This window comes from Chryseobacterium sp. HNCC26DJ239, assembly GCF_057180445.1.
Genome location: NZ_JBXUGJ010000003.1, coordinates 345,358 through 551,101 on the forward strand (window position 1 = coordinate 345,358; position 205,744 = coordinate 551,101).

At 34.2% G+C, this 205,744-nt stretch carries 176 protein-coding genes and 2 tRNA genes (1 of these 178 cut by a window edge); 96 read left to right on the top strand and 82 right to left on the bottom strand.

Going from position 1 to position 205,744, the window contains the following annotated elements:
- The 14 genes from AC2A1D_RS08255 to AC2A1D_RS08320 form a co-directional block, all read right to left on the bottom strand.
- Positions 1-617, bottom strand: the 5' portion of a protein-coding gene (locus tag AC2A1D_RS08255) for a hypothetical protein (protein WP_484043154.1). It extends 283 nt beyond the left edge of the window; only the first 617 of its 900 coding nucleotides appear in the window; its start codon is at positions 615-617; the stop codon falls past the left edge of the window.
- A 97-nt stretch (positions 618-714) separates the two neighbouring features.
- On the bottom strand, positions 715-1,626 hold the full coding sequence (locus tag AC2A1D_RS08260; protein WP_484043155.1) for an alpha/beta hydrolase: 912 nt from the start codon (positions 1,624-1,626) through the stop codon (positions 715-717).
- Between the two features lie 35 nt (positions 1,627-1,661).
- Entirely contained in the window at positions 1,662-2,561 is a 900-nt protein-coding gene (locus tag AC2A1D_RS08265) for an alpha/beta hydrolase (RefSeq protein ID WP_484043156.1), read from the bottom strand.
- Between the two features lie 78 nt (positions 2,562-2,639).
- Positions 2,640-2,981: a cupin domain-containing protein gene (locus tag AC2A1D_RS08270; protein WP_484043157.1), complete on the bottom strand. Its 342-nt coding sequence runs from the start codon at positions 2,979-2,981 to the stop codon at positions 2,640-2,642.
- Between the two features lie 136 nt (positions 2,982-3,117).
- On the bottom strand, positions 3,118-3,855 hold the full coding sequence (locus AC2A1D_RS08275; RefSeq protein WP_484043158.1) for a rhamnogalacturonan acetylesterase: 738 nt from the start codon (positions 3,853-3,855) through the stop codon (positions 3,118-3,120).
- Positions 3,856-4,118: 263 nt separating this feature from the next.
- Positions 4,119-5,081 (bottom strand): pectinesterase family protein, encoded by a 963-nt coding sequence (locus AC2A1D_RS08280; protein WP_484043159.1) that lies wholly within the window; start codon positions 5,079-5,081, stop codon positions 4,119-4,121.
- A 257-nt stretch (positions 5,082-5,338) separates the two neighbouring features.
- A complete protein-coding gene (locus AC2A1D_RS08285; RefSeq protein ID WP_484043160.1) occupies positions 5,339-6,244 on the bottom strand; it encodes an alpha/beta hydrolase in 906 nt (301 codons plus the stop codon).
- A gap of 157 nt (positions 6,245-6,401) precedes the next feature.
- Positions 6,402-8,063 (bottom strand): glycoside hydrolase family 28 protein, encoded by a 1,662-nt coding sequence (locus AC2A1D_RS08290; RefSeq protein WP_484043161.1) that lies wholly within the window; start codon positions 8,061-8,063, stop codon positions 6,402-6,404.
- Positions 8,064-8,624: 561 nt separating this feature from the next.
- Positions 8,625-10,265: a glycoside hydrolase family 43 protein gene (locus AC2A1D_RS08295; protein ID WP_484043162.1), complete on the bottom strand. Its 1,641-nt coding sequence runs from the start codon at positions 10,263-10,265 to the stop codon at positions 8,625-8,627.
- A gap of 206 nt (positions 10,266-10,471) precedes the next feature.
- A complete protein-coding gene (locus tag AC2A1D_RS08300; protein WP_484043163.1) occupies positions 10,472-11,731 on the bottom strand; it encodes a glycoside hydrolase family 88/105 protein in 1,260 nt (419 codons plus the stop codon).
- A gap of 61 nt (positions 11,732-11,792) precedes the next feature.
- Complete coding sequence (locus AC2A1D_RS08305; RefSeq protein WP_484043164.1) at positions 11,793-13,208, bottom strand: pectate lyase family protein; 1,416 nt, start codon at positions 13,206-13,208, stop codon at positions 11,793-11,795.
- Positions 13,209-13,231: 23 nt separating this feature from the next.
- Positions 13,232-14,251 (bottom strand): pectinesterase family protein, encoded by a 1,020-nt coding sequence (locus AC2A1D_RS08310; RefSeq protein ID WP_484043165.1) that lies wholly within the window; start codon positions 14,249-14,251, stop codon positions 13,232-13,234.
- 82 nt (positions 14,252-14,333) lie between these two features.
- Positions 14,334-16,175 carry a RagB/SusD family nutrient uptake outer membrane protein gene (locus AC2A1D_RS08315; protein ID WP_484043166.1) on the bottom strand — a complete coding sequence of 614 codons (1,842 nt, stop codon included), beginning with the start codon at positions 16,173-16,175 and terminating at the stop codon, positions 14,334-14,336.
- Between the two features lie 13 nt (positions 16,176-16,188).
- Positions 16,189-19,197 (bottom strand): SusC/RagA family TonB-linked outer membrane protein, encoded by a 3,009-nt coding sequence (locus tag AC2A1D_RS08320; RefSeq protein WP_484043167.1) that lies wholly within the window; start codon positions 19,195-19,197, stop codon positions 16,189-16,191.
- A gap of 850 nt (positions 19,198-20,047) precedes the next feature.
- Between AC2A1D_RS08320 and kduI the strand changes: the two genes are divergently transcribed.
- The 8 genes from kduI (at position 20,048) to AC2A1D_RS08360 (ending at position 29,857) form a co-directional block, all read left to right on the top strand.
- The gene (kduI, locus tag AC2A1D_RS08325) at positions 20,048-20,884 is read left to right on the top strand and encodes a 5-dehydro-4-deoxy-D-glucuronate isomerase (protein ID WP_484043168.1); all 837 of its coding nucleotides are present in this window, start codon (positions 20,048-20,050) and stop codon (positions 20,882-20,884) included.
- Positions 20,885-20,893: 9 nt separating this feature from the next.
- A complete protein-coding gene (locus tag AC2A1D_RS08330; RefSeq protein ID WP_484043169.1) occupies positions 20,894-21,676 on the top strand; it encodes a gluconate 5-dehydrogenase in 783 nt (260 codons plus the stop codon).
- Between the two features lie 18 nt (positions 21,677-21,694).
- Positions 21,695-23,092: a glucuronate isomerase gene (gene uxaC / locus AC2A1D_RS08335; protein WP_484043170.1), complete on the top strand. Its 1,398-nt coding sequence runs from the start codon at positions 21,695-21,697 to the stop codon at positions 23,090-23,092.
- A 271-nt stretch (positions 23,093-23,363) separates the two neighbouring features.
- Entirely contained in the window at positions 23,364-24,368 is a 1,005-nt protein-coding gene (locus tag AC2A1D_RS08340) for a sugar kinase (protein WP_484043171.1), read from the top strand.
- A gap of 206 nt (positions 24,369-24,574) precedes the next feature.
- Positions 24,575-25,234, top strand: a complete 660-nt coding sequence (locus tag AC2A1D_RS08345; RefSeq protein WP_484043172.1) for a beta/alpha barrel domain-containing protein — start codon at positions 24,575-24,577, stop codon at positions 25,232-25,234.
- Positions 25,235-25,254: 20 nt separating this feature from the next.
- Positions 25,255-26,691, top strand: coding sequence for an MFS transporter (locus tag AC2A1D_RS08350; RefSeq protein ID WP_484043173.1), 1,437 nt, complete (start codon positions 25,255-25,257; stop codon positions 26,689-26,691).
- Positions 26,692-26,770: 79 nt separating this feature from the next.
- A complete protein-coding gene (locus tag AC2A1D_RS08355; protein WP_484043174.1) occupies positions 26,771-28,234 on the top strand; it encodes a tagaturonate reductase in 1,464 nt (487 codons plus the stop codon).
- A 6-nt stretch (positions 28,235-28,240) separates the two neighbouring features.
- Positions 28,241-29,857, top strand: a complete 1,617-nt coding sequence (locus tag AC2A1D_RS08360; protein WP_484043175.1) for a UxaA family hydrolase — start codon at positions 28,241-28,243, stop codon at positions 29,855-29,857.
- Between the two features lie 384 nt (positions 29,858-30,241).
- On the opposite strand, the gene AC2A1D_RS08365 is transcribed toward AC2A1D_RS08360, so the two are convergent.
- Positions 30,242-30,421: a hypothetical protein gene (locus AC2A1D_RS08365; RefSeq protein WP_484043176.1), complete on the bottom strand. Its 180-nt coding sequence runs from the start codon at positions 30,419-30,421 to the stop codon at positions 30,242-30,244.
- 260 nt (positions 30,422-30,681) lie between these two features.
- Between AC2A1D_RS08365 and AC2A1D_RS08370 the strand changes: the two genes are divergently transcribed.
- The 15 genes from AC2A1D_RS08370 to AC2A1D_RS08440 all read left to right on the top strand — a co-directional run bounded on the left by AC2A1D_RS08370 (position 30,682) and on the right by AC2A1D_RS08440 (position 49,080).
- A complete protein-coding gene (locus AC2A1D_RS08370) occupies positions 30,682-31,113 on the top strand; it encodes a hypothetical protein (RefSeq protein ID WP_484043177.1) in 432 nt (143 codons plus the stop codon).
- A gap of 211 nt (positions 31,114-31,324) precedes the next feature.
- Positions 31,325-32,683, top strand: a complete 1,359-nt coding sequence (locus AC2A1D_RS08375) for a sigma-54-dependent transcriptional regulator (protein ID WP_484043178.1) — start codon at positions 31,325-31,327, stop codon at positions 32,681-32,683.
- Entirely contained in the window at positions 32,684-33,823 is a 1,140-nt protein-coding gene (locus AC2A1D_RS08380; protein WP_484043179.1) for an FIST signal transduction protein, read from the top strand.
- Positions 33,824-33,825: 2 nt separating this feature from the next.
- Entirely contained in the window at positions 33,826-36,084 is a 2,259-nt protein-coding gene (locus tag AC2A1D_RS08385; RefSeq protein WP_484043180.1) for a PAS domain-containing hybrid sensor histidine kinase/response regulator, read from the top strand.
- A 126-nt stretch (positions 36,085-36,210) separates the two neighbouring features.
- Positions 36,211-36,651, top strand: a complete 441-nt coding sequence (locus AC2A1D_RS08390) for a response regulator (protein ID WP_484043181.1) — start codon at positions 36,211-36,213, stop codon at positions 36,649-36,651.
- Between the two features lie 6 nt (positions 36,652-36,657).
- Positions 36,658-37,389: a polysaccharide biosynthesis/export family protein gene (locus tag AC2A1D_RS08395; protein WP_484043182.1), complete on the top strand. Its 732-nt coding sequence runs from the start codon at positions 36,658-36,660 to the stop codon at positions 37,387-37,389.
- 11 nt (positions 37,390-37,400) lie between these two features.
- Positions 37,401-39,551, top strand: coding sequence for a GumC family protein (locus AC2A1D_RS08400; RefSeq protein ID WP_484043183.1), 2,151 nt, complete (start codon positions 37,401-37,403; stop codon positions 39,549-39,551).
- Positions 39,548-40,774, top strand: coding sequence for a lipopolysaccharide biosynthesis protein (locus AC2A1D_RS08405; RefSeq protein WP_484043184.1), 1,227 nt, complete (start codon positions 39,548-39,550; stop codon positions 40,772-40,774). Before AC2A1D_RS08400 ends, AC2A1D_RS08405 begins: the two co-directional genes overlap by 4 nt.
- Positions 40,765-41,880 (top strand): glycosyltransferase family 4 protein, encoded by a 1,116-nt coding sequence (locus tag AC2A1D_RS08410; RefSeq protein ID WP_484043185.1) that lies wholly within the window; start codon positions 40,765-40,767, stop codon positions 41,878-41,880. The genes AC2A1D_RS08405 and AC2A1D_RS08410 overlap by 10 nt, the downstream gene beginning before the upstream one ends.
- 2 nt (positions 41,881-41,882) lie before the next feature.
- On the top strand, positions 41,883-43,172 hold the full coding sequence (locus AC2A1D_RS08415; RefSeq protein WP_484043186.1) for an O-antigen ligase family protein: 1,290 nt from the start codon (positions 41,883-41,885) through the stop codon (positions 43,170-43,172).
- Between the two features lie 134 nt (positions 43,173-43,306).
- Entirely contained in the window at positions 43,307-45,619 is a 2,313-nt protein-coding gene (locus tag AC2A1D_RS08420; protein ID WP_484043187.1) for a nucleoside/nucleotide kinase family protein, read from the top strand.
- Complete coding sequence (locus AC2A1D_RS08425; protein WP_484043188.1) at positions 45,616-46,350, top strand: acyltransferase; 735 nt, start codon at positions 45,616-45,618, stop codon at positions 46,348-46,350. The genes AC2A1D_RS08420 and AC2A1D_RS08425 overlap by 4 nt, the downstream gene beginning before the upstream one ends.
- Positions 46,304-47,530: a glycosyltransferase family 4 protein gene (locus tag AC2A1D_RS08430; protein WP_484043189.1), complete on the top strand. Its 1,227-nt coding sequence runs from the start codon at positions 46,304-46,306 to the stop codon at positions 47,528-47,530. The genes AC2A1D_RS08425 and AC2A1D_RS08430 overlap by 47 nt, the downstream gene beginning before the upstream one ends.
- A gap of 1 nt (position 47,531) precedes the next feature.
- Positions 47,532-48,608 (top strand): glycosyltransferase family 4 protein, encoded by a 1,077-nt coding sequence (locus AC2A1D_RS08435; RefSeq protein WP_484043190.1) that lies wholly within the window; start codon positions 47,532-47,534, stop codon positions 48,606-48,608.
- A gap of 127 nt (positions 48,609-48,735) precedes the next feature.
- Positions 48,736-49,080, top strand: a complete 345-nt coding sequence (locus AC2A1D_RS08440; RefSeq protein WP_484043191.1) for a DUF1972 domain-containing protein — start codon at positions 48,736-48,738, stop codon at positions 49,078-49,080.
- A gap of 52 nt (positions 49,081-49,132) precedes the next feature.
- Here the strand turns inward: AC2A1D_RS08440 and AC2A1D_RS08445 are convergent, their stop codons facing one another.
- The 5 genes from AC2A1D_RS08445 to AC2A1D_RS08465 form a co-directional block, all read right to left on the bottom strand.
- Positions 49,133-49,615 carry a DUF6169 family protein gene (locus AC2A1D_RS08445; protein WP_484043192.1) on the bottom strand — a complete coding sequence of 161 codons (483 nt, stop codon included), beginning with the start codon at positions 49,613-49,615 and terminating at the stop codon, positions 49,133-49,135.
- On the bottom strand, positions 49,581-49,754 hold the full coding sequence (locus tag AC2A1D_RS08450; RefSeq protein WP_484043193.1) for a hypothetical protein: 174 nt from the start codon (positions 49,752-49,754) through the stop codon (positions 49,581-49,583). Before AC2A1D_RS08450 ends, AC2A1D_RS08445 begins: the two co-directional genes overlap by 35 nt.
- Positions 49,755-49,817: 63 nt before the next feature.
- Positions 49,818-50,063, bottom strand: coding sequence for a hypothetical protein (locus tag AC2A1D_RS08455; protein ID WP_484043194.1), 246 nt, complete (start codon positions 50,061-50,063; stop codon positions 49,818-49,820).
- Complete coding sequence (locus AC2A1D_RS08460) at positions 50,054-50,980, bottom strand: IS1595 family transposase (RefSeq protein WP_484043195.1); 927 nt, start codon at positions 50,978-50,980, stop codon at positions 50,054-50,056. The genes AC2A1D_RS08455 and AC2A1D_RS08460 overlap by 10 nt, the downstream gene beginning before the upstream one ends.
- Before the next feature lie 2 nt (positions 50,981-50,982).
- The gene (locus AC2A1D_RS08465) at positions 50,983-51,465 is read right to left on the bottom strand and encodes a hypothetical protein (RefSeq protein WP_484043196.1); all 483 of its coding nucleotides are present in this window, start codon (positions 51,463-51,465) and stop codon (positions 50,983-50,985) included.
- A 298-nt stretch (positions 51,466-51,763) separates the two neighbouring features.
- Here AC2A1D_RS08465 and AC2A1D_RS08470 point away from each other — a divergent pair, with 298 nt between their 5' ends.
- Together AC2A1D_RS08470 and AC2A1D_RS08475 are read left to right on the top strand one after the other, a co-directional pair.
- A complete protein-coding gene (locus AC2A1D_RS08470) occupies positions 51,764-52,324 on the top strand; it encodes a DUF6680 family protein (RefSeq protein WP_484043197.1) in 561 nt (186 codons plus the stop codon).
- A 113-nt stretch (positions 52,325-52,437) separates the two neighbouring features.
- Positions 52,438-52,578 (top strand): hypothetical protein, encoded by a 141-nt coding sequence (locus tag AC2A1D_RS08475; protein WP_430807379.1) that lies wholly within the window; start codon positions 52,438-52,440, stop codon positions 52,576-52,578.
- Positions 52,579-52,651: 73 nt separating this feature from the next.
- Here AC2A1D_RS08475 and AC2A1D_RS08480 read toward each other — a convergent pair whose 3' ends face one another.
- Positions 52,652-52,837, bottom strand: a complete 186-nt coding sequence (locus tag AC2A1D_RS08480) for a hypothetical protein (protein ID WP_484043198.1) — start codon at positions 52,835-52,837, stop codon at positions 52,652-52,654.
- A gap of 95 nt (positions 52,838-52,932) precedes the next feature.
- Here AC2A1D_RS08480 and AC2A1D_RS08485 point away from each other — a divergent pair, with 95 nt between their 5' ends.
- Positions 52,933-53,808: a glycosyltransferase gene (locus AC2A1D_RS08485; protein ID WP_484043330.1), complete on the top strand. Its 876-nt coding sequence runs from the start codon at positions 52,933-52,935 to the stop codon at positions 53,806-53,808.
- Positions 53,809-53,820: 12 nt separating this feature from the next.
- Entirely contained in the window at positions 53,821-54,891 is a 1,071-nt protein-coding gene (locus AC2A1D_RS08490; protein ID WP_484043199.1) for a glycosyltransferase family 4 protein, read from the top strand.
- 1,020 nt (positions 54,892-55,911) lie between these two features.
- On the opposite strand, the gene AC2A1D_RS08495 is transcribed toward AC2A1D_RS08490, so the two are convergent.
- A tRNA-Gln gene (locus tag AC2A1D_RS08495) sits at positions 55,912-55,982 on the bottom strand.
- A 274-nt stretch (positions 55,983-56,256) separates the two neighbouring features.
- Here AC2A1D_RS08495 and der point away from each other — a divergent pair.
- Both der and upp read left to right on the top strand, forming a co-directional pair.
- On the top strand, positions 56,257-57,567 hold the full coding sequence (der, locus tag AC2A1D_RS08500; RefSeq protein WP_484043200.1) for a ribosome biogenesis GTPase Der: 1,311 nt from the start codon (positions 56,257-56,259) through the stop codon (positions 57,565-57,567).
- 184 nt (positions 57,568-57,751) lie between these two features.
- Positions 57,752-58,402, top strand: coding sequence for a uracil phosphoribosyltransferase (gene upp, locus AC2A1D_RS08505; protein WP_484043201.1), 651 nt, complete (start codon positions 57,752-57,754; stop codon positions 58,400-58,402).
- 43 nt (positions 58,403-58,445) lie between these two features.
- Here upp and AC2A1D_RS08510 read toward each other — a convergent pair whose 3' ends face one another.
- Positions 58,446-59,099: a ComF family protein gene (locus AC2A1D_RS08510; protein WP_484043202.1), complete on the bottom strand. Its 654-nt coding sequence runs from the start codon at positions 59,097-59,099 to the stop codon at positions 58,446-58,448.
- 72 nt (positions 59,100-59,171) lie between these two features.
- Here AC2A1D_RS08510 and AC2A1D_RS08515 point away from each other — a divergent pair, with 72 nt between their 5' ends.
- The 6 genes from AC2A1D_RS08515 to AC2A1D_RS08540 all read left to right on the top strand — a co-directional run bounded on the left by AC2A1D_RS08515 (position 59,172) and on the right by AC2A1D_RS08540 (position 63,169).
- Positions 59,172-59,561 (top strand): acyl-CoA thioesterase, encoded by a 390-nt coding sequence (locus AC2A1D_RS08515; protein ID WP_484043203.1) that lies wholly within the window; start codon positions 59,172-59,174, stop codon positions 59,559-59,561.
- A 35-nt stretch (positions 59,562-59,596) separates the two neighbouring features.
- Positions 59,597-60,265, top strand: a complete 669-nt coding sequence (locus tag AC2A1D_RS08520; protein ID WP_484043204.1) for a Yip1 family protein — start codon at positions 59,597-59,599, stop codon at positions 60,263-60,265.
- Positions 60,266-60,322: 57 nt separating this feature from the next.
- Positions 60,323-60,769 (top strand): 6-pyruvoyl trahydropterin synthase family protein, encoded by a 447-nt coding sequence (locus AC2A1D_RS08525; protein ID WP_484043205.1) that lies wholly within the window; start codon positions 60,323-60,325, stop codon positions 60,767-60,769.
- A gap of 27 nt (positions 60,770-60,796) precedes the next feature.
- The gene (locus tag AC2A1D_RS08530) at positions 60,797-61,573 is read left to right on the top strand and encodes a UDP-2,3-diacylglucosamine diphosphatase (RefSeq protein WP_484043206.1); all 777 of its coding nucleotides are present in this window, start codon (positions 60,797-60,799) and stop codon (positions 61,571-61,573) included.
- Between the two features lie 183 nt (positions 61,574-61,756).
- Entirely contained in the window at positions 61,757-62,740 is a 984-nt protein-coding gene (locus AC2A1D_RS08535; RefSeq protein ID WP_484043207.1) for a LuxE/PaaK family acyltransferase, read from the top strand.
- A 24-nt stretch (positions 62,741-62,764) separates the two neighbouring features.
- Entirely contained in the window at positions 62,765-63,169 is a 405-nt protein-coding gene (locus tag AC2A1D_RS08540) for a hypothetical protein (RefSeq protein WP_484043208.1), read from the top strand.
- Positions 63,170-63,360: 191 nt separating this feature from the next.
- Here the strand turns inward: AC2A1D_RS08540 and aqpZ are convergent, their stop codons facing one another.
- Entirely contained in the window at positions 63,361-64,074 is a 714-nt protein-coding gene (aqpZ, locus tag AC2A1D_RS08545) for an aquaporin Z (protein ID WP_484043209.1), read from the bottom strand.
- A 324-nt stretch (positions 64,075-64,398) separates the two neighbouring features.
- Here aqpZ and AC2A1D_RS08550 point away from each other — a divergent pair, with 324 nt between their 5' ends.
- The 13 genes from AC2A1D_RS08550 (at position 64,399) to AC2A1D_RS08610 (ending at position 79,684) form a co-directional block, all read left to right on the top strand.
- Entirely contained in the window at positions 64,399-65,016 is a 618-nt protein-coding gene (locus AC2A1D_RS08550; protein WP_484043210.1) for a DUF5715 family protein, read from the top strand.
- A gap of 85 nt (positions 65,017-65,101) precedes the next feature.
- Complete coding sequence (locus AC2A1D_RS08555) at positions 65,102-65,839, top strand: hypothetical protein (RefSeq protein WP_484043211.1); 738 nt, start codon at positions 65,102-65,104, stop codon at positions 65,837-65,839.
- A 75-nt stretch (positions 65,840-65,914) separates the two neighbouring features.
- Positions 65,915-66,481: a hypothetical protein gene (locus AC2A1D_RS08560; protein WP_484043212.1), complete on the top strand. Its 567-nt coding sequence runs from the start codon at positions 65,915-65,917 to the stop codon at positions 66,479-66,481.
- A 35-nt stretch (positions 66,482-66,516) separates the two neighbouring features.
- On the top strand, positions 66,517-67,233 hold the full coding sequence (locus AC2A1D_RS08565; protein WP_484043213.1) for a sensor histidine kinase: 717 nt from the start codon (positions 66,517-66,519) through the stop codon (positions 67,231-67,233).
- A complete protein-coding gene (locus AC2A1D_RS08570; protein ID WP_484043214.1) occupies positions 67,226-67,906 on the top strand; it encodes a response regulator transcription factor in 681 nt (226 codons plus the stop codon). Before AC2A1D_RS08565 ends, AC2A1D_RS08570 begins: the two co-directional genes overlap by 8 nt.
- Before the next feature lie 166 nt (positions 67,907-68,072).
- Positions 68,073-68,420 carry a hypothetical protein gene (locus tag AC2A1D_RS08575; protein WP_484043215.1) on the top strand — a complete coding sequence of 116 codons (348 nt, stop codon included), beginning with the start codon at positions 68,073-68,075 and terminating at the stop codon, positions 68,418-68,420.
- A 134-nt stretch (positions 68,421-68,554) separates the two neighbouring features.
- Positions 68,555-70,486 carry an ABC-F family ATP-binding cassette domain-containing protein gene (locus AC2A1D_RS08580; RefSeq protein WP_484043216.1) on the top strand — a complete coding sequence of 644 codons (1,932 nt, stop codon included), beginning with the start codon at positions 68,555-68,557 and terminating at the stop codon, positions 70,484-70,486.
- Between the two features lie 273 nt (positions 70,487-70,759).
- Positions 70,760-71,092 carry a hypothetical protein gene (locus tag AC2A1D_RS08585; protein ID WP_484043217.1) on the top strand — a complete coding sequence of 111 codons (333 nt, stop codon included), beginning with the start codon at positions 70,760-70,762 and terminating at the stop codon, positions 71,090-71,092.
- A gap of 261 nt (positions 71,093-71,353) precedes the next feature.
- Positions 71,354-73,738 carry a TonB-dependent receptor gene (locus AC2A1D_RS08590; RefSeq protein ID WP_484043218.1) on the top strand — a complete coding sequence of 795 codons (2,385 nt, stop codon included), beginning with the start codon at positions 71,354-71,356 and terminating at the stop codon, positions 73,736-73,738.
- Between the two features lie 125 nt (positions 73,739-73,863).
- Entirely contained in the window at positions 73,864-74,424 is a 561-nt protein-coding gene (locus AC2A1D_RS08595; protein ID WP_484043219.1) for a hypothetical protein, read from the top strand.
- Positions 74,425-74,555: 131 nt separating this feature from the next.
- Positions 74,556-75,890, top strand: a complete 1,335-nt coding sequence (locus AC2A1D_RS08600) for a trigger factor (RefSeq protein ID WP_484043220.1) — start codon at positions 74,556-74,558, stop codon at positions 75,888-75,890.
- 97 nt (positions 75,891-75,987) lie between these two features.
- On the top strand, positions 75,988-76,674 hold the full coding sequence (locus AC2A1D_RS08605) for a hypothetical protein (protein ID WP_484043221.1): 687 nt from the start codon (positions 75,988-75,990) through the stop codon (positions 76,672-76,674).
- Positions 76,675-76,831: 157 nt separating this feature from the next.
- Positions 76,832-79,684 (top strand): M16 family metallopeptidase, encoded by a 2,853-nt coding sequence (locus tag AC2A1D_RS08610; RefSeq protein WP_484043222.1) that lies wholly within the window; start codon positions 76,832-76,834, stop codon positions 79,682-79,684.
- A gap of 101 nt (positions 79,685-79,785) precedes the next feature.
- On the opposite strand, the gene AC2A1D_RS08615 is transcribed toward AC2A1D_RS08610, so the two are convergent.
- Positions 79,786-80,370, bottom strand: a complete 585-nt coding sequence (locus AC2A1D_RS08615; protein WP_484043223.1) for a DUF3109 family protein — start codon at positions 80,368-80,370, stop codon at positions 79,786-79,788.
- A gap of 15 nt (positions 80,371-80,385) precedes the next feature.
- Positions 80,386-81,291: a DUF6427 family protein gene (locus tag AC2A1D_RS08620; protein ID WP_484043224.1), complete on the bottom strand. Its 906-nt coding sequence runs from the start codon at positions 81,289-81,291 to the stop codon at positions 80,386-80,388.
- 42 nt (positions 81,292-81,333) lie between these two features.
- On the opposite strand from AC2A1D_RS08620, the gene AC2A1D_RS08625 reads away from it, so the two are divergent.
- A complete protein-coding gene (locus tag AC2A1D_RS08625) occupies positions 81,334-81,567 on the top strand; it encodes a DUF6341 family protein (RefSeq protein WP_484043225.1) in 234 nt (77 codons plus the stop codon).
- A 69-nt stretch (positions 81,568-81,636) separates the two neighbouring features.
- On the opposite strand, the gene AC2A1D_RS08630 is transcribed toward AC2A1D_RS08625, so the two are convergent.
- From AC2A1D_RS08630 to AC2A1D_RS08650, 5 genes are all read right to left on the bottom strand, one after another.
- Positions 81,637-82,074 carry a universal stress protein gene (locus tag AC2A1D_RS08630; protein ID WP_484043226.1) on the bottom strand — a complete coding sequence of 146 codons (438 nt, stop codon included), beginning with the start codon at positions 82,072-82,074 and terminating at the stop codon, positions 81,637-81,639.
- 62 nt (positions 82,075-82,136) lie between these two features.
- A complete protein-coding gene (locus AC2A1D_RS08635) occupies positions 82,137-82,742 on the bottom strand; it encodes a fumarylacetoacetate hydrolase family protein (protein WP_484043227.1) in 606 nt (201 codons plus the stop codon).
- Positions 82,743-82,973: 231 nt separating this feature from the next.
- The gene (locus AC2A1D_RS08640; RefSeq protein ID WP_484043228.1) at positions 82,974-83,372 is read right to left on the bottom strand and encodes a putative signal transducing protein; all 399 of its coding nucleotides are present in this window, start codon (positions 83,370-83,372) and stop codon (positions 82,974-82,976) included.
- Positions 83,373-83,658: 286 nt separating this feature from the next.
- Positions 83,659-84,423, bottom strand: coding sequence for an exonuclease domain-containing protein (locus AC2A1D_RS08645; RefSeq protein WP_484043229.1), 765 nt, complete (start codon positions 84,421-84,423; stop codon positions 83,659-83,661).
- Positions 84,424-84,480: 57 nt separating this feature from the next.
- Positions 84,481-85,206 (bottom strand): CDP-alcohol phosphatidyltransferase family protein, encoded by a 726-nt coding sequence (locus tag AC2A1D_RS08650; protein WP_484043230.1) that lies wholly within the window; start codon positions 85,204-85,206, stop codon positions 84,481-84,483.
- Between the two features lie 168 nt (positions 85,207-85,374).
- Between AC2A1D_RS08650 and AC2A1D_RS08655 the strand changes: the two genes are divergently transcribed.
- Together AC2A1D_RS08655 and AC2A1D_RS08660 are read left to right on the top strand one after the other, a co-directional pair.
- A complete protein-coding gene (locus tag AC2A1D_RS08655) occupies positions 85,375-87,303 on the top strand; it encodes an LTA synthase family protein (RefSeq protein ID WP_484043231.1) in 1,929 nt (642 codons plus the stop codon).
- Between the two features lie 147 nt (positions 87,304-87,450).
- Positions 87,451-87,867 (top strand): DUF2147 domain-containing protein, encoded by a 417-nt coding sequence (locus AC2A1D_RS08660; protein ID WP_484043232.1) that lies wholly within the window; start codon positions 87,451-87,453, stop codon positions 87,865-87,867.
- A 68-nt stretch (positions 87,868-87,935) separates the two neighbouring features.
- Here the strand turns inward: AC2A1D_RS08660 and AC2A1D_RS08665 are convergent, their stop codons facing one another.
- From AC2A1D_RS08665 to AC2A1D_RS08755, 19 genes are all read right to left on the bottom strand, one after another.
- Complete coding sequence (locus AC2A1D_RS08665) at positions 87,936-88,880, bottom strand: transketolase family protein (RefSeq protein ID WP_484043233.1); 945 nt, start codon at positions 88,878-88,880, stop codon at positions 87,936-87,938.
- Between the two features lie 97 nt (positions 88,881-88,977).
- On the bottom strand, positions 88,978-89,829 hold the full coding sequence (locus AC2A1D_RS08670) for a transketolase (protein ID WP_484043234.1): 852 nt from the start codon (positions 89,827-89,829) through the stop codon (positions 88,978-88,980).
- Positions 89,830-90,086: 257 nt separating this feature from the next.
- On the bottom strand, positions 90,087-91,649 hold the full coding sequence (locus AC2A1D_RS08675; protein WP_484043235.1) for a sodium:solute symporter: 1,563 nt from the start codon (positions 91,647-91,649) through the stop codon (positions 90,087-90,089).
- A gap of 73 nt (positions 91,650-91,722) precedes the next feature.
- Entirely contained in the window at positions 91,723-94,176 is a 2,454-nt protein-coding gene (locus AC2A1D_RS08680; protein WP_484043236.1) for a mechanosensitive ion channel family protein, read from the bottom strand.
- A gap of 28 nt (positions 94,177-94,204) precedes the next feature.
- Entirely contained in the window at positions 94,205-94,492 is a 288-nt protein-coding gene (locus AC2A1D_RS08685; protein WP_484043237.1) for a GNAT family N-acetyltransferase, read from the bottom strand.
- A gap of 3 nt (positions 94,493-94,495) precedes the next feature.
- On the bottom strand, positions 94,496-94,894 hold the full coding sequence (locus AC2A1D_RS08690; protein ID WP_484043238.1) for an OsmC family protein: 399 nt from the start codon (positions 94,892-94,894) through the stop codon (positions 94,496-94,498).
- 201 nt (positions 94,895-95,095) lie between these two features.
- Positions 95,096-95,626: an NADPH-dependent FMN reductase gene (locus AC2A1D_RS08695; RefSeq protein WP_484043239.1), complete on the bottom strand. Its 531-nt coding sequence runs from the start codon at positions 95,624-95,626 to the stop codon at positions 95,096-95,098.
- Between the two features lie 30 nt (positions 95,627-95,656).
- Complete coding sequence (locus AC2A1D_RS08700) at positions 95,657-96,556, bottom strand: pirin family protein (protein WP_484043331.1); 900 nt, start codon at positions 96,554-96,556, stop codon at positions 95,657-95,659.
- A 233-nt stretch (positions 96,557-96,789) separates the two neighbouring features.
- Entirely contained in the window at positions 96,790-97,101 is a 312-nt protein-coding gene (locus AC2A1D_RS08705; RefSeq protein ID WP_484043240.1) for a GNAT family N-acetyltransferase, read from the bottom strand.
- A 117-nt stretch (positions 97,102-97,218) separates the two neighbouring features.
- Positions 97,219-98,094, bottom strand: coding sequence for a pirin family protein (locus AC2A1D_RS08710; RefSeq protein WP_484043241.1), 876 nt, complete (start codon positions 98,092-98,094; stop codon positions 97,219-97,221).
- 131 nt (positions 98,095-98,225) lie between these two features.
- Complete coding sequence (locus AC2A1D_RS08715; protein WP_484043242.1) at positions 98,226-99,629, bottom strand: DHA2 family efflux MFS transporter permease subunit; 1,404 nt, start codon at positions 99,627-99,629, stop codon at positions 98,226-98,228.
- Positions 99,630-99,710: 81 nt separating this feature from the next.
- The gene (locus tag AC2A1D_RS08720) at positions 99,711-100,526 is read right to left on the bottom strand and encodes a hypothetical protein (RefSeq protein ID WP_484043243.1); all 816 of its coding nucleotides are present in this window, start codon (positions 100,524-100,526) and stop codon (positions 99,711-99,713) included.
- Between the two features lie 166 nt (positions 100,527-100,692).
- The gene (locus AC2A1D_RS08725; RefSeq protein ID WP_484043244.1) at positions 100,693-101,757 is read right to left on the bottom strand and encodes an agmatine deiminase family protein; all 1,065 of its coding nucleotides are present in this window, start codon (positions 101,755-101,757) and stop codon (positions 100,693-100,695) included.
- Positions 101,758-101,780: 23 nt separating this feature from the next.
- A complete protein-coding gene (locus AC2A1D_RS08730; protein ID WP_484043245.1) occupies positions 101,781-102,797 on the bottom strand; it encodes a PDDEXK nuclease domain-containing protein in 1,017 nt (338 codons plus the stop codon).
- 15 nt (positions 102,798-102,812) lie between these two features.
- Positions 102,813-103,688 carry a carbon-nitrogen hydrolase gene (locus AC2A1D_RS08735; RefSeq protein ID WP_484043246.1) on the bottom strand — a complete coding sequence of 292 codons (876 nt, stop codon included), beginning with the start codon at positions 103,686-103,688 and terminating at the stop codon, positions 102,813-102,815.
- 116 nt (positions 103,689-103,804) lie between these two features.
- The gene (locus tag AC2A1D_RS08740; protein WP_484043332.1) at positions 103,805-104,329 is read right to left on the bottom strand and encodes a GLPGLI family protein; all 525 of its coding nucleotides are present in this window, start codon (positions 104,327-104,329) and stop codon (positions 103,805-103,807) included.
- 39 nt (positions 104,330-104,368) lie between these two features.
- Positions 104,369-104,611, bottom strand: coding sequence for a hypothetical protein (locus tag AC2A1D_RS08745; protein WP_484043247.1), 243 nt, complete (start codon positions 104,609-104,611; stop codon positions 104,369-104,371).
- A gap of 92 nt (positions 104,612-104,703) precedes the next feature.
- A complete protein-coding gene (asnB, locus tag AC2A1D_RS08750; protein ID WP_484043248.1) occupies positions 104,704-106,374 on the bottom strand; it encodes an asparagine synthase B in 1,671 nt (556 codons plus the stop codon).
- A 323-nt stretch (positions 106,375-106,697) separates the two neighbouring features.
- Positions 106,698-108,359, bottom strand: a complete 1,662-nt coding sequence (locus AC2A1D_RS08755) for a PNGase F N-terminal domain-containing protein (protein ID WP_484043249.1) — start codon at positions 108,357-108,359, stop codon at positions 106,698-106,700.
- Between the two features lie 115 nt (positions 108,360-108,474).
- On the opposite strand from AC2A1D_RS08755, the gene AC2A1D_RS08760 reads away from it, so the two are divergent.
- Positions 108,475-110,838, top strand: coding sequence for a TonB-dependent receptor domain-containing protein (locus AC2A1D_RS08760; RefSeq protein ID WP_484043250.1), 2,364 nt, complete (start codon positions 108,475-108,477; stop codon positions 110,836-110,838).
- A gap of 89 nt (positions 110,839-110,927) precedes the next feature.
- On the opposite strand, the gene AC2A1D_RS08765 is transcribed toward AC2A1D_RS08760, so the two are convergent.
- The gene (locus AC2A1D_RS08765; protein ID WP_484043251.1) at positions 110,928-112,133 is read right to left on the bottom strand and encodes an RsmB/NOP family class I SAM-dependent RNA methyltransferase; all 1,206 of its coding nucleotides are present in this window, start codon (positions 112,131-112,133) and stop codon (positions 110,928-110,930) included.
- A gap of 307 nt (positions 112,134-112,440) precedes the next feature.
- Between AC2A1D_RS08765 and AC2A1D_RS08770 the strand changes: the two genes are divergently transcribed.
- Positions 112,441-113,310 carry a hypothetical protein gene (locus AC2A1D_RS08770; RefSeq protein WP_484043252.1) on the top strand — a complete coding sequence of 290 codons (870 nt, stop codon included), beginning with the start codon at positions 112,441-112,443 and terminating at the stop codon, positions 113,308-113,310.
- A 78-nt stretch (positions 113,311-113,388) separates the two neighbouring features.
- Positions 113,389-113,721 (top strand): zinc ribbon domain-containing protein YjdM, encoded by a 333-nt coding sequence (locus AC2A1D_RS08775; RefSeq protein ID WP_484043253.1) that lies wholly within the window; start codon positions 113,389-113,391, stop codon positions 113,719-113,721.
- Between the two features lie 264 nt (positions 113,722-113,985).
- Here the strand turns inward: AC2A1D_RS08775 and AC2A1D_RS08780 are convergent, their stop codons facing one another.
- Positions 113,986-114,921, bottom strand: coding sequence for a sulfate/molybdate ABC transporter ATP-binding protein (locus tag AC2A1D_RS08780; protein WP_484043254.1), 936 nt, complete (start codon positions 114,919-114,921; stop codon positions 113,986-113,988).
- A gap of 72 nt (positions 114,922-114,993) precedes the next feature.
- On the opposite strand from AC2A1D_RS08780, the gene AC2A1D_RS08785 reads away from it, so the two are divergent.
- The 4 genes from AC2A1D_RS08785 (at position 114,994) to AC2A1D_RS08800 (ending at position 119,412) form a co-directional block, all read left to right on the top strand.
- Positions 114,994-115,653 (top strand): YceI family protein, encoded by a 660-nt coding sequence (locus AC2A1D_RS08785; protein WP_484043255.1) that lies wholly within the window; start codon positions 114,994-114,996, stop codon positions 115,651-115,653.
- Between the two features lie 127 nt (positions 115,654-115,780).
- Complete coding sequence (gene pheS, locus AC2A1D_RS08790) at positions 115,781-116,791, top strand: phenylalanine--tRNA ligase subunit alpha (RefSeq protein WP_484043256.1); 1,011 nt, start codon at positions 115,781-115,783, stop codon at positions 116,789-116,791.
- A gap of 230 nt (positions 116,792-117,021) precedes the next feature.
- Positions 117,022-118,767: a sensor histidine kinase gene (locus tag AC2A1D_RS08795; protein WP_484043257.1), complete on the top strand. Its 1,746-nt coding sequence runs from the start codon at positions 117,022-117,024 to the stop codon at positions 118,765-118,767.
- Positions 118,768-118,770: 3 nt separating this feature from the next.
- Entirely contained in the window at positions 118,771-119,412 is a 642-nt protein-coding gene (locus AC2A1D_RS08800) for a response regulator (RefSeq protein WP_484043258.1), read from the top strand.
- A gap of 608 nt (positions 119,413-120,020) precedes the next feature.
- Here AC2A1D_RS08800 and AC2A1D_RS08805 read toward each other — a convergent pair.
- The gene (locus AC2A1D_RS08805) at positions 120,021-120,791 is read right to left on the bottom strand and encodes a DUF3108 domain-containing protein (RefSeq protein ID WP_484043259.1); all 771 of its coding nucleotides are present in this window, start codon (positions 120,789-120,791) and stop codon (positions 120,021-120,023) included.
- Between the two features lie 151 nt (positions 120,792-120,942).
- Between AC2A1D_RS08805 and AC2A1D_RS08810 the strand changes: the two genes are divergently transcribed.
- Together AC2A1D_RS08810 and AC2A1D_RS08815 are read left to right on the top strand one after the other, a co-directional pair.
- The gene (locus tag AC2A1D_RS08810) at positions 120,943-121,998 is read left to right on the top strand and encodes an NAD(P)/FAD-dependent oxidoreductase (protein ID WP_484043260.1); all 1,056 of its coding nucleotides are present in this window, start codon (positions 120,943-120,945) and stop codon (positions 121,996-121,998) included.
- 12 nt (positions 121,999-122,010) lie between these two features.
- Positions 122,011-122,340 (top strand): 2Fe-2S iron-sulfur cluster-binding family protein, encoded by a 330-nt coding sequence (locus AC2A1D_RS08815; RefSeq protein WP_484043261.1) that lies wholly within the window; start codon positions 122,011-122,013, stop codon positions 122,338-122,340.
- Positions 122,341-122,409: 69 nt separating this feature from the next.
- Here AC2A1D_RS08815 and AC2A1D_RS08820 read toward each other — a convergent pair whose 3' ends face one another.
- Positions 122,410-123,255 carry an alpha/beta hydrolase family protein gene (locus AC2A1D_RS08820; RefSeq protein ID WP_484043262.1) on the bottom strand — a complete coding sequence of 282 codons (846 nt, stop codon included), beginning with the start codon at positions 123,253-123,255 and terminating at the stop codon, positions 122,410-122,412.
- A 132-nt stretch (positions 123,256-123,387) separates the two neighbouring features.
- Between AC2A1D_RS08820 and AC2A1D_RS08825 the strand changes: the two genes are divergently transcribed.
- The 6 genes from AC2A1D_RS08825 to AC2A1D_RS08850 all read left to right on the top strand — a co-directional run bounded on the left by AC2A1D_RS08825 (position 123,388) and on the right by AC2A1D_RS08850 (position 129,620).
- Positions 123,388-124,161 (top strand): HipA family kinase, encoded by a 774-nt coding sequence (locus AC2A1D_RS08825; protein ID WP_484043263.1) that lies wholly within the window; start codon positions 123,388-123,390, stop codon positions 124,159-124,161.
- A complete protein-coding gene (locus AC2A1D_RS08830) occupies positions 124,148-124,531 on the top strand; it encodes a DUF3037 domain-containing protein (RefSeq protein WP_484043264.1) in 384 nt (127 codons plus the stop codon). Before AC2A1D_RS08825 ends, AC2A1D_RS08830 begins: the two co-directional genes overlap by 14 nt.
- A 35-nt stretch (positions 124,532-124,566) precedes the next feature.
- A tRNA-Gly gene (locus AC2A1D_RS08835) sits at positions 124,567-124,653 on the top strand.
- A gap of 169 nt (positions 124,654-124,822) precedes the next feature.
- The gene (locus AC2A1D_RS08840) at positions 124,823-125,779 is read left to right on the top strand and encodes an alpha/beta hydrolase fold domain-containing protein (protein WP_484043265.1); all 957 of its coding nucleotides are present in this window, start codon (positions 124,823-124,825) and stop codon (positions 125,777-125,779) included.
- A 199-nt stretch (positions 125,780-125,978) separates the two neighbouring features.
- A complete protein-coding gene (locus AC2A1D_RS08845; protein ID WP_484043266.1) occupies positions 125,979-127,721 on the top strand; it encodes a tetratricopeptide repeat-containing sensor histidine kinase in 1,743 nt (580 codons plus the stop codon).
- Positions 127,722-127,769: 48 nt separating this feature from the next.
- Positions 127,770-129,620 carry a sensor histidine kinase gene (locus AC2A1D_RS08850; protein WP_484043267.1) on the top strand — a complete coding sequence of 617 codons (1,851 nt, stop codon included), beginning with the start codon at positions 127,770-127,772 and terminating at the stop codon, positions 129,618-129,620.
- Positions 129,621-129,623: 3 nt separating this feature from the next.
- On the opposite strand, the gene AC2A1D_RS08855 is transcribed toward AC2A1D_RS08850, so the two are convergent.
- A complete protein-coding gene (locus AC2A1D_RS08855) occupies positions 129,624-130,247 on the bottom strand; it encodes a response regulator (protein ID WP_484043268.1) in 624 nt (207 codons plus the stop codon).
- Between the two features lie 906 nt (positions 130,248-131,153).
- On the opposite strand from AC2A1D_RS08855, the gene AC2A1D_RS08860 reads away from it, so the two are divergent.
- The 4 genes from AC2A1D_RS08860 to AC2A1D_RS08875 all read left to right on the top strand — a co-directional run bounded on the left by AC2A1D_RS08860 (position 131,154) and on the right by AC2A1D_RS08875 (position 140,564).
- A complete protein-coding gene (locus AC2A1D_RS08860) occupies positions 131,154-136,205 on the top strand; it encodes a hypothetical protein (RefSeq protein ID WP_484043269.1) in 5,052 nt (1,683 codons plus the stop codon).
- Between the two features lie 22 nt (positions 136,206-136,227).
- On the top strand, positions 136,228-136,758 hold the full coding sequence (locus AC2A1D_RS08865) for a hypothetical protein (protein ID WP_484043270.1): 531 nt from the start codon (positions 136,228-136,230) through the stop codon (positions 136,756-136,758).
- Positions 136,759-137,440: 682 nt separating this feature from the next.
- Entirely contained in the window at positions 137,441-138,529 is a 1,089-nt protein-coding gene (locus AC2A1D_RS08870) for a serine hydrolase domain-containing protein (protein ID WP_484043271.1), read from the top strand.
- Positions 138,530-138,722: 193 nt separating this feature from the next.
- Positions 138,723-140,564, top strand: a complete 1,842-nt coding sequence (locus AC2A1D_RS08875) for a carbon starvation CstA family protein (protein WP_484043272.1) — start codon at positions 138,723-138,725, stop codon at positions 140,562-140,564.
- A 106-nt stretch (positions 140,565-140,670) separates the two neighbouring features.
- On the opposite strand, the gene AC2A1D_RS08880 is transcribed toward AC2A1D_RS08875, so the two are convergent.
- Together AC2A1D_RS08880 and AC2A1D_RS08885 are read right to left on the bottom strand one after the other, a co-directional pair.
- Entirely contained in the window at positions 140,671-141,492 is an 822-nt protein-coding gene (locus tag AC2A1D_RS08880) for an alpha/beta hydrolase (RefSeq protein WP_484043273.1), read from the bottom strand.
- A 190-nt stretch (positions 141,493-141,682) separates the two neighbouring features.
- Complete coding sequence (locus AC2A1D_RS08885; protein ID WP_484043274.1) at positions 141,683-144,016, bottom strand: ATP-dependent helicase; 2,334 nt, start codon at positions 144,014-144,016, stop codon at positions 141,683-141,685.
- Between the two features lie 439 nt (positions 144,017-144,455).
- Here AC2A1D_RS08885 and AC2A1D_RS08890 point away from each other — a divergent pair, with 439 nt between their 5' ends.
- The 3 genes from AC2A1D_RS08890 to secG all read left to right on the top strand — a co-directional run bounded on the left by AC2A1D_RS08890 (position 144,456) and on the right by secG (position 148,333).
- Complete coding sequence (locus AC2A1D_RS08890; RefSeq protein ID WP_484043275.1) at positions 144,456-145,769, top strand: M16 family metallopeptidase; 1,314 nt, start codon at positions 144,456-144,458, stop codon at positions 145,767-145,769.
- A gap of 47 nt (positions 145,770-145,816) precedes the next feature.
- Positions 145,817-147,862, top strand: coding sequence for a M16 family metallopeptidase (locus tag AC2A1D_RS08895; protein ID WP_484043276.1), 2,046 nt, complete (start codon positions 145,817-145,819; stop codon positions 147,860-147,862).
- A 123-nt stretch (positions 147,863-147,985) separates the two neighbouring features.
- Positions 147,986-148,333: a preprotein translocase subunit SecG gene (gene secG / locus AC2A1D_RS08900; protein ID WP_484043277.1), complete on the top strand. Its 348-nt coding sequence runs from the start codon at positions 147,986-147,988 to the stop codon at positions 148,331-148,333.
- Positions 148,334-148,613: 280 nt separating this feature from the next.
- Here secG and AC2A1D_RS08905 read toward each other — a convergent pair whose 3' ends face one another.
- Together AC2A1D_RS08905 and recR are read right to left on the bottom strand one after the other, a co-directional pair.
- A complete protein-coding gene (locus AC2A1D_RS08905) occupies positions 148,614-149,447 on the bottom strand; it encodes a glycosyltransferase family 2 protein (protein WP_484043278.1) in 834 nt (277 codons plus the stop codon).
- A 6-nt stretch (positions 149,448-149,453) separates the two neighbouring features.
- Positions 149,454-150,065 carry a recombination mediator RecR gene (gene recR / locus AC2A1D_RS08910; protein WP_484043279.1) on the bottom strand — a complete coding sequence of 204 codons (612 nt, stop codon included), beginning with the start codon at positions 150,063-150,065 and terminating at the stop codon, positions 149,454-149,456.
- Positions 150,066-150,262: 197 nt separating this feature from the next.
- Here recR and AC2A1D_RS08915 point away from each other — a divergent pair, with 197 nt between their 5' ends.
- From AC2A1D_RS08915 to AC2A1D_RS08930, 4 genes are all read left to right on the top strand, one after another.
- Entirely contained in the window at positions 150,263-150,868 is a 606-nt protein-coding gene (locus AC2A1D_RS08915) for an LURP-one-related/scramblase family protein (RefSeq protein ID WP_484043280.1), read from the top strand.
- Positions 150,869-150,936: 68 nt separating this feature from the next.
- Positions 150,937-151,425: a hypothetical protein gene (locus tag AC2A1D_RS08920; protein WP_484043281.1), complete on the top strand. Its 489-nt coding sequence runs from the start codon at positions 150,937-150,939 to the stop codon at positions 151,423-151,425.
- An 84-nt stretch (positions 151,426-151,509) separates the two neighbouring features.
- A complete protein-coding gene (locus AC2A1D_RS08925) occupies positions 151,510-152,955 on the top strand; it encodes an aminoacyl-histidine dipeptidase (protein WP_484043282.1) in 1,446 nt (481 codons plus the stop codon).
- 202 nt (positions 152,956-153,157) lie between these two features.
- The gene (locus AC2A1D_RS08930) at positions 153,158-154,051 is read left to right on the top strand and encodes an ADP-ribosylglycohydrolase family protein (RefSeq protein ID WP_484043283.1); all 894 of its coding nucleotides are present in this window, start codon (positions 153,158-153,160) and stop codon (positions 154,049-154,051) included.
- 212 nt (positions 154,052-154,263) lie between these two features.
- Here AC2A1D_RS08930 and AC2A1D_RS08935 read toward each other — a convergent pair whose 3' ends face one another.
- From AC2A1D_RS08935 to AC2A1D_RS08965, 7 genes are all read right to left on the bottom strand, one after another.
- A complete protein-coding gene (locus AC2A1D_RS08935) occupies positions 154,264-155,085 on the bottom strand; it encodes a flavin reductase family protein (RefSeq protein ID WP_484043284.1) in 822 nt (273 codons plus the stop codon).
- A 61-nt stretch (positions 155,086-155,146) separates the two neighbouring features.
- Positions 155,147-155,554 carry a GxxExxY protein gene (locus AC2A1D_RS08940; protein WP_484043285.1) on the bottom strand — a complete coding sequence of 136 codons (408 nt, stop codon included), beginning with the start codon at positions 155,552-155,554 and terminating at the stop codon, positions 155,147-155,149.
- A 93-nt stretch (positions 155,555-155,647) separates the two neighbouring features.
- A complete protein-coding gene (gene fahA, locus AC2A1D_RS08945) occupies positions 155,648-156,895 on the bottom strand; it encodes a fumarylacetoacetase (RefSeq protein ID WP_484043286.1) in 1,248 nt (415 codons plus the stop codon).
- A gap of 163 nt (positions 156,896-157,058) precedes the next feature.
- On the bottom strand, positions 157,059-157,526 hold the full coding sequence (locus AC2A1D_RS08950) for a hypothetical protein (protein WP_484043287.1): 468 nt from the start codon (positions 157,524-157,526) through the stop codon (positions 157,059-157,061).
- 146 nt (positions 157,527-157,672) lie between these two features.
- Positions 157,673-158,803, bottom strand: a complete 1,131-nt coding sequence (gene hppD, locus AC2A1D_RS08955; RefSeq protein WP_484043288.1) for a 4-hydroxyphenylpyruvate dioxygenase — start codon at positions 158,801-158,803, stop codon at positions 157,673-157,675.
- A gap of 196 nt (positions 158,804-158,999) precedes the next feature.
- Positions 159,000-160,274 (bottom strand): acetyl-CoA hydrolase/transferase family protein, encoded by a 1,275-nt coding sequence (locus AC2A1D_RS08960; protein ID WP_484043289.1) that lies wholly within the window; start codon positions 160,272-160,274, stop codon positions 159,000-159,002.
- 319 nt (positions 160,275-160,593) lie between these two features.
- Positions 160,594-161,781: a homogentisate 1,2-dioxygenase gene (locus tag AC2A1D_RS08965; RefSeq protein ID WP_484043290.1), complete on the bottom strand. Its 1,188-nt coding sequence runs from the start codon at positions 161,779-161,781 to the stop codon at positions 160,594-160,596.
- A 291-nt stretch (positions 161,782-162,072) separates the two neighbouring features.
- Here AC2A1D_RS08965 and AC2A1D_RS08970 point away from each other — a divergent pair, with 291 nt between their 5' ends.
- Positions 162,073-164,145, top strand: a complete 2,073-nt coding sequence (locus AC2A1D_RS08970; RefSeq protein WP_484043291.1) for a TonB-dependent receptor plug domain-containing protein — start codon at positions 162,073-162,075, stop codon at positions 164,143-164,145.
- A gap of 15 nt (positions 164,146-164,160) precedes the next feature.
- Here AC2A1D_RS08970 and AC2A1D_RS08975 read toward each other — a convergent pair whose 3' ends face one another.
- Positions 164,161-165,072, bottom strand: coding sequence for a DMT family transporter (locus tag AC2A1D_RS08975; RefSeq protein ID WP_484043333.1), 912 nt, complete (start codon positions 165,070-165,072; stop codon positions 164,161-164,163).
- Positions 165,073-165,295: 223 nt separating this feature from the next.
- Here AC2A1D_RS08975 and purE point away from each other — a divergent pair, with 223 nt between their 5' ends.
- Positions 165,296-165,796, top strand: coding sequence for a 5-(carboxyamino)imidazole ribonucleotide mutase (purE, locus tag AC2A1D_RS08980; RefSeq protein WP_484043292.1), 501 nt, complete (start codon positions 165,296-165,298; stop codon positions 165,794-165,796).
- Between the two features lie 52 nt (positions 165,797-165,848).
- Here the strand turns inward: purE and AC2A1D_RS08985 are convergent, their stop codons facing one another.
- The 4 genes from AC2A1D_RS08985 to ahcY all read right to left on the bottom strand — a co-directional run bounded on the left by AC2A1D_RS08985 (position 165,849) and on the right by ahcY (position 170,624).
- Entirely contained in the window at positions 165,849-167,519 is a 1,671-nt protein-coding gene (locus AC2A1D_RS08985) for a BspA family leucine-rich repeat surface protein (RefSeq protein ID WP_484043293.1), read from the bottom strand.
- Between the two features lie 68 nt (positions 167,520-167,587).
- Positions 167,588-167,980: an inner membrane protein YiaA gene (yiaA, locus tag AC2A1D_RS08990; protein ID WP_484043294.1), complete on the bottom strand. Its 393-nt coding sequence runs from the start codon at positions 167,978-167,980 to the stop codon at positions 167,588-167,590.
- A 339-nt stretch (positions 167,981-168,319) separates the two neighbouring features.
- Complete coding sequence (locus tag AC2A1D_RS08995; protein ID WP_484043295.1) at positions 168,320-169,090, bottom strand: hypothetical protein; 771 nt, start codon at positions 169,088-169,090, stop codon at positions 168,320-168,322.
- 220 nt (positions 169,091-169,310) lie between these two features.
- Positions 169,311-170,624 carry an adenosylhomocysteinase gene (ahcY, locus tag AC2A1D_RS09000; protein ID WP_484043296.1) on the bottom strand — a complete coding sequence of 438 codons (1,314 nt, stop codon included), beginning with the start codon at positions 170,622-170,624 and terminating at the stop codon, positions 169,311-169,313.
- A gap of 284 nt (positions 170,625-170,908) precedes the next feature.
- On the opposite strand from ahcY, the gene AC2A1D_RS09005 reads away from it, so the two are divergent.
- Positions 170,909-171,523: a 4'-phosphopantetheinyl transferase family protein gene (locus AC2A1D_RS09005; RefSeq protein ID WP_484043297.1), complete on the top strand. Its 615-nt coding sequence runs from the start codon at positions 170,909-170,911 to the stop codon at positions 171,521-171,523.
- Here the strand turns inward: AC2A1D_RS09005 and AC2A1D_RS09010 are convergent.
- The 3 genes from AC2A1D_RS09010 to porU all read right to left on the bottom strand — a co-directional run bounded on the left by AC2A1D_RS09010 (position 171,504) and on the right by porU (position 179,042).
- Positions 171,504-173,762 carry an FUSC family protein gene (locus AC2A1D_RS09010; protein ID WP_484043298.1) on the bottom strand — a complete coding sequence of 753 codons (2,259 nt, stop codon included), beginning with the start codon at positions 173,760-173,762 and terminating at the stop codon, positions 171,504-171,506. The genes AC2A1D_RS09005 and AC2A1D_RS09010 overlap by 20 nt on opposite strands.
- Positions 173,763-173,923: 161 nt before the next feature.
- Positions 173,924-175,087 carry a type IX secretion system outer membrane channel protein PorV gene (gene porV / locus AC2A1D_RS09015; protein WP_484043299.1) on the bottom strand — a complete coding sequence of 388 codons (1,164 nt, stop codon included), beginning with the start codon at positions 175,085-175,087 and terminating at the stop codon, positions 173,924-173,926.
- 58 nt (positions 175,088-175,145) lie between these two features.
- On the bottom strand, positions 175,146-179,042 hold the full coding sequence (gene porU, locus AC2A1D_RS09020) for a type IX secretion system sortase PorU (protein WP_484043300.1): 3,897 nt from the start codon (positions 179,040-179,042) through the stop codon (positions 175,146-175,148).
- A gap of 162 nt (positions 179,043-179,204) precedes the next feature.
- On the opposite strand from porU, the gene gldJ reads away from it, so the two are divergent.
- Together gldJ and AC2A1D_RS09030 are read left to right on the top strand one after the other, a co-directional pair.
- Positions 179,205-180,806: a gliding motility lipoprotein GldJ gene (gldJ, locus tag AC2A1D_RS09025; RefSeq protein WP_484043301.1), complete on the top strand. Its 1,602-nt coding sequence runs from the start codon at positions 179,205-179,207 to the stop codon at positions 180,804-180,806.
- 65 nt (positions 180,807-180,871) lie between these two features.
- A complete protein-coding gene (locus tag AC2A1D_RS09030; RefSeq protein WP_484043302.1) occupies positions 180,872-182,143 on the top strand; it encodes a UDP-N-acetylmuramoyl-tripeptide--D-alanyl-D-alanine ligase in 1,272 nt (423 codons plus the stop codon).
- On the opposite strand, the gene AC2A1D_RS09035 is transcribed toward AC2A1D_RS09030, so the two are convergent.
- Positions 182,136-182,747, bottom strand: a complete 612-nt coding sequence (locus AC2A1D_RS09035) for an NUDIX hydrolase (RefSeq protein ID WP_484043303.1) — start codon at positions 182,745-182,747, stop codon at positions 182,136-182,138. The genes AC2A1D_RS09030 and AC2A1D_RS09035 overlap by 8 nt on opposite strands.
- A 29-nt stretch (positions 182,748-182,776) precedes the next feature.
- Here AC2A1D_RS09035 and AC2A1D_RS09040 point away from each other — a divergent pair, with 29 nt between their 5' ends.
- On the top strand, positions 182,777-183,166 hold the full coding sequence (locus AC2A1D_RS09040; RefSeq protein ID WP_484043304.1) for an SRPBCC family protein: 390 nt from the start codon (positions 182,777-182,779) through the stop codon (positions 183,164-183,166).
- A 28-nt stretch (positions 183,167-183,194) separates the two neighbouring features.
- Here the strand turns inward: AC2A1D_RS09040 and AC2A1D_RS09045 are convergent, their stop codons facing one another.
- From AC2A1D_RS09045 to bamG, 3 genes are read right to left on the bottom strand one after another with little or no spacing between them, the layout of a single operon-like run.
- Positions 183,195-184,241 (bottom strand): anhydro-N-acetylmuramic acid kinase, encoded by a 1,047-nt coding sequence (locus AC2A1D_RS09045; RefSeq protein WP_484043305.1) that lies wholly within the window; start codon positions 184,239-184,241, stop codon positions 183,195-183,197.
- Positions 184,238-184,831, bottom strand: coding sequence for an LPS export ABC transporter periplasmic protein LptC (gene lptC, locus AC2A1D_RS09050; protein ID WP_484043306.1), 594 nt, complete (start codon positions 184,829-184,831; stop codon positions 184,238-184,240). The genes AC2A1D_RS09045 and lptC overlap by 4 nt, the downstream gene beginning before the upstream one ends.
- 2 nt (positions 184,832-184,833) lie before the next feature.
- Complete coding sequence (gene bamG / locus AC2A1D_RS09055) at positions 184,834-186,126, bottom strand: BamG family beta-barrel-assembly machinery protein (RefSeq protein ID WP_484043307.1); 1,293 nt, start codon at positions 186,124-186,126, stop codon at positions 184,834-184,836.
- Between the two features lie 269 nt (positions 186,127-186,395).
- Between bamG and AC2A1D_RS09060 the strand changes: the two genes are divergently transcribed.
- From AC2A1D_RS09060 to AC2A1D_RS09085, 6 genes are all read left to right on the top strand, one after another.
- Positions 186,396-187,511 (top strand): DNA polymerase III subunit, encoded by a 1,116-nt coding sequence (locus tag AC2A1D_RS09060; RefSeq protein WP_484043308.1) that lies wholly within the window; start codon positions 186,396-186,398, stop codon positions 187,509-187,511.
- A gap of 174 nt (positions 187,512-187,685) precedes the next feature.
- Positions 187,686-188,312, top strand: a complete 627-nt coding sequence (locus AC2A1D_RS09065; protein ID WP_484043309.1) for a TetR/AcrR family transcriptional regulator — start codon at positions 187,686-187,688, stop codon at positions 188,310-188,312.
- Positions 188,296-189,609 (top strand): TolC family protein, encoded by a 1,314-nt coding sequence (locus AC2A1D_RS09070; protein ID WP_484043310.1) that lies wholly within the window; start codon positions 188,296-188,298, stop codon positions 189,607-189,609. Before AC2A1D_RS09065 ends, AC2A1D_RS09070 begins: the two co-directional genes overlap by 17 nt.
- 20 nt (positions 189,610-189,629) lie before the next feature.
- Positions 189,630-190,733 (top strand): HlyD family secretion protein, encoded by a 1,104-nt coding sequence (locus AC2A1D_RS09075; RefSeq protein ID WP_484043311.1) that lies wholly within the window; start codon positions 189,630-189,632, stop codon positions 190,731-190,733.
- Between the two features lie 72 nt (positions 190,734-190,805).
- Positions 190,806-190,940, top strand: a complete 135-nt coding sequence (locus AC2A1D_RS09080; protein ID WP_484043312.1) for a hypothetical protein — start codon at positions 190,806-190,808, stop codon at positions 190,938-190,940.
- A 96-nt stretch (positions 190,941-191,036) separates the two neighbouring features.
- The gene (locus tag AC2A1D_RS09085) at positions 191,037-192,614 is read left to right on the top strand and encodes a DHA2 family efflux MFS transporter permease subunit (protein WP_484043313.1); all 1,578 of its coding nucleotides are present in this window, start codon (positions 191,037-191,039) and stop codon (positions 192,612-192,614) included.
- Positions 192,615-193,013: 399 nt separating this feature from the next.
- On the opposite strand, the gene AC2A1D_RS09090 is transcribed toward AC2A1D_RS09085, so the two are convergent.
- Positions 193,014-193,493, bottom strand: a complete 480-nt coding sequence (locus tag AC2A1D_RS09090) for a hypothetical protein (RefSeq protein ID WP_484043314.1) — start codon at positions 193,491-193,493, stop codon at positions 193,014-193,016.
- A gap of 132 nt (positions 193,494-193,625) precedes the next feature.
- On the opposite strand from AC2A1D_RS09090, the gene AC2A1D_RS09095 reads away from it, so the two are divergent.
- Together AC2A1D_RS09095 and AC2A1D_RS09100 are read left to right on the top strand one after the other, a co-directional pair.
- On the top strand, positions 193,626-194,531 hold the full coding sequence (locus AC2A1D_RS09095) for an EamA family transporter (RefSeq protein WP_484043315.1): 906 nt from the start codon (positions 193,626-193,628) through the stop codon (positions 194,529-194,531).
- A gap of 155 nt (positions 194,532-194,686) precedes the next feature.
- Positions 194,687-195,238 (top strand): DNA-3-methyladenine glycosylase I, encoded by a 552-nt coding sequence (locus AC2A1D_RS09100; RefSeq protein WP_484043316.1) that lies wholly within the window; start codon positions 194,687-194,689, stop codon positions 195,236-195,238.
- A gap of 47 nt (positions 195,239-195,285) precedes the next feature.
- Here the strand turns inward: AC2A1D_RS09100 and AC2A1D_RS09105 are convergent, their stop codons facing one another.
- From AC2A1D_RS09105 to AC2A1D_RS09115, 3 genes are all read right to left on the bottom strand, one after another.
- Positions 195,286-196,065 (bottom strand): hypothetical protein, encoded by a 780-nt coding sequence (locus AC2A1D_RS09105; protein ID WP_484043317.1) that lies wholly within the window; start codon positions 196,063-196,065, stop codon positions 195,286-195,288.
- 25 nt (positions 196,066-196,090) lie between these two features.
- Positions 196,091-197,677 carry a patatin-like phospholipase family protein gene (locus AC2A1D_RS09110; protein ID WP_484043318.1) on the bottom strand — a complete coding sequence of 529 codons (1,587 nt, stop codon included), beginning with the start codon at positions 197,675-197,677 and terminating at the stop codon, positions 196,091-196,093.
- Between the two features lie 99 nt (positions 197,678-197,776).
- Positions 197,777-198,676: a magnesium transporter CorA family protein gene (locus AC2A1D_RS09115; RefSeq protein WP_484043319.1), complete on the bottom strand. Its 900-nt coding sequence runs from the start codon at positions 198,674-198,676 to the stop codon at positions 197,777-197,779.
- A gap of 72 nt (positions 198,677-198,748) precedes the next feature.
- Between AC2A1D_RS09115 and AC2A1D_RS09120 the strand changes: the two genes are divergently transcribed.
- From AC2A1D_RS09120 to AC2A1D_RS09140, 5 genes are all read left to right on the top strand, one after another.
- A complete protein-coding gene (locus tag AC2A1D_RS09120; RefSeq protein ID WP_484043320.1) occupies positions 198,749-199,771 on the top strand; it encodes a 3-oxoacyl-ACP synthase III family protein in 1,023 nt (340 codons plus the stop codon).
- A 28-nt stretch (positions 199,772-199,799) separates the two neighbouring features.
- The gene (locus tag AC2A1D_RS09125) at positions 199,800-200,174 is read left to right on the top strand and encodes a VOC family protein (RefSeq protein ID WP_484043321.1); all 375 of its coding nucleotides are present in this window, start codon (positions 199,800-199,802) and stop codon (positions 200,172-200,174) included.
- A gap of 382 nt (positions 200,175-200,556) precedes the next feature.
- The gene (locus tag AC2A1D_RS09130; RefSeq protein WP_484043322.1) at positions 200,557-202,818 is read left to right on the top strand and encodes a glycoside hydrolase family 3 C-terminal domain-containing protein; all 2,262 of its coding nucleotides are present in this window, start codon (positions 200,557-200,559) and stop codon (positions 202,816-202,818) included.
- 521 nt (positions 202,819-203,339) lie between these two features.
- Positions 203,340-204,605, top strand: a complete 1,266-nt coding sequence (gene glyA, locus AC2A1D_RS09135) for a serine hydroxymethyltransferase (protein ID WP_484043323.1) — start codon at positions 203,340-203,342, stop codon at positions 204,603-204,605.
- 132 nt (positions 204,606-204,737) lie between these two features.
- Positions 204,738-205,214: a regulatory protein RecX gene (locus AC2A1D_RS09140; RefSeq protein WP_484043324.1), complete on the top strand. Its 477-nt coding sequence runs from the start codon at positions 204,738-204,740 to the stop codon at positions 205,212-205,214.
- Positions 205,215-205,744 lie beyond the last annotated feature (530 nt).

A 205,744-nucleotide genomic window follows, 5' to 3' on the forward strand; every position in this document is an offset into this window, starting at 1 on the left:
TCTGGAAGTGGAGCCGTTACTTTAAACTGGTCGCTTATCCCAACACTTCCAATATTGGTATCGAGCCACATTCCCATATCAATAAACATGAGATGGGTACCGATAAGTACACCAATTTCGTATTTTGGTTTGCAGATAATTGCATATTGATAATCGAATCTTAAAATACTTGTGTTGAAATAAGCTCCTACTTGTGCATAAATGGGATAAGTATGGTCTTTAAAGTTGATGCTTTCGTCTAAAGTATAAACTGTTTTTCTATTTAAATAAAAATATTCTAGTTCAAATTTTGAACGTTTCGAAGCTCTCCACATTGCATTGGCATAAAAGGAGTTGGTGGTCGTGTCAAACCCCAAATTGTCTTCCAAATCGATTCTTGTTCCTATTCTTCCGTTGTTTCCGTTTACACTTACAGCGGTATTATTGAGAGGGAAAAATCCACCTGCCATTAATCTAAATCTTCTTGCATGCCATGGTAAATCTTCTACAGTTTCTTGCGTGTTGGGTAAAATACTGTCTGAAACTATGATGGAATCTTGTATTGGATCAGAACTTCCTTGTGCATGTACAGCGAAGTGCATTGCAAAAACAATAATAATGGTACTAATTTTTTTCATGATTTTCTGGTTATTAGTTGTTGAAAAATCAGGTAAAATGATTTCGTTAAAATCTAATTTAAAGTTAGCACAAATTAAAATATTATGGTTAAATTTTTTACTTTTCTTTAGTATTGTTCAAAGTTTGAAGCCAAGATGCACATATTTTTTTCCAGTTGTCTGTGAGTTCTGTTTTGTTGGAAATACCAATTTGATGTTCACCTTCTGGGAAAACAAAAAGAGCACCCTTTACTTTATTTTTTATCATCGATTCGTAGTACAAAATACTGTTGATGACTGGAACAGCAGGGTCGTTTTGTGCATGAAACAAAATTGTTGGTGGCGTTTTTTCTGTCACTCTGTTTTGCATAGAATATTCAGTAATTTTCTCGGAAGAGGCATTTTCACCTAAAAGATTTATACGACTTCCTTTGTGAGCAAATTCTCCCAAATCAATAACTGGTGAAACCAAAATTGAAAAATTAGGGATCGTTGAAATTGTTGCCCAATCTCCTTTTAATTCAGTATAATCTGTAGAAATATTACTTACCATTGCAGCAAGATGACCACCCGCTGAAGTTCCCAAAACACCAATTTGCTCAGGTGAAATTCCGTATTGAGCGGCATTTTTTCGGACTAATTTTATCGCAGCCTGAATATCTTGAAGTGGCCCAATTTCTCGTTGTTTTAAATCTGGTGACGTAGGTAAACGATAATTCAGAACGAAAGCGGTAATTCCTAATGTATTGAGCCATTTTGCATAAGAATATCCTCCCAAATCATACGTTAAATGTCTGTAACCACCACCTGGAATAATAATGACCGCCATCGGTTTTCTTTCTTCTTTCGCCGGTAAAAAAGCAAACAGTTCTGCTTCCTGAATTTGCGTAATTCTGCCTTCTTTTTCTTCTACGATATCTAATTTCAATCCTTTAGAATTGGGCATTTCTCCCTTTTGCCAAACAGAAATTTTCTGTTGAGCCGAAATTGTAATTCCAAGAAAAATAAATATTAAAATGAATTTTTTCATTATTTAAATTTTAAAAGTAAAAACCAAATTACTCATCACTTATTACTCATCTCAAAAAGCCAGTCTGCACACAATTTTTTCCAGTTTTCGCTCAATTCATCTTTGTCGGTCACAAAAAAACGATGTCCGCCTCTTGGAAAAATAAAAAGTGAGCCTTTTACTTTATTTTTAGTCATGGCTTTGAAGTACAAAATACTGTTCATCGGAGGAACAGCCGTATCGTCTTCATTATGAAAAAGTAGGGTTGGAGGTGTTTTTTCTGTCACTCTGTTTTGCATAGAATACTCTGTAATCATTTCTGGTGAAGCGTTTTCGCCCAGTAAACTTATTCTGCTTCCTTTGTGAGCAAATTCTCCAAAATCAATTACCGGACAAAACAAAACAGCCAAATTCGGAATGGTTGAAATATTTTCCCAATCGCCTTTTAAACCTGTATAATCAGTAGAAATATTACAAACAGAAGTTGCTAAATGACCGCCTGCAGAAGTTCCGACAACGCACACTAAATTGGGTGAAATTCCCCATTGTTGCGCATTTTTACGAATATATTTTATAGAAGCCTGAATATCTTGAAGTGGCGCAATTTCTCTTTGAATTAAATCTTCCGAAGTCGGCAATCTATAGTTGAGAACAAAAGCGGAAATTCCTTGTGTATTGAGCCATTTTGCAATTTGAAAAGCACCTTCATCGTACGTAAGTTTCGAATAACCACCACCCGGAATAATGATGAGCGACATTTTGCTTCTTTCCTTTACTGGCGGAAGAAATGCGAACAATTCTGGTTCTTTTACCGTAGCTAAAATCTTTTTCTTTTTGGTTTTTGAAGCTAAAATTTTTGAATTTGGCATTTCACCTTTTGGCCAAAACATCAGTTTTTCCTGAGCTGAAATTTGTGAGAAAATTATAAATACGAATACGAAAATGAATTTTTTCATGACTTTAATTTTTACTTTAAAGTGTATTAAAAAAACCTAACAGGTTTTTAAAACCTGTTAGGTTTGATTATTTTTAGATTAATTTTTCAAAAAATCTTCTCTGAAAGGCGTAAAAGCATCAATCAATTTTCCTTCTTCCAAACATTTTACACCGTGAAAAATATTGGGTTGGGCAAAAAATCCGTCGCCTTTTTCTAAGATTTTGGTTTCGCCGTCCACTGTTACTTCAAATTTTCCTTCCGCAACATAGGTAATTTGCGAGTGAAAATGTTGATGAACGGCTCCGATGGCGTCTTTTTCAAACTTTACAATCACCATCATTACTTGTGAGTTGTAGCCAACAAATTGCCTGGAAACACCATTTCCTAAGTCTTCCCACTCAGAATTGCCGTCGAAAAAAGGTTGTTTTTTGAAATCCATTTTTTTGTTTTTGAATTTTAAACTTTACCTGCATTCACTTTGCCATGCTGCAACCGCTATGTTAATTTCTCGCGCAGATTATACAGGTTACGAAGAAGATTTTTTGCAATTCAATCAGTGAAAATCTGTGGGAACACTATTTAATATACTTTTCTAAACCGAGGTTCAGTGTTTTTAAACTTTTTAAAGCCAATTTTGCAACAGTTGTTGCACCAAAAGCCGATAAATGCGTGTCGTCTTCTTTTCCTTTTGGGTAGTAAGGGTCTTCGCCTTCTTTATAGTGTAAATGCAGTTTTTTAGACTTTTCAGGACCTGCAGCGATTTCCATTTGTTCGGTAAGCAATTGCATATCTACAAAAGGAACTTTTAAATCATCCGCAACCAATCTTACCACTAATGGATACGCATTGTGAGTATCTATTAAAACTCCGTTTTCGTTAAAATTTCTTCTTACAATAGAAGTCATCAAAATAGGGGTTGCTCCTTTTGCACGCGTTTCTTTCACATATCTTTCAAGATTTGCACGATATTGTGTGTAAGGATTGGTAAATTTTGTAGAGTCTTTCAGCTTCTGGTCGTTGTGCCCAAACTGAATGATTACATAATCTCCCTTTTTAAGCTGTTTTTCAACTTTGTCCCATCTTCCTTCCGTTCTGAAACTTTTTGAGCTTCTCCCGTTCATGGCGTGGTTTTGAATTTCAATTCCGTTCGTCATTAAGGTAGGAAGCATTTGTCCCCATCCGTGTTCAGGGTTTTTGTCGGGGTTTTCCTTATCTGCCATTGTAGAATCTCCAATAAGGAATAACGTAGGTTTTTTCTGAGCCATTAATAGAGTTGAAATTCCAATGCTCAGAATTAGAAGTAGCTTTTTCATTTTTTAAATTTATTTTAATTAAATTCTTTTGTTTTGAAACAAAAGAAACAAAAATTCAAGACTTGGAAATTTCCGCTAAAAATTTAAATTAAATCCTAAAATTTCCAAAACTCGGGCGGAAAGCACGACTAGAAAACACAAATAATATTTTTGCCGCCACTCAAACAGTGGAAATTTTTTAACGGATAGAATTAAAATTTTCTTAACGCTACATTTTCCTATGTCGATTATCTATATGATTACCCATTACTGATTACCCATATTTAAGGTTTCCAATCACCGAAAATATTATTAAGCGTGTATTTTTTTGCTTCTTTTTTGGTAAGTTGGTGCGACCAAGTAACACGTTGCTCAGTTTTTCCACCTTCACCTTTGCTGCCGTATTCTGCGTAATAGGCAGTTTTTTCTTTTTCAGGAAACATTTTATCGCCTTTCCAAGGGTTCCAACCTTCTGCTACAATATGATTTCCCATTTCTGTATTAATGAAAACCGTTTGTGCATAAGGTCTCCAAGGTCTTCCTAAATATACTTTGTTGATGCCTTCTTTTGCGATTAATTTACAATCGAAAAATACATAACCGAATTTCTGCGATTGGTCTGTAGAAGCTGCAGTAATGAAAGAATTGGCTAAACTTTTTATGGTACAGTTTTTAAAAACAACGGTTGCAGAGCCAAAAAGGAAATCTGTAGTTCCTTCGATGTAGCAGTTTTCAAAATACTGTCTGCTGTGGCTGTCTGCCGTGTAAACTGTGTCTTGGCAACCTAAAATTTTTGAATTTTTAATGATGAAACGGTCACCTTCCACATGAAGAGAAACCGCTTGTCCTTGGTTGCAAGATGTATTTTGAATCGTAATATCTGAAATCTTAATATCATCTGCCGTAATCAAAAGTGTGTACGAGTTGAAAGTCGTCATTTTTTGATTTTGAGCATCCATTTTCCCCGAATAATCATCGTTTGTAATGATAGTATTTTCTTTATTTTCGCCTTGAAGTGTAATTTTTTGCTTAGATGTCGGAATAGTAATTTTTTCGTGATACGTTCCTGCTTTTATTTTTACTAAAGCTTCTCCAGGACCAAAATCTCTGAGCGAATTGATGGCTTTCTGAATGGAAGTAAATTGCCCGCTTCCGTCTTGAGCAACCGTAACAGTAATGTATGGATCAGTTCCAGCCAATAAAAAATTGGTGATGGAAATGAAGAGTATTAAAAGTAATTTTTTCATAAAAAATAATTTGATTTTGATGTTCTTTTGTCTTAAAACAAAAGAACCAAAAATTCAAGGCTGGATTTTTCCACTAAAAATTTAAAATAAATCCTAAAATTCCCAAACTCGTGCGGATTCAAAATTTCATTTGTTAAGATAATTTTTGCCGCACTCAAACAGTGGGAATTTCTTAACGGTTTTATTTGAAATTTTCTTAACGTTCCAAACTCCTAAGCCAATTTAAATAAATGTTTAACCTAAACCTCTGCCTCAATTTACTTGAACGTTTTATCTAAAAAATCCACCGTTAAATTCAATGTTTCTGTGAACCAAGGTTCTGCAGACCAAAAAGAATGGGGTGTGTCTTTTATTTCGTGATATTCTGTAAAGATATGATGGCTTTTCAAGATTTTCATCATGTCGTCTCTTCCTGCATGAAAACGAGGCTGAGAAGAATTGATGAATAGAGTAGGAGGTGTTTTTTTTCCTACATATTCAAGAGGTGAAGCTTCTGTCCAATTTTTTAAATTTACATCACGGTCGCCATCAAGCCAATAGGCGGCGTATGTACTTTCTTCCGCTTCTGGATGAATGAAAGAAACAATTCCGTCTACATTTACTATCGCTTTTATTTTATTTTTTGGCTGAACACCAACTAAAGTTGCGATTTGTGCTCCTGCAGATTCACCAAGAACAGCTATTTTTTTAGGATTTAAAGAATATTTTTTCTTGTTTTTCTTCAAAAAAGCAATGGCATTTTCTACATCATGATTTGCTGCCGGATATTTTGCTACATCACTCAATCTGTACCCAACTGCAATGGCAACATAGCCTTTGGAAGCCAATTCCTGAGCCATGAATTTTTCGTTTTCCTTACTTCCGGAAATCCAACCGCCACCATGAACCAAAGCTACACCAGGATATTTTTTAGTCTGATCTTTTGGATAGTAAATGTCGGCTTTTAGGGAAATTCCGTTTACGTTGGCGTATTCTACATCTTTTTCAACGATAATGTTCATGGGAACAGGTCTGTTGAGCGGAGTGATGAATGGGTATTTCTTTTTAAATTTTTCGTAGGTTCCTTCGTTGGTATAAGGAGTAGCATTCGGTCGCTTGGCTTGACCGAATGCGCTTGCTCCTATAAAAAAAACAAAAAGAAAATATAGTTTATAAAAACTCATTTTTTAATTAAATTTTAACCGCAAAAATCACAAAAGCAATTGTGCAGTTTTAAGTTTAATGCTTTGAAAAATAGTAAGATTACATCAGTTGAGAAATTAAAACTCTCTTGTGCGCTCGAATTACGGATCTCGTATCTCGAATCACTTACCTCAAATATTACTTCACTGCATTCTTTGCAACGTCTTTCGCAATGGTAATTTGGTCTGTTTTTACATCTTTCGGAAGTTTTACCGCTGTAGTTTTGCTTCCTAAAACCTTGATGGTTGGCTTTTGCTCAGCTTGTAATTTCAAACCAGAAAGGTCAATATTTTTACTGTTGTAAATTGCCGTTCCAGTTCCTGTTTGATATTTTACATCTACATTTTTAAACTGAATTCCGTCTGCATCTACAATGCTAATTCCTTTTTTAGTTTCGAATTTTGAATCTTCAATTACAATATTTTTAAGGTTCATTTCTGCTAAACCGAATAAGGTAATCGCTTCATCCGAATTAGAAGCCATGATATTTTTAAAGTAAATATTTCTGAAAACAGGCGTTTCTTCCGTTACAGGATACACTTTTTCTGGTGCTTTGTTGCCTTCTTCTTTTTGACCTTCTTCCAAAACCGGCGAAGCGCCTTCGTAGAACATGTTGAACCCAATTACCTGCGTAGGAATGTTGATCATATCAATATTTTTGATGTAAATATTTTCTACAACACCCCCTCTTCCACGAGTTGTTTTGAAACGTAAACCAATATCTGTCCCAATGAAAGTACAGTCTGAAACATGCAGATTTCTTGCTCCACCAGACATTTCGCTACCAATTACAAAACCGCCATGACCGTGGTAAACCATGTTGTTTTTGATGATTACATTTTCTGTAGGCATTCCTCTTTTTCTTCCATCGGCATCTTTTCCAGATTTAATGCAAATTGCATCATCACCTACATCAAAAGTATTGTCGTAGATTAAAACATTTTTGCAAGATTCTAAATCTACCCCATCTCCGTTTTGAGAATACCAAGGATTTCTTACCGTAAGGTTTCTTAAAATTAAGTTGGAAGTCATTAACGGATGAAGATTCCACGCTGGAGAATTCTGGAAAGTTGGCCCATCCAAAAGAACTTGGTCACAACCTACAATACTTACCATTACTGGGCGAAGGAAATCTCTTACCGTTTCCAGCTCAGATTTTGAAATTTTATCTGGAACATTGAAGTTGGTACTTGCTTCAAATCCTTTTTTATAGCTTTCAGAAGGGAACCACGTTTTTCCGTCTTTAGATAAAAGTCCGCCAGATGCGATAAATTTTTTCCATTCAACTTCAGAAAGTTTCGATTTTTTTACTGCTCTCCATGCGTCGCCGCTTCCATCAATGACCCCTTTACCTGTAATGGCGATGTTTTTTGCATTTCTTGCTGAAATTGGAGACTGGCAACGAATGGTTTCTAAACCTTCAAAACTTACATCTACCAAAGGATAATCGGTTTTGTCTGTACTGAAAATAATCATCGCGCCATCTTCCACATGAAGGTTGATGTTGCTTTGCAAAACTATTGGCCCAGTGTACCACATACCTCTTGGAACAACCAATTTACCGCCTCCTTTTTTAACTAAAGCATCGATAGCTTTTTTGAAAGCTTCTGTATTTTTTGTTCTTCCGTCTGCAACACCTCCAAAATCTTTAATTGAAACTGTATTGGCTGGAAAAGAAGTTTCTGCCACTTTAGACATACTAAATTCTATCCCTTTATAAATATCTGTATTTTGAGCGTAAATCTGGCTCGAAAGCAGCATTGCAGCTGCAAGACTTACGATTTTAAATGACTTCTTCATGTAATTATATTCTTTATATTCTTATTTACTGTTTTGCTCATTTTATCAGGTTTTGCCATCGTCGTTAAATATTGCATTGTGAATTGGTATTGCGACAACAGCAAAACACTGAATAAAAATGAAACTATATAAAAATTTCTTTGGTTCTTCGTTAAATTATAGATTTTAAATTTTAACATTCATTGTTTATTTTTATTCTTTGTTCTTTTGTCTTGAAACAAAAGAACCAAAAATTCAAGACTTGGAAACTCGGCTAAATTTTTGAAAAACTTCCTAAAATCTCCAAAACTCGGGCGGAAAGAAAAATTTTTCTTTTTAAGAGTATTTTTGCCGCCACTCAAACAGTGGAGATTTTTTAACGGAATTTTTACAAAAATTTTTAACGCCTCCGTTTCCGGAGTCAATTTAAATGAATGTATCCATCAAAATCGTCGAAGAGCCTTTTTTTGTTGTTTTTTTATCTCCCGTTTACTTCACCGATTTTCACAGATTTTATTTAAAATTATCTTTAAATATATGCGCAATCATCTGCGAAAATCTGTACAATCTGTGGAAGGATTTTTAATCTTTTGTTATTCTGAAATACTCAAAATCTGCATAACCACCGCGGTTTGCTTTTTGCGTGCTTACAGAATATAAACCTACTTTAGCACCAATCCATTTTCCTGGTTTTGCCTGGAAAGTATCACCAATTTTTATAAAGTTTTTTCCGTTTTCGCTGTAACTGAATTGGCAAATTCCGTTCGGTTCGTTTACGTTTACTTTAAAATAAGCTTCGTTGGATTTTAATTTAGATTCAAATAAAATCTTTTCTTCACCACCTTTTTCAGCCTTTTCTGCTTTTCTTAGCTGAACATAATATCCATCAACTTTATTAGTAATTACAATCGATGCATGGTCCATTCCCATCACCAATAAACCTGCTGTTTTACCCTCTTTTGCGTCTTCTGGAGTTAATTTGACTTTCGTTGAAGCCACAAAATTAGGTGCAGGGAATTTTTGAGTTAAAAGATTCGGAACATTCCAAAGATTTTTATCATTTTCTGCCATTTTCATGGAGAATAATCTTAAGAATTTTTGTCCGGGAAGCTTTGAAGACCAAACGATATTTTCATTCGCACTCCATTGCCATTGAAGACCTAGTTTTTCGCCATCAAATTCATCTGTTTCTGCAGGAGTTTCTGTAGGATAAGTTTTACCAACGTTTGGCTTTTTGTAGGTTAAAACAGGTTCGCCAATTCCATTTTTATCGTTGTCGATTCCCATTACCGGCCAATCTTTTTCCCACTTCATGGGTTGTAAATGCACAATTCTTCCACCCGCATCTACATCCTGAAAATGATAGAACCAATCTTCTCCAGAAGGTGTATCTACCCAAGCTCCTTGATGTGGCCCGTTGATTTTAGTTTTTCCCTGTTCCAAAACTACTTTTTGCTCGTAAGGGCCATAAATATTTTTAGACCTTAATACCAATTGCCAACCTGTGGCAACGCCACCTGCAGGTGCAAAAATGTAGTAATAGCCGTTTCTTTTGTACATTTTAGGACCTTCAACAGTAGGATGTGCATCGTGACCGTCGAAAACATGAACGCCTTTATCTAAAACTTTGGTTCCTTCAGGATTCATTTTGTTGATGGAAAGCAAACTTTTTACTCCGGCGCGACTTCCTGCCCAACCGTGAACGAGATAAGTGTTTCCATCTTCGTCCCAAAACGGACAAGAATCAATTAACCCTTTTCCTTCCATTACCAAAACAGGTTCGTCCCATTTCCCAAGTGGGTCTTTGGTTTTTACCATGTAAATTCCGTAATCTGGGTCGCCCCAATAAATGTAAAACTCACCTTTATGGAAGCGGATACTTGGAGCCCAAACTGCGTCTCCTCTTCTTGGAACTGAAAAATGTTCTTTCGGTAAAACGTCTTGGATGGCATAGTTTACCAATTTCCAATTAATCATATCTTTAGAATGAAGAATCGGTAAACCGGGAGCTTCGTTGAAGCTGGAAGCGGTCATGTAATAATCTTCCCCAACACGAATTGCATCTGGATCTGAATAATCTGCGTACAGAACAGGGTTTTTGTAGGTTTTCCCTTGGTCTGAAACCCAAACTTCAGAAACGTATGGTTTTTCTTGTGCACTCAAAAAATGTGAGGCTACAGAAAAAGCGGTGAGAGAAAGTATATTTAAAAATTTGTTTGTCATAAATACGGTTTTTAACGCAGAGGAAGCTAAGTTTTCTTTGGCTTACTGCATATTTTTCTTTCGTAAAGGCACAACTACATTCGTAAACCTTCAGTTTATACTCAGCAAAGGTTTGATGTTTTAAATTTTACCATTAAGATTTAATTAAGAAGTTTAGAATAGTTAAGTTGTGCTTAACTTTTTAATTCTCTTAATGGTTCAAATTTCTATTTTTCAAACTCTAAACTTGCCAAAATGAAAGGTCCTGTTCCTTTTCCGTCGTTAGAACGAATTTCTTCATTTACGTAGTAATCGTAAGAACCATCTCTGTAAGGATTTCCTCCTAAACCAGCTACTGCACAACATTTGTTTAAGTTTACAACGCCATTTTCGTCTACGGTAATTAGGTTTTTAAGAATTCCGTCGTAGCCTTTTTGAGCTGCTGCTTTGTAAGATTTTGGAAGGTAACCGTTATTTACAGATTTAATGATGGTGTACACAAACATCGCTGAAGCAGTCGCTTCTTCGTAGTTTCCATTGGTAAGTGGTTTGTCTAAAATTTGATACCAAAGGCCAGATTTTTTGTCCTGAACTTTAATCACCGCATCGGCGTAAGATTTTATGTAAGAAATTAATCTTTCTCTTCCCGGATGATTTTTAGGAAGGTAATCTAAAACGTCTACCATTGCCATTCCGTACCAACCCATCGCTCTTCCCCAGAAGTTTGGAGATAAACCAGTTTCTTTGTCTGCCCATTTTTGCTGCTTGCTTTCGTCCCAACCGTGGTACAATAAACCAGTTTTTTTATCGAGCATGTTTTTCTGAACAGAATCAAACTGAAAAACAATATCGTCGTATGCTTTTGTAGCATTAGTTCCTTTTGTGAAATCTTTCGTATAATGTGTGTAGAAAGGCATTCCCATGTACAAACCATCCAGCCAAACTTGGTATGGATAGATTTTTTTATGCCAGAAAGAACCTTCATTTGTTCTTGGCTGACCGTCGATTTGCAAACGAAGTGTTTGAAGCGCCTTCAGATATTTTTCTTTTTTCTGAGTTTCATAAAGATATAAAAGAACGTTTCCGCTGTTCAACATATCGATGTTGTATTTCTCTAATTCGTAGGTTGCAATCGTTCCGTCTTCTTTAATAAGGTCGTCGCCAAAACCAATAATGTAGTTTAAATACTCTTTTTTACCTGTTTTTTGATAGATTTTTTCAGCACCATCCAAAACAATTGCTGAAGGATAGGTCCATTTTGGGCTTTTGCTGAAATCTAGCATCCAAGCTTTCGGGAATCTGTGCATTTCTGAAAGCATCATTCTTTCTGACCATTTTAGATTGGTAGGAACCATTTTCCCAGTCTGAGAAGCCGTTGCCGAAGTTTTTGAAGGAGATATCTGTTTGGTTTGTGCACAAGACAAAAATATACCTGTACCCAAAGCTGCAAAAGCTAAGACCTTTATTTTATGGTTTATGAAATTCATATTCTTTTATTTTTATAGTTGACCTTTTTCTGTTTGTAATTTAATTTTTTTTAAAATACGATTATTGTTTTCGGATAATGTCCTGCACAATACTGTGGCTGTAAACCTCTATATTATCGTAGTTTTTGTCTAAATCTCTTCCATTGGCGTTTGCTTTTTTAGGGTCGAGATTGTTTTTTATTTCCCAATCATCGGGCATTCCGTCGTTGTCTGAATCTATTGGATTGTTTCCTTGTCTTAAAGTTGGAAAACCTCCAACATCATTTTGAGAATCGATGATTCCGTTTTTACTTCCTTTTGAACCGGTATAGGTGAAACTTCCGCTTTTTACATCTTTTAAAACATGAAAATCTACCGCATCTCTCATCAAACTTGCACCTCCAATTTGTAAAATTTTTTCGTAAGCTTCTTTAGGAGAATCTGTTTTTACATTGTTTTGAATGTCGTGTGGCTGAGTAATTTTAATCGCTTTTTTATCTGTTTCAGTAAGCGAGTAGTGCATCATTTGGTTGAAAACACCTTTTTCCCAGTTGTCGGCATTTACTTCGGGATTGCCTTCAGAAATATTTCCGTTGATGTAATATTTTCCCCAAATGTTGTAAACTTCAGTTTCAGGTTTTAGATTTTTGTCGATGGAAACAATTCTTTTAGGTGTTAAAGTTGCCGGTCCTGGTTTGTAGTAATTATTTACGATGTTTACGTTCATACCTTCACCACCGTAAATATCATTGTGTCCCCAATTGTAGATAACGTTGTTTCTAAAATCAGTTAAATCCGTTAAAGCAAATTTACTTCCTGCATATTCTCCCAATCTCGGATTTCTGCTGTCGTGATGTGCGTAAAGATTATGATGAAACGAAGCTTTTTTTCCGCCGGCAATTCCTCCATATCCGTGAGAACCTTTTTGATGGAAAGAATTTCTTAAACTTTCGGCGATAACGCACCACTGAAGCGTGGTATTTTCGTTTACATATATAGAAACCGTTTCGTCTGTAGACCAACTCATCGAGCAATGATCCACGATTAAATCTTTCATGAATCTTGCGCCAAAAGCATCTCCTTCATATTTTTTCTGGTCTCCCATTCTGAATCTCAAAAAACGAATGATAACATTGTCTGCCGCCACAAAAGTTTCGTAGTTAGCAATGGTAATTCCGTCTCCTGGAGCGGTTTGCCCAAGAATCGTAACGTTTCCTTCGGTAATTTTTAAGGGAGATTCAAGGTAAATAGTTCCCGCCGTTTTAAAAACAATATATTTTGAACCTTTTTGCTGAAGAGCGTGTCTTAAAGTTCCTTCAGAACCATCGTCTGAAGTTTTGGTTACGAAAACAACTTTGCCGCCTCTTCCTCCTGTTGTATATCTTCCGAAACCTTCTGCTCCCGGAAAGCTAATGGTTTTTTCTTGTGCCGAAGCCGAGAATGAAAGCATTGCTAAAACGCCGGTGGTAAAGATGATATGTTTCGGAGAGAAATTCATTTTACATAGATTAATGATGAATCTTATTTAAAGCTTTTTGAGAAGTTCCAGTTGTCTTTTCCTTTTAAAATATTTTTTGCGGTATATTTTTTTGCTTCTTCTTTTGTAAGTTGGTGCGACCACGATACTCTTTTTGACGAATCTGCGCCATCTCCTTTAGAATTGTACTCGCCGTAGAAAGTAGTTTTTTCTGCATCGGGTTTAGACCAATTGTGCCATCCTTCTTTTTTTATTGTGGAATCGATTGCACAATTTATGTAAACTGTACGAGCAAATGGTCTCCAAGGTCTTCCTAAATACACTGAGTTTGCCTCTGCGTTTCCTGTGATTGTACAGTTAATGAATACGTATCCGAATTCGGTTCCTTCAATGGTTGAAGCAGCAGTTACGTAAGAAGCACTTTTCTTTGAATAAATGGTACAGTTTTCGAAAACGGCAGTTCCTGCCCCGAAAATATAATCGGTAGTTCCTTCTATGTAGCAGTTTTTGAAATAGTTTCTGGAAACCTTAGTTTTATCGGGAGCATCTTGTGCTCCTTTTGTGTATAAAGTATCTTGAAACCCTAAAAATCTACAGTTTTCGAAAGCAATTCTGTCTCCTGATGTTAATACTGCAACTGCTTGTCCTACCGGTCCTGCATCGTTTTGGAAAGTGATATTTTTTGCGGTAAAATCGTCTGAAAAAATAAATAGGGTAGAAGAGCCTGTAGTTCCTATATTTTTGCCTTCAGAATTAGGCTTTGATGCATAATCTCCGTAAACCAGAATGGTGTTTTGAGGATTTTCGCCTAATAAATAAATTGCCCCTTTTTCTTGCGGAACGGTTACTTTTTCGCGGTAAGTTCCGGGTTTAATGATAATTTTTGTCTGCGTAGAACTGTTGTTTTCTACAGAATTAATCGCATCCTGAATAGTTTTAAAATCACCTTTTCCGTCTTTCGAAACCACAATAGTTTTATCGGAAGTTTTGAAAGAAAGAAAACTTAAAAGAATTAATAATGCAGAGAAAGTCTTTAGAAAATATTTGGTTAGGTAAGCTGACATATTTTTTTCATTAGTAAATACAGACTCGCTCCGGTGAAGGAGAAAGTCTGTATTAAATCAATTAATATGAATGTGTATTTTACTAGTATCCGTAATCTTGTGTAAGATTGTAGTTAGAATTAATTACATCTAAAGCGATAGGAAGTAATTCTTTTTTGTTAGGCTCGAAATAGTAAGCATAGCTTTTTACAGGATCGCCACTGATGTAAGCTTGTGTCATTGCCAATCTCCAGTTTACTTTTGTGTATCCAGAAGGTGTTGCTACACTTTGGTTTGGAGTGTAGAAAACATCTGCTTTTGCTACTCCTGTTGCTGTATAAAGATCGATATCTAAAACGTTTGCTTGTGCAGTTTTAGAAGGGATGTAGTTTACAACGGTAGAAGCAGGTTTTTTATAGAAAATGTATTGTGGTACATTGGCATAAGCTCCTGTTCCGTTCATAAAATCTGTAAGTTTTTGTCTTGTTTCGTTGATTTTTGTTTCCAAAAGATTCCATCTAATCAAGTCATATTTACGAAGACCTTCACCGCCAAATTCTAGCATTCTTTCTTTTACGATATAGTTGAAGAAAGCTGTTTTTGTAGTTGGGATAGTTCCAACCTGAGTAAGATTTCCTACGTAAGCTCTTTGTCTTACCGCTAAAACCGCGTTGATTGCTTCCTGAGAAGGAGCTCCGTTAAGTTCATTATCTGCTTCCGCAAACATCAGAAGAATATCTGCGTATCTCAATAAAGGCCAGTCAATTCCTAAGTTTTGAGAAGTACCTGTAATACTTGTCCAAGATTTTCTGAATTTACCATCATTCCAGTTAATAGCAGTTTGTAAATCTGCTTGTTTTGTGGTACTTACTCTGAAGATAGCTACATTTACGTCTCTTCTTACATCGTATTTTGTGAATTCGTAGAAGTAAACTGGGATTGCATTGATACCTCCTGATGATTTCCAGTCTGTATCGTCGTGACGTAATCCGTTGTAATATCCAATTTTAGAGTCTGTTCTTGAGTTTCCTCCAAAAGCCCCAATTGCGTATATCACTTCATTTGTAGCATCTTGAGAATTGGTGTGAAGCGATCTAAACATACCTTCGTAGTTTGGATTTAATGCATGTTGGCCAGAGTTCATAATATCTTTACACTCATTGTAAGCGATTTGATAATATTTCTGAGGATTTGAGCCCTGCATCATTTGTTGAGGGTTTCTTCTTAACGACCAACCTGCTCTTGCTAAAGCAATTCTAGCTCTAAGACCTTTTACAGCTGCTTTAGAAATTCTTTGTGCAGTAGTACCGCCTTCAGATCTCCAAGGAACTAGAGTAGAGGCAGTTGCCAAATCTTCTAAAAGTTTTTCGTAAATAACATCTCTGTCTGTTTTAGGTAAATAAACCGAAGGTAAATCTGATGAAGGTACTGTTTGGAATGGCACATCTCCCCAGTTTTTAATAAGATCATAATAGAAAAGAGCTCTCAATGTAAGCGCTTCACCTAGATATCTGTTCATCAAAGCTTTATCTGCGGCAGAACCAGAAGTCATCACTGGGGAAATTGGGATATTTTTAATCACCAAATTCGCTCTTTCAATTCCGGCATAAGTATCTAAGAAAGGTCTTAAAAGTTCCGTGTTGGTGGGGATTGCACCAAAGCAACTAACACCTCTTCTGTCGTTTGCATTATAATCTCCTGAAGTTCTATACTCATCTCCAGACTGAGATAAGATAAGATTCATTCTTTGCCCATACGTGTTATCTCCCATTGTACTGTTGTACACACCTACTAATGCTGAGAAAGTATCGGAAGCCGAATCAAACTGCTGAGCTTCTGCTGTGTTTGAAAGACTTTCTACCTCTAAATAATCACTACACGAATTAAGGACTGTAGCAGCTCCTATTACGGAGAAAAATATGCTTAAAAATTTATTTTTGTTCATGATTTAATTTTTTTTAAAAAGTAATATCAACACCAGATAGAATAAATCTACTTCTTGGGTAAGCAGAGTAGTCTACACCCGGAGTAAGAGGATTTCTTCTTGTATTGGCTTCAGGATCAAACCCAGAATATCCAGTAATCGTAAATAAGTTATTTACGGTAGCATACAATCTAAAGTTTTTAATACCAAGCATCTCTAAAGAACCTTTTGGTAAACTGTATCCTAATGTTAAGTTATTTAATCTTAAGAAAGAACCATCTTCAATAGCGTAAGAATGCAAGAAGTAAGCTCCCGCTGGAGGAGTCCAACCTGTTGTATTTGCGTTCAGCGCAGCTAAAGCTGTAGGGTCTGTTACTTTGTTACCAGCATCATCAAACCATCTCCATCTATTAGCAACTTCTGCAAGCATATTGTTGTCTTTGTAAAGATATTGAGTACTGTATTCAATTTTATTGGCGTTATACACTTTATTACCAACCGAGAAATTGAAGAATAAACTCATATCCCAGTTTTTATATCTGAAAGTCTGGTTAAACCCACCATAGAATTTTGGCTGTGCATTACCAAGGTCTGTTTGGTCTTTTGTATCAATAATACCGTCATTGTTAAGATCTCTCAACTTCAAATCTCCCGGCTGTACTGGTCTTGCTCCATTGGCAACTGCTGCAGAACTCGCAATACCTGTTTTAAGAGTATATACTTGAGTAGTTGAGTTATAGTCGAAATCTGAAATTTCATAACGTCCTTCGGTTACGTATCCCCAATAAGTTCCTACAGGTTTTCCTACTTGTACCAAGAAATCGAATAAGCTGTTTTGCCATCCTGAAGGTTGTAAATAGTAGTTCGCACTTGCAGAAGCATTGGATCCTAAGCTCTTAATGGTATTTCTGTTTGATGAAATATTTGCATCAACCTTCCAAGTAAAGTTTTCTTTATCGATAATAGCACTTCCTATAGAGAATTCAATCCCTTTATTTTGGCTGCTTCCAGAGTTTTGATACTGATATTCGTAACCAGATGTTTGTGGGATTTTAGCTAAAAGCAAAAGGTCTTTTGTATCTGTTTGATAGACATCTACCGTACCATAAATTTTTCCTTTTAAGAAACCAAAATCTAAACCTGCATTTTTAGATGTAGCTTTTTCCCAAGTTACATCTTTGTTTGCCATAATGTTTCCTGTAGTTGCACCTGGTGTTACATTGGTACCAAATGCGTATCCGTAATCTGCAGAAGTTGTGAAGAAAGTGTTGTAAAGGAAAGACTGAATTCTATTGTTTCCAGATTGTCCGTATCCCAAACGAAGCTTTAATTCACTTACAGCTTTGCTGTCTTTTAAGAAGTTTTCTTCAGAAACTTTCCAAGCCAAAGATCCTGCAGGGAAATATCCCCAACGATTACCATCTTTAAAAACACTTGATCCATCCGCTCTCATAGAGGCAGTTAGGATATATTTATTTTTGTAAATATAATTGGCTCTACCAAAATAAGAAGCCAAACGATCAGGTGCTCTACCTGCTCTTGGAGCATCTTGTACTAAACCATTTGGTGGTGCGGCCGCCTGAATATTTGCAAAAGCTTCTGCTGCTGTTATACTTTTAGGGAACCATTTAATGGTCATTGCCAAAGATTCTCCATCCGTTTTTACAATTTCTGTACCCGCAAGTAAATCTATTTTATGACTACCAAAAGTTTTTTTATAATTTAAAGTATTGGTATTGGTAATTCTTCGAGATTGTGCTGTATTATAATAAACAACCGGTTGATCGTTGTTTTGTCTGGCTACACTCGTAACTGTACCTGCAAATTGGTTGGTTAGTTCATCTCTTTGCACATACCCAAATACAGTTCGGAATGTAAAGTCTTTACTGATTTTATAATCTAAAGTACCGTTTAGGAGTAAGTCGTTTCTGCCTGCTTCCCTTGTTTCACTGTTTGCAAGTAAAACTGGGTTTATCAGGTTGGTTTGGTCTGCAAATAATGGGTCAAATTCATCAACATTTACCGTAGAACCTCCCTCAAAAGGTTGGTATCTGATTGAGTTTCTAAGTCTGTTGGTTCCTTGCGAACCAGATGCAGAAGTACCTACCCCAAAGATTGTCTGTCTACTGTAACGAGCGTTGAATCCTAAAGTAAGTTTTTTAGAAATATCATAACTGTATTTAAAATTCGCCATGTTTCTTTTGAAACCCGAGTTAATCATAATACCGTCTTCCTGCACGTTATTTAAAGTAAGAGAGAAAGAAGAGTTTTCAGAACCTCCATTTACAGAAAGATTATGAGTAAAGTTAAAGGCTTCTCTGCCAAAAACTTCGTCTTGCCAATCTCTTTCTTTTATTGTTTTGTATTTTCCAAGTTGGTCAAACGTACCATATCTAGAGTTAAAAGCATCAATATCAGTTTGTACCCCTCCTTTGTTATAAAGTTCATATTGATACAAAACATATTGGTAAGGATCCAAAACATCAATCGTGTTCTGAATTTTTCTCACCCCAAGAAAACCATTGTAATTAATGCTTGTTTTTGCTCTTTTTTTACCGCTTTTTGTAGTAATCAAAACAACACCATTTGCACCTCTAGATCCAAAAATATTGGTAGATGATGCATCTTTAAGAACTTCGATCGATTCAATTTCTTTTGGCGAAATAATGGTAAGTGCATTATCCATCTGTACACCATCTACAATGTATAGAGGTGCATTACTCCCTGTAATAGAGTTACCACCACGGATAACAATATCAACATCTGCTCCCGGAGAACCTTCGCTTAGTGCAACTTGTACACCCGCCATTCTCCCTTGTATTGCTTCTGCAGCACTGTTAGAAGGCATGTCTTTAATTGTTTCGGCTTTTACAGATGCTACAGCATTGGTAACATCCTTTTTAGAAACCTTTGTATATCCTACCAAAACAACTTCGTCGATATTTGTTTCTTTCCCTTTGTCTTTCTCCTGCGCCATAGCAAGTACAGGCAAAAGAAAAGCGGAAAGATATAACCACTTAATTTGTTGAACTTTTTTATTCATGTACTGTATTCTTAATTTTATTACTGTGTGCTCTTTTTTTAATCTTTTGAGTGTGTAAGTATTTACTATCGTTAAGTGGCAAAGAATTCAAAAAAAATACGTTTTCTAAATGTGCAATCGATTGCGTAATTTTTTATTATAGAAATTCTTGGCTTCTAAACTAATATTATTTTTCATTACACAAAGAAAGTTTGATTATTTTTTTATTAATTTAAATGTTTAATGAAGAAAAAAATGAAGAACAATTGTTCGTTAGATTAAATTAAAATGTTGATTTATAGTATTTTATTCGTTTTGTGAAAAATTTAAGCATATTTAAAAAAAAATTAAAAAAGCACCGTGTTTAATATTTTTAAAGGTAGTTTTAAGGCCATTTTTTACGGTTTTAAGAATCGTAAAAATTCCCAAAATTGGCATCAAGCTTTAAATTTTTGTTAAATTAAATGATTTTTGTCACATTTTTATCTGTGCGATCGGTTGAATTTTTTAAATATAATAACCGTAAATGGTATCTACTGAACGAATCATTATAAAATAGTCGTTTTCTTTGCTATTACTTTATGTTTTTATTGGCACGATTTTATATTTATCTGATAGTTTGACTGTCTTTTAGGGGATTTTTTTTATCTTTTTTTCTATAAAAATTTAAGCCAACTTATCTTTTTTTTAATTTTATTTCGTTGATTTTGGGATGTTTATGAATAAATATTAAATTTTTGTTAACCCTTTGAAATTTAATTCTATATTTAAACCCAAGTATTTTTATCGTAAAAAATGTGTAATTTTATGCAATCGATTACACAGAAATCAAAAAGGTTTATAAAACCTACAGAAAAATAAAATATAAGATATGACAAAATCAGAATTTCGTTACGCCCATCATCCGGAAGATGCTAAAAAATACACCACGGAAGATTTAAGAAGGGAGTTTCTAATTAATGATTTATTTACTGAGGATCAAATTAAAATTGTTTATACCATGTACGACAGAATGATCGTAGGTGGTGTAATGCCTGTAAATAAAGCGTTGAAACTAGAACCTACAAACGATCTGAAAGCTGAAAATTTTTTAGATAGAAGAGAACTAGGAATCATCAACGTAGGTGCTGCTGGTAAAGTAACAGTTGATGGTGAAGTTTTTGACCTGGGAAATAAAGAAGCTTTATACATCGGTAAAGGAGCAAAAGATGTAGTTTTTGAAAACGGAAATGAAGGTCAAACTTTGTTCTACTTCAACTCTGCGCCGGCTCATCATTCTTATCCAACAAAGAAAATTACTAAAAACGAAGCCGAAATTGTAGAATTGGGCGAAGTAAAATATGCAAACAAACGTACCATCAATAAACTGATTGTAAACAGCGTTTTAGAAACTTGCCAGTTACAAATGGGGATGACCGAGCTGCACGAAGGAAGTGTTTGGAACACCATGCCTTCTCACACACATACCCGTAGAATGGAAGCGTATTTCTATTTCGATTTAGAAGAAGGTCAAGCAGTAAGCCATTTCTTAGGGCAACCACACGAGACTCGTCATATCTTTATGAAAAATAACGAAGCTGTATTGTCTCCAGAATGGTCTATTCACTCAGGAGTTGGAACTTCCAACTATACATTTATCTGGGGAATGGCTGGAGAAAATATGGATTATGGAGATATGGACGCTGTTAAAACAAACGAATTAAAGTAATTTTTTCACATGAATTTATTCGATTTATCCGGTAAAGTTGCTGTTGTTACAGGCGGAACTCACGGGTTAGGAATGGCAATGGCAGAAGGTCTTGCCGCTGCAGGTGCAGAACTGGCAATTACAAGTACGACACCGTCAAAATTAGAAGAGGCGCTAGAATATTATCATTCTAAAGGGTACAAAGCGACAGGATATATTTTTGACGTTACAGACGAGCTTGAAGCTGCACAGAAAGTTGCTTTAATGGAAGCTACGCATGGGAAAATAGACATCCTTGTAAACAACGCGGGTATTATTAAAAGAATTCCGGCGCTTGAAATGGAGGTTGAAGACTTTAGAAAAGTAATCGATGTAGATCTTACAGGGCCTTTCATCATGTCCAAATTAGTTGGGAAATATATGATCAAGAGAAGATCTGGTAAGATTATTAATATCTGCTCTATGATGAGTGAGCTAGGTCGTGATAATGTAGTAGCGTATGCTTCTGCAAAAGGCGGTCTTAAAATGCTTACTAAAAACTTAGCAACAGAATGGGCAAAACACAATATTCAAGTGAACGGAATCGGTCCTGGATATTTTGCGACTTCACAAACAGAACCAATTCGAGTAGACGGAAATCCGTTTAACGAATTTATCATCAACAGAACTCCGGAAGGAAGATGGGGAAATCCTGAAGATCTTGCAGGAACAGCTATTTTCTTGGCTTCAGACGCTAGCAAATTCATCAACGGACAAATTATTTACGTAGATGGAGGGATTTTAGCAACCATCGGAAAACCTTCTAACGAGTAACACCAGAATTGAACCACAATGAAATCTTTTATTACAGATAATTTTTTACTTCAAAGTAAATACGCAGAAGAATTATACTTCAACTACGCAGAAAAACAGCCGATTATCGATTATCATAATCATTTGATTCCTAAAGATATTGCTGAAAATACAGTGTTTGAAAATATCTCTAAAGTTTGGATTGCAGGAGATCACTACAAATGGAGAGCAATGCGTACCATGGGAGTGAACGAAAAATTCATTACCGGAGACGCTTCAGACAAAGAAAAATTCGAAGCTTGGGCTAAAACCGTTCCTTATACATTAAGAAATCCTTTATATCATTGGACGCATTTAGAGCTAAAAAGATATTTCGGAATCGATGAATTGTTGAACGAAAACAACGCTTCAGAAATCTACGAAAACATTAGCGCTCAACTTCAAACTCAAGAAAAATCTACAAGAGGTTTATTGGAGATGATGAATGTTGAATCTCTTTGCACAACAGAAGATCCTATCGATATTTTGAACTATCACCAAGATTTAGCAAAAAGCGATTGGAAGGTAAAAGTAAGTACAGCTTTCCGTCCAGACAAAGCTATTTTGATCGAAAATCACAACTTCGGAGATTATATGGCGAAATTGGGTGAATCTGCAGGAATCGAGATCAATTCTTACCAAACTTTGTGCGATGCTTTGCTAAAAAGAATCGAATATTTCCACGAAAACGGATGCAGATTATGCGACCACGGCTTGAACAATATTTCTTTCGAAGAAGCTTCAGAAGCAGAAGTTGCAAACATTTTTGCTGATAAATTGGCTGGAAAAGTAATCGCTGAAAAGCAAGTAAACCAGTTCAAAACTGCAATTTTATTATTTTTAGGAGAAACTTACCATAAGTTTGGCTGGGTTCAGCAGTTCCACTTAGGAGCGTTGAGAAACAATAATGAAAGAATGCACAGAATTTTAGGTCCAGATACGGGTTGGGATTCTATCGGCGATTTCGTTCAAGCAGAAACTTTGTCTAAATTATTAAACGCTTTAGACGGAAAAGATAAATTAACCAAAACGATTTTATACAACTTAAATCCTGCTGACAACGAAATTTTCGCAACCATGATTGGGAATTTCAACGACGGAAGTGTGAAAGGTAAAGTACAATTTGGTTCTGGATGGTGGTTTTTGGATCAAAAAGACGGGATGATTAAGCAGATGAATGCCCTTTCAAACATGGGATTAATCAGCTGTTTCGTAGGAATGTTAACAGATTCAAGAAGTTTCTTATCTTATCCGAGACATGAATACTTCAGAAGAGTGCTTTGTAACTTATTCGGAGAAGAAATGAAAAATGGTGAATTGCCAAATGATATGGAGCTTATCGGAAAAACAATTTCCGACATCTGCTATCACAACGCAAAAAACTATTTTGATTTTTAAACATAACAAATTTCAAACCTTCAAGGTGTCAAAAACCTTGAAGGTTTATAAATAGAATTTGAACCAATAAGAAAATTAAGTTTTTTAAACTTAAAAATTTTTGAAACTTATTTATCTTAATGGTGTAAAATAGTTTTCAAATAAAAAGATTATTTAACTGTAAACTTATTTGATCTTTTTATAATCAATATATTAAACTTTAAATCTTTTATGACTTTTGACTTCGTCGAATCTAAAGATTTGTGGTTAAAAAAGATGTCAATTAAAAGTTATGGGCAAAATACTTACTTTCGGTGAAATCATCATGAGACTTTCGCCTCCAGGAAACAGAACAATGAAGCAAAGCCACGAAATGGAATTTTTCTTTGGCGGAACCGAGCTGAATGTAGCTTCTTCTTTGGCAACAATGGGTTGCGAGGTAAAGCATGTAAGTTGTGTTTCTGATGATTTTGTGGGAGAATCTGCAATTTCTTTTGTTAAAAGTTTCGGAATCGATACCAATTTTATTTCTAAAAATGAGCATCCTCTTGGTTTGTACTTTTTAGAAGTAGGATCGTCGGTTCGTGCGAGCAGAATTGCTTACAACAGACTGAACGGTTCTTTCGCCAACATCGAATCAGAGAAAATCGACTGGAAAAAAGCTTTAGAAGGTTGTGATTATTTTCACTGGACAGGAATTAGCCCCGGAATTTCTGAATCTGCTTATGAAAGTTTGAAAGAAGGTTTACAAACCGCTTTAGCAATGGGAATCGAAATTACAACCGACCCTGCTTATCGTTCAAACCTTTGGAAATACGGCAAAAACGGAAACGAAGTTTTGAAAGAACTGGTTTCTTTATCAACAATTTTTATTGGAGGTGTTAACGAAATCAACGAAATTTTGGGAACTCAGTTTTTATCAGATAAAAACGGTTTCTTGGAAGCTTGCGAAGAGTTGAAAAAGCAATGTCCTTCTATTCATAAGATTTTTGATAAAATCAGAATTGGAGTTACTGCAAGTTCTCAACAAACGCAAGGAAGAGCTTTGGTAAACGGAAATTATTTCGAAACTAAATTTTTAGAAATTGACAATGTTGTCGACAGAATCGGAACAGGAGATGCTTTTGCAGCAGGTCTAATTTATGGTTTAAAAAACTTCGACGACGAAAAAGTAGTACATTTTGCCAATGCAGCTTGTGCTATTAAACATACCATTTTAGGAGACATTAACTATTGCAGCGCAGAAGATATTCTGGAAGTAATGGCTGGAAATTCTGGCGGAAGAATTAAAAGATAGTTGGCTTCTGATAATTAGCTTTTGATTAAGTTAATAGCCTAAACTAAATAAGGTTGTGTTCTTTGCTGAGTGAAACGCCTTTGCGAACTTAAAAACAGTTAGTAGTCAAAAAAATCTTTGCGCCCTTTGCGTTAAAAATATACAGCACACTAAAGGATAGACTTCATCTCATTAAAAATTATTTTTAGACAAGATAATTCAACAAAATGACAAAAATTCAAACAGTTACCAATGCAATCGTAAATCAGGGAATTTTACCTCTGTATTACAATGCAGACGAAAATGTAACCATAGAAATATTAAAATCACTTTACAATGCAGGAATTCGCGCGGTAGAATATACAAGCCGTGGAGAAGCTGCACTTAGTAATTTTACAAAAATGGTAGAAATCCGTAATGCGGAAATGCCAGAAATGCTTTTAGGAATCGGAACAATTAAAAACCTTCAACAAGCAGAAGAATATTACAAAGTAGGAGCAGATTTCTTTATCAGCCCTGGTTTTGTAGCAGAAGTTGCCGAATTTTTAATTCCGAAAGACGTTTTATACAGCCCTGGTTGTATGACGCCAACTGAGATTATTACTGCTGAAGCTGCAGGAGTTACTTTCATCAAATTATTCCCTGGAAATGCTTTAGGTGCAGGTTTTATGAGTGCCATTAAAGACGTTTTCCCAAATCTTAAATTTATGCCGACTGGTGGAGTAGATACTACGAAAGAAAGTATCGAAAGCTGGTTTAAAGCTGGAGTTTCTGCAGTGGGAATGGGAAGTAAATTGGTAAGTAAAGATTTGATGGCGGCAAAAGATTTTGCAACCATAGAAAATGAAACTAAAAAAGTATTGGAAATTATCCAAACTTTAAAATAATAAATAAATTCTAAAAAAGTATGAGTTCGGTTAAGTTAAATAACCCCAGTAATTTTAGATGGACAATCTGTTCACTTTTATTTATAGCAACTACAATTAATTATCTCGATAGGCAGGTACTTTCTCTTACTTGGAAAGATTATTTTGTGCCAGAATTTCATTGGACAGATAGTGATTACGGAACGATTACCGCATTGTTTTCTTTATTTTATGCAGGTTCAATGCTTATCGCTGGCCGATTTGTAGATTGGATGGACACTAAAAAAGGATTTCTTTGGGCTATCGGAATTTGGTCTTTAGGAGCTTGTCTTCACGCTTTCTGCGGTATTGCAACTTCAGGAATTCTTACAGGAACGTGGATTTTTAGTTTTGCTGAAGCTAAACATTCTTTAGAAACTTTTGGTAATGCAAGTTTGGTGTTATCTACAAGTGTTTCTTTATTCATTTTTGCAAGATTTGTATTGGCATTAGGTGAAGCAGGAAATTTCCCGGCAGCCATCAAAACTACAGCTGAGTTTTTCCCTAAAAAAGACAGAGCTTTCTCTACCAGTATTTGGAATGCAGGTGCAACAGTTGGAGCTTTGGCTGCCCCAGTTACAATTCCTTATATTGCAGCAGCTTACGGATGGGAAATGTCTTTCATCATCATTGGTGCTTTAGGATTTGTTTGGATGGGACTTTGGATTATTCTATACGGAAAACCTGAATCTCACCCTAAAGTTAACAAAGAAGAATTAGCATACATTCAGCAAGATAATGAAGTTTCTGAAACAGAAGCTACAGCAACTCCAGAACGTAAATTATCTTTCTCAGAATGTCTTAAATATAAACAAACTTGGGCTTTTGCTTTTGGTAAATTCATGACAGACGGTGTTTGGTGGTTTTATCTTTTCTGGTCTCCGGCTTATTTGAAAGATATTTACAAAATGAGCGGTACAGAAAGTGCTTTCCCATTATTTATACTTTATGTGATTACGCTTTTATCAATTATCGGAGGTTGGCTTCCATCTTTCTTTGTTTCTAAAAAAGGCATGAACCCTTATGATGGAAGAATGAAAGCTATGCTGATTTTTGCATTTTTCCCATTATTAGCTCTTTTAGCTCAACCTTTGGGGAATACAAGTTATTGGTTACCTGTTATTATTATCGGTATTGCAGGTGCGGCGCATCAAGCTTGGTCTGCAAACATTTTTTCTACGGTGAGCGATATGTTCCCAAGAAAAGCGATTGCAACTGTAACCGGAATTGGCGGAATGGCAGGAGGTATTGGCTCTTTCTTTATCAATAAAGGTTCGGGGGTTTTGTTTACTTATGCAGGAGATACCAATATGAAATTTATGGGATTTGAAGGAAAAGAAGCAGGTTACTTTATTGTATTTTCAATTTGTGCTGTTGCGTATCTTATTGCTTGGGCAGTAATGAAGTCTTTAGTTCCTAAATATAAAGTGATTAAATAAAAAATATATGGCTTAAACCTTCAAGGTCTCAAAAACCTTGAAGGTTTGAATTAAAACGAGCGCAGCAATATTAGAAAAGATGGAAAATCAGATAAAGCAAAAATTAAATCGTGAACTCATTGGTTCTCAAGAAAAACTTCCTATCAAAATTGTACAATTTGGTGGTGGAAACTTTATGAGAGGATTCACAGATTACATGATTGATAAATTAAATAAAGAAACAGATTGGAAGGGTGGAATTGTAAATTTACAGGCAACACCAAACGGCTCTATTCAGAAAATGGAAGAGCAAGACAATTTGTACACTCTTTTCACAAGAGGGATTAAAAAAGGAGAGATTCATGATGATAAGCAGGTGATTTCTGCGATTCAAAAATCGGTAAATCCTTATGCAAATTATGATGAATTCTTAGCGTTAGCAAAAGAAGAAGAGTTAGAATTTGTATTTTCAAATACGACAGAAACTGGGATTGCTTACGACGAAAACGAAACGTCTTACCAAGGTCCACATAAAAATTTCCCTGCAAAAGTGGCTGTTTTACTATATGAAAGATTCAAACATTTCAATGGTGCTGCAGATAAAGGTTTAAGAATTATTCCTTGCGAATTAATTGAAGATAACGCTTTTGTTTTAAGAGACATCATCATTAAATATGCAAAACTTTGGAATTTAGAAGATGCTTTTGTGCAATGGATTAACCAATCGAATTATTTCCACAATACATTGGTAGACAGAATCGTTCCGGGTTATCCGAAAGATGATGCAGAATCTTACGAAGACCAATTGGACTACGAAGATAAAATGATGGTGGTTTCTGAGTGTTTCCTACTTTTTGTGATTCAGGAAGCCGGAAATTTAAATGAAAGAATCCCTTTCAATAAAATCAACGAGCAGATTTTGGTGGTTGATGATATTCAGCCGTATCGTTTAAGAAAAGTAAGAATCTTGAATGGTGGTCATACCTTAATGTTGGCTCCGGCAATTTTATCAGGAAAAGAATTGGTAAAAGAAGCCATTGAAGATCAATTTATCGGAACGTTCCTAAGCGAAGCAATTTTCAACGAAGTAAATCCTACGCTTGGTTTAGATATGGGCGAATTGAAGAATTTCGCGGAAGAAGTTTTCGACCGTTTCAGAAATCCTTTCATCAAACATTATTTAGCAAGTATCGCTTTATATTTTGTGTCTAAATTTAAAGTAAGAGTTTTACCAAGTTTATTAACCTATGTTGAAACTAATGGTAAATTGCCAACTCATCTTACCTTCTCTTTGGCGAGTGTGATAAGATTCTACCAAGGAACTTATGGCGAAAAAGCTCTTCCTTTGAACGATGAAGAAGGTATTATTGCTAAATTTAAAGAAATCTGGGCAAACGAAGATTACGAGAAAGTAGCAGAATTGGCCCTTTCTGAAACTTCTTTCTGGGATACAGACCTTACCCAAGTTCCAGGTTTAAAAGCTGCAGTGGTAAAAGCATTGTACGAAATCGACAACAATGATATGAAAACTGCGTTTAACAATTTTGTAGAATTTAATTCTTAAGAAATCATGCAAAAGAAAGTATTAAAAGTAAATCCTAAAGACAACGTTATTGTAGCGTTGCTGGATTTAGCTGCCGGAGATTCAGTACATCTTGATGGTGCAGATTATACGATTCTTAAAGACATCAAAGCAAAACATAAATTTGCAGCGGTAGATTTTTCTGAAGGCGACGCAATCATTATGTATGGTGTTATCGTTGGGAAAGCCAATCAACCAATTCTAAAAGGAGAGGTCATTACCACAGAAAATGTAAAACACCAAAGCGCAAAAGTGGAAGGTAAAACCGAAACTCTTGGCTGGACTGCCCCAAATGTTGATAAATGGAAAAACCGTACTTTCATGGGATATCACCGTGAAGACGGACAAGTGGGAACAGAAAATGTTTGGTTGTTCTTCCCATTGGTGTTCTGTGAAAACAAAAACATCGAAACTCTTAAAGATATTTTCGAAAAAGAATTGTTGCACGATAAAGCCAGCAAACATCAACTATTATTAAGGTCTTTACTAAATGGTGGTGAAACCGCGGAAGTTGCAGTAGAAGAGGAAGAAGATACGAGAGTATTTAAAAATATCGACGTAAGATTCATCACGCATCAAGGAGGTTGTGGTGGTATTCGTCAAGATGCCGAAGCTTTGGGAAGATTGTTTGCAGGATATGTAAATAACCCGAATGTTGCCGGTGCAACAGTTTTAAGTTTAGGTTGCCAAAACCTTCAGGTGAAAATCTTTATGGATGCGCTTCATGCGTTAGCTCCGAATAACAAAAAGCCAATCGTTGTGTACGAACAGCAAAAGTCTGGAACGATTGACGAGATGTTAACCGGTGTTATTAAAGATTCTTACGAAGGAATAAAACAAGCCAATAATATTGAAAGAAAACCTGCCCCAATTACCAAACTGAATATCGGTTTAGAATGTGGTGGTTCTGATGGTTTCTCAGGAATTTCGGCAAACCCTGTTTTGGGAGAAGTTTCAGATATTATGGCGGCAGTAGGCGGTACAACCATGCTTGCAGAATTCCCTGAATTGTGCGGAGTAGAGCAGGAGTTGGTAAACCGTTGTGTAAAAGATGAAGATGGAGTAAAATTCTTACAGTTGATGAAAGATTTTGAAAAATCTGTTGTAGCAGCAGGTTCCGGTTTTGATATGAACCCGTCACCGGGAAATATTAAAGATGGTTTAATTACCGATGCCATGAAATCTGCGGGAGCTGCAAAAAAAGGCGGTGCTGCACCTATTGCGGATGTCTTAGACTTTACAGAATATGCTACAAAACCAGGCTTAAACCTTCTTTGTACACCAGGAAACGACGCAGAATGTACAACAGCTTTGGTGGGTTCTGGTGCAACCGTAGTACTTTTCACCACAGGATTGGGAACACCAATGGGAAATCCTATTTCGCCAGTCGTGAAAATTTCTTCAAACACGGTTTTAGCAGAAAAAATGCCGGATATTATCGATTTCAATGCAGGAACGGTAATTAGCGGAGACCAAACAATTCCGGAAGCGGCAGACGAACTTTTAGAGTTCATCATGAAAGTAGCAAGTGGCGAAGTGAAAACCAAAGCCGACCTACTCAATCAGAATGATTTCATTCCATGGAGACGAGGTGTCTCTTTGTAATGGTAAATTATATTAAATATTAGGGTTGAAAATGCTTCTTACTACGGTGAGGAGCATTTTCTTTTTGGGCTAATTTTAAAGCTTTTTAAACACAAACTTCGACAAGCTCAGTATCCGCAAATGTTTTTCACCAATAAACACAAAGAAGTATTCAATAGAAACGGGCTTTAGCCCGTTTAAATTATGATGTGTGAAGATTGTCTTTAGCCCAATATTAAAAGTATATAATGCTTGTAAATTTTTTTCTTTAATTGAGAGTGTACGGACGAGATTTTTACTCTGGCTTTCCGAATAATATTTACTTTTTTTGAGGTTTTTATTTTTTCAACAACATCATTCAAAAAGCTTTGCGTAAACAAATGTTTGTTGCGAATGAACATGAATTTAGTTCTTAATATTATTCTGTTTTTGATACTTAAAACAAAGTTTTATGTTTTGCTGTTTTAACTCTGCTAATTTTAAGCAAAAAGGAGATTTTTGTTGATTTTTATATGCTTTACATAGCTGTTTTTTATTGAGATTTAATTTTAAAGCAATTTTTTTGGTCTCTTTTTTTTCTATCATTTATCTTTTTTGTATAAAATAATTTTGTAAAAAATTCAAATTAAGTATTTTTCAAGTTAAATTATTTATTATTGTTTTATATTTTTCATAAACTATTTATTGTTAATTTATTTTGTTAAATATGGTATATTTTTTGCAAAATATTTTGTTTTAAATGGTGAATTATTATTAATTTTACCATCTAAATAATTGATGATTTTTTTGTCAGTTAAATAATCAAACAAGCAGGCTTTGTCTGTGCTTTATCACTCAATACCGATATGAAAATTTCTAATGCAGGGCGAATTAAGCTCTTGGCTTATGTTATGGTGGTTTTTATCACGATGGCTTTATTTGTCTCTCTTTTTACCCGTAGTATTTACGTAAACCTTGCCTTGTACGCGAGTGTTGTTTTATTTCTTTTAGCTTTTCTTAGATTGAAAAGTACAGAGTTGGATAGCTCTGGAAGTTGCTTTACGGTTCGTAGAAGACATCCTTTTAAGGAGAAAGGTTATATAAGACCGGAGGTGGAGTTTCCTATTTCTTCGGTGCAGGAAGTTTTTGTAAGAAAGGCGGCTCTTTCTTGTAGATTTAATGTTAAAATTCACTCTCAAAATTCTGGAAAGAATTTTAGAATTAATTTGCTGTTGTTTGATCAGAAAAAACTTGAGAAATTACAGGCGGTAATTCAAAACGATAAGCAGTTTCTTTAAACTTTAGGGTAAGTTTTTTTTTTAAACGAGACTTTCGGCAAAAATTTTTTATGCTGAAGGTCTTGTTTTGTTTTTTTTAGTAGGATTTTTAAGAGTGATTTAGTGTAGTAATAATCAATTATTTAAACAAATAATTTTCGGATAGTTTTAATTCGTGTTAAAATGATCAAAAAAAATCTTATTTTAGTGAAAGATTTAAAACTAAATCAGAATGAGTAAAATTTTTTTAGTAGATGACGATCCTTTTTTTGGCGAAATGCTAAAATACCATCTTGAGCTCAATCCTGATTACGAAATTTTTTTATACAAAACGGCCAAAGAATGCCTTTCTGAGCTTTACCGAAATCCTGATATTATTTGTATAGATTTTGGTTTGCCAGATATTCAGGGAGATGAGCTTTTTAAACAGATAAAAAATATTTACCCCAATTTACCAATTATTGTGATAAGCGGGCAAGAGAATATTTCGGTTGCGATAGATTTTCTTAAGCAAGGCGCAAAAGATTATATCGTAAAAAATGAGCACACAAAAGAGCTGCTTTGGAATGCTATTATTCGAATTAGAGAGACTATTTCCTTAAAACAGGAGGTTGAAGATCTGAAAGGAGAGTTAGAGAAAAAATATAGCTTCGAAAATACAATTATTGGGCAGAGCGATTCTTTAAAAGCTATTTTTTCTAAAATAAGCAAAGCTTTAAATTCGAATATTAATGTTTCGATTACTGGCGAAACGGGAACGGGTAAAGAAGTAGTAGCAAGAGCAATTCACTACAATTCTTCGCGTAAGAATAAGCCTTTTGTGGCTATAAATATGGCGGCAGTTCCTAAAGAATTAATGGAGAGTGAGTTTTTTGGCCATGAAAAAGGTGCGTTTACAGGAGCAAGTGAAAAATCTATAGGGAAATTTGAACAAGCCAATGGCGGAACTATTTTTCTGGATGAAATTGCAGAGCTTGATTTGAATCTTCAGAGCAAATTACTTCGCGCTTTGCAAGAGAGGGAAATTATTAGAGTAGGAGGAACTCAAAGAATAAAATTAGATGTGAGGCTTATTATTGCAACTCACAAAAATTTGGCAAATGAGGTAAAAAAGAACAACTTTAGAGAAGATCTTTACTATCGTGTTATGGGGCTTCCAATAGATTTACCACCACTTAGAGATAGAGATCAGGATACCCTTATTTTGGCGAAACATTTTATCGATATGTTTGCGAAAGAAAACAAATGTAAGCCGCTAAATTTATCTGAAAGTGCAAGAAAAAAACTGCTTAAATATAGCTTTCCGGGCAATGTTAGAGAATTGAAGTCGGTTATAGATTTGGCTTGTGTAATGGCAGAAGGTAACGAAATTTTGGCGGAAGATATAAGCTTCTACAGCCTTGAAAAAGAATCTGATGTGTTTCTAAACGAACAAAAAACCTTGAAACAATATACAACAGATATTATTCTTCATTATTTAAAGAAAAACAATAATGATGTCATTAAAACTGCAAAAATTCTAGACATAGGAAAATCTACAGTGTATAACTTAATAAATAGTGTGCATCAAAAAAAATTAAACAATAACTAAATGAAAGTTGCCAAATTACTTTTTGCAAATAAAAAGTGGAAATTTGAGAGGAACGACGACGGGTTAGACTACCAAGAAGCACAACTGGTATTGGGATACGGCTGTAGGAAAATTTTGGAAGAGCCTGATTTTTTTTCTTTATTAAAAAGCAAGTTTCCTAATGCGGAAATTGCTTTATCGTCTTCTTCTGGAGAGATTTTTTGCAGCGAAGTATATGATGAAACAGTAGCCATTACGGTTATTGGGTTTTCGTCTACCCAAATAAAAACGGCAGAAATTGATATTAAAGATTATAAAAACAGTTCTAAAGCTGGAAAAGCACTCATTTCAAAACTTCCCCATGAAAACCTGAAATGGGTTTTTATTTTATCGGATGGAAGCGAAGTGAATGGAAGCAAACTTGTAAAAGGCCTTAATGAAGGCAGGCCCGATGGAGTTTTAATTTCTGGGGGTTTGGCGGGAGATGGTGATAAGTTTGAGCAAACTGTTGTGGGGTTAAATAGAGCTCCCGTACCCAATAAAATCTTAGCGATTGGTTTTTATGGCGAGAAATTAGAGCTTTCTCATGCTTCATGTGGTGGTTGGGAGAGTTTTGGTTTGGAGCGTACCGTAACAAGATCTCAAAATAATATTCTGTCAGAAATAGATCATAAAAATGCATTAGATCTATATAAAAAATATCTAGGCAAATATGCGGAAGATCTTCCGAGCTCAGCTTTGCTTTTTCCCCTTTCCCTAAAGGTGGATGAAGATTCTACGCCGGTTGTGAGAACAATTCTCTCCATAAATGAAAAAAATAATATGATGATTTTTGCAGGTGATCTGCCAAAAGGAAGTAAAGTGAGATTTATGAAAGCCAATACAGATAGGCTTATAGATGCAGCAAGCGATGCGGCAACAGAATGTTTGAAACTAAGCCCAAATCCCAAACTGGCAATGGTTGTAAGTTGTGTGGGGCGTAAGTTGGTTTTAGGAGAGAGAGTTGGCGAAGAGGTCGAGATTGTGAGGAATGTTCTGGGTGAAGACTCTATTGTTACTGGGTTCTATTCTTATGGTGAAATTTCCCCGTTAAGACCTTTCGGGAAATGTGCTTTGAACAATCAAACCATAACTATTACAACCTTAAATGAAATCGAATAACAATGGAAAATAATCTTCACAATCTACTGCAAAGACAGATAGGAAAGTATCTCTCGGAAGATTGCATGAGTGATCCTCGGTTAAAAGATTTTATCAATGCGGTAAACGAATCTTACAAATCTTTTACTCGTGATAAAGAGCTCATGGAACACGCTTTCGAAGAGAGCGAACAAGAATATAAAGTACTTTACAATGATCTAAAAAAACAAAACGAACTAAAACAGGAGTCTATTTCTAGTCTGTACGGTTCTCTTCAGTTGTTAGATCCTAGTTTCGAAATAAAAAAGACAGAAGATCTCAAAGAACTATCTTTTTACCTTGCCGAGCAATTAAAGGAAAGGAAAAGAGTAGAAGATAATATTAAAAGACAGGAAGAAAAATACCGAAACATTATCGCTAATATGAATTTAGGACTCATTGAGGTAGATAATGATGAGATTATTAGATATGCCAATCAAAGTTTTTGTGACGTTTCGGGGTTTGAGCTGGATGAAATTATTGGTAAAAATCCTTCCAAATTATTCGTATACGGAGAGAATAATTTTCAACTTGTGGAAGAGCAGATTCAGCTTAGAGAGAAAGGAATTTCTAGTGTTTATCAACTTCCGATTAAAAATAAGAGAGGTGAGCTGAGATGGTGGGCAATTAGTGGTGCACCAAATTACGACGATCACGGCAATCTTTTAGGTTCAATTGGGATTCATCTCGATATTACAGAGCATAAAAAATTAGAAAAAGATCTTATTCAGGAAAAAGCAAAAGCGATCGAAGCTTCTAAAGCGAAAGAAGTGTTTTTAGCCAACATGAGCCACGAAATCAGAACACCGCTCAATGCAATTATTGGTTTCCTGAGAGAATTAAAAAGACTTGATCTAAGCGTTACTCAAACTCAGTTTGTTGATAATAGCTATAATACTTCGCAACATCTTTTATCTATCATTAACAATATTTTAGATATTTCTAAAATTGAATCAGGCGAAATGTCTTTAGATAATCACGCTTTTTCTCTCAAAGAGAGTATTCAGAATGTTATTAAAATTTTAAAACCAAAAGCAAGGCAGAAAAAAATCAGTTTAGATGCGGTATTCTCAGAAAATTTATATGATGAATTAAAAGGTGATTCGCTTAAAATTGAGCAGATCTTATTCAATATTATTGGAAATTCTTTGAAATTTACAGATAAAGGAGAGATTAAAGCTGAATGTAGTGTTCTGAAAGATTTTAAAAATCATCAACATATTTCAATTTGTATTACCGATACTGGAATTGGAATGAGCGAGGATTATGTAAGGCATATCTTCAAAAAATTTAATCAGGAAGACGGTTCAACCTCAAGAAAATACGGTGGTACCGGGCTTGGAATGGCCATTACTAAAGAACTTATTGGTCTTATGAATGGTGAAATCATGATTCAAAGCGAGAAAAATATAGGGACTAAGATTACCATCGTTCTTGATATGGATAAGAGTAAAGAAAAATCTTCTGCTAAAAATGTAGAAAAAAAAGAAGATATTTCTATTCAGGGAGTTAATATTTTGTTGGTTGAAGATAATGAGCTGAACCAACTTGTAGCAGAAAATTCTCTAAAACATTTCGGTTGTTTGGTAACAAAAGCAGATAACGGTAGAAAAGCGGTAGATATTCTTGCAGAAAAACAGTTCGATTTAATTTTGATGGATATACAGATGCCAGAATTGGATGGTATCGAAGCCACAAAGATCCTTCGTAATGAATTTAATCTTACCACTCCAATTATAGCTCTTACAGCCAATGCATTTAAAACAGAAATAGACAATTGTATTGCAGTTGGGATGAATGGCTATCTTACTAAGCCTTTTAATGAAGAAGATTTACTTCAAATAATTTATAAACACGCAAAAGTACAAGCAAAACCGCGAAATAATGATACTGTTGTAAAGCAAACACTGTATGATTTAAGAAATATAAAAGCATTGAGCCGTGGTGATGATGCTTTTGTTCAGAAAATGCTGTCCATTTTTATTACTCAGATAGAAGAAACCATGCCATTGGTAGAAAATGCTTTTGAAAATGGTGATTATGCTGAAATTGCAAGGCTTATACACAAAATAAAACCAAGTATTGATGGTTTTGGTATTCATTCTATTCAGGATAATGTAAGAAGTTTGGAAGTTCAGGCAAAAGAACATAAAACTGAGCTCCCGGAATTATACACTTTGTTTGAAGAAGTAAGGAATATTCTTGCGACCGCTATTGAGCAAATGCAATGCGAAGTAAAATAGAAATGATAATTTTCCAAAATATGGAACAAATCTGTATTTTGGAAAATTAATTAAAATTAAGATGTTGAAAATCAGTGTTTTAATTTAAGGAATAATTGTGGATGTATTGTTTTCAAATAGAAAAAGATGGAAACAAATAATCACAACTTAAAATTTTTTGTAGTTGATGACGATAGATTCTGCACTACTGTTTACGAGCAACATCTTAAAAATCATCAGTATGAAGATGTTACCTCATTTAGCAGTGGGGAAGAATGTTTAGATGAGCTTTACCAAAATCCAGATATTATTTTTCTGGATCACAACATGGAAGATCTAAATGGTTTTGAAGTTTTAAATAAAATAAAACGTTACGATCCCAACATCTATGTAATTATGGTTTCAGCGCAAGAAAATATTGATACCGCAGTAAATGCACTTCGATATGGAGCTTTCGACTACATAGTGAAAGACGCCAATGTTTGTGATAAAATGACTGCTACAATAGAAAAAATTATAAAAATAAGAGAAGAAATTTCAGATGGTAAGTTGAATAATTTACGAAAATTCTTTTCGGTTTTATTTTAAAATTTTATGTTTAGACACCTCATCATATCGTCCTTTTTTATCTTTCTTTTGGTTTCCTGCAAAACCTACAATGTTTTGGAAGAAGAGCAGGCTACTCGAAGTATGCAGGATTTCAGCTATGATCCCAATTACGAGTACAAAATTCGAAAAGACGATAAAATTACGCTTTCTGTTTGGGGGCAGGATGATCTGAGTGTAGGTTCTGTATATGGTATTTATAACTCTAATGAAGTCTACGGAAAGTGGCTTTTGGTAGATAAATTCGGAAATATCGAAATCCCAAGATTGGGAACCACTTCTGTCGTTGGAAAATCTGTACCTGAGCTTAAAGAAGAGATTAAAACCAAACTAAAAAAATGGCTGGTAAACCCCATTGTAGACGTTAAAGTTCTCAATAAAGAAATTGCTGTAATGGGCGAGGTAAGAAATCCTGCGGTAATACAGGTAGATAAAGACCAAAATACGTTGCTCGAGTTGGTTTCCAAAGCAGGCGGATTTGAAATGTACGCCAATCTAAAGCTCATAAAAATTCTCAGACAAGAAGGAGAAAACGTACGAGTAACCAATATCGATCTTACCCAAATGAAAGATGTTCCCAACCAGAATATAATATTGCATCCAGGAGATTATATAATTGTTCCGTCTAAGAAAAGTAAAGATTTCGACAAAAGAATTTCTACCATCATTCCTTTTGCCACCGTTACTTCTGCTGCAGCTATATTATTGGGATTATTATAAAAACTATTACCATGAACAGCGAAAATGTGCGTTTTCTGAAACCATTATTACGAGGGTTACCTTTGGTAATTTTGGCTATGATTATTTCGGTTTTGGCGGCAAAAAAGTATCTAAACTACGTTACGCCTATGTACGAAAGTACAGCAAAGCTGAAGCTTGCAGATACGCAGGAAGGTGTTCCCAGTGCAAATTTGTTCAAAGATTTTGATGTTTTCGCTACTGCAAACAAAATAAGTACAGAGATTGAAGTACTGAAATCTACTTCTTTAATCGAAAAAACATTAGAGAAACTTCCTTTTTCAACAGAAATTTATCGAATTGGAAAAATGCGTTCTGTGGAACTTTTCAATGATTCTCCTGTAAAAGTGGAAGGAACATTCGATAACAAGAAAAATTTTGATAAAAAATTTGTTTTACACGTTAATTCTAGTCAGAATTTTACGCTCGCAACTTCGGCAGATTCTACTAAAGAAATTAAAGGAACCTTCGGAATTCCTGTTACAATTCCTGGTGGGAAGATTTTAATTACCAAAAATGAAAACTATTTAAATACTAAACCAGATGCAAAGATTATCGACCATTATCAGTTTGAATTTCTAAGCAGAGAAAAACTTTTAGAGAAAATAAATAAAAACCTTGATATTGTTTCGGTAGATAAAGACGTTCCCGTTATCAGAATTAACTATAAAAGCAATATTCCCGAGAAAGCCAGTCTTTTGGTAAATACCCTCGCCGAAACGTATATTGAAGAGTATATCGAGAGTAAATACCGCGCTGCAAATACAACCGTAGATTTTTTGAAGGATGAAATTGGACAAGCCAATCACAAGCTTTCTGATGCTGAAAATCGCATAGAAAATTACAGAAATAAAGAAAATATCATCAATATTCCGCGGGAAACAGAGACCGATTTAAGGAAGATCTCTCAGCTGAAAATTCAGAAAAGTAACCTTAAAATGAATCTTGATGCAATTAAAAATTTAAACAGCTATATCGCAGAAGGAAAAGATAATTATCTCGACTTGGCAACCAATTTTGAAGCTTTCAATGATCTTCTTTCAACCGAAATGGTTAAAAATATGAAGCAGCTTCAAGCTGAGAAAAAAGAACTTCTCTTAACCTACACCCCAGAACATGAAAAGGTGAAAATAATAGATTCTAAGATAAAAGATCTTACCGATTATCAAACCGAAAGTATAAGGAATACACAGAAAAATCTAGAGATAAAATATAATGATATAGACCGCGATATTCAGATTGCAGAGCAGGCTTTCATTGGTTTGCCAGAAAAAGAGAAACTCCTCAATATCATGAATCGTGAATTTAATCTCTACGAAAAAAACTACAATTTTTTGAATGAAAAAAGAATAGATGCAGAGATTGCAAAATCTGCAAAAATATCTTTTCATAAAATTATAACGAGAGGAGAGCTTCCGACGCAGCCAGTTTCGCCAATGAGATCAATAATTATTATTGTTGCGGCGATTATGAGTATGATTGGTGCGATTATTTTGATCTATGCAGTACATTTTGCAAAAGCAAAAGTAAACGATGTGTACACGATTGAAAAAAACAGCGCAATTCCGGTAGCTTTTACCACGCCTTTCATTAAGAATAAAGAAAAAGTAATGCATCATTTTCTTGAAAATGTTTTGGAAATGGAACTTAAGGAAATTGTAAAAGAAAAGAATATTATCTGTATTACTTCTTTCGATAAAGCAAAACAGCATGCTTTTCATTCAAAAAATATTATTAAAGCTCTGCAGGCGCAGTCTAGAAAAGTTTTGGTAGTAGATATTGTAGGAAATTTAGAAGATGTAAAAGCAAATGGGTATCTTAATTTTTCTGCCGAAGAAAATTTACAGCTTACAGCTTTGGAAGTAAAAAACCTTCTTCAAAATAAAATGGCTGAAAATGATATTTGCATCATCAATAATCAGTCGATAAAGCAAGGAAAGCTCCCTCTGCTTTTTCTGAAATTGGCAGATCAAAATCTTTTTGTACTCGATAGTCGTAAGACTGCTGCAAAAAGCATTATGAATGTAGAACTTTTAAAAGACGAATACCAACTTGAAAATCTTTGGTTCGTCTTGAATAAAGAAGGGTACAACCCAAGTTTGATTACTACGATTACAAGTTTTACAAACAAATATAGATCGTGAAAACAATTACAGCGATTCTAAAGAAACCATCTTCTCTGGTTTTTACAGATCAGCTCATTTTTAGCGGGAGCAATTTTGTACTAACTTTTGTACTCGCCAGAAAACTGGGGATTGCAGATTTTGGTTTATTTTCTTCTGTACTTTTGGCTACGTATCTTCTGGTAGGAATCTGCAATTCGGTACTTGTACAGCCCTTTCAAATTTCTGTAGCAAAAAAATTCACTAATAAGTCTTTAGGATTTGTTTTGCAGAGTTTACTTGTATTACTTGGTGTTTTTGCTTCGCTCATGTTTTTGGTGAAATTATTACCTTTTTCTTCAATTGGTTTTTATAAAACACATTTCTTATCAATCGTTACCTTTAGTTCTGCGTATATTTTACAGGATTTTTTACGAAAAATTCTACTCGCTTTAGACCGAGTGAAATTGGTTCTTATGATTGATTGTATTTTTCTTATTGTTTTTCCGGTTATTTGGTTTCAGGAAGATCTTGATTTGAAACAGTCGCTTTTTGTAATTGGTATCGTAAACGGAATCGCATCACTTCCTGGAGCGTGGTTTTGCATTAAAAATTCAAAATTTAGTTTTAAAAATAAAGAACTTTTTAATTATCATTTCAAAGAAGGAAAATGGCTTTTCAGTGCGTCTGTTTTACAATGGTTTTCGGGGAATTTTTTCACTTTGGTTGCGGGCGTTTATTTGGGTATAAATGCATTGGGGGCGTTACGTTTGGTGCAGTCGTTCTTTGGCATCATCAATGTAATTTTGCAAACCGTAGAAAATTATTACCTTCCTAAAACGGCAAAGCTCTATTTTCAAAATAAAACAGAAGAAAAGAAAGAATTGTACCTGAATATGCTAAAAGGAATGATGGTTTTAGCAACTGTTATTACAGGTTTTTTTATGTTTTCAGATTCTATTATGGTGCTTATTGGCGGCGAAAAATATGAGCAATATGGTTTTGTTGTTAAGTTGGTGTCTGTTCTGTATTTTGTTATTTTATACAGCTACCCTGTTCGTATTTCGATTAGAGTAATGGAGCAGAATAAAGCATTTTTTGTGGGATATTGTATTTCCTTTGTATTTTCTGTTGCCAGTTTTCATTTTTTACTAAAATATGGAGCTTTGTATGGTGCAGTTGCAGGTCTTTTAATCAATCAAATTGTAATGATTGTTTACTGGAAGATTCTTCTCTATAAAAAACAGATCTCATTATGGGCGTAGTACATTTAATTTTAGGAAAAGCAAATCCTGAAAAAATGAACGGCGTAAATAAAGTCGTCCATAATATTGCTACAAAACAGGCAGAAAATAACGAATCTGTTGAAGTTTGGGGGATTTCTGAAAATACAGATATAAACTATCCTGAAAGATTATTCACGACTAAAATTTTTGAAAGAAACATCAACCCCTTTTCTATTCCAAAAAATTTAAAAAAAGAAATTATAAAAAGTGATCCAGCCACTGTTTTCCATTTTCACGGAGGCTGGATTCCTGTGTTTTCTTCTCTCGGTAAATTTTTGCACAAAAATCAACGAAAATACGTTGTTACACCGCATGGAGCTTACAATATAGTCGCTATGGAAAAAAGTGAGCTTAGAAAGAAAATGTATTTTCATTTTTTTGAAAAGAATTTCATAGAAAATGCATCAAAAATACATTGCATTGGCGAAAGTGAAATAGATGGACTTCAAACCATTTTTCCCAATAACAAAAGTATATTAATTCCTTATGGTTTTGATAGTATAAATACCTATTCTTCTATTAATATAGATAAAAAAGAAATCATCTTTGGCTTTGTTGGAAGGCTTGATATTCATACAAAAGGGCTTGATATTTTAGTCGAAAGTTTTGCTGAATTTTGTAAAGAATATCCTAATTCCAAATTTTGGATTATTGGGGATGGTAAAGAGAAAAATGATCTTCTTGCGTTGATTAATCTTCATCAAGTATCCGATAAAATTATACTTTTTGGAAGTAAATTTGGTGCTGAAAAGAATAATTTGATCCAAAAAATGGATGTTTTTGTACATCCTTCCCGAAACGAAGGTTTGCCGGTTTCGGTAATAGAAGCTGCGAATTTTGCAAAACCCTGCATCGTAACAAAAAACACCAACATTGGGTATCTTATCGATAAATATAATGCGGGTATAAACATTCCTTTTCCCGATAAAAAGCTCCTTACACAAGCTTTTCTTGATTTTTTTGAAATCTGGAATCACCAATCCAAATATGAAACGCTTTGCCAAAATTCAGTGAAAATGGTAGAACAGGCTTTTGATTGGAAGAAAATTCTTCTCGAAATGAAAACAAAAATTTATAACTCCTGAAAATGGAATCTCTGTCGCTTCAACATCAACAATTTTTAAAAAAGCTAAACAATCAATTGTTTATCGTTTTGCTTTTAATGGTGGCGTGTTTTTTTACGTGGAGCGAAAATGTAGCGATTACAAGAGCTATAAAAGTGGTGGGAAGAATGGGGGTAATGTTTTCTTCGATACTCATTTATCAAAAAATTATCAATTACGGCAGCGTTAATTCTTTAGTGTATAAAAACATTTTTTCGCCCATTTTATATATGGGGTATCTCACTTTAGGTTTTATATCTTTTTCGTGGAGTACCAATCCAGGATTCAGTGCTTTGCAATGGTTTATGACCTTTCAGAGTTTTGTTTTTGCTTATTTCTTCGTAAAAAGTTTAAAGATTTTAGATGTTTATTTTGAAGGACACAATATTAGGCTTTATCATCTTTTAGGGAACACTGTTTTTGTTCTTCAACTGGTTTTTGTTATCGGAATGTGGGTAAATCCGGATGTTTTTTTTAGACTTACAGACGGCGGCGAGGAAGCTAGATTGGGCGGTACAATGATGAATCCCAACGAACTTGGTATGTTGGCTGGAGTAGGTTGTGCGTGTCTTATTTTCGATTTGTATAGGTTTAAGAACAAAATCTGGACAATTGTGAAAATCTTGGTTATCATGTATGCTCTTTATATGACTGGTTCCAGATCTTCATTAATTGGCGTTTTACTTATTATTTTTTTTCACATTAATCAAACCAAGCAAAAGACTTTAAAATTCGCAATCATCGCACTTGTTGCCGCAGTAGCTCCTTTTGCGGTATATACCGTAATTTTGAAAGGTGGCGATCAGGAAAGGCTAGAAGAGGTAATGAGTCTCACCGGAAGACTTCCTTTTTGGCAGGCGTTAATTACCGAGGGTTTGCCTAGAGAACCGCTTTTAGGATTCGGTTTTATGAGAATAGACTACAAAGAATTTTTCCAAAGCGCACACACTTATCCCGGAAAAATGACACACAATACATTTATGCAGGTTTTAATGAATTTGGGTTTTGTAGGATTTACGATTGTTCTTTTTCAGGTTTTCTTTACCGTAAAATCTATTTTAACCGAACAAAAAGAATTAAAACTAATGTTGATTGGAATTCTTATCCCTATTGTTATCAACTCTTTTACAGAATTCGGAATTTTTGGGGAAAGTAATTATGGTATTTTGTTTTATCAGATCATTATATTTTCTGTTGCATTCCGTAATAATGAACATCTTACGAGATTACAAAAGATTGTTCTTCGAAAGAAAAGACCAGAGCTTTTGACTTGAAAATATTTCCAAAGTACAAGGAATATTCCATATTTTGGAATTTATTCTAATGTTATTTTATTTTAAATATCTGAAAATCAATCAATTATAATCGTGGCAAATATTTTTATACTGTTTTGGTATAAGATAGGGTCATGAAAACATTATTCATCCATACTGGTTACAGATTATTCACTGAGCAAGAGAAAGAATGCCAGAAAAAAATCTCCTTCTCCTATATTCTGAATCCTGATGGAAGTGTAAGGTGGTTTTGGAATTCTAATTCTAAAAAGCCCTTGTTTTTAAAGTTTTATAATGCAGGAACTTTTAAAGCAAAATTATTTTCTACTCTTGTGAAAATTGTTTTTGGCTTTGGTCTGCAGAAGCTTTGCTTTAAAAAAGAGACAGTATACTACATCAAAGGAGAAGAACCTTTATTTGATATAGAAGGCGATTGGGCAATTTTTACCGGAACGGTAGGCCCTAATAATAAGGCACTTCTTTTTGCCAATGGATTTTTTTATAAAATCGCAGAAACAGAGAATGCTAAAAATCTCATCAAAAAAGAATTTATTAATAGTAAATATGCGCGAAACAGCAATCAGTATATAGCGCCGAAGGTTTTTCTTCATAACGATCATGTCTTACAGATTAAGGACATTTCTGAAGAAGGACGCAGAAAAAGTAAGTTTGGTTTGGTTCATGCAAAAGCCCTTCAAGGTATTAAAGAAAAATACCAGGGAAATTGCAGAGTTTTAGATTGGGCCCATTTTCAACATCTTAAAGAGGAGTCTAAAAACACAAATGATACAAGAGTTTCTCTTAGTCTCCTTAAAAAAATAAGTGTGGTGTTGAGTAATATTGATGTAAATGAAAATGTGGCCCTCTCTTTCTCTCATGGCGATTTTACGCCGTGGAACTGCTTTGCTAAAAAAAATATGTTGGCGGTTTACGACTGGGAACTTGCTCGGTTTGATCGCTCAAAAGGTTTTGATTTTTTTCATTTTATTATTCAAAACGGAGTTTTAATCGAAAGAAAGCCCTGGAAAGAAATTTATGAAGAAATAAAAGCAAAAAATGCAATAGCGTTTCAGTTTAACAATAGAGATTTAGAAAAGTATCTTAAGTTTTATTTGCTTATCAATACTTTGTCTTACCTTAAAATATATTCTGCTCAAGAAAAATGGCATACCCAGGTTCATTGGCTGTTGCAGACTTGGTCTGAAGCTTTGAATATCTTCCTTACTGAAAATTACACAGAAAGACAGCTTCTCATCATGGATGTTTTTGATTGGCTTGCCCAAACTAAGTACGCTACATTGAAATTTATTGAGGAGGAGCCAGAAAAATTAAACCTCAATTCAGATATCGATTTAGTGATTTCTTCTCAAGATTCAGAAAAATTGATCCATTATTTGTCGCTTCATTCACTTGTACGCAATGTTTACGTGGTAAGAAAATCTTTTATGAAGTCGGTAAGAGTGGTTACGTGGCAGAACCAGATTTTGAATTTAGATTTAATTTTCCAATTTAAATGGAAGCATCTTCAAATAATGAGTGTGGGCAAAATTCTGAAAAGAAGAATACAAAACACTTTTGGAGTTTATAAAGTTTCTGAAAGAGATACGGCTCGTTTTATAGACCTGTTTTATACTTTAAACCGATTCGATATTCCGGAAAAGTATCAATCTTTCGTTTCCGAAAAATTAAAGTCTTGGAAAATATCAGACAGAAAAACAGAGCTTAAAGTTATTAAAAGAGAAAAAGTAAATAGAGGTTTCAGCTTTGTAAAAAATACTTTTAATTATATAAAAGACTCATTCGCAGAAAAAGGTTTTGTCGTTACATTCAGTGGTGTAGATGGGGCGGGGAAATCTACGGTAATCTCGGAAGTCTCTGAACTTATCGAAAAAAGATACAGAAGACCAGTAAAGGTTTTAAGACACAGACCTTCTTTACTCCCTATACTAAGTGTATGGACGAAAGGTAAAGAAAAGGCACATCAAGACGCTGTAAATTCGTTACCGAGACAGGGAACAAATAAAAGCGGTTTTTCATCACTTTTAAGGTTTGCATATTATTATACAGATTACATTTTAGGCCAGTTTATTATTTATCTTAAATATGTTTCGAGGGGGAAAATAGTTTTATATGATAGATATTATTTCGATTTTATCGCAGATGCAAAAAGAAGCAATATTAAGCTTCCAAAATCTGTAACCGAGACAGGATATCATCTTCTTCTGAAGCCTAAGTTTAATTTTTTCCTGTATGCAGAACCAGAAAAAATATTAAGCAGAAAGAAAGAGCTTTCTTATCATTCCATTTGTGAACTTACAAAAGAGTACAACCAGCTTTTTACTAAACTGGACAAACAAAACCAGAAATCTAAATATCTGGCTATAGAAAACAATGATCTCGATACCACTTTGGGTACAATTATGAACACTATAATTACCGCAAAATGAGAACAATAATTGAGAAAATCGTACAACTCAGAAATCCTAGTTTTTTCATAGATAATTGTGTGGGCTCCAGAGCGATCTTACAGCTGAGTTGGGTTCAGCTCTGGAGTTTTTTAAGAGGTTTAAAAGTAATATTTCTTCTTAAAAATCCAAAAGCAATGCTCTTAGGAAAGAGAGTAAGTTTCTTCAATATTTCTAAAATTACTTGGGGGAAATTCTTAAGATTAGGAAACGACGTATATGTTTCTGCATTAGCAAAACAGGGAATTGAATTTGGAGACAATGTTTCCATTGGCGCTTTCAGTAGAATTATTGTATCAACTTCTTTTAACAACATCGGAGAGAAAATTAAAATAGGAGACAATGTTGGGATAGGAGAGTTTGCATATCTCGGTGGTTCTGGAGGTTTGGAAATTGGGGATGAATGTATTGTTGGGCAATATTTAAGCTGTCATCCCGAAAATCATAATTACGAAGATCTACATACTTCAATAAGACACCAAGGTGTTAATAGAAAAGGTATTAAAATAGGGAAAAACTGTTGGATTGGAAGTAAAGTAACCATTCTCGATGGCGTAGAAATTGGAGACGGCTGTATTTTGGCAGCAGGAAGCGTTATTACGAAGTCTTTTCCAGCAAATAGCATCATTGGAGGTGTGCCCGCAAAACTTTTAAAAACAAGAACTCATGAATCATACTATTCTAGCGACTTGCTATGCCGTAAATCCGTATAAAGGTTCTGAAGATGCGATGGGTTGGAACTTTGTTTACCAAATTGCACGCTTCCGAAAAGTAATTGCCGTAACCCGCGAAAATAACCGCTCTCATATAGAAAAATATATGTCGGAAAATCCGGATCCTGTTTACGAAAATATGGAGTTTCTTTATTTCGATTTGCCATACTGGATGCGGTTTTGGAAGAAAGGAAGTCGTGGCGCAATGCTGTATTTTTATCTTTGGCAAAAAGGAATTATTTCTTTCATAAAAAAGCAGAATTTAGATTATGATATTGTTCATAATGTGAATTTTCACAATGATTGGACGCCAAGTTTCCTTTGGAAGCTCAATAAACCGATGGTTTGGGGGCCAGTTGGGCATCATCCCTTAATTCCGAAACAATATTTGAAGGATTATTCTAAAAAATATTTAATTAAAGACCGACTTACTTGGTTGGTGAAAAATTTATTCTGGAAGTTTTCAGGTTCGCTACACAAAACCGTGCAGCATTCTAATCATATTTGGAGCATGAATAGTGGTGTTCCTGAAAAGCTTAATCTCAGTGAAAATAAATTTTCTCTCTATCCTTCAGTTGCTTCCGAGGATTTTTATCAGAAAGATGAAATTTCTCAAAAAACAGATTTTACCGTGATAAGTGTAGGGAGATTTGTTCCCTTAAAAGGATTTGATTTAACGATAAGATCTTTTGCCACTTTTGTAAACCAGCTTTGGGAAAGAAACAAAACGCAGTGCAAGTTGGTTCTTGTGGGAACAGGCGATCAAAAACCTTTCTACGAAGCTTTGATTAAGGAGAATAATATGGAAAATTTCATAGAAATTATCGAATGGATAGACCGAAAAGACCTTATGAAAATGTACGAAAAATCTTCTGTTTTTCTTTTTCCTTCGCACGAAGGAGCCGGAATGGTGGTTCCGGAAGCGCTTTCTTTCGGTTTGCCTGTCGTTTGTCTGGAAAATGAAGGACCGGGAGAATTTATCGATCAGAAATGTGGTTTTACAGTGCCGCAACAAGGATATGGTGAAACGGTAAAAGAACTGAGTAATGCTTTGCTTAGACTTTTTTTAGACAAAAGTTTACAGAAAAAACTGAGCTTAGGAGCAAGAAATAAATATTTGGAAAGATTCTCTTGGGAAAAAAGAGGAGAGCATCTTAACGCAATTTATAACCAAATCTGAAATGGAAAGAATCGTTGCCATCCACTTATTAAATGACTTCAGCGGGAGCCCAAAAGTTCTGATGCAACTTTTAAAAGCATGGACCAAGAACGATATCGAAGTTCATCTCTTTACTTCAGGGGGAAGAAAAGGATTTCTTTCTGATGTTCCCTTGGTACAAAATCATCCGTTTTGGTACCATTTCTCGGAGAATTCTGTTGTTAGAATTTTTAATTTTTTTCTAAGTCAGTTTTTGTTGACCTTGAAACTTTTATTTTTTCTGAAAAGAGGAGATTTGGTATATATCAATACCGTTTTGCCTTTTGGAGCGGCTGTTGCCGGGAAAATAAGAGGATGTAAAATTATTTATCATATTCATGAAACATCTGTAAAACCGGCAATTTTTAAAAGTCTTCTTTTTGGAATAGCAAAATGTACGGCTCACAAAGTGGTTTTCGTATCCGAATTTTTGATGAAGCAAGAATCTTTAATAAAAAATCAGGTACTGCTTTATAATGTTTTGGAACAGGCTTTTGTAGACAAAGCTGAAGGTTTCCAATTTCAGGAAAATAAAACACGTGTGGTTTTAATGATTTGTTCTTTAAAGGACTATAAAGGTGTTCGTGAGTTTTACACATTGGCAGAAAAAAATTCTCAGTATATTTTTAAATTGGTTGTTAATGCTTCCGAGAAAGAAATTCAGGAATATTTTAAAGGAAAACAACTTTCTGAAAATCTTAAAATATACCCAACCCAAACCGACACTCATCCTTTTTATAGAGAAGCAGATCTTATTCTTAATCTTTCCCATACAGATCAATGGGTAGAAACTTTCGGACTTACCATTCTTGAAGGAATGCGCTATGCACTTCCTGCAATTGTTCCGCCTATTGGAGGCGTTACCGAACTTGTACAAAATAGAGAAAACGGATTTTTAATTGATTCTAAAAATATTGACGAAATCTCTGAAAAAATGAATTTTTTATTCAAAAACCCTTCTGTTTATCAAGCTTTCAGTATGGTGTCTTATCAAAAAAGCCTTCTTTTTACTGAAGAATATTTTGAAAAAGAAGCGGTTAGAGTTGTTTCCAGTTTATGATTTTAATTTCCAAATTTCGGAAATTATTTATCATTCAATGTATTTTAAATAATTGAATTTCAATACTTTAAATTGTTTTTATTTTCTTGGAATATAAATAGTGATGATGATATCAAATGCTTTACATATGAAAACAAAAGTAGCAATAATTGGGACTGTAGGTTTGCCTGCGAAATATGGCGGCTTTGAGACACTAGCAGCGCATTTGGTAGAAGAGCTTGCAGATACGTATGATTTTACGGTGTACTGCTCCTCAAAAAAATACAGTAAAGAAGAGAGGTTGGATCGTTGGAAAGGAGCCAAACTGAAGTATTTGCCATTGGATGCGAACGGAATTCAAAGCATTCCGTATGACTCGTTTTCTATTTTCCATGCATTGTTTACGAGTGATGTTTTGTTGGTTTTGGGAGTCGCAGGAGCTTGGCTTTTACCTTTCGTAAAGCTGTTTACCAAGAAAAAGATTATTAGGTAATTATACGCCAGTTTACACTAGCTTATTAAAAATAAAAGAGGACTAAAGTTAATTAGTCCTCTTGTTCTATATTTAGATGATCACATAAGAAATCATTTGCATTTTCTTCATAATTACTACAATTCTTATCTGCAATAAAATACATATTTAAACATTCTTGTTCTTCAACATCACCACAATGAGTTTTTACAAATTTTTCAATTTCTTCATCAGCTTCTTCATCAAACCATTTATCAAATAAGTATTCTCTACAATAACCTAATTGATCTATATCATCACAGACATAAACTAAACTAACGCATTTGTAAGTAAGTTGTTCTCTTAATATATTTATAACCGTGCGTTTTAATTTGAAATCTTTTTGTGGGTTAGTAGAGGTACATTTAAGATCAATCTCATAAATATCATTACATTCGGCACAAAATTGATGAATATGATGTTCCTTAGGTTTTAATATCAAATAATAAACATCATAATTATCGGTTATAATTTCAAATACATTATTTTCTCTTTCTTCCCAAGTGTACATATCCATCGCCAAAAACTGTATCAATTAGTTTTCCATTATTTTTATCTACACTAGGTGGTTTTGAACCATAATATACCACCCTTTTAGGATATTTCTTACCATTTATTTCTGTCCATTCAAGGACTTTTTTTCCTTTATGTTCCATATTTACAATTGAATACAAATATAGAACCATTATTTTGTATTACCAAAACCCTTGATTTTAAAATTAAGATTCTTTATCTTTCTTATTAGGTTTAAAGTTTAAAACCTTTTTCATATTCAAATCAAATTCCGTTAATTTAACTACATATTTACCGTCAATTAAAGGAATATTATCTATATAGATTATTTTACCGCCATCGAACATAAAGTATTCATAATTTTTCTCTATATCTTCCACATAAAAATAATCTACACCATCTTTTGTAATGTATCTCACATTTTTTTCTTTAAGTACTTCACCTAATGACATAATTCTTTATACTTAGTTCGGACATTTGAATTTGACAACAAATATCTGAATTTTTCTTGGTCTGTGACCTTTCTCAGGTTAAATCTATACACAAATTCATCAACATATTTTTGAAGATGCTTTTTTGAAACATGATTATACATTCCTGAAACACTTCTTTTTAGTATATTCCAACTTCCCTCAATGTTATTTGTGTGTATATTATTGTCCTGCAAACTTACATACTCTTTTTTGGAATGGTCTATTACATTATGAGTATAATATTTATCTAAGCCTTTATAAGCCCACCATTCATCACTAATTAATAGTGTTTTCTCAGGATTTACATATCTACAAATCAAAGGTTGAATACTTTTTCTTTTTGTATCGGTTACAACAAAAGCATTCATTTTACCATCTCTTTGTAGCATACCCATCACAGGAACTTTGTCTTTAAAACTTCGTCCTTGTGAGTGTGGAACCTTCTTATCTTTGTGACGGTTCTTGTTCTTACCTCCAATAAAGGTTTCGTCACATTCTACAATACCTTCAAGCTCATTATTATTCTCAATACCAAAACAGGCTCTAATTCTTTGTAACATGAACCATGCTGTTGCTTGTCTTACTCCAATGTCCTTTCCTAACTGTATAGAACTAATCCCTTTTTTGTGTGAAGTAACAAGCCAAATAGCCATAAACCATTTACGAAGACTAACTTTAGAATTCTCAAACATTGTTCCTGTCTTAACATTAAAATACTTACTTGTATTCTTACATCTATATTGATTATTCTTACACTTATATACTTTTGAAGTTTCATCAAAAGGGCTTATAGGAAGTTTGTTCCATTTCAACATTTCCAAATAATCAATGCAATCCTGTTCTGTTGAAAAGGTTTGAGTTAATTCAAATACTGATTTTATGTTGGTGTTAAACATAATTAGTCTTTTACATTTTTAATAATTGCATTAGCAGCATCATATAACCAATTAACATTACCTCTATAAAGAGATTCCATATTATTAGTGACAGTTTTATTAAAAGCATCTATGATTCTATTTTTACGATCATCAGATATGTCTAAAGACTTTATTTGATAAAGAATATCATCCACAACAGCTTGAGCATTCTTTTGATTGCTACTATATCGGTTCTGCAAAGTTGTTGCAGCATTACCTAAATTAGAGATATCTAATTGTTCAGGATCTTTATACTGATATGGTTGCCTTGATTGTTGAGGGCTTTTCAAACTATAATACTCCCACCGTCCAGAATAACTGTTATACTTTTCATAACCTATAAGGTTTGATGAAGCATCATAATAGTCATATCTGTTATAATATGAGTTAAACTTCTTAGTTAATGTTTGAGAGAAACAAAATACTCCCATTAACATACATACTGAAAGGATAATTTTTTTCATAAGTGAATTTGTTAATCCACTCAAACCCAAAGTAGAAATATTGATAGTAATAAAAGAAGGCGTGGGTTTGTAGTCTTAATTTATTACCTGAGGCTCTGGATTGCCAATGACATAAACAAGACAACCCACACCCATATAGGATGTAAGTGCCAGTTGTTTATTCTGCGTCATATGAGAAATTTTCCAGATTTCAGGTAACAGAATAAAAGCTAACGCTTCTTTTTTTGTTCGATAAATATTCCTACAAAAATACAAAAATTATACCTTTTATCTTATTTTTGCAGACAAAAATTAACTTATGGAAACCAAAGATTATTTCGAAATCAGTTACTGGTTTATTAGCTTAGCCATCTTAGCCATAACAGTTTACTGGATTGCTATTTCTCCAATAAAAGCCGTTGAAACAGGGCGTAAATTAGATAATGAACAAAATAAATACAAAGCAAAAAGCGATTTGTTTTTAATGCTATTTTCACTTCGAGGTAGTCCCACACATCATAGCTTTGTGAATGGGCTAAATCAAATTGACATCGTTTTTGAAGACTCTTCCGAAGTTTTAGCTGCATGGGGCAGGCTTTATGATTCGTTAAATAATCCATCTCAGAATAATGCTGTTCAAAATTGGGACTTATTGAGAACTGAACTTCTTTCTGAAATGGCTCAAAGCTTAGGATATCAAAAGTTGAAACAAACTGCGATTCAACGTAGGTATAGCCCTCAGGCTCATGCTCATGCAGACGATGATTATAATAGCTATCAAAAAGCTTCAAGAAATTTTTTTGAATCTGGTACGTCTTTAAATGAATACCTACTGACTTATTATCAAAATCTTCATGAAATAAAAGAGGATGAATCATAGTAATTTCTAATTTTATTAATAAAAAAAAGACCAACTATTAAATTAGTAGGTCTTTGTTGTTTTTGTTTCAATTTATTATTTGTATATTTATCTAAACTAAATAACAAATAATCATGGCTAAAAGATATAGAGATGCTGATTCAGGTGAATATGTTACTGAAGAGTATGCTAAGAAAAATCCTAAAACAACTGTCAAGGAAACTGATAAACCTGCACCTAAGAAATCTCCATCTAAAACTCCAAAAAAGAAGTAATCTCAATTCTTTTTTGTAAACATCCTTTCGGAATTCTATGTAATCCCGAATATTAATCTGCTGATAAGTTAAGTTAATTCAACTGATTTGCTAATACTATAAATGAATCTGTTTCTTTTATAACAAATCCTGCTTGCTTAACGATAAAACTTTCATCAGCTAATATTCCAGTCATTTCATCTTCTGTATGCCAGCTTTGTGGTACAGAATATGAATCTTCCCATTCTATGTATACGAGTGGATATTTTTTTGTTTCCATAATTTTAATAAAAAAGACCAACTACAAAAGTTGATCTTTATTTTTTATGTTTTATGTTTGTGTAAACTAACGTATAGTTACCGATTATTATTTCTATAGACGGTATTGAGTGGAAGAGAGATAAATGGTCTTTAGCCGCAAAGCTGTATTTATGGTGGGCAGAAAAACTGGCGGTAAGATTTTCTCACATAGATATTTCGGATAACGAATCGATTCAGGATTATACGTCTTTGCGTTACAAAACAATTAGTAGAGTAATAGAATACGGTGCAGATCATACTAAAGCAAACCTTTGTCCCACTGCCGAAAACCAGGTGCAGTATCCTTTTTTATCTGAAAAGTATGCGGTGAAAGTTTGCAGGATAGAGCCAGAGAATCATGTTCATACTATTTTAAAAGTTTTCAGTGAGTTTCCCGATAAAAAACTGGTTTTGGTGGGCAACTGGAGCAATAGCCAGTACGGAATAGATTTAAAAAAGCAATATTCAGAGTTTGACAATATTTTTCTTTTAGATCCTATCTACAACCAGGAAACTATTGATCTTATCCGCGGGAACGCCTCACTTTATATACATGGTCATTCTGCGGGCGGCACCAATCCTTCTTTGGTAGAGGCAATGTTTTTGGGGCTTCCAATTATTAGTAATGGGGTTTCTTACAACAGAACCACCACAGAAAATCAAGCTTTTTATTTCTCAGACGAAGCTGAACTGAAAACTATTCTTAAAAATCTTACAGATGATGAGCTTAGCAAATGCGCTGCAAAAATGAAAAAAATAGCAGAAAGAAGATATACTTGGAAAAAAGTCGCTAAAAAATACAATAATCTTATCTGCGAAGCTTATAGTAAAAAACCTAAAACTTTTGTCTATCCTGTTGTCTCTAAACTAGATAAAACTATACTAGAAAAGTATCATTTGGAACATTTGAAAAACACAAAACTCTTCAATGAACCCAACAAAACCGCTTAAAAAACTATTGCTATGAAAAATTTTGTTGAATTATCCATATTCGGAATCCTTGCTTTTGTTTTGGCAATGTGTATTATTCCTTTAATGAGATTGGCAGCTCAGAAATTTAAGCTCGTAGATGTCCCTAATGCCAGAAAAGTGCATCAAACAGCAATTCCATTAATTGGAGGTTTGGTTATTGGGATAATTGTTTTTTTATTGATGGGTATTTCCGGAGATAACAGTTGGAAGGAAATTCTACCCATTATCATAACCTCTTACATTATGCTTTTGGTAGGAACTTTAGATGATAAAACAGACCTAAAAGCCAGTTATAAACTTATTATCCAGCTTTGCGTAAGTATTATTATTGCAAGTTCAGGAATTAGAATTACCTCTTTATATGGTTTGTTTGGAATTTTTGAAATTAATATTTATCTGCAATACTTTCTTACTGTTTTAATCATTACTACTGCTGTAAATGCTTTTAATCTTATTGATGGTATCGATGGTTTGGCAGGGAGTGTAGCGGGAATTGGTTTTGTACTGTTTTTTGTAATCATGATGGTTCAGGAAAAACTGGGAATGGCAAGAATCGGAATTCTTTTTATTGGAAGCATTATTGCTTTTTTGAAATACAACATGTCGAAGACAAACAAGATTTTTCTAGGAAATTCGGGAGCATTATTTCTAGGGTATTTGTTAATCTGTTTAGGAATTTATATTACAAAATTCGACGGTCCTGCAACAAGCTTCCCTTATGGTATATTTTTTATTTTATTTGTTTTTACCATTCCCGTGATAGATTCTGCAAGAGTTTATACCGATAGAATCTTAAGAGGTAAATCTCCTTTCAAAGCAGATAAGACGCATATTCATCATCATCTTTTACAACTGGGTTTATCTCATAAAAAAATTACCTTAACCTTTGTTTTAATTAATATCATCACATTTATAGTACAATATTTATTCTTTAAAAATTACTCCATTTATACTTCTGTTATTTCTTTTATCGCGTTTATTTTCATATTTAAAGTGATTAAAATGATGAATCAATTTACAACGTGGAAGCAAAATATTAAAGAGATGGAAAAAGCAAAATAAATTCCATTTTACAAGTGAAATTCCAAAAAATGGAAAAATGGCAAGGTTTTGCAATTCATTAAAATATTGATAACCAATTATTTAAAATTAAAATTAAACTTTGGAATGCAAGTGGCATATAGTGATGAAGAAGATTTTAAATCAAATTAAAAAAAATAGGAATCTATATAGACACAAAACAGAATGATGATTTAAGTTCGTTCAAAAAAAAAGAAAAAAAAGCACAAAAAACACAAATGATGAGTCAGTTTATTTCGTAGAAAAGGATTCTAAAAACACACAAAGAATGATGAATTAAGTTCGTTCAAAAAAAAGAAAAAAAAGCACAAAAACACAAAAAAGTGAAATTGAATTATTTCGAAGAAAAGGATTCTAAAAACACACAAAGAATGATGAATTAAGTTCGTTCAAAAAAAAAAGAAAAAAAGCACAAAACACAAAAAAGTGAAATTGAATTATTTCGAAGAAAAGGATTCTAAAAACACACAAAAAATGATGAATTAAGTTCGTTCAAAAAAAAAAAGAAAAAAAAGCACAAAAACACAAATAAATGAAATTGAATTATTTCGAAGAAAAGGATTCTAAAAATACACAAAGAATGATGAATTAAGTTCGTTCAAAAAAAAGAAAAAAAGCACAAAAACACACAAAAGAGAAATTGAATTATTTCGAAGAAAAGGATTCTAAAAGCACACAAAGAATGATGAATTAAGTTCGTTCAAAAAAAAAGAAAAAAAGCACAAAAACACACAAAAGAGAAATTGAATTATTTCGAAGAAAAGGATTCTAAAAACACACAAAGAATGATGAATTAAATTACTACCTCCTGATAAATTAATCTAAAACAAATCGAAAAAAGATTTCAATACGTTTATCAGATTTTCAAATCCCGGTATTTAGGGTTTTTTAAGTTTTAATTATTTTTAGTTTAGATGGCGGCATATTCCTGTGTTGCCATTTTTGTGTGGAGTAGAAACAAAAAAGGCATCAACTTGTAGAAGTTAATACCTTTTGTAAGAGTAGACCCACAGGGATTCGAACCCCAGATGACTGAACCAAAATCAGTAGTGTTACCGCTACACCATGGGTCTGTTTTCTTGTCTGCGAAATTAGATAATTTATTTTAAAAATAAAAATATAGATTGAAGATTTTTCTTTATAATTCCTTTTAAACCTTGAAAAACAAAGCGTTATTTTTTATATTTTTCTTTATTTAAAGCTTGTTTGTTGTAAGGAATCTTTGGTGGAAGTTCTCTTTTCCATAAAATTTAGCGTATCTTTGCAAAAAAATTGGGCTTCAAAAGTTGAAGTAACCCATTGATAATCTTGTCCTAAGCTTTAGCTAAGGATTATTAAACATTTTTTATGTCGAATATTGTTGCAATCGTTGGGCGTCCCAACGTAGGAAAATCCACGTTATTTAATCGTTTATTAGAAAGAAGGGAGGCTATCGTAGACTCTACTGCAGGTGTAACCAGAGATCGTCATTACGGGAAATCTGACTGGAATGGTGTAGATTTTACTGTAATCGATACAGGAGGGTACGATGTAGGTACAGATGATATCTTCGAAGAAGAAATCAGAAAGCAGGTGCAATTGGCGGTAGACGAAGCTACTTCTATCATTTTTATGATGAATGTGGAAGAAGGCTTAACTGATACTGATTACGAAATCTACAGACTCCTAAGAAGATCTAATAAACCTATTTATATTGTAATTAATAAAGTAGATTCTGCGAAAGAAGAACTGGCTGCTACAGAATTTTATCAGTTAGGAATTGATAAATATTACACTCTTTCTTCAGCTACAGGTTCTGGAACAGGAGATTTACTGGATGATATTGTAAAAGATTTTCCAACTACAGATTACAAAGATCCTTTTGAAGGATTGCCAAAAATTACCATCGCAGGTCGTCCAAACGTAGGGAAATCTACCATGACGAATGCTTTGCTTGATGTGGAAAGAAATATTGTAACCGATATTGCAGGTACAACAAGAGATAGTATTCAGACGCTTTACAATAAATTCGGGCACGAGTTTGTATTGGTAGATACAGCCGGAATGCGTAGAAAATCTAAGGTAAACGAAGATTTGGAATTCTATTCAGTAATGCGTTCTATTCGTTCAATTGAATATTCTGATGTGGTAATCATCATGGTTGATGCTACACAAGGTTGGGAATCTCAGGATATGAATATCTTTGGTTTAGCTCAGAAAAACAGAAAAGGAATTGTGATTTTGGTAAACAAGTGGGATTTAATTGAAGACAAGCAAACCAACACGATGCGTGATTTCGAAAAATCTATTAAAGATAAAATTGGGCAATTCAGCGATATTCCAATTCTATTTGTTTCGGCATTAACGAAGCAGAGAATTTTGAAAGCGGTTGATATGGCAATGCAGGTTTACGAAGACCGTAAGAAGAAAATTAAAACTTCAAAATTAAACGAAGTGATGCTTCCAATTTTTGAAGGAACACCACCACCTGCAAACAAAGGAAAGTACATTAAAATTAAATATTGTGTACAGCTTCCAACGCCTTCGCCGCAGTTTGTGTTCTTCTGCAACCTTCCACAGTACGTGAAGGAGCCGTATAAGAGATTTACTGAAAATCAATTGAGAAAAGAATTCGGATTTACCGGAGTTCCTATTGAAGTATATTTCAGACAAAAATAATTTTACAATCCCTTTTAGATTTTCTAAGAGGGATTTTTGTTTTTTATTTTATAATTTTGTTACACGTAATATTGATTGTTTAATCAATAGCAACGGGCTTTAGCCCGTTTTGATAAGAAATAAATCATTTGGCTTTAGCCAAACTTAGTATTGAAGTAATTTTAGGCTCAAATTTTTAATAACAATGACAGTAGTTCTTTCACAACAGTTTTCTCTAGTTAATTCTTGGATTAACGAATTAAGGAATGTCGAAATTCAGCAAGACCGAATGAGATTCCGTAGAAATATGGAAAGAATCGGTGAGATTGCTGCTTTTGAAATCAGTAAAGGTTTGGAACAAAAAGAAATCGAAATTCAGACGCCTTTAGATTCAATTAAAGTAAAAGAAATTGCCGTTCAACCTGTTATTACAACAATTTTAAGAGCAGGAGTTCCTTTGTTTGAAGGGATTTTGAATTATTTTGATAAAGCAGACTGTGGTTTCGTTGCAGCGTACAGAAAACACGACGCCAATGATTATTTTTCTATTAAACAAGACTATTTAACATGTCCGAATATCGACGGAAGACCTTTGATTGTTGCAGACCCAATGTTAGCAACAGGTGCTTCTTTAATTGAAGCGATTAAAGATCTTTTAACCAATGGAAATCCTTCGCAGCTTCATATTGTGGCGGCAATTGCTTCAAAACAAGGCGTTGAAACGATTGAAAAAGCATATCCAAACGCTAAAATTTGGGTTGGAGCAATCGATGAAAATTTAACTTCAAAAGGTTACATCACTCCAGGTTTAGGTGACGCAGGAGATTTGAGCTACGGTGAAAAATTGCAGAGATAAATTATTGCTCATTGCCCATTACTCATTACTCATTACTTATAAACTACTCATCCATCGCCATTACCAAAACACTCACTTTATTGTTTCCGGATTTTAAAATTTCCCAAGCAATAGACGAAAGCGTGTTTCCTGTGGTAAAAACATCATCAATCAATAAAATGTGCTGATTTGAAATATTGCGGGTAAGAGAAAACGGGTTTTCACTTTGTAGTCGATGTTCCCGATTCTTCAAAGCTTGCGCTTTTGAATAATGATTTCTTTGAATTAAATTATGGCTAAAAGGAATTTCATAATGTTGAGACAAAGTTTCTGTAAACAAATGAAGTTGGTTATAGCCTCTTTCTTTTAATTTTTTTGGATGCAAAGGAACGGAAACGAACAAATCTGGTTTGTTTTTGTGGAATTGCAGTCTTTCAATCGTCCATTCAGCAAGGGTTTTTCCTGTTTTTTCTCGACTTTTATATTTTAATTCATGAATAATTTTTCTGCTGAGACTTTCTTTCTCAAACTGTAGTAAAGCAAAAGAATGTTCTACCGGGAAAAGCAAATTACATTTTTCTTTAATGTAACTATTTTCGTAAAAATCGATGTGCGTAAAATGAATTTTTTCAACACAAATTGGGCAAACAATATCATCGCCATCAATAATTCGATTGCAGCCAAGGCAACGGTTCGGGAAAAGTAAATCTATCAACATTTGTGTGTTTTATAAAGCTAATTTAATGAATTACTTGCTGCGCAAATACTTTTTAAGTTGTTATCTTTGGATATGAGTTTGATTTTTGAAAGACAAATACAAGTCACAGAACAACATATTGATGCCAATAATCATGTAAACAATCTTCAATACGTGCATTGGGTGGAAGAAATTGCGGGAGCGCACTGGGATTTTGTAAAGCACAAAACAGAGTTTCCTGATGATATTTGGATGTTGGTAGACCATCACATTCACTACAAAAAGCAAGTGTATTTAGGAGATGTTATTACAGTTCGAACTTATCCTAAACCTCCGGAAGGAATTCGCCAACCTCGAAAAGTTGAGTTTTATTGCAACGATTTTTTGGTCGTCGATTCTTTAACACTTTGGGTTTTTGTGGATAAAGAAACGCAGCGCGTGAAAAGATTGGATGCGAATTGGCTGGATGTTTTGGAGGATTAGGTTGATATGATTATTTTCGTGTTTTAAAAAACTACATGGAAACATTTAACGAAGGAAATCATTTTGAAGAGTTTGAGAAGTATGATGTAATTACAGATCAAGATATTTTTACTAAAATTTGGACTCAGCCTAAAAGAATTTTTAAATACATTAATGATAAACATTACGAAAAATATCTTTACATTCTTCTTTTTTTAGAGGGTGTTGCAAAGTCGCTTGACAGAGCAATATCAAAAAACATGGGCGAGAATAATTCTTTATTCTTTATTCTCTTAATCAGTATTATTTTTGGTGGTTTTTTAGGGTGGATTTCCTATTATATTTTTGCAGCACTGTTAAGCTGGACGGGTAAATGGTTGGATGGAAAAGGTGGTACTTTTTCGATTTTTAGAATGATGGCTTATGCAATGATGCCTTCAGTCTTATCCCTTGCTTTTCTAATACCTCAAATTATAGTACATGGGAAAAATGCTTTTACCAGTGCAGAATATGATTCTGGAAATTTTTTTGTGGATATTTTCAGTTCAGTTTTTTCGTTAATTGGAGTTGTTTTGTCTTTGTTTTCACTCGTTTTACTTGTTATTGGTCTTTCACAAGTTCAAAAATTTTCTATCGGGAAAGCTATTGTTAATCTTTTGTTGCCTATTGCGGTAATTTTAGTTCCGATTCTTCTTATTTTCTTTTTCGCAGGTGGTTTTAGTTGATTTGTCTTTGCTTCTAGTGGTAGAAACTTGTACAGCTAAATTCCCTATCTTTGCAAAATGATACGTATTACAAAAATTTTCACCTTCGAGACAGCGCATGTGCTGTACAATTACGACGGAAAATGTAAAAATATGCACGGCCATTCCTATAAACTGTTTGTAACGGTAAAAGGAAAGCCAATTAATGATTTGGAGAACCCGAAAAACGGAATGGTGGTAGATTTTGGTGATATTAAAAGTATCGTTAAATCTGAAATTGTAGATGTTTGGGACCATGCGGTTTTAATTAACGGTCTTTCGCCTCATAAAGAATTGGGAGAAGGGTTGGAAAATCAAGGGCATAAAGTTATTTACTGTACATTTCAGCCTACTTGCGAAAATATGTTATACGCTATTGCAGCGAAAATAAAATCTAAACTTCCGGAAGGAATTTCTTTAGCGTATTTAAAACTTCACGAAACAGAAAACTCTTACGGAGAGTGGTTTGCAGAAGATAATCAATAATTTTTTACTGAAAATATATTCTGAAAAGTGCTTAAAACAACCATTAATTTAGAACCGGGTAAAAAAGTTTATTTTGCTTCAGACCAGCATTTTGGTGCACCGAATCCCAAAGAAAGTAAGATTCGGGAGCAGAAATTTATTCATTGGTTGAACGAAATTAAAAACGATGCGCAAGTTTTGTTTTTAATGGGAGATTTGTTTGATTTTTGGCACGAATGGAATCACGTAATTCCTAAAGGTTATGTACGTGTTTTAGGGAAAATTGCAGAGTTAAAAGACCACGGCATTCATATTTATTTCTTTGTAGGAAACCACGATCTTTGGATGAAAGATTACCTTGAAGAAGAAATTGGTTGCACAGTTTTCTACAAAAAACAGTATTTTGAAATCGCAGGAAAGCAATTTTTGCTTGCGCACGGAGATGGTTTAGGACCGGGTGATAAAGGATATAAAAGAATGAAAAAAGTCTTTACCAATCCTATTGCACAATGGTTTTTTAAATGGCTTCATCCCGATATTGCGATGAAGATTGCATTGTATCTTTCTCAGAAAAATAAAATGATTTCTGGCGAAGAAGACAAAGAGTTTTTAGGAGAAGATAAAGAGTTTCTTATTATTTACTCTAAAGAAAAGCTTAAAACTCAGAACATTGATTATTTTATCTACGGTCATCGTCATTTGCCAATGGTTTTAAACTTGGGCGAAACAGCGAAGTATATAAATCTTGGCGATTGGATTTCTTATTTTACCTTCGGGGAATTTGATGAAGAAGGTTTCCGTTTGAATACTTTCGGCGGGAAATAAAAAAAATTACCCCAAAAGAGGTAATTCTTCATAGAAAATCAAAAAGATTTTCTAAAATCCATATTCCGGTGACATTAATGCAATTAATTGACCAAAATAACTTTTTGGTGAATAATTTTTAGTTAAATTTAGTTTTTTAATCATAAGTGATTTTTAATGAATCAAAAACATAATAATTTTTCTTTGAAAAATATTTTTGACATAAAGACAGAGTCTGATTTTCTGACAGTTTGTCTCGAAAATTTTCGTTTTCAGTACCAAAATATTGAGGTGTACAGAAAATTTGTGGATTATCTTAATGTAAAACCTGAAGAAGTGAAAACTCTTGAGGAAATTCCTTTTTTGCCGATTGAGATGTTCAAAAATCATAAGATTTTAGATAAAAATGCAAGTTCAGATTTATTTTTTCAAAGCTCTGGAACCACTCAGATGAATTTGTCTAAACATCATATTGCCGATGAAACTTTGTATCAGGAAAGTATTTACAAGAGTTTCGAGCAATTTATTGGCAAACCAGAAGATTTTATTTTCTTGGGATTGCTCCCTAGTTATTTGGAGAAACAAAATTCGTCCTTAATATATATGGTAGATTATTTAATGAAAAAATCTGCCAAGCCAGAAAATGGTTATTTTTTGTATAATCATGAAGATTTATTTAAACTTTTAAACGAGTTGAAAGGTAAAAAAGTAATTCTTTTTGGGGTTTCTTTTGCGCTTTTAGATTTTTTGGATTATTGTCAATCACACGCTCAAATACTTGATTATTCCGACTTTCTTACCATAATTGAAACTGGCGGAATGAAAGGCCGAAAAGAAGAAATGACAAAAGATGAGCTTCTTTTGATTCTGAAAAATGGTTTTAAAACCGAGAAAATTTACTCAGAATATTCTATGACAGAGTTGCTTTCGCAAGCATATTCTTTAGGTGAAAATATTTATGAATGCCCAAATTGGATGCGTGTTTTGGTAAGAAATGCTGAAGATCCTTTTGGGTATGAAAAGGAAGGGAGAACAGGCGCAATTAATATTATTGATTTAGCGAATATTCACTCTTGTTCTTTTATTGCTACGCAAGATTTAGGAAAAACTCTTCCAGGAGGGAAGTTTCAGGTTTTGGGACGTATCGATCATTCGGATATTCGTGGGTGTAGTCTTCTCGTTTCCTGATTGAATTTTAAAAACTAAAGAAAAGTGTTGAAAATAGAAGAATTAGTTCACGCTTACATTCATTCTCAATGTGATTTTGAGAGAGAAATGGTGTTAACGAATCATTTTCAGGGAGATTGGGAAGCGGATATTTTAATTATCAATTCCGAAGGTTTTAGCCATGAAATTGAAATTAAATTATCGAAAAGCGATTTCAAAAATGATTTTAAAAAGTTCTACACCCATCATACCACTGGAGAAAAATTTTTAAAACATGAAAAAATTTCTTCAGGCGATTACGTTTGCAATGCTTTTAGTTTTTTGTTGCCGATGGGGATGGTAGATCATGATTTGATTCCGGAACATTGCGGTATTGTGGAGTTTTATCATAATGTAGATTCTTGGGAAACTGAATTTTATTTCATCCGAAAACCCAAAAATTTGCATTAAGATTCTTATTGGAATCTGAATGATAAAGAGCTTTTTATGCGGAAATTAGCACATAATTTGCTTCAGAAAAAGATGGAAGTAAAGGGAAAGCATGAAGAATTAATTTTTAAAAATCCTTTCGATATTCGAAAGCTGAAATAAAAAAATCCTGTCAGAGCGACAGGATTTCTTGTTATTATGAAGTTTTTTATTTAGTTAGTTTCTGGTTTTTCAATCAAGAAATTGAATGTAAATGCAGCAACAACTCCTCCTAAAATGGGTGCAACAATAAATAACCAAAGTTGTGAAAGGGCTTCTCCTTGTGCGAAGATTGCAGGTCCTATACTTCTTGCTGGGTTTACAGAAACTCCGGTAATTTTAATACCAACAATATGAATTAATACCAAAGAAAAACCAATCGCTAAACCAGCAAAGCCTCCGTTGATGTTTTTTGATGAGGTTGAACCTAAAATAACCATTAAGAAGATAAACGTGAAAACAAATTCTGCTACAAATGCTGCTGTAGTATTGTATTGATCGAGGTAGCCAGTTCCCCATCCGTTTGATCCTAAAGCCCATGGTGCCATTACAGCTCCTGGATGATTGGTGAAAATGACGTACAAAATTCCTGCACCGATAATGGCACCAGCAATTTGGGCAACTATGTAGAGTATTGCTTCACTCATTTTCATTCTTCCGGCTGCGACCATTGCAATAGAAATTGCAGGATTGATATGGCATCCTGAAATATGCCCAATTGCATAAGCCATTGCAACTACACTTAGCCCAAAAGCAAAGGAGATTCCTAAAAGTCCAACTCCCGTTGTGCCGTCTGCACCGGCAATTACTGCGCTTCCGCAGCCCATGAGAACAAGTACCATTGTACCGATCATTTCGGCAACAAATTTTGAAGTGTTTGAATTCATCTTGTATTTATTTTTTGTTAATGTAACGAATGTACGAATTTTAATATTTGTTAACAATTTTTATTTTTTGTAAATTTATTTTGTATTTATAGTGGTTAATTTTGTTTTTCTGGGGTCTTTTTAAGATAATTTAACATCAATAATTAATTATATTTAGGTATTGCAAAACTTTTTTGGTCTATATTGTGTTTGTATTTTTTTTGAAACTTTGTGCTGTTTAGTTGTTTTTAGTTAAAAAAATACAAAAAAAGCATCTTGAAAAGTTGGGTTATTTGAGATAAAAATCATATATTTTTACAGTAAAACTTAGAGTAAACTATTAAAATGGAGAGAATATTTTTTGTAGTTTTTTTATGTTTCTTGTCGCAATGTTTTGGTCAGGAAAAGGAAGAAGATTTGCCTTGTTACGATCTTGATGAGATTTTAAAAGTAGAGCCAACAGCTTTATACAAGCCGCATATAGATGCGTCTAAAAGTTTTAATATAAAGATTTTAAAAACCACCTCTACTGTACAGAAATACGTTGATAATGGTAAATTTCATAAGGTAAAGAAAACCGGGAAAGGTTATCGCGTACAAAAATTAGATTACAGTAGGGCTTGGCTGGTTTCAAAAGCGTATCTGAGTTTAGAGAGAATTGCATCTCGTTTCAGCAAAAATACAGGAGGTTCTTACTTTACCGTTACATCTATTACTCGTACGCTTCACGACCAATGCAGATTAAGAAAAGTAAATTCTAATGCAAGTTTGGGAATAAGCTCTCATAATTATGGTAATTCTTTCGATATTTCTTACGTGCGGTTTAATGGCGTTCATAGGCCCGACGAAAAACTGGAAGCAGAATTAGAAAAAGTTCTAAAATATTATTATAACCAAGGCCGGATTTTTTATATCAAAGAAAAGCAGCAAAGCTGTTTTCACGTTACCGTTAAAAACTATTAAAATTAAAATATCCTATTCTTGGGGTTTGTGTAGCAAGTTTAGATTCGGTATTTTTACTGAATAAAACTTAAACTAAACTAAAATTATGGGAACCCTAAACACACAGCAGTATCTGGATGCTATTTCGCGTTGGAATGATTGCCGAAGTAATTTAACAGCAATTGAGCTTGCTTTTGCCGGAAATAGTATTTTTAACATCGATAATTCTCAGGTTAGGTACGTTAGAGAACATAACCGAAATAAAGAATTCTGCGCAGAAATAGGGATTATAGACCCAAATCAACTTATTATTATTCTTACTCCTCTCGATGAAACTGGTAATGCAGTTATGATGGAGGAATATCAATATTCTTACTTTAAAGCATTAGAATCAGATATTTGTCTTACGGAAAAGCAAACATATAGTGTGGTGAAAAAGTCTGTGCTTTCTTCAGATATGAAAAAAGTAGACAATGACGACGATGTTTTTTTACCGGTAATGAACAAACCTATTATTGGACAAGATAAAGCAGTAGAAGCAATACAATTGTGGCAAGAGAATGCTTTTGATTGGTTTTATGCAGAGCAAAATATTAATGGAGGGAAAGATATTTTTAAAAAATTCTATGTACCCGCAGATAAGTTTGCAGATGCAGATTCCGGAGTAAGATTTGTAACAGTTTTTGGGTTGAAATATTCGGCGGTTTATAATAAACAGCTTCCTGCACTTATTTTCATTGCTTTTTATGATGCTCTTTTAGGGCAAAGTATGGAAGTAGAATCTAATACTTATGATTACGCAAAACCTTGTCCGCCACTTTGTAATGTTCAGGATTTAGGCTAGAGAAATTTTACTATGCTGATGGAGACTTTCTATTGGACTTTTTTATACATAAATTATATTCTACTGTCGCTAAATGTGATAGTAGGTTTGATGAATTTTAAAAGGCTTACCAACAAAGAAAGAATGTACTTGTATTATATAAGTTTTCTTTTTTTAATTGAGTTTGTTTCATTTGTTGTACCGAAAGTGATGGTCATCAAAGATATGTCTAGTTTATATCTGGTATATATCTCTGGTGAGTTTTTACTTTTATCTACTCTGTTTTTTAAGAAGCTTCATCTTTCTAAAATTTTCTCCGCAATTGCGGTTCTACTTGTTGCAGTTTTTTTAGGGATAAGCTATTTCCCAAATATAGGTTTCAACCCAGATTTGGCAAAAGTGATTTCCAATATTATCATTATTTGTTTGGCAGCAACCTATTTGCTCCGACAGATAAAAACAGGGAAAGAAATAGATCGTTTTGTTTTGGTAGATGCGGGTATTTTCTTTTATTATTCTGTTTCTGTGCTTATTTTTGTGGTACAGTCTCAATTGCCTAATTTATCTGAAGAAAGTCTGTATTTAATCTTAGGAATAAATACTGTGTTGGCTGCTTTGTTGTATAGTACACTTTTATACCGATTTTTGAAATTAAAGAAGTAACCCTAAATATCAGACTGCTTGTTTTGATAATTGCGATGCTCGCAGTTGTCGTATTCTTTATTCTTTTAGCTTACAAAACTTTTGTAGACCGCATTATTAAAGAAAAAGATGCTCAAAATTTAGCGGAAATTCAGCATCAGAAAGATTTAGCGCTAGAAAACGTAAAAGCTCAGGAAGAAGAACGTAAAAGAATTGCGGTAGCTGTGCATGATGATTTGGGAAATCGTTTAAATATTCTCTCTCTATGGCTTCAAAACATAGAAATTGAAGATGAAAACGCTTCCAAAGTAATTTCTGGGCAAATTAAAGAATTGGTAGATTCTACCAGAAAAATCTCTCATAGTTTGTATCCGGTAAATTTAGAAAAGTTAGGTTTTATTCTTTATGTAGAAGAATTAATTGTAAATCTATCTAAAAGTATCAACATAACTCTTTTCCAGACGAAGGCGTATCAAAAGAAAAATATTTTTGTTGAGGTACAGATTTACCGCATTATACAGGAGTTTACGACCAATGTAATAAAACATTCGCAAGCTTCAGATGTTACCATTATAATCAGAGATTCCGGAAAAGTGCTTTTTGCTGTCATTTCAGATAACGGGAAAGGATTTGATTATGAAAAGGTGAAAAAAGGCATGGGAATTAAGAATATCGAATCAAGACTCCAATCTATGAATGCGGATTTTAAATGGAAAAGCATTTTAGGAAAGGGAAGTAGATTAATTATGAAAATACCATTGAAAAATGAATGATTTAATAAAAATAGCTTTGGTAGATGATGAGATGCTTATTTTGGAAGGGGTAAAAATGCTTCTTTCCAGCGATAAGCAAATTACTGTAAATCTAATGGCGAACAGTGGAGAAGATTTTCTGGTAAAACTTCAGGAACTTTCCGCTGAAGACTTTCCGGATGTTATTTTGTCTGATATCCAAATGGAACCGATGGATGGATTTGCTTTGGTTGAAAAAGTAAAAGAATTATATCCGGATCTCAAAATCATTATACTTTCTTCCCATTACAAAACCTCTGTGTTTGGTCATATGATTAAATTGGGTGTTTCGGCTTTTTTGCCTAAAAACTCAGATAAGAAAACCTTTATTCATGCTATAAAAAGCGTTTACGAAAAAGGGGTGTATTTGTCAGAAGAAGATTTGAAAATGTTGGCAACCTTCAAAGAAAACGTGACAAAGCAAAAGTCTCTTTTTGATATTGAAGACGAATTATCAGAACGCGAAAAAGACGTGGTGCGATTAATCTGTCAGGAATTTACCAATAAAGAAATCGCCGAAAAACTATTTATCAGCCAGCGTACTGTAGAAAGTCATAGGCAGAGAATTATCGATAAACTCGGCGTTAAAAACACTGTAGGGATTGTGATTTACGCAGTGATAAATGATATTTTTAACGTAGACATAAAATATTAATTCCGTAGAAATGCGGAATTTTTTATTTGGTTATTTATACTCTAGGAACAGATTTTTTTCTGATGCAACTTTGTAATGTTCTTTTAATTAAAGCTTTAAATAAAAACAAGGTGTAACCGAAAAACCTAAAAAGAGTAGGAAGCCAATAACCAAAATCATAGAAATTATGTCTTATTCATTAGTGAAAATTGTAAACTCAACACCTTACATTGCAGAAGGAAAAGCAATTTATGTAAGCGTATTTTGTTCGGATGATAGTTATTCTGTAACTCCCAATACAACTTGGGAAGCCAAAAGTAGAGGCATTTGTTTGCTAAAAGAAATTACTGCAGATGTAAAAACGCCTCAAGGAATTGTAAAAGCCACACCTTTTCATGATTCAATAGGAACTACAGACAGTAGATTTGCCATTATTCAGACAGGGCCTACTTCTTTTGAAGTAACCAAAATTGTAAATCTTGCGGAAAGCACACTTCCCGAAGATTATGTAGAACCCATAGTTCAGCAGAATTGAAAAAAAGTTTTTTTAGTTAATAGTTTTGTTATCGAGTCGTCTTTTTTGGCGACTCTTTTTTATTTCTGCTAAATCCTGTATTTTTTCCGTACTTTTGCACGCGAAAAATCAATATCAATTTTAAATAAAAATCAATGCTTTCGGTTCAAGGTTTAGGATTACATCATTCAGGAACGTATTTGTTTCAAAACGTCAATTTTACCATCAAAAAAGATGATAAAGTTGGTTTAGTTGGTAAAAACGGAGCAGGTAAATCTACTTTGTTGAAAATGCTTTCTGGAGAAATTTCTTTCTATGAAGGAAATGTAGTTCCCGAAGGAAGCATCACCATTGGATTCTTAAAACAGGACCTTGATTTTGTGAAAGGAAGAACAGTTTGGGACGAAACCATGCAAGCTTTCGAGCAAATTAATGCTTGGAAAAATGAATTGGAAGACGTAAACCATCAAATGACCGTAAGAACAGACTACGAAAGTGATTCTTACACAGATTTGATTAATAGAATGACTGAGCTGAACGACCTTTTAATGAACCATGACGCCTACAATTTGGAAGGCGATATGGAAAAAGTACTTTTCGGACTTGGTTTTAAAGCGGATGATTTCAAAAAAATTACCGACGAATTTTCTGGAGGTTGGAGAATGAGAATCGAATTGGCAAAATTACTTCTTCAAAAGAACGACATCATGCTTCTCGATGAGCCAACCAACCACTTGGATATGGAATCGATTATCTGGCTAGAAAATTTCTTGAAAGATTATCCTGGAGCGATCGTTCTAGTAAGTCACGACAAACAGTTTATGACTGCCGTTTGCAACCGTACTTTCGATATTAACAATAAAAAAGTTGATGATTATAAAGCCAATTATTCTAAATATTTGGTAATGCGTGAAGATCGCCGCGAAAAACTGATTCAAGCAAAAAAGAATCAGGATGCGGAGATTAAGCAAATGGAAGATAACATCAATAAATTCCGTGCGAGTGCTACAAAAGCTTCTTTTGCGCAGTCTTTGATTAAAAAATTAGACAAAATCGAGCGTATTGAAGTAGATAACGAAGATGTTTCTAAATTCAATATTCGTTTTGTGCAGTCTGTTGTTCCTGGAAAAGTAATTTTCGAAGCTGAAAATCTTGGAAAAGCGTATGGCGAAAAACAGATTTTTGATGATGTAGATTTTATCGTTCAAAGAGGAGATAGAATTGCGCTTTTAGGGCAAAACGGACAAGGGAAAACGACTTTAGCGAAGATTTTAGCAGGTGATATTAAAGATTATTCTGGAAGCTGGAACTTAGGTCACAACGTAAATATTGGTTATTTTGCACAAAACCAGGAAGAAGTTTTAACGCCGAATAAAACCGTTCAGGAAGAAGCAGAAGATGCGGCAACCGAAGAAACCAGACCGAGAGTAAGAGATTTATTAGGTTCTTTCCTTTTCCAAGGTGAAGCGGTGAACAAGAAAACGAAAGTGCTTTCCGGAGGTGAAAGAAACCGTTTGGCGCTTTGTAAATTGCTTCTACGTCCGTTCAATACGTTGATTATGGACGAACCTACGAACCACTTGGATATTCAATCTAAAGAAATTATCAAATTGGCGTTGCAGAAGTTTGAAGGTACGCTTATCGTAATTTCTCACGACAGAGAATTTTTACAAGGGCTTTGCGACAAAATCTACGAATTCCGTGATGGTAGAATGAAAGAATTCTTAGGCGACATCAACGAATATCTTGAGTTCAGACAAAAAGAATCGATTAGAGAAATCTCTGCGGAAAAAGCAAAACTACACAACGAAGCTCCAAAAGTTGAGGTTAAAAAAGAGGAAGAAAAACCTTCAACCAATAACCAACAATCCTCAACAATTGTAAGTAAAGAACAAAAAAATATCCAAAACAAACTGAAAAAAGTAGAAGAGAAAATCTCTGAACTTGAGCTGAAAATTGAAGAATTCGAAGCTTCTTTTGCAAAAAGCAATCCTTCAGACGAAACTTTGGAACAATACAACAAAACCAAAGAAGACCTAGACCTTGCTTTGCAAGAATGGGAACATTTGGGAACTCAATTGAACTAAATTTTTGAGATATATTTAATAAAAAAGATGAACAAGCGTTCATCTTTTTTTTGCTCCATCGGAGCAAACTGTTAATAGCTAATGATGCGTTTGAAAAGCAGAGCTCCGTAGGAGCGACCTGTTAATTTCAACAAAATAATCAATTATGGTGTTTGTTTTTTAAATGAATTTTGATGTTAACTTTAAATTACTATCGAATTTTAACCTTTATTTAAACAGGTTTCATTAATTTTTTTATAATTTTGCCGAATGGTTTTTAAGAAAAGTAGAACAATGAAAAGTTTTATCTCCAGACTTCTGTTTGGGATTTACTTTTTTGCGTTGTTTTCTCAAACTTTCCACGAACACGATTTTTCTGATACTTTGAAGACTTTTCAAATCAAAAAATCAGATAATTCTTTTACAAAAACTGATGCTAAAGAAGATAAAGGCGACTGTCTTGCGTGTCATTTTGTAGCAACAGGACATACACTTGTACCTGAAGAATTTAGTTTTACGTTAATTAAACATACGCACGAAGCAGAGCAGACTTTTGCTATACAGGAGAAAATCTGGTCTCAAACTAAATTTACCTTTCAACTTCGCGGCCCGCCCGCAATTTCATAATCATTAGATTCTTTTACGGATTTTTTTAATTTAATTTTTTAGAATTTACATTGTTTAATGGGCGAAAACCGTCATTAAATACACGTTTCTTTCCAAAGTTTTAAATCTGATTGTATTTAACTTATACCTAAAATTACATCAGTAAAAATCTATTTTCACTAAAATTTTTACGAAAAATTGATGTTGAAAAACGTCAATCTACTGCAACAATGCTAAAAGCTATTCGCTATAAGCAAAATGCAGTACTTAATCTATGATACAATGAAATTGATATACAGCTTCATGCTTTTCCTTTTTGGATTAGTGATTATAAACGCACAAAAAACTTTTACTGTTCAAGGCACTGTTCAGGATTTTCACGATAAAACTTTGCTTGAAAATGCAGAGGTGAAATTGGGGCAATTCTCTGCAAAAACAGATAAAAAAGGTGTTTTTACCTTTACAAAAATTCCTGCAGGAAATTATCAGCTCGTTGCCAAACATCCGCAATGCGACAATTATACTGAAAATGTGGGAGTCGATAGAGATTTGCATTTGGCAATTACGCTAGAACATCATGTAGGAGAAATTCAGACCGTTACTATCCACGGAAGTCATAAAACCAAAGGTTCTGTGGTGATGACGACTTTGGATCACTCGGAAATTGAAAGAAATTCTACTGAAAATCTAGGAAATCTATTGTCAAAATTATCCGGAGTTTCTACGTTGAAAACCGGAAATAATATCGCCAAACCCGTCATTCGAGGTTTGTATGGAAGCCGAATTTCTACCATAAACAACGGTGTGAAAATGGCAGAGCAAGAATGGGGTGTAGAGCACGCTCCCAATATCGATGTGAACGATTTTGAACATATTGATGTCATTAAAGGCGCTTCAGCATTGAAGTACGGAAATGAAGGAGTTGGTGGTGTTGTGGTTTTGGAACCCGCAGTTTTACCGAAGAAAGATACCGTGATGGGAAATATACGTTTATCGGGAATTTCTAACGGAAGAGGTGGCGAAATTGGCGTAAATGCTGCAAAAACCTGGCAAAACCAATGGTTTGTAAAGACGGGTGGAACGTACAGAAAAACCGGTGACCAATACATTCCGCATCATACTTTGCAAAATACTGGTCAGGAATTTAATTCGTTTAATTTTTCTTTCGGGAATCATAGTTTTAAGCAAGGTTTTGATGTGTCGTACAGCGGTGTAAACCAGGAGTTTGGAATTTACAAAGGCGCGCATTTATCGAGCCCGGAAGATTTCTACAATGCGGTGAATTTCGGACAGTCTTATTATTTAGATAATTTCAGTTATGATATTGACCATCCCAAGCAAGAAGTAGAGCACCATGTAGCGAAAATTTCGGCTTATAAAAGGTTTGCAGATTTTGGGAAACTGAGTTTTCAGTATAGTTTTCAATTAAACAGAAGAAAAGAATACGACATTAGGAGAGGTGATTTGAACGACCTTCCTTCGATGGATCTTCGATTGATAACGCATTCTGCAAGTCTTGTTCATCTTTTAGAAAGAGGAAATTGGAGCTTGGAAAGTGGTATTTCTGGAAATTTTCAGGATAATTACCCGAATCCTGCAACGAAAGCAAGACGTTTAATTCCAGATTATTATCGCTACGATGCGGGAGCTTTTTCTGTTTTCAAATATAGATTTACTTCTAAATTGAATGCAGAAGCAGCAGTAAGATATGATTTCAGCAGATATGATGCTTATAAATATTATGATACCGATAAATGGGAAGCCAATTATCAAGAACTTTTCCCAGAATTTGTGGTGAGCGAATCGGGAAGCAGAACGCTTACAAGACCTATTTTAGACTATCATAATGTATCGGCAAATTTGGGTTTAAATTATAAGCCTTTTGAGAATGTTGAATTGAAATTAAATCTTTCCAGGGCTGAAAGAACGCCCAATCCAGCCGAACTTTTTTCTGACGGATTACATCATTCTGCTGCGATTATGGAAGAAGGAAATTTAAGCATTCAAAAAGAAACAATTTATAATGTGAATCTTTCTTTGGCAGGACAATTTAATGTGTTGAAAGGTCTTCATGTGGAAATAAACCCTTATTTGATGAGTTCGGGGAATTTTATTAATCAAATTCCGACGAGCGTGATGAATTCCAATCGTGGAGTTTTCCCGGTGTGGACGTATCAACAAATTAAAGCGAGAATTCTTGGTGTTGATGCTGATGCGGAACTAAAAGTTACCGATAACATCAAATGGAAATCTGGATTTAGCATTTTGAAAGGTGACGACCTTTCGAATGATGAACCACTGATTTTGATGATGCCTGCAAAGCTGAGAAATTCATTAGATTTTACTCTAAATAAACCTAAAAATTTCTATCTAAGCTTAGAAAATCAAACAACTTTCAAGCAAAATCGTTACCCGATTAGAAATCTTCCGGTTACCTTTATTAAAGATGGAGTAGAGTATAATGAAGTAGTCGATTTCAGTTCTACACCAGCTGCTTATTCAATTTTTAATGCTTCTGTAGGAGCAGATATTGTGAAGAATCTGAATGTGAATTTCAGAATCAACAATATTTTTAATACAGAGTACAAAGAATACCTGAACCGTCTTCGATATTACATGTACGAGCCGGGAAGAAACTTTGTAGTTACTCTGAAATACAATTTTTAATTATTTACCTTTTTTTTCGTCCACTTTTTATCGGAGTCAAAAAATAAGGTTACTGAGCTTGTCGACGTAAGCGTTAAAAATTTTCTTTTGATAAAAAACGGATACTTATAACATTTAAAATTATTATGAAAAATATATTCAAACTTAGTTTAGTTTTATTGGCTGCATTTATTATTTCTTCTTGTAGAAACGGAGACGATGCCGTTCCGGAAGACGTTTTCGAGCACGACGAAATCGGAAGAGTAGTCTTGAAGGTTACCAATAAAGCCGATGCAACCGATGTTCAGACTGTAAATGTGATTTCGGGAGTTGCGGATAATCATATTCATTTGGTGGCTGGAAATACGTATTCAACCGAGTTAGATTTTCAAATAAAACATGGCGATCATTACGATTCTTCAGAAGAAATTGAGGAAGAAAAAGACCATCATTTCATTACTTATGCTTTGGCGGATGCTAATTTTACAGTTTTACGATCTGCCAATGATATTATTAGAACCGATAATCAAAAACTGGGTTTAAAAACTGAATGGACAGTAAATTCCGTATTGCCAACAGGAAAAGTGAACATTAAGTTGGTTCACAATCCTACAGCAGTAAACCAAGACTATCCTTCTGCGAGTAATCAATTAGGGCAAACTCAAGGTGGTGAAACCGATGTGGATATTGTTGTGGAAGTACATTAATATTTAATAAAAATAAATGAGTTTTGATAGGCATTAGTAATTAATGCCTTTTTTTATGTTTTTATTAAGAATAGCATAGACGTATTTTAATAAAAAATTTATATTTTTGCAACCTAAAAATTTAATCGATAATGAACGTTACAGCTCAAAATCATGATGATGTAAGTGCATTGCTTACAGTTACATTAGAAAAATCTGACTACAAAGATAGAGTAGAGAAGCAGTTGATCAATTATGCTAAAAATGCACAAGTACCTGGTTTCAGAAAAGGTAAAGTGCCTTTGAGCATGGTAAGAAGACAATATGAAGCAGGAATCGCGTTTGAAGAAATCAACAAGCAAGTTTCTGATGCTCTTAATAACTACGTAAACGAAAACAAATTAAGATTGGTAGGACAGCCTGTTCCACAGCCGGTAAACGAACTTAACTACAACGCAGATAAGATCGAAGTGGCTTTTGAAGTAGGTTTTGAACCAGAATTCTCTATTGATCTTGCTAAATATGAAGCGCCTCATTACAAAGTAGAAGCTTCTGAGAAAGAAATCAATAAAAGCATCGAAAACATGCAAAAGCGTTTCGCTGCACAAGAGCCTCAAGAAAAAATCAACAAAGATTCTTACGTAGCTCTAGAGATTTCTCAAGTGGTAGAAGAAGATGCTGAAGGAGAGCACCACCATGCTCCAAAAAGTGCTTTAATCAATGCTGAAAACAAAGAAGCTTTCAAATTGGTTAAGTCTTTGAAAATGGACGGTTCTGTGAAAGTTGCTAAAGAAACTTTAGCTGAAAACGAAGAGCTTGCAAAAGAACTTGGTTTCTCTAAAGAAGAAGTAGAGCACCTTCACCACGCTGAAGTAGAAGTGAAAGTAAAAGATTTCTATAGCTTGAAATTAGCTGAACTAAACCAAGAACTTTTCGATAAAGTTTACGGAGAAGGAAACATCACTACTGAAGATGCGCTTAAAGAAAAAGTAAAAACTGAACTAGACGAATACTTCCAGCAAAATGCAGACGTACACTTCGTAAACAAAGTGTTGGAGCAGGTTACTGAGAAAGAAGAAGTAAAACTTCCTGAGAACTTCTTGGTAAAATGGTTACTATTCTCTAACCAAAACATCCAATCTGAAGAACAAGCAAAAGAAATTCTTGAAGCTGAAAAAAATCAATTGAAATATCAAATCATCGAAGGTAAATTGATGACTGAAAATGATGTGAAAATTGATTACACAGACGTTTTAGGACAAGCTGAGCAATTGGTAAGAAATCAATTAGCAATCTACGGAATCCACCATTTAGGTGATGAAGAAATCCAAAAGTATGCTGTTGAAATGTTGAAAGACCAAGAGCAAGTAAGACAACTTTCTTCTGAAGTTGCTATGGCGAAATTAAAAGACGTAATCTTGGAAAAAGCAGCGAAAAAAGAAACTGCAATTTCTCACGACGAGTTTTTAGAAGAACTTAAAAAGTAATCACTTTTGTGAAAATATTATAATGCCGTTTGTACACACAAACGGCATTTTTATTTGAAAAAAACTATATCTTTACACCTTAAAACTTAATTTTAAAATGAAAAAAATCATTCTTCCATTTATATTTGCTTTAGCGGTTTCTGCACCAGTTGCAGCTCAGAAAGCACCTGCAAAAGCAACGACAGCAACTGCAAAATCTCAACTTACAGCACAAACAGTTATAGATAATTATTTGGTAGCTTTAGGAGGAAAAGCAAAACTTGAAGCGGTGAAAACCACCATTACAGATAATACAATGTCTGTACAAGGGATGGAATTGTCTATGACGACAAAGAAAATGGGTAATAAATTCAAATCTGTACAAAGCGTTATGGGACAAGAGATGTCTCAGGTTTTTGATGGAGAAAAAGGAGTTATTAACCAAATGGGTAATAAGATGGATATCCCTGCAGAAACTCTTCCTGAGCTTAAAAAAGGAAAAACTATCGACGCTTTAGGATATGATGCAGCAAGTTTTACAACTGTTGCTACTGAGCAATTAGAGGGTAAAGCGTATAACGTGCTTACTTCTGAAAAGGGGAAATTCTTCTTTGATGCATCTACAGGTCTTCTATATAAATCTGAAACAAATCAGGGAAGTGCCATCGTAAAAAGCTACCTTACTGTAGACGGAATTAAATTTCCAGAGCTAATTGAAGCAGAAGGAAATGGCCAGAAAATATCGATTAAAACAACTAAAGTTACCATCAACTCGGGAGTTACAGACGAAGATTTTAAAATCTAAGGATATCGTAAAATCAATAAAATAAGCCGGAACATTGTTCTGGCTTATTTTTTAACTAATATTTAACTCACTATCGGGTTTTATTTTCTTTTTATTGTGAATAATATTTTTAATTTTATCACGTTAATGTAACGAAAATTAATAATACATCAATTGCATGAAAAGAATCTTATTGTCAGTAGCGACAGTCGTACTTATGTCGTCTATTACTTTCGCACAAAACATTCCAACAGACCCATCTGTAAGAATCGGTACTCTTTCAAACGGAATGAAGTACTACATCAAAAAAAACACATTACCAGAGAAAAAAGTAGATTTCAGATTGGCGATTAACGCCGGTTCTATTCTTGAAGACGAAAACCAAAGAGGTCTTGCTCACTTTATGGAGCACATGAACTTCAACGGAACCAAAAACTTTCCAGACAACAAACTCGTAGATTTTCTACAGTCTATCGGAGTGAAATTCGGACAACACTTAAATGCTTACACAAGTTTCGACGAGACAGTTTATATGCTTCCTGTTCCTTTAGATAAACCGGGGAATTTAGATTCTGGTTTAAAGGTGATGGAAGATTGGGCTTTCAACGCGACGCTTACCGATGAGCAAATCAACAAAGAAAGAGGTGTTGTTTTGGAAGAATTGAGACTAGGTTTAGGCGCAGACAAAAGAATGTCGGATAAATATTTGCCTAAAATGCTGTATAAATCTCAGTATGCAAACAGACTTCCAATTGGGACAAAAGACGTTCTTCAAAACTTTAAACCAGATGTTATCAGACAATTTCATAAAGATTGGTACAGACCAGATTTAATGGCGATTGTGGTGGTAGGAGATATCAATGTAGATGAGGTTGAAAAAAAGATTAAAGAGAACTTCTCGAAGTACAAAAATCCTTCAAAACCTAGAGAAAGAAAAGTTTATGACCTTCCGAATCACAAAGAAACTTTAGTAGCGATTGAAACTGATCCGGATGCGACAAGTTCTATGGTTCAGTTTGTTATGAAAGATTCAGAAGCGTATCAACCAGACGTTACGGTAGAGCAATACAACCAAAGTTTAATTGAAAACCTGGCTTCAACAATGTTGAATAACAGATTGCGAGAGCTTGTAAACTCAAACAATCCTCCATTTACATTTGGCTCAGTTTATCATGGTGGAACCTATGCGAGAACCAAAGAAGCTTTCCAAGGTTTTGCTATGGTGAAAGAAGGAACACAGCTTAATGCGTTAAAAGTTCTTCTTGAAGAAACAGAAAGAGCGAAAAGATTCGGCTTTACACAAGGCGAATTAGACAGAGCGAAAGCACAAATTTTGTCGAATACAGAAAGAAGTTACAACAACAGAGATAAAACGGAAAGCGATGTTTTAGTAGATGAATATGTAAGAAACTTCCTTGAGAGCGAAGCAATCCCGGGAATTACGTGGGAATATGAAGACACAAAAACGTTTTTACCAACCGTAACTTTGGCGCAAACCAACGAGGTAATTAAAAAAATGGTGAAAGACGACAGTAGAGTAATTGTAATTACAGGTCCTAAAAAAGACAACGTTGCAATGCCTACTGAAGCAGCAGTTTTAAAAACTTTTGATGATGTAAAAATGGCAGATTTGAAGCCTTACCAAGAAAAGGCCACCATAAAAAATCTTGTAAAGCCATTTAAATCTGAAGGAAAAATTGCAAAAACAGAACAAGATTCAAAATTGGGCACCACAACGTGGACTTTAAGCAATGGTGCGAAAGTTACCTTCAAAAAGACAGACTTTAAAGACGATGAAATTGTTTTTACTTCAAGAAGTTTAGGGGGAAGTTCTCTAGTTAATGACGATGATTTTAGAAAAACTCAGTTTGCATTCCAAGCGCTTAGTGAAGCGGGTGTTGCTGGTTATTCTAAAGCAGATCTTACCAATTATCTTGCAGGGAAACAGGTAAACGTAAATCCTTCCATCGGAACGCTTACAGAAGGTATTTCAGGTAGAACTACCCAAAAAGATCTTTCTACAACTATGGAGCTTATCTATGCTTATTTTACAGGTTTAAATTATAATCCGGATGCATTCAATGCGTATAAAACGAAACAGTCTGCAATGCTGGATAATATGCTTTCTAATCCTCAGTTTTATTTCACAAGTGAGCACCAGAAATTTTTAAATCAGAAAAACCCAAGATTTGTAGGGATAATCCCGATGGAAAAAGATTGGGCGGCAACAGATTATAAAAAAGCTTACGATATTTATAAAGAGAAATTTGCTAATGCCGGAAACTTCCATTTTTATTTTGTAGGAAATATTGATGAAGCGAAATTTAAAAATGAAGTATTGCAATACATTGCAAGTTTACCTTCAACTGGGAAAACCACTAATTTTAAAGACACGGGCTACAGATCTATTGTTGGAGATTACACTAAGACCTATAAAAAAGGAAAAGACCCGAAAAGTATGGTTCAGATAACATATTCCGGAGAAACGTCTTACAACGAAAAAGAAGCTTTGGCTTTGGAAGCTCTAGGTGAAGTGGCAACCATTAAAGTTATCGAAAAACTTAGAGAAGACGAAAGCGGAATTTATGGTGGTGGAGCAAGAGGTTATATGGGAAAAGTTCCATACAACAGCTATTCTTTTAGTGTAAGCTTCCCTTGTGGACCTGAAAATGCAGATAAATTAACAAAAAGCGCAATCGCAGAAATTCAGAAGTTAATTGATAACGGACCAGAGCAAAAAGACCTTGATAAATACAAAGAAGGAGAGTATAACGACGATAAAACCAACATGAAAGATAATATGTACTGGATGAATAATCTAGCTAAAAATCAGTTGGATGGAAGCGATAAATATGAAATCCTAAATTATCAGGAAAAAGTAAAAGCACTTACCGTAAAAGACCTTCAAAATGTTGCGAAAAAATATCTGTCTAAAAACAGAATTGTAGCGACGTTAATGCCTGAAGATGGATGGCAAAACGCCCCCAAAACGGAAACTCCAAAAGCTGTAAAAGCTACAGTTGCAAAATAATTTTAGTCGATTATATATGAAAACAACCGCAGGATTTTTTTTCTGCGGTTGTTTGTTTTTATGATTTGAGTTATTGAATTTCTCTCAAACTCTCAAACTTATTACTCACCATATTCCTTCTTCCACTCTTCAGCAACATCGCTTAAAGTATTGTAGAAATCTTCACCATATTTTCTGGTTAAAGGTGTTTTTAGGAACTTGTACACAGGAACTTGCAATTCTTTTCCGAGAGTACAAGCGTCGCTGCAAACTTTCCATTCGTGATAGTTTAATGCAGAGAAAGTAGAATATTCTGTAATTCTGATAGGGTAAAGATGGCAAGAAATGGGTTTTTGCCAATCTACAACCCCGTCTTCGTACGCTTTTTCGATTCCGCACTTGGTAATTCCTTTTTCGTCGAAAGTTACGTAGGCGCATTCTCTGTCTTCCACCATTGGTGTTACGTACATTCCGTCCATCGGGTCGGTGGTCCAAGTTCCTTGTTCATCAAGCGCTTTTATTCCTTCTGCGGTAAGGTAAGGTTTTATTTTGTCGTAAATATTATCGAGAATTTCAAGCTCTTCTTTATCAAGAGGAGCTCCCACATCGCCTTCCACACAACACGCACCTTTGCATTTGCTTAGGTTGCACACAAATTCTTCAGAAAAAATATCTTCAGAAATTAATTTATCATCTATTTGAATCATAATCTTTTTTTTTAGTTAAATTAAATTTACTTCAAGCAAAACTCTGTAGCTTACCAAACTGATGATAATAAGCCAAAGACTTACCTCTTTCATCCAGTATTTAGGTAAGAATCTTAGCATTCTGCTTAAAATGATAGTCACCGGAAATGCCAACAACATAAGATATTCATAATTTTTATTCATATACAATATGATGGTAACAAGCTGTGCTAGAGAAAAAACCAGCAGAAAAGTATATTTATAACGACTTATGGGGCTCTTTTGATTGTAATATTTAAAATGATCATACACGGCGTAGATCAGCATTAATGCAATTGGAGTAAGAGGTAGAAGTGCGCGGTAATCTTCTAAAGGCCACATTTTTCCAAACGGAAAATATACAGCATCCCATTCTCTCATATTAAAAAAGTATGCGATAGAAAAATAATTAAACGCAATTAAAACAACTCCCAATAAAAACCTGAAAATATTAAGACCTACACGCTCAGAAGTTGCAAAAACGTGAATGACTACAAATACCGCCATTGGCCAGGTTGTAGGTAGAAATATAAAATTTAGAGAAGTAATTGCACCTACCAAAACGTAAGATTTTTTCCTTAAATCTTCATTGGTACTCGTTAATAAAAGCAATAAAAACGAATTGGTAAGTAATGCAACCGCAACACCGAGGTCGAGATGACCGGGATAAAGCCCAAAAATAAACACTGTATAGAGTAAAAGTGGGAGATGGGTCTGATAATTGAGCGCAATACTGTTGAAACAGAAATAGGCGAGCGCAACTCCCAAAAAGGTTATAGCAGTAATAATTGCTCCTAAAGTGCTGAAATCAAATATATTAAATAGAATTACTACGAAAAGAAGAAAACCGATATACACCGGAATTGAAAAAATATTGCTTTCTTTTGAAAGTAATTTAAACATTTTTTATAAATTTGTGCAAAGTTAATTTAAAAAAGGAAAATAATGACGTCTTTCTTTCTATTCTTAAGCAAAGTTTTCAAATGGTCTTTCGGTTTTTACGATACCTTCGGAAACGTATTAAACTGGATTCTATTTATAGTTTGCTGTGTACTTTTCACTTACTGGTGCTACGTTTTGGTAGTGAATCTTGGAGGTGATAAAGACAAAGATTACTATTCTCCTACAGAAGGAAAGCATCCTTATTACGATCCAAAGATCTACAAAAAAGAAGGTTAATTAATTGGTTATATAGAAAAAGACCGGTCAAATGTTTATTTGATCGGTCTTTTTATTATGCTTGTTTCGTTAATCATGTATTGGTAAAACCAAAACAGGGATTTTAGAATCTTTAGTAATTCCTTTGGTGAGACTTCCAACAAAAACATCGTAGATACCGCTTCTTCCATGGGATCCCATTACGATGTAATCTGCATTTTTTTCGTCAGCATACTGCAGAATGATTTCTTTAGCAACACCTTGTTTTAATAAATGTTCGCATGCAACATCATGCGCAAGAATTCTTTGGTTCAGCTTATTAAGCAAAAGAAGTTCTTCTCTTATTTCGTTCTCTTCAATTTCAGGAAAGTATTGATATCCCATATCTCCGATAGCGAAACCAATTTCCATGGGAGCAACATGGATAAGGTTTATTTTAGCTCCTAACTGTTTAGCAAATTTTATTGCTCCTTCTATTAGATAATCTGTTTTGTCGCCGAAATCTACCGGCACTACTATATTAATCATAGCTTTAAGTTTAGTGAATGGTTTTCATTAAAGGTACAAAAAATAATGCCGAAAACGAAATTTTACAGCACTCGAATATCTAAAATCTTCTCATTTTCTAGGTATCCTTCCAAAACATCGTTTTCAGAAACTTTACCAACACCTTCTGGCGTTCCTGTAAAAATTAAATCTCCTACTCTTAACGTAAAATATTGCGAAACAAACGCAATAATATCATCAATAGCGAAAATCATGTCTTTAGAATTCCCATCCTGAACTTTTTCTTTGTTCTTCAAAAGAGAAAACTGTAAAGCTTCAAGATTATAATTTTCTTTCTTAAAGAAATTTCCAACCACAGCAGAACCGTCAAAACCTTTTGCCAATTCCCAAGGTAGACCTTTAGATTTCAGCTCGCTTTGCACATCTCTTGCCGTAAAATCGATTCCTAAACCAATTTCGTCATAATGTTTGTGCGCCGTTTCTTTTTGGATGTATTTGCCACCTTTCGAGATTTTTACCACCACTTCCAATTCATAATGTACATCATTAGAAAATTCAGGAATGTAGAAATCGTTTCCTTTCAAAACCGCAGTATCGGGTTTTATAAAGATTACAGGTTTATCAGGAATGGCATTTCCCAGTTCTTTTGCGTGTTCGCTGTAATTTCTTCCTATGCAGATTATTTTCATAAATTATTGTTATTAAAAGAAACAAAATTATGCTTCATTACTTATTACTTATTTTTTTTAGGAGCTTTTTCCCGCTTTTCACTATATCTTTTGTTCCGCTTCGCTTCACAAAAGGATGCCGTTGCAATCGGGGCTATTTTTAAAAGAAAAGTTTACTTTCACTTCCTAAGCGAAGTTTTAATTATTTGAATATCTTCTCACTTATCTAAGCTTGCAGCTTCTATCTTCCAGCTAATGCTTAAACTTATTCCCACAAAAATAGCACACATAATTTTCAGCCGATAAAATAGAAATCCCAAAGAAACTTGTTGCACTATCATCCTTGTATAAATGATTTGAGCCACATTTTGGACATACAAAATCAAAATCTGGATTATCGATAGTGTGTTCTACTTCCAAAGAAAATTCTTCATTTTCTTTAAAGTCTTGCAAGATTTTTTCAGCATTTTCAAGGTCTTCTTCAAAAACTTGCAACTGAATTCCGCCAACAGCTTGCGAAAGCAACCAATCAGATTGTATCAGTTGTTCATTTGCAATAAAGCTATTGATGCCGTTTTCAGCCAAAATTTGTTTGTCGCGATTGGCTTCCAATGCGGTTTCATAAAACTTGAATTTAACCAAATTACTCATTCTTTTTAAATTTTTTGGTTTCTCTGAATAGTAAGCATTTCTCTACGATGAATGATTGATTTCCCACAGATTTCACAGATTTTTATGTGCTAAAGGAAAATCAAATATTTTCAACCTTTTTCGAACTTAATACACAATCAAATCTTTTGTCGCTAAAAAACTCCCGCAGATTACACAGATTTTCGCAGATAAAAATAAGCTTAACCCTTTTTTGAGCTTTTCACACGCAATCATTTGAACTTAAAGCGTTGCAAACTCTTTTGTGACTTTTTTGGTTAAAAAGCCTTTAAGACTTTCCCGTCAACTGAATTTTAGTAAAAACTTTTTTCGTGTACAAAGGGAAATCGGCGTTTTGTAACCACCCAAAATACCCCAAATCTTTCTGAAATACAGCTTTTACACCTTGTCCTTTATATTTTCCGAAGTTAAAAACTTCTTCATTTTTATCATTAAACCCGATAAAACCAGCCAAATCTGCATTTTTATTATGGAAAGTAAATTCACTCAAAGCGTTTACCTCATTCGGAATGTCTTCATATTTACCAACTTGCGCATCTAGAACTTCGAAAGTTGCCAAAACATCTGCTTCCGCAGAATGCGCATTTTCCAAAGTTTTTCCACAATAAAACTGATAAGCTGCACCTAAATTTCTTGGCTCTTTTTTATGGAAAATAGTTTGTGCATCAACCAATTTAAATTTACTTAAATCAAAATCAAATTCTGCACGCAACAACTCTTCTGCCAACAAAGGTACATCAAAACGGTTAGAATTGAAACCTCCCAAATCTGCGCCAGAAATCATTTCAACCACTTTTGCAGCAATTTCTTTGAAAGTTGGAGCATCTTTTACATCTTCATCGTAAATGCCATGAACGGCGCTAGATTCTGCAGGAATCGGCATTTCTGGATTTACTCTCCATGTTTTGCTTTCTCTGGAAGAATCTGGATTAACTTTTAAAATACAGATTTCAACGATACGGTCTTTTCCTACGTTGGTTCCTGTGGTTTCAAGATCGAAAATGCAAAGAGGTTTATGTAATTTTAAGTTCATTTTTTTTATTTAAAAATTTGAGAATGAGTTAATTTGAAAATGAAAATTTTCATCTTTTTATTTTAACTGTTTTTGAAAGATTATTGAAATCAAGATATAATATATAATCACCAAAGGAATTCCTACGATTTTAAAGATTGCCAAAATAAGAATCGCACCAATCAATAAAGCCAGTTTTGGATAATTATCCTGTAATTTCATCGACTTGAATTTCATCGCAATCATTTTTATTGGGGAAATTAAAAGCCACGACGATAAAAAAGTAATTATTAAATAGGTTTCAGCGGTAAAATGCAAATGGAAGATAATTTCATCAGAATAATGTCCGATATAACGTAAAATATAAATCCCAAAAATCAAAATCGTATTGGATGGCGTGTTTAAACCTTTAAAATAGTATTTCTGTTCTTCATCCAAATTAAAAATTGCCAATCGTAAGCAAGAGAAAAGTGTGATGAAAAAACCTAAATATTTAATAGCAAAAGGAAGCTGCATTCCTAAAACTTCGTTCCCAAAAGGTTCTAGCATTTTAAACATCGCCAATCCCGGAATAAAACCGAAACTCACCATATCTGCCAAAGAATCGAGCTGTACACCAAGGTTGGAATTCGATTTTAAAGCTCTCGCCACAAAACCATCGAAAAAATCTAACACCAAAGACAGAATTATACAAATCGCAGTGGTAAGATAATCGCCAGAAAGCAAGTGTACAGCGCCAACGCAACCTGAAAATAGGTTTCCTAATGTGATGGCGTTCGCAAGATTGTTTTTAATGAAATTCATAGTCGCAAAATTACATTTTTTAAAAATCTCTGCCTTGCTTAATGTGAATTAAAAATTACATTGAGGTTAATTTAACGTAAATTTGCAAAGCAAAAAACTGAGATTATCGTCATTAATTATAGGTGTGTTGATGAAATTTTCTCAAAGTTTTTAAAACGAAATAGTTACATGAAGTTTTTCAAAGAATTCAGAAAAGAAGAGGTTCTCGTTTTGTGTTACAGAATTTTTCTTGCTTTTATTTTTTATCAGGCAGCCCGACTGTTGTTTTGGGTTTTCAACAAAAATTTAATTCAGGTAGAAAGTGTTTCAGATTATTTGAATCTCGCTTTTCATGGGATTGCGTTCGACCTTACTGCGATTTTGTATGTGAATGTTCTGTTCATTTTTTTAAGCTTAATTCCTGTTGTTATCAATACCAAAAGTGGGTATCAAAAGTTCCTTTTTTGGCTTTATTTTATTACCAACGGAATTGCTTTTGCGATGAATTTTGGTGATTTTATTTACTATAAATTTTCACAAACCAGACTTACCATTGCTGCGCTTCAGGTAGCAAAACATGAAAATAATATAGTGAAAGTTTTTGCGGCATCGGCAAAAGAACATCCTTTTGTGTTTATTTGGTTCGTCGTTTTGATGATTTTCTGGGTTTTTCTCTATAAAAGATTCAAAATTACGGATAAAAAACCTACGAAATTGGTTCCGTATTTTGTTTGGTCGGTTGTTACTTTGTGTATTTCTGCGGTTTTAATTGTTGGCGGAATTCGCGGCGATTTTAAACACAGTACAAGACCAATTAACTTAGTTGATGCCAATAAATTTGTGAAAACTCCTATTCAGGGAAATTTGGTTTTAAATTCTACGTTTTCGTTTTTCAGAACGTTGGGAACGAGCAATTTCAAAGAAGTACATTTTGTGGATGAAAAGTTTATCAATGATCATACTCAACCCTATAAAATCTACGAAAGACAGACCTCAAACCGACCGAATATTGTCATTTTCATTGTTGAATCTTTTGGAAGAGAATATTCTGGTGCTTTTAATAAAGATAAAAACATTAAAGATTATGTTTCTTACACGCCGTTTATCGATAGTTTGGCGCAAGAAAGTTTAATTTTTCCGAATACTTTTGCCAACGGAAGACAGTCGATTCATGGAATGAGCAGTATATTGGCGGGAATTCCGAGTTTAACGGATGCATTTACGAGTTCGCCATATTCTAACCAAAAAATACAGTCTATTGTTTCGGTTTGTAATGATTTGGGTTACGATACTTCTTTTTATCACGGTGCTCCAAACGGTTCGATGGGATTTTTAGGTTTCGGAAATATTTTAGGATTTAAACATTATTATGGCTTAAATGAATATCACGGCGACCAAGATTTTGACGGAATGTGGGCAATTTGGGACGAACCGTTTTTGCAATATTTCGCCAAAAATGTAGGAAAGCAGAAACCGTTTATGGCAACTGTTTTTACGGCTTCATCGCATCATCCTTTTAAAATTCCGGCAAAATATAATGGCAAATTTAAAAAAGGAAAAATTGAAATGCATGAACCTATTCAATACACCGATTATGCCATTAAAAAGTATTTTGAAACAGCTAAAAAAGAGCCTTGGTTTAAGAATACCATTTTTGTTTTTACAGGCGACCACACCAACCAGGTTTTTTATCCTGAATATGAAAAAGCAATGAATCGTTTTGCTGTTCCTTTGATTTTTTACTCGCCAAATCCTGAGTTTAATTTAAAAGGAATCAATAATGAAGAAGCGCAACAAATTGATATTTATCCAACTTTGGCAGATTTAATTGGTTACAACAAAAAAATAAGAAGTTGGGGCAGAAGTTTGGTGAATGAAAAGAAGTATCCTTCCTTAATTGTGAATTCAGACAGTGTTTCGGAGCAGTTTATTATCGGAAATTATCTGTATAGGTTCGATGGAAAAGAAATTACAGGATTGTATTTGAAGTCGGATTTAGGTTTTGAAAATAACCTTCTAGGGAAGGTGAAAAATGTGGAAATTGAAAAAGGAAAACTCCTTGCTAAAGCCTGGTATCAGGATTATATGGATAGAGTGATGAACAGAAAATTAAATTGATGTTTAAGAACTGTTTAAAAAAATAATTTCTTCAAAGTATTACTATTTATGCTTTGGATAATAAAAATGTTTGTTTGTTTAAAATTAATTTATATTTTTAACTTAGTAAGAATTTAAAAATCTATAATTAAAATTAAACTTTATCATATGAAAAAATTATTGTTGACGATAGCATTTTCTCTTGTAAGCGTTTTCTCTTTTGCACAGATTGAAGGAAAATGGAAAACCATAGACGACGAAACCGGAAAACCGAAATCTATCGTAGAAATATTTAAGAAAAATGACGGAAAATATTACGGAAAAATTGTACAGCTTTTGATAAAACCTGAAAATAACAATTGCGTAAAGTGTAAAGACGATCGTAAAAATAAACCACTTATTGGTTTAGAAATCATTAGAGGTATTGTAAAAGACGGCGACGAGTTTGGAGATGGTACTATCACTAATCCAAAAGATGGAAAAAGCTACAATACAGAATTAGAAAGAGATGGTAATACTTTAAAAGTGAAAGCTTTAATTATGGGAATTACCGTTAAAACACAAACTTGGCATAAGGTAAGCTAGGTTTTAGTAAACATAAAAGAAAAAAGGAGGTCTGTTTTGACCTCCTTTTGTTGTATGTATTGTAGAAATTACGCTAAAATTCTCTTCACCGCTTCTTTTACCGCTTCAGCGTCTATTTTGTACTTCTTCATTAATTCTGCTGGAGTTGCAGATTCTCCGAAAGTATCGTTTACCGCCACAAATTCTTGTCTTGTAGGTCTTTTTCTTGCTAACATTCCTGCAACAGATTCTCCTAAACCACCAAGGTAGTTGTGTTCTTCTGCTGTTACAATTTTACCGGTTTTTTCAACTGATTTTAGGATGATTTCTTCATCTAAAGGTTTAACTGTGTGGATATTGATAACTTCACAAGAAATTCCTTCTTTTTCTAATTCGTCTGCAGCAACCAAAGATTCCCACACTAAGTGGCCAGTTGCAACAATCGTTACATCTGTTCCTTCCTGTAAAAGAATTCCTTTTCCGATTTCGAAAGGCATATCTTCCGGAATAAATACAGGAACTACAGGTCTTCCGAATCTTAAATAAACAGGACCATGGTGTTCTGCAATGGCAAGTGTCGCCGCTTTTGTTTGATTGTAATCGCAAGTGTTAATTACCGTCATTCCCGGAAGCATTTTCATCATTCCGATGTCTTCTAAAACCTGGTGCGTTGCTCCGTCTTCACCTAAAGTAAGACCTGCGTGAGAAGCACAGATTTTTACATTTTTATCTGAATAAGCGATAGATTGACGAATTTGGTCGTACACTCTCGAAGTAGAAAAGTTGGCGAAAGTTCCCGTGAAAGGAATTTTTCCTGTGATGCTTAAACCTGCAGCCAATCCCATCATGTTTGCTTCTGCAATCCCGGTTTGGTAAAATCTTTCAGGAGCTTTTTCGATGAATTTCTCCATCTTTAAAGAACCGATAAGGTCTGCACAAAGTGCAACTACATTTGGGTTTGTATCTGCCAATTCAGCTAATCCAGCTCCGAATCCTGAACGTGTATCTTTTTTTTCTGTATATGTATATTTCATATTTTTTAAATTTTTAATAATTGATAAATGATAGTTGATGAATGAAGTTTTAAAAAGCTTCAAAAATCATTTATAACTTATCAATAATCATTTATAATTAGTAATCCGCCGGAGCTTCTAAATATAATTGTTTGAAAGCTGTATCTAATTGCTCATCATTTGGCGCTTTTCCGTGCCAAGCGTGAGTTCCCATCATGTAATCTACTCCGTTCCCCATAATGGTATGAAGAATAATTGCAACAGGTTTTCCTTTTCCGGTTTCTGTTTTTGCCAATTCCATGATTCCGATTACGGCTTCAAGGTCGTTTCCGTTTTTCTCTTCTAAAACTGTCCATCCAAAAGCTTCTAGTTTTGCATGAAGGTCACCTAAAGAAAGTACTTGGTCTGTGCTACCATCGATTTGTTGCCCATTGTAATCAATCGTAGCAATAATATTGTCTACTTTTTTTGCTGCTGCATACATGAAAGCTTCCCAAACTTGTCCTTCCTGCAATTCTCCGTCACCATGAAGTGTGTAAACCAGAGAAGTATCGTTGTCTAATTTTTTACCTTGTGCAACTCCTAAAGCTACAGAAAGTCCTTGTCCTAGAGAGCCAGAAGCTACTCTAATTCCTGGTAAACCTTCGTGAGTTGTAGGGTGACCTTGTAATCTTGAATCTAATTTTCTGAAAGTACTTAGTTCTTCCACAGGGAAGAAGCCAAATCTTGCCAAAGTAGAGTAGAAAACCGGTGAAATATGCCCGTTAGAAAGATAGAAATGGTCTTCGTTTTTACCTTCCATAGTGAAAGGAAGTTTGTAATTCATCACTTTTCCGTAAAGTGCCGTGAAGAATTCTGTACAGCCTAAACTCCCACCTGGATGACCAGAATTTACAGCGTGAACCATTCTTAAAATATCTCTTCTGATCTGTGTAGTAAGCGTTTTCAGCTCTTCGATGCTTTTGCTCATTCTTTTAGATTTAATTGCACACAAAGCTACAATTTTTTAGTGGCTTACGGAAACGAAAACACCTGCGAAATGATGCAGGTGTTTGTTAAAATTTAAATAAATATTGTTTTTAATCTCGATCTAGTTAAAGGTTTTTCGCAGCCCGACTTGAGTGGAGTTCTTTTTGTAAGTGTGGCAAAAGCTTAGGCACAAAAAAGCGGGTAGCCTTCGACAGGCTCAGGATAAACTTCAGCGGTTTAAGCTGCCCAAATAAAAAATTACACCACCTTCAAATAATTCTTATTCTTCACCAACCATAAACCGATAAACGTTAATAATCCGTTTAGAATAATCAATTCTACGCCAATTCTGTAATTGGTGTGTTCTGTGACTAGATAATTGATTAAATACGTTACAAATGGCGCAATTAAGGTAACTGTAAGGATTGAATATTTTTTTGAAATCTGAAATTTAGTGAAAATTCCGAAGGCGAAAAGTCCTAAAAGTGGTCCGTACGTGTAACCCGCAATTTCCATGATGAGGTAAACGATAGATTTGTCGTTTAGCGCTTTGAAAACCATAATTAGAATGAAGAAAACTGCCGTAAACGTTAAATGAACTTTCATTCTTAAACGTTTTTTCTCTTTTTCAGATTTGTTTTTGTCTTCATTTAGGTTGAGTAAATCTACGCAGTACGAACTGGTAACCGCCGTTAAAGCGCCATCTGCAGAAGGGAAAAGCGCAGAAATTAAACCAATAATAAATATTACCGAAATAATCATCGGGAAATGCCCTTGAAGTGAAAGTGCAGGGAAAAGATCGTCTCCCATAATGTTTTTGATATTTCCTGAAGCGTCTTTAAACCCGAAAATATTACTTGCAACATCTCCATTCATCATTTGACCATATTCTGCACCATTTTGAATGGCAAAAAGATAAAGCAAACCTCCTAAAAATAGGAAAGCCAAATTAACAAAAAGCAAAGTTCCTGCGAAAGTAAGCATGTTTTTCTTAGAGTTTTTCAGGTTGTCTACCGAGATGTTTTTCTGCATCATTTCTTGGTCTAAACCTGTCATCGCAATGGTAATAAAAATTCCGCCTAAAATAGTTTTAAGGAAAAAAGTTTTAGAATTAGGGTCAAAATTGATGAAATGAGTGTAGTTTTTCTGTTCTAAAATCGTGTAAGCTTCTCCAAAAGAAAGATTTAAATTAGATAAAATATAAACGATACACGCCACCAAACTGATAATCATAAACGAAGTTTGCAACGTATCGGTAATTACGATGGTTTTTACACCGCCTTCAAAAGTGTATAAAAGTACCATTAATAAAAGTACCAAAGCAGTTACCCAAAACGGAACTCCCAAACCTTCTAAAAGGAAAATCTGTAAAACATTGACCACCAAATATAATCTCGCAGTCGCCCCAATCGCTCTGGAAACAATGAAGAAAACCGAACCAATTTTATGTGCTTCAACATTAAATCTCTTTCCTAAATACGTGTAAATCGACGTGAGATTCATCTTGTAATAGAGCGGAAGTAGAACTGCAGCCACAATAAAATACCCGATGAAAAAGCCAATTACCATCATGTAGTATTCGAAACCGCCAAAAATGTATTCGCTTCCGGTCATTTTCCCAACCGTTCCGGGAACTGAAATGAAGGTTACGCCACTTAAGCTGGTTCCTATCATTCCGAAGGCAACGAGCCACCATTTACTTTTTTTGTTTCCGATGAAGAAAGACTGGTTGTCTGAATTTCGGCTGGTGAAATAAGAAATCACCAAAAGCCCCACGAAATAAACAAAAACAAAAATTAATAGCGTTGTTCCAGGATTCATTGTAAAATTTTAAAATTTTACAAATATAGTTTTTTTAATAACTGTCTTAAAAAAAGTATTTTCCTGAATGATGTTATTCTAAATTATCTTGCTGAGAATTTTCGGGGAAGTTTTTAAAAATAATTTCTCGGTGAGGAAATGGTATATTTATTCCTAATTCTCTAAATTTTGCGTCTATTTTTAAAATCAAATCACTTTTCACATCATTACCGTGTAAGAAATGGGCTACCCAATATTTAACCACCAAATTAATTGAACTTTCATCAAAATCGGTTACCCAAACTATAGGTTCAGGAATTGTAAGAATTGAATCATTGGAGCCAAGTATTTCTTCTAAAGTTGTTTTTGCTAACATCAAATTTGTGCCATATTCTACGCCGATAGTTATTTCATAACGCCTTTTATTGCTGCTTAAAGTCCAGTTGGTTACGTTTTGGTTAAGAAGTTCACCATTCGGCATAATGACATCGGCTCCGTCGAAGGTTTTAATGATACTGCTTCTAATTCCGATGGATTTCATTTGACCGGTTTGTCCGTTCATTTCAATAATATCGCCAATATTTACGGGTTTTTCAAAAGCGAGGATAATGCCACTTACAAGATTATTGGTGATAGATTGAAGTCCTAAACCAATACCAACGCCAAGTGCACTAAGAATCATGGTGATACGGTCTAAAGGAAAACCTGCAATAACAAATGCCATGATGATTCCGGAAGAAACAATCCCAATTCTGATGAGAAGAAGCCAGCTTCCTAATTGTTTTTTTTCTGTCTTTTCTTGATTGGTTGTAGAAATAAATGAAACGATTTTTGAAATAACAACTGCCGAAATAATTACCGCGAAGAAAAATAGAATATTCTGAAAACTGTAAGTGAAATCGCCAATATTTCTTTCTTTAGTAAGTGCTTCTGAGATAGGTTTCGTAGTGCTTTGATACCAATAGGTTCCTCTAAAAATAAGTACAAACCAACCCGAAAAAAGAATAATATATCGTAGTGATGAAATTTCATGAGATTCGTATTCCAAAAGATTAATTTCACTTTTTTCGTCTGCAGATTGCGTCTGAATGTAATCTGAATACCTGAAAATGTCTAATGTTTTAGACAAAGTAAATAGTAAAATGTGAGTAAGAAAAACCGTAATTAATCCCGTTACAATAAATGCTTTTCCAAGATTGTAATTTCCTATAAGTAAAAAAATAAGACCTATAAATTGCATGGTGGAAATGGCTATAAATATACCTCTGTAAATTTCTCTGTAGTTTTCCCTGTGTTTAATAAAATACCAAAGATGAAGAGATATTGTTGCTAAAGACAGAAGTAGTAAAAATACAACTTCACCAAAAGAAGGAAGCAATAGATTGTTCGAGAAAAATGCGCAGAGAATAAGCAATGTATTTATTCTCCAGTATTTTTTCTGTGCTTGCGAATTTGTTTTTCTGGAGACAATTCTAAAAGCAATCAATAAGAAAATCCAAATAAGGCATAGAAATGAAAACGGAGGATGGTTGAAGAAAAAATGAGTAATTGTAACAGAAATAACCGATGCAACGATAAAAGGATGATTAAAAAGCTGAATTCTATATTTGAAATCGCCTAACAATCCTGTTGTTTTATATTTGTTTTTTAAAATTTTAAGATAGGTTCCAATGATTAAAGTTCCTAAAATCATAAAAAGAAAAAGATGGGTGTGGTTGCCAACATAAAATAAAACAAGGAAAAATTCTTTAATAAATGAAGACGTAAAAGAAGAAGCCACGCTTTCAGTATAGCTAGAAGCGGTAAACAAACTGTGTCTTTGCGAGAAAATATTTTCCTGCATTTGTGCTCTTAGTTTATCTGTTTCTAAAATATCATTCTGAAGCTCAAACTTGAAAGCTCTTGCATCAAATTGTACTTTGTTGATGCTGTCTAAAGCGCCTTTAAATCTGGTATTAATTTTATCAACATCTTTTGTAATGCTATTGAGTTTTTCAAGGTAGATTTCTCTTGTCTTAGAATCAGAAGGAAGTTGGTAAAGAACCGGATTTATAATGAGCGAATCTATTTTAGTTTGGCTATTGGTAAGCGCTTTTTGATTGCCATCAATTTTTTTTAGTTGCTCTTCAGTATTGCTTAAAATTTCGTTTAGCGTGGTCGAAGTAAGCGTTACATTTCTTACCGATTGTATTTTTTCAGGGTTTTGAAGTACTGTTTGTAAAGCATAAACTTTTATTTTTTTAATACTCTTTAAACTTGAAACCAAATATTTGTAATCGATACCTTTTTTCAAAACGAGGCTTCCTTCCCGAATAGAAGCATCGATTTTAGACAGAATATGGTTCTGTTTTCGGCTAATGCTATTTTCGTTGAAGTATTTTTTGTTCTTCTCGAGTGTCGCAATTTCCTTACTTTGCTTTTTTTGTTCTAAAATTAAAGAATCATTAGCAAAGATTTTTTTTTCAAAAGATTTTGCACTGATTGCCCCTGAAAAAAAAATGAAGGTAAAAAATGCAAAAAATAAAAGGTATTGGTAAAGATTTTTCATATTTGGGAACAAATTAAATGTGAAAATTTTACGAAATTAATACATCCTGAATCTCTTTATCTTTTTGAAAACTCGCCTTTGCAAAAGGACAAAGTGGGATAATGGTCTTATGATTTTCTCTTGCAAATTGTACAGCGGCGAGAAGCATTTCTTTTCCAACACCTTTTCCATTATAGATTTCTTCAACTTCGGTGTGATCGATAATGAATCGTTGTTCTCCAGCCCAAGTGTAAGTCATTAAACCGGCGTGTTTTCCGTCGATAAGAGCTTCGAAACTTCCGTGTTTTTCGTCGTTTTTTTGTTGTATTTCTATCATATTTTAAGAAAATTTGGTTTGAATTTCAATTTCGTTAGTTAATATTTTATGAACCGGACAAGCATCTGCAATAGTGTTGAGTCTTTTCATTTGTTCTTCGTCTAGATTTGCGCCCTCAAAACTGATGTTTCTTTTAAAAATCGCCATTTTTGTTAAAGGAAAGTTTTCCAACTCAACTTCTACTTCAATTTTTTCAACCTGCCATTCTTTTCGGTCAATATACATTCTCAGTGTAGCAGCGGTGCAGCTTGCCAAAGATGTTGCGAGAATTTCTAAAGGGTTAAAACCTTGGTTTTGTCCGCCTTTATCAATAGGTTCATCGGTTATTAAAGTGTTTTCACCGGCGACAACTTCGGTGTAATATTTTGTGACTCCTAAACTTGCTTTTACGGTTACAGACATGGTTTTTAAGTAATTAGTTACGGGTAATGAGTAATTTTGATAATTGATGGGTTTCCACAGATTTCACAGATTTACGCAGATTTTTTTATTAGAGATGCAATAGAAAATCTTTGATTTTCAAAACTGATGAGCTCTTTTTAGCGTAAGGTTTTAAACTTAAAACTTATGTAACACATGTGTTAAAGCTTTTGTGGTTAATAATTATCCAATCAGCTTTTTAAAACTCTCAATCTTTGATTTTAGCTCTTTTAATATTTCTGGGTTGATAACGCCGCTTTCCAAATCAAAATTTTCATAAAATTTAGGCAAAGAGAACGTTTCTTTAATATCTGCACCAAAGTTTGGAAAGAATGTTTTTGCCGTATTCATCACATTTCCGCCTCCATAACCACCGGGAGAAGTAGACATTAATAACATAGGTTTGTCTTGAAAAACTTTTACATTAATTCTTGAAGCCCAATCGAAAACATTTTTAAAAGCTGCAGAGTATGAGCGATTATGTTCCGCTAAAGAGCAGATAATTACATCACAGTTTTCAATTTGCTTTAAAAATAAATGAGCAGCCTCTGGAAACCCTTTTTTCTCTCTGTCAACCGAGAAAACGGGCATGTCGTAGTCGTTAAGGTCGATTAAATTAATATCATCATCTTGAAAATCTTTCAAAACAAATTTTACTAATTCTCTGTTAATTGAAGTGGAAGATGTACTTCCTGCAAAAGCTAATATTTTCATGTTCTGAGATTCAATATTTAATATTCAAAATTATTTCCTATTCAAAATTGCTTTTGGAAGTGGTACAAATTCTTTGTCGTCTCCTGGAATTAAAGGAAAAGCCTCGTGGTTTTGGTCATTCCAGTTTACTTTTGCTTCTTCAATTTTTTCTTTATCTGAATTCACGAAATTCCAAAAAATATGTCTTTCTTCAGGAAATGGTTCGCCGCCAAAAAGATAAATTGTGGTGTTTTCATTAATTTCAAACTCACAAAGCGAAGCGTTTTTAGCAATTAACAGTTGTTTTGTGCCATAATCGTTTCCTTCAATATTTACGCTTCCTTCCAAAACATACATTCCTACTTCGCCAAAAAGATGATAGCCGATATTTAGCTTTTGTTTGTTTTTACTTTTAATTTCCACAAAATAAAGCGGACTATGAACGGGAACCGCAGATTTTTTACCAAAAGCTTCTCCCGCAATCAATTTATATTCTGTATCGCCTTCTGTCCAAGACGGAATTTCATCGGCTTCGATGTGAAAAAACGTAGGTTCTGTTTGTTCTAATTCTTTCGGCAAAGCCACCCAAATCTGAAATCCATGAAGAAACTGCGGCGAATCTCGCAAATATTCTGGCGTTCTTTCCGAATGTACAACGCCTTTACCGGAAGTCATCCAATTAACAGCTCCTGGTTTTATTTCTGTGGCAGAACCTAAACTGTCTCGATGAAAAATAGAGCCTTCGAAAAGATACGTTAATGTAGAAAGGCCAATGTGTGGATGTGGCGGAACATCAAAATTCTGAAACTCTTTTAAGCAAGTTGGTCCCATGTGGTCGATAAAAATGAAAGGCCCCACCGAACGTTTTTCACGAAAAGGAAGGAGTCTTCCGACAAGAAAATTGCCTATATCTGCAGCTCTTTCTTCTACAATAAGGCCAATATTTGACATCATAATTTTTGGTTTTGGATTTTTAAATTTAGTTAATTTTTTGCTAATTGAATTAGTGTTTATGCAATAAAAATATTTTATCACAAAATTTACAAAAGGATTTAACTTCGTTTTTTAAGTTTATAATAATCTTAACTATAAGTTCAAAAAAGCTTTTTTTTAAAATTAAAGAAATAATCTGTGTTAATCCGTTCAATCTGTGGAGATTTGTGACTTTTGCGGTTTCAAAAGATTTATAAACTGTCATATTTCTCAAACTTTTCATCCACAATTCTTTTCCATTCTGGGTTTTTCTTGATGTAGGCAAAAACGTATGGACAATAAGGAAGGAGCTTTTTACCGTTGTCTTCAATGTAATGCAGTGTTTTCTCTACAACCGCTGCTGCAGCGCCAGTTCCGGCGAGTTCCGGTTCTGCTTCTGTGTGAATTAATGCAATTTTATCACCTACTTCTCGGTAATCAATAAAGGCAAAATGTCCGTTTACATTAATTTCAAATCTTTTGTCTGTTTTGTTGAGTGGGATGTTTTCAAATTCAGCTTTCATGATTTTTTTATTTTAAGTGTTAATTGTTTTGGTTGCTGCCATTCTCTGTACAAAGTAAAACGTCTTTTTATATTGAAACTCCTTCTTTGTTGGAAAGACAGCGAGTTTATAATTATTTTAATCTTCCAGATATCCGAATCTTCCTAAATTGAAATCTTCAAACGCTTGCATAATTTCCTTTTTGGAATTCATTACAAAAGGTCCGTGTGCAACAATGTTTTCGTGTAAAGGTTCGCCGCTTAGAATTAAAATTACGGAATTTTCTTCAGCTTGAATGCTAAAATTTTCGCCTTCATTTTCAAAAACTATAAAATGATCTTGCGCTACTTTTTCAGTGTTATTGATGGTGATGCTGCCTTCAACAACCAAAGCTGCGGTGTTGTAGTTTGCTGGGAAACTGAATGCTGCTTTCCCACCTTTATTTAGTTTTGCATTCAGCATATTTACGGGGCTAAAGGTTTTGGCAGAACCTTTTATACCGTTGTAATTTCCAGCAATAACTTCTAAAACTCCATTTTCTCCCAAATCTACTTTTTGAATTTCAGAATTTTTTATACTTTGATATTTCGGGCAACTCATTTTGTACACAGAAGGAAGATTTACCCAAATTTGAACCATTTGAAAAAGTCCTCCTTTTTTAGACCATTCTTCTTCGTGATATTCTTTGTGCAAAACTCCTTTTGCAGCAGTCATCCATTGCACGTCGCCTTCCCCAATAATTCCGCCTCCTCCGGCGCTGTCGTGATGCTGAACTTTCCCGTGATAAGCAATCGTAACGGTTTCAAAACCTCTGTGCGGATGAACGCCAACTCCTTTTGGTGTTTCTGAAGGCTCAAAATAATGTTTCGCATTATAATCGAGCATAATAAAAGGATCCATTCTTTGCATTCCGAATCTTTGATTTCCGGGAATGAAATTATGTACTCTAAAACCATTACCTACAAAATGGGCAGGTTTTGGAGTAATTACGCTTTCTACTTTTCTATTTGACATAATATTGTGTGTTTAATTTTAAACAAAAGTAGAACATGCGCACCTCAATTTCGTTGATGTGTGATAAGTTTGAAAAAGAGTGTTTTTTGAGAGTGAAGGTTTAATTTAAATCAAAAAAAAATAATAAATTTTTACTCTTGAGAGTTCATGTTTTTACCATCAGAAATGTGAAGTCTTCTAAATACCAAAGAGGAAATTATGGTAAGAATTCCTATCGTTAAAAAAGTATATCTAAATGCATTGTGAATATCGTTTTCAATAATTTTCGGACTGTTTTCGTAGATTTTTAAAACAATTAAACCAAAAGCAATCCCAAAACCAATCGCCAATTGTTGGTTAACTGAAAGAAGCGAGTTTCCGCTGCTGGTTTGGAAGCTTCGTAAATCTGCAATTGAAATGGTATTCATCGAAGTGAATTGAATGGAATTGAAAAATCCCATCACCGCAATAATTGGTACGAACCAAAAAATTGAAGTATGTATTCCCGGAATGGCAAGACAACAAATTAAGCAGCCAATGACAAAAGTATTGACCATAAGTGTTCTCTTGTAACCGAATTTGTTTAAAATTTTAATAACAGAAGATTTACCAAACATTGCAGTTAATGCCATTGGAGCGATAATCCATCCTGAAACAACGGCAGTTTGATTGTATGCAATTTGAATCATTAAAGGAAGCAGGAGTGGAACGGAAGAAATTCCTAGCCTTGTCGCAAGATTGCCTACAATTCCAACTCTGAAAGTTCTTACTTTAAACAAACTCAAAGGAAAAATTGGGTTATTTCTTTGTTGCGCATGTCTGTAATAATAGTAAAATAATATAAATCCTAAAATAAAAATTAGCAAAACGGGCGTTGTGTTTTTCAAATCTCCGAATAGCTCTAATGAAACCGAAAGTAGGAGAGAAGCTGCCGCAAAAATGATGAATCCTTTAAAATCGAAATCGGTGTTTCTGGAATTGTAGTTCGGCATAAATTTTAAACCTAAAACGATTCCTAAAATTCCAATCGGAATATTGATGAGGAAAATCCAGTGCCACGAAAGATAATCTACCATATAACCACCGACTAATGGTCCCAGAACAGGCCCGATTAATGCAGGGATAATCGCGAAATTCATTGCCTTTAATAATTCATTCTTATCAAAGGTTTTAATTAAAGCAAGTTTTCCGACGGGGGTCATTAAACTTCCTCCAACTCCTTGAATAACTCTTGAAATCACTAACTGAGTAAGATTGTGTGACAAAGCACAGAATAGCGACCCCAAACTGAATAATATCAAAGAAAAAACAAATATTTTTCTCGTACCAAACCGATCTGCTAAAAAACCACTTGCCGGCATAAATACGGCTAAAGTAAGAACGTAACTGATGATTGCGTTCTGCATGTTGAGTGGCGATTCATTTAAATCTTTAGCGATAGAAGGTAAAGAGGTGTTGAGAATCGTAGAATCGAGCATCTGCATAAAAATAGCAGTTGCTAAAATGAGAGGTAATATTTTTTTTACGGTTTGTCGGGTAGATTGCGATTCAGGCATAAGCTGTAGTTTAGATTTCAAAGGGGCGAAATCTATATAAAATTAAAAAAGTCTTGCGATTTCTCACAAGACTTTTGGTTTTTATTTTCTCGGTTTTTCAACCCCGATCCAAGCTTCTCCTTCTCTTTTTACCTGGCTTAAGGTAAAGTTTTCAAAGTCGTCGGTTTTGTATTCGATATTATCTTTATTTTGCTCAAAAGGCATAATGTAGTAGTATACTTTATCGGTTTTATCCGTTCTTGTACCTTTCTTCATTGTAGGCATATACTTCGTTTCAAACTTATATTTTGGAAGATATTGCTTTACAGAAGCGTAAAACTGCTTGTTGCTTTTTTCGTTTGGAATAATATCTACAATTTTGAAATCGTCATTTTTTTTGTCGATCCAAAGATAGAAGTTCTTTTCTTCTTTTGTTTTCTTGTTGTAAGAAGCAAAACCAAATACTTCTTTAGGTACAAGTTCTTTTATTTTTTCTGGATCTACTTTCGTCCAATACTCTCCTTTAGAAGGATCTACGTAAGTTTCTAAATTGTATAGAAGCACCTCGTTGTTTTGAAAGTTTTTGTTCTTAAAGTATTGATCGAGAGAGAGTTGAGCGGTATGTCTAAGTTCTTTTCCTCTATCATCAAGGTCTTTAGTCTCGTTTTGTGGGTTTACTTTTTTCACAAATTCGTACAAAACTACTGGTTTTACCTCTTTAAGATGCGGAAATGTTTTTAAATACTCAGCTTTTACCAGCCAATAATATTGCTGATAGTAGTCGTCTTTTTCCTTGTCTTTTACAGATTTATATTGGAGTGCGAGTTTTTTTGAGTTGAGGGTTTTTCCAAACCTACCTTGCCCGAATGCCAAACTGACAGCCAACAAAGCAAATAAAACACTTACTTTTCTTTTCATTACAAACACAAATTATAGATATAAATATTTTTTAACTTTTCAAATATAATTATTTCTTTGGTAATACGTTTAATTATTAGTTAAATTATCAGAATATTCTTTGTTTTCTTCATAAAAAAACGACTGAAGATGTGTAAACTGATTATTTAAACTAAAACTTTTGGCATTAAACCGCAGGTTCTTGCTGGCTAAGACAATGGAAGCTTCCCAATCCCCAAATAATTTCTGTAGAATCAATTCCTACCACTTTTCTCTCCGGAAAACATTTCTGAATGATTTCTAAAGCTAAAGCATCTTTATCGCATCTGTAGGTTGGAACAATTACATGATGATTCGAGATGTAAAAATTAGCATAAGAAGCAGGCAATCTTTGATCTTCCCAAATAACCGGATCGGGCATTGGAAGCTCAATTATGTTTAAAGGAGTTCCGTCCAAAAGCTTCATTTCCTTCAACTGTTGAAGATTGGTTTGAAGAATTTCGTAATTATCGTCTTCAGGATTGTCTTCTACAACCGTGAGAACTGTATTTTCGTTTACAAATCTTATCGTGTCGTCAATATGGCCGTCTGTATCATCGCCTACAATGCCGTCTTCTACCCAAAGAATTTGCTCCTGTCCGTAATAATTTTTCAGATATTCTTCAATTTCTTCCTGAGAAAGATGTGGATTTCTGTTTTTGTTTAAAAGACAAGATTTTGAGGTAAGAATAGTTCCTTTTCCGTTAAATTCTACACTTCCGCCTTCCATCACAATTCCGGGATGGAAAACTGGGATTTCAAATTCTTTTCCAATTTTGGTAGGAACTACATCGTCTAGATCAAAAGGAGGATATTTGTTTCCCCAAGCGTTATAACCCCAGTCTACAATTACTTTTTGCTCTTCGGCTTCGGGATTTACAAGAAATGCGGGGCCATGATCTCTGCACCAAGCGTCGTTAGTTTCGTTTAGAAAAAATTCTATATTTTCTAGATTTGCACCGGCTTGCATAATACAATCCATTGCAAATTTTTGCATTTTTTCGTCTTTTACATTGATGCGCACAAACTCGTCCTGAGAAAGAATTTTAATAAATTCACAGTAAAACGGATAAATTTCATCTAGTTTTCCTGGCCAAGATTCTTCTTTGTGAGGCCAGCTTAGCCAAGTTGCTTCGTGCGGTTCCCATTCTGCAGGAAATCTGTAGCCTAGTTTTTTTGGGGTGTTTGTATCGAGGGTATTCTCTGTTGTCATAATATTTTTTTAATGAAAAACGATTAACTGTTTCTAAAATTTCGCAATTCGTTTTCGATTTCTTCTATAGTTGGAAGACTGCTTTTAAGATTTTCAGGAAGTTTTTCAACAAAACTTATTTCGCTGATTCCGATAGGCTTGTTGATGCCCCGAAGAGCGAATTCTGCTTCAATGTTGTCTTTGTCTTTACAGAGTAAAATCCCAATTGTAGGATTGTCTGTTGTATCTTTTATGATGGTATCTACCGCGGAAAGATAAAAATTAAGTTTACCTGTAAATTCTGGTTTAAATTGAGTGTTTTTGAGCTCAATTACGATATAGCACTTTAATTTAGTATGGTAAAAAAGCAGGTCGAGATAGTAATCTTTTTGTGAAATTTCCAAATGATATTGTGATCCGATAAAAGCAAAGCCTTTCCCTAATTCAAGTAAAAACTTTGCAATATGCTGAATTAATTGATTTTCTAAATCTCGCTCTTTAATGTTTTGATCAAAACTTAAAAAACTGAAAATATAAGGGTCTTTTAAGGTTTGATTGGCTAAATCTGACAGCGGTTTCGGTAACGTAGTTTCAAAATTATTGACTGATTTTCCTTGCCTTTCTATAAGATTGGATTTAATTTGGATGTCTAAAATATCTCTACTCCAATTGTTTTCAATACATTTTTCGGCGTACCAAAACCTTAAATCTTTTTCTTTTATTTTTTCAATTAAAAGAATATTGTGTCCCCAAGGTAATTTTGCCACAAGCTGTGGCAAATTTGAATTGTCTGAATATTCCCTATAAAAAGCAAGCATTCTTCCAAGGTTTCTTTCGGAAAAACCTTTTAAATTTGGAAATTCAGATTTAAGATCTTTTGCAAGAAGTGGGATTACTTTTGAAGACCAACCTTTTTCTTTTTGCTTTTGTGCAATGTCGTTCCCAATATTCCAATAGAGATGAATCATTTCAGCATTTACCGCCAATGCAGCCTTAAGCTGAGAACTTAAAATTCTCTGCTTAATATCTTGTAAAAGATTTGGGTAAATGCTGTCTATCATTTAGATAATTAAAACTTAATCTTCGTCTATAAATCTCTTGGTAATCGGGCTGTATGTTTCAATTCTTCTGTCTCTCAAGAAAGGCCAGTGTTTGCGGAAATAATCTGTTTGAGACAAATCTAATTCTGTAACCACAACTTCTTCTTGATCGTGAGAACCTAAATAAAGTAATTTTCCTTGTGCGTTGGTTACAAAACTTCCGCCCCAGAATTTCATCGCACCATCTTGTTCAAAACCAACTCTGTTTACAGAAACTACAGGAACTCCGTTGGCAACGGCATGAGAACGTTGGATGGTTTGCCAAGCGTTGTATTGGTCTTGGTTGGTTTCTTCATCTTGGTCTGTTGCCCAACCAATTGCTGTAGGGTAGAACATAATGTCTGCCCCCATTAATGCAGTAATTCTTGAAGCTTCCGGATACCATTGATCCCAACAAATTAAAACTCCAATTTTAGCAAATTTAGTTTTGAAAACTTTGTATCCAAGATCTCCTGGAGTAAAATAGAATTTTTCGTAAAATGCAGGGTCATCCGGAATGTGCATTTTTCTGTACTTTCCAAGGTAAGTTCCGTCTGCGTCGATTACTGCGGTTGTGTTGTGGTATAAACCTTCGGCTCTTTTTTCAAATAATGAAGCGATAATTACAACACCAAGCTCTTTAGCAACAGGTGAAAGCGCATCAGTTGACGGTCCTGGAATAGCTTCCGCAAGGTCGAAATTATCATAATCTTCTACATCGCAGAAATATAATGAAGTGAAAAGTTCTTGAAGGCAAACAATCTGTGCGCCTTTTGCAGCAGCTTCTCTTACTTTTTCTATGGCTTTGTTCAGGTTGGTTTGCTTGTCTGCAACGCAAGACATCTGAACGGTTCCTACTTGTACTTTAGACATTGTGTATGTTGGATTTTTATTTTAAAAATTTTAATGCAAAAATATGAAATTTTTAAGGCTTATTAAAACCTATTTTTTATTGCAAAAACTTTGCAAAATCTATGCTTATTTGTTCTTTAATTTCTTTCGATAGGATTGTCGTAATAACTTATTTTCTTTATCAACATGTTTTTGTATTCTCTCAGAAGATTTGGGTCTATATTTGGATTTACAACATCTGCACCCTGTAAAGGGTCTTTTTCGTAATTTCTTCGGAGCTGTTTTATCTTCTCTTTTGAAACATTAATACTTCCTATCTGTCTTTCGTTTAGAGAATCAAATTGAATGTTGCAATTGGTTTTACACAAAATATTTCCTTTCAGTTCCCAAGAATATTCATGTTCTGAATCTTCGATTTTTACGATAAGTCCGGGAAGTCCAAAGAATTTGTATGGTCCGTCATTTATCGGAATTTCAGAAGTGAACCAAGCTGTCCATTTTCTTCCTCCAAATTCGGTTGTGGCTTTTTGCGTGTTGTATTTTTGAATGGTTGCAGTTTCTTTATCCAGTTTCCAATTGAGGTTTATTTTTTCGGTGTAATTGTAGTTGTTCATTTCACCGATATATTCTTTTTGAGTAATTTTTCCTTTCTCTTTGATGATTTTTACACTGTTTTTCGGTAGATTTTTATTGAATTGAACTCAATCGAAATTAGCAAACTGGTCTGAATGTTCCTGTGAAGCAATAATAATAGAATCGTAACGGGCAAGGTCTTGATTTAAATAAAGCGATTTGTCTTTATCAATATCGAGAATTGTTAAAATGGTTTCTTTGTCAGTTGATTTTGAATTGGGTTTGTATGTTAATTCGTAATAAAATCGATTAACCTGTGAGAAAAATAGTGTTGAAAAACATAAGAGCAAAAAACTAAAACTTTTAATCATTACATAACTTTTGGAAAATTAAATATAACTAAAAATCCCACAAAAATGAATTCGTAGGATTGTAGTTTAAAATCAAATCAATTCTTTATGTTTTAATAAGAATCTTCGTGCACAGAAATTACGGCTCTTCCGCTTGGGTCGTTCATTTTTTTGAACGCTTCGTCCCATTCTAGGGCTATCGGCGTAGAGCAGGCTACAGAAGGAACAGAAGGAACAGTTGCAGCGGCAGTTTCGCTTGGGAAATGTTCTTCAAAAATAGTTCTGTATCTGTACTCTTCCTTGTTTTGTGGCGTGTTCAAAGGGAATCTGAATTTCGCATTTGCCATCATTTCGTCAGTAACTTGTTTTTCTGCGATGTCTTTTAAGGTATCAATCCAAGAGTAGCCAACTCCGTCAGAAAACTGTTCTTTTTGTCTCCAGGCGATAGATTCTGGTAATAAATCTTCAAATGCTTTTCTTAAAACCCATTTTTCAATTTTACCTTCATCTTTGCGAATCATTTTATCTTCAGGGTTTACGTTCATCGCAATGTCCATAAATTCTTTATCCAAGAAAGGAACACGACCTTCAATTCCCCAACTCATCAATGCTTTGTTGGCTCTTAAACAATCGTAAAGGTGAAGTTTTCCTAGTTTTCTTACCGTTTCATCGTGAAATTCTTTTGCATTCGGTGCTTTGTGGAAGTAAAGATATCCTCCAAAAAGTTCATCAGAACCTTCGCCGGAAAGTACCATTTTAATTCCCATCGATTTTATGACTCTTGCTAAAAGATACATCGGAGTAGAAGCTCGAATAGTCGTAACGTCATACGTTTCAAGATGATAAATAACGTCTCTTACGGCATCAATTCCTTCCTGAACGGTAAAATTTACTTCGTGATGAACACTTCCAATATGTTCTGCAGCTTTTCTTGCAGCTTCTAAATCTGGCGAACCAACTAAACCAACGGCAAAACTGTGAAGTCTAGGATACCAAGCTTCCTGTGTGTCGCCACTTTCTATTCTTTGACGGGCAAATTTTGCTGTTACCGCCGAAATAATTGATGAATCTAAACCTCCGGAAAGTAAAACTCCATAAGGAACATCGCTCATTAATTGTCTGTGAACGGCTTCTTCCAATCCTTTTCGGATAGCTGAAATATCAGTTTTGTTGTCTTTTACGGCGTCAAAACTTTCCCAATCTCTTTTGTACCATTGTTGTAATTCAGAACCTTTGATGCTGAAGAGATAATGTCCTGGTAAAAACGTTTCGATAGTGTTGCAAACGCCTTCTAAAGCTTTAAGTTCAGATGCGATATAGTAATTTCCGTTTTTGTCCCAACCTTGGTAAAGCGGACAAATTCCCATGTGGTCTCTCGCGATGAGGTACGTGTCGTTTTTTAAATCATATAGTGCAAAAGCGAAAATACCATTGAGTTTTTCAATAAAATCTTTGCCGTATTTTTGATATAAAGCAATAATTACTTCACAGTCTGATTCGGTTTGAAACTCGTAATCTGGGAATTCTTTTTTTAATTCTCTATGGTTGTAGATTTCCCCATTCACTGCTAAAACGATATTTCCGTCTCTAGAAAACAAAGGTTGTTTCCCGGAAGTTGGATCTACAATAGCAAGTCTTTCATGAGAGAATAAAACTTTATCGCTTTGAAAAACACCGCTCCAATCTGGACCACGGTGACGAATTTTTTTAGACATTTCTAAAACCTGAGGTCTTAGGATTTCGGTCTTTTGTTTGGCGTCAAATAGACATACAATTCCGCACATATTCTTTTAATTTGAAACAAAACTATGATTATAGTTAAAAACAAACAAGTAAATTTGTAAATTGGTTAAAAATTTTAACTAAAAAGTGAGAATAGATTAATTAAATTAATTTTATAAAGTAAAAATAGCGGTTTTGGTTAAAAATTTTCATTATGAAGCATTAAACGCTATAAAAAGACATGACATCTGTCCGTTTTTTAAAAATAGTGGTTATTGGGTATTGTTGGTGTGAAAATTTTTCACGTACTTTGAACCGAAATAATTTTTTTTCATCATTTGTGTTTTTACCTTCTTGCGAGTAATTGCAAGAAGGTTTTGTTTTTTTAGTCGTTACCCAATAATACTCCCGAAACATTCCAAGAACTAAAGCTGCTTCCTTCTTTTTCGCCTTGCGGAATCTTCACCTGAATGCGATGTTTCCCTGCTTTTAAATCACCAAGATGTATAAATTGTGGGTTTGTTACCGTTCCGGGACACCAGTTTGAACGGCTTAAATCTGATGAAGAGAGTCCGTCTGAAAAGTTTCCAGAAGCTGGGTTGAAAAGTCTGTAAGAACCACATTCTGACCTCCAGGGAATGAAAGAAAGTACTTTTTCTCCATCTACAAAAATCGTGTTGGGTTTAGGCAAAAATTCATCACCGTTTTCCCAACCTCCATGTCCGGAAGTTATGTAGCGCATGGTAATGTTTTTAATATCTCTATCTAGAGTGAATTCAACAAAAAGTCCATTGTCGTTATCAAACATAGTCGCATAATCTTGTTGCGCCATCTCCATAATATTGAGCGTGTTGAATACTGGAATCGCTACATTGTTTTTGTAAATCTGCTGGTCGCTTTTGTGAATCGTAATGTCTAAACTTACTTTGTGACCGCCTTTGTCGTAATTTCCGATGAAAGTTCCAACCCAAATTTCTTTTTCAGATAATGCAGGTTTTAGTTCTGTAATATCTTGTCTGAACGGACTTACCGTTTGCCAAACTTTATCCTTTAATTGAATGTGATTGAATTTATTAATCCCAAATGAAGTGAAAAAACGCATCATTTCTACTGCGGGAAGATAATTTTCTGTTGCTGTTACGCCAAAATATTGTTTTCCGTTTCCGTTTTCGAATGCGGGAAGGGTTTTTACTCCATTCTGAAGCCCGTCGAAAAAGCTTTGCTGTTTGTCTTGAGGAATGTAAAAAACAGTTCCGGTTCTGTCGTAAGCGTCGCCGTTGCTTTGTTGTTTTACTTCAACAAAAATATTTTCGCCCTGAGAAATTTTTGGGAATTTTACTTTTTTTAAAATAATGGTTCCGTTTGCAAATCTTTTGATGCTGTCATTCGATTTTGATTGGTCTGAAAAGTTGATGATTTCGTTTTCAAAAACCTTAATTGTGGTAAATTTACTTTTCCAAAGTAAATCTCTATAACTCAAAAGGTCGGTCGTAGAAGCTTCTTTGTTGATGATTTCAGCAATTCCTGTTTTCTTAATTTTTTTTAGTAAAACTGCGGTGGTTGCAGAGTTTCCGTTTCTTTCAATTTGAAGAACCAAACCTAAATTTTGTCCTAAACTTGAAAGTCCTCCCTTTAATTTTAAATCTGAAGTGTACCAAACTTCAATCGTATTTGAGTTTATTTTCGTAACTGCTTTTTTACAGTTGTAGCCTAAAATTTTCTTGGTTTCTGGCTTTAATTCAAATTCTTGCTTAGCGATAGATTCGGCATCGGAAGTGGAAACAATTTTATTTGAATTTAAAAAACCATAAGAAACTATTGTATTTGAAGGTTTTTCTATCTTGCTGATTTCGAAGGGAAAACTTGTTTTTTTATTTGCGATGTCTGTGTTTAAAATATAGTTCTCGGTTTCATTTACCCAAACTAAAGTTTTTGGCTGGTTGGTTTGCGGTTTTCCGTTGTTAGAGCTTTCATATTGGATTTCGTAGGTTTGAGAAAATATGAAAGTTGAAACCAGAATAAAGAAAAGTGTTGTTATCTTGTTCATTTTAAATTGAATGAAATTTGTATTGCAAATATATCATTTCACTTTACAACAAGGAAATTGAAAAACCATGTAATACAACAAGATTTTCGTTTGTCTTATAATAAACTCAGATTTAATGACTCGAATTTTTATTGTGTTGATGGTGTTTTTTGCATCATTGCTCTACTCACAAAATGTTGAAGGAAATGTAATTTCAAAAGACAAAAAGCCTATTTCTTACGCTGAAATTATTCTAAAAAAAGAGATACTCAAATTTTCTACAATTGCCGACGAAAGAGGTTTTTATACTCTTCAGGTAAGTCAAAACGGCGAATATTTATTGGAAGTGATGGATGGCGGAGAAACGGTGTTTTCAGATCGTATAAAAGTTGAAGGAAATACGATTAGAAATATTCAAATCGATCTTTCAAAAGCTTTGTCAAACGAAAAGAAATTAGACGGAGTTACTGTAATTGCCAAAAAGAAAATTGTTGAAAGAAGGGTAGACCGACTGATTTTTAATGTTGAAAATTCTATTGCGTCGCAAGGTTTGAATGGTCTTGAAGCTTTAGCGAAAACTCCGATGGTAAGAGCTTCTGAGAAAAGCATTGCAATCGCCGGAAAAAGCGGAGTCGCCGTGATGATAAACGACCGTTTGTTGAATCTTTCGGGTGAAGATTTGGTAAATTACCTTAAAAATCTACGTTCAAACGATATTCAAAAAATTGAAGTGATTACTACGCCACCTTCCAAATACGAAGCGCAGGGAAAAAGCGGGCTCATCAATATTATTCTGAAAAAAAATACCAATCTCGGTTGGAATGTTTCGTTGCAATCGAGTCTCAATAATTTGTATTGGAACCAACCCACGGTTTCTCAAAGCTATGGGACGACGGTAAACTATCAAAGTAAAAAACTATCTATCACTGCAAATTTTACCGACAATAATTATTATTGGAAAGCTAGAACCTCCGAATACAGCACAGGAAATAATAGTTTTTGGAATACCGATACTTACTTTTTTAATAATCTCAAAAATAAAAGCACAGACGCAAAACTGGAGTATAAACTCAGTGAAAAAAGTACGATTGGAGGAAGCTATAATTATTTTTTCGGCAACCCAAAAGAATCTTATAATAATGCTTCTTCTGTAAAAGATGAGTTAGGCGAAAGGTCTTTTACTTCGGAGGCACTTGCGCTCAATCATAGAAATAATCATTATGCAACGATGTTTTATGATTTGAAACTCGATAGTTTGGGAAGTAAATTAAGTATTTCTGGAAATTTAATTTCAAATAACGCCAATGCGGATGATTATTATGAGACATTTTCAGATGTGGTCACTACAACGTACATTAATCCGATTAATCATTATAGAATTTACTCTGGACAAGCAGATTTGGAGAAAAATTTCAGCAAAGTAAAAATGGAGTCTGGAATTAAATTTACCAAGCTTAAAAACGATTCCTTTTTTAATTATTATGATGTAAATGACGGAGTTTTGGTGAAAAATCCTGCACAAAGCAATGATTTTTTCTATGATGAAAATAATTATGCAGCTTACATTTCCGGAAATTATGATATTTCAGAAAAATTTAGTGGAAAAGCGGGGTTGCGGTATGAATTTACCCAGCTTACAGGTGTTTCACCCAACGAAAATTTAACCACAAAAAGTCATTACGGGAAATTTTTTCCAACTTTATACATCAGTTATAAACCTAATGAAAATAATGCGTTTTCTTTAAATTATTCCAAACGGATTAACAGACCGTCTTTTCGTGATTTGAATCCTTTCAGATACATAAGTTCTGCGTACGAATATTCTTCCGGAAACCCTTATTTACAGCCATCTTTTACCGATAATGTAGAGTTGAGTTATGCTTTGAAAAACAATTTTACAGCCACTGTTTTTTATAATTATAGCAAAAATGAATGGAGTCGTTTGCAACGTTTTGAAGGAGGGATGAAGTATGCAATTGCTACCAATTTTTTTAATCAAAATCAAACTGGGATTAGTTTGAGTTATAATTACAGTAAAAAGAGTTGGTTGGAGTCTAATATTTTTGTGAATGCGTATTATGTAACGTCAAAAACGTTTGTAGATGATGTGGTGACGATGCCTGGAAGTTATGGTTCAGATTTTAATGTTGATAATACTTTTTTCTTGAATCAGTCTAAAACTTTTTCTTTGATGGTTGGAGTTTGGGGAAATGTACCTTACAAAGAAGGAAATGCGTCGTACAGCGGTGTTGCATCTGTTTATTCTGGTTTGAAGCTGAATTTGATGGAGAAAAAACTGTTTATTAATCTTTTAATGAATGATGTTTTGAATACAGAAAGAGAAAAATCACAGCAGTATTATCAAAATTTCAGTACCGCATCTTATTATAAATTAAAAAGTAGGAATTTAAGTTTGTCGGTAACCTATAAATTCGGAAATAACGATGTGAAAGGTGCGACAAAACAAATGGATTTTGAAGAAAAAAATCGTGCAAAATAAAATTTGAATTTTATTTAAAATATGGCTTTACATTTTGTGAATTAAATAAAAAAATCCGCTTCATTTGTTTTGAAGCGGATTTGATATTTTTAAGAAACTCTTTCAATTAAAGCCATGTAAAAACCATCGTAGCCTTCGCTTGGCATCACTTTTTCGTCTTTAATAAATTTGAAATTCGGGTTGTTTTTTATGAATTCTGCGACTTGCTCATTGTTTTCAGAAGGAAGAATAGAGCATGTTGCATACACCATTTTTCCTCCTACTTTAAGCATTTTAGAGTAATCTTGAATAATTTGCTGTTGCTCTTTTTTAATTCTGTCGATAAAATCTTGGTCAATTTTCCACTTGCTGTCTGGGTTTCTTTTTAAAACACCTAAACCAGAACAAGGGGCATCAATCAAAAGTCTGTCTGCCTTTTCATGAAGTCTTTTAATTACTTTAGTGTCGGTAATTACTCTAGTTTCAATGTTGTGAGCTCCCGCTCTTTTTGCACGGCGTTTTAGCTCTGCCAATTTCCATTCAAAGATATCTAAAGCGATAATCTGACCTTTATTCTGCATTAAAGCAGCCAGGTGAAGAGTTTTTCCACCTGCTCCTGCGCAAGCATCAACCACTCTTTGACCTTCTTTTACATCCAGAAAATACCCGATTTTTTGTGATGAAGCATCTTGAACTTCAAACAAACCTTCTTTAAATGCAGTCGTCAAGAAAACGTTTTTCTTTTCTTCCAATTGCACCGCATCCGGATAATTTCTGATTGGGTAAGAAACCACGTTTTCATCAGAAAGGTCAGAAATTAGTTCTTTTGTAGTTGTTCTTAGCGTGTTGGCTCTTAAAACGGTTGGTGCTTGTTCGTTTAAAGCATACATTTCTTTTTCCCATTTTTCGCCTAATTCTTTTTCCAAAGTTTCTGCCAACCAATCAGGAATAGAGTGTTCAATAGCTTTTGTAGGAACAGTTCCTTTTTTTAGCTTTGTTAAAATGTCTGCGATTTTAATTCCGTCGAACTCTTCAAATTTCTTGTAATTTGTTTTGCTCCAAAGAAGATAAGCAAGCATCAATTTGTAAATGTTGCCTGGTTTTACGCCTTCTCCCATGTAATATTCCAGACGTTTTTTCCAACGGATAATATTATAGAATATCTCAGAAACTACGGCTCTATCCTGGCTTCCCCATTTTTTATTGGCTTTCAAAAGTCTTTCAATTACTTTATCTGCGTATTTGTTTTTTTCGAAGAATGTTTCCTGTAAAGCATCGTGAATTCCGATGGCGAGGTTTCTGTGTATCAATTCCATAAAATGCTGTAAGCTGTTTCAATCTGCAAAAATACGAAATTTGTTTAAGGTTCAAAGTTTTAAGTTTTGAGATTCAAAATTTAATGTTTAAAATTCAAGATTCAAGATTAGAAATTGTTGTGGTAGAAAAGTAAAACTTTAGAAGAAAGATATGTTATAGAATTTTGAGCTCCGGAGGAGCGATACCTTTGTAGCAGTTTTGCTATCGTTGAAGCGGAGCTCCGGAGGAGCGACACTTTTGTTAAAATCGAAAAATCAAATATTTTTCCTAATCATTTTTGTTTACTTTGTAATAAACTAATTTTCAATGAAAAATCTTTTTTGTCTTTTTATAATACTGAGTAGCTTTTTTGTTTTCGGACAGACTAAAGACGAATTAATTAGGCAAATAATCGATTATAATATTGTGGAATCAAATTGTATAGGAATAGCTTGTATGCCAAGCGAACAGTTTAAAAGATTTGAAAAACTAAAAACGTTATTATCAGAAAAGGAACTTTTAGAACTTTCAAAACATAAAGAACCTATTATTAGAGCATATGTATCAAAAGAATTAATTGAAAAAGATGGTGAAAATGTTCTTGATTTATTTTCTTTTGAGATTGAAAAAAATGAAGCGGTCGAAACTCAGGATGGATGTGTTGAAAGTCATGATGATTTATCTTGGGTAATTTACAATACCTATAAATGGAAAGTGGCTATGTCTGCAATCAAAAAATTAGATACTGACGAAAATATTCGAAAACAGAAAATAAAAAAAGCTTTAGCAGGTGATGAGGTTTTTCAAAAGCTAAACATTTTGGTTTTAAATTCAGATAAGGATTTGTATTATATGTTTTATTCTATCATTGTTGAAGATAAGCAGATGATAAGCGAAAATCTAATGCCGATAATTAAAGATTTAGCTTTTAAGCGGAATAATTCATATGCTTTTGATTACATTTCTGCTCAATATCCTGATGAGGTTAAAAAATATTTTGAAAATGACTTTCTTAAAGCAAATTTTGATAGCCCGAATAAGGTGATGTATTTGGGAAGATTTGTGGAATATTTACTAGATTCTAATAATGAGAAATATAAAAATCTCGCGATAGAAAAGTTGAAAAAAGACGATTATTGGCATAAGTATATGAATTTTATTGACAAAGAATTAGAAAAGCACAAAATTGTTTTATGATGATTTCAAAACATTTATCATCTTCACCTCACATCACGCTTCCCTTAGAAAATCTTACCTTTGCAAAAAATTAATACAATGAGCGACGCAGTTATTTGCCCAAAATGTCAGTCTGAATTTACATACGAACAAGATGGATTAATGGTTTGTTCGCAGTGTTTCCATGAATGGAATCCTGCTGAAGCAGACGACTCTGAAAAAATTCTTGACGCCAACGGAAACGAATTGAAAGATGGCGATTCTGTAGTTGTGGTAAAAGATCTTCCAGTAAAAGGTGCTCCAAAACCTGTAAAAGCAGGAACGAAAGTAAAAAACATCAGATTAAGACCAAACAGCGACCACAATATCGATTGCAAAATTGATGGTTTCGGCGCAATGGCTTTGAAGTCTGAGTTTGTAAAGAAAGCGTAAATTTTACTAATTAGTGATTGGTTTTTTATGAAGAATAAGAAGCCAATCATTATTTACTAAAAATGCACAAAAAAAGGAAAGAATTGGACAGTGTAATCTTTCGAAGACCTGATCGCAAATGAATTGCTAATGTCGGTCTGGAAGGCAGAAAGAGAATTAACCAAAAATTTCCTTATACTTTTGAAGTGCGAAAATAATATTTTTTTTACTTCAAGTCTAGAATTTTAACCAAAAATTAACAATAACTGGTTGTTTTTCTAGTGTTTAAGGAAATTGAATGAATACGAAATCTTTGATTTTTCTTTCGGTGTACACTATGATTTCTTTATTTTTTACCAAGAGTTTATTCCAAAAAAAGCTTCCTGAAAAGCGACTTTCGAGTACTTTGGCTTCTATGCCGTTTTCAGAAATTATAATTTGTCTTGGATAATAGCAAAATTTTTCAAGTTGAAATTCTTCTCTTTCATTTTCAGAGAAAATATTTACTTCGCCAAACAATTTCGCAACATATATATTATAAGGATTGTTGAAAATTTCTTCGGGAGTTTCGTTTTGAATTAATCTTCCTTCCTGCAAAACCACAAGTTGGTCTAGCCAAGGTAAAACATCCTGAATTTCATGTGTGGAAATAATCAAAGAGATGTTGTTTTGCTTTACATATCTGAAAAGCCTTTCTCTTAATTCAATTTTTCTAGGAAAATCCAAATTAGAAAATGGTTCATCTAAAACCAATAACTTTGGCATTACAGAGAGAGCTCTTGCGATGGCAACTCTTTGCTGTTGTCCGCCGCTTAGATATTTAGGAAGAATATTGGCAAATTCAGATAAACCCACTACTTCTAAAAGTTCGGCTACAGTTTCTCTTTTTTTAGCAAGATTAATGTTGGAAAGAAATTTACCCACATTTTCAGCTACCGTTGCATAAGGCATCAAATCGAAGTTTTGGGCTACAAATTTCATTTCAGGTTCACCAGGAACGAGGTTTCCTTTGGGGCCAAGTGTTTTTTTACCATCAAAAATAATTTCACCACTTTCCCAGTTTAGAAGTCCGTAGATTAAACTGAGTAGGGTAGATTTACCGCACCCGCTTTCGCCGGCAAGAGCGATAATTTTTCCAGCCTCAAACTTCAGATTTAAATTCTGGAAAAGAGGTTTGTCTTCAGAATACGAAAAATATAGTTGATTAATTTCCAAAACCATAGTACAAATGTAAGGTTTTTGGGAAAAAATTATGTTTTTTTAGTAATTTAGCCTTGTAAAATTTTAGAAAAGATGAAAAAAATAGTTTTTCCTTTTATCATGTCTCTTGCAATAGGCGGTTTTTTAATGGTTTCGTGCGGAAAAGAAAAACCTTTGAATAGCGAGTCTAATGAGGTAACCACCACAAAAGAGGGAGCAAAATTTGTTGTAGATACTTTAAACAGTAAGGTAGAGTGGAAAGGATATAAGATTTTTAAAAGCGAAAATACGAGCCACTTTGGCAATATAAAATTTGAAAGCGGCGATGTTACCATTAAAGAAGGAAAGCTGGAAAGTGGCAAATTTGTAGCTGATATGTCTTCTTTAAATTCTGAAGACTTGAAAGATGCACCAAAAGATCAAGCGAAGCTTAATGGGCATTTGATGAGTGCAGATTTTTTTGAGGTTGAAAAATTTCCAACTGCATCTTATGAAATTACGAAAGTAACACCAATGGCAGAAGGGGATTACAACACTTTGCTAGAGGGAAATCTTACGATAAAAGGAATCTCAAAACCAACACAGTTTAAAGCAAATGTAAATGTAAAAGGAAGTGAAGTGAGTATTTTTACCGAGCCTAAAGATGTGATGCGAGAAGATTTTGGTGTAAAATTTCAATCGCCTGCAGCAAATGGGGTAATAAAAAATGAAGTAACTCTTCAAATCATAATAAAAGCCTTGGAAAGAATGTAATTTTAAAAATTTATCAATAATTTAAAATCTGTTTCAGCTGAAACAGATTTTTTTTAACATAATTACAAAACATTTTTAATCTGAAAAACGTATTTTTGCACATACATTTTTTTGAAAGGATAAAACAATGATAGAAAAGATAGAAGAGCTTTTGGTGGAAGTTAATAATTTCAATACAACCTCGAAAGAGGAAATTGAGAATTTCCGTATCAAATACAATGGAAAAAAAGGTATTCTGAATGATTTTTTTGAGAAATTTAAAGAAGTTCCCAATGACCAGAAAAAAGAATTTGGGCAAAAAATTAATACTCTTAAAAATGCAGTAAACGTAAAATTAGAAGACCTTAAAAGCGCTTCGGCTTCTTCTTTAATTCTTGAAAAAGAAGATTTAACGAGACCTGCTTTTCCGCTAGAGTTGGGATCTAGACATCCCATTAATTTGGTAAAAAATAGAATTATCGAAATCTTTAAATCTATCGGTTTTGCGGTTGCAGACGGACCAGAAATTGAGGACGATTGGCATAACTTTACGGCTCTTAATTTACCAGAATATCATCCTGCGAGAGACATGCAGGATACTTTCTTCATCGAGCAGAATCCGGATATTTTGTTGAGAACGCATACTTCTTCGGTACAGATTAGATATATGGAAGAAAACCAACCGCCAATTAGAATTCTTTCTCCGGGAAGAGTTTTTAGAAATGAAGCGGTTTCTTCTCGTTCACACTGTATTTTTCATCAAATTGAAGGTTTGTATATTGATGAGAATGTGAGTTTTGCAGATTTAAAACAAACAATTCAATTTTTTACTACCGAGCTTTTCGGAAAGTCTAAAATTAGATTAAGACCTTCTTATTTCCCTTTCACAGAGCCAAGCGCGGAGATTGATGTGTATTGGGGATTAAATTCTGAAACAGATTACAGAATTACAAAAGGAACAGGTTGGTTAGAAATTATGGGTTGCGGAATGGTAGATCCTGCCGTTTTGAAAAACGTAAACATTGATCCTGAAAAATACTCTGGATACGCCTTTGGAATGGGAATCGAGAGAATTGTAATGTTGCTTTACCAAATGAGTGATATCAGAATGTTTTTCGAAAATGATATAAGAACTTTAGAGCAATTTAAAACTTTGTAGGCATAGCATAATATATATGTTAAATCCTGTGATTATTTCACAGGATTTTTTTGTATCTTATCTAAAATAAAATGAGAAATTACTTTTAAGCAGTATTTTTAAGAAATATTGCATGTTAGATGTGAAAAAAAAACAGGAATTGCGTCTAATATGCAATTTATTTTATAAATATTTGTAAATTTGCCGGCTTTTATTTTATAAAAACATAAACTAAACACATTTTTTTAAGTATGAAGAAAATATCTACTTCAAACGAACCCTATGGTTTCAAATACCGTAAAATAGTACATTACTCTCTTATACTTTGTATACTTTTCATTCAATTGCTTATCGCAGCTTTTTTTTATAACGAGTTTGTAAAGGATAAAAAACTTGCTTTTTTTGAGAAACAATTGGGAGAAATAAACACTCTGGAACGTCTTACAGAGAAATCCAGAGTAGAGTTTTCTAATGCTCAAGGTTCTTTACAGAAATTTATGACGAGTAAAGACGAAAAAGACCTTAACGGATATTTTTCTTCGTTGAGAGCTTTAGATGCCAATCTCAGCAATATTAACCTTTACGAAAATAAATTTCCTAAAATAAAGGAGGTACATACAAAATCGGAAGAAGATTTTTCAGCAAATGGAAATCTTAAAAAGCTAATCGATTCTACACAGAAGTATTCTTCAGATGTAAATCTTAATATGCAAAACGATTTACCCAACTTTAAAAAGTTTGATTTAGATTATAAGTTTGATAAGTTTGATGTAATTTTAGATACAAAAGTTTACCGAGATACGATTAAAAAGAAAGGCCTTTTTGGAAGATTGGGAGATGCGATTTCTGGAAATGGAGATCGTGATAAGGATAGTGTTGTAATTACGGTAAGAAATGGTGAAATGCCCACTTCAAAAAGTATTAAGGCAGATTTTGACCGTATCATTAGACAAGTCAACAAACATTACGTTGTAGAAAATAATAAAATAAAAGTAAAAGTAAAAGACAACCAGGCTGGAAGCGAACAGTTTTACAGAATCTTCAATGATCTTTTTATTTACAGCAATGGTTTGATGAACGTGTATGAAGATGCCATTCAATCATCAAAATTAGATTTACAGAAAGAATTTGAGAAACAAAGAGCAAAAAATAATAAAATAAGAACCAATCTTATTTTTGGAGCCATGATTTTGATGTTTATTGTTTCTATATTAATCATGATTCTTACCCGAATGGCTTTTGTTTATGAAAGAAAACTCAGCGATGCGAATGAGCAGATCAGTGAACATTTGAATTTTAAAAACAGAATTCTAGGAATGTTGAGCCATGAATTACGTTCGCCGCTTAAAATCATGGATATTTTCATTAAAAGAATTAAGAAAAAAACCAACGATGAAAGTATTCAGGAGTATTTAAAATCAATTAGTTTTACGAATAATACTTTGCTAATTCAGGCAAATCAAATTTTAGATTACACAAAAAACCATCAGATTGAAAATAAAATAATACCGGTTCAGTTTAATTTAAAAGAAGAAATAGATTCTATTCTAAACTCTGTACAACCTTATATTGAGACTAGAAACAACCGTTTTATCGTTAAAGAAAATATAGCTTCGGATATTGTAGTGTTTTCTGATAATAATAAAATTAATCAAATCTTCATGAATATTTTGGGAAATGCCAATAAGTTTACCGAAGAGGGGCAAATTGAAGTTGAAACGAAAGCAGTAAAAACTGATTCCGAAACCGTAAAATTAACCACTGTAATAAAAGATACAGGCGTTGGAATTTCAAAAGAAGATCTTGAAAAAATATTTGAGCCCTATTATCAAGGAATTATCTCAGATAAAGTAGAAAATCTTGGTGCAGGTCTAGGTTTAAGTTTGTGTAAAGAGCTTGTTGGGCTATATTCTGGCGAAATTAATGTAGATAGCGAAAAGAATGTAGGGACAAGAGTAGAGTTTTCTTTAAATTTAAAATTTAAAATTGAAAAATGACAAATGACAAATCAGGACAGTAAAAACATAACATTTCTCTTGGCAGACGATCATAGTTTGATTCGTCAAGGTGTGGAAATTGTTATTGATGAAGCCGGTTTTGAGGGAGAAGTTTTTCAAGCCCCAAATCTCCAGAAAGTATTAACTATTATAAGAGAAAAGCCTATTGATTTCATGATAATTGATGCCGTTTTTCCAGACGGTAACAGTTTAGATATTATTGGTTTAATAAAATCGGTACAACCTAATATTAAAATACTTGTTTTTTCTGGATTAGAAGAATCTGAGTATTCTATTAAGTTTCTGAATGCGGGAGCAAACGGGTTTTTGAGTAAAGTGAGTGAAGAAGAGGAGATAAAACAAGCGATTCTGAAAGTGCATCATGAAGGAAGATTTATTTCTTCAGTTGCACAGGCTGCACTTCTCGATACCTTGCAAGAGAAAGAGAGGGGTAATCCGCTAGATAAATTAACAAGCAGAGAATTGCAGGTGGTAAAAATGTATGCCGAAGGAATGGGAAATTTGGAGATTGCCTATGAACTTGGAATTAAACAAAACAGTGTAAGTACCATGAAGAAAAGGGTATTCGAGAAGCTTAATATTGATACCCTCGTAGAACTTATTTCTGTTCTAAAACAACACTAACTATTAATAATAATATTTGTGAAAAAGCCTTTATTAAAGGCTTTTTTTTGTTTTGTAAGGTTAATGTTTTATAATTATTTTATGATAAATCTACGGTTTTGTAGAAAAATATCTACAAAAACTGCGACATATATCTACAAGCTTTTTTTTTAACTTACTATAGACTCTGCCTATCTTTGTCATAAGAAAATACTCAATGTAATCATAACAAAATGGGTTGCTGGTGAGATTTAGTGATTTATCAATTTTTATTATAAAACACATCTTATCAGAGAATACAGGGAGTAGAGAAAATTATTTCATTATATTAATTTTTGATTTGGTGTGAATAGCACAAATGATGAAACACCTAGTATCATACCTGCAGAGCCGACAGGCTCTGCGTTTTGATACTAAAAATAAAATGAAACAAAAACACAAAACAACATAAAACAAAGCACAATTGATTAACCTGAAGTGTCTTATTTGCAGAGTTTCATCTCTGTAAATAAGTGCTTTAAAGGTTAAGATTGAGAAACTTTGTGTTTTTCATTTTCCTTACCAATACAGTTTAGTTTAGTTTTTATAAAGTAAAAGCCCTCAGAGTTTTTGAAGGCTTTTACGTCTTTCTATTTGTTGAATTTTAAAGGATATTTTACATTTTTGTAGCTGTCTAAACTTGCTTTTAAAGACCCTACCGCAAGCTCAGCTTTCAATAAAACAGGAATGTGATTGGCATCATTAGTAACCCACATTGTTACTCCTTCTTTTTCTTTAAAGACTCTGCCACTTTTTACTGAGGGGATAATCTTAAGACAATTAATTTCTCCAAATTTTGTGTCTAAAGTTTCCGTTCCCATTACTTTTAATTGGAAAGGAAACATCTCGTCATCAATCCAAACATTCATATTAATTACCGTGCCTGTTTTCAGCTCTGTTGTAGTTTTACTTCTTAAATAGTAAAAACAAGAAAGCATGTCTTGCACTCCTTTTACCGACTTTATGGTTTTAGAACCATTGGCGGGAGTTTTTTTATCTGTTAAAACTAAAGTGTTGTTGTGATGATTAAACGTAGTTTCGAAATGCTGTCTATAATTCCCTTCTTTCACATTTCGAACATAAAAACTTGGTAATTCAGTCTGGATGTTAATATAACTTTCATATAAATCTTCTACTTTAAAAAAAGCTTTTACGGCGCCGCTCGTATAGCCTGTTCCTTTTACATAAAAATGAGGTTCGCCTTTAAAATTTATTTTTTTTGTAGTTAAAGTAGCATTTCCAGCTGTTAGAAAGCCATAGTGAATTCGCAAAGTAATAGATTCACCATCCGCAATATTGTTGAGCTGAGCCTGTGAAAAACTCAGAATAAAAATCGAAATAATGCTCAATATTTTTTTCATAACCAAGTGTTGTTCAAAAACATTGCCAAATATAACATCTTTATAAATAGGGATTTGATAAATCTCAGTTTTTTATTTAGAATTAATCAAATATGCTTCGCATTAAAATTTGTACTTTTGTAGTAAATTATTTACATAAAAATTATTACGTATGATAACGACAGATATATTGATCATAGGAGCGGGACCAACGGGCCTCTTCGCAGTATTCGAAGCTGGTTTGTTAAAAATGAAATGCCATATTATTGATGCTCTTCCACAGCCAGGAGGTCAGTTGGCAGAACTTTATCCTAAAAAGCCTATTTTCGATATTCCTGGTTATCCATCGGTAAATGCGGGAGAATTGGTAGATAATTTAATGGAGCAAATTAAACAGTTTCAGCCTGGTTTTACATTGGGAGAAACTGCAGTTTCATATACCAAAGTTGATGATGAGTGGTTTGAAGTGGTAACCAACAAAGGAACTGTACACAGAGCAAAAGCTATTGCAATTGCAGGTGGTTTAGGTACTTTTGAACCAAGAAAGCCAACGATTGAAAACGTTGCCGATTACGAAGAAAAAGGTCTTGAATATTTCGTGAAAGAGCCAGAACAATTCAGAGATAAAAAGGTGGTAATCGCAGGTGGAGGAGATTCTGCTTTAGATTGGAGTATTTTCTTATCGAATGTGGCGAGTGAAGTTACTTTAATCCACAGAAGAAATGAGTTTAGAGGTGCTTTAGATTCTGTAGAAAAAGTTCAGGATTTGAAGAATGAAGGTAAAATTAAATTAATTACTCCAGCAGAAGTTACAGCGATTAAAGGTGATGGTAAAGTTGAAGCAATTACTGTTGTAGTAGACGGTGAAGAACCTCGCGATATTGAGACAGATTATTTCATTCCATTATTCGGTTTAACACCAAAATTAGGAGAAATCGGAAATTGGGGATTAAATATTGAGAAAAATGCGATTGTAGTAAACAACGCTTTAGATTATCAAACCAACATTGATGGAATCTACGCAATTGGAGATATCAATACATATCCAGGGAAATTAAAATTGATTCTTTGTGGTTTCCACGAGGCAACATTAATGTGTCAAAGTGTTTACAACAGATTGAATCCTGGTAAAAAATTCGTCCTAAAATATACGACAGTAAGTGGAGTAGACGGTTTCGACGGTTCTAGAAAAGAAGCTGAAAAAGCGGTAGTGAAAAAAATTGATTAATTTTGTCAAACTATGTCTGATATAAATATTAAAATTACCGATAGAGAAGGAGTTACCCACGACATTGTGGCGCCTACAGATATGTCTATGAACTTAATGGAGGTTATTCGTGCTTACGAATTGGCTGAAGAAGGTACAATTGGCGTTTGTGGAGGTATGGCAATGTGCGCTTCTTGTCAGGTTTACGTTGAAAACGACCCTGGTTTAGAAGAAATGGGCGCTGAAGAAGATGCAATGTTGGCTGAAGCATTTCATGTAAAAGACAACAGCAGATTGGGTTGCCAATTGCATATTACTCCGCAAATGGAGGGTTTAGCAGTTGAAATCGCTCCTTATCCATAAGATTTATCATTAAAAAAATAAACAAAAACTCCCAAAGATTTTCTTCGGGAGTTTTTTATGTTTTAAATTTTAGTTTACTACTTTTTGGTTCAAAAATTCAATGCACTTTTCGGTAATATTTGCCAAGTCGTAAGGCATAAAATCTTCATTCCAAGGTTCTTTTGCGCCGAAAGTATGATTTGCATTTTCAACAATAAATAATTCCGAATTTGGATTTAAAATATGCAAATGGTCTGCATTTTTCACAGAAACAGCTTCGTCAGAAGTTCCGTGTACAATTAAAATATGCGCTTTTGCCATTTCCATGCTGCGCTCTACATCAAAACGATGAAGGTTGTTGTGATAATCTTCAAAAAACTGAAAGTAATGTGGCATCTGTTGTTTTGTTCTTCCGTTTTCGGCAAAATAAACGCCATCTGTTTTCCAGTTTTCAAAGGCTTCATTTTTAGGAAATCTTTCTAAAGAATCTACACTTGCTAAGGTAATTAAACCTTGAATTCGCATATCTTCAGCTGTTTTAATGATAGAAATTCCGCCGCCTCGGCTGTGTCCAATCAACGAAATTTGGTCTGTATTTACCAATGGATTTTCTGAAAAATAATTAATAACACAATCAAGGTCAGAAAGTTCTTTTGAGTAATTATTATTTCCAAAAGCTTCTAAATCAGCAAAATTTTCAGGATTGTCAATCGTTGTTCCGTTGTGAGAAAAGTTGAATTTCACAAAGTAGAAACCTGCTTGTGCAAATCTTTCCGCCATCAAATCCCATGCTCCCCAATCTTTATATCCTTTATAACCATGAACAAAAATTATTAAAGGCAATTTTTCCTTCGTTTCAGGATAAAAAGCATCGGCTAAAAAATCTTTCGTTTCAGAATTTGAGATGATGATATTTTTATTTTTGATGATATTCATTTTTTTTAAATTTAACTTCAAATTAAATTTCACACCAATTAAAGACAGAGTGCAGATTTTTAATTCACAAATTTTAATCCTAAAAATAGTACAATTACTACGAAACACAAAGGAAAACCTTATTTTTGCTCTATGTTGAATTTACGAACAGTTACGGTGCAACGCTACATTCTTCCGCTTCGAGAGGGAGGTTCGTTGCCTGCTTTGGCGGAAGCTGATGACGATTTTAAGTATGTTTTAAAATTCCGTGGTGCAGGTCATGGAGTGAAAATGTTGATTTCCGAACTTTTAGGAGGGAAAATTACAGAAGCTTTAGGTTTGAAAATTCCTGAGTTGGTTTTTGCCTATTTGGATGTGGATTTTGGAAGAACAGAAGCCGACGAGGAAATTCAAGACTTGCTTAAAAATTCTGAAGGACTCAATCTTGGTCTTCATTATCTTTCTGAGGCAATTGCGTTCGATTCAACCATGAGAATTGACCCGCTTTTGGCTTCAAAAATTGTTTGGCTAGATGCTTTTATCACCAATATTGACCGTACTTTTAGAAATACCAATCTTTTGATGTGGCATAAAGAATTGTGGGTAATTGATAACGGAGCGTCTTTTTATTTTCATCATTCTTGGATGAATTTTGACGCCGCTGCAAAAACACCTTTTAAATATGTGAAAGACCATGTTTTGCTTCCGCAGGCGACTTTGTTGGATGAAGCCGACCGTTTTGCGAAATCTGTTCTGAACGATAATTTGTTCCGAGAAATGGTAGATCTAATTCCGGAAGACTGGTTGCAGTGGAACGATGCCGAAGAAACGCCGAGTGAGATTCGTGAGGTGTATTTTAATTTCTTAAAAACACGTCTTGAAAATTCTGAAATCTTTTTAAACGAAGCCAAAAATGCAAGAGGATAAAATTTACGAATACGCCGTGATACGCTTGGTTCCGAAGGTTGAGAGAGAAGAGTTTTTCAACATTGGATTGGTGATGTTTTCGAAAAGAGAAAAATTTATTAAGGTTGAATTTTACCTTTGCCCCGATAAATTTAAGTACATGCACAGCAAGCTGGATTATGATGATATCACCAAAAATCTAGAAAGTTTTAAAAATATCGCCGAAGGAAAAAAAGAAGGCGGTCCCATTGCTTTGCTTGAAATTCCTGAAAGATTCCGTTGGTTAACGGCAGTAAGAAGTGCGGTAGTACAAACTTCGCGACCACATCCCGGAAAGTCTAAGGATTTGGAACAAACCTTTGGTAAACTTTTTGAAGAATTGGTAAAGTAACTAAAAAAAAAATCGTATATTTGTGAATCCAAATATGGACGATTGGTGAAATTGGTAAACACAGCACTTTGCCAAAGTGCCGTTTCGTAAGAAACTTGCGGGTTCGAGTCCCGTATTGTGAAAAAAGTAAAACAACATATTAAAAAGGAGACAGTTAAGTCTCCTTTTGTTTTTTACCAAAACTTGGTAGTATATATTTTTTTGGTAAACTTTTTGAAGAATTGGTAAAGTAACACCAAAATTTTCTTTATGATATTCCCTACAAGTTTTCGTTTGCAAATTAGATTTTTGTTGACTCTCTTTTTCGTTTTTATTGTTCATGTTTCGGTTTGGGCGCAGAAAAAACCAAAAAGTACGTTGCTTCCGGAAAATTCAAATTATATAGAAAATGTTACCTATAAAACGGATGATGCGGGAAATCAAATCAAACTAGATATCTATTTACCTAAAACCGAAAAGCAAGAAAAGTTTCCTGTCGTTGTATATGTTCACGGTGGCGCTTGGGTTGAAGGAGATAAAGTGATTACAGAAGATAATTATGTGGAGCAAACGATGCTTCAACTTTTGGATAAAAAATACGCCATTGTAAGCATAAATTATAGACTTTTAAATGAAAATTTACATTTTCCTGCACCTATTCAAGATACCAAAGATGCGGTGAGATGGGTGAGGAAAAATGCAGAAGTATATCATTTTGATCCTAATAATATTGGGATGTGGGGTGTTTCGGCAGGTGCGCATTTGTCTTTGCTGAATGCTTACACTTTAGATTCTGATTTTCAAGGATCTCCTGAATTACAGAACTATTCTTCAAAAGTGAATTATGTTGTTGATAATTTCGGGCCGGTTGATATTAACCGACTTTTACATACACGTGCTCCCAAACCTGTGCTTTTTCTGGCGGGTTTAATTTCAAAGAAAATTGTCGATTTACGAGGGAAATTAATTAAAGGAATGACGGGGTTAGATGCCTCAAATAAAAAGCAAGTGGTAGCTTACTGTAAACAGATTTCGCCTTTGTTTTATTCCGAAAATACTGTTCCTACATTAATTTTACACGGGAATAACGATAAAATTGCACCCATTCGACATTCTAAGCGGCTTAATAAAATGCTTAAAAAAGCAGGGACATCACATCGTTTTGTCATTGTAAAAAAAGGAAACCACGGTTTTTATACCACCGATCCCGAATATCAAAAAGAACTCAATCAAGTAATGGTAGATTTCATTATTTCGCAAAAGAAATAAATTATCGTCTTTGGTAGTTAATAATGAGTTTATTTTTAAAATTTTCGATAAAATCTTGGCAAACACTTGTTGAAGTTAATTATTTTAACGATTTTTAGTAAATATTTGATTACTATTTTATAAGCAATTTATTTTTTTTAAGTAAAAAATTTAAATTTTAATTGCTCAAAATAAATAATCTAAAAACTAATTAGTACAAATGATGAAGCCAATAAGATTCTATCTTCTTTTAGTTCTTTTTGCGTTTAATTTGAATGCGCAATATTCTGATAAACAAGCTGAAAAAGATTTAGAGAAAACAAGAACTCTTCTTACTAGTGATCTAGATTCTACTCTAATTTTATCTCGTAAAATATTTGCTAAGACAAGTAATGTTAGTTTTAAAACCAAAGCGTTAATTAATATCTCATTAGCGAAAGGTCTGTTAACAGAAAATGATTCTTCGGTTTATTATGCAATAAAAGCTAATGAATTAATATTGCAGAATTCTAAAAATGCAGATCCGGAAATTGTTGCACGTACTTTTGCAAATTTATCAACCCAATACAGAAACGCAAGGCTCTATTCTAAAGCAACTGAGAGTACAAAGAAAGCTTTAAAATTTTTGGAACAGCTAAATGACCCTAAAGATAATTGGAAAAAGGCGGGGCCTATAAGGGAACTCGCAAAAATTTGTTTGGCACAAAACAAAATTGATTCTGCCCAACATTATATCAATAAAGCTATTACTCTTTTAGATAAAGGTGAAGGAAAAAATTCAATAATTGTAAGAAATACTTATGCGATATTAAATAATGATTTAGCCGAAATTTATTTGCAGGATAAAAAAATGATTCTTGCGGAGCAAAAAGCTTTACTAGCAATTAATTACGGGAAAGGTTCTCCCTATGAAGCACTTATTAGAAAAGATGCTTACATTAATCTTTCATATGCCTATCTTCAAAAAAATGAAAATCGAAGAGCGATAGATACTCTAAAAGTTTTAGAAAAGGAAGTATTAGACAATGAGCATTCAATTAGTTTAAAAATGTATAATGGCTTAGCAGAGGGATATTTTAGAACAAAGGATTTCTCTAATTACAATAAATATATTAAGCTTGCTAAGCAAATTGAGGATAAAACTTCGAAGAGCGACGTGATCGCAATAAACAATCTTTTTAACTCGTTAAGAGATGAAACCAAAATATCTGAAAAAAGAAATAGAACGATTACTATTGTAATTATTTCGCTTTTTAGCTTTATTATTTTGGTTTTAAGTATATATTATTTCCGAAAAAATCAAAAAATCAAAAAAGCTCAAAGAGAATTAGAGCTAAAAATACTTAATGATAAAATAGAGATTACTAAAAAAGAAAGAGACCGTATCTCCCAAGAACTACACGATGATTTGGGCTCTAATCTTACGAGTATCTCTCTTGCTTCTAGTATTTTACAGAGTAAAAATGATAGTACTATCGCGAAAGAAGTGGCTATTATTTCGAGAAATATCGAAAAGATGACTTCAAAAACACAAGAAATTATCTGGAGTTTAAATACCGATAACGATACTCTGTCTAGTCTGATTGCATACGTAAGACTGCATGTACAAGAATTTTCTGAACTGTCTTCTCTAAAATTTACCATTAAAGAAAATATCAAAGTACATGAAGAAGTTTACCTCGAAGCATTTGTACGTAGAAAGCTCTATCTGTCTATAAAAGAGATTATAAACAATGCGGTAAAATATTCTGAAGGTACCATAATCGAAATTAACTTTGATTATGCACCCAAATTACTTGCAGTTTCTATAGAGGATAATGGTAAAGGGTTTGTAAAAGAGTTAGTTACAAACGGAAACGGTTTACTGAATATTAATAAAAACATCCGAGAAATTAATGGAAAGGTACATATTGATTCAGAAATTGGAAAAGGAACAACCATTTTAATATCTGTAGTGCTTTAATTTGATATTGAGGTACAAAAAGGAGATTTCTTTAAATTATTTGTTTGTATGGAAAAAAAGTATTTTGTTTTTCTTGCTACCTTTTTGTTTCAGCTTGGGTTTTCTCAGAATCTATTAATGATTTATGAAACTGAGAATAAGAAATTTGATTCTACCTACGACGAAACCATAAAAATGGCAAAAGTAGATGGAGAAAAAGCTTTTAAAATGGTAAAACAGCTTAAGATTCTTTCTGAAGCCCAAAATTCAGCTTTGGTAAAGTCGAAATTTTACTTAGCGATGTCTAATGTTTCCAGGATTAACGGAAATTATGAACTTGCTGAAGAGTATTTAAACTCTGCTAAAAATGAGGTAAAAGATAACTCTAAAATATCTTCATATTTTCTTTTCTACGAATATCTTCTTGCGGAAGACAGACAAAATATACAAAAAGCTTCAGATTGCCTGTTTAAACTACTGAAATATTATGAGGCAACAAAAAACACTTATGGACAAGCAAGAATAATGAGTGAGATAGGTGTTTTTTATACCCGTACTCTAAATAGTGAGAAGTCTAAAAAATTTCTTAGAGAAGCTTATGCTCTTGCACAAAATACGAAAAACAGAGAGCTTGTTTTTATAACCTCAATGTATAATTCTTACAGTACAGAAGATCTTCAGGAACTTGAAAAGATTAAGAAAGAAAACATAAATTATCTGCAAGAAATAAAACGAAATCCTACATATAGATTGTTAATTGATCGTTATTACAGCACAATTTCTTACTTAGATATGAAAACCGGAAATTTTCCAGAGTCTATAAAATATATCGATTCTGCTTTAGCTACCAATAAAGGCGCTTATGAACAAATGTATTATTCTTCTTACAAGGCGTTTGCCTTAATGCAGATGAAAAAATACAAAGAAGTGGAAGAGCTGTATCTTAACAGTATAAAATCCGGACAATCTTCCAAAAACTATGCTTTTGAAGAAGAAACCAGAAATTATTTGATGAATTTTTATCTGGATACTCAGCAAAAAGATAAAGCGTATGAACAGTTGATGAGAATAAACTCTTTAAATGACAGTATTAAGCTAAAAGAAAAGAGAATTTTTGCGACCGAGATGGAATTTAAGTACGATAATGACAAGAAGGAGGCTCAAATCTTGTATTACAAAAAAAATTCACTCCTGCAAAAAATCATTTTTGGAGGGATCTTACTTACTGGCATTCTTTTCTTTTTCTTTAGAAGACATCATGAAAAGAAAATTTATCAGAAAGAACTAGAACTAGGATTGTTAAATAATAAGCTGGAAATTACAAAGTTAGAAAGAAATAGGATTTCTCAGGAGATTCATGATGATTTGGGAAGTAATATTACCGCTATTTCATTAGCGTCTTACATGATGAATAGTAATGATCTTGTAAATGAAACAAAAGAGCTAAAAATTATTACAAAAAATATTGAAAAAATTTCTGTCAAAACCAAGGAAATTATTTGGAGCCTTAATACTGATAATGATACTTTGGGGAATTTAATTGCTTTTGTTAGAAAACAATTACGAGAATTTGCTGAGGTTACTACCATTCAATTTGAAATAGCAGAAAATGTAAGCAAGCAAAGTGATGTTTATTTGGAAGCATTTGTACGTAAAAAGCTCTATCTTTCAATAAAAGAGATTATAAACAATGCTGTAAAATATTCAGAAGCAAAGGTTGTGGAGTTGTTTTTTGATTATAGTGATAGAACTTTAAGCATTATAATTAATGATGATGGAGTTGGTTTTGATATGGAAAATGTTCAAAAAGGAAATGGTCTTCATAATATCAAAAGAAATATTGAAGAAATTGGAGGGCATGTAAACTTGACATCTAAAAAAGATTTCGGAACGAAGGTGGAAGTTCAAATTAATATATAAAATTTACTGTTTTCCCATCACTTTATTTACTGCCTCAGTTCTATTGGTAACTTGTAATTTTTTATAAAGTTTATAGCATTGGGTTTTTATTGTATTATAAGAAACTTCTAGCTGGTCTGCAATTTCTTTGTATAAATACCCTTTAGAAAGTAATTCTAAAATTTCTTTTTCTCTCGCCGTTATGATGCTTGCGAACTCGTTTTCGGGTTTTGCATATATTCTTTGTATTAGCTTTTTTGCAATCTCCGGGTTCATAGGGCTTCCTCCATCATGAAGATCTTTTATCGATTGTATTATATAGTCTGGTTTGCTTCCTTTCATTAGAAACGATGTGGCGCCAACTTCAAGAGAAGTATAAATATTTTCGGAATCGTCAAACGCTGAGAATATCATAAACTCAGATTCTACGCCTTTTTCTTTTAGTGTTTTGATGCATTCAATTCCTGAAATGTCGGGCAAACCAAGATCCATGAGTACGATATCAGGTTTTAGAAGCGGAATATTCCTTACCGCATTTTGCCCGTTAGAGAAAATACCTAAAAGTTCGAATTCTTTTACGGAAGACAAAATACTTATTAACAAATCCTGAACGTCCACTTCATCCTCTACCAAAACTATTTTAATCATGTGTTGCTTTAATTATTTACAAAATTAATGAAATCACAGAATTTTAAAATCATGATAAATCATGATAAAGTTTTTTATGACAGAGTTCTGAACCTAGCGTTTTTTTATTATGAAAGCGTCGTAGGTAGGATTGAGAATGGTTACAATGATTAAAAAACGATTTGAAGTGGTGATAAATCCTTATTTCGCTGCCTTAAAAAACAACATACTTTTGCCAAAGACTTTAGTGAAATATATAGCGCTTAGTAGTAATGCTGTATGTTTTAGATACGATTTCTAAAAACACACAAACCAATGAGTGTCCTTAGTAATAAGAACACTTGATGAAAAAAAACAAAATGATGGAAACAAATGTATTAACTCTTAAATATTTAAGGTTAATGAGAGCAAAACTGTTCTGTTTTGTTTCCATCTTATTGTTTTGTGAAAATTTTTTTTGTAAAGAAGTCTCTGATTTTAGAATTATTTTGCTTGGTGATGCTGTTGTTTACAGTCAACAATCATCCGCATTGCATAAAGCTAAAAAATTTTACAATAGAAAATCAAAAAAGGTTAGCAAAAGAAGTATTTCTTCTAGGGTGAAAAGTGAATATGTAAAAAACATTCATTTAACAGCAGCTTTAAAAACATTTTATTTCTCGACTAAGTTATATCATTTTTATCCTTCTGATATTAGCGAAAAAAGTATTTGTATTGCGTACGGTAATACATTGTTTACATCCTTTTTTTCAAAGATTTGCGTTTTCCACTTCTTTTTGTACTTAAGTACAAATTGGAGTGGATTTTTTTTTATCAGAAGAAAAAAAAATAGACGCGATCTTTTTTCCAGGCCACCTCCTTCCAGGTTTTTATAATTCTTGTGCACAACGAGTGTGCTACATATTAAAAAAATAAAAAAAACATAACATGATAAATAATAAACTGGCGGAAAAATTGATGCAGAAATTTTCTTTTGTGCTGCTTTTGTTTGTATTTTTTACATCAAGCGCGCAGTCTTTTCTCATTAATTTTCCAATTTTCACTTCGGCGCCTTTCGCCAATCCTAGAAATCTTACGATTTGTAACGGAACATCTCAGCTTAAAGTAAGGTTGAGTGTAGCACAAGCATCAACGACAGGTGCAGATGTAAGTATAAATTTAGGTCCTGGAGTAGAGTATGTACCCGGCTCTGTTTCAATTGTTTCTTCTAATGCAACGCTTACAATAATAGAAAATGGGGGGACAGCTAATGTTCCTGTGTTTAAAATTGGACCTTCAGCATTGGCTGTTGGTAACGAGATTACTTTTACCATTGAGAGAAAAGCAACTTGTCCTTCAAGACTTGCTGTAATTGTAGGGACAACCTTCAAAGACACCGTTTCTGCTTCTATTGATGGAGGAACACCTACTGTGGCAGAATCTGGATCTTATACCATTTCTTATCCTGTATTTGGTTTTACGCAACCTGTATTACAAGCTAATGCAGAAATTAACACTGCTTATAACAGAACCTTCAGTTTAACCAATGGAGGTAATGGGTCTGCTAATGCTGTACATTTTAGTATTGATTATCCAGCGGGTGGAATTGTACAAAATTCTTTAACATTAACTGGCGGAAGTGGAAGCACGGGAACACCGTTAACATTAACGCCGACTTCCACTTCTGGTACAACAAGATACTATACAATTACCTCCGCAAATTTATCAGGCGGAACTTTTGATAACGGAGAGGGTTTAACCTTTTCTGAAAATTATACCGTAAAATCTTGTACTGGGGTCACCAATTATAATTTTGGATGGGGATGCGATAGCACACCAGCTTCTTGGTGCCAAACAGTTACTGGAATTGGTAGTATTTCTGCAACACTAGGGGCGGCTTCTCTTACGACTTTTACAGTTGCAAAGGTGGGATATGTAAATGATTGTTTGCCTTATAATTATACATTTACTTATAAAAATGCTGGTACAGGTACTACTAAAACTGCTGCCATGTACAACGCTGTTTTTAGAGTTGGAGGTGGTGTTAATACAATGGGCGATGTGACAGGAACTTTTGACACATCGAATAGTTTATTTGTTCTTAATACTTTAACATATAACGGAAACTCGTTACCAATAACCACTGCAAGTCCAAATGCTCATTTAAGAATTGATCTCAAAAATCATTTTACAACAGATCCCGATGGAACTGGTGCTGGTTTAGAAGATTTGGATGGTGATGGATATTATGATGATTTACTTCCTGGATCCACTATAACATTTACATTAAATGTTAACAGAAGTAACAACTTATCTTGTAATCAATCTTGGAGTAGATTCTGGAATTTCAAAGGTGATATTGTTTACGATGATATGTGTTCTACTTCTAAAACTACTTCGTTGGTATGGGACTCAAACCGTTCAGCAAGCGATTATAGTTTAACAAGAACGTACATGGGAGAAGTATTGACGCAAGCTGATAATAGTTATGCTCCATCAAACATATATGATGGTGTACCTTTTAGAATGCGTTTTGCTGAAACTTGGTATGCTATGGGAACGATTAACTACAACCCCAACCAGCGTTATGAGTGGGTGGTTACTCTTCCTGTGGGGGTTAATATTTCTGGAACAGGAAACATAAAATGGGTAAATGGGAAGGATGTAAATTCTACCACTATACTTACTCCAACTTATACATATAATGCTACTACAAGAGAATTAACAGTTCTTTCTCCTGGTGTTGAGATGGGTATGTTTTTTATTGATTTGGTATTTGATTGCGCTACTGGTACTGGTGGAGCGGTTCCTATTACTTATAAAACAAATTATATTAATGATTATACAACCAACTGTAGAGTTTCTCCTAACTTATATTGTGGAACTTATACTTTGGCGAATGTAATTTGTCCTGCTCCATGCGTTATGGATGGTCCACAAATGACCTACGTGAAAATGGAAAGAGAAGATGATTCTTTAGGTTGGACAAATTCTTCGATGACGACCCACCAAACAAGAGCTAATATTGATGATTATAACTTAGCTAAAGCATTGTATTTAGATAACTTCTTTATCAAAGCTAACAGTATTCAGCAAGTATCTGCTGCGGATAATCTTTATGTAAAATTGATTATTGACAAAAAAGGTTCTGCTACAGCTTATGACCTTATCCAAGCAAAAACAATAGATGTTGTCATTAAAAGAGGAGGAACAACAGTTGCTTCTGGAACGTTGGGAACAAGCGTACTAAGCACTACGGGAAGTAGTAGCACTCAACAAGTAGTAATTTGGAATGCTACCTCATTATTGCCAAGTGGAGGATTATTAGTAGGTGATGTTATTGAAACCATTTCTCACTATTCTGTAATTCAGGATTTTCCATATCTCCCTCAAAGAGATATGCAAACAGGAAATACTTTTTACATGTATAATCTCGTAAATGGAGCTGATCATCATTGTAGTGGACTTGTTCCAGAAATGTATTTGTCAGGGACAGATTACCTTTATTCATCTGGTGCTGTTTCTGCAATAGAAGGTTGTACTCTTACCGCGCTACAAATATCTGGCTACAGAAACTTTAGTGTAAATGGTATTAAATTCAAGAATGAATTTAGACCTGGTTTTAAACCTACTGCTCTTGAGGTTTTTATACCTACTTCATTAACGTTTGTTAATATTTCAAGTAATGGAAATCTATATCTTTCAGGCAATGTTACAACTCCGACTTCAATTACTCCCGCAACCGGCGGTAATATCTATAGATTCGATTTCACCAGTACACCAGCTCAGGAAATAGATCTTTATGTAACAACTGGTGCTGGATTTACGTTAAGATTTACCCCAAGTTGCGCTGCAACAGGAACTAGTACAATTAGGTATAGATTTTCTGGTCCAGATTATTATTATCATTATGCTGATCTTGCTACTAATCCTTATGATGTTTATACTGCATATGATAATAGCGCTACAAACCAATTCGCTGTTGGAGTTCCTTTTTCAACGGCTACTAAACCAAGTATTACTGTTGCCAACCAAACGGGCTCAATACAAGCATCTAAACCTACTGAAAGTTTCACAATTCGTGTTTCTTCTAACGGAGGTTCAACAGCGCCCTATATCTGGTTTAATGTGCCAACACAAACAGGAGTTACGGTAACACAGGTTGTTGATCTTACTTCTGGCGCTGTAGCAACACCAATTGCACACTCCGGTGGAAACTGGTTCAAGATTTCTTCTGCGGGTTTAGCTCCTGGAACTTTCAGAGATTTTAGGCTAGATTTTAAATATACAGTTTGTACGGCTTCTACAGTTAATGTAACAGCAGGTTGGGATTGCGCAGGGTATCCTACTAGTCCTGCAGGGTATGTTTGTACCCCTTTATCTTTAAGTTTGCCATTTACGCCGCTTCCGGGGGAGGTTCAGCTTGGTGCGGTTACGCAACCTTCTACACCAATTACTGGTCTTTGTTCACCTTTAGCATTTCAATATGAAGTAAATTCAGCAGGTGCGGGTAATTTGACAGATGTTAAACTGGCCATTAATTTAGCCACAGGAACAACTTTGGTTACAAGTAGCATTCAGGTAGAATATCCTAAAGGTGCTAATAATTGGGCTTCTGTGGCATATACAACTTCGGGTAATACTGTTTTGCTTGATTTAACTACCCATCCAAATTATAACAATACAAATGGTTTGCCTGGTACATTAAATGATGGTGGAAATGCTAATAATAGAGCCATTGAAGTAAGATTTAATATTACTACGGATTGTACATTTGTCTCTGGCTCAAACTTTACGTTATCACCGTATGCTAAAAACACTTGTGGAGCAGATACAACAGGGAATGGCGCAACATTAGCATCGAATTCATTAACAATTCAGGGAGCTGATCCCGCGTATTTAGTTTCTAGCGAAATATCGATAAACCCTGTAGGTACTTTTGATAATTGTAATGCTCCATTAGCAGTTCCTTTTAAACAGACTATTGTAAGCAGTAATCCTACTGGTTCTACAGGAACAACTCGTGTTGATCTACCTTTAGGTTATGATTTTTCGAGTTCTCCTCTTGCATGTACTGGAACTTTCTGTCCCGTTGTTCAAGGGGTTTATACGGATGCTGTTACTGGGAAAAGATATATTATTTTATCGGTTCCTAGCGGAATGGTTTCAGGAGATGAGATCAACTATACTCTCACTGTTGTAAAATCTGGCGCAATTACTTGTGGAACCAATCAGATATTGGTACGAAATTTTGATAAAGCGGGAAGTATTGCGTGCGCAACTGCTCCAGGTGGTCAATGTACAGATGTAGTGATACAGACAGGAACATATGTGTATAATTTTACAGTAAATAATCCAGTTTTAGATATTACTTCAATTAGTGGAAATTTTTCAGGAGGTAATTTAGTGGGAAGTATTACTATTGCTAACACATCTTCTATTAACCAAACCAATGCAGCTCCAACAAATCCTGTGAAAATAGATTTTTATTGCGCAGATTCTAATGGAGTATCTAATGGTGTTTTACTTGGCACCGCAACTTTGTTAAGTACTTTCAATGCAGGAACTACGATTACAGAAGCGTACTCAATTCCCGCAACGATGTGTTCCACAGGTGTTAAGGTTGTTGCTGTACTATCTCCAATCACCAATTGTGTTTGTACAGGAGAATCCGAATCTTTTAATCTTGCTTGTTACAAACCTGCGGCGACATCGGGGACTGTTTTATCTACTAATCATGGTGTAACATCTTTAGGGAGAGCAGGAGCAGATAACGGAAACTGGCCAATGGTGAGAAAAGGAGCTTGGACAGTTTTAGAAGCAAAAACAAAAGGTTTTGTTGTTAATCGACTGACTGATTTACAAATTGCAGCAATACCATCTGCAAATTTAGTTGCAGGGATGATGGTATACAATGTTACACAACATTGCTTAATGATTAATACGAATGGAACAGCGGCTGGTTGGAAATGTTATGTAACACCAGCTTGTCCGGATTAAAAATTATTAAAAAATCAAAAAAATGAAAAACATATTAATAATAACTGCTTCCTTATATGCTGCTTGTGCTTCGGCACAAGTGGCAATAGGAAAAACTGCGGTAACAAACGCATCTGTATCTTTGGAGTTTTATGATTCCTCAGATAACGCTCGAGCGATGATTCTGCCATGGGTTTCCTCTGAAAGTAATGTTGTAGGAGCGGTAGAAGGAACCATCATATTTGATGCATCAGACAAAAAAATTAAATATAAGAATGGAGCAACAACTTGGTTTGATTTAACACTAAGAGATAACGGAGTTGTAAACACCTCTCTACAGGATTCTGCCATTGAAAAACCTGATGCAAAAGCAATGATTGGAGGTACACCATCTACAGATACAACACCAGGAATATTAGTGCTTGCAGATACAGACAAAGCTATGATTTTGCCAAAAGTTGCCAGTCCGCATCTTAAAATAATTAATCCAGAGCCTGGAACAATCGCTTTTGATACTGTTACTCAGCAATTGGCCGTTTTCAATGGAACTGTTTGGTCTTTCTGGAAACCATAATCTTTTTCTCGGTTTTTAAAAAGCACTATTATGACAAAAGAATTTAAAATAGATAATTCCAAAAGCATAAAAAAAGAAATTTATTTTATAAGCTTTTTAATTACTATAAATATTTTGGGGTTAGTTGTACTTTATTTGTTGCAGATAATGTATGAGTTTTCTTTCAGCTTTATTATGTTTTTTTTGATCTGCTTTTTGGTTTATTTACTCTATAGAGTCATTAATCTGAGGCGTATACATGTTGAAAGCTCGGGTATTATACTCACGATAAAATCCTACCATCCTGTAAGAAAAGGTATTATAGGGCCAATCTTAGAACTCCCTATAGATCATATTACCCAGATGCGAATTGAGAAAAAATCATTTTATACGATACTTATCCTTACTATTAAAACGCAGAACAAGACATTTCAAAAAAAGATTGATATTACAGGAATTGGAAGACAAAAACTAAGAGTTTTAAGTCTTTAAACTTAGATTTTTTTTACTTTATTATTTAAAAGCACATTGAAGAAAATTCAGTGTGTTTTTATTTGAATTGTGTTTTATCTGAAATCTATAATGATTTTAAAAGAAAGTATTTTTATTTCATTATTTCGCAAAAGAAATAAATTATTAATTAAGGTTTAACTTGAAAAGCTTTTTGATATCTAAAAATCATTAATAAAAGCTAAACCTAAATATGAAAACCAAAACTCTATTATTGTTCTCTTTTCTAAGTGTTTTTCTTCTTAATTGTAGTTCTGATGATTCTTCTGATTATTCTTCGATAGATCAAAGCACAGTAGCAGAAGCCATGTATTTTCCGCCAAGTAACTCTGATGCATGGGAAACGAAAACGCTTTCCAGTTTAAATTGGCATCAAGATAAAGTTCAGGATCTTTTGAGTTATTTAGAATTAAAACATTCCAAAAGTTTTATAATTCTTCAAAACGGAAAGATCGTGATGGAGTACTATTTTAACGGTCATACTTCTACAACGCCTTGGTATTGGGCAAGTGCGGGGAAAACTCTTACTTCAACCGTTACAGGAATTGCAGAACAGGAAGGTTTTCTAAATACAAATAATAAAGTTTCGCAATATCTCGGAACGGGTTGGACGAGCGCTCTTTTGGCAAAAGAAAATTTAATTACTTGCAAACACCTACTTACCATGACTTCTGGTCTTGATGATAGTTTGGGTGATGATGTTTCTCCAGCGAATCTTCAATATAAAGCAGATGCGGGTACAAGATGGGCGTATCATAACGTGTATGTGAAGCTTCAAGATGTTGTGGCTGCTGCAACTGGGCAATCTTGGTCGCAATATTTCAACGTAAAATTGCGTGATAAAATTGGAATGTCTGGAAGTTGGGTGCAAAGTGGAGATTTAAGCGTCTATTGGAGCACAACCAGAAGTATGGCTCGTTTCGGACTTCTTGCTTTGAATAATGGAAATTGGAACGGAAATCAAATTATCAATCAAAATTATTTTCAGTCGGCGGTAAGTACTTCTCAAAATATTAATCTTGCGTATGGATATTTGTGGTGGTTAAACGGAAAAACAAGTTATCATCTTCCTCAAACTCAGCTTCAGTTTAACGGAAAATTAATTCCGAGTGCGCCCGATGAAATGTATTGTGCTTTAGGAAAAAATGATCAAAAAATTTATGTAGTTCCGTCCAAAAAAATTGTAATTATTAGAATGGGAGACGCTGCAGATAATGTTAACCTCGCTTTATCGGACTTTGATGACGTGCTTTGGCAGAAAATTAATGCCATTATTAACTAAAAGTGAATATAGTTTCTAAATAAAGTTTCTTTTAGAAACAATGGTTTGAGGTGGCGATGTGTATGATTTTGCTAATTTAATATACATTCCAATTGTTTTATGTATAAAATAACTAACTTGGAGTAATGTTTAATTTATTAATAAAATATTTAAACAAAACAATAATAATTTATTTTAATAAAACAAAAAGAGTATGGAATTTCTAAATGGAATAAATGCGTTAACTCTGGTATTTGTATCAATTCTGATCTTTGCCATTGCTTACCGTTTTTACGGAATTTTCATGGCGAATAAATTACTTCGCCTGAATGATAAAAACACAACTCCAGCTGTAGAATTTGCCGATGGAAAAGATTATGTTGCAACGAATAAAAATGTTCTTTTTGGGCATCATTTTGCAGCAATTGCAGCGGCAGGACCTTTAGTAGGACCAGTTTTAGCTGCACAGTTTGGATATCTTCCCGGTGCTTTATGGATTTTAATTGGCTGCGTTTTAGGGGGTGGAGTACATGATATGGTTGTTTTGTTTGCTTCGGTAAGGCATAAAGGGCAGAGTTTGGCGACTATTGCTTCCAAAGAAATTGGGAAAATGACCGGTACAGTAGCCGGTTTTGCCATCCTATTTATCTTAATTTTAACTCTTGCAGGTTTATCTTTGGCGTGTATTAATGCAATGCATGAAGCGTCTTGGTCTTTGTTTACAGTTGTTATTACTATGCCAATTGCAGTCATTATGGGTTTGATTATGAGATACAAAAAAAATTCTGTGACTTTTGCGAGTATTTTAGGCGGAATTCTGTTGATCGCTGGAATCATTGGCGGACATAGTCTGATGCAAAACGAATTTATGAATAACCTTTTCAGTTGGGATATTAAAACAATTTCTATTGCCATTCCTTTGTACGGCTTTTTAGCTTCTGTTTTACCGGTTTGGTTGCTTTTAGTTCCTAGAGATTATCTTTCAACTTATCTGAAAATTGGAACTATCATAATGCTTGCTATCGGTGTAATAGCTATTCATCCAACGGTTCAAATGCCTGCAATTACACAGTTTATTGGTGGGGGAGGTCCTATTATTGGAGGTCCTGTTTTACCATTTATTTTTATTGTGATTGCTTGTGGTGCTATTTCTGGTTTTCATGCCGTAATTGCAACAGGAACTACTCCGAAAATGCTCAATAAAGAAAGAGAAATTCTTTTTGTAGGATATGGAGCGATGTTGGTGGAAGGTTTTGTAGCTTTAATGGCTTTAATTGCGGCTTGTACTTTAATGCCCGGCGATTATTTTGCCATCAATACACCTAAAGAATCTTATGATGCTTTTTTAGCTGCTCATCCTGCTCTTCATGGTGTTGATATCGATTATTTCTCACAGAAAATAGGAATCGATCTTCATGGGAGAACTGGTGGTGCTGTTTCCTTAGCAGTCGGAATGGCTCATATTTTTAATAAAATTCCTTACATGGATCAATTGATGGCGTATTGGTACAACTTCGCCATTATGTTTGAAGCAGTGTTTATCTTAACAGCAATAGATGCGGGAACAAGAGTGGGTAGATTTTTTCTTCAGGAAATGCTAGGTTCTGTGATGCCGAAGTTTAATGATAAAAATTGGTTGCCGGGAATTATTATCAGCAGTATTCTATTTACTTTCGCATGGGGTTACCTGGTTTATACAGGGAATGTAAGTAGTATTTGGCCACTTTTCGGAATTAGTAATCAGCTTCTTGCAGCTTGTGGTTTGATTGTCTGCACAACGATGCTCATCAGACTAAATCGAGGGAAATATGCTTTGTGTTCCGCCATTCCTGGAGTTTTTATGGCGATTATTACATTTTGGGCAGGATATATTCAGGTTACAACAATCTACATTCCAAAAGAGCAATACTTACTTGCAAGTTTGGCATGTATTGCAATGGTTTTAATGCTTATTGTTTTTATAGGTGCATTCAGAAAGTGGTACGAACTTCTGAAAATCGATACATCTGAAACCGATTTTTATGGCGAAACCGTAAAAGAATTGGTAGACAGATAATTTTTTGAAACTATATGATGAGAGGTTTGGTTTTTACCAGCCTCTTTTTTGTGAGTTTTCGGCGCGGGCGAAGCCCGCGCCGAAAACTATTAATTTAGAATAAAGCCTATTTCTTCTGAAGTTTTTCCACTCTTTTAATTTCGTTTAATAACAACGGAAAAGCAGGCGTTGCCATTCCGCCATGATCGAAACCATCCAATTCGTATAAAGTTGTATCGGGATGACCTTTCAGCTTCATCATTCTCCACATATAAGCGTTTTCTTCGTATCTTCCAAGCAATTCTTTTTCGCGGTCGCCAGTTATGAGAAGCAACGGTGGAGCATCTTTTCTGATAAAATGTAAAGGAGCCATCTCATCAATTCTTGCGTCGAGCTCTTCAATTCCTTTTTCTTTTCTGGTGGTAAAATGGGAAATCATTTGCCCACTAAACGGAATAATTCCAGCTAATAGATTTGCATCGATTTGATATTTATTTAAATAAGATTTATCTAAACCTACCATAATTGCCAAATATCCTCCAGCCGAATGTCCGCTAATGAAAATTTTCTTCTCGCTTCCGCCGTATTTTTTTATATTGTTGAAAACCCAAGCCGTTGCAGCGGATGCATCTTCGATATATTTCGGAGCTTTTACTTTTGGGGAAAGTCTATAATTCACGGCAACAACCGCAATTCCTTTGTTTTTTAATTCTTCCGGGATAAATTTTTCTCCGCCCGTAATTCCTCCTCCATGAAACCAGATAACGGTGGCAAAATCTTTCACATTTTTAGGAACATAAATATCCAGAACGCATCTTTCGTTAATGTAAACATCAGATTTGTTGGTTTTTTCGTCGTAGTAATGAAGGTTTGAAAAAGTGGAATACTCCTGAGAAAATAGTGTGATAGAAATAAAACTAAAAACAAACGCAAACAATAGCTTTTTCATTAGTGAGAATTTTAAAAGGCTAAAGATATAAATTTGAAATAGGAGGTTTTTAATTTTTCCACAGATTACACAGATTTTCACGGATTGTTGTGCATGAAATCACCACGAATGCATAAAGATATGTATTTTAGTTAAAAATAATATTCCTGTATTCGTGGTAAAGAACCTTTATCAATCTGTGGAAAAATATTTAAATCTTCGTCAGTTTAGCATATTTTAAAATCAAATTCTTTTCGCCTTCATGTTGGAAGATTACTTTAGCTTTGATGTTTTGAGGGTCGGTTCCGTCTAAAAATGCTACTTCACCAATTCCGAAACGGTCGTGTCGTACTTTATCGCCCACTTCAATGTCTTGCGAAGAAGCTCCGCTTGGATTAATGATTTTTGCTGTGGCTACAGGTTTCAGTTTTCTGGCTTCAACTGGTTTTGAATTGTCGCTTCTTTCGATGGTTTTCTTTTCCACTTTTTTGAAGCTGCGCATTTCAGAAGGATGTTCATCAAAAATATTAGACTTTACGCCTGAATTATTAATGAATCTCTTTTCTAAAGCAGGATTTAGGAATTCTAAAAACTGACCGTCTATTTCGCTTAAGAATCGGGAAGGTTCTGCGTCTGTAATTTTTCCCCACTGAAATCTTGAAACGGCATACGAGAAAAACGCCTGTTTTTCGGCTCTTGTTAAAGCAACGTAGAACAATCGTCTTTCTTCTTCCAAATCTTCACGCGTTGCCGAACTCATGAAACTAGGGAAAAGATTTTCTTCTAAACCAACCAAATGCACCACAGGAAATTCAAGACCTTTGGAAAGGTGAATGGTCATTAAAGAAACCATATCGTCCTCATCATCTTCTTTTTTCTGTGTATCGGCAGAAAGTGCGATGTTTTCAAGGAAGTTGGGTAAACTTGGGTCCCCGTCTTCCAACTGAAGCTGCTCTTCGATGAAACCTTGCATCGAGTTCATCAATTCCTGCACGTTTTCTACACGAGAAATACCTTCCGGAGTTTGGTCGTCTTTTAAAAATTTAATTAAACCACTTCGCTTCGCAACTTCCATGGCTACGTCATAAGCGGTTTCGGTCTTTAATAAAACCTGGAAAGCTTTAATCATAGACCAGAAATCGTTCAACTTGTTTAAAACTCCGTTGTTGAAGCCTAAATGCGGTGCGTAAATAGGTAAGTTATCTAAAACTTTAGAAACGGGTAGATTTTGCGCGTCAGCAAAAACAATTAATTTGTTTTGCGTGGTTTCACCAATTCCTCTTGCGGGATAATTGATGATTCTCATTAATGCTTCAGAGTCGTTTTCGTTCACGAGAAGTCGTAGATACCCGATTAAATCCTTCACCTCTTTTCTTTGGTAGAAAGACAAGCCGCCATACACTTTATACGGAATGTTTTTCCTTCTCAAAGCGTCTTCAAAAGCTCTGGTTTGTGAGTTGGTTCTGTATAAAATGGCAAAATCGCTGTATTTTCTTTGCTCACGGTTTCTAAGTTCCCAGATATTTCCTGCAACGAAATTGGCTTCATCGGCATCGGAAAGAGAACGGTAGATTTTTATTTTTTCGCCTTCTTCATTTTCACTGAAAACATTTTTCTTGAACTGTTGAAGGTTTTTAGAAATCACCACATTGGCTGCATTTACGATATTTTGGGTGGAACGGTAGTTCTGCTCCAAAGAAACCGTTACGGCATCTGGGTAATCTTTTTTGAAATTTAAAATGTTGTAAATATTCGCACCACGGAAAGAGTAGATAGACTGCGCATCGTCTCCCACCACACAAATATTCTCGAATTTTGAAGCTAAAGCTTTTACAATTAAATACTGAGAATGGTTGGTATCTTGGTACTCATCTACCAAAATGTATCTAAATCTGTCTTGATATTTGGCTAAAACTTCAGGAAATCTGGTTAGAAGTTCGTTGGTTTTCAACAAAAGGTCATCAAAATCCATAGAGCCGTTTTTGTAGCATTGCTCTACATATTTTTGGTAAATCTGCCCGATGTGTTTCATGTTTGCCTTTTCGTCGGCTTCCATCAATTCGGGGTTATTGTAGTATGCTTTTACGGTAATCAGATTGTTTTTGTAGGTCGAAATTCTTGCCTGAACTTTCTTAGGTTTATACAAATCCGCATCAATATTCATGTCTTTCAACACTTTTTTGATGACATTCAGAGCGTCTTGCTGGTCGTAAATCGTGAAATTGGAAGGATAGCCTAAATAATGCGCCTCACTTCTCAAAATTCTCGCAAAAACCGAGTGGAAAGTTCCCATCCAAAGACTTCTTGCATTGCTTTGTCCCACAACTTTTGCAATACGTTCTTTCATTTCCTTTGCCGCCTTGTTGGTAAAGGTTAATGCGAGAATGTTGAAAGGGTCTATTCCGTTGGTAATAAGGTGGGCGATGCGCATGGTAAGTACACGCGTTTTCCCGGAACCTGCTCCTGCAAGTACCATTAATGGGCCTTCGAGAGTGGTAACGGCTTCAAATTGTGATTCATTCAGACCTTTCAAATAATCCTCCATACTGCTAAAAATTTTGGGAACACAAAATTAAGGTATTATATGGAGAATTCAAATTGGTATTTAAATCTAGTCTTGAATATGTCTTTAAGCCTTGTGAAATTCTTTCCTGTTTTCGGGAAAGTCTGTTTCACGATTGAAAGGTATTTTCCTGCTTTCGGGAAAGCTTGTTGCACCCCTGCGAGAAGCTTTTTTGTTATCGGGAAACATTGTTTCAGCCTTGTAAATCGGTTTCTTGGTATAGGGAAAGGTGGTCACAAGAGTGAAGGGAGGTTTTGAGGTGTTTTGATTGAGTTTTTGAATCTCTAAGCCAATATTTTAATATTATTTTGTTTAACAATAAGAGGAGATTAAGACAGTGAAAATTTTCTTGAGTAAAAATTTCGCTGTTGTGTAACATTTAAAGTAAATTTACCACCAATTGACAAACAATTTCTATTTTATGAAAAAACAACTTCTTTCTGTTGCTGCTGCAGCGTTCTTCGGAATGGCTCTGAATGCACAGCAAATTAAATTTGAAGAGTATGACCTTCCAAATGGTCTTCACGTGATTCTTCATCAAGATAATTCGGCACCGGTAGTTACAACTGGGGTAATGTATCACGTTGGAGCTAAAGATGAGGTAAAAGGAAGAACAGGTTTTGCTCACTTTTTCGAGCACCTTTTATTTGAAGGAACTCCAAATATTAAAAGAGGAGAATGGTTTAAGATTGTATCTTCAAACGGAGGTCAAAACAATGCCAATACAACAAATGACAGAACGTATTACTACGAAACTTTCCCATCAAACAACGAGCAATTGGGTCTTTGGATGGAGGCTGAAAGAATGCGTCACGGGATCATCAACCAAGTTGGGGTAGATACACAAAGAGAGGTAGTAAAAGAAGAGAAAAGATTGAGAATGGATAACCAACCTTACGGAAATCTTTTCACTACGGTTCAGAAAAACTTATTCACAAACCACCCATACAACTGGCCAACAATTGGTTCTATGGAAGATTTGAACGCTGCTAAATTGGAAGAATTCCAGGCGTTCTACAAGAAATATTACGTTCCAAACAACGCTACATTGGTAGTTGCAGGTGATATTAAGGTAGATCAAACTAAAAAATGGATCGAAACGTACTATGGAAGCATTCCTAAAGGAACGGTTTATCCTAAAGATTTCCCGAAAGATGAGCCTATCACAAAAGAAAGAGAAGTAACGGCTACAGACCCGAATATCCAGCTTCCAGCTTACGTTTTTGCGTACAGAACACCAGGAAACAAAGATAAAGATGCCTATGTTTTGGATATGCTTTCTACATATTTAAGCAGCGGGAAATCTTCTGTTCTTTACAAAAAATTGGTAGACCAGGAGAAGAAAGCGCTTCAGGTTTCTGCATTCAACCAAGGTCTTGAAGATTACGGTATTTTCGCATTCTTCGCAATTCCGATGGGGCAGACTACAAAAGCAACTTTACAGGCAGACATCGATGCTGAGATTAAAAAACTTCAAACAACTTTAATTTCTGATGAAGATTATAAAAAACTTCAGAATCAGTTTGAAAACCAGTTTGTAAATCAGAATTCAAGCATTCAGGGGATTGCTTCTTCTTTGGCAACATACCACGTGTTGAACGGAAACACCAACCTTATCAATAAAGAAATTGATATTTACAGAGGCATCACAAAACAAGATATTCAGAATGCTGCAAAAAAATACCTGAATTCTAACCAAAGAGTTATTATCAACTACGTACCTGAAAAAAAATAATCGGAGACTTTTTAAAAGTTGATTAATTACCATTTAAATTTTTACAAATGAAAAAACAATTCACTTATATAGCAGCAGCATTTTTATTTTCAGGAATGATTTCTGCACAGAAAATTGATCTTAATGCAATGCCAAAACCAGGACCAACTCCTGCCATTAATATTGCAAAGCCTAAAACTTTCCAACTGAAAAACGGTCTTACCGTAATGGTGGTTGAAAACAATAAGTTGCCAAGAGTAAACATGAGCCTTTCCATGGATAGACCTCCTTATTATGAAGGAAATATCGCCGGAGTAAGCGACATCATGGCTGATCAATTGGGTAACGGAACCACTACTTTAAGCAAAGAAGAATTCAACAAAAAAGTAGATTTCTTAGGAGCAAACCTTAACTTCTCTTCTGCAGGAGCTTCATCAAACTCTTTGTCTAAATACTTCCCAGAAGTTTTGGCTTTGATGTCTGATGCAATCATCAACCCTAAATTTGATGCTAAAGAAGTACAAACTTCAAAAGAAAGAACGCTTGAAGATTTGAAAAGTTCTGAGAAAAACGCTTCTGCAATCGCTTCAAAAGTATCAAATGCTTTAACATACGGAAAAAACACGTCAAGAGGAGAGTTTGAAACGGTAGAAAGCATCAACAAAATTCAGTTGGCAGATGTACAAAATATTTACAAAAAATATTACGCTCCAGACAATGCATATCTTGTAATTGTAGGAGATGTGAAATTCGACAAAGTAAAGTCGATGGTAGAGAAATCTTTCGGTAACTGGAAGAAAGCGAATACTAAATTTGCCGCTCTTGAACCTGCCGCAAACGTTGCCACTACAGAAATTAACGTGGTAGATGTACCATCTGCGGTTCAGTCTGTAGTTTCTGTGGGGAATCTTCATACTTTAAAGATGAAAGATGCTAATTATTTCCCTGCAACTATCGCAAACTATATTCTTGGTGGTGGTGGTGAAGCAAGACTTTTCATGAATCTTCGTGAGAAGAATGGTTTCACTTACGGAGCTTATTCTAGCTTAACAGCAAGCAAGTATTCTCCTGAATTTTCTGCTGATGCAAGCGTAAGAAACGAGGTTACTGATAAAGCAGTAAAAGAATTTATGAACGAGCTTAATGGTATTTCTACCATTAAACCAGAAGAGCTTGATAATGCAAAAGCAAAACTGAAAGGAAGTTTCATTATGTCTTTAGAGCAGCCTGCAACGATTGCAAGATTTGCCTTAAATCAAAAAGTACAAGATCTTCCGGATGATTTTTATACCAATTATCTAAAATCTATTGATAAAGTAACAACAGCGGATGTTTCTAACGCAGTAAAATCTACAATTTTCCCTAACCAAAGCAGAATTTTTATTGCAGGGAAAGCGGCGGACATTTCTGAAGGTTTAGAAAAACTAGGTTATCCTGTAAAATATTATGATAGCAACGCAAATCCTGTAGCAAAACCTACAACTCAAAAAGTTGATGCCAATGTAAGCGTAGCTTCTATTGCAGATAAATATATTGCTGCAATTGGTGGAAAAGCAAATTTAGCTAAGATAAACTCTTACACTGTGAATGCTACAATGTCTATGCAAGGACAAAATATCGATTTTAAAACGGTAAAAGCGCAAGGCGGAAAAGAGTTGGTATTGGTAACCGGAATGGGGCAAACTTTACAAAAGCAAGTTTTCGATGGTAAAAAAGGATACTCTGAGCAAATGGGGCAAAAAGCAGAGATGAAAGCTGAAGAAGTAGCAAGCAGAATGAAAAATGCAGAGCTTTTCGAAGAGCTAGGGTTTGCTAAAAACAGTGATCTTAAAGTTGGAGGTATCGAAAAAGTTGGAGGTGAAGATTCTTATGCTTTGAAAGGTAAAGATACTACATACTATTACAGTGTAAAAACAGGTCTTAAAACGGGAGAAACAAAAACTGTAAAAGCAAATGGACAAGAATTTACAATTCCTACAACATTCTCAAATTATAAAGAAGTTGCAGGGGTGAAAATGCCTTATACAATTACTGTTAACCAAATGGGTATGGAAATGACGATGGACGTAAAATCTATCGACATTAACCAGGCTAAAGATGAAGATTTCAAATAATAATTAACATAATTAACCTTAAACGGCAACATTTGTTGCCGTTTTTTTATTTATCGTTGTTCTTTATTTTGTTGTTCTACAAAAAAAGATTAAATTTGCCCATTCAAAAAGATATCAAAATTAATGGATACTATATTTTACTTGTTAATGGTTCTTATTATGATCGCCAGTGCGTTACTGGTAATCGTTGTTATGGCTCAAAATCCTAAAGGAGGAGGCCTTTCAAGTACATTCGGAGGGGCATCTTCTGCTCAGTTTGGTGTACAGAGAACTAATGATTTTATGGAAAAAGCAACTTGGACTCTTGGCGGAGTAATCATCGTTCTTATCTTAGTAAGCGTTGTTATTACCGGTAAACCTTCTGCTAAAGTACCTGCTCTTCCTACACAGAAAGAAGCTCCAGCATCACAATCTGCTCCTGCTAATCAAACTTCAGCTCCTGCAACTACACCAGTTGCTCCAGCAAAGTAATCAGACAGATTTGGATAAAAATAGTAAAGCAACTTCAAAAGAGGTTGCTTTTTTGTGTTATATCATTAAATTAATTATTGTCTTTGAAGAAAAGAGTCCCAAAGGGACGATTTAGTATAGGATAGGACAAAGTCCTATCAAAAAAAGAAATTATTGAATTTCAATTTAATGGTTCTTTTAAGATAAACAATGGCGTAAACTTATCTATGAAATACAATTCGCGTTTAAAAAAGTAATTCTATACTTTTTGGTGAAGAGACAATTAAATTAAACTCTACAATTATTTTAGTTTAATCAATTCAATTTTGTGCCTCAATTGCAAACCTGCTTTCAAAAAAGAATACTGAATTGGTTTTTGCGTTTTATAATATTTATCGATGAAAATTTGCATCGCACCGTAAAATCTTTCCAAATAAACCTCGTCTTTTATCGTGCTTTCACCTTTGTGATGAAGTATTGAAATTTCTCCATAATAATAGTTTTGAAATCCGTTTTGTAGAAGAGTGTAGCAAAGGTCCACATCTTCGCCGTACATGAAATATTTTTCGTCTAAACCGCCCACTTTTTCATAGACTGCTTTTTTACACAGGAAAAATGCTCCGGTTATTACTTCTACTTCGGCAATATCAAACTCACCTATATCATTGCGATAATAAGATTTTGAATTGTTTTTTTTGAACCCAGTAAACAGTTTTTCAAACGAATTAAACATATCCGGAACCGATCTTTTACTTTCAGGAAGAAAGTTTCCGTTGGCATCGTGCATTCTTACGCCAAGACAACCGAAATTTTCTTTAGAATCGGCAAAATCTAGAAGAGTTTTAATATCATTAGATTCAATTTCGGTATCGGGATTTAGAATTAAAATATATTCTCCCAACGCATTTTTTACCGCAAGATTATTGGCTTTTGCAAAGCCAAAATTTTCTTCTAATGCTAAAAATTTTACCTTAGGAAATTCTTCAATAAGAACTTTCCAACTCTCGTCGGTAGAGCGATTATCTGCAACAATTACTTCGTAATGAATCGACGGAAGATACTTTTCGATTGAATGAAGGCAATTTCGAAGCAATTTGGTAACGTTGTAATTAACGATGATAACAGATAATTTCACGGGTTTTTAGTCTTTTTCGTTGTAAGGTAAACGGTTGATGATGGACCTGCCTAAGGAAATTTCGTCGGCATATTCAAGTTCGTCTCCTACAGAAATTCCTCTTGCGATACTAGAAAATTTAACAGGAGAATTTTTAAATTTTTTATAAATATAATACGCCGTTGTATCACCTTCCATAGTTGCGCTTAAAGCGAAAATAAATTCAGAAACGCTGCCTTCTTTCACCTTTCTTTCAATACTTGGAATGTTCAGATGATGAGGCCCGATTCCTTCCATTGGAGAAATTTTTCCGCCTAAAATAAGGTACTTCCCAGTATATTTTCCGGTGTTTTCGATAGCAATAACGTCGCGAACGTCTTCTACGATACAAATAACATCACTGTTTCTTTTTGCGCTGCTGCAAATTTCACACACATCATAATCTGAGAAGTTGTGGCATTCTTTACAGTATTTAATTTCGTTTACCAGATTAATGATTGCATTTCCCAAACCTGTTGCTCGGGAATTGGGCTGTCTCAGAAGGTGCAATGCAAGGCGCAAAGCTGTTTTTTTACCAATTCCGGGAAGTCCGGAAATTTCTTCAACGGCTTTTGCTAAAACTTTACTAGGATAATCCATCACACAAAAATAAGACTTTCAAAGAGAAAATAATAGCAAATTCTTTTTCGAAAAGATTTACAGTAAAGCTGATTGTTTGTAAATGATTTTAAAATGCAAACATAAGTTAATCTTAAACCTTTAAACTTCGTTTCTGTGGTTTCTCTTTAGCAAAAAACTCTATCTTTGAGATTCAAAATATTAAACAGAAAAAAAATATGGCACTTAACAACCTGAATTATCCACTGGATTTTAAATTTAAACTCTCTACACTTGCAAGTGATTTCAACATCACAGACAAAAACGGAAACTACGTTGCCTACGTTCGTCAGAAAATGTTTAAACTAAAAGAAGACGTAGTGGTATTCAATAATGAGAGCAAAACAAAAGAACTTTTCAGAATCAGAGCCAATCAGTGGATAGATTTTAATGCCTCTTACTCCATCAACGAAATTGCAACGGGAAAAAACTATGGTAGACTTGCCAGAAAAGGAATGCGTTCTTTTTTGAAAGCTACATACAATGTTTTAGACCAAAATGACCAGCAAAAATTTACCGTTACAGAAGATAATGCATGGGTGAAGTTTTTCGATGGAATGGTAAGTGAAATCCCGATTATCGGAATTTTTACAGGATATTTTCTTAATCCTTCATACACGGTAAAAGGAATGGATGGAAAAGCATATTTCAGGCTAAGAAAAATGCCTTCATTCTTCGGAAGAAGATTTCAATTGGATAGAATAATTGATATTGATGATGAAGACGAGAGTTTAGTAATTTTATCTTTATTAATGATGATTTTGCTGGAAAGAGCGAGAGGATAAATAGCTTTTGGCAGTTGGCTTATGGCTTTTAGCTTATCATTTAAAGTAAATTTTATAAATAATTTTTAATGAAGTATATTTTAGTTTTTGCAGCAGCAATTTTACTTACTGCCTGTAAAAAAGAAACAACCAATTCTACAGAGAAAAATGAAGATAGCACGATGGTTCAGAAGAAAGATTCTGCGGTAGAAAAGCTGAATGAAGAGATTTTGGTAGAAACTTTTCCTTTTCCGAGCGAAATTAAAGAATGCTCTTGCTATTTTGCCCGCAACAAAGAAGATTTCGAAAACGAAAAATACATCTATGCCGACAATGCAGGAACTTTAGCCTACATGAAAATTGATGGTAAAAGACTGGCTTTAAAATTACTTTCGTCTAGCGATATGGAAGTGGATGAAGTTTTAACCAAAGAAATTGAAAACGAAGATTATAAAATTTCTGTAAAAGGTAAAAAACTAAAAGCCGAAGAAGCTCTTCTTTTTGACGGAATTTTAACCATCGAAAAACCAGACGGCACCAAAACGGTAATCCCGATTTATGGTGAGTGCGGATGTTAGATAAAAGTAATAAGCAATAAAAAATCCTGCTCCTGAATTTCGGGAGCATTTTTTTTATCCGTAATTTTGAGAAAAATAAATTTTATGGAATTATCCAACATAGAACCGCAGATTATTTGGAAGAATTTTTCCAAATTAAATGCAGTTCCAAGACCTTCTAAAAAAGAAGAAAAAGTAATCGCTTTTATTAAAGAATTTGGCGAAAATCTAGGGCTGGAAACTACTGTAGATGAAGTAGGAAACGTAATTATCAAAAAACCAGCAACTCCAGGAATGGAAAACCGTAAATCTATCGTAATGCAGTCGCATTTGGATATGGTTTGCCAAAAAAATAACGATGTACATTTCGATTTTGAAACCGAAGGAATTAAAATGGAAATTGATGGAGATTGGGTAAAAGCAAAAGGTACAACTTTGGGTGCAGATAATGGTTTAGGTGTTGCTACCATCATGTCGGTGCTTGAAAGTTCAGATATTCCGCATCCAGATTTGGAAGCTCTTTTTACTATTGATGAGGAAACCGGAATGACAGGTGCGATAGGTTTAAAACCAGGACAGTTAACCGGACAAATTTTACTGAACCTGGATACGGAAGAAGACGATGAAATCGATATTGGTTGCGCAGGAGGAATTGATGTTACGATTAACCAAAACTACGAAGTTTCAGACCTTTCTGGTCAAGTAGTGAGATTGGAGGTGAAAGGTTTGCAAGGCGGCCATTCTGGGATGGATATTCACAAAGGTTTTGGAAATGCCAATATCATTTTGGGAAGACTTTTGTACAAAGGTGTAGAGAAAGAAAATATCCGTTTAATTTCTGTTGATGGAGGAAGTTTAAGAAATGCTATTCCGAGAGAAGCGGTTGCGGTTATTTCGGTAAGAAATGCTCAAGAATTTATCCAGGAATTAACGGGAGGTTTAAGAAAAGATATTTTAGAAGAGTTTGCAAGTGTAGAACCTGCGCTTCAAATTAATATTGAAAACTCAACTTCACACGAAAAGGCGATTTCTGAGGCAGATTCAAAGAAAATTATTTTAGCGTTGAAATCACTTCATAACGGAGTTTACAGAATGAGTCCGGATGTTGCAGATTTGGTTGAATCTTCTAACAACGTCGCGAGAGTTGAATTGAAAGACGGTGGTTTAAAAATTTTAAACCTTTCTAGGTCATCAGTAGATTCTTCAAAATATTCTGTTGCAGAACAGCTAAAATCTGTAGCAGAATTGGCAGGAATGGAAGTTGTCTTCAGTGGTTCTTATCCAGGTTGGAAACCAAAGCCAGGTTCTGAAATCGTTCAGTTGATGGAAAAAATCTACACTGAAAAATTTGGCGCAAAACCTCACGTTGTAGCGTGTCACGCCGGTTTAGAATGTGGAATTATAGGAGCCAATTATCCAGAAATGGAAATGGTAAGTTTCGGACCAACGATTCGTGGAGCGCACTCTCCAGACGAAAAAGCAAATATTCCTTCGGCTCAGAAATTCTGGGATTTTACGAAAGATATTTTAGCGAATATTCCTTTAAAGTAAAAGATTATTTAATACATTTAAAACTCCAAAGTCGTTTGATTTTGGAGTTTTTGTTTTGGAGAATTCCTACATTGTGAGAAATGGCCTAAAACCAAATTTTTTGAAGAGCTAGATGAAACTATTGACTATCTAAATCTTCATGAATACCTTTTCTGTTGTACGCTAATCTAGAATCTCTCTTAATATTTAAAATAACTAAACGATGACCATAGAATTATTTGAAAAATATAAAGGTTGTATTATAGGAGGTGCAATTGGAGATGCATGGGGAAGTAGCTATGAAAATATAAACGCTGAAAATAACACTGCCACTTATTATCTTGGAAAGAAACCCGAAACAAATCACGAATGGAAAATTACCGACGATACAATTTTAAATTTAGCTACCTGTGAAGCTTTGCAAGAAAAGTTTGTTACTCCTGAATTCCTTTCGCAGAAATTTGTTGAATATTTTAAGCGAAATGAGATTGTTGGAGTTGGAGCAAGCACTCTAAAAGCTTTACAGGACTTAAGTAATGGTTTTCATTGGACGCAATCGGGAAGAAGAGGTGAATTTGGTGCAGGAAATGGCTCTGCTATGAGAATAGCACCATTTGCTTTTTTTGATAATTATACTCGAGAAAATATTTATAACTTTTCAAAAATAACACACAACAATGATGAGGCTTATGTAGGTGCTTTAACTATTTACTTAATTCTTAGACAAATAGTACAAACTGAAATTGTAAAATGGAATGAAATTTTGGACGAAGTCATTGCAGAATTGCCCGATACTAATCTAAGAGATAGACTTTTAGAATTTAGAAACGACTATACGGTTAGAACTATTAAAGAATTTGCAGAACTAGGAACTAATGGCTATGTAGTAAACTCAATTCCCTTCGCAATATTCAGTGCTACAAAACTTAACGAGTTAGGATTTGAAAATGTAATAAATGAAATCATAAATTGCGGTGGCGACACAGACACAAATGCTTCAATTGCAGGACAAATTATGGGAACAATACTTGGCTTTAAAAATATACCTTTAGGCTTGGTTGATAAGCTTAAAGAAACAAACGGGTATAAAAAAATAGAAAAAATAATAGCTGGCTGAACGGCGTACAAAATCGAAAAGTTTAAATCCAAAATGAGAGCACAAGAATATTCATAAAGCTTAAATAGTTCGTTTGAACATAGATTTATTATCGAATACATGAAGAAAATATTGAGATTGTTTCGTTTTTCTCAAACCGGCAATCTCCTTCTAAAATAGATTTTGAATAACAAAAACTCCCAAAGAAAAATCTTCGGGAGTTTTTTATGGTGTTATTTTATCAAAACGTTCCAGGCTTCTTCGATTTTACTTTCTAAAAGTAATTTCTGAGCGTTTTGATGAGTGTTTTCATCTGCGTGATATTCTCCGGAAGGTAAAATTTCTACATTTGCCAACATACCCAAATCGTTTCCTGTGAAAACTTTGCTGAGTTTAATCTCGTCTGGTAAAAGGTCGAAACCAATTCCTTTCGTTACCAAAGGTTTTGGAACTTCGAAAAGGTTGTTTTCATTATTTCTTGCGTACCAATTGCTTCCCAATCTTGCAACCATATCTAGTTTTGCTTGGTCTAGATTTCCGTTTTCATCTAGATATTCTTCACGAATATGGATTTTCTGAACTTCACAAATCACCAAATTTCCAGCTCCACCTTGGTCTCCCAAAGATTTTACCTCTAAAACTTTACACTCAAAATTTACAGGGCATTCTTCAATTAATTTAGGCTGAACCAAATCGGCATCTTTCATTGTTAATCCAGATTTTACGAATTCGTTTACGCCATCACCATATTCAGTCGACGCTAAAGAAATTTGCTGTACAATGGGAAAATTTACTGTTCCAATCACCACTTCAGGTACTTCTAAAACGTTTTCTAACGTATGTTTTGTAGTATTATCTCTCACTCTTCGCGATGGCGAAAAAATTAAAATCGGAGGAACCGTACTAAACATATTAAAAAAACTGAACGGCGAAAGGTTGCAATTCCCGTCTTTATCAACCGTAGAAGCTAAGGCAATCGGGCGCGGCGAAACGGCAGTCTGCATTACAGTCTGTAATTGTACGGGCGTTATTTCTGATGGAATGAGTGTTTTCATTTTTTGATTTTAAACCACAAAAGTCACAAAAGATTTAAGTAAAAAATTAACTGTATAAAGCTCAAAAAAGTAAATCGTAATATTTGTTTACAAAAGTTTCTTGTCCTTGATGGTATAAGTTTTTTACATTAAAATTGATTAAAATACCTTTGGGTTTCTGCATTAAGTTAATATAGTTTAGAATTTGAGCTCTGTGAATTTCGTTTAAAGAAATTACTGATTTCAATTCAAGTACAATTTGGTCTTCAATTAAAAAATCACAAAAAAAGTCACAATTAATTTCTTTTCCTTTGTAAAAAACAGGAACTTTTAATTTAGATTGAAATTTAATATTTCTCAATCTGAGTTCTTCTTCCAAACACTTATGATAAACACTTTCAAGCAAACCTGCACCTAAAATTTTGTGAACTTCAATGCAAGCTCCATTAATTTTATAGGTTAAATCTGTTAAATAAGACTGTGTTATCATTTGTGTTGCGTTTTTTGATGTTTTGTGAACTTTATCACGAAATCACCAATCTTTTATAAGTAAGAAAAACTTTTGTGACTTTTGCGGTTAATATTATTTCGTAGGAATAATTTTACCAGAAACCTCACCGAAACCTACTCTTACGCCATCTTTTTCAGCCCAAGCTTTCATGGTTACGGTATCATTGTCGTTGATGAATTTTCTTTCTTCGCCGTTGCTTAATTGAATTGGGTTTTGTCCTCTCCAAGTAAGTTCAAGCATAGAACCGAAAGATTTTGGGTCGCTTCCAGAGATTGTTCCGCTTGCGTACATGTCGCCAACTTCTACGTTGCAACCGTTTACAGTGTGATGCGCCAATTGCTGAGTCATATTCCAGTACATGAATTTATAATTGCTTTCTGAAATAAGGTTTTCTTCACCGTTTTCTGGCTGTAAATATACTTCAAGATTGATGTCGTAGTTTTTATCCCCTTCAAATTTTAGATACTCTAAAACTTCTGGTTCTTGAACAGGAGAAGCCGTTCTGAATGGTTCTAAAGCTTCTAAAGTAACAACCCATGGTGAAATTGATGAACCGAAGTTTTTAGCCAAGAATGGTCCAAGCGGAACATATTCCCAAGACTGAATATCTCTAGCCGACCAATCGTTGAACACCACCATTCCGAAAATAGCGTCTTCTGCTTCTTTTGTAGAAATAGATTCTCCCATTTCTGTATTTCTGTTTAAGATGAAAGCCATTTCTAATTCGAAATCCAACTGTTTACAAGGTCCGAAAACTGGTTTGTCTGCATCTGCAGGTTTCATTTGTCCTTTTGGACGGTTTATTTCAGTTCCAGAAACTACGATAGAGGAAGCTCTTCCGTGGTATCCTACTGGTAAATGTTTCCAGTTTGGAAGTAATGCATTTGCAGGGTCTCTAAACATTTTGCCCACATTTGTTGCGTGCTCGATGCTGCTGTAGAAATCTGTGTAATTCGGGATATGAACAGGCATAATCATTTTTACCTGGTCTAAATCGTAGAAGGCATTTTCAATCGTTTTTTCGTCTTTAGAAAGGGTAGAACCTTCTTGTAAAAGCTCCTGAATTTTAAGACGAACCGCATTGGTTACTGGTTTTCCCAGTTCAATAAATTCGTTAAGCGTGTAGGCTTCAAAAATATTGTCTTCAAGACCTTCGATTTCTTCGAAATACCCTAAATCGTATAACGTAGCCAAATCGATTACTTGGTCGCCAATTCTGGTACAACATCCGATGTATTCTTTATTGAAAACCGCTACACCAAACGGAATATTATGGATAGAAAAATCTGAATTTGATGAGTATTCTACGAATGATTTCATAAGTTTAAATTGTTTAATTGATTTTTTAACACGAATACACAAATGAATTCACGAATCCCACAAATTATTTGTGCTAAATAGTGAAAAATACTCGTGTAATTTGTGTTTAAATTTAATTTTTTTAGATGAATTTTTAAGCTAATTGCTAAAAGCCAGAAGCCAATTATTTTTTAGTTTTAGTAAAAGAAGCTTCATCAATCCAGCGGTCTTTGCTGTTTACATCGATGAGGTATAAAATATCATCAAGTTTTGTAAGCAAAAGAGTTTTGGTTACAGGAATAGGCACTTTTTTATTTTCAAGCATGTCTGCTCTTAGCGAAATGATGTTTTTTCTGCTTCTTACAATATCGCCGGTAAAAACGTTGGAAGTACTTTCGCCAGAGGTTTTATCGTCAAAAATTTCTACATAGGTAGCTTTATTACCTTTAATGATAATGAAATCTCTTTCTGTATGGTCTTTTGAATCTTTAATGAGGACAAATTTTTTGTCATCAATGTTTACATCGCTAAGATTTTGGTTGATGCCTTTTCTTTCTTCAAGCTTGGTGAGAATCGCATTAATGCTTCCATACTGTGCATTGGCAAAAAAACTTGCTCCGATAAGCAGAATTCCGCTGAAAATTTTGACCATAATTCTGTGTTTAATTGGGTTTGAATATTATTCTAAAATTACTTTAAAAATCAAGCCAAAGCTCTTCTTGAAGTAAAAATAAGCCTATTCAATAAAAAGTTTTGTCAGGACAAAAAATCCTGACAAAACTGTATTTTATTTTAAAATTAAAGATTTCCTCTTCTTTCTTGCTCTCTTTCCAAAGCTTCAAATAAAGCCTTGAAGTTTCCAGCTCCGAAGCTTTGCGCTCCGTGTCTTTCGATAATTTCGAAGAATAAAGTAGGACGGTCTTCTACTGGTTTTGTAAAGATTTGTAATAGGTATCCTTCTTCATCGTGATCGATAAGAATTCCTAGTTCTTGAAGTTTTTTCAAATCTTCATCGATGTGGCCCACTCTTTCAGGAACCATGTCGTAGTAAGCTTCTGGTGGAGCAGAAAGGAATTCTACACCACGTTTTTTCAATTCAGAAACTGTGTGGATAATATCTTTTGTAGCTACTGCAATGTGCTGTACTCCTTCACCTTCGTAGAAATCTAGATATTCTTCAACTTGAGATTTTTTCTTTCCTTCTGCCGGTTCGTTAATAGGGAATTTTGCATATCCGTTTCCGTTTGACATTACTTTAGACATCAACGCAGAATATTCTGTATTAATTTGCTTATCGTCGAAAGATAGGATGTTTACAAAGCCCATTACTTTTTCGTACCACTCAACAGTAGGAATCATTCTGTCCCAATCTACATTTCCAACGCAGTGGTCTACATACAATAAACCTGCATCTTCAGGGTTATAGTCGCTTTCCCATTTTTCGTAACCAGGCATGAAAGGTCCGTTGTAATTTTTTCTTTCAACAAACATGTGAATAGTCTCACCGTATGTGTAAATACCAGACATTCTTACTTCACCGAACTCATCCGTTAAAGTTACCGGCTCAAGATATGGTTTACCTCCTCTTTTAGTAGTTTCTTCGAAAGCTGAATACGCATCGTCTACCCAAAGTGCCAAGATTTTAACACCATCACCGTGTTTTTTTACATGCTCGTTGATAGGAGAGTCAGACTTTAAACCAGTTGTTAAAACCAATCTGATTTTTCCTTGTTGCAAAACGTACGATGCACGGTCTCTAACACCCGTTTCAGGACCTGCGTACGCAACCGACTGAAAACCGAATGCTGTCTTATAATAATGAGCCGCTTGCTTAGCGTTTCCTACATAAAACTCGATATAATCTGTACCGTTAATCGGTAAAAAATTCTCTGCCTGAGCGATTTTTTCGGCAAATGTAAGTGTTGACATATTTCTTTATTTTACTTTTATTAATAGCTCGCAAAATACAAATTTCTGAGATAATGTTAAAACGCAAACAAACAACTGTTAGTTAAAGTTTTAATAAAATAACTGAACTTTTTATGAGCACGAAAATGATACGTAAAAGAGCTGTTTTAATTTTACTTTTTCTAAAAATAAAAAGGTATTAAAATCAGCATTTTTTTTAATGTTTAAACCTCTCAAAAGCTGCTCTCTCCAACATTTCTCTGTCGTCGGGATGTGCAATGCTGATTAATTCTTGAGCTCGTTGTCTAAGGTTTTTTCCGTATAAATAAACGCTTCCGTATTCGGTTACCACCCAATGAATGTGCCCTCTTGTGGTTACAACTCCGGCTCCTTGTTTTAGAAAAGGAACAATTCTGGAAACTCCTTTTTTGGTACGAGAAGTAATTGCGATGATGGGTTTTCCGTCTTCACTTAAAGCTGCGCCACGCATAAAATCCATTTGTCCGCCAATGCCGCTGTATTGTAACGTTCCGATGGAATCTGCACACACTTGTCCTGTTAAATCGATTTCGATGGCAGAATTTATAGCGACCATTTTTTTATTTTGCATAATGTTGATGGGGAAATTTACCGTACTTACATCATCAAAAGAAAAAACAGTGTTGTCATCTACATAATCGTATAATTTTCGGGTTCCGAAGCAGAAACTTGTAATCGTTTTATTGTTGTTATAACCTTTGTATTTGTTGTTGATTACATCATTTTGAATTAAATCAATAACGCCATCACTCAACATTTCGGTGTGAATTCCTAAGTCTTTGTGATTTCCTAAACATTTAAGAACCGCATCGGGAATTGTTCCAATGCCCATTTGAAGCGTAGAACGATCATCAATTAGCTCAGCAACATTTTTTCCTACCAACATTTCTTCAGGACCTACTTTTGCTCCATAATCTACGGTTGGAAGTTCAGATTCATGCCAAACAGCTTTATGGATTCTGCTAATATGAATCATCCCATCTCCATGTGTTCTCGGCATTAAAGGATTTACGATAGCAACAATAGTTTTTGCCGTATCTACCGCTGCTCTTGCAACATCTACTGAAGTTCCCAAAGTACAAAAACCGTGTTTGTCTGGAGGGGAAACTGTAATGATGGCTACATCAAGCGGTAAAATGTTTTTCCTAAAAAGTATTGGTATTTCACTTAAAAAAACAGGTACGAAATCGCCTCTGTCAGAATTTACTGCGTCTCTTACGGGGCTGGAAACAAAAAGCGAATTGATGAAGAACTTATCTTTATACTCAGGTTTAGCAATTTCTAATCTACCTTGTTGGGTAATAGATACAACTTCTACCTTATCTAAACGGTGTGATTGTCTTGCAAGTTCGTCAATAAGAAAATCTGGGGTACATGCGCTCCCATGAAAGAATACTCTGTTTCCGCTTTTTACTGTATAAACGGCTTCTTCGGCTGTTATATAATCGTACATTCTGTTTTATTTTAAGCTGTTTTTTTATATTTATTGAAGAGTGGTGTCATCTTTTTTTTAAAGATAGCAGATATAAATTTTATATCAAGTAGATTTTTAATCTCTATCAAATAAAGCATTGTAGAAATGCTTTTGGTTTCACACAAATTTACGAAATGTTACCCTTTTTTAATATGTTTGAAAATGATAATTTGAATCTTGCAGACTAACATTTGTCAGGTATAGAAAAGTGATAAAAAAAAGGAGGATAGCGTTGCGGCATTCCTCCTTTTTTATGTAATAACTTGCTAAAGTTATTAATCAATTATTTATTGTTTTTTTATTCTTGTGAACGGTCTTCTTTACTATGATCTTCGCTGTCTAGCCAAGAAGTAAGGTAAGAAGGGTCTTCAACCTTCATCGCTTCTTCAGTAATTTGAAGTGGTCTGAAAGGATCAACCATTACCGCATATTCTTCAGTGAATTTTTTACCAATGCTTCTTTCCATCGCTCCTGGATGTGGTCCGTGAACAATTCCTCCTGGGTGAAGCGTGAAATCCATTAAATCGATGTGGTTTCTACTCATAAAATCACCTTCCGTATAGAATAAAACTTCGTCAGAATCGATGTTAGAGTGGTTGTAAGGAGCCGGAATTGCTTCTGGATGATAATCGTACATTCTCGCGCAGAAAGAGCAAACTACATAGTTGTGTCCCTCAAAATTCTGGTGAACCGGTGGCGGTTGATGAATTCTTCCGGTAATCGGCTCGAAGTTTTTAATATTAAATTTATAAGGATAGAAATAACCGTCCCAACCTACAACGTCAAAAGGATGTGTTGCGTAGATAAAATCGGTAATAATGTTTTCTTTTTTTACTTTAATCAAAAATTCTCCTTTTTCGTCTTTTGGCTCTACAAAAGTTGGCGCCACGATGTCTCTTTCGCAGAAAGGAGAGTGCTCAAGAAGCTGCCCGAACTCGTTTCTGTATCTTTTTGGAGTGTAAATTGGCGAATGACTTTCCAAAATAAAGAACACCGTATCTTCTGAATGCAATTCAACTTGATAAATTGTCCCTCTTGGAATAATCAAATAATCACCTACCGTAAATTCTAAATTCCCAACAAACGTTTTTAAAATCCCAGAACCATTATGTATAAATAGAAGTTCGTCGCAGTGTGCATTTTTATAGAAATAATCCATAGAATGTTTCGGCTTCGAAAGTCCCATTTTCAGGTCATTGTTCACCAAAAGAAACTTACGGCTTGCTAAAAAATCGTTTTCAGGCGTTACATTCATACCTTTAAACATTCTTGGCGTTACGTTTTTTGCCACAGCAATTTTAGGCGTAACGTCTACTGCATTTCCGATTGATTTAATCTGAGTAGGACGATGAATGTGGTATAATAACGAAGAAATCCCGTGAAAACCTTCCGTTCCGAATAATTGCTCGTAATAGAAATTGTCTTCAGGAGATTTGAAAATTGTGTGCCTTTTTTGTGGGATATTCCCGGCAAGATGATATCTCATTTTACTTTTATATGTTGATTCCCAAATTTAATATTTTTTAATGAATTTGATGGAAAGATTTTTCAACCACAAAAGTCACAATAGTTGTATGCCTAAGATTAAGTTTATAGAATATTGTTGAAAGGTCAAATAATTATAGGAAATTTTTACATAGAGCTTTTTTGAACTCCTGTTTTCAAAGTTTTAAAACTTTATATACAAATAAAGCTTTTGTGACTTTTGTGGTTATTAAAAAAAAGAGTTTTTCTGTTTTAAAAATAATTGTTAGTTTTGTCTAACAATTTTAATTCGATGAAGCGAATATTTTTTTCTGTAGTTTTTTTACCGTTGATGTACTTTTCTCAAGAAGTAGATAGTTTGAAACTGAATACTCTTCATGTTTCTGATTCTGCGACTTCTGTAAAAAGAGAGATGTTGAAATCGCAAAACATCAACGATGTTGTGATTACCGGAACATTAAAACCTGTAAGTCGTTCTAAAAGTCCGGTGGCGGTGGAAATTTACAGTCAAAAGTTTTTTCAGAAAAATCCTACACCCAGCGTTTTTGAATCGATTGCGATGGTGAATGGCGTAAAATCGCAACTCAATTGCTCGGTTTGCAACACAGGCGATATTCACATCAATGGTTTAGAAGGTCCTTATACCATGATTTTGATTGACGGAATGCCAATTGTTAGTTCGCTTTCAATGGTGTATGGTTTAAGTGGAATTCCCAATTCGTTGGTCGATAGAATTGAAGTGGTAAAAGGGCCGGCTTCTTCTTTGTATGGTTCAGAAGCGATGGGCGGAGTTATTAACATTATCACCAAAAATGCTTGGCAAGCGCCAAAATTGAGTGTCGATTTGATGACAACCACTTGGTTTGAAAATAATATCGACCTTTCAACAAAATTTTTTGTGGGTAAAAAAGCGGCGTCTTTATTGAGTTTAAATTACTTTAATTTTAATGAAAGAATAGACCATAATCACGATAATTTTACCGATGCGGCGTTGCAAAACCGTATTTCGGTTTTTAATAAATGGAATTTTAGAAGAAAAGAAAATCGGTTGGCGAGTTTTGCCCTTCGTTATTTGTATGAAGACCGATTTGGTGGCGAAATGCAATGGAAAAAAAACTATCGCGGAAGCAACGAAGTGTATGGAGAATCTGTTTATACGAATCGGGTAGAAGCTTTCGGGGTTTATCAATGGCCTTTGAGAGAAGAAATTTTCACGCAGTTTTCTTATAATTTTCATGAGCAGAATTCTTTTTATGGCGAAACACCTTACAACGCTTTGCAAAAAGTAGCTTTTACACAAACTTATTGGAGCCGTAGTTTTAAAAATCATGATGTAATTGCAGGATTTACCCTAAAGAAAACATTTTATGACGACAATACGCCCGGAACTTTAGCCAGCGACGGAATCTCAAACCAACCGATGAAATCTCCAATTTTAGGTTTGTTTATTCAGAATCAATGGGAAATGAGTGAGAAAAACACGTTGCTTTTAGGTTATCGTTTTGATTATGATAAAGTACATCACGGAGTTCATTCGCCACGTATTGCTTGGAAGTTTTCTCCCAATCCTTATCATGTGTTGAGGTTTAATTTTGGTACAGGTTTTCGTGTGGTGAATTTGTTTACAGAAGACCATGCGGCATTAACGGGTTCGAGGGAAGTGGTGATAAAAGATAACTTAAAACCAGAAAAATCCATCAACGGAAATTTGAATTATATTTGGAAAATCTCGACAGGAAAACAGTTAATCAATCTCGATGCTTCTGCCTTTTACACTTATTTTAGCAATAAAATTGTTGGTGATTTTGATACAAATCCAGAGAAAATTATATACTATAACCTTCATGGATACGGAATTTCTCGTGGTGCTTCTTTGAATGTAGATTATACCTTTAATTTTCCACTTACTATTAATTTTGGTGTGACTTATTTGGATGTTTTTCAAAAATTTGAGGATGAAAATATAAAATCGCAGCAACTTCACGCTCCAAAATGGAGTGGAACTTATGCTTTTTCATACCAATTTCCACATCAATTAACTGTAGATTTTACGGGGCAAATTTATGGTCCAATACGACTTCCCGTGCTGGAAAATGATTATAGACCTGAATATTCACCTTGGTATTCATTGATGAATATTCAGGTTTCTAAAAAGTTTAAAAATGGTTTTGAAATGTATGGTGGAGTAAAGAATCTACTCAATTTCACACCTAAAAATCCAATCATGCGACCTTTTGATCCTTTCGATAAAAATACAGATGATCCTATCAATAATCCGAATGGATATACTTTTGATACAACGTATGGATACGCATCCATGCAAGGAATTCGAGGGTTTTTGGGCGTAAAATTTAACTTGAAATAATGAAATATTTTTAAACTAAACTTCTTGCGAATTACTTCTTTTGAACATTTCAGGTTTGTAATTAATCATAAAAACTCCGCCAATAATGAGAGCCGAAGCTAAAATAAATTTAGCCGAAATACTTTCATGTAAAATCAGCCAACTTAGGAAAATCGAGATAATGGTATTTACGTAAGATAAAATTGAAACTTGCACCGCAGAGATTTTGGTAAGTGCATAATGAAAGGCAAAAAAAGCAGCAACAGAGCCGAAAATAGCCAGATAAATGGTCGCTGTAATACTTTTCAAACTCCAGTTAGAAAAATTATAATGTTCAGAAAAAAGAAAAGCCAAGCCAATTTGAACAATTCCGGCAAATAAAAATTGATAGAAAAGATTCAACGTAATATTGGTACTCGGAATAGTTAGTTTCTTTGTGAAAATTGTTCCGGAAGCCCAGCCAAAAATAGCAATCAGAAGGTAAAAGACGCCCATTCTGTAATCTGGATTGGCAAGGTCTTGAATTCCGTCCCAAAAGATAAATAGAATTCCGCTAAAGCATAAAATTAACCCCAAAAGTGCTTTCAAACTAAATTTTTGCAAACCAATAAGCACGCTTCCCAGAAAAACGATAATAGGAGAACAAGCACTGATTAAAGAAGCAAGACTACTCGTTACGTTTTCTTCTGCCACCGTTGTCATTCCGTTGGCGACAATCAGCATAAGTGTTGAAAATAGAAGTTGATATTTCAGATTTTTCCAACCAATCCATCGTAACTCTTTTCGGTACAAAAGAACAATCAACATAATAATTGATGCTAAAAGTTGGCGGATTCCCGCTACAAACCAACCTGGAATTGTTTCTACGGCAACACGAATCGATAAAAAAGTTGTGCCCCAAATAATAGCGACGGCAAGAATAGCAAATGTAAGTTTAAGATCTTTCAAAAGGTTGAATTGGAGTTGCAAAGATAGAGTTTTTATTAGGAGTTGTAGAGTTATAGAGTTGGAGGGTTTGAGAGTTAGGTGGTGAGTTTTAAAAACAAATTGGAAATGTGTTGACGAATCTCGAATCTCAAATCCCGCATCTCGCCGCAAATTTTAAATCTTGAATTTTTGAATATTGAATATCGATTGTTTATCTTTGCTCATCTAATAAAAACGAAGAAAAATGGTAGGAATTATCATGGGAAGTCAGAGCGACTTACTGATTATGGAACAAGCTGCAACTTTTTTGAAATCTTTGGAAATTCCTTACGAATTAACCGTTGTTTCTGCACACAGAACACCAGAAAGAATGTTTGATTATGCAAAAACTGCAAAAGAAAGAGGTCTGAAAGTAATTATTGCAGGAGCAGGTGGTGCAGCACATCTTCCAGGAATGGTGGCAAGTTGTACAACGCTTCCGGTAATTGGAGTTCCTATTCTTTCTAGCAATTCTATCGATGGATGGGATTCTATTTTGTCTATTCTTCAAATGCCTGGAGGAATTCCTGTAGCAACTGTTGCATTAAATGGTGCTTTGAATGCAGGGATTTTAGCTGCTAAAATTATGGGTAGCGCAGATGAAAAAGTAGGAGAGAGGCTTCAAAAATATCAAGATGCTTTAAAAGATAAAGTGTTGGGAACGGTGGATGATATTAAAAACCAACATCCGAATCATTTCGATTAATAAGATTTTAAAATCATAAAAAACGCCTCAAAATTTCTTGAGGCGTTTTCATTTATTTTTTGATGAATTTGAAATTCTCAGTTTTGTTTTTAGAGAGAATTTGCAAGATGTAATTTCCTTTTTCTAAAGTTCTAACATCAATTTCGCTGCTATTGAGTTTTCCTTGAAGTACAATTCTTGCGCTTGCATCAAAAATTATAAAGCTTTCTGAAAGTTTTACATTTTTAACCTTAATAAAATCTGTTGCAGGATTTGGGTAAATGCTAATGTTATTAGATAAATAATCTTCTTTTGTAGAAAGTATCGATTGGCATTCTCCATTATAAGAGTCTCCTAAGAAAGACCATCCTTTGTTAGTGATTAATGATTGTCTCGCTGCAACTGCTGCAGGATGACTGTAAACCAAAGGAGTTACCATATTTAAAGAAATGTTGGAAGCGGTGGCTGGATTTAAATTCCATCCGTATAAGGTACTGTCGTAGTTTTGGCAATTCATTCCAGAATTATAAAACATGCTGCTCGCGTATTGCAAAGAAGAAAGGTTCCAGTTTCCTAGATTTTGGTTGAAGCTAGAAGCTCCGCTAAACATATTAACCATGTTTGTGACAGAAGAAGTATTCCAATTTCCTATATTTTGGTTAAATGCAGTTGCGTTTTGAAACATGGTCTGCATCAACGTTACCGATGAGGTATTCCAACTAGAAATGTTTTGGTTAAAAAGAGAAGCTCCTAAAAACATATCATTCATTCTAGTCACATTAGATGTATTCCATTTATTTAGTGGTAGATTGAATGCTTTTGCATTAATAAATACTCCATTCATTTCAGTTACATTAGAAGTGTTCCAATCGTTGATGTTTTGATTAAAAACTGTTGCATTTGCAAACATAAACTCCATTTCAGTTAAGCTCGAAGTATTCCAAGTTCCTATAGGTTGGTTAAACGCTTTTGCATTTTGAAACATGGCATCTGTGTTTATTACCTGTGCTGTATTCCAACTTCCGATGGGTTGGTTAAAGCTTTGTGCAAAAAGAAACATTGTAGCCATGTTAGTTACATTGCTTGTATTCCAATTGCCAATTGGTTGATTGAATAATCTACACTGTTGAAAAGTTCCATTCATATTGGTTACAGAAGAAGTATCCCAATTATTGATAGAGTTATTCCCAACAAGTATAGAACAACCTTTAAACATTGAAGACATATCTGTTACTGCACTTAGATTTGGGCTATCTGTTGCGGTTAAGTTTAGGTTTAAACATCCTGTAAATGCATTGTTCATTGAAGTCCAAGCAATGTTTCCCCATTGATTTATTTCTAGGATTTTCTGAGCATCGCCCATAAGGTCTTCTGTTTGAAGTAAAGTAGGGTCAATAAATGCAATTCTCTGAAAAGTACCATTGCCATTACTAACTTTTACAATATAGGTAGCATTAGTTGGGTTAGGATTATGTGGAGTTCCGAAATCTAGTAATATTTGTGTAGACGAATTCAGGTTATCTAAGGTGTCGTGATGATTAGGATAACCATTCTCTTCCCAATAAATGGTAAAATTACTTCCTCTCACGGGTATCCAAACTTGTGTGTTTGATGATGGAAAAGGAGGGTTGTCTGGAATTGATGTTTGAACAATTGAAGGTTTCCAGAGAGTAATAAACTCATTTTGAGCTTTAGTTATAATACAAATAAAAAATAAAAGTACAGTAAAGAGTAGTTTTTTCATGTCAATATTTTGTGAAATAAAGATATGATAAAAAAATAAACTCACCTAATTGGTGAGCTTTTAATATTTTATTCAGGCATCATATTATCTCTTGTATTCTTTTGGACGGCAATAGCACCAAATAATGCTAAAAGAAAAGCAAATGCATAAAAACCTTTTTCACTCGGAAGAATGGTTGCGTTCCAAAGACCAATGGCAAGTAAAACAATGGATGAAAGTGTGGCAAACCAGCAGATTCCGTAGTAAATATCGGTTACAGGGATGTTTTCTAGTCTGTCTCTCACTGCTTTTTGAAGCGAAACTACCGCAAATAATCCGTACAATAAAATCGTGAAATAATATCCTTTTTCGTTGAGCTCCATTTCAGCTCGCGCAAGCCCAACAATAAAACCTATCATTCCTGCGCCTAAAGCTACCCAAGAAGCAGCAACAAACGCATTCGATACTCTTTGTTTTTTCATGATTTAAATTTTTTAATATCATCAAAGATATTATTTTCGGTTAAATGTAAATGATTTTGGAGATATTATTTCAATTTTTAATGATTTTTATAATCTAATTATTTAGAAATGTGCTACTTGTTTGCAAATGCTTTTTTATATAAAATGTTTCGGCGGAGCGAAGCTCCGCCGAAACTATAATTCAACGATTTTCTAAAATTTTTTACATATAAATTGAGAGAAAGATAAGATCAGTTTAAGATTCGTTTTCTGAAAGCTTTCCTTTTTACATTTGCAGTGCACAAATGATGAAAAGAATTTTCATGAAAATCTAGCAAAGTCTAGATGGTAAGAGCATGGCTACAAACCTAGAACTTCGCCAATATCGGGATTGTAATTATCCCAAATTTTGAGATGTTCACCATCATATTTGAAGTAGTAAGTTTGTTTAGCTCTCTTATGATAGGGATAAATTCCGGTGGGTATTTTAAAGTTAATATTCCAAAATTCTTCTGTTTCTAAGATAATGAGATCGTCTTCTTTGGAGATGATTTTATAATTATATACTTCGTAGTTGCTAAGATCTTCCAAAAAATGACACTTTAAATTGAATAGATTTTGCCGGTATGCTTTTACTTTTTCAATATAAGGAGTATTACTTACGAGAACTTTGCTAAAAGCTTTTTCATCTGTAATACTGAGGTCTTTTAAGGCTTCAAACTCAATTGAACAAAGCTCGAGAACAATTTTCTTTAGATAATTTAAAAGATCTTGTTCGTCTGGAGAATCTTCTTTGGGGGATGTCCTTCGAGATATAAAATCATTTAAGTCTTCATAATCTAAGAACACACAAAGTTTATCTAAAGTTTTCCGGAACCGAAGATCAGTATGTGCAGAAGGTTTAATTTCCTTTTTATACAGTCTCTTCAAAGTAATGGCAGAAACGGAGTTTCCAAGCGTGAAAAATAGTTCGGAATTTACTTCAATTTTGCTTGTTAAATTGTGATTAATGATTTGAGAAAGAGTCTCATAATGGCTGTTTTTCCATTTTTCAGTTTTACTGAGAACGGAATTTTTTACATCATCATGGTTATTGATTTTTAACAAGATGTCGTCAATAACTTGGTTCATACGTCTATGTTTTTTTTCAAATATAAAAAAAACTCTTCAAGTTGAAGAGTTTCTTAAATGTTTTATGAATAACTTTTTATGATTGTTATTTTAATAATTTGAATTTGTAAATGATAATCTTATAAAATGTTTTATAAAAAAACGCTTCAGAAAATCTGAAGCGTTGTATATTTTATAACAGGCAAAAATTACTCATTACCTATTACTCATTACCAATAAATTAATATCTGTAATATTCAGGTTTGAATGGTCCTTCAACTGCAACACCAATATAATCAGCTTGCTCTGGAGAAAGTACTTCTAGCTCTACGCTTAATTTTTTAAGGTGAAGAGCAGCTACTTTTTCATCTAAATGCTTAGGAAGCATGTAAACTTCGTTTCCGTAAGCGGCAGAATTGTTCCAAAGTTCGATTTGAGCCAAAGTTTGGTTAGAGAAAGAGTTAGACATTACAAAAGATGGGTGACCTGTTGCACATCCTAAGTTTACCAATCTACCTTCAGCAAGAATGATGATTTCTTTACCTTCAACGTTGTAGATATCAACTTGTGGTTTTACTTCAGATTTTGTAGCACCATAGTTTGAGTTTAACCAAGCCATATCGATTTCGTTATCGAAGTGACCGATGTTACAAACGATAGCTTTATCTTTCATTTTAAGGAAATGCTCTCCTCTTACAATATTGAAGTTACCTGTTGTAGTGATGATGATATCTGCGTTATCAACCACAGAATCTAATCTTTTTACTTCGTAACCGTCCATTGCAGCTTGTAAAGCACAGATTGGGTCGATTTCAGTAACTGTAACGATAGAACCCGCTCCTCTGAAAGATGCAGCTGTACCTTTACCTACGTCTCCGTAACCACAAACTACAACTCTTTTACCAGCCAACATTACGTCTGTAGCTCTTCTTACAGCATCTACTGCAGATTCTTTACAACCGTATTTGTTATCAAATTTAGACTTAGTAACAGAATCATTTACGTTGATTGCAGGCATTACCAAAGTTCCGTTTTTCATTCTTTCATACAATCTGTGAACACCAGTTGTAGTTTCTTCGGAAAGACCTTTGATATCTTTAGTCAATTCAGGGTATCTGTCGAAAACCATGTTCGTTAAATCTCCACCGTCATCCAAAATCATGTTCAATGGTTTTCTGTCTTCTCCGAAGAATAAAGTTTGCTCAATACACCAGTCGAATTCCTCTTCGTTAAGACCTTTCCAAGCGTAAACTGGAATTCCAGCAGCAGCAATTGCAGCAGCAGCGTGATCCTGAGTAGAGAAGATGTTACAAGAAGACCAAGTAACTTCTGCACCTAAAGCTACTAAAGTCTCGATAAGAACAGCAGTTTGGATGGTCATGTGAAGACATCCTGCAATTCTAGCACCTTTCAATGGTTGAGACGGTCCGTATTCTTCACGAATAGCCATCAAACCAGGCATTTCAGCTTCTGCCAAAGTAATTTCTTTTCTTCCCCATTCTGCAAGGGCGATGTCCTTAACTTTATAAGGAACGTATTGTGTTGTTGTACTCATATCTTATGAATGAATTTTTATCAATTATCGAATGGCAAAATTACAACATATAATTCAGATACAAAAACACTTATACAAAACGTTTATCATACAAAATAGTAAATAATTTTTTGTAAAGTTTAGATTTTCAGGGTTTTCTATGTGAGTGTTTTTTTTGAAGTGTAAATAAGAGCTCATTTTTTTTTATAAATAGAAAATTATAATAATCAGAAATGTTGATGATTTTTTTTTGCGAAAATATAAAGCCAAAAAAAAACATTATTTTTACCACAAATAGTAAAGCCATGCCTCTTTATAGAGATTTTTCTGATGAAAACGCTACCATTCTTGTCTGGAAATACGACGAGAATGAAGAACTAAATGCAGATGAACTTCTAGAACCTGAAAATGCCGAGAAAGTAAAAGATTATCATCCTAAAAAACTGTTGGAAGTGTTGATGGTGCGCAAACTTTTGAAAAGTTTAAAACCGAATTCCAAGATCTTATATCAAGAAAGAGAGCCTTATTTGTTTCCAAAAGATGCAGAAATTTCAATTACTCATTCTTTCCCTTTTGCAGCTATTGCAGTTTCAAAAAATAAAATAGGAATCGACCTTGAGAAATTTAACCCTAAAATTTTAAGGGTAATCGATAAATTTACCTACGAAAACGAACGTGGTTTTATTCCTTTTGATACTGAGGTGATTTTTTACACAATTATCTGGAGCGTGAAGGAAAGTATGTACAAAATACATCATTCTAAACACTGGTCTTTGAAAAAACATTACGAAGTAAGACCTTTTGAGTTGAAACATCTTCACAGCATTCGTTGCAGAGTTCACGACGATAAAATTTCAGATGAGTTGAAAGCGCGGGTAGAATTTTTCGACGAATACTGTTTTACGATTGTGGAGGAGTAGTTTCAGCTTTGTACTTTTCAATCACTTTTCTTTGCTCTTTTGCCACATCAAAAATCAGTTCCAAAACATCATGAATATTTTTGAGTTGGGTAAGATGAGAAATTTTCTCTGGATCTCGACGGTCGTAATGTTCGTTTTCCGAAAGTTCAATTTTTCTTTTGTTGAGCAAATCTTCAACAGAAGAATCTTCGGGCTCCAAACGGCTGTCCATTTTTAATGTTTCAGAAATTTTTTCGTCATTCAGCAGAGCAGCGGTTTTCTGCATTTCGGCTTCAATTTTTTTCGTCCAAGACTCAGTATCAATTTCAGGAAATTTTTTGTTGTTTTGAACATACTGTGAAAGCGAAGCTGTATAAGCCGTAATCAAATGAGATGTGGCCACAAATTGATGCACTACTTCTTGTTTTTTCTGCTGATTTTTAGGTTCAGAAATCATTCTTTGGAAACTGTCGGAAAGATTTGCCAAAGAAATGATGGCATTTTTTCTTTTTATTTTATAATCTTCCAAATCGTGGTTTTTGCTAGAAAATCTATCCATCACGGTGTGAAAATAGATAAGGTTAGAATCTGCAGATTTTTTCATTAAATCTAAATTCTGCGTATGTTCCCAAACAGGTAATATTAAATAGGAAACGATGAAACCAATAATTCCTGCAATTAAAGTATCCACAATTCTGTCTTTAAAAATAACATCTACATTGCCTGGATTTAGAAAGTTGAAGCTTAAGAAAATGTAAATCGTCATAAATAAGACTGCCCAAAAATATCTTCCTTTCAAAAAACTGAAGCATAAAATCATGCTAAAAAGCAAAATTCCGAGCAAAACTCCGTTGATGTGGATGAAATATAATATTCCGTAGGCAATAATGGCTCCTGCAACAGTTCCGTAAAATCTCAGGAGATTCCTTTGCTTGGTAATGGAGTAGGCGGGTTTCAAAATTGCTATGATGGTAATCAAAATCCAATACGTATGGCCAATCACTAAAAACGGAAGTAAAGACACCAAATATCCCATCAATAGTGCAGAAGTGATTCTTATGGCGTGTCTAAAGTGAGAAGATGATAATGAAAAATTACTTTTTAAAACCTTAAAATTGATTTTTTCTTCATTCGGCATAAATTTTTTCAAATCTAAACCTGTCGAAAGACTTTTTGCCAGTTTTACATTTTGTGAAAATACTTTGTAAATTTCTTCAATTTCCTTCGTTATTTCGTTGATGCGCAACATAATTTGCCTCAGAATCATAAAATTCTCAAGCGTTTCTGGGTTTAATGTGCGGTTTCTCAACTCGAAATATTGGATATTCAATTCTCGAGATTCTGCTTCCAAATCATTTACAGGTCTAGCTCTTACGCTGCTTTGCAGAGAAATTCCGATGTTGGTAAGTTCGTCTGAAAGAATATTTAGAAAATCATGAATTTTCACCAAAATAGTAGAATCTTCAAAACTTTCCTGAAGTTTTTTATAATCACTTTCTGAAGTCATAAGCTTTTCGTGCAAATCCATCGAGTTGAGGAAAGTAAGCATTAAAAGACGAGAAATTGTGGTAGATTCGTTTACAATCGTTCTTGTTTTGAAAACCGTTTCACGAGTTTCTTCCTGCAAATTTTTGATTCCGATTTGTTTGGCAATAACTTCGTTCGTTAGTTTATCAAAATCTGGATTTTTTTGATAATAATTGGCTTTAATTTTTAAAAATTCAGCCAATTGAAGATAATTTTCGCCAATCATCTGGCTTGCCAATTTATAGGGTTGAATGGTGGTAACAACTAAAAATATCAGCAAAAACCAAATACAGCCGGCTCCGAAAATGGCGAGACTCTTGAAAATATTTGCTCCAGTTAAATGTCCATCAATAAAGATGGCTAAAACAACCAATGATAACGAACCTACTGCAGCTAATCTTTGCCCATAAACGCCAATCATCGAAAAAAACATTCCGAAAACGACGATTTCTAGAAGAACGAGAGGTAAAATTCCTTTAACTAAACTTGCAATAAGCGCAACTACGACAAAGCAAAAAATAGCAAATGCAAGTGCATTTCTTCTTCGGATAAATGGCCCTGGTTGGTCGGTAAGTGCCACAAAACTGGTTCCGAGCGGAAAGAGAAAGTATTCTTTTAAAATACCAAAATGAGCGAGAACTAAACATGGAACAACCGTTGCCAAAGTAATGCGTATTGCGGAATACACATATTGGCTGGTAACAAATTTTTTAAGCTCCGAAGAATAGTTCATACTACAAAAGTAAGTGATATCTCTGAATTGAAGAGGTTTGTTTCTGCTTTAAATATTATTTTTTTGAAAAGTTTTTGTGACTTTAAATAATAATTTTTGTGCCTAAACAAAAAAAGCTCCAACTAAATTGGAGCTTTTTTATGATATAGAAATTATTTTTCTTAATAATCTACATTTTGAGTTTCAGAACCGATTTGCCATGTAAGACCAAAACGAAGCGTGTTATCTAATGCCGTGTTGATTTTAGACATGTTGATAAGGTAAGAAATATCTAACCCGAATGAACGGTATTTTAAACCAATACCTGCAGTTGCAAATTGTCTTGCTCCTTGCTCTTCACTTTCGTGGAAGTAACCTCCTCTTAAAGCAAAAGCATTGTCATAAGAATATTCTAATGCACCGCTGTACATAATAGAGTTCGGGTTGTTGAAAGATTTTCCGATACCCTGCATTACTCCAACGTTAGGAACTTGATACATGGGTTGTCTTGTATTTGGATCTGTTCCTACATATTCAGAACCTGGAACCAAGATTTTAGAACCTTCTACAGAAAGCCCTACTTTGTTCATGTCGTCAAAATACATATCGTAACCTACCCCTAATCTAGCCATTGTTGGTAGATAAGATCTAGATTCTTCGTTTCCTGTGTAATCTAATTTAGGACCAAGGTTTGTAACTGCAAAACCACCGTTTACTTTACCTTCATAATTTCCAAAAGCTTGAAATCTTGGTGAAGTATAGTAACCAGAAACGTCAACTGCAAAAGAGTTGGCTGGTTTTAAAGTTGTATCTGTATTGAAACCACCGGCTAAGTCTGAACGAATAAATCTACCAGTAACCGCCATTGAGTAAGAATCTGATAATTTAAGACCATACGCTACGTCAATCGAGAACTCGTTTGGTTTTGAAGTACCCATAGAAGTAACTTCGCTTCCTACCAACTGAGTAAGATGAACCTCTCCCATGTTAAAATAGTAGATACTTGCAGAGATAGTAGATCTTTCTTCTTGTCCTAAAAATTTATGAAAAGCGCCATATAGCAAAAATACGTCATTTGTAAGCTTGCTCATGTACGGTGTATAGTTCAAACCAATTGAAGAACTTGTTCTGCTGAAAGGATATTTAGCGGCATTCCAGAATTGAGAAAACGCGTCCGGTGAAGTTACCACCCCCTGATCTCCCATACCTCCTGATCTTGCATCCGGTGCTATTCTTAGGAAAGGTGCCCCTGTCAAAACAGGTCTTACCTGACTTAAATCTTGTGCGAAACTTAAAACGCCTGCACCTAAACCTAATCCTAAAAGCAGTTTAGTAGTTAAATTCATATGTTGTCTTTTATATATATTATCAGTTTTACAGATATTTTATGTTATAATTATATTTTTACTTCAAAAGTACCATTTTTTCTACAGCTGTAGCACTCCCTTTGCATTTTTCTTGATTTTGACTTTTTGCAAATATCTTAAAAATATACGTACCTTTTGCAACTGTATCACCAAAATCGTCTTTTCCGTCCCATTCAATTGCTTGTTTCGGTGTTCTATAGCCCTGTAGGAACGGTTCTGCAATTACCGCTGTAGAAATTGTTTTTACTAATTTTCCTGTAATTGTATAAATTTGAACATTCACATCTAAGATATCATCACAATTATGCTCAAAATGAATGTATGTTTTATTGGTAAAAGGGTTTGGCCAGTTCAACGGTCGGTTGATTACTAAATGTTGATCAGACTCATCCTTCACCTCAAAGTTTAACGTAGACGTGGTCGAATTATTGTTGATATCCCAAACTTTAAAGGTAAGTTGATGTTGGCCAACCGATAGATTTCTGAAAGGATATGTTACATTCCCTTTTTGGAATTCTGCCAAAGCAGGATTTATACAGCCATTTCCTTCTCCAGATGCATAGAAATCATTCAGAACAACCGTGTTGATGATTTGGCCATCAAGATAGGTAGTAATATCGTGGCCTACTCCCGAACCTGTTGAATTGATTCCTGTATCATCTGTTAAACAAGCCAAAAGAGTAGGGTTTTGATTGGTGATCCCTCCGTTTGCAAAATTGGTGTTGTTCATATACAATTTCACTTTTGGCGGTTCGTTGTCGTTAATACCGTTTGGATTAATATCTCCTACTTGTACAGCTTGGTTATTGAAAACGTCTGTTGACTTATTGTCTGCATATCCTAAAATTCTTCCTTCTCCTACCGTATAATTTATATCTTTTGGAACGTAGAATTCTACTGTAAACTGCCCGTTTGTTGCAATACCGGAAGCTTTTACAATAGCACTTCCTTCTTCTGTATAATTTAGAATTGGTGTTAATTGACCAGGGTTGTTTAGAGTGCTTTTATTTAGCTTTTTATCAAAAATATTGATTACAACACGGCCATTAAAAGTTGTGTTAACTGTTCCATTGCTATTATTAATATGACCCTTGATTTTTACAAAGTCTAAACCTCTAATTAGTCCCGGAACTGGAGTTTCGATATTATCAATTACAAGTAATCTTTTCGGTCTGCTCAATTTCATGGCTGGATCTCCCAAAAAGTTTACTTTAAAGTGGTTTGGATCGTTAGGTTTTAATTTTTTAGCAATTAAATGAGCATTTCCTATCGTGATAAAATCATCACTTGTTAATCTGAACATTTCTTTGGTAAACAAGTCTGTAAAATCAATACCATATCCTACACCTACTGCTCGGCTCGAAGTAATCATAGAAGCGGGACCTCCTTGTTTTAGCTTAATCAACTGCTCGCCTGCAGAGAAAGTAGAAGGTTCATCCCATAAAGTAAATTCACACGTAATGGTAGATACAAATGGAAATCTGCTGTATATGTTTGAAAAATTATTAGCTGCCTGAATTTCGGTAGTGGTAAAAACTCTTTCTTGAGCCCAACCGTTGATACCTCCATGCCCGAAATAGAATAAATATAAACTATTTCCCATATCATTTGAAATAGCTTGGTTTACCTGCGGATATCTTCTTCCTCCTGCTGTACTTTGCCCTTGGTAAGAATCTAAATATAATTTTCTAACGTTATATTCTCTTAAATTTGTACTTGCAGGAACTTCAAAAACATTTTTCAATGTATTGTTCATTACCGTATGGAATGGCGCACCTCCCTCATTATCATCATCAACAACAAAGTCTAGTTTCATTTTCCATTCCCCGAAAGAATTGGATTGCCCCGGTAAAGAGTTGTAATATGCCAATGTTTTGTCTATCATATTGGCTGCTTCTGTGGCATTAGATGCAGGAAGTCTTCCAATTGGTAAGTCGGGTAGGCTGCTTGTGATAATTGTATTGGTTTGCGGAGTCGTCATTACAAAATAATCGTCGGTAACGAAAGAGCTTACAAAATCAGCAGATTCTTCACTTTCATACGTGGAGATAATATTGTTGTTGTTTTGTACTCTGTTTTTATAGTCGTACGAAGCATCTCCTAAGATAAATACATATTTCAATCTTCCAGTAGGGGTATTTAGCTTAGTAATGAAATCTCTAATTGCTGTAATATCTCTGCTTCCGCTTCCAAATTCGTTGTAAATTTTTGCAGGATCTACTATTTGAACATTGAAATTGTTTGTGGTTTGATGATAGTTTGCCAATCTTTGTGCTTGTCCCATCAATTCTGGAGTAGCCAAGATTAAGTAATCTACGTTTTGCATAGAAGATAAATCTTGATTGGCAACTCTTTCTACAAACTGAGGAGCGAAAGCTGCATCTGCTTTAAATGCCACAAACTCGTTGTTGAAGTATAGATTCGATGTATTGTAAGCAAAATCAAAAGCTCCAGAAGCAGTAGATTTGTTTACTCTTCTGTTGGCATTGGTAATATCTGTAACGTCCCAAACTTGCTCCATTCCAGAGGTGTTGCTTATCCCAAATCCGTAGGTTGTATTAGAACCGCTTTGTAGAGAAAAGTCTCTGAAATTCATTTGCGCACCATTGTACTTCAAGTCTTCCTTGTATTGCACTTCAAGATAATCGTAATGGAAGACTCCGTTAGGATTAGTACTTATATTGGGAAGATAATTAAAGGTTATTTGGTTTCCGCTGATGTTAGATAATGTACCGGCATATCTTAAAGAGTAAAAGTCGTATGCATAATACTGAGAATTTACAGGCACACTTATAGTTAACGGATTTTGGTTGTTAACATTAAATGTAACACTGTTTTGCTGAGAATATAAGCCTACAACCTGAGTTCTATATCGAATTATGTCTCCTCCCTGAATTGGTGATTTTGTTGTAATTGTTACCGCCTTATCTGTGGTGAAAGGAGTTTGTTCTGTCCAGATTCTCCCTACCTTCAACAGGTTTTTTTCATCATTATTGATTACTTGATAATCGTCGTATCTTGTAATTAATGGGGTGGAAGGAAGATTCACATCTACATTCTGAACTCTCTTACCAGCTCCTTTATCGAAAGTGATATAATAATAGGAATAATCTTCATAAATATTTTTTACACCATTACTTCTATCAACTCTAGTATCGGTTCTTTTATAACCGTTTCCGTTTGTATTATCATAAAGATTATACCCATTAGGACCTTGTGCATAGAACAGGGCATAATCGCTATCATGCCATACATTATCTTCTTCTCCTACAACTTGAATAGCATTTTCTTGTAGCGCACTGTATTTAGTATCTTGGTTAAATTCCGGAAGCATTACACCACCGTTACCATAAACTCTGAAATTTTTTGGGTTTACATTCGAAGGATTAATTCCAATATCTCTTAAGAACTGAGCCGAGATTTTGAAAATTCCAGATTTATCAACCTTAATCTTATAAAAAGTTCCTGTAGAAAGAGGGTTTGTGGTAGAGCCTACTTTTGCTGTTACCAAATTGGTAGAGCTATTGTCTTCAGAAATTTGAAATGATGATAATCTTTGTACGCTTCCGTTAATTCTTTTAAATAAAGAGATGTTGTAACCAGCGTATCTTTCTCCTTCAAGAGTATAATAAGTAACATCGGCAATTTCGTAATCCGGAATTTGCATTGGGGTAAGCTCGAAAAGGTCTTTCGGAGAAACGTTTTCCCACTGCAGATTAGAGATTCTTATTTTGTTGGCTCCTGTTTTTATTTTATCATGAATAAAGATGTTATTATGGCTAAAGGAAAAACCTTCATTCTTAAAAGAAGGAAGTACTTTTTTTACATCACCAAAGCTTTCCGTTTTTGAGCCGTTCCATTCGATGGCGACACGTTGAGCCTTAATTGTAATAGTAAGGGAGAAAATAGATAGTAGAATAAATTTCAGTCTCATGTTTTTATCTGAATTTCTGAATTACAAAATAAATGAAAATTTTATAATTAGATAGCGTACAATAAAATTAATTTCATATCGTTTTTCAAAAAAATCAATTCTTTGTTTGATTTATTGAATAATTTACTTTTCTTTGTACTTTGAATAATATTTATATCGACTATGAAAAAACTAAAGTTGTTTTCATTAATAGCATTGAGTTCTACACTTGCATTAACCAGTTGTGGTGGTTCGGGTACCGGTAAAGGAGGCGGTACGAAAAGTTTTGTCTCTAAAACAGGTTGGAAACCAAACGATAAATCGGGTTGGTTTTTCGCAGGAAAGCAACAAGAGCAGAAGGGATGGCCGGGAATGGTATATGTAGAAGGTGGAACTTTTACAATGGGATTAGTGAAAGATGATGTAATGCACGATTGGAATAACTCGCCACGCAGAATGCAGGTAAGTTCTTTCTTTATCGGTGAAACAGAAATTACTAACTACGAATACCGTGAGTATATTACATGGTTGAAGTATGTGTTCCCACCAAGTGATCCTAGTTTTAAGGAGATCTACAATGGTGCGTTGCCAGATACTTTATTGTGGGATAACAAGCTTTCTAGAAATGATTTCAACGAAACTTATTTCAGAGATGCTAATTATGACTATTACCCAGTAGTAGGAGTAGCTTGGTCTCAGGCAAATAGATATTGTGAATGGTTGACAGACAGAGCAAATGAGAAAGCATTAATGAATGCAGGTATCATTGCTAAAGATTTATATGAAAACGAATCAAATAACCAAGGTGGTACAGCTTTCAATATGGATAAATTCAAATCGAATGATCCAGAAATGCAAGGCTATATCAATGAGCAAAGAAGACAGCAAAAAACTGGTATCAAAACAACAAACCAGAGATTAATTGCTGCAAACAGAGCTCCTGGTGCAGATATGGTAACAAAATTCAGACTTCCTACAGAGGTTGAATGGGAGTACGCAGCTTTAGCAATGGAGAAAAACAGAGAGTACAACATGTACACTGGTAAAACTCCAGAGATTGAAAAACTTAGAGGCACTAAAGGAAAAGACAAAGGTATGCTCCTTGAAAACTTCAAACAAGGACAGGGTGACTACTCTGGTCCTGCAGGTTGGAAAAACGACGGTTCAGCTAAAACTTCAGACGTAAGACAATATCCTTCAAATGCTTTAGGTATTTATGGTATGTTTGGTAACGTTGCAGAATGGACTGCTGATGTCTACAGACCAATCATCGATGATGAATACAGTGATTTCAACTACTACAGAGGTAATGCTCCTCAAGCTATCGTAAGAAACGGAGACGGTACTTACCAAATGGTAGACGAAACAAACATTAAATATGATACTTTAAAAGATGGTAGATTAGTGGCAAGAAACTTGCCTGGTCAATACTCTAGAGAAACTCTTGCAAACTATGCAAACTTTAGAGATGGAGACAGACAATCATCTCTTAATTATAGAAACGCAGGAGATTCTGCTGCTGCTTACAACATGTATAACGGAGTTAAGAAAAACTTCTTTGTAGATGCAAACGGTAGAGTTAAAATCCAAAAAGATGGAGCGCAAAGAACAACTCATATCAACAACGAAATTAGAGTAGTGAAAGGTGGTTCTTGGCAAGATTCAGCGTACTGGTTAGATCCAGGACAAAGAAGATACAAAGCTGAAAACTCTGGATATGGATGGATCGGATTCCGTGTAGCACAGGATGCGACTTCTAAAAATAAAGGTAGAACGAGAAGATAATTTATTATCAAAATATTATGCAAAAAAACCTTCTGAATTTTCAGAAGGTTTTTTATTTTTGAACTATGAATGTACAAGAATTTTATCAGATATATTTAAAGTCTAATAAAGTAACGATCGACAGTCGAAAAGTAGGTCTGAACGATATTTTCTTCGCCTTTTCAGGTGAAAACTTTAATGCCGCAAAACTTGCAGAAGATGCTGTTGAAAAAGGCGCTTTAGCGGTAATTGTAGAGCAACAAGACTATGCAAAGCCAGACAAAAATATTTTTTATGTAGAATCTACTTTAGAGTTTTTGCAGAAACTGGCTATTCATCATCGAAGTCAATTGCAAATTCCTATGATTGGTCTTACAGGAAGTAATGGTAAAACAACGACAAAAGAAATTATTCATGCAGTGTTGTCTGAAAAATTTAATGTGCAATATACCTTTGGAAATCTTAATAATCACATCGGGGTTCCTTTAACGATTCTTTCGATTCGCGATGAACACGAAATGGCTGTTGTAGAAATGGGCGCCAATCATCAAAAAGAGATTGAACTGCTTTGCTCAATTGCGAAACCCAACATTGGCTACATTACCAACTTTGGAAAAGCACATTTAGAAGGTTTCGGTGGCTTTGAAGGTGTAATTAAAGGGAAATCTGAGTTGTATGATTATCTTAAAAATAATCAGCAAACTATTTTGGTGAATCAAAATGATCCAATTCAGATGGAAAAAACAGAAGGATATTCGCCAATTATCAGTTTTGGGAAAGAAAGTTCAGATTATCAGTTCGAATTATTTTCTTCTGAGCATTTTGTGGGATTAGATTTCCAAGGCAAAAAAGCAACTTCTAAACTTACCGGTGAGTATAACTTTACCAATCTTTGTGCAGCTGCAAGTTTAGGTTTTCATTTCGGAATCGAATTTGAAAAAATAAAACACGCCGTAGAAAATTATACGCCAACGAACATGCGTTCTCAAGTTATGCAAAAAGAGGGCAGAACTTTGGTTTTGGATACGTACAATGCCAATCCAAGTTCTATGACGGCTTCTCTTCATAATTTTAAAACATTTGAAGGTTCAAAAACTATCGTAATCGGAGATATGCTTGAATTGGGTGAAGAAAGCGAAAAAGAGCATAAAAATATTCTAGACTTAGCAAAAAGTCTAAACTTCGACCAAATAATTACAGTTGGAGCACAGTTTAAAAAAGTAAATCTTTCCAATGAAGCATTCAATAATACAGCTGAACTTATTGAATATCTTTCCGAAAGCAAAATTTCTTCGGATAATATTCTTTTGAAGGCCTCAAGAGGAATTGCTTTAGAAAAAGCTCTCGATTTTATTTAGATTTCGATTCTTTAAAATCAGATAAAATCAATTTAATATTTTTGAAAGTGCTTGGGAAAACTTCTTCTGTTATTTTTGCGTCGTTTTTCCAGGCAACTTCAGTAATTCCCTCTTCAATCTGAGGTTTTGAGGTGTCTTCACCATCAAAAAACATTTCAAACCAATGCGTGTATTTTAAAACGCGGTCGCCGTTTCTTTCGATGTAAATATGATACGTTGTATTGATGAAGTCTTTTAAAACTACATTTCTAAGGCCGGTTTCTTCCTCGATTTCTCTAATAGCAGATTCTTCACGAGATTCTCCTTTCTCCATTTTACCTTTTGGAAGGTCCCATTTTCCTAATCTTTTAATAAAAAGAATTTCGCCAGAAGCATTGTTTACAATACCTCCCGCTGCTTCTATCTTTCTAAATAGTTTGTTGAATTCTTCCCAAAGTAAATCTAAATCTTCAAAAAAAACATTCAATTCTGAGGTTGATGTATTCTGAAGTAAATCCAACGCAATTTCTAGTGTGGTAGAGTTTTCGTAACTAATGGTTTTTTCTAAGTTTTGAGAATTCTTAGAGAGTAATAATTTTTTTTCGTTGACAAAAACTTTATACATTTGTAATAATTTAAATACAAAAATAAAAAATGAATTTAGAAGGACGAAAAATAATCGTTAATAAATCTGCTAAAGAGCTTTCTGAACTCTTAAAAACTCCGGATAATTACAAACAATTTATGCCAGATGGTCTACAGAAGTTTGAAAGTCGTGAAGACGGTTTCAAATTCGGACTTCAAGGAATGCCTGAAATTGCTTTGAAAATTGATGAAGTAACAGATACAAAAGCTGTTTTGAAATCTGCAAGTTCTAGTTTAGAATTCGCGCTTACTGCAGCTTTGAATCCTTTAAACGAAAATCAAACCGAGGTGCATATGTTGTTTGAAGGGAAATTTAACCCTTTCATAAAAATGATGGTTGAAAAGCCTTTGCAAAATTTTATCAATACACTTACCGATAAAATCGAAACATACAAATAAAGAAAAACCTTCAGTAATGAAGGTTTTTTTATGCGATAACACCAGAGCTGTGGTCTTTTGAACTTCCAGTTGCTGAGCTTAAGACATTAATTTCGTTATTCTGTCTTAAAACTCCCATAAAAGCGAAAATGAGCGCTTCTTTGAAGTTGATAATCTCTTTGCTCGGAATAATAATTTCTGTGGAAGTATGAGCTTGTATTCTTTTAATTAAGAATTGGTTATACGTTCCGCCACCAGTAAAAAGTACATTTTTCAGTTGATTTTCGTTAAAAACTTTTGAAATTTGATATGCAGCGTGCTCTGTAATCGTGGCAATTGATGTTTGTGCATCGTATTTTTTCAGCAAAGGAAAAATATTTTCAAAGCACCATTCAATTCCGAGAGATTTTGGAGGTTGTTGTTGATAGAATTCTAGAGAATTAAGCTGTTGTAAAAGTTCAGAATTTATGGTTCCCGTTCTTGCTAGATTTCCGTTTTCATCGTATTTTTTGCCAAATTCTAAAGAAAGTTGGTTCAAAATAATATTTACAGGGCAAATATCAAAGGCAATTCTTTTATCATTTTTTTTGAAAGAAATATTAGAAAATCCTCCAAGATTTAGGCAGGCTTCATATTCAGAAAAAAGAAGTTCGTCGCCAATGGGAACTAGAGGAGCGCCATTTCCACCCATTAAAACATCCTGACTTCTGAAATCGTATATCGTAGGAATGGATGTTTCAAGTTTAAGGGCTCTTCCATCTCCAATTTGAAGGGTAAATTTTCTTTTTGGTTGGTGAAAAACAGTGTGGCCATGAGAGGCAATCAAATCAATATTTTTAATTTTTTTTGAATTTAAAAAATCATTGACTGTTTTTCCTAAATAGAAACCGTAATCTGCATGTAAAGCTAAAAGGTTTTCAGAAGAAAGCGAAACTGCATTTCGAAGATTTTCTTCCCATTGTTCGGGATACGGAACTGTTTCTGCTTCAAGAATCTGAAAATTCCAGCGGTTTTCAGTTTTTTCAAACTGAGCAATGCAAATGTCAAGACCGTCAAGACTGGTTCCAGACATTAAACCAAGGGCAATAGTTTTCATTGTGGTTTTTGAACAAGTTTGCTTTGGCTTACATCCAGATCTCCAGAATTTTTAAAGAAAGTATACTCTGAAAAGTCGTCTTTGGCAGTCATTCCGTTTGCGTGTACCAAAACAGAACCATCGGGCATTGTTGCGAAAACCGTATCACGTGTATAAATTCTTTGCTTTTTTTGATCCCAATAAACACTTTGCGTTACGAATCTTCTTCCTTCATTGGTGGTAATTCTTACATCGCCTTTTGCTTCGTAGAATTTTTTATATTCAAAAATTCTCGCATATTTTGCAGTGATTACTCCTGGTTTTGGATTTTTCTTGTCGAAGAATTCAATCTTAATGCCTTTTTTAGCTACCACATACGGACTGTCGATTAGTTCATATTTCTCAATAATAGCAGCGTGTGCTTTTAGAGTAATAAAACCAGAGTCTCTCTGAATAATATTAGCATTATTGATGATTTGCGAAGGGAAGTTTTTGTTTTCTGAGCCTTTTTTCTTGGTTAAATCTTCTTCGCAAGAAGTGAATATAAAAAATATAGCACAACTGAAAAGGTATGCTATATTTTTAAATTGTATATTTTTAAGAAAAATCATTCTTAGTTATATAAGCTCTTTCTGAACCACTTATCAGCAAAGTTGAAACCAACTTTCAAATTGATGTAATTTTGTCTGATTAGGTTGTCGTTGAGTGTTCCTCTTTTTCCTGCTTCAATTCCTAATTCTAATCCGCTCATTCTCTGAATGTTGCTAGATTTGAAAGGAAGAAGCACTCCAGCTGAAATTCCGTATCTGTTGATATTGTTTCCGTAAATATTTAGACCTCCTCTTTCGTAGAAAGCTCCGTAACGGTACACCACTCTCGAGAAATAATTTCTAAAGTTGTTGTAGTTGGGAAGGTACCATCCACCGGCAGAAATTTTATAAGTATCTTGGAAATCGTATGTTTTTCCGAAATAGGAAACAGTTTCACCTTTTTTGTAATCTACCTGAGCAGAAACAAACCACTCGTTTTCGCTTCCGTATCCAGCTCCTATTGATGCTTGTAGCGGAAGAAGATTTTTCGAAGAAGTGTTTTTTTGCTCAATAATAGTTTCACCTAGCTTTGTATCTCCTGTTGTATAATAATAAGTACTGTTTTTGTAGTCAGTAGTAATATTACTTGTATTTCCAAAAGTAGCTGTAGCTCCTAAAGTAAGTTTTTTATCAGAAGAAGGATTTAAGTGTTGATAACTTGTCCCTAAAGTAAAGTTGAAGTTTTTGATACTGTTTTTAGTCTCGTAACCATTGATAAACTCTGCATTGGTAGCAGTAAATTCATTAACGTCATAAAGATTTCCAAAATAGAAATTGGCTCTTGCACCAACCGAGAAACCAGAACCTACATTGTAAGAAACTGCTGCTTGTGCTGTACTCAAAGTACCTTTACCTGTAAATCTGTTAGCATAAGTGATGGTCTCATTTGTCTGCTGGTTGGTAACAGTTTGCGTTTGGATAAGGTCGTAACTTTTTGAGCTATACGGTTGATATAGAAAACCCATTTTCACTTTTGATGAAATAGGAAATGCAAGCGAAATATTAGATAAATACGTAGAATGTTTTGTAGACTTTGTATTATTATTGTTCGTTTTAAAGTAATTATTTTCGTTTGTAGCCTCCAATTTAATACTGGTTAAACCAAAATTTGTGTTGTTTGCAGGGTTTGCGAAATTAAAATTACTGGTAAAATCACTGATATATGCAGTTGAAATACCTCCCATTGAAGAGGTTTCGATCGTATTATCATACTTTACATCTCCGATTCCGTAAGTTGCGTAAGGCGAGTTGCTTATACTCTGCGCGTTAAGGAAATATCCCACCGAAATGAATGATAGTACAAAGATTTTTTTCATTCTAGATTTTTAAAATAATGCGCAAATATCTTAAATATTAATGAATTGTAAAAATTAAACGTGGTTAAAGTTTGTTAAGGGACTTGATTAATGAATTGTCTTTAATGAATTGGGTTTGCCATCGATTTTTATTATTTTTTTTTAAAATTCTTAAAGACATAAGAAAAAAGTGATTTTAGGCTTAAAAATTTGTAAAATTTATGATTTATAATAATCACAGTTCTCTTACGCGGTTTCCCACATCCATCAAAATTATTTATCTTTGAGGCATGAATTGGGAGAACATCGCAGGACAAAAAAATCTAAAAAAACTGCTTCAGGAAAGCATCGCAGACAATAGAGTAAGCCATGCACAGCTTTTTGTAGGGAAGGAAGGTTACGGAACTCTTCCGCTTGCTTTGGCTTATGCAAAAGAGATTCTCAAAGGCGAAAGTGAACACGCGGCGCCAAAAGTAGACCACTTGAATCACCTCGATTTGCATTTTTGTTTCCCCGTTTTTACCGAAAAAAATAATTCTTTAAGCAAAAAAAACTTCGAAGAATTCAGACAAATGATTTTAAACTCTCCGTATTCAAATTTTGATGATTGGAGTAGCATTTTAGAGTCTGAAAACAAACAATTGTTTATTTCAGCTGATGAAATGGACGAGCAGAACCAAAAATTCGCGCTCAAAAGTTTTGAAGGAGGAACAAAGATTTTAATTGTTTGGAGAGCCGATAAAATGAATATTTCGGCAGCCAATAAGTTTTTAAAATTTTTAGAAGAACCACCTGCAAAAACATTAATTCTGCTTACCGCAGAAAATATTGATGATATTCTTCCTACTATTTTATCGCGTACACAAATTATCGATGTGCCAAGAATTGAAGATGAAGAGCTTCTTTCTCACCTTAAAAATGAATTAAATATTGCTGATGAAAAAGCAAACGAATTGATTCATCAATCACAGGGAGATTTAAATGAAGCTTTGAAATTGTTGAACTCTCAGAATAAAAACAGTGATTTTGAAAGTCTTTTTGTACAATGGGTGAGAGATGCTTTTATGGTAAAGAAAAAGCCGGAATATCTTAAATCGATTATTCATTGGGCGAGAGAAGTAGCGTCTTGGAACCGTGAAAAACAAAAGAATTTTTTAAATTATTGTTCAGAGATTTTCCGTTTAGCGATGTTGCAGAATTATGGTTCACAAGAATTGGTCTACAAGAAAATTGATGCGAATGGTTTTAACTGGAATGGCTTCTCAAAATACATTAGCGGAGCGAATATTGTATCGATTTTGGAAGAAATTAATGAAGCAGACCATCATTTAACCCGAAATGGAAATCCTAAAATTGTATGGACAGATTTAGGGATTAAATTATCGAGATATATACATAAAAATTAATTAAACAATTTAAAATCAAATATTTATAGGTTTTCATTGCGTGTGAAAACCTTTTTTTATTCTCAAAATTTCAGATGAATATTAATTATTTATTAAAATTAAATTAAAAATTCAATCAAACGTTTGATTTTTTCAAAAACCTGATGTATCTTTGCACTCGAAAAATACAAAACAATGATTTCGAAAGAAGAAAATATTTTATTCGCCGCCGAAGAACTTTTTGCAGAGCATGGCTTCGAAGGTACTTCTACCAGAGAGATTGCGAAGGCAGCCAATGTAAATATCTCGATGATTTCTTACTACTTTGGTTCTAAAGAGAAGCTTTACGAGAAATTGGTAGAATATCGTATGACAGAAGGGCGTTTCTTTTCCCAAGATATTTTAGAGCGCACCGATATTAATGAATGGCAGAAGATTGAAAAAATTGTAGACCAGTTCTCTAATAAAGTAAGAACACAGAAATGTTTCTACAGAATTATGCAGAGAGAGCAACTTCATACAAAAACGCCACAGATTGTAGAATTTTTGAAGCAGACCAAACTTAGTTTCATCTCAATGTATTCTAAAATACTTGAAGCTGGTTTACAAAAAGGAATTTTTACTAAAAACCCACCTATATATCTGCTGCATTCTACCGTGAGCGGAACTTTATTTTATGGTTCTAATGGTATAGAAATGTACAAAGAGTTTTTAGAAAACACAGATTCAGACGAAGAATTCGAAGATCGATTTTACGGCGAACTTAATAAACATATTAAACATATATTAAAAGACCTTTTAGGTTATGAAGACAATAAATAATACGGTAATTGCAGCAGTTTTCTTTGCAGGAATAGCAACTTTCAGTGCACAGGAAAAGAAAATGCTTACCCTTGATGAGGCTGTACAACTGGGAATCCAAAACAGTAAAAGTCTCAAAATAGATGCTGCTAAAATAGAAGAGGCTACAGCAGATCTCCTTGAAGCAAAAAACAGACAGCTTCCCGATTTAAAAGTTTCTGCAAGCTACATGTATCTTCCTTTTGCACCCAATATCAATATTAAACTTCCCGGAGTTTCTGCAGAAGGTGGTCCAAAAGTAAACCAGGTTGCTTTTGGTTCGGCAAATCTTTCGCTTCCTTTATACAGCGGCGGTAGAATTAAATACGGAATTGAATCTGCTAAATATTTGGTTGAAGCTTCAAAACTAACTACAGAAAATGACAAAGTAGCAATTGCTTACAACGTTGCACAAGCGTACAATAATTTGTTTAAAGCAAGTCAATCAATTAAAGTTTTAGAAGAAAATCTTACGGCGTCTACGAAAAGAGATGAGACTTTCTTAAAGCTAGAAAATAATGGTGTAATTGCTAGAAACGACCGTTTAAAGGCAAATTTGCAGACTTCTAATATTGAATTACAACTTTTGGAAGCTAAAAACAATTACAACATCGCCAATATAAATATGGATCTTTTGTTGGGATTGCCTGAAACTACTGAAATTGAGGTAGATTCAGACTACATCAACGAAATGCAGGTCGTGAAAACGGTAGATTACTATCTGAACACGGCGCAGCTCAACAGAAAAGATTTGCAAGCGCTTCAACAGCAAAGAAAAGCTGCTTCTTTAGGTACAAAAGCCGCAAAAGCAGAAAATTTACCATCAATTGCATTAACAGGAGGTTATGTTGCAGCAGATGTTCCTAAGTTTTTCACGATGTATAATGCAGTGAATGTTGGGTTAGGAATTCAGTACAACCTTTCCAACTTATGGAAGAAAAATTCTTCGTTGCAACAATCTCAAGCTAGAGAAAAACAACTTTCTGCTACCGATGAAATGTTGAATGACAATATTAAACTTGAAGTAAACAGAGAATATCAAAACGCGGGTTACTACAAACAAAGAATCGCTGTTTTCGAAAAATCTTCTGTTCAAGCCAACGAAAATTACAGAATTACAAAAAATAAATACGACAACGGTCTTGCGACAATGACAGATCTTTTGGAAGCCAATGCGGCACAAATTACTGCATCTGTTGGCGTAATTAATGCAAAAGCGGATGCTGCTTTGGCGTATAGAAAACTACTTCAGACTACAGGAACTTTAACGAATAATTAATAAAGAACTCAATACCCAAAATGGAAAATAATACAACACAGAATACTGAACCTAAAAAGAAAAAAAGTTTAGTTTTCCCAATCATACTTGCTGTAGTACTTATTGGTGGAGGTACTTATGCCTACAAAACTTACACTTACGGACAAACGCATGAGGAGACAGACGATGCTCAGATTTCTTCCAATGTGGCGCCAGTTATTTCGAAAATTTCTGGTTACGTTACCGAAGTAAAAGTAAAAGATAACCAATTTGTAAAGAAAGGAGATACGCTTGTTATTTTAGATAGCAGAGACCAAAAAATGGCTCTTGCACAAGCAGAAGCAGCTTTGGCTACAGCAAAAAGCAATATTTCTAATGCCCAAGCTTCTACAACAGCAACTTCTAAAAATATAGGTTCGTCTCAAGCGGCAGTTACAACAGCCAATGCACAAATTGAGGCTGCAAAAGTAAATGTTTGGAAAACTGGACAAGATTTAAAGAGATATTCGGTTTTGGTAAAAGACCACTCGATTACAGAGCAACAATATGAACAGGCTTTGGCAGCAAAACAATCTGCAGACAGACAATTGCAGGTTTTAATTGACCAAAGAAATCAAATTGCACAGCAAACTTCTATCGCTTCTTCGCAAACAGCGGCAAGTTCACAACAAATTAGCGTGGCTAGTTCTGTAGCAAAACAAAGAGAAGTAGATGTAGAAAATGCAAAACTGAATCTTTCTTACACCGTAATTACAGCTCCAGAAGATGGTTACGTAGGGAAAGTTCCTACACAGGCAGGGCAGTTTTTACAAGCAGGAACTCAACTTTTTGCTTTGGTGAAAAACGACCAGAAATGGATTGTTGCCAACTTTAAAGAAACTCAGGTTGACAAAATGGTTGAAGGACAGAAAGTAAAAATCGAAATCGATGCTTTTCCAGACAAAGAATTTGAAGGAGTTGTAAGCTCTTTCTCTCCTGCTACAGGTGCTTCTTTCTCTATTCTTCCTCCGGATAACGCAAGTGGAAACTTCGTAAAAGTAGTACAAAGACTTCCTGTGAAAATTGATTTTGTAAATCTTGACAAAGAAGTTGCAAAAAGATTAAGAACAGGTTTAAACGTAAAAGTTGAAGTTTCTTTAAAATAATATTGAAACAAGTGAATTGTCGATTTTGCAGAGGATAGTCAATGATATGATGTAGATTAATGTTGAGGAATAATGAAGCAGATTTTAGCAGAAAAAATAATGAAGTGGAATGATGTTGAAGAAAAAAATGAAGTCCAAGAAAATGCAGATAGAAAAACTGACGAAAAAGTTGAAGAACAATCGATAATTCGCTTTTCTTTAATGTAACAATCTACCAATATTTAAGGGTTGGTAAACGGTTACACTGAACATTGGTAAATTAAAATGATGTTACATTAATTAAATTAATAATTTAAAAATTAAATGCAAGATTCATTAGTAGAATACGGAGCCAGAAGGGTAATCATTACGATTACAGCGATTCTCTGTGCACTGCTTGAGATTGTAGACTCTACCATTGTAAACGTTGCTTTGCACGACATGCAAGGTAACATGGGAGCTACACTATCTGAAGTAGGATGGGTAATTACGGCTTATGCAATCGGGAACGTTATTATTGTACCGATGACGAGCTGGCTTTCGCAACAATTTGGGCGTAGAAATTATTTTGCAGCGTCTATTATTATATTTACCATCTGTTCTTTTCTTTGCGGAAATGCAACCAACATTTGGGAACTCGTTTTCTTTAGATTGATGCAGGGAATTGGTGGTGGAGCACTTTTGGTAACTTCACAAACCATTATTACAGAATCTTATCCTTTGGAAAAGAGAAGTATGGCGCAAGCAATTTATGGTTTAGGAGTAATTATTGGCCCAACTTTAGGTCCGCCATTGGGAGGTTATATCGTAGATAATTACAGTTGGCCGTATATTTTTTACATTAATATTCCAATTGGGATTGCGGCAACATTAATGACGCTACAATTTGTAAGAAGTCCAAAATATGCAGAGAAAAGAAAAGCTTCAGATGTAGATTTCTTAGGGATTATACTCTTGGCAATTACCGTAGGTTCGTTACAGTTTATTCTGGAAAGAGGGCATGAAGAGGACTGGTTTGAAAGTGGAATGATTGTGTTCTTTACTGCAGCCGCTATTTTAGGATTTATTTTATTTCTGTGGCGCGAACTCACCTATAAATATCCCATTGTGGAACTCCGGGTTTTAAAGAACGGAAATCTTAGAATTGGTACTATTATGTCCTTTGTTTTAGGGTTTGGTTTGTATGGTTCTACTTTTGTTGTTCCTTTATATACACAAAGTATTTTGGGTTGGACGGCACTTCAGTCGGGAGCTTTAATGATTCCTGCAGCTTTAACCACCGCATTTATGATGCCGATTATTGGTAAACTTTTAACCAAAGGAGCAAAACAGCAGATTTTGGTAGCACTCGGTTTATTAATTTTCTTCATTTACAGTTTTTGGGGATATAAAATTTTAACACCCGATACGAGTAAAGAAGCTTTCTTTTGGATGCTAATTGTGAGAGGAGCAGGACTTGGTTTATTGTTCATCCCAATTACATCATTGTCATTAAGTACTTTGAAAGGACAGGAAATCGGACAAGGAGCCGCATTTACAGGGATGATGAGACAGCTTGGTGGTTCTTTCGGTATTGCTGCAATTACAACATTTATTGCCAATGAAAGTCAGAAACATAGGATAAATCTTTTATCACATTTAGATGCAAACAGTTTTAATGTACAGCAAAGATTGCAAGGTTTAAAAGCAAACTTCATGTCAAAAGGGATGGCTTCTGATGTGGCAGAAAAATCTGCGTATAAAATTCTGGACCTTTCGGTAACGAAGCAGGCTGCGGTTTTATCTTACATGGATGTTTTCCTTTATCTTGGAGTAATCTTTTTGGTTTGTATTCCTTTCATTCTATTTGTAAGAGAAAGAAAGAGCAAAGAAAAAATCGATTTAAGCGAAGCAATGCATTAATAAAAAGAGTCCCGAAGGGATGACTTACTCAAGGATAGGATGAAGTCCTAACAAAAAAATACAACAATTTATTAAAAAAGATAAAGTCAAATCAAAGCACACATCCAGTTAAAAATTGAAAACCTCCGTTTTGGAGGTTTTTTTGTTGATTTAATAAAAAGTAAGGTAAGAAAGTCTCCGTTTTTGAAGAACTAATAATGGTTTACGCCGTCGTGTCTCCTGAAAGCTTCCCTCAAAAGTGGATGGCGCAAATCTAACCTTGCATTTATCTCCCCAAAAATAGTTTTGCCCCGTCGGAACTTCCGACAGTCTCCCCGAAAACTGGATGGAGCTGTCGGGAAAGATTTTGGAGCGAATTGAAAGTTTTTGCTAGAAGTGGTTGTGTTTATATAATAATTTTTACTTTTCCTTTTCAAACCAAGGTTTACCCATTATATTTCCATTCATTAATGATTGTTTTTTTGTGTCTTGAAGAATTCCATATTTTGAATAAGGATATAAAATTCCGTTTTTTATTAAAAATTTTTTAGAAGGAAGACTCCTGCTTTGTCCTCCACCAGATATTGAAAATATAGCGTAGTTTTGAAGAGTAATTGAATCTGATACCTTATCACGAGATAAAACATATTGATTCTTACCAATAATTTTGTCTTTAACTTCTATGACGGTTAAAATGAGATATTTTTTATCAATAATATTCCATTTACCAATATTCCAGCTTGACGCTAAATCAATAGAATATTTATATTCAAAAGAATAATCTGATTTTAAGCTCAATTGTTCTCCAAACTCATTGTAATATACACCTTCAATTTTTTGCTGACTAAAACATAAAAAATTAGTTGTAAGAAATAATAAAAGTAAAAGTCTTTCTTTCATTTTGTCTAGAGATTTATTTAAAAGCAAATATACAAAACAAGTTTTTCAAAAATCAGCAATTACTTTTACCGCGAATCTGCTTATTGCGTATCTTTGCCTCTCTTTAAAGCAATAGAAAAAAACGTCATTCATTTGAGCCAAATTAAATATTACTTAGCCGCAATTTTTGCCTTTGCAACTTGGGGAACTTTCAGCTTGGTGCTGAAACCTCTTCACGAATATTCTTCCGTAGATATTTTGTTTTACCGCGTATTCAGTTGTGCGCTGATTATGACTTTGGTTTCGCTGTTATTTAGAAGAGCGAAGCTGAAAGAAAATATAGACTATTTTAAATCTTTAGCGAAAAAAGAGAAACAAAAAATGGTTCGTTTGAATACTCTCAGCAGCCTTTTGCTTACCGGAAATTGGTTTTCATTTATTTATGTAATGAATCACATCAGCGTAAGAGCTACGTCTGTTGCGTATTTGGTTTGCCCGATTATTACGACAGTTCTCGCGTTTTTTATTCTGAGAGAAAAACTCACGAAACTGCAATGGCTTTCTGTTTTTCTAAGTGCGATGGGTTGTATTTTGCTTTCGTATTCTAATCTTTTAGATATGTTGTATAGCAGTCTGATTGGTTCTACATACGCTTGTTATCTTATCGTACAAAGTACAAACACGAAGTTTGATAAATTTTTAGTACTCAATTTCCATATGATTTTGGCGGCGTTTATTTTGCTTCCGTTTTTTCCGTCGTATTCGGGAACGGTTCCTACGGAAATTAAATTTTATGCATTTATAGAAATCATTGCTGTAATGTACACTATTGTTCCGCTCTTGCTGAATTTGTATGCACTTTCGGGAATTGCTTCTTCAAAAGTGGGAATGATTTTGAACATTAACCCAATTATAGCCTTTATTTTAGCCGGTGCAGTGTATAAAGAATCTTTAGATGGAATGCAGATTTTGTCTTACACTATTATATTTTTAGCCGTAATAATCTTTAATGGAAAAGAAATTTTTAGGTTAAAGGATGAAAAAATAGCAGTGAGATAGATTTTAGATATTTTGTATCGAAAACATCTTTTTTTTGACTTTGGAAACGGAGGCGTCAAAATTTAAAAATTCCATCAACCACCTTAAAAAAAAGTCTACTGACAAACTGTTGTCGGAATCCTTTAGTATTTTTACGACATAAAAAACAAATTTACATGAGTTATTGCGCAGCCATCGATTCTATGCAACCCGAAAGTAGAAAAGAGTTACACAAAAAATATCACGATTTTCATTACGGTTTTCCCATTCATAACGATGATGAGTTGTTTGGAAGATTAATTATGGAAATCAACCAAGCTGGGTTGAGTTGGGAAACTATTTTGAAAAAAGAAGAGGGTTTCAGAAAGGCTTATGATAATTTTAGTATTCAAAAAGTAGCCAATTACGACGAAAAAGACAGAGAAAGGTTACTGAATGATTCCGGAATCATCCGAAATAAACTGAAAGTAAACGCCGCCATAGAAAATGCAAAAACCATTGTCGAACTTCAAAATGAGTTTGGTTCGTTCGAAAATTGGCTGTCTCATCATCATCCAAAACCTTTACAAGATTGGATGAAGCTCTTCAAAAAAACATTCAAATTTACTGGTGGTGAAATCGTCAACGAATTTCTCATGAGCACTGGCTGGCTGAAAGGCGCACATTCGGAAACCTGCGCCATTCATCAAGAAATTTTAAAAACGCAACCGAAGTGGATGGAAGAGTAGTTTTTTATATATTGTCTATGAAAAGCGAATTGTTTTTATAAAAGCTTCTATTTGAAATCTAAACTGTTTTTAATTTCCTCGCTTATTTTATCAATTTCTTCTTTTGTGTATTTTTGATACTCTTTTTGGAATTCAAATCTGTAAAAGTTCGGACCTCTATCAGGTGAAAAAAAGGTAACAGGTTTGGGTTTATCAATATTATTGAGACGATTTTGTAAATTATCAATTACAGTATTTATTCTTTTTAATTGATTTTTGATGTAAATATTGTTTGATTTTTCATAATTGCTAAGATTTTTTCTTTGATATTCCAAATAATAATAGTCATCATTTAGGTTAGGGTATTTTTTCTCAGGAAGATAATGGAGTATTGAAGAATTGATGTTATTGCATTTTAAAAAAAAACTATTGTTTTGAATACAAAATTCTATATATTCATTAAAATCGTCAAAAGATTGTAATACTTTTTTGTCGTCTAGTAATAGAACCTTTGGATATGTTTCTGTTAGTATTTTTGATGCTTTATCTTCGTAATTTGGAACAAAAGGATTTACATAAGAAAATTGATGCAAATCTGTAATTGTAGAGCTGTATATCTGAAGTTGTGTAGTTCTTAATATTTTTTTCTTTTCCGATTTTTGATTTAGGAAGAATAAGACTAAAGGAATTCCAATTGATAAAAGTCCCAAGAACTTTAATGCATAATCTACAATTTCTCTTTTCTCAAGCTTTTTTTGCTTTTCTAAAGTAATTTTTTTAACCACCAATTTTCCGTCGGAATCTATTTCTGCCTCTTTTTTAGTTTCAATCCAGTTTTCTGTATTCATAACTTTTAGTTTTAGAAGTTAATTTTCACCCCACAGTTGGTGTATCCATTTCTTTCATGATTTTTTTGTCTTTCATAGAAACCATCATGCGTTCGTATTTGTATTTTTCCCAGTCGAATTTACTTAGGAAATCGAGCGCAGATTGGAAACCGCGGTTGAAAAGGTCTTCTTTTTCTTCTTTTTTCATAAAGAAATTCAGCCAGTTGCTTTTGCCACAATTTACGGTTTGTATGCTATAAAGGTCGTAGAAACTGTATTTTGTAAGGAAAGTTTTGTCGTTGAAGCCTCTCAAAGTACTAATTATATTTCCACTAAAGGAAAGTGGAGTTCGAAGAACTTCTTTGCTAGAACAACCTTTGTCTTTTATAATGTCTAAATCACTGGTGAGTTTTACCCCAAAAACGGGAAGTCTTGGATAGAAAATATCATTATTGTGAAACAAATCTACAGGGAAATTTGAAATACTTCCACCGTCGATAAAAATTCCGGTTGGGCAAATGTTTTGCTGTGTAGTATTCAGCCAATATCTCCAAGCATATTTTACAGATTCTTGGGTTGCGTCTATATTTTTCTGCATCGGCTCAAAGAAAAACGGAACCGACATGGAAGCCCGCACAAAATGAGACGGACTGGTTTGTTTCAGCTCATCTTCAGACCAATACAGATTCGACATTCTTGGGAATTCTACTTTTATTTTGGTGGCAATATCGGTGGCGATTACTACATATTCAGATTTTAAAAGATAGAAAGGATTGGTTTTGTAATAATCATTATTTACCGCACTTTCGTAGAATAGTTTGAAACGCGTTTCATCAAGATGCTCTTTGTGAATATCTTTTATTTTGCGGATGTTTTCAAGAGCGATATTGTAATATTCTGAAGTGTTTCCGTAGCGATAATTTAGATTTAAATCTCTTTCTTTGGCTTTGAATTTCTCATTCAGTTGTGCAACGGTATCAATTCCGAAGGCATGAAGAACGTCTGTCATTCTGTTGAGAAAGGCGTTTCCTGGGTTTAAACCAATATTATTTCGTTGAAAAAGTTTGTATAGTTTTCTAATATAGAGAAACAAGATAATAATCGGAATGATAGGAATCAAAAACAAAAGTCTTGTGTACAAAATGCTTCCGGTAGGAATGGCAAAAGGCGCAATAACCAGAATAAGCATTATAATTCCGCCTAAAATAATGTTGTTTCGCACATAATTTTCATTATTAATAACGGAATGTACAAACGATTTCACAAATTCTTTCCCATCCATAAAGTCCGAAAAATCCCAGTTGAAAAGAATGTCTTTTATTACCTCACTTTTGGCATCTTCTTTCTTTTTGCAAGAGGCGATAAGCATGGTATTGATGGCTCCCGCACTGGTTCCTGCAACTTTTAGAAATCTTACCCCGAAAATTTCTAAACCATAAAGGTAGCCCACCAAAGCGGTTCCCCAAACGCCGCCTCCTTCCTGCACAAATTCTACATACTGATTGCCTTCTGCATCGAGTAAATCGGAAAATTCTTTTAAGGAAATATCCAAATGCATGGCTTTTAGTTTGTCCTTAGATTCTTCTGATAAGGTTTCATCAGATAAAATCACTGATAATTTACTTTCATTCATAATCTTTGAGTTTTTGGTGTTATTTGTTTTTAGATTATAAATTTACGCAAATTTATCGTTGAAAATTTTCAGGGATTTTACCCAAAGAACACCGTATTTTTACCACTGTTTTCGTCGGGCGTAGATAAAAGTAACAATCACAATGGTGAGCATTACGCCAATGGTAATGTAGTATCCGTATTTAGAATGAAGTTCCGGCATGTGGTCAAAATTCATCCCATAAACTCCTGCAATAAAAGTTATGGGTAAAAAATAGACGGAATAAATAGCTAAAACTTTCATCACCTGATTGGCTTTTTGGTCTGATAATGCCAAAAACATCGAAATAAGGTTGGTAATTTGTGCATTCAAATGGTCGAAATCGGCAACAACGTCTTTATGTTTGTCTTTTAAATCCTGAACTTCTGAATCCTGAAGATTGAGTAAGCGAAATTTATCGACTGCATCTGTAGAAATAGACAAAACGCGCGAGTTGAGACCAGATTTTCTTTTCAGTCTGTATAGTCTTCTAAGTTGGTTGCTGTGATTGGTGTTTTTTAAGAAAATTTCGTTTTCAAAATGGTCCATGGTTTCAAGTAAACTTACCGATTCGTCATCAAAGCTTTTCATGATGAGCAAAGCCAATGTAAGAGCTATTTTTTCGGGACTGGTTACGTTATTGTTCCCGGTAAGTTCTTTTCTCGTCTGCAGAATGCTTTTATTTTTCATTCTGTGAATCGTGATAATGGTTTTGTTGAAAAGAAATATTCCAATCTTTGTACTGATGTCGCTTATCGTGTTCAGATTTTTTCTTTCCTGTTCTGTGCTTTCTCTTAAAAGGAAAAATTTAATGTTTCCATCTTCTTCATATTTGGGAAGGTGATTGGCATCCATCGTGTCTTCCAAAAGGAGATTGTTTATTTCGTAGCGTTCGTGAAGGAATTTCAAATCTTCTTCTGTAGGTGCTTCTACATCAATCCATTCACAATTATTGTCTCGGTATAAGGTTTCTATTGGCATATTTTAAAAATAGTGATATTTGAAAAACTATGTATCAAATAAATTTTATCTTTACCAAAATTAAAAAACTATATGATTAAAAGTACAATAAAAGGTATAGGATTTCATGTTTCGGAAAATGTTGTTACCAATGATGATTTAGCAAAATTAATGACAACCAATGATGAATGGATTACCGAACGTACCGGAATTAAAGAAAGAAGACATCGTGCAAACCGCAACGATGCCCAGGAAACGAGTGCGTATTTAGGTTTTAGAGCTTCCGAAAAAGCAATTGCAAATGCGGGATTAACGTCTAAAGATATTGATTATATTGTATTTGCAACTCTTTCTCCAGATTACTATTTTCCAGGTTGTGGAGTTTTGCTTCAGGATATGTTGGGTTGCGACACCATCGGAGCTTTGGATGTAAGAAATCAATGTTCAGGATTTGTGTATGCGCTAAGTGTGGCAAATGCTTTCATTAAATCTGGAACGTATAAAAATATTTTAGTGGTAGGAGCAGAAATTCATTCTTTTGGATTAGATTTTTCAGATCAAGGAAGAGGAGTTTCTGTAATTTTCGGCGATGGAGCAGGAGCGGTTGTACTCTCTGCAACAGAAGATGAAAACGCAGGAGATATTTTAGCGTTTAATATGCATTCTGAAGGTAAATATGCCGATGAATTATGCACGCAATTTCCAGGATCGAAATTTGGCTGGAGCGATAGAATGAGAAGAGAGCCGGAAGCGGTTACAGATAAAGAAGTGTATCCAATTATGAACGGAAACTTCGTTTTTAAACACGCCGTTACAAGATTTCCGGAAACCATGATGGAAGCTTTAAACAAAGCTGGAAAAACAATCGATGAGGTCGATATGTTTATTCCGCACCAAGCAAACTTGAGGATTGCCCAGTTTGTACAGCAAAAATTTGGTTTGCCAGACGAAAAGGTTTTCAACAACATTCAAAAATACGGAAATACAACGGCAGCTTCTATTCCAATCGCCTTAAGCGAAGCCATAGAACAAGGTAAGGTGAAAAGAGGAGATTTGGTTCTGCTTTCAGCTTTCGGAAGTGGCTTTACTTGGGGTAGTGTTTTGTTTGAGTATTAAATTACATCATTTTAAAATAGGATAAAATATGAAAAAAGTTACAGGAATTGGCGGTATTTTCTTTAAAGCGAAAGACACCAAAGTAATTAATGACTGGTATAAAAAGAATCTTGGTCTAGATACAGGTCCTTATGGTGTAAGTTTTGAGTGGAAAGAGAAAGAAACCGATAAAGTTGCCACAACACAATGGGCGCCTTTCAAAGAAGATACATCATATTTTGAGCCTTCAGAGAAAGAATTTATGATTAATTATCGTGTAGAAAATCTAGACTTGCTTGTAGAAGAACTTAAAAAAGAAAATGTGAAAATTCTCGATGAAATTCAGACCTATGATTATGGTAAATTTCTTCACATTCTCGACCCGGAAGGTAATAAAATTGAGCTTTGGGAACCATTAGATTAGTTTAAAAAACTGTTATTAATATAATCTCTTCACATTGTGAGGAGATTTTTTTATTTTTAAGCATGAAAATAAAACATACGATTATCATTTTTCTTCTTGGTTTGATACTTCATATTGTTGGTGCGTGGCTGAAAAATTACTCATTTAACCGGATATCAAAACATTATTTTACTGGTTGCATCTATATTAGAAATTGTAGGTCTTCTTCTTTTGTGTTTTAAACTCTTTACGTCTAAAAAGTTTAAAGATTTTATGAATTCATAGCAAAATTGTTTTTGAGCTAATATTGCTTACTAACGAAACTTTTTTAAAAATTCATTGTCTCAATTTGAGTAAATAAATTTTAATTTCTTAAATTTGTTACCAATTCAATTTGAAAAGTATGATTAAAAAAGCTACTTTGCTAGGTTTTACGTTTTTGGTTTCGGCTGCTGCAATGGCACAACATTCTTCAGTCCCTATATATCTTGATGAATCAAAACCTGTAGAACAAAGGGTGAAAGATGCACTTTCAAGAATGACTTTAGAAGAAAAAGTGGCCATGCTTCATGCCCAATCAAAATTTAGTTCTCCAGGTGTTCCTCGTTTGGGAATCCCAGAGTTTTGGACAACCGATGGTCCACATGGTGTGAGACCAGAAGTACTTTGGGATCAGTGGGATCAAGCGGGTTGGACTAACGATTCCATCATAGCTTATCCTGCGCTTACCGCTCTTTCTGCAACTTGGAACAAAAATATTTCTTGGAACTATGGTAAAGCTTTGGGAGAAGAAGCGCGCTATCGTAAAAAAGATATTCTTCTGGGTCCAGGTGTTAATATTTACAGAACTCCCCTCAACGGAAGAAATTTTGAATACATGGGAGAAGATCCGTATTTAACATCAAAAATGGTCGTTCCTTATATAAAAGGTGTGCAATCTAATGGTGTAGCAACTTCTGTGAAGCATTTTGCTTTAAATAACCAAGAAATGTTCCGCCATACGAGCAATGTTATTGTAGATGATAGAGCTTTGTACGAAATTTATCTTCCTGCCTTCAAAGCTGCAGTTACAGAAGGAGATTCTTGGACGATCATGGGAGCGTATGATTTGTATAAAAACCAATATGCAAGCCAAAACCAATATCTTTTAAATGATATTCTAAAAAAAGAATGGAATTATAAAGGGGTGGTGGTTTCTGATTGGGGTGCTGTAAACAATACTGAGCAGGCAATTAAGAACGGTTTAGATTTAGAATTTGGCAGCTGGACGAATGGTCTTTCTGAAGGAAACTCGAACGCATACGACAATTATTATTTGGCTAAACCTTATTTAAAAATGATTAAAGAAGGGAAAATAGGAACAGCAGAACTAGATGATAAAGTAACTAGAATCTTAAATTTAGCCTATAAAACAACTTTAAACAGAAACAAACCTTTCGGAAATATTGCTTCCGAAAATCATAGAGCAGTTGCAAAAGAAATAGGAGAGGAGGGAATTGTACTTCTTAAGAATGACAAAAATATTCTTCCTATTGATATTAGTAAAGCAAAAAAAATTGCTGTAATTGGGGAAAATGCAATTAAAGTAATGACTGTAGGAGGAGGATCTTCTTCTTTAAAAGTAAAATATGAAGTTTCTCCTTTAGACGGAATTAAAGCTAGATTTAGTGAAAATTCTGAGGTACTTTTTGCAAGAGGCTATGTAGGTGATGTTGGTGGTGAATATAACGGGGTGAAATCTGGCCAGGATTTAAAAGATAGCCGTTCTGAAGACGAAATTTTGAGAGAAGCGGTTGAGGTGGCAAAAAATGCAGATTACGTAATCTTTGTAGGAGGTCTTAACAAAGCAGATTTTCAAGATAGTGAAGGAAACGATAGAAAAAGTTATGGTTTGCCGTACAATCAGGATAAAGTAATTTCGGCTTTAGCAAAGGCAAATAAAAATTTGGCAGTGGTAATGGTTTCAGGTAATGCAGTTGCAATGCCTTGGATAAACGAAGTTCCTACTGTGGTTCAGGCTTGGTATTTGGGTTCAGAAGCTGGTCATTCTATTGCATCGGTTTTGGCAGGAGACGCCAATCCGTCTGGAAAATTGCCTTTTACTTTCCCAGTGAAACTGGAAGACAATTCCGCTCATCAATTGGGAGAATATCCCGGTAATAAAGCAGAATTAGATGCAGGTAAGGGAAAAGATCAGCAAAACCCAATCAATATAAAATACAACGAAAGTATTTTGGTGGGATACAGATGGCATGATACAAAAAAGATTAAACCATTGTTTAGTTTTGGACACGGTTTAAGTTATACAACCTTCGAATTTGGAAAAGCGACTGCCGATAAAACAACAATTTCTGAAAATGATACAGTTTCTTTTACCGTTAAAGTAAAAAATACTGGTAAAAAAGCTGGTGCAGAAGTCGTTCAGCTTTATATTGCTGATAAAAAAGCTTCGGTTTTACGCCCTGAGAAAGAATTAAAAGGTTTTGAGAAAATATTTTTGAAGCCAGGTGAAGAAAAATATGTAACTTTATCTATTAATAAGGAAGCATTAAGTTTCTTCGACGCTGAAAAACATCAATGGGTTGCAGAACCAGGAGAGTTTGAGGCACTCATCGGAAATTCATCCGACAATATTAAGACTAAAGTAAAATTTACTTTAAAATAAAACTTCTTCAATTGATTATTTTTAGAGTTCTGCGATTATTTTCGCAGAACTTTTTTGTTGCGATTTGCTGAACTTTGCCACACTTTGTCAAAGTTTTACCCGGCTTATTTTTACTTTGACAAAGTTTTTAAGGATGTAAACTTTTTAAACTAAAGAAAAAGTAGACGCAAGAACTCTAATTAACGACTTTTTTACAAATAAATTCCACAACTACTTTGTCAAAGTTTTACGCGGTTTATTGTTTACTTTGACAAAGTTTCTAAAAATTAACGCTTTGGACTTGGGAAAAGCATCGAAAGAAACTTAGGCTAATAACTGTTCTTACAAATAAATTCCACAGCTACTTTGTCAAAGTTTTACGCAGTATACTGTTTACTTTGACAAAGTTTCTAAAGACTAAAGCACTTTTTTATTTAAATCAATTAAACTAATGTAAGATAGTACAACGAAAGGTCTAATAAAGTTTTAAATCTTATTAAAAATCCTTATTTTTGCGAAAGAAATCTAAAACTTAAAAGTAAATGGACATTATTTTTGACCTGATCGAAAAAGAAAGACTAAGACAAACTCACGGGATCGAGCTTATCGCATCAGAAAACTTTGTTTCTGAAAACGTGATGAAGGCAATGGGAAGTGTTTTAACAAACAAGTATGCAGAAGGATATCCTGGTAAAAGATATTACGGAGGTTGCGAAGTTGTAGATGAGGTTGAAACTCTGGCTATCAACAGAGCAAAAGAACTTTTCGGAGTAGATTATGTAAATGTTCAGCCACATTCTGGTTCTCAGGCAAATGCTGCAATTTATTTAGCAGTTCTTAAGCCAGGAGATAAAATCATGGGGATGGATCTTTCCATGGGAGGTCATCTTACTCACGGTTCTTCAGTAAACTTTTCAGGTATTCAGTACGATGTCGTTTCTTATGGAGTACAAAAAGAAACTGGTTTAATTGATTATGACCAGATGAGAGAAGTGGCTCTTAGAGAAAGACCAAAAATGCTTATCGCAGGTTTCTCTGCGTATTCAAGAGATTTAGATTATGCTAAATTCAGAGAAGTGGCAGACGAAATTGGTGCTACACTTTGGGCAGATATTGCTCATCCAGCTGGTTTAGTAGCGAAAGGTCTTTTAAATAATCCATTCGAACATTGCCACGTAGTAACAACTACTACTCACAAAACATTGAGAGGTCCAAGAGGAGGGATGATTATGATGGGGAAAGATTTCGAAAACACGTACGGACACAAAACGCCAAAAGGTGAAATCAAAATGATGAGCCAGGTTTTGGATGGTGCTGTTTTCCCAGGAATTCAAGGTGGTCCTTTGGAGCACGTTATTGCAGGTAAAGCGGTGGCTTTTGCAGAAGCTTTGGATACTCAGTTTGAAACCTATGCAAAACAAGTTCAGTCTAATGCGAAAGCTTTAGCTAAATCTATGATGGATAGAGGTTTTGAAATCGTAAGTGGCGGTACAGATAATCACTTGATGTTGGTAGACCTTAGAAATAAGAATGTAAACGGTAAAGAAACTGAAAAAGCATTAGTTCAGGCAGATATTACTTGTAATAAAAATATGGTTCCATTTGATGATAAATCTCCATTCACAACTTCAGGGATCAGATTCGGAACTGCAGCTATTACCACAAGAGGTTTAAAAGAAAACGATATGGATACTATTGCAGAGCTAGTTTCTGAAGTAGTTGATAATATTAAAAACGAAGAAGTAATCTCTTCTGTTAAAAAGAAAGTAAACGAATTAATGGAAGGGCACGCTCTTTTCAATTACTAAAAAATAGTAAGCTTCGAGCTTCATATATAATATAAAGGTGCAGATTTATTTTGCGCCTTTTTTAGTAAATGAATTATTTTTGAAAAATCAATCATTAATAATTAATCACCATTCAACTCAAAACCTTAAACCTTGAACTCTAAATCCTACACTTTTCAGGAAATAAAACAGAAACTTGTTAACTATTGCGTATATCAAGACCGCTGTCATGCAGAAGTAGAGCAGAAGATGAGAGAGTTTTTATTAATTGAAGAAGCGAAAGAAGAAATACTTCTATATCTTTTAAAAGAAAACTACCTTAACGAAGAACGCTTTACGAGAAGTTACATCAGAGGCAAGTTTTACATAAAACATTGGGGAAAGAATAAAATAAAAATTAACCTAAAGCAAAAAGATATTCCCGAGAAGCTTATCACAAAATGTTTTGATGAAATTTACGTTGAAGACTACCATAAGACAATACTAAAAATCTATGGAGACTACTTTTCAAAACAGCATGGGTTGAAAGAATACCAAAAAAAATCCAAAACCATCAAATATCTCATCAGTCGCGGCTTCGAGTATGAAAAAATACTTCTCGCCATCGAAGATTTTGAAGCAATCTTTTAAAATAACCAACCTCAAAGCCCTCTTTGAGGTTTTTTTATATATTATCCATTACCCATTACCCATCACTCATCCCTTATATTTTTAGAAGCTCTTTCCCGTTGGTAATTTATGCTGAGCGTAGTCGAAGCGCTATATCTTTTGCTCGTCGAGGCTCCTCACAAAAGGATGCCGTTCCCATCGGGGCTAGGATATGAGTAAAGGTAATAGGTGGAGTAGGTAATCCCCACAACCCACACCGCAATCCACCAACCCAAGAGCACACCCACCCTCCAACCCTCCAACCCAACAATTAATAATTAATAATTAACAATTAACAATTTAAAAACTTTTAGTACAGTTTTTCAGAGAGTTGAGTATTTATGTTAAATAAAAGTTACGAAAATCTTGTGGGATAAATTAAAAGGTTCTACTTTTGCACCACTGAAAACGAGAGGAAGTAAGTAGCGTAGAAGGATAAAATTAAGAAAAACTTTTAAAAAAAATAAACAACAAAATATTTTGTAAAAACAAAAAGAGTTGTATATTTGCAA

What these genes read in the sequence shown, in the direction of transcription:
- AC2A1D_RS08260 (WP_484043155.1), bottom strand. Translation starts at nt 1,626, where the DNA reads ATGAAAAAATTCATTTTAATATTTATTTTTCTTGGAATTACAATTTCG.
- AC2A1D_RS08265 (WP_484043156.1), bottom strand. Translation starts at nt 2,561, where the DNA reads ATGAAAAAATTCATTTTCGTATTCGTATTTATAATTTTCTCACAAATT.
- AC2A1D_RS08270 (WP_484043157.1), bottom strand. Translation starts at nt 2,981, where the DNA reads ATGGATTTCAAAAAACAACCTTTTTTCGACGGCAATTCTGAGTGGGAA.
- AC2A1D_RS08275 (WP_484043158.1), bottom strand. Translation starts at nt 3,855, where the DNA reads ATGAAAAAGCTACTTCTAATTCTGAGCATTGGAATTTCAACTCTATTA.
- AC2A1D_RS08280 (WP_484043159.1), bottom strand. Translation starts at nt 5,081, where the DNA reads ATGAAAAAATTACTTTTAATACTCTTCATTTCCATCACCAATTTTTTA.
- AC2A1D_RS08285 (WP_484043160.1), bottom strand. Translation starts at nt 6,244, where the DNA reads ATGAGTTTTTATAAACTATATTTTCTTTTTGTTTTTTTTATAGGAGCA.
- AC2A1D_RS08290 (WP_484043161.1), bottom strand. Translation starts at nt 8,063, where the DNA reads ATGAAGAAGTCATTTAAAATCGTAAGTCTTGCAGCTGCAATGCTGCTT.
- AC2A1D_RS08295 (WP_484043162.1), bottom strand. Translation starts at nt 10,265, where the DNA reads ATGACAAACAAATTTTTAAATATACTTTCTCTCACCGCTTTTTCTGTA.
- AC2A1D_RS08300 (WP_484043163.1), bottom strand. Translation starts at nt 11,731, where the DNA reads ATGAATTTCATAAACCATAAAATAAAGGTCTTAGCTTTTGCAGCTTTG.
- AC2A1D_RS08305 (WP_484043164.1), bottom strand. Translation starts at nt 13,208, where the DNA reads ATGAATTTCTCTCCGAAACATATCATCTTTACCACCGGCGTTTTAGCA.
- AC2A1D_RS08310 (WP_484043165.1), bottom strand. Translation starts at nt 14,251, where the DNA reads ATGTCAGCTTACCTAACCAAATATTTTCTAAAGACTTTCTCTGCATTA.
- AC2A1D_RS08315 (WP_484043166.1), bottom strand. Translation starts at nt 16,175, where the DNA reads ATGAACAAAAATAAATTTTTAAGCATATTTTTCTCCGTAATAGGAGCT.
- AC2A1D_RS08320 (WP_484043167.1), bottom strand. Translation starts at nt 19,197, where the DNA reads ATGAATAAAAAAGTTCAACAAATTAAGTGGTTATATCTTTCCGCTTTT.
- kduI (WP_484043168.1), top strand. Translation starts at nt 20,048, where the DNA reads ATGACAAAATCAGAATTTCGTTACGCCCATCATCCGGAAGATGCTAAA.
- AC2A1D_RS08330 (WP_484043169.1), top strand. Translation starts at nt 20,894, where the DNA reads ATGAATTTATTCGATTTATCCGGTAAAGTTGCTGTTGTTACAGGCGGA.
- uxaC (WP_484043170.1), top strand. Translation starts at nt 21,695, where the DNA reads ATGAAATCTTTTATTACAGATAATTTTTTACTTCAAAGTAAATACGCA.
- AC2A1D_RS08340 (WP_484043171.1), top strand. Translation starts at nt 23,364, where the DNA reads ATGGGCAAAATACTTACTTTCGGTGAAATCATCATGAGACTTTCGCCT.
- AC2A1D_RS08345 (WP_484043172.1), top strand. Translation starts at nt 24,575, where the DNA reads ATGACAAAAATTCAAACAGTTACCAATGCAATCGTAAATCAGGGAATT.
- AC2A1D_RS08350 (WP_484043173.1), top strand. Translation starts at nt 25,255, where the DNA reads ATGAGTTCGGTTAAGTTAAATAACCCCAGTAATTTTAGATGGACAATC.
- AC2A1D_RS08355 (WP_484043174.1), top strand. Translation starts at nt 26,771, where the DNA reads ATGGAAAATCAGATAAAGCAAAAATTAAATCGTGAACTCATTGGTTCT.
- AC2A1D_RS08360 (WP_484043175.1), top strand. Translation starts at nt 28,241, where the DNA reads ATGCAAAAGAAAGTATTAAAAGTAAATCCTAAAGACAACGTTATTGTA.
- AC2A1D_RS08365 (WP_484043176.1), bottom strand. Translation starts at nt 30,421, where the DNA reads ATGATAGAAAAAAAAGAGACCAAAAAAATTGCTTTAAAATTAAATCTC.
- AC2A1D_RS08370 (WP_484043177.1), top strand. Translation starts at nt 30,682, where the DNA reads ATGAAAATTTCTAATGCAGGGCGAATTAAGCTCTTGGCTTATGTTATG.
- AC2A1D_RS08375 (WP_484043178.1), top strand. Translation starts at nt 31,325, where the DNA reads ATGAGTAAAATTTTTTTAGTAGATGACGATCCTTTTTTTGGCGAAATG.
- AC2A1D_RS08380 (WP_484043179.1), top strand. Translation starts at nt 32,684, where the DNA reads ATGAAAGTTGCCAAATTACTTTTTGCAAATAAAAAGTGGAAATTTGAG.
- AC2A1D_RS08385 (WP_484043180.1), top strand. Translation starts at nt 33,826, where the DNA reads ATGGAAAATAATCTTCACAATCTACTGCAAAGACAGATAGGAAAGTAT.
- AC2A1D_RS08390 (WP_484043181.1), top strand. Translation starts at nt 36,211, where the DNA reads ATGGAAACAAATAATCACAACTTAAAATTTTTTGTAGTTGATGACGAT.
- AC2A1D_RS08395 (WP_484043182.1), top strand. Translation starts at nt 36,658, where the DNA reads ATGTTTAGACACCTCATCATATCGTCCTTTTTTATCTTTCTTTTGGTT.
- AC2A1D_RS08400 (WP_484043183.1), top strand. Translation starts at nt 37,401, where the DNA reads ATGAACAGCGAAAATGTGCGTTTTCTGAAACCATTATTACGAGGGTTA.
- AC2A1D_RS08410 (WP_484043185.1), top strand. Translation starts at nt 40,765, where the DNA reads ATGGGCGTAGTACATTTAATTTTAGGAAAAGCAAATCCTGAAAAAATG.
- AC2A1D_RS08415 (WP_484043186.1), top strand. Translation starts at nt 41,883, where the DNA reads ATGGAATCTCTGTCGCTTCAACATCAACAATTTTTAAAAAAGCTAAAC.
- AC2A1D_RS08420 (WP_484043187.1), top strand. Translation starts at nt 43,307, where the DNA reads ATGAAAACATTATTCATCCATACTGGTTACAGATTATTCACTGAGCAA.
- AC2A1D_RS08425 (WP_484043188.1), top strand. Translation starts at nt 45,616, where the DNA reads ATGAGAACAATAATTGAGAAAATCGTACAACTCAGAAATCCTAGTTTT.
- AC2A1D_RS08430 (WP_484043189.1), top strand. Translation starts at nt 46,304, where the DNA reads ATGAATCATACTATTCTAGCGACTTGCTATGCCGTAAATCCGTATAAA.
- AC2A1D_RS08435 (WP_484043190.1), top strand. Translation starts at nt 47,532, where the DNA reads ATGGAAAGAATCGTTGCCATCCACTTATTAAATGACTTCAGCGGGAGC.
- AC2A1D_RS08440 (WP_484043191.1), top strand. Translation starts at nt 48,736, where the DNA reads ATGAAAACAAAAGTAGCAATAATTGGGACTGTAGGTTTGCCTGCGAAA.
- AC2A1D_RS08445 (WP_484043192.1), bottom strand. Translation starts at nt 49,615, where the DNA reads ATGGATATGTACACTTGGGAAGAAAGAGAAAATAATGTATTTGAAATT.
- AC2A1D_RS08450 (WP_484043193.1), bottom strand. Translation starts at nt 49,754, where the DNA reads ATGGAACATAAAGGAAAAAAAGTCCTTGAATGGACAGAAATAAATGGT.
- AC2A1D_RS08455 (WP_484043194.1), bottom strand. Translation starts at nt 50,063, where the DNA reads ATGTCATTAGGTGAAGTACTTAAAGAAAAAAATGTGAGATACATTACA.
- AC2A1D_RS08460 (WP_484043195.1), bottom strand. Translation starts at nt 50,980, where the DNA reads ATGTTTAACACCAACATAAAATCAGTATTTGAATTAACTCAAACCTTT.
- AC2A1D_RS08465 (WP_484043196.1), bottom strand. Translation starts at nt 51,465, where the DNA reads ATGAAAAAAATTATCCTTTCAGTATGTATGTTAATGGGAGTATTTTGT.
- AC2A1D_RS08470 (WP_484043197.1), top strand. Translation starts at nt 51,764, where the DNA reads ATGGAAACCAAAGATTATTTCGAAATCAGTTACTGGTTTATTAGCTTA.
- AC2A1D_RS08475 (WP_430807379.1), top strand. Translation starts at nt 52,438, where the DNA reads ATGGCTAAAAGATATAGAGATGCTGATTCAGGTGAATATGTTACTGAA.
- AC2A1D_RS08480 (WP_484043198.1), bottom strand. Translation starts at nt 52,837, where the DNA reads ATGGAAACAAAAAAATATCCACTCGTATACATAGAATGGGAAGATTCA.
- AC2A1D_RS08490 (WP_484043199.1), top strand. Translation starts at nt 53,821, where the DNA reads ATGAAAAATTTTGTTGAATTATCCATATTCGGAATCCTTGCTTTTGTT.
- der (WP_484043200.1), top strand. Translation starts at nt 56,257, where the DNA reads ATGTCGAATATTGTTGCAATCGTTGGGCGTCCCAACGTAGGAAAATCC.
- upp (WP_484043201.1), top strand. Translation starts at nt 57,752, where the DNA reads ATGACAGTAGTTCTTTCACAACAGTTTTCTCTAGTTAATTCTTGGATT.
- AC2A1D_RS08510 (WP_484043202.1), bottom strand. Translation starts at nt 59,099, where the DNA reads ATGTTGATAGATTTACTTTTCCCGAACCGTTGCCTTGGCTGCAATCGA.
- AC2A1D_RS08515 (WP_484043203.1), top strand. Translation starts at nt 59,172, where the DNA reads ATGAGTTTGATTTTTGAAAGACAAATACAAGTCACAGAACAACATATT.
- AC2A1D_RS08520 (WP_484043204.1), top strand. Translation starts at nt 59,597, where the DNA reads ATGGAAACATTTAACGAAGGAAATCATTTTGAAGAGTTTGAGAAGTAT.
- AC2A1D_RS08525 (WP_484043205.1), top strand. Translation starts at nt 60,323, where the DNA reads ATGATACGTATTACAAAAATTTTCACCTTCGAGACAGCGCATGTGCTG.
- aqpZ (WP_484043209.1), bottom strand. Translation starts at nt 64,074, where the DNA reads ATGAATTCAAACACTTCAAAATTTGTTGCCGAAATGATCGGTACAATG.
- AC2A1D_RS08550 (WP_484043210.1), top strand. Translation starts at nt 64,399, where the DNA reads ATGGAGAGAATATTTTTTGTAGTTTTTTTATGTTTCTTGTCGCAATGT.
- AC2A1D_RS08555 (WP_484043211.1), top strand. Translation starts at nt 65,102, where the DNA reads ATGGGAACCCTAAACACACAGCAGTATCTGGATGCTATTTCGCGTTGG.
- AC2A1D_RS08565 (WP_484043213.1), top strand. Translation starts at nt 66,517, where the DNA reads ATGCTCGCAGTTGTCGTATTCTTTATTCTTTTAGCTTACAAAACTTTT.
- AC2A1D_RS08570 (WP_484043214.1), top strand. Translation starts at nt 67,226, where the DNA reads ATGAATGATTTAATAAAAATAGCTTTGGTAGATGATGAGATGCTTATT.
- AC2A1D_RS08575 (WP_484043215.1), top strand. Translation starts at nt 68,073, where the DNA reads ATGTCTTATTCATTAGTGAAAATTGTAAACTCAACACCTTACATTGCA.
- AC2A1D_RS08580 (WP_484043216.1), top strand. Translation starts at nt 68,555, where the DNA reads ATGCTTTCGGTTCAAGGTTTAGGATTACATCATTCAGGAACGTATTTG.
- AC2A1D_RS08585 (WP_484043217.1), top strand. Translation starts at nt 70,760, where the DNA reads ATGAAAAGTTTTATCTCCAGACTTCTGTTTGGGATTTACTTTTTTGCG.
- AC2A1D_RS08590 (WP_484043218.1), top strand. Translation starts at nt 71,354, where the DNA reads ATGAAATTGATATACAGCTTCATGCTTTTCCTTTTTGGATTAGTGATT.
- AC2A1D_RS08595 (WP_484043219.1), top strand. Translation starts at nt 73,864, where the DNA reads ATGAAAAATATATTCAAACTTAGTTTAGTTTTATTGGCTGCATTTATT.
- AC2A1D_RS08600 (WP_484043220.1), top strand. Translation starts at nt 74,556, where the DNA reads ATGAACGTTACAGCTCAAAATCATGATGATGTAAGTGCATTGCTTACA.
- AC2A1D_RS08605 (WP_484043221.1), top strand. Translation starts at nt 75,988, where the DNA reads ATGAAAAAAATCATTCTTCCATTTATATTTGCTTTAGCGGTTTCTGCA.
- AC2A1D_RS08610 (WP_484043222.1), top strand. Translation starts at nt 76,832, where the DNA reads ATGAAAAGAATCTTATTGTCAGTAGCGACAGTCGTACTTATGTCGTCT.
- AC2A1D_RS08615 (WP_484043223.1), bottom strand. Translation starts at nt 80,370, where the DNA reads ATGATTCAAATAGATGATAAATTAATTTCTGAAGATATTTTTTCTGAA.
- AC2A1D_RS08620 (WP_484043224.1), bottom strand. Translation starts at nt 81,291, where the DNA reads ATGTTTAAATTACTTTCAAAAGAAAGCAATATTTTTTCAATTCCGGTG.
- AC2A1D_RS08625 (WP_484043225.1), top strand. Translation starts at nt 81,334, where the DNA reads ATGACGTCTTTCTTTCTATTCTTAAGCAAAGTTTTCAAATGGTCTTTC.
- AC2A1D_RS08630 (WP_484043226.1), bottom strand. Translation starts at nt 82,074, where the DNA reads ATGATTAATATAGTAGTGCCGGTAGATTTCGGCGACAAAACAGATTAT.
- AC2A1D_RS08635 (WP_484043227.1), bottom strand. Translation starts at nt 82,742, where the DNA reads ATGAAAATAATCTGCATAGGAAGAAATTACAGCGAACACGCAAAAGAA.
- AC2A1D_RS08640 (WP_484043228.1), bottom strand. Translation starts at nt 83,372, where the DNA reads ATGAGTAATTTGGTTAAATTCAAGTTTTATGAAACCGCATTGGAAGCC.
- AC2A1D_RS08645 (WP_484043229.1), bottom strand. Translation starts at nt 84,423, where the DNA reads ATGAACTTAAAATTACATAAACCTCTTTGCATTTTCGATCTTGAAACC.
- AC2A1D_RS08650 (WP_484043230.1), bottom strand. Translation starts at nt 85,206, where the DNA reads ATGAATTTCATTAAAAACAATCTTGCGAACGCCATCACATTAGGAAAC.
- AC2A1D_RS08655 (WP_484043231.1), top strand. Translation starts at nt 85,375, where the DNA reads ATGAAGTTTTTCAAAGAATTCAGAAAAGAAGAGGTTCTCGTTTTGTGT.
- AC2A1D_RS08660 (WP_484043232.1), top strand. Translation starts at nt 87,451, where the DNA reads ATGAAAAAATTATTGTTGACGATAGCATTTTCTCTTGTAAGCGTTTTC.
- AC2A1D_RS08665 (WP_484043233.1), bottom strand. Translation starts at nt 88,880, where the DNA reads ATGAAATATACATATACAGAAAAAAAAGATACACGTTCAGGATTCGGA.
- AC2A1D_RS08670 (WP_484043234.1), bottom strand. Translation starts at nt 89,829, where the DNA reads ATGAGCAAAAGCATCGAAGAGCTGAAAACGCTTACTACACAGATCAGA.
- AC2A1D_RS08675 (WP_484043235.1), bottom strand. Translation starts at nt 91,649, where the DNA reads ATGAATCCTGGAACAACGCTATTAATTTTTGTTTTTGTTTATTTCGTG.
- AC2A1D_RS08680 (WP_484043236.1), bottom strand. Translation starts at nt 94,176, where the DNA reads ATGAAAAATCTTTACCAATACCTTTTATTTTTTGCATTTTTTACCTTC.
- AC2A1D_RS08685 (WP_484043237.1), bottom strand. Translation starts at nt 94,492, where the DNA reads ATGATAGAAATACAACAAAAAAACGACGAAAAACACGGAAGTTTCGAA.
- AC2A1D_RS08690 (WP_484043238.1), bottom strand. Translation starts at nt 94,894, where the DNA reads ATGTCTGTAACCGTAAAAGCAAGTTTAGGAGTCACAAAATATTACACC.
- AC2A1D_RS08695 (WP_484043239.1), bottom strand. Translation starts at nt 95,626, where the DNA reads ATGAAAATATTAGCTTTTGCAGGAAGTACATCTTCCACTTCAATTAAC.
- AC2A1D_RS08700 (WP_484043331.1), bottom strand. Translation starts at nt 96,556, where the DNA reads ATGTCAAATATTGGCCTTATTGTAGAAGAAAGAGCTGCAGATATAGGC.
- AC2A1D_RS08705 (WP_484043240.1), bottom strand. Translation starts at nt 97,101, where the DNA reads ATGAAAGCTGAATTTGAAAACATCCCACTCAACAAAACAGACAAAAGA.
- AC2A1D_RS08710 (WP_484043241.1), bottom strand. Translation starts at nt 98,094, where the DNA reads ATGTCAAATAGAAAAGTAGAAAGCGTAATTACTCCAAAACCTGCCCAT.
- AC2A1D_RS08715 (WP_484043242.1), bottom strand. Translation starts at nt 99,629, where the DNA reads ATGCCTGAATCGCAATCTACCCGACAAACCGTAAAAAAAATATTACCT.
- AC2A1D_RS08720 (WP_484043243.1), bottom strand. Translation starts at nt 100,526, where the DNA reads ATGAAAAGAAAAGTAAGTGTTTTATTTGCTTTGTTGGCTGTCAGTTTG.
- AC2A1D_RS08725 (WP_484043244.1), bottom strand. Translation starts at nt 101,757, where the DNA reads ATGACAACAGAGAATACCCTCGATACAAACACCCCAAAAAAACTAGGC.
- AC2A1D_RS08730 (WP_484043245.1), bottom strand. Translation starts at nt 102,797, where the DNA reads ATGATAGACAGCATTTACCCAAATCTTTTACAAGATATTAAGCAGAGA.
- AC2A1D_RS08735 (WP_484043246.1), bottom strand. Translation starts at nt 103,688, where the DNA reads ATGTCTAAAGTACAAGTAGGAACCGTTCAGATGTCTTGCGTTGCAGAC.
- AC2A1D_RS08745 (WP_484043247.1), bottom strand. Translation starts at nt 104,611, where the DNA reads ATGATTAAAAGTTTTAGTTTTTTGCTCTTATGTTTTTCAACACTATTT.
- asnB (WP_484043248.1), bottom strand. Translation starts at nt 106,374, where the DNA reads ATGTGCGGAATTGTATGTCTATTTGACGCCAAACAAAAGACCGAAATC.
- AC2A1D_RS08755 (WP_484043249.1), bottom strand. Translation starts at nt 108,359, where the DNA reads ATGAACAAGATAACAACACTTTTCTTTATTCTGGTTTCAACTTTCATA.
- AC2A1D_RS08760 (WP_484043250.1), top strand. Translation starts at nt 108,475, where the DNA reads ATGACTCGAATTTTTATTGTGTTGATGGTGTTTTTTGCATCATTGCTC.
- AC2A1D_RS08765 (WP_484043251.1), bottom strand. Translation starts at nt 112,133, where the DNA reads ATGGAATTGATACACAGAAACCTCGCCATCGGAATTCACGATGCTTTA.
- AC2A1D_RS08770 (WP_484043252.1), top strand. Translation starts at nt 112,441, where the DNA reads ATGAAAAATCTTTTTTGTCTTTTTATAATACTGAGTAGCTTTTTTGTT.
- AC2A1D_RS08775 (WP_484043253.1), top strand. Translation starts at nt 113,389, where the DNA reads ATGAGCGACGCAGTTATTTGCCCAAAATGTCAGTCTGAATTTACATAC.
- AC2A1D_RS08780 (WP_484043254.1), bottom strand. Translation starts at nt 114,921, where the DNA reads ATGGTTTTGGAAATTAATCAACTATATTTTTCGTATTCTGAAGACAAA.
- AC2A1D_RS08785 (WP_484043255.1), top strand. Translation starts at nt 114,994, where the DNA reads ATGAAAAAAATAGTTTTTCCTTTTATCATGTCTCTTGCAATAGGCGGT.
- pheS (WP_484043256.1), top strand. Translation starts at nt 115,781, where the DNA reads ATGATAGAAAAGATAGAAGAGCTTTTGGTGGAAGTTAATAATTTCAAT.
- AC2A1D_RS08795 (WP_484043257.1), top strand. Translation starts at nt 117,022, where the DNA reads ATGAAGAAAATATCTACTTCAAACGAACCCTATGGTTTCAAATACCGT.
- AC2A1D_RS08800 (WP_484043258.1), top strand. Translation starts at nt 118,771, where the DNA reads ATGACAAATCAGGACAGTAAAAACATAACATTTCTCTTGGCAGACGAT.
- AC2A1D_RS08805 (WP_484043259.1), bottom strand. Translation starts at nt 120,791, where the DNA reads ATGAAAAAAATATTGAGCATTATTTCGATTTTTATTCTGAGTTTTTCA.
- AC2A1D_RS08810 (WP_484043260.1), top strand. Translation starts at nt 120,943, where the DNA reads ATGATAACGACAGATATATTGATCATAGGAGCGGGACCAACGGGCCTC.
- AC2A1D_RS08815 (WP_484043261.1), top strand. Translation starts at nt 122,011, where the DNA reads ATGTCTGATATAAATATTAAAATTACCGATAGAGAAGGAGTTACCCAC.
- AC2A1D_RS08820 (WP_484043262.1), bottom strand. Translation starts at nt 123,255, where the DNA reads ATGAATATCATCAAAAATAAAAATATCATCATCTCAAATTCTGAAACG.
- AC2A1D_RS08825 (WP_484043263.1), top strand. Translation starts at nt 123,388, where the DNA reads ATGTTGAATTTACGAACAGTTACGGTGCAACGCTACATTCTTCCGCTT.
- AC2A1D_RS08830 (WP_484043264.1), top strand. Translation starts at nt 124,148, where the DNA reads ATGCAAGAGGATAAAATTTACGAATACGCCGTGATACGCTTGGTTCCG.
- AC2A1D_RS08845 (WP_484043266.1), top strand. Translation starts at nt 125,979, where the DNA reads ATGATGAAGCCAATAAGATTCTATCTTCTTTTAGTTCTTTTTGCGTTT.
- AC2A1D_RS08850 (WP_484043267.1), top strand. Translation starts at nt 127,770, where the DNA reads ATGGAAAAAAAGTATTTTGTTTTTCTTGCTACCTTTTTGTTTCAGCTT.
- AC2A1D_RS08855 (WP_484043268.1), bottom strand. Translation starts at nt 130,247, where the DNA reads ATGATTAAAATAGTTTTGGTAGAGGATGAAGTGGACGTTCAGGATTTG.
- AC2A1D_RS08860 (WP_484043269.1), top strand. Translation starts at nt 131,154, where the DNA reads ATGATAAATAATAAACTGGCGGAAAAATTGATGCAGAAATTTTCTTTT.
- AC2A1D_RS08865 (WP_484043270.1), top strand. Translation starts at nt 136,228, where the DNA reads ATGAAAAACATATTAATAATAACTGCTTCCTTATATGCTGCTTGTGCT.
- AC2A1D_RS08870 (WP_484043271.1), top strand. Translation starts at nt 137,441, where the DNA reads ATGAAAACCAAAACTCTATTATTGTTCTCTTTTCTAAGTGTTTTTCTT.
- AC2A1D_RS08875 (WP_484043272.1), top strand. Translation starts at nt 138,723, where the DNA reads ATGGAATTTCTAAATGGAATAAATGCGTTAACTCTGGTATTTGTATCA.
- AC2A1D_RS08880 (WP_484043273.1), bottom strand. Translation starts at nt 141,492, where the DNA reads ATGAAAAAGCTATTGTTTGCGTTTGTTTTTAGTTTTATTTCTATCACA.
- AC2A1D_RS08885 (WP_484043274.1), bottom strand. Translation starts at nt 144,016, where the DNA reads ATGGAGGATTATTTGAAAGGTCTGAATGAATCACAATTTGAAGCCGTT.
- AC2A1D_RS08890 (WP_484043275.1), top strand. Translation starts at nt 144,456, where the DNA reads ATGAAAAAACAACTTCTTTCTGTTGCTGCTGCAGCGTTCTTCGGAATG.
- AC2A1D_RS08895 (WP_484043276.1), top strand. Translation starts at nt 145,817, where the DNA reads ATGAAAAAACAATTCACTTATATAGCAGCAGCATTTTTATTTTCAGGA.
- secG (WP_484043277.1), top strand. Translation starts at nt 147,986, where the DNA reads ATGGATACTATATTTTACTTGTTAATGGTTCTTATTATGATCGCCAGT.
- recR (WP_484043279.1), bottom strand. Translation starts at nt 150,065, where the DNA reads ATGGATTATCCTAGTAAAGTTTTAGCAAAAGCCGTTGAAGAAATTTCC.
- AC2A1D_RS08915 (WP_484043280.1), top strand. Translation starts at nt 150,263, where the DNA reads ATGGCACTTAACAACCTGAATTATCCACTGGATTTTAAATTTAAACTC.
- AC2A1D_RS08920 (WP_484043281.1), top strand. Translation starts at nt 150,937, where the DNA reads ATGAAGTATATTTTAGTTTTTGCAGCAGCAATTTTACTTACTGCCTGT.
- AC2A1D_RS08925 (WP_484043282.1), top strand. Translation starts at nt 151,510, where the DNA reads ATGGAATTATCCAACATAGAACCGCAGATTATTTGGAAGAATTTTTCC.
- AC2A1D_RS08930 (WP_484043283.1), top strand. Translation starts at nt 153,158, where the DNA reads ATGACCATAGAATTATTTGAAAAATATAAAGGTTGTATTATAGGAGGT.
- AC2A1D_RS08935 (WP_484043284.1), bottom strand. Translation starts at nt 155,085, where the DNA reads ATGAAAACACTCATTCCATCAGAAATAACGCCCGTACAATTACAGACT.
- AC2A1D_RS08940 (WP_484043285.1), bottom strand. Translation starts at nt 155,554, where the DNA reads ATGATAACACAGTCTTATTTAACAGATTTAACCTATAAAATTAATGGA.
- fahA (WP_484043286.1), bottom strand. Translation starts at nt 156,895, where the DNA reads ATGAAATCATTCGTAGAATACTCATCAAATTCAGATTTTTCTATCCAT.
- AC2A1D_RS08950 (WP_484043287.1), bottom strand. Translation starts at nt 157,526, where the DNA reads ATGGTCAAAATTTTCAGCGGAATTCTGCTTATCGGAGCAAGTTTTTTT.
- hppD (WP_484043288.1), bottom strand. Translation starts at nt 158,803, where the DNA reads ATGTCAACACTTACATTTGCCGAAAAAATCGCTCAGGCAGAGAATTTT.
- AC2A1D_RS08960 (WP_484043289.1), bottom strand. Translation starts at nt 160,274, where the DNA reads ATGTACGATTATATAACAGCCGAAGAAGCCGTTTATACAGTAAAAAGC.
- AC2A1D_RS08965 (WP_484043290.1), bottom strand. Translation starts at nt 161,781, where the DNA reads ATGAGATATCATCTTGCCGGGAATATCCCACAAAAAAGGCACACAATT.
- AC2A1D_RS08970 (WP_484043291.1), top strand. Translation starts at nt 162,073, where the DNA reads ATGAAGCGAATATTTTTTTCTGTAGTTTTTTTACCGTTGATGTACTTT.
- purE (WP_484043292.1), top strand. Translation starts at nt 165,296, where the DNA reads ATGGTAGGAATTATCATGGGAAGTCAGAGCGACTTACTGATTATGGAA.
- AC2A1D_RS08985 (WP_484043293.1), bottom strand. Translation starts at nt 167,519, where the DNA reads ATGAAAAAACTACTCTTTACTGTACTTTTATTTTTTATTTGTATTATA.
- yiaA (WP_484043294.1), bottom strand. Translation starts at nt 167,980, where the DNA reads ATGAAAAAACAAAGAGTATCGAATGCGTTTGTTGCTGCTTCTTGGGTA.
- AC2A1D_RS08995 (WP_484043295.1), bottom strand. Translation starts at nt 169,090, where the DNA reads ATGAACCAAGTTATTGACGACATCTTGTTAAAAATCAATAACCATGAT.
- ahcY (WP_484043296.1), bottom strand. Translation starts at nt 170,624, where the DNA reads ATGAGTACAACAACACAATACGTTCCTTATAAAGTTAAGGACATCGCC.
- AC2A1D_RS09005 (WP_484043297.1), top strand. Translation starts at nt 170,909, where the DNA reads ATGCCTCTTTATAGAGATTTTTCTGATGAAAACGCTACCATTCTTGTC.
- AC2A1D_RS09010 (WP_484043298.1), bottom strand. Translation starts at nt 173,762, where the DNA reads ATGAACTATTCTTCGGAGCTTAAAAAATTTGTTACCAGCCAATATGTG.
- porV (WP_484043299.1), bottom strand. Translation starts at nt 175,087, where the DNA reads ATGAATTTAACTACTAAACTGCTTTTAGGATTAGGTTTAGGTGCAGGC.
- porU (WP_484043300.1), bottom strand. Translation starts at nt 179,042, where the DNA reads ATGAGACTGAAATTTATTCTACTATCTATTTTCTCCCTTACTATTACA.
- gldJ (WP_484043301.1), top strand. Translation starts at nt 179,205, where the DNA reads ATGAAAAAACTAAAGTTGTTTTCATTAATAGCATTGAGTTCTACACTT.
- AC2A1D_RS09030 (WP_484043302.1), top strand. Translation starts at nt 180,872, where the DNA reads ATGAATGTACAAGAATTTTATCAGATATATTTAAAGTCTAATAAAGTA.
- AC2A1D_RS09035 (WP_484043303.1), bottom strand. Translation starts at nt 182,747, where the DNA reads ATGTATAAAGTTTTTGTCAACGAAAAAAAATTATTACTCTCTAAGAAT.
- AC2A1D_RS09040 (WP_484043304.1), top strand. Translation starts at nt 182,777, where the DNA reads ATGAATTTAGAAGGACGAAAAATAATCGTTAATAAATCTGCTAAAGAG.
- AC2A1D_RS09045 (WP_484043305.1), bottom strand. Translation starts at nt 184,241, where the DNA reads ATGAAAACTATTGCCCTTGGTTTAATGTCTGGAACCAGTCTTGACGGT.
- lptC (WP_484043306.1), bottom strand. Translation starts at nt 184,831, where the DNA reads ATGATTTTTCTTAAAAATATACAATTTAAAAATATAGCATACCTTTTC.
- bamG (WP_484043307.1), bottom strand. Translation starts at nt 186,126, where the DNA reads ATGAAAAAAATCTTTGTACTATCATTCATTTCGGTGGGATATTTCCTT.
- AC2A1D_RS09060 (WP_484043308.1), top strand. Translation starts at nt 186,396, where the DNA reads ATGAATTGGGAGAACATCGCAGGACAAAAAAATCTAAAAAAACTGCTT.
- AC2A1D_RS09065 (WP_484043309.1), top strand. Translation starts at nt 187,686, where the DNA reads ATGATTTCGAAAGAAGAAAATATTTTATTCGCCGCCGAAGAACTTTTT.
- AC2A1D_RS09070 (WP_484043310.1), top strand. Translation starts at nt 188,296, where the DNA reads ATGAAGACAATAAATAATACGGTAATTGCAGCAGTTTTCTTTGCAGGA.
- AC2A1D_RS09075 (WP_484043311.1), top strand. Translation starts at nt 189,630, where the DNA reads ATGGAAAATAATACAACACAGAATACTGAACCTAAAAAGAAAAAAAGT.
- AC2A1D_RS09080 (WP_484043312.1), top strand. Translation starts at nt 190,806, where the DNA reads ATGAAGCAGATTTTAGCAGAAAAAATAATGAAGTGGAATGATGTTGAA.
- AC2A1D_RS09085 (WP_484043313.1), top strand. Translation starts at nt 191,037, where the DNA reads ATGCAAGATTCATTAGTAGAATACGGAGCCAGAAGGGTAATCATTACG.
- AC2A1D_RS09090 (WP_484043314.1), bottom strand. Translation starts at nt 193,493, where the DNA reads ATGAAAGAAAGACTTTTACTTTTATTATTTCTTACAACTAATTTTTTA.
- AC2A1D_RS09100 (WP_484043316.1), top strand. Translation starts at nt 194,687, where the DNA reads ATGAGTTATTGCGCAGCCATCGATTCTATGCAACCCGAAAGTAGAAAA.
- AC2A1D_RS09105 (WP_484043317.1), bottom strand. Translation starts at nt 196,065, where the DNA reads ATGAATACAGAAAACTGGATTGAAACTAAAAAAGAGGCAGAAATAGAT.
- AC2A1D_RS09110 (WP_484043318.1), bottom strand. Translation starts at nt 197,677, where the DNA reads ATGAATGAAAGTAAATTATCAGTGATTTTATCTGATGAAACCTTATCA.
- AC2A1D_RS09115 (WP_484043319.1), bottom strand. Translation starts at nt 198,676, where the DNA reads ATGCCAATAGAAACCTTATACCGAGACAATAATTGTGAATGGATTGAT.
- AC2A1D_RS09120 (WP_484043320.1), top strand. Translation starts at nt 198,749, where the DNA reads ATGATTAAAAGTACAATAAAAGGTATAGGATTTCATGTTTCGGAAAAT.
- AC2A1D_RS09125 (WP_484043321.1), top strand. Translation starts at nt 199,800, where the DNA reads ATGAAAAAAGTTACAGGAATTGGCGGTATTTTCTTTAAAGCGAAAGAC.
- AC2A1D_RS09130 (WP_484043322.1), top strand. Translation starts at nt 200,557, where the DNA reads ATGATTAAAAAAGCTACTTTGCTAGGTTTTACGTTTTTGGTTTCGGCT.
- glyA (WP_484043323.1), top strand. Translation starts at nt 203,340, where the DNA reads ATGGACATTATTTTTGACCTGATCGAAAAAGAAAGACTAAGACAAACT.